201 protein-coding genes, 3 tRNA genes and 3 pseudogenes (2 of these 207 only partly in view) are annotated in these 224,742 nt (G+C 72.4%); 97 read left to right on the forward strand and 110 right to left on the reverse strand.

The window, feature by feature from the left end; translation table 11 throughout:
• On the reverse strand, positions 1 to 581 hold the start of the coding sequence (locus ABTY59_RS16790) for a sensor histidine kinase (protein WP_352019702.1). 736 nt of this gene lie to the left of the window's left edge; only the first 581 of its 1,317 coding nucleotides appear in the window; its start codon is at positions 579 to 581; its stop codon lies beyond the left edge, outside the window.
• 115 nt (positions 582 to 696) lie between these two features.
• On the opposite strand from ABTY59_RS16790, the gene ABTY59_RS16795 reads away from it, so the two are divergent.
• The 8 genes from ABTY59_RS16795 (at position 697) to ABTY59_RS16830 (ending at position 7,252) form a co-directional block, all read left to right on the forward strand.
• The gene (locus ABTY59_RS16795; RefSeq protein WP_352019703.1) at positions 697 to 1,569 is read left to right on the forward strand and encodes a hypothetical protein; all 873 of its coding nucleotides are present in this window, start codon (positions 697 to 699) and stop codon (positions 1,567 to 1,569) included.
• A gap of 11 nt (positions 1,570 to 1,580) precedes the next feature.
• Positions 1,581 to 1,651: transfer RNA gene (locus ABTY59_RS16800), tRNA-Gln, on the forward strand.
• Positions 1,652 to 1,761: 110 nt separating this feature from the next.
• Positions 1,762 to 3,207 carry a bifunctional UDP-N-acetylglucosamine diphosphorylase/glucosamine-1-phosphate N-acetyltransferase GlmU gene (gene glmU / locus ABTY59_RS16805; RefSeq protein ID WP_352019704.1) on the forward strand — a complete coding sequence of 482 codons (1,446 nt, stop codon included), beginning with the start codon at positions 1,762 to 1,764 and terminating at the stop codon, positions 3,205 to 3,207.
• A gap of 121 nt (positions 3,208 to 3,328) precedes the next feature.
• Complete coding sequence (locus tag ABTY59_RS16810; RefSeq protein ID WP_030690291.1) at positions 3,329 to 4,303, forward strand: ribose-phosphate diphosphokinase; 975 nt, start codon at positions 3,329 to 3,331, stop codon at positions 4,301 to 4,303.
• Between the two features lie 224 nt (positions 4,304 to 4,527).
• Positions 4,528 to 5,115: a 50S ribosomal protein L25/general stress protein Ctc gene (locus ABTY59_RS16815; RefSeq protein ID WP_352019705.1), complete on the forward strand. Its 588-nt coding sequence runs from the start codon at positions 4,528 to 4,530 to the stop codon at positions 5,113 to 5,115.
• 99 nt (positions 5,116 to 5,214) lie between these two features.
• The gene (gene pth, locus ABTY59_RS16820; RefSeq protein ID WP_352019706.1) at positions 5,215 to 5,811 is read left to right on the forward strand and encodes an aminoacyl-tRNA hydrolase; all 597 of its coding nucleotides are present in this window, start codon (positions 5,215 to 5,217) and stop codon (positions 5,809 to 5,811) included.
• A 40-nt stretch (positions 5,812 to 5,851) separates the two neighbouring features.
• Positions 5,852 to 6,295 (forward strand): hypothetical protein, encoded by a 444-nt coding sequence (locus ABTY59_RS16825; RefSeq protein ID WP_352019707.1) that lies wholly within the window; start codon positions 5,852 to 5,854, stop codon positions 6,293 to 6,295.
• Between the two features lie 147 nt (positions 6,296 to 6,442).
• Entirely contained in the window at positions 6,443 to 7,252 is an 810-nt protein-coding gene (locus ABTY59_RS16830; RefSeq protein WP_352019708.1) for an LAVTG motif-containing sortase-dependent surface protein, read from the forward strand.
• Positions 7,253 to 7,314: 62 nt separating this feature from the next.
• On the opposite strand, the gene ppc is transcribed toward ABTY59_RS16830, so the two are convergent.
• On the reverse strand, positions 7,315 to 10,044 hold the full coding sequence (gene ppc / locus ABTY59_RS16835; protein ID WP_352019709.1) for a phosphoenolpyruvate carboxylase: 2,730 nt from the start codon (positions 10,042 to 10,044) through the stop codon (positions 7,315 to 7,317).
• A gap of 239 nt (positions 10,045 to 10,283) precedes the next feature.
• Here ppc and ABTY59_RS16840 point away from each other — a divergent pair, with 239 nt between their 5' ends.
• The 5 genes and pseudogenes from ABTY59_RS16840 to ABTY59_RS16860 form a co-directional block, all read left to right on the forward strand.
• Positions 10,284 to 11,267 (forward strand): acyl-CoA desaturase, encoded by a 984-nt coding sequence (locus ABTY59_RS16840; RefSeq protein WP_352019710.1) that lies wholly within the window; start codon positions 10,284 to 10,286, stop codon positions 11,265 to 11,267.
• Entirely contained in the window at positions 11,264 to 11,956 is a 693-nt protein-coding gene (locus ABTY59_RS16845; protein WP_189805565.1) for a TetR/AcrR family transcriptional regulator, read from the forward strand. Before ABTY59_RS16840 ends, ABTY59_RS16845 begins: the two co-directional genes overlap by 4 nt.
• Positions 11,957 to 12,145: 189 nt before the next feature.
• Positions 12,146 to 13,858 (forward strand): FG-GAP repeat domain-containing protein, encoded by a 1,713-nt coding sequence (locus ABTY59_RS16850; protein WP_352019711.1) that lies wholly within the window; start codon positions 12,146 to 12,148, stop codon positions 13,856 to 13,858.
• 280 nt (positions 13,859 to 14,138) lie between these two features.
• Positions 14,139 to 15,611 (forward strand): annotated as a pseudogene (locus tag ABTY59_RS16855) (FG-GAP-like repeat-containing protein); the annotation flags it as partial.
• A 479-nt stretch (positions 15,612 to 16,090) separates the two neighbouring features.
• Positions 16,091 to 17,545, forward strand: a pseudogene (locus ABTY59_RS16860) (FG-GAP-like repeat-containing protein); the annotation flags it as partial.
• Positions 17,546 to 17,775: 230 nt separating this feature from the next.
• Here ABTY59_RS16860 and ABTY59_RS16865 read toward each other — a convergent pair.
• A complete protein-coding gene (locus ABTY59_RS16865) occupies positions 17,776 to 18,609 on the reverse strand; it encodes a trans-aconitate 2-methyltransferase (protein ID WP_352019714.1) in 834 nt (277 codons plus the stop codon).
• A gap of 162 nt (positions 18,610 to 18,771) precedes the next feature.
• On the opposite strand from ABTY59_RS16865, the gene ABTY59_RS16870 reads away from it, so the two are divergent.
• The gene (locus ABTY59_RS16870; protein ID WP_017241145.1) at positions 18,772 to 19,269 is read left to right on the forward strand and encodes a MarR family winged helix-turn-helix transcriptional regulator; all 498 of its coding nucleotides are present in this window, start codon (positions 18,772 to 18,774) and stop codon (positions 19,267 to 19,269) included.
• Here ABTY59_RS16870 and ABTY59_RS16875 read toward each other — a convergent pair.
• The 8 genes from ABTY59_RS16875 to ABTY59_RS16910 all read right to left on the reverse strand — a co-directional run bounded on the left by ABTY59_RS16875 (position 19,228) and on the right by ABTY59_RS16910 (position 30,037).
• Positions 19,228 to 20,013 (reverse strand): LuxR C-terminal-related transcriptional regulator, encoded by a 786-nt coding sequence (locus tag ABTY59_RS16875; RefSeq protein WP_352019715.1) that lies wholly within the window; start codon positions 20,011 to 20,013, stop codon positions 19,228 to 19,230. The two genes, ABTY59_RS16870 and ABTY59_RS16875, sit on opposite strands and share 42 nt — an antisense overlap.
• 240 nt (positions 20,014 to 20,253) lie before the next feature.
• Complete coding sequence (gene galK, locus ABTY59_RS16880; protein ID WP_352019716.1) at positions 20,254 to 21,393, reverse strand: galactokinase; 1,140 nt, start codon at positions 21,391 to 21,393, stop codon at positions 20,254 to 20,256.
• Positions 21,390 to 22,379 carry a UDP-glucose 4-epimerase GalE gene (gene galE, locus ABTY59_RS16885; protein ID WP_352019717.1) on the reverse strand — a complete coding sequence of 330 codons (990 nt, stop codon included), beginning with the start codon at positions 22,377 to 22,379 and terminating at the stop codon, positions 21,390 to 21,392. Before galE ends, galK begins: the two co-directional genes overlap by 4 nt.
• Complete coding sequence (galT, locus tag ABTY59_RS16890) at positions 22,376 to 23,419, reverse strand: galactose-1-phosphate uridylyltransferase (protein WP_352019718.1); 1,044 nt, start codon at positions 23,417 to 23,419, stop codon at positions 22,376 to 22,378. Before galT ends, galE begins: the two co-directional genes overlap by 4 nt.
• Positions 23,420 to 23,539: 120 nt before the next feature.
• Positions 23,540 to 24,223: a helix-turn-helix transcriptional regulator gene (locus tag ABTY59_RS16895; protein ID WP_352019907.1), complete on the reverse strand. Its 684-nt coding sequence runs from the start codon at positions 24,221 to 24,223 to the stop codon at positions 23,540 to 23,542.
• Between the two features lie 142 nt (positions 24,224 to 24,365).
• Positions 24,366 to 26,210, reverse strand: a complete 1,845-nt coding sequence (locus ABTY59_RS16900; RefSeq protein WP_352019719.1) for an outer membrane protein assembly factor BamB family protein — start codon at positions 26,208 to 26,210, stop codon at positions 24,366 to 24,368.
• A gap of 13 nt (positions 26,211 to 26,223) precedes the next feature.
• Positions 26,224 to 28,092 carry an outer membrane protein assembly factor BamB family protein gene (locus ABTY59_RS16905; RefSeq protein WP_352019720.1) on the reverse strand — a complete coding sequence of 623 codons (1,869 nt, stop codon included), beginning with the start codon at positions 28,090 to 28,092 and terminating at the stop codon, positions 26,224 to 26,226.
• 139 nt (positions 28,093 to 28,231) lie between these two features.
• Positions 28,232 to 30,037 (reverse strand): ABC-F family ATP-binding cassette domain-containing protein, encoded by a 1,806-nt coding sequence (locus tag ABTY59_RS16910; protein ID WP_352019721.1) that lies wholly within the window; start codon positions 30,035 to 30,037, stop codon positions 28,232 to 28,234.
• Positions 30,038 to 30,174: 137 nt separating this feature from the next.
• On the opposite strand from ABTY59_RS16910, the gene ABTY59_RS16915 reads away from it, so the two are divergent.
• Positions 30,175 to 30,789 carry a Uma2 family endonuclease gene (locus tag ABTY59_RS16915; RefSeq protein ID WP_352019908.1) on the forward strand — a complete coding sequence of 205 codons (615 nt, stop codon included), beginning with the start codon at positions 30,175 to 30,177 and terminating at the stop codon, positions 30,787 to 30,789.
• Here the strand turns inward: ABTY59_RS16915 and ABTY59_RS16920 are convergent.
• Complete coding sequence (locus ABTY59_RS16920) at positions 30,767 to 32,056, reverse strand: acyltransferase family protein (protein WP_352019722.1); 1,290 nt, start codon at positions 32,054 to 32,056, stop codon at positions 30,767 to 30,769. The genes ABTY59_RS16915 and ABTY59_RS16920 overlap by 23 nt on opposite strands.
• 231 nt (positions 32,057 to 32,287) lie before the next feature.
• Here ABTY59_RS16920 and ABTY59_RS16925 point away from each other — a divergent pair, with 231 nt between their 5' ends.
• Positions 32,288 to 33,256 carry an NHL repeat-containing protein gene (locus tag ABTY59_RS16925; RefSeq protein WP_352019723.1) on the forward strand — a complete coding sequence of 323 codons (969 nt, stop codon included), beginning with the start codon at positions 32,288 to 32,290 and terminating at the stop codon, positions 33,254 to 33,256.
• A gap of 11 nt (positions 33,257 to 33,267) precedes the next feature.
• On the opposite strand, the gene ABTY59_RS16930 is transcribed toward ABTY59_RS16925, so the two are convergent.
• From ABTY59_RS16930 to rsmI, 6 genes are all read right to left on the reverse strand, one after another.
• The gene (locus ABTY59_RS16930) at positions 33,268 to 34,161 is read right to left on the reverse strand and encodes a 4-(cytidine 5'-diphospho)-2-C-methyl-D-erythritol kinase (RefSeq protein WP_352019724.1); all 894 of its coding nucleotides are present in this window, start codon (positions 34,159 to 34,161) and stop codon (positions 33,268 to 33,270) included.
• Positions 34,158 to 35,045, reverse strand: coding sequence for a 16S rRNA (adenine(1518)-N(6)/adenine(1519)-N(6))-dimethyltransferase RsmA (gene rsmA / locus ABTY59_RS16935; RefSeq protein ID WP_352019725.1), 888 nt, complete (start codon positions 35,043 to 35,045; stop codon positions 34,158 to 34,160). The genes ABTY59_RS16930 and rsmA overlap by 4 nt, the downstream gene beginning before the upstream one ends.
• Positions 35,046 to 35,101: 56 nt before the next feature.
• Positions 35,102 to 36,376, reverse strand: a complete 1,275-nt coding sequence (locus tag ABTY59_RS16940; RefSeq protein ID WP_352019726.1) for a resuscitation-promoting factor — start codon at positions 36,374 to 36,376, stop codon at positions 35,102 to 35,104.
• Positions 36,377 to 36,447: 71 nt separating this feature from the next.
• Positions 36,448 to 37,317 (reverse strand): TatD family hydrolase, encoded by an 870-nt coding sequence (locus ABTY59_RS16945; protein WP_352019727.1) that lies wholly within the window; start codon positions 37,315 to 37,317, stop codon positions 36,448 to 36,450.
• 95 nt (positions 37,318 to 37,412) lie between these two features.
• A complete protein-coding gene (locus ABTY59_RS16950; RefSeq protein WP_352019728.1) occupies positions 37,413 to 37,832 on the reverse strand; it encodes a hypothetical protein in 420 nt (139 codons plus the stop codon).
• A gap of 138 nt (positions 37,833 to 37,970) precedes the next feature.
• Positions 37,971 to 38,858 (reverse strand): 16S rRNA (cytidine(1402)-2'-O)-methyltransferase, encoded by an 888-nt coding sequence (gene rsmI, locus ABTY59_RS16955; RefSeq protein ID WP_352019729.1) that lies wholly within the window; start codon positions 38,856 to 38,858, stop codon positions 37,971 to 37,973.
• A gap of 52 nt (positions 38,859 to 38,910) precedes the next feature.
• On the opposite strand from rsmI, the gene ABTY59_RS16960 reads away from it, so the two are divergent.
• The 4 genes from ABTY59_RS16960 to ABTY59_RS16975 all read left to right on the forward strand — a co-directional run bounded on the left by ABTY59_RS16960 (position 38,911) and on the right by ABTY59_RS16975 (position 43,797).
• Positions 38,911 to 40,665, forward strand: coding sequence for a dolichyl-phosphate-mannose--protein mannosyltransferase (locus tag ABTY59_RS16960; protein WP_502995376.1), 1,755 nt, complete (start codon positions 38,911 to 38,913; stop codon positions 40,663 to 40,665).
• Positions 40,666 to 40,764: 99 nt separating this feature from the next.
• Positions 40,765 to 42,396, forward strand: coding sequence for a penicillin-binding transpeptidase domain-containing protein (locus tag ABTY59_RS16965; protein ID WP_352019730.1), 1,632 nt, complete (start codon positions 40,765 to 40,767; stop codon positions 42,394 to 42,396).
• Between the two features lie 55 nt (positions 42,397 to 42,451).
• The gene (locus tag ABTY59_RS16970; protein ID WP_352019731.1) at positions 42,452 to 42,949 is read left to right on the forward strand and encodes a YbaK/EbsC family protein; all 498 of its coding nucleotides are present in this window, start codon (positions 42,452 to 42,454) and stop codon (positions 42,947 to 42,949) included.
• Positions 42,946 to 43,797 carry an EamA family transporter gene (locus ABTY59_RS16975; RefSeq protein WP_352019732.1) on the forward strand — a complete coding sequence of 284 codons (852 nt, stop codon included), beginning with the start codon at positions 42,946 to 42,948 and terminating at the stop codon, positions 43,795 to 43,797. Before ABTY59_RS16970 ends, ABTY59_RS16975 begins: the two co-directional genes overlap by 4 nt.
• Positions 43,798 to 43,810: 13 nt before the next feature.
• Here ABTY59_RS16975 and ABTY59_RS16980 read toward each other — a convergent pair whose 3' ends face one another.
• Positions 43,811 to 44,596: an SDR family NAD(P)-dependent oxidoreductase gene (locus tag ABTY59_RS16980; protein WP_352019733.1), complete on the reverse strand. Its 786-nt coding sequence runs from the start codon at positions 44,594 to 44,596 to the stop codon at positions 43,811 to 43,813.
• A 182-nt stretch (positions 44,597 to 44,778) separates the two neighbouring features.
• Here ABTY59_RS16980 and ABTY59_RS16985 point away from each other — a divergent pair, with 182 nt between their 5' ends.
• A complete protein-coding gene (locus tag ABTY59_RS16985; protein WP_352019734.1) occupies positions 44,779 to 45,537 on the forward strand; it encodes a 2OG-Fe dioxygenase family protein in 759 nt (252 codons plus the stop codon).
• Positions 45,538 to 45,619: 82 nt separating this feature from the next.
• Positions 45,620 to 46,237: a LysE family translocator gene (locus ABTY59_RS16990; protein ID WP_352019735.1), complete on the forward strand. Its 618-nt coding sequence runs from the start codon at positions 45,620 to 45,622 to the stop codon at positions 46,235 to 46,237.
• Positions 46,238 to 46,244: 7 nt separating this feature from the next.
• Here the strand turns inward: ABTY59_RS16990 and ABTY59_RS16995 are convergent, their stop codons facing one another.
• The 6 genes from ABTY59_RS16995 to ABTY59_RS17020 all read right to left on the reverse strand — a co-directional run bounded on the left by ABTY59_RS16995 (position 46,245) and on the right by ABTY59_RS17020 (position 51,743).
• Positions 46,245 to 46,751, reverse strand: coding sequence for a YbaK/EbsC family protein (locus tag ABTY59_RS16995; protein WP_352019736.1), 507 nt, complete (start codon positions 46,749 to 46,751; stop codon positions 46,245 to 46,247).
• 16 nt (positions 46,752 to 46,767) lie between these two features.
• Positions 46,768 to 47,832: an ArsR family transcriptional regulator gene (locus tag ABTY59_RS17000; protein WP_352019737.1), complete on the reverse strand. Its 1,065-nt coding sequence runs from the start codon at positions 47,830 to 47,832 to the stop codon at positions 46,768 to 46,770.
• A 136-nt stretch (positions 47,833 to 47,968) separates the two neighbouring features.
• A complete protein-coding gene (locus tag ABTY59_RS17005) occupies positions 47,969 to 49,135 on the reverse strand; it encodes a serine hydrolase domain-containing protein (protein WP_352019738.1) in 1,167 nt (388 codons plus the stop codon).
• 73 nt (positions 49,136 to 49,208) lie between these two features.
• Positions 49,209 to 49,949, reverse strand: a complete 741-nt coding sequence (locus ABTY59_RS17010) for an energy-coupling factor ABC transporter ATP-binding protein (RefSeq protein WP_352019739.1) — start codon at positions 49,947 to 49,949, stop codon at positions 49,209 to 49,211.
• Positions 49,946 to 50,707 (reverse strand): cobalt ECF transporter T component CbiQ, encoded by a 762-nt coding sequence (gene cbiQ / locus ABTY59_RS17015; RefSeq protein WP_352019740.1) that lies wholly within the window; start codon positions 50,705 to 50,707, stop codon positions 49,946 to 49,948. The genes ABTY59_RS17010 and cbiQ overlap by 4 nt, the downstream gene beginning before the upstream one ends.
• A gap of 1 nt (position 50,708) precedes the next feature.
• Positions 50,709 to 51,743, reverse strand: coding sequence for an energy-coupling factor ABC transporter permease (locus ABTY59_RS17020; RefSeq protein WP_352019741.1), 1,035 nt, complete (start codon positions 51,741 to 51,743; stop codon positions 50,709 to 50,711).
• Between the two features lie 176 nt (positions 51,744 to 51,919).
• On the opposite strand from ABTY59_RS17020, the gene ABTY59_RS17025 reads away from it, so the two are divergent.
• Positions 51,920 to 52,279 carry an SsgA family sporulation/cell division regulator gene (locus ABTY59_RS17025; RefSeq protein ID WP_352019742.1) on the forward strand — a complete coding sequence of 120 codons (360 nt, stop codon included), beginning with the start codon at positions 51,920 to 51,922 and terminating at the stop codon, positions 52,277 to 52,279.
• Between the two features lie 31 nt (positions 52,280 to 52,310).
• On the opposite strand, the gene ABTY59_RS17030 is transcribed toward ABTY59_RS17025, so the two are convergent.
• Together ABTY59_RS17030 and ABTY59_RS17035 are read right to left on the reverse strand one after the other, a co-directional pair.
• The gene (locus ABTY59_RS17030; protein ID WP_352019743.1) at positions 52,311 to 54,470 is read right to left on the reverse strand and encodes an MMPL family transporter; all 2,160 of its coding nucleotides are present in this window, start codon (positions 54,468 to 54,470) and stop codon (positions 52,311 to 52,313) included.
• Positions 54,471 to 54,568: 98 nt separating this feature from the next.
• Complete coding sequence (locus tag ABTY59_RS17035; protein WP_352019744.1) at positions 54,569 to 55,141, reverse strand: TetR/AcrR family transcriptional regulator; 573 nt, start codon at positions 55,139 to 55,141, stop codon at positions 54,569 to 54,571.
• A 161-nt stretch (positions 55,142 to 55,302) separates the two neighbouring features.
• On the opposite strand from ABTY59_RS17035, the gene ABTY59_RS17040 reads away from it, so the two are divergent.
• Positions 55,303 to 58,632, forward strand: coding sequence for a S41 family peptidase (locus ABTY59_RS17040; RefSeq protein ID WP_352019745.1), 3,330 nt, complete (start codon positions 55,303 to 55,305; stop codon positions 58,630 to 58,632).
• Here ABTY59_RS17040 and ABTY59_RS17045 read toward each other — a convergent pair.
• Complete coding sequence (locus ABTY59_RS17045) at positions 58,602 to 59,096, reverse strand: GNAT family N-acetyltransferase (RefSeq protein ID WP_352019746.1); 495 nt, start codon at positions 59,094 to 59,096, stop codon at positions 58,602 to 58,604. The two genes, ABTY59_RS17040 and ABTY59_RS17045, sit on opposite strands and share 31 nt — an antisense overlap.
• Before the next feature lie 110 nt (positions 59,097 to 59,206).
• On the opposite strand from ABTY59_RS17045, the gene ABTY59_RS17050 reads away from it, so the two are divergent.
• Positions 59,207 to 61,348, forward strand: a complete 2,142-nt coding sequence (locus tag ABTY59_RS17050) for an FG-GAP repeat domain-containing protein (RefSeq protein ID WP_352019747.1) — start codon at positions 59,207 to 59,209, stop codon at positions 61,346 to 61,348.
• 59 nt (positions 61,349 to 61,407) lie between these two features.
• On the opposite strand, the gene ABTY59_RS17055 is transcribed toward ABTY59_RS17050, so the two are convergent.
• The 4 genes from ABTY59_RS17055 to ABTY59_RS17070 all read right to left on the reverse strand — a co-directional run bounded on the left by ABTY59_RS17055 (position 61,408) and on the right by ABTY59_RS17070 (position 65,040).
• Positions 61,408 to 61,593, reverse strand: coding sequence for a hypothetical protein (locus tag ABTY59_RS17055; RefSeq protein ID WP_352019748.1), 186 nt, complete (start codon positions 61,591 to 61,593; stop codon positions 61,408 to 61,410).
• Positions 61,594 to 61,703: 110 nt separating this feature from the next.
• The gene (locus tag ABTY59_RS17060; RefSeq protein ID WP_352019749.1) at positions 61,704 to 62,594 is read right to left on the reverse strand and encodes an SDR family oxidoreductase; all 891 of its coding nucleotides are present in this window, start codon (positions 62,592 to 62,594) and stop codon (positions 61,704 to 61,706) included.
• Entirely contained in the window at positions 62,591 to 63,508 is a 918-nt protein-coding gene (locus ABTY59_RS17065) for an alpha/beta fold hydrolase (RefSeq protein WP_352019750.1), read from the reverse strand. The genes ABTY59_RS17060 and ABTY59_RS17065 overlap by 4 nt, the downstream gene beginning before the upstream one ends.
• Positions 63,505 to 65,040, reverse strand: a complete 1,536-nt coding sequence (locus ABTY59_RS17070) for a flavin-containing monooxygenase (protein WP_352019751.1) — start codon at positions 65,038 to 65,040, stop codon at positions 63,505 to 63,507. Before ABTY59_RS17070 ends, ABTY59_RS17065 begins: the two co-directional genes overlap by 4 nt.
• 223 nt (positions 65,041 to 65,263) lie before the next feature.
• Here ABTY59_RS17070 and ABTY59_RS17075 point away from each other — a divergent pair, with 223 nt between their 5' ends.
• From ABTY59_RS17075 to ABTY59_RS17100, 6 genes are all read left to right on the forward strand, one after another.
• The gene (locus ABTY59_RS17075) at positions 65,264 to 65,884 is read left to right on the forward strand and encodes a MerR family transcriptional regulator (protein WP_352019910.1); all 621 of its coding nucleotides are present in this window, start codon (positions 65,264 to 65,266) and stop codon (positions 65,882 to 65,884) included.
• Positions 65,885 to 66,006: 122 nt separating this feature from the next.
• On the forward strand, positions 66,007 to 66,609 hold the full coding sequence (locus tag ABTY59_RS17080; RefSeq protein WP_352019752.1) for a hypothetical protein: 603 nt from the start codon (positions 66,007 to 66,009) through the stop codon (positions 66,607 to 66,609).
• 3 nt (positions 66,610 to 66,612) lie between these two features.
• Positions 66,613 to 67,962 carry a peptidoglycan-binding protein gene (locus ABTY59_RS17085; RefSeq protein ID WP_352019753.1) on the forward strand — a complete coding sequence of 450 codons (1,350 nt, stop codon included), beginning with the start codon at positions 66,613 to 66,615 and terminating at the stop codon, positions 67,960 to 67,962.
• Positions 67,959 to 68,672 carry an ABC transporter ATP-binding protein gene (locus tag ABTY59_RS17090; RefSeq protein WP_352019754.1) on the forward strand — a complete coding sequence of 238 codons (714 nt, stop codon included), beginning with the start codon at positions 67,959 to 67,961 and terminating at the stop codon, positions 68,670 to 68,672. The genes ABTY59_RS17085 and ABTY59_RS17090 overlap by 4 nt, the downstream gene beginning before the upstream one ends.
• A complete protein-coding gene (locus tag ABTY59_RS17095) occupies positions 68,669 to 69,895 on the forward strand; it encodes an ABC transporter permease (RefSeq protein WP_352019755.1) in 1,227 nt (408 codons plus the stop codon). The genes ABTY59_RS17090 and ABTY59_RS17095 overlap by 4 nt, the downstream gene beginning before the upstream one ends.
• Before the next feature lie 377 nt (positions 69,896 to 70,272).
• Positions 70,273 to 70,638: an SH3 domain-containing protein gene (locus ABTY59_RS17100; protein WP_352019756.1), complete on the forward strand. Its 366-nt coding sequence runs from the start codon at positions 70,273 to 70,275 to the stop codon at positions 70,636 to 70,638.
• Here the strand turns inward: ABTY59_RS17100 and ABTY59_RS17105 are convergent.
• Genes ABTY59_RS17105 through ABTY59_RS17115 form a run of 3 tightly spaced genes read right to left on the reverse strand, consistent with a single transcriptional unit; the run spans position 70,635 to position 73,848 of the window.
• A complete protein-coding gene (locus tag ABTY59_RS17105) occupies positions 70,635 to 72,290 on the reverse strand; it encodes a sensor histidine kinase (RefSeq protein WP_352019757.1) in 1,656 nt (551 codons plus the stop codon). The genes ABTY59_RS17100 and ABTY59_RS17105 overlap by 4 nt on opposite strands.
• Positions 72,291 to 72,294: 4 nt before the next feature.
• On the reverse strand, positions 72,295 to 72,990 hold the full coding sequence (locus tag ABTY59_RS17110) for a response regulator transcription factor (protein ID WP_352019758.1): 696 nt from the start codon (positions 72,988 to 72,990) through the stop codon (positions 72,295 to 72,297).
• A gap of 54 nt (positions 72,991 to 73,044) precedes the next feature.
• The gene (locus ABTY59_RS17115; RefSeq protein ID WP_352019759.1) at positions 73,045 to 73,848 is read right to left on the reverse strand and encodes an exodeoxyribonuclease III; all 804 of its coding nucleotides are present in this window, start codon (positions 73,846 to 73,848) and stop codon (positions 73,045 to 73,047) included.
• A gap of 50 nt (positions 73,849 to 73,898) precedes the next feature.
• Between ABTY59_RS17115 and ABTY59_RS17120 the strand changes: the two genes are divergently transcribed.
• Positions 73,899 to 74,378, forward strand: coding sequence for a GNAT family N-acetyltransferase (locus ABTY59_RS17120; RefSeq protein WP_352019760.1), 480 nt, complete (start codon positions 73,899 to 73,901; stop codon positions 74,376 to 74,378).
• 105 nt (positions 74,379 to 74,483) lie between these two features.
• Here the strand turns inward: ABTY59_RS17120 and ABTY59_RS17125 are convergent.
• From ABTY59_RS17125 to galU, 7 genes are all read right to left on the reverse strand, one after another.
• Positions 74,484 to 74,557 (reverse strand) — tRNA-Ala (locus ABTY59_RS17125).
• Between the two features lie 96 nt (positions 74,558 to 74,653).
• Positions 74,654 to 75,691, reverse strand: coding sequence for a divisome protein SepX/GlpR (sepX, locus tag ABTY59_RS17130; RefSeq protein WP_352019761.1), 1,038 nt, complete (start codon positions 75,689 to 75,691; stop codon positions 74,654 to 74,656).
• A 137-nt stretch (positions 75,692 to 75,828) separates the two neighbouring features.
• Entirely contained in the window at positions 75,829 to 76,440 is a 612-nt protein-coding gene (locus ABTY59_RS17135) for a GNAT family N-acetyltransferase (protein WP_352019762.1), read from the reverse strand.
• Entirely contained in the window at positions 76,437 to 76,973 is a 537-nt protein-coding gene (locus tag ABTY59_RS17140) for a MogA/MoaB family molybdenum cofactor biosynthesis protein (RefSeq protein ID WP_352019911.1), read from the reverse strand. Before ABTY59_RS17140 ends, ABTY59_RS17135 begins: the two co-directional genes overlap by 4 nt.
• 14 nt (positions 76,974 to 76,987) lie before the next feature.
• The gene (gene moaC / locus ABTY59_RS17145; protein WP_352019763.1) at positions 76,988 to 77,473 is read right to left on the reverse strand and encodes a cyclic pyranopterin monophosphate synthase MoaC; all 486 of its coding nucleotides are present in this window, start codon (positions 77,471 to 77,473) and stop codon (positions 76,988 to 76,990) included.
• Between the two features lie 59 nt (positions 77,474 to 77,532).
• Complete coding sequence (gene glp / locus ABTY59_RS17150) at positions 77,533 to 78,900, reverse strand: molybdotransferase-like divisome protein Glp (RefSeq protein ID WP_469540209.1); 1,368 nt, start codon at positions 78,898 to 78,900, stop codon at positions 77,533 to 77,535.
• A 4-nt stretch (positions 78,901 to 78,904) separates the two neighbouring features.
• The gene (galU, locus tag ABTY59_RS17155; RefSeq protein WP_352019764.1) at positions 78,905 to 79,816 is read right to left on the reverse strand and encodes a UTP--glucose-1-phosphate uridylyltransferase GalU; all 912 of its coding nucleotides are present in this window, start codon (positions 79,814 to 79,816) and stop codon (positions 78,905 to 78,907) included.
• A gap of 104 nt (positions 79,817 to 79,920) precedes the next feature.
• On the opposite strand from galU, the gene ABTY59_RS17160 reads away from it, so the two are divergent.
• Entirely contained in the window at positions 79,921 to 80,520 is a 600-nt protein-coding gene (locus ABTY59_RS17160; RefSeq protein ID WP_352019765.1) for a 5-formyltetrahydrofolate cyclo-ligase, read from the forward strand.
• On the opposite strand, the gene ABTY59_RS17165 is transcribed toward ABTY59_RS17160, so the two are convergent.
• Positions 80,504 to 83,260: a penicillin acylase family protein gene (locus ABTY59_RS17165; RefSeq protein WP_352019766.1), complete on the reverse strand. Its 2,757-nt coding sequence runs from the start codon at positions 83,258 to 83,260 to the stop codon at positions 80,504 to 80,506. The two genes, ABTY59_RS17160 and ABTY59_RS17165, sit on opposite strands and share 17 nt — an antisense overlap.
• A gap of 215 nt (positions 83,261 to 83,475) precedes the next feature.
• On the opposite strand from ABTY59_RS17165, the gene ABTY59_RS17170 reads away from it, so the two are divergent.
• The 6 genes from ABTY59_RS17170 (at position 83,476) to mscL (ending at position 89,211) form a co-directional block, all read left to right on the forward strand.
• Complete coding sequence (locus ABTY59_RS17170; protein WP_352019913.1) at positions 83,476 to 85,065, forward strand: potassium/proton antiporter; 1,590 nt, start codon at positions 83,476 to 83,478, stop codon at positions 85,063 to 85,065.
• A 251-nt stretch (positions 85,066 to 85,316) separates the two neighbouring features.
• Positions 85,317 to 86,597, forward strand: a complete 1,281-nt coding sequence (locus ABTY59_RS17175) for an MFS transporter (RefSeq protein WP_352019767.1) — start codon at positions 85,317 to 85,319, stop codon at positions 86,595 to 86,597.
• A gap of 68 nt (positions 86,598 to 86,665) precedes the next feature.
• Complete coding sequence (locus ABTY59_RS17180; protein WP_352019768.1) at positions 86,666 to 86,995, forward strand: FmdB family zinc ribbon protein; 330 nt, start codon at positions 86,666 to 86,668, stop codon at positions 86,993 to 86,995.
• Between the two features lie 79 nt (positions 86,996 to 87,074).
• Positions 87,075 to 87,920: an S-methyl-5'-thioadenosine phosphorylase gene (locus tag ABTY59_RS17185; RefSeq protein ID WP_352019769.1), complete on the forward strand. Its 846-nt coding sequence runs from the start codon at positions 87,075 to 87,077 to the stop codon at positions 87,918 to 87,920.
• Between the two features lie 124 nt (positions 87,921 to 88,044).
• Positions 88,045 to 88,575 carry a hypothetical protein gene (locus ABTY59_RS17190; protein WP_352019770.1) on the forward strand — a complete coding sequence of 177 codons (531 nt, stop codon included), beginning with the start codon at positions 88,045 to 88,047 and terminating at the stop codon, positions 88,573 to 88,575.
• A gap of 114 nt (positions 88,576 to 88,689) precedes the next feature.
• The gene (gene mscL, locus ABTY59_RS17195; protein WP_352019771.1) at positions 88,690 to 89,211 is read left to right on the forward strand and encodes a large conductance mechanosensitive channel protein MscL; all 522 of its coding nucleotides are present in this window, start codon (positions 88,690 to 88,692) and stop codon (positions 89,209 to 89,211) included.
• A 19-nt stretch (positions 89,212 to 89,230) separates the two neighbouring features.
• Here mscL and ABTY59_RS17200 read toward each other — a convergent pair whose 3' ends face one another.
• The 9 genes from ABTY59_RS17200 to ABTY59_RS17240 all read right to left on the reverse strand — a co-directional run bounded on the left by ABTY59_RS17200 (position 89,231) and on the right by ABTY59_RS17240 (position 99,494).
• Positions 89,231 to 89,452 carry a hypothetical protein gene (locus ABTY59_RS17200; protein ID WP_352019772.1) on the reverse strand — a complete coding sequence of 74 codons (222 nt, stop codon included), beginning with the start codon at positions 89,450 to 89,452 and terminating at the stop codon, positions 89,231 to 89,233.
• A 42-nt stretch (positions 89,453 to 89,494) separates the two neighbouring features.
• Positions 89,495 to 89,911, reverse strand: a complete 417-nt coding sequence (locus ABTY59_RS17205; protein ID WP_352019773.1) for a hypothetical protein — start codon at positions 89,909 to 89,911, stop codon at positions 89,495 to 89,497.
• Positions 89,908 to 90,561 carry a QcrA and Rieske domain-containing protein gene (locus ABTY59_RS17210; protein WP_352019774.1) on the reverse strand — a complete coding sequence of 218 codons (654 nt, stop codon included), beginning with the start codon at positions 90,559 to 90,561 and terminating at the stop codon, positions 89,908 to 89,910. The genes ABTY59_RS17205 and ABTY59_RS17210 overlap by 4 nt, the downstream gene beginning before the upstream one ends.
• Positions 90,558 to 91,205, reverse strand: a complete 648-nt coding sequence (locus ABTY59_RS17215) for a 4Fe-4S dicluster domain-containing protein (protein WP_352019775.1) — start codon at positions 91,203 to 91,205, stop codon at positions 90,558 to 90,560. Before ABTY59_RS17215 ends, ABTY59_RS17210 begins: the two co-directional genes overlap by 4 nt.
• A gap of 7 nt (positions 91,206 to 91,212) precedes the next feature.
• Positions 91,213 to 93,534, reverse strand: coding sequence for a molybdopterin oxidoreductase family protein (locus ABTY59_RS17220; protein ID WP_352019776.1), 2,322 nt, complete (start codon positions 93,532 to 93,534; stop codon positions 91,213 to 91,215).
• On the reverse strand, positions 93,531 to 94,664 hold the full coding sequence (locus tag ABTY59_RS17225; protein WP_352019777.1) for an MFS transporter: 1,134 nt from the start codon (positions 94,662 to 94,664) through the stop codon (positions 93,531 to 93,533). Before ABTY59_RS17225 ends, ABTY59_RS17220 begins: the two co-directional genes overlap by 4 nt.
• Positions 94,665 to 94,730: 66 nt before the next feature.
• The gene (pflA, locus tag ABTY59_RS17230) at positions 94,731 to 95,549 is read right to left on the reverse strand and encodes a pyruvate formate-lyase-activating protein (protein WP_352019778.1); all 819 of its coding nucleotides are present in this window, start codon (positions 95,547 to 95,549) and stop codon (positions 94,731 to 94,733) included.
• A gap of 76 nt (positions 95,550 to 95,625) precedes the next feature.
• The gene (gene pflB, locus ABTY59_RS17235; protein WP_352019779.1) at positions 95,626 to 97,905 is read right to left on the reverse strand and encodes a formate C-acetyltransferase; all 2,280 of its coding nucleotides are present in this window, start codon (positions 97,903 to 97,905) and stop codon (positions 95,626 to 95,628) included.
• Between the two features lie 167 nt (positions 97,906 to 98,072).
• Entirely contained in the window at positions 98,073 to 99,494 is a 1,422-nt protein-coding gene (locus tag ABTY59_RS17240) for an MFS transporter (protein ID WP_352019780.1), read from the reverse strand.
• Between the two features lie 300 nt (positions 99,495 to 99,794).
• Here ABTY59_RS17240 and ABTY59_RS17245 point away from each other — a divergent pair, with 300 nt between their 5' ends.
• From ABTY59_RS17245 to ABTY59_RS17265, 5 genes are all read left to right on the forward strand, one after another.
• Positions 99,795 to 100,970 (forward strand): low temperature requirement protein A, encoded by a 1,176-nt coding sequence (locus tag ABTY59_RS17245; RefSeq protein WP_352019781.1) that lies wholly within the window; start codon positions 99,795 to 99,797, stop codon positions 100,968 to 100,970.
• 259 nt (positions 100,971 to 101,229) lie between these two features.
• A complete protein-coding gene (locus ABTY59_RS17250; RefSeq protein ID WP_352019782.1) occupies positions 101,230 to 103,719 on the forward strand; it encodes an ATP-binding protein in 2,490 nt (829 codons plus the stop codon).
• Positions 103,720 to 103,844: 125 nt separating this feature from the next.
• Entirely contained in the window at positions 103,845 to 104,624 is a 780-nt protein-coding gene (locus ABTY59_RS17255) for an SDR family oxidoreductase (RefSeq protein WP_352019783.1), read from the forward strand.
• Between the two features lie 26 nt (positions 104,625 to 104,650).
• The gene (locus ABTY59_RS17260; RefSeq protein WP_352019784.1) at positions 104,651 to 105,727 is read left to right on the forward strand and encodes a P1 family peptidase; all 1,077 of its coding nucleotides are present in this window, start codon (positions 104,651 to 104,653) and stop codon (positions 105,725 to 105,727) included.
• Positions 105,728 to 105,799: 72 nt separating this feature from the next.
• Positions 105,800 to 106,642, forward strand: a complete 843-nt coding sequence (locus ABTY59_RS17265; RefSeq protein WP_352019785.1) for a DUF6227 family protein — start codon at positions 105,800 to 105,802, stop codon at positions 106,640 to 106,642.
• Between the two features lie 58 nt (positions 106,643 to 106,700).
• Here the strand turns inward: ABTY59_RS17265 and ABTY59_RS17270 are convergent, their stop codons facing one another.
• Positions 106,701 to 107,777: a tetratricopeptide repeat-containing glycosyltransferase gene (locus ABTY59_RS17270; protein ID WP_352019786.1), complete on the reverse strand. Its 1,077-nt coding sequence runs from the start codon at positions 107,775 to 107,777 to the stop codon at positions 106,701 to 106,703.
• A 315-nt stretch (positions 107,778 to 108,092) separates the two neighbouring features.
• Here ABTY59_RS17270 and ABTY59_RS17275 point away from each other — a divergent pair, with 315 nt between their 5' ends.
• Entirely contained in the window at positions 108,093 to 109,415 is a 1,323-nt protein-coding gene (locus ABTY59_RS17275) for a hypothetical protein (protein WP_352019787.1), read from the forward strand.
• 74 nt (positions 109,416 to 109,489) lie between these two features.
• Here the strand turns inward: ABTY59_RS17275 and ABTY59_RS17280 are convergent, their stop codons facing one another.
• Positions 109,490 to 111,028 (reverse strand): MFS transporter, encoded by a 1,539-nt coding sequence (locus tag ABTY59_RS17280; protein ID WP_352019788.1) that lies wholly within the window; start codon positions 111,026 to 111,028, stop codon positions 109,490 to 109,492.
• A 62-nt stretch (positions 111,029 to 111,090) separates the two neighbouring features.
• On the opposite strand from ABTY59_RS17280, the gene ABTY59_RS17285 reads away from it, so the two are divergent.
• On the forward strand, positions 111,091 to 112,047 hold the full coding sequence (locus ABTY59_RS17285) for a helix-turn-helix transcriptional regulator (protein WP_352019789.1): 957 nt from the start codon (positions 111,091 to 111,093) through the stop codon (positions 112,045 to 112,047).
• Between the two features lie 59 nt (positions 112,048 to 112,106).
• Here ABTY59_RS17285 and ABTY59_RS17290 read toward each other — a convergent pair whose 3' ends face one another.
• On the reverse strand, positions 112,107 to 113,108 hold the full coding sequence (locus ABTY59_RS17290) for a sigma-70 family RNA polymerase sigma factor (RefSeq protein WP_352019790.1): 1,002 nt from the start codon (positions 113,106 to 113,108) through the stop codon (positions 112,107 to 112,109).
• A gap of 507 nt (positions 113,109 to 113,615) precedes the next feature.
• On the opposite strand from ABTY59_RS17290, the gene ABTY59_RS17295 reads away from it, so the two are divergent.
• Positions 113,616 to 114,623 (forward strand): questin oxidase family protein, encoded by a 1,008-nt coding sequence (locus tag ABTY59_RS17295; RefSeq protein WP_352019791.1) that lies wholly within the window; start codon positions 113,616 to 113,618, stop codon positions 114,621 to 114,623.
• Positions 114,624 to 114,627: 4 nt separating this feature from the next.
• On the opposite strand, the gene ABTY59_RS17300 is transcribed toward ABTY59_RS17295, so the two are convergent.
• Complete coding sequence (locus ABTY59_RS17300) at positions 114,628 to 115,416, reverse strand: dioxygenase family protein (RefSeq protein ID WP_352019792.1); 789 nt, start codon at positions 115,414 to 115,416, stop codon at positions 114,628 to 114,630.
• A gap of 85 nt (positions 115,417 to 115,501) precedes the next feature.
• On the opposite strand from ABTY59_RS17300, the gene ABTY59_RS17305 reads away from it, so the two are divergent.
• Entirely contained in the window at positions 115,502 to 116,008 is a 507-nt protein-coding gene (locus ABTY59_RS17305) for a MarR family winged helix-turn-helix transcriptional regulator (protein WP_352019793.1), read from the forward strand.
• A 158-nt stretch (positions 116,009 to 116,166) separates the two neighbouring features.
• Here ABTY59_RS17305 and ABTY59_RS17310 read toward each other — a convergent pair whose 3' ends face one another.
• Together ABTY59_RS17310 and ABTY59_RS17315 are read right to left on the reverse strand one after the other, a co-directional pair.
• Positions 116,167 to 117,699, reverse strand: a complete 1,533-nt coding sequence (locus ABTY59_RS17310; protein ID WP_352019794.1) for an MFS transporter — start codon at positions 117,697 to 117,699, stop codon at positions 116,167 to 116,169.
• Between the two features lie 171 nt (positions 117,700 to 117,870).
• On the reverse strand, positions 117,871 to 118,533 hold the full coding sequence (locus ABTY59_RS17315) for a TetR/AcrR family transcriptional regulator (protein WP_352019795.1): 663 nt from the start codon (positions 118,531 to 118,533) through the stop codon (positions 117,871 to 117,873).
• Between the two features lie 300 nt (positions 118,534 to 118,833).
• Between ABTY59_RS17315 and ABTY59_RS17320 the strand changes: the two genes are divergently transcribed.
• Positions 118,834 to 120,105, forward strand: coding sequence for a M6 family metalloprotease domain-containing protein (locus ABTY59_RS17320; RefSeq protein ID WP_352019796.1), 1,272 nt, complete (start codon positions 118,834 to 118,836; stop codon positions 120,103 to 120,105).
• On the opposite strand, the gene ABTY59_RS17325 is transcribed toward ABTY59_RS17320, so the two are convergent.
• The 4 genes from ABTY59_RS17325 to ABTY59_RS17340 form a co-directional block, all read right to left on the reverse strand.
• Positions 120,092 to 121,708: a class I adenylate-forming enzyme family protein gene (locus ABTY59_RS17325; protein ID WP_352019797.1), complete on the reverse strand. Its 1,617-nt coding sequence runs from the start codon at positions 121,706 to 121,708 to the stop codon at positions 120,092 to 120,094. The two genes, ABTY59_RS17320 and ABTY59_RS17325, sit on opposite strands and share 14 nt — an antisense overlap.
• Positions 121,709 to 121,780: 72 nt before the next feature.
• Positions 121,781 to 122,281 carry an AMIN-like domain-containing (lipo)protein gene (locus ABTY59_RS17330; RefSeq protein WP_352019798.1) on the reverse strand — a complete coding sequence of 167 codons (501 nt, stop codon included), beginning with the start codon at positions 122,279 to 122,281 and terminating at the stop codon, positions 121,781 to 121,783.
• Positions 122,282 to 122,436: 155 nt separating this feature from the next.
• Complete coding sequence (locus ABTY59_RS17335) at positions 122,437 to 123,216, reverse strand: hypothetical protein (RefSeq protein WP_352019799.1); 780 nt, start codon at positions 123,214 to 123,216, stop codon at positions 122,437 to 122,439.
• Between the two features lie 222 nt (positions 123,217 to 123,438).
• A complete protein-coding gene (locus tag ABTY59_RS17340; RefSeq protein ID WP_352019800.1) occupies positions 123,439 to 123,807 on the reverse strand; it encodes a peptidase inhibitor family I36 protein in 369 nt (122 codons plus the stop codon).
• Positions 123,808 to 124,097: 290 nt separating this feature from the next.
• Between ABTY59_RS17340 and ABTY59_RS17345 the strand changes: the two genes are divergently transcribed.
• From ABTY59_RS17345 to ABTY59_RS17375, 7 genes are all read left to right on the forward strand, one after another.
• Positions 124,098 to 124,170: transfer RNA gene (locus ABTY59_RS17345), tRNA-Arg, on the forward strand.
• 258 nt (positions 124,171 to 124,428) lie between these two features.
• Positions 124,429 to 124,827: a hypothetical protein gene (locus ABTY59_RS17350; RefSeq protein WP_352019801.1), complete on the forward strand. Its 399-nt coding sequence runs from the start codon at positions 124,429 to 124,431 to the stop codon at positions 124,825 to 124,827.
• Between the two features lie 9 nt (positions 124,828 to 124,836).
• Entirely contained in the window at positions 124,837 to 126,486 is a 1,650-nt protein-coding gene (locus tag ABTY59_RS17355) for a M64 family metallopeptidase (protein WP_352019802.1), read from the forward strand.
• 69 nt (positions 126,487 to 126,555) lie between these two features.
• Positions 126,556 to 126,966 (forward strand): BlaI/MecI/CopY family transcriptional regulator, encoded by a 411-nt coding sequence (locus ABTY59_RS17360; protein ID WP_352019803.1) that lies wholly within the window; start codon positions 126,556 to 126,558, stop codon positions 126,964 to 126,966.
• Between the two features lie 4 nt (positions 126,967 to 126,970).
• Complete coding sequence (locus ABTY59_RS17365; protein WP_352019804.1) at positions 126,971 to 127,903, forward strand: M56 family metallopeptidase; 933 nt, start codon at positions 126,971 to 126,973, stop codon at positions 127,901 to 127,903.
• 62 nt (positions 127,904 to 127,965) lie between these two features.
• Positions 127,966 to 128,331 carry a hypothetical protein gene (locus ABTY59_RS17370; RefSeq protein ID WP_352019805.1) on the forward strand — a complete coding sequence of 122 codons (366 nt, stop codon included), beginning with the start codon at positions 127,966 to 127,968 and terminating at the stop codon, positions 128,329 to 128,331.
• A complete protein-coding gene (locus tag ABTY59_RS17375; RefSeq protein ID WP_352019806.1) occupies positions 128,324 to 128,791 on the forward strand; it encodes a hypothetical protein in 468 nt (155 codons plus the stop codon). Before ABTY59_RS17370 ends, ABTY59_RS17375 begins: the two co-directional genes overlap by 8 nt.
• 7 nt (positions 128,792 to 128,798) lie before the next feature.
• On the opposite strand, the gene ABTY59_RS17380 is transcribed toward ABTY59_RS17375, so the two are convergent.
• Positions 128,799 to 130,484, reverse strand: a complete 1,686-nt coding sequence (locus tag ABTY59_RS17380) for a DUF8823 domain-containing protein (RefSeq protein WP_352019914.1) — start codon at positions 130,482 to 130,484, stop codon at positions 128,799 to 128,801.
• Positions 130,485 to 130,890: 406 nt separating this feature from the next.
• Positions 130,891 to 133,260, reverse strand: coding sequence for a D-alanyl-D-alanine carboxypeptidase family protein (locus ABTY59_RS17385; RefSeq protein WP_502995377.1), 2,370 nt, complete (start codon positions 133,258 to 133,260; stop codon positions 130,891 to 130,893).
• Positions 133,261 to 133,422: 162 nt separating this feature from the next.
• Between ABTY59_RS17385 and ABTY59_RS17390 the strand changes: the two genes are divergently transcribed.
• The 3 genes from ABTY59_RS17390 (at position 133,423) to ABTY59_RS17400 (ending at position 135,564) form a co-directional block, all read left to right on the forward strand.
• A complete protein-coding gene (locus ABTY59_RS17390) occupies positions 133,423 to 134,121 on the forward strand; it encodes a GOLPH3/VPS74 family protein (protein WP_352019808.1) in 699 nt (232 codons plus the stop codon).
• A 203-nt stretch (positions 134,122 to 134,324) separates the two neighbouring features.
• Complete coding sequence (locus tag ABTY59_RS17395) at positions 134,325 to 135,185, forward strand: helix-turn-helix domain-containing protein (protein WP_352019809.1); 861 nt, start codon at positions 134,325 to 134,327, stop codon at positions 135,183 to 135,185.
• 178 nt (positions 135,186 to 135,363) lie between these two features.
• Positions 135,364 to 135,564 carry a DUF397 domain-containing protein gene (locus tag ABTY59_RS17400; protein ID WP_352019810.1) on the forward strand — a complete coding sequence of 67 codons (201 nt, stop codon included), beginning with the start codon at positions 135,364 to 135,366 and terminating at the stop codon, positions 135,562 to 135,564.
• A gap of 122 nt (positions 135,565 to 135,686) precedes the next feature.
• On the opposite strand, the gene ABTY59_RS17405 is transcribed toward ABTY59_RS17400, so the two are convergent.
• On the reverse strand, positions 135,687 to 136,511 hold the full coding sequence (locus ABTY59_RS17405) for a hypothetical protein (RefSeq protein WP_352019811.1): 825 nt from the start codon (positions 136,509 to 136,511) through the stop codon (positions 135,687 to 135,689).
• Between the two features lie 82 nt (positions 136,512 to 136,593).
• Here ABTY59_RS17405 and ABTY59_RS17410 point away from each other — a divergent pair, with 82 nt between their 5' ends.
• Complete coding sequence (locus ABTY59_RS17410) at positions 136,594 to 137,376, forward strand: SDR family oxidoreductase (RefSeq protein ID WP_352019812.1); 783 nt, start codon at positions 136,594 to 136,596, stop codon at positions 137,374 to 137,376.
• Positions 137,377 to 137,538: 162 nt separating this feature from the next.
• The gene (locus ABTY59_RS17415) at positions 137,539 to 139,068 is read left to right on the forward strand and encodes a sodium:solute symporter family protein (protein ID WP_352019813.1); all 1,530 of its coding nucleotides are present in this window, start codon (positions 137,539 to 137,541) and stop codon (positions 139,066 to 139,068) included.
• On the opposite strand, the gene ABTY59_RS17420 is transcribed toward ABTY59_RS17415, so the two are convergent.
• The 3 genes from ABTY59_RS17420 to ABTY59_RS17430 form a co-directional block, all read right to left on the reverse strand.
• Positions 139,053 to 140,168 (reverse strand): ADP-ribosylglycohydrolase family protein, encoded by a 1,116-nt coding sequence (locus ABTY59_RS17420; RefSeq protein WP_352019814.1) that lies wholly within the window; start codon positions 140,166 to 140,168, stop codon positions 139,053 to 139,055. The two genes, ABTY59_RS17415 and ABTY59_RS17420, sit on opposite strands and share 16 nt — an antisense overlap.
• A gap of 141 nt (positions 140,169 to 140,309) precedes the next feature.
• Positions 140,310 to 142,895, reverse strand: a complete 2,586-nt coding sequence (locus ABTY59_RS17425) for a bifunctional FO biosynthesis protein CofGH (protein WP_352019815.1) — start codon at positions 142,893 to 142,895, stop codon at positions 140,310 to 140,312.
• A gap of 82 nt (positions 142,896 to 142,977) precedes the next feature.
• Positions 142,978 to 143,808, reverse strand: coding sequence for an LLM class F420-dependent oxidoreductase (locus tag ABTY59_RS17430; RefSeq protein ID WP_352019816.1), 831 nt, complete (start codon positions 143,806 to 143,808; stop codon positions 142,978 to 142,980).
• Positions 143,809 to 143,917: 109 nt separating this feature from the next.
• Here ABTY59_RS17430 and ABTY59_RS17435 point away from each other — a divergent pair, with 109 nt between their 5' ends.
• Both ABTY59_RS17435 and ABTY59_RS17440 read left to right on the forward strand, forming a co-directional pair.
• Positions 143,918 to 144,658: a GNAT family N-acetyltransferase gene (locus tag ABTY59_RS17435; protein ID WP_352019817.1), complete on the forward strand. Its 741-nt coding sequence runs from the start codon at positions 143,918 to 143,920 to the stop codon at positions 144,656 to 144,658.
• Between the two features lie 164 nt (positions 144,659 to 144,822).
• Positions 144,823 to 145,290, forward strand: a complete 468-nt coding sequence (locus ABTY59_RS17440; RefSeq protein WP_352019818.1) for a carboxymuconolactone decarboxylase family protein — start codon at positions 144,823 to 144,825, stop codon at positions 145,288 to 145,290.
• On the opposite strand, the gene ABTY59_RS17445 is transcribed toward ABTY59_RS17440, so the two are convergent.
• Positions 145,256 to 145,729, reverse strand: coding sequence for a GNAT family N-acetyltransferase (locus ABTY59_RS17445; protein WP_352019819.1), 474 nt, complete (start codon positions 145,727 to 145,729; stop codon positions 145,256 to 145,258). The two genes, ABTY59_RS17440 and ABTY59_RS17445, sit on opposite strands and share 35 nt — an antisense overlap.
• 143 nt (positions 145,730 to 145,872) lie before the next feature.
• On the opposite strand from ABTY59_RS17445, the gene ABTY59_RS17450 reads away from it, so the two are divergent.
• Positions 145,873 to 146,091 (forward strand): hypothetical protein, encoded by a 219-nt coding sequence (locus ABTY59_RS17450; RefSeq protein WP_189806355.1) that lies wholly within the window; start codon positions 145,873 to 145,875, stop codon positions 146,089 to 146,091.
• A gap of 79 nt (positions 146,092 to 146,170) precedes the next feature.
• Here ABTY59_RS17450 and ABTY59_RS17455 read toward each other — a convergent pair whose 3' ends face one another.
• The 8 genes from ABTY59_RS17455 to ABTY59_RS17490 all read right to left on the reverse strand — a co-directional run bounded on the left by ABTY59_RS17455 (position 146,171) and on the right by ABTY59_RS17490 (position 157,229).
• Positions 146,171 to 147,736, reverse strand: coding sequence for an APC family permease (locus ABTY59_RS17455; RefSeq protein ID WP_352019820.1), 1,566 nt, complete (start codon positions 147,734 to 147,736; stop codon positions 146,171 to 146,173).
• A 271-nt stretch (positions 147,737 to 148,007) separates the two neighbouring features.
• Positions 148,008 to 149,465, reverse strand: a complete 1,458-nt coding sequence (locus ABTY59_RS17460; protein WP_352019821.1) for an aldehyde dehydrogenase family protein — start codon at positions 149,463 to 149,465, stop codon at positions 148,008 to 148,010.
• The gene (locus ABTY59_RS17465) at positions 149,462 to 151,192 is read right to left on the reverse strand and encodes an N-acyl-D-amino-acid deacylase family protein (RefSeq protein ID WP_352019822.1); all 1,731 of its coding nucleotides are present in this window, start codon (positions 151,190 to 151,192) and stop codon (positions 149,462 to 149,464) included. Before ABTY59_RS17465 ends, ABTY59_RS17460 begins: the two co-directional genes overlap by 4 nt.
• Positions 151,193 to 151,439: 247 nt before the next feature.
• The gene (locus ABTY59_RS17470) at positions 151,440 to 152,564 is read right to left on the reverse strand and encodes an LLM class flavin-dependent oxidoreductase (protein WP_352019823.1); all 1,125 of its coding nucleotides are present in this window, start codon (positions 152,562 to 152,564) and stop codon (positions 151,440 to 151,442) included.
• Positions 152,565 to 152,663: 99 nt separating this feature from the next.
• Entirely contained in the window at positions 152,664 to 153,425 is a 762-nt protein-coding gene (locus ABTY59_RS17475) for an SDR family NAD(P)-dependent oxidoreductase (protein WP_352019824.1), read from the reverse strand.
• A gap of 19 nt (positions 153,426 to 153,444) precedes the next feature.
• Positions 153,445 to 154,362, reverse strand: a complete 918-nt coding sequence (locus ABTY59_RS17480) for a TIGR03619 family F420-dependent LLM class oxidoreductase (RefSeq protein ID WP_352019825.1) — start codon at positions 154,360 to 154,362, stop codon at positions 153,445 to 153,447.
• 157 nt (positions 154,363 to 154,519) lie between these two features.
• Positions 154,520 to 155,797, reverse strand: a complete 1,278-nt coding sequence (locus ABTY59_RS17485; protein WP_352019826.1) for a hypothetical protein — start codon at positions 155,795 to 155,797, stop codon at positions 154,520 to 154,522.
• A 214-nt stretch (positions 155,798 to 156,011) separates the two neighbouring features.
• Entirely contained in the window at positions 156,012 to 157,229 is a 1,218-nt protein-coding gene (locus ABTY59_RS17490) for an amidohydrolase family protein (protein WP_352019827.1), read from the reverse strand.
• A 156-nt stretch (positions 157,230 to 157,385) separates the two neighbouring features.
• Here ABTY59_RS17490 and afsR point away from each other — a divergent pair, with 156 nt between their 5' ends.
• From afsR to ABTY59_RS17505, 3 genes are all read left to right on the forward strand, one after another.
• Positions 157,386 to 160,484: an SARP-family global regulator AfsR gene (gene afsR / locus ABTY59_RS17495; protein ID WP_352019828.1), complete on the forward strand. Its 3,099-nt coding sequence runs from the start codon at positions 157,386 to 157,388 to the stop codon at positions 160,482 to 160,484.
• A gap of 221 nt (positions 160,485 to 160,705) precedes the next feature.
• Positions 160,706 to 160,903: a hypothetical protein gene (locus ABTY59_RS17500; protein WP_352019829.1), complete on the forward strand. Its 198-nt coding sequence runs from the start codon at positions 160,706 to 160,708 to the stop codon at positions 160,901 to 160,903.
• A gap of 313 nt (positions 160,904 to 161,216) precedes the next feature.
• A complete protein-coding gene (locus ABTY59_RS17505; protein ID WP_352019830.1) occupies positions 161,217 to 161,405 on the forward strand; it encodes a hypothetical protein in 189 nt (62 codons plus the stop codon).
• A 90-nt stretch (positions 161,406 to 161,495) separates the two neighbouring features.
• Here the strand turns inward: ABTY59_RS17505 and ABTY59_RS17510 are convergent, their stop codons facing one another.
• The gene (locus tag ABTY59_RS17510) at positions 161,496 to 163,055 is read right to left on the reverse strand and encodes a FadD3 family acyl-CoA ligase (RefSeq protein WP_352019915.1); all 1,560 of its coding nucleotides are present in this window, start codon (positions 163,053 to 163,055) and stop codon (positions 161,496 to 161,498) included.
• Between the two features lie 91 nt (positions 163,056 to 163,146).
• Here ABTY59_RS17510 and ABTY59_RS17515 point away from each other — a divergent pair, with 91 nt between their 5' ends.
• The 4 genes from ABTY59_RS17515 to ABTY59_RS17530 all read left to right on the forward strand — a co-directional run bounded on the left by ABTY59_RS17515 (position 163,147) and on the right by ABTY59_RS17530 (position 166,773).
• Positions 163,147 to 164,289, forward strand: coding sequence for a lipid-transfer protein (locus ABTY59_RS17515; protein WP_352019831.1), 1,143 nt, complete (start codon positions 163,147 to 163,149; stop codon positions 164,287 to 164,289).
• A gap of 6 nt (positions 164,290 to 164,295) precedes the next feature.
• The gene (locus tag ABTY59_RS17520; protein WP_352019832.1) at positions 164,296 to 164,721 is read left to right on the forward strand and encodes a Zn-ribbon domain-containing OB-fold protein; all 426 of its coding nucleotides are present in this window, start codon (positions 164,296 to 164,298) and stop codon (positions 164,719 to 164,721) included.
• The gene (locus ABTY59_RS17525; RefSeq protein ID WP_352019833.1) at positions 164,718 to 165,494 is read left to right on the forward strand and encodes an enoyl-CoA hydratase/isomerase family protein; all 777 of its coding nucleotides are present in this window, start codon (positions 164,718 to 164,720) and stop codon (positions 165,492 to 165,494) included. The genes ABTY59_RS17520 and ABTY59_RS17525 overlap by 4 nt, the downstream gene beginning before the upstream one ends.
• A gap of 127 nt (positions 165,495 to 165,621) precedes the next feature.
• Positions 165,622 to 166,773, forward strand: a complete 1,152-nt coding sequence (locus ABTY59_RS17530) for a TolB-like translocation protein (protein ID WP_352019834.1) — start codon at positions 165,622 to 165,624, stop codon at positions 166,771 to 166,773.
• Between the two features lie 12 nt (positions 166,774 to 166,785).
• Here ABTY59_RS17530 and ABTY59_RS17535 read toward each other — a convergent pair whose 3' ends face one another.
• Positions 166,786 to 167,340 (reverse strand): hypothetical protein, encoded by a 555-nt coding sequence (locus ABTY59_RS17535; protein ID WP_352019835.1) that lies wholly within the window; start codon positions 167,338 to 167,340, stop codon positions 166,786 to 166,788.
• A gap of 125 nt (positions 167,341 to 167,465) precedes the next feature.
• On the opposite strand from ABTY59_RS17535, the gene ABTY59_RS17540 reads away from it, so the two are divergent.
• Positions 167,466 to 168,020 (forward strand): hypothetical protein, encoded by a 555-nt coding sequence (locus ABTY59_RS17540; protein ID WP_352019836.1) that lies wholly within the window; start codon positions 167,466 to 167,468, stop codon positions 168,018 to 168,020.
• Positions 168,021 to 168,047: 27 nt separating this feature from the next.
• Here ABTY59_RS17540 and afsK read toward each other — a convergent pair whose 3' ends face one another.
• Together afsK and ABTY59_RS17550 are read right to left on the reverse strand one after the other, a co-directional pair.
• The gene (afsK, locus tag ABTY59_RS17545; protein ID WP_352019837.1) at positions 168,048 to 170,489 is read right to left on the reverse strand and encodes a protein serine/threonine kinase AfsK; all 2,442 of its coding nucleotides are present in this window, start codon (positions 170,487 to 170,489) and stop codon (positions 168,048 to 168,050) included.
• A 138-nt stretch (positions 170,490 to 170,627) separates the two neighbouring features.
• The gene (locus tag ABTY59_RS17550) at positions 170,628 to 171,413 is read right to left on the reverse strand and encodes a VOC family protein (RefSeq protein ID WP_352019838.1); all 786 of its coding nucleotides are present in this window, start codon (positions 171,411 to 171,413) and stop codon (positions 170,628 to 170,630) included.
• A gap of 285 nt (positions 171,414 to 171,698) precedes the next feature.
• Here ABTY59_RS17550 and ABTY59_RS17555 point away from each other — a divergent pair, with 285 nt between their 5' ends.
• Positions 171,699 to 172,346, forward strand: a complete 648-nt coding sequence (locus tag ABTY59_RS17555; protein ID WP_041129739.1) for a TetR family transcriptional regulator — start codon at positions 171,699 to 171,701, stop codon at positions 172,344 to 172,346.
• A 134-nt stretch (positions 172,347 to 172,480) separates the two neighbouring features.
• Here the strand turns inward: ABTY59_RS17555 and ABTY59_RS17560 are convergent, their stop codons facing one another.
• Positions 172,481 to 172,951 carry a nitroreductase/quinone reductase family protein gene (locus ABTY59_RS17560; RefSeq protein WP_352019839.1) on the reverse strand — a complete coding sequence of 157 codons (471 nt, stop codon included), beginning with the start codon at positions 172,949 to 172,951 and terminating at the stop codon, positions 172,481 to 172,483.
• Entirely contained in the window at positions 172,952 to 174,133 is a 1,182-nt protein-coding gene (locus ABTY59_RS17565; protein ID WP_352019840.1) for an acyl-CoA dehydrogenase family protein, read from the reverse strand.
• A 106-nt stretch (positions 174,134 to 174,239) separates the two neighbouring features.
• Between ABTY59_RS17565 and ABTY59_RS17570 the strand changes: the two genes are divergently transcribed.
• From ABTY59_RS17570 to ABTY59_RS17580, 3 genes are all read left to right on the forward strand, one after another.
• Complete coding sequence (locus ABTY59_RS17570; RefSeq protein ID WP_352019841.1) at positions 174,240 to 175,403, forward strand: thiolase C-terminal domain-containing protein; 1,164 nt, start codon at positions 174,240 to 174,242, stop codon at positions 175,401 to 175,403.
• 110 nt (positions 175,404 to 175,513) lie between these two features.
• Positions 175,514 to 176,773, forward strand: coding sequence for an FAD-dependent monooxygenase (locus ABTY59_RS17575; protein ID WP_352019842.1), 1,260 nt, complete (start codon positions 175,514 to 175,516; stop codon positions 176,771 to 176,773).
• Positions 176,770 to 177,426 (forward strand): pyridoxine/pyridoxamine 5'-phosphate oxidase, encoded by a 657-nt coding sequence (locus tag ABTY59_RS17580; protein WP_352019843.1) that lies wholly within the window; start codon positions 176,770 to 176,772, stop codon positions 177,424 to 177,426. The genes ABTY59_RS17575 and ABTY59_RS17580 overlap by 4 nt, the downstream gene beginning before the upstream one ends.
• A 3-nt stretch (positions 177,427 to 177,429) precedes the next feature.
• Here the strand turns inward: ABTY59_RS17580 and ABTY59_RS17585 are convergent, their stop codons facing one another.
• The 4 genes from ABTY59_RS17585 to ABTY59_RS17600 all read right to left on the reverse strand — a co-directional run bounded on the left by ABTY59_RS17585 (position 177,430) and on the right by ABTY59_RS17600 (position 182,108).
• The gene (locus ABTY59_RS17585) at positions 177,430 to 179,310 is read right to left on the reverse strand and encodes an AMP-dependent synthetase/ligase (protein ID WP_502995378.1); all 1,881 of its coding nucleotides are present in this window, start codon (positions 179,308 to 179,310) and stop codon (positions 177,430 to 177,432) included.
• Positions 179,311 to 179,409: 99 nt separating this feature from the next.
• Positions 179,410 to 180,042: a TetR/AcrR family transcriptional regulator gene (locus ABTY59_RS17590; protein ID WP_352019844.1), complete on the reverse strand. Its 633-nt coding sequence runs from the start codon at positions 180,040 to 180,042 to the stop codon at positions 179,410 to 179,412.
• A gap of 101 nt (positions 180,043 to 180,143) precedes the next feature.
• Positions 180,144 to 181,484, reverse strand: coding sequence for a dicarboxylate/amino acid:cation symporter (locus ABTY59_RS17595; protein WP_352019845.1), 1,341 nt, complete (start codon positions 181,482 to 181,484; stop codon positions 180,144 to 180,146).
• Between the two features lie 357 nt (positions 181,485 to 181,841).
• Positions 181,842 to 182,108: a DUF4229 domain-containing protein gene (locus ABTY59_RS17600; RefSeq protein ID WP_352019846.1), complete on the reverse strand. Its 267-nt coding sequence runs from the start codon at positions 182,106 to 182,108 to the stop codon at positions 181,842 to 181,844.
• A gap of 135 nt (positions 182,109 to 182,243) precedes the next feature.
• Between ABTY59_RS17600 and ABTY59_RS17605 the strand changes: the two genes are divergently transcribed.
• The gene (locus ABTY59_RS17605; protein ID WP_352019847.1) at positions 182,244 to 182,777 is read left to right on the forward strand and encodes a GNAT family N-acetyltransferase; all 534 of its coding nucleotides are present in this window, start codon (positions 182,244 to 182,246) and stop codon (positions 182,775 to 182,777) included.
• 57 nt (positions 182,778 to 182,834) lie between these two features.
• Here the strand turns inward: ABTY59_RS17605 and mqnE are convergent, their stop codons facing one another.
• Both mqnE and ABTY59_RS17615 read right to left on the reverse strand, forming a co-directional pair.
• Positions 182,835 to 183,998: an aminofutalosine synthase MqnE gene (gene mqnE, locus ABTY59_RS17610; protein WP_352019848.1), complete on the reverse strand. Its 1,164-nt coding sequence runs from the start codon at positions 183,996 to 183,998 to the stop codon at positions 182,835 to 182,837.
• Positions 183,999 to 184,047: 49 nt separating this feature from the next.
• Positions 184,048 to 184,503, reverse strand: a complete 456-nt coding sequence (locus ABTY59_RS17615) for an Lrp/AsnC family transcriptional regulator (RefSeq protein WP_017241016.1) — start codon at positions 184,501 to 184,503, stop codon at positions 184,048 to 184,050.
• Positions 184,504 to 184,616: 113 nt separating this feature from the next.
• Here ABTY59_RS17615 and ABTY59_RS17620 point away from each other — a divergent pair, with 113 nt between their 5' ends.
• A complete protein-coding gene (locus ABTY59_RS17620; RefSeq protein WP_329853089.1) occupies positions 184,617 to 184,754 on the forward strand; it encodes a hypothetical protein in 138 nt (45 codons plus the stop codon).
• Here ABTY59_RS17620 and ABTY59_RS17625 read toward each other — a convergent pair.
• From ABTY59_RS17625 to ABTY59_RS17635, 3 genes are read right to left on the reverse strand one after another with little or no spacing between them, the layout of a single operon-like run.
• Complete coding sequence (locus ABTY59_RS17625; RefSeq protein ID WP_352019849.1) at positions 184,751 to 185,419, reverse strand: UbiX family flavin prenyltransferase; 669 nt, start codon at positions 185,417 to 185,419, stop codon at positions 184,751 to 184,753. The genes ABTY59_RS17620 and ABTY59_RS17625 overlap by 4 nt on opposite strands.
• A gap of 31 nt (positions 185,420 to 185,450) precedes the next feature.
• Positions 185,451 to 186,353 carry a menaquinone biosynthesis prenyltransferase MqnP gene (mqnP, locus tag ABTY59_RS17630; protein ID WP_352019850.1) on the reverse strand — a complete coding sequence of 301 codons (903 nt, stop codon included), beginning with the start codon at positions 186,351 to 186,353 and terminating at the stop codon, positions 185,451 to 185,453.
• Entirely contained in the window at positions 186,350 to 187,801 is a 1,452-nt protein-coding gene (locus tag ABTY59_RS17635) for a menaquinone biosynthesis decarboxylase (protein ID WP_352019851.1), read from the reverse strand. Before ABTY59_RS17635 ends, mqnP begins: the two co-directional genes overlap by 4 nt.
• Before the next feature lie 89 nt (positions 187,802 to 187,890).
• On the opposite strand from ABTY59_RS17635, the gene ABTY59_RS17640 reads away from it, so the two are divergent.
• Together ABTY59_RS17640 and ABTY59_RS17645 are read left to right on the forward strand one after the other, a co-directional pair.
• Complete coding sequence (locus ABTY59_RS17640; RefSeq protein ID WP_352019852.1) at positions 187,891 to 188,280, forward strand: PLD nuclease N-terminal domain-containing protein; 390 nt, start codon at positions 187,891 to 187,893, stop codon at positions 188,278 to 188,280.
• Positions 188,280 to 189,158, forward strand: coding sequence for a LysR family transcriptional regulator (locus tag ABTY59_RS17645; protein WP_352019853.1), 879 nt, complete (start codon positions 188,280 to 188,282; stop codon positions 189,156 to 189,158). Before ABTY59_RS17640 ends, ABTY59_RS17645 begins: the two co-directional genes overlap by 1 nt.
• On the opposite strand, the gene ABTY59_RS17650 is transcribed toward ABTY59_RS17645, so the two are convergent.
• A complete protein-coding gene (locus tag ABTY59_RS17650) occupies positions 189,061 to 189,984 on the reverse strand; it encodes a DMT family transporter (RefSeq protein WP_352019854.1) in 924 nt (307 codons plus the stop codon). The genes ABTY59_RS17645 and ABTY59_RS17650 overlap by 98 nt on opposite strands.
• Positions 189,985 to 190,110: 126 nt before the next feature.
• On the opposite strand from ABTY59_RS17650, the gene ABTY59_RS17655 reads away from it, so the two are divergent.
• On the forward strand, positions 190,111 to 190,728 hold the full coding sequence (locus tag ABTY59_RS17655) for a flavodoxin family protein (protein WP_352019855.1): 618 nt from the start codon (positions 190,111 to 190,113) through the stop codon (positions 190,726 to 190,728).
• 8 nt (positions 190,729 to 190,736) lie between these two features.
• On the opposite strand, the gene ABTY59_RS17660 is transcribed toward ABTY59_RS17655, so the two are convergent.
• Positions 190,737 to 190,937 (reverse strand): hypothetical protein, encoded by a 201-nt coding sequence (locus ABTY59_RS17660; protein ID WP_352019856.1) that lies wholly within the window; start codon positions 190,935 to 190,937, stop codon positions 190,737 to 190,739.
• A 155-nt stretch (positions 190,938 to 191,092) separates the two neighbouring features.
• Between ABTY59_RS17660 and ABTY59_RS17665 the strand changes: the two genes are divergently transcribed.
• From ABTY59_RS17665 to ABTY59_RS17680, 4 genes are all read left to right on the forward strand, one after another.
• On the forward strand, positions 191,093 to 191,545 hold the full coding sequence (locus tag ABTY59_RS17665; protein ID WP_352019857.1) for a nucleoside deaminase: 453 nt from the start codon (positions 191,093 to 191,095) through the stop codon (positions 191,543 to 191,545).
• Positions 191,538 to 192,446 carry an isopenicillin N synthase family dioxygenase gene (locus ABTY59_RS17670; protein WP_352019858.1) on the forward strand — a complete coding sequence of 303 codons (909 nt, stop codon included), beginning with the start codon at positions 191,538 to 191,540 and terminating at the stop codon, positions 192,444 to 192,446. Before ABTY59_RS17665 ends, ABTY59_RS17670 begins: the two co-directional genes overlap by 8 nt.
• Positions 192,447 to 192,579: 133 nt before the next feature.
• Positions 192,580 to 194,643, forward strand: a complete 2,064-nt coding sequence (locus ABTY59_RS17675) for a hypothetical protein (RefSeq protein ID WP_352019859.1) — start codon at positions 192,580 to 192,582, stop codon at positions 194,641 to 194,643.
• 4 nt (positions 194,644 to 194,647) lie between these two features.
• Positions 194,648 to 196,195 (forward strand): hypothetical protein, encoded by a 1,548-nt coding sequence (locus ABTY59_RS17680; RefSeq protein WP_352019860.1) that lies wholly within the window; start codon positions 194,648 to 194,650, stop codon positions 196,193 to 196,195.
• 3 nt (positions 196,196 to 196,198) lie between these two features.
• Here the strand turns inward: ABTY59_RS17680 and ABTY59_RS17685 are convergent, their stop codons facing one another.
• The 8 genes from ABTY59_RS17685 to hemL all read right to left on the reverse strand — a co-directional run bounded on the left by ABTY59_RS17685 (position 196,199) and on the right by hemL (position 204,596).
• Positions 196,199 to 196,732, reverse strand: a complete 534-nt coding sequence (locus tag ABTY59_RS17685) for an SRPBCC domain-containing protein (protein WP_352019861.1) — start codon at positions 196,730 to 196,732, stop codon at positions 196,199 to 196,201.
• A gap of 37 nt (positions 196,733 to 196,769) precedes the next feature.
• Positions 196,770 to 197,813, reverse strand: coding sequence for a c-type cytochrome biogenesis protein CcsB (ccsB, locus tag ABTY59_RS17690; protein ID WP_352019917.1), 1,044 nt, complete (start codon positions 197,811 to 197,813; stop codon positions 196,770 to 196,772).
• Between the two features lie 38 nt (positions 197,814 to 197,851).
• The gene (gene resB, locus ABTY59_RS17695) at positions 197,852 to 199,558 is read right to left on the reverse strand and encodes a cytochrome c biogenesis protein ResB (protein ID WP_352019862.1); all 1,707 of its coding nucleotides are present in this window, start codon (positions 199,556 to 199,558) and stop codon (positions 197,852 to 197,854) included.
• A 5-nt stretch (positions 199,559 to 199,563) separates the two neighbouring features.
• Positions 199,564 to 200,301: a cytochrome c biogenesis CcdA family protein gene (locus tag ABTY59_RS17700; protein WP_352019863.1), complete on the reverse strand. Its 738-nt coding sequence runs from the start codon at positions 200,299 to 200,301 to the stop codon at positions 199,564 to 199,566.
• A 4-nt stretch (positions 200,302 to 200,305) separates the two neighbouring features.
• A complete protein-coding gene (locus ABTY59_RS17705; protein WP_352019864.1) occupies positions 200,306 to 200,923 on the reverse strand; it encodes a TlpA family protein disulfide reductase in 618 nt (205 codons plus the stop codon).
• A 77-nt stretch (positions 200,924 to 201,000) separates the two neighbouring features.
• Positions 201,001 to 202,272 carry a polysaccharide deacetylase family protein gene (locus ABTY59_RS17710; RefSeq protein WP_352019918.1) on the reverse strand — a complete coding sequence of 424 codons (1,272 nt, stop codon included), beginning with the start codon at positions 202,270 to 202,272 and terminating at the stop codon, positions 201,001 to 201,003.
• Positions 202,273 to 202,560: 288 nt separating this feature from the next.
• The gene (locus ABTY59_RS17715; protein ID WP_352019865.1) at positions 202,561 to 203,253 is read right to left on the reverse strand and encodes a histidine phosphatase family protein; all 693 of its coding nucleotides are present in this window, start codon (positions 203,251 to 203,253) and stop codon (positions 202,561 to 202,563) included.
• Positions 203,250 to 204,596: a glutamate-1-semialdehyde 2,1-aminomutase gene (gene hemL, locus ABTY59_RS17720; RefSeq protein ID WP_352019866.1), complete on the reverse strand. Its 1,347-nt coding sequence runs from the start codon at positions 204,594 to 204,596 to the stop codon at positions 203,250 to 203,252. Before hemL ends, ABTY59_RS17715 begins: the two co-directional genes overlap by 4 nt.
• Before the next feature lie 381 nt (positions 204,597 to 204,977).
• Between hemL and ABTY59_RS17725 the strand changes: the two are divergent.
• Positions 204,978 to 205,430, forward strand: a pseudogene (locus ABTY59_RS17725) (hypothetical protein); the annotation flags it as partial.
• Positions 205,431 to 205,447: 17 nt separating this feature from the next.
• On the opposite strand, the gene ABTY59_RS17730 reads toward ABTY59_RS17725, so the two are convergent.
• Positions 205,448 to 207,400, reverse strand: a complete 1,953-nt coding sequence (locus ABTY59_RS17730) for an APC family permease (RefSeq protein ID WP_352019868.1) — start codon at positions 207,398 to 207,400, stop codon at positions 205,448 to 205,450.
• A gap of 131 nt (positions 207,401 to 207,531) precedes the next feature.
• Between ABTY59_RS17730 and ABTY59_RS17735 the strand changes: the two genes are divergently transcribed.
• On the forward strand, positions 207,532 to 207,927 hold the full coding sequence (locus ABTY59_RS17735; RefSeq protein WP_352019919.1) for a MerR family transcriptional regulator: 396 nt from the start codon (positions 207,532 to 207,534) through the stop codon (positions 207,925 to 207,927).
• 37 nt (positions 207,928 to 207,964) lie between these two features.
• On the opposite strand, the gene ABTY59_RS17740 is transcribed toward ABTY59_RS17735, so the two are convergent.
• Positions 207,965 to 208,891, reverse strand: a complete 927-nt coding sequence (locus ABTY59_RS17740; protein WP_352019869.1) for an ABC transporter substrate-binding protein — start codon at positions 208,889 to 208,891, stop codon at positions 207,965 to 207,967.
• 324 nt (positions 208,892 to 209,215) lie between these two features.
• Between ABTY59_RS17740 and ABTY59_RS17745 the strand changes: the two genes are divergently transcribed.
• Together ABTY59_RS17745 and ABTY59_RS17750 are read left to right on the forward strand one after the other, a co-directional pair.
• Positions 209,216 to 210,070 carry a DUF6597 domain-containing transcriptional factor gene (locus tag ABTY59_RS17745; RefSeq protein WP_352019870.1) on the forward strand — a complete coding sequence of 285 codons (855 nt, stop codon included), beginning with the start codon at positions 209,216 to 209,218 and terminating at the stop codon, positions 210,068 to 210,070.
• Between the two features lie 14 nt (positions 210,071 to 210,084).
• Positions 210,085 to 210,603, forward strand: a complete 519-nt coding sequence (locus ABTY59_RS17750; protein WP_352019871.1) for a GNAT family N-acetyltransferase — start codon at positions 210,085 to 210,087, stop codon at positions 210,601 to 210,603.
• On the opposite strand, the gene ABTY59_RS17755 is transcribed toward ABTY59_RS17750, so the two are convergent.
• The gene (locus tag ABTY59_RS17755; protein ID WP_352019872.1) at positions 210,600 to 211,046 is read right to left on the reverse strand and encodes a GNAT family N-acetyltransferase; all 447 of its coding nucleotides are present in this window, start codon (positions 211,044 to 211,046) and stop codon (positions 210,600 to 210,602) included. The two genes, ABTY59_RS17750 and ABTY59_RS17755, sit on opposite strands and share 4 nt — an antisense overlap.
• 112 nt (positions 211,047 to 211,158) lie before the next feature.
• Between ABTY59_RS17755 and ABTY59_RS17760 the strand changes: the two genes are divergently transcribed.
• Together ABTY59_RS17760 and ABTY59_RS17765 are read left to right on the forward strand one after the other, a co-directional pair.
• The gene (locus ABTY59_RS17760; protein ID WP_352019873.1) at positions 211,159 to 212,025 is read left to right on the forward strand and encodes an NAD(P)H-binding protein; all 867 of its coding nucleotides are present in this window, start codon (positions 211,159 to 211,161) and stop codon (positions 212,023 to 212,025) included.
• 57 nt (positions 212,026 to 212,082) lie between these two features.
• Entirely contained in the window at positions 212,083 to 212,820 is a 738-nt protein-coding gene (locus ABTY59_RS17765; RefSeq protein ID WP_352019874.1) for a Mut7-C RNAse domain-containing protein, read from the forward strand.
• A gap of 24 nt (positions 212,821 to 212,844) precedes the next feature.
• On the opposite strand, the gene ABTY59_RS17770 is transcribed toward ABTY59_RS17765, so the two are convergent.
• Positions 212,845 to 213,330: a MarR family winged helix-turn-helix transcriptional regulator gene (locus tag ABTY59_RS17770; protein WP_352019875.1), complete on the reverse strand. Its 486-nt coding sequence runs from the start codon at positions 213,328 to 213,330 to the stop codon at positions 212,845 to 212,847.
• A gap of 46 nt (positions 213,331 to 213,376) precedes the next feature.
• Positions 213,377 to 213,937 carry a TetR/AcrR family transcriptional regulator gene (locus tag ABTY59_RS17775; RefSeq protein WP_352019876.1) on the reverse strand — a complete coding sequence of 187 codons (561 nt, stop codon included), beginning with the start codon at positions 213,935 to 213,937 and terminating at the stop codon, positions 213,377 to 213,379.
• Positions 213,938 to 214,052: 115 nt separating this feature from the next.
• Here ABTY59_RS17775 and ABTY59_RS17780 point away from each other — a divergent pair, with 115 nt between their 5' ends.
• The gene (locus ABTY59_RS17780; protein ID WP_352019877.1) at positions 214,053 to 215,468 is read left to right on the forward strand and encodes an FAD-dependent monooxygenase; all 1,416 of its coding nucleotides are present in this window, start codon (positions 214,053 to 214,055) and stop codon (positions 215,466 to 215,468) included.
• An 18-nt stretch (positions 215,469 to 215,486) separates the two neighbouring features.
• Here ABTY59_RS17780 and ABTY59_RS17785 read toward each other — a convergent pair whose 3' ends face one another.
• Positions 215,487 to 215,951 (reverse strand): hypothetical protein, encoded by a 465-nt coding sequence (locus ABTY59_RS17785; RefSeq protein ID WP_352019878.1) that lies wholly within the window; start codon positions 215,949 to 215,951, stop codon positions 215,487 to 215,489.
• Between the two features lie 232 nt (positions 215,952 to 216,183).
• Between ABTY59_RS17785 and ABTY59_RS17790 the strand changes: the two genes are divergently transcribed.
• Positions 216,184 to 216,948 (forward strand): SDR family NAD(P)-dependent oxidoreductase, encoded by a 765-nt coding sequence (locus ABTY59_RS17790; RefSeq protein ID WP_352019879.1) that lies wholly within the window; start codon positions 216,184 to 216,186, stop codon positions 216,946 to 216,948.
• A gap of 69 nt (positions 216,949 to 217,017) precedes the next feature.
• Here ABTY59_RS17790 and ABTY59_RS17795 read toward each other — a convergent pair whose 3' ends face one another.
• A complete protein-coding gene (locus ABTY59_RS17795; protein WP_352019880.1) occupies positions 217,018 to 218,211 on the reverse strand; it encodes an RtcB family protein in 1,194 nt (397 codons plus the stop codon).
• A 174-nt stretch (positions 218,212 to 218,385) separates the two neighbouring features.
• Between ABTY59_RS17795 and ABTY59_RS17800 the strand changes: the two genes are divergently transcribed.
• From ABTY59_RS17800 to ABTY59_RS17810, 3 genes are all read left to right on the forward strand, one after another.
• Positions 218,386 to 219,270, forward strand: coding sequence for a DUF3558 domain-containing protein (locus ABTY59_RS17800; RefSeq protein WP_352019881.1), 885 nt, complete (start codon positions 218,386 to 218,388; stop codon positions 219,268 to 219,270).
• An 81-nt stretch (positions 219,271 to 219,351) separates the two neighbouring features.
• Complete coding sequence (locus ABTY59_RS17805) at positions 219,352 to 220,101, forward strand: DUF3558 domain-containing protein (RefSeq protein WP_352019882.1); 750 nt, start codon at positions 219,352 to 219,354, stop codon at positions 220,099 to 220,101.
• 120 nt (positions 220,102 to 220,221) lie between these two features.
• Entirely contained in the window at positions 220,222 to 221,499 is a 1,278-nt protein-coding gene (locus tag ABTY59_RS17810; RefSeq protein WP_352019883.1) for a DUF2637 domain-containing protein, read from the forward strand.
• A gap of 79 nt (positions 221,500 to 221,578) precedes the next feature.
• Here the strand turns inward: ABTY59_RS17810 and lysS are convergent, their stop codons facing one another.
• Positions 221,579 to 223,303 (reverse strand): lysine--tRNA ligase, encoded by a 1,725-nt coding sequence (lysS, locus tag ABTY59_RS17815; protein ID WP_352019884.1) that lies wholly within the window; start codon positions 223,301 to 223,303, stop codon positions 221,579 to 221,581.
• A 173-nt stretch (positions 223,304 to 223,476) separates the two neighbouring features.
• On the opposite strand from lysS, the gene argS reads away from it, so the two are divergent.
• Positions 223,477 to 224,742: the 5' portion of an arginine--tRNA ligase gene (gene argS / locus ABTY59_RS17820; protein ID WP_352019885.1), read on the forward strand. The gene runs 495 nt beyond the window's last position; only the first 1,266 of its 1,761 coding nucleotides appear in the window; it begins with the start codon at positions 223,477 to 223,479; its stop codon lies beyond the right edge, outside the window.

The following is a 224,742-nucleotide window of genomic DNA, read 5'->3' on the forward strand; positions in this document are numbered from 1 at the left end:
TCCTGCTCCAGCGAGTCCGCGCGCTCCCGCAGGCTCTCCATGAGCCGGCGGCGCGCCCCTATGTACAGCCCGAAGAGAACCGGCGGCGCGTTGAGCCCGAGCGTCACGAAGAGCGCGACGCTCGGCACGTACCAGCCACTCGGATCGATGTCCGGCGGGCCCTCGTCGACCTGGGCGACGTCCTGCCGCATCTGCACGGCGGTCACGACGTACACGGCGAGCGTCGACATCCCGGCGAGGAGGGCGGTGATCCGCCGGGGCACGTCGGAAGCGGCCAGCGAGTACAGGCCGACGATCCCCATGAGGAAGCCCATCTCGGCGGGCGCCACGGCGATCGACACGAGGACGACGGCGATGGGCCAGCGGCGCCGGACGAGCAGCGTGGACCCCACGACCAGCCCGAACAGCACGCCCACGGGGACGGGCAGCGAGGCCTTGTCGGCGAAGCCGATGCCCTCCAGGGCGCACTCCAGCGCGGACACGAGCGCCAGCCCGATGTCGAGGACGGCACTCCGCGGTCTCCCCCACCACCACCAACTCCCGACGCCCACGGCGTCCCGGTCTGCCCCCGTTGTGGTCATACCCACCACCCTACGGGTGGGCCCCCACGTCAACGCCGCGTACACACGTCCCTCGAACTATTGAATCGACCGCGCATTCGATCCGGACGTCCGGATTCCGGACGAGGGTGGGGGCATGACAGCCGCCTCCAGCAAGTACGCGGACTTCGAGGACCTGCGCCGGAAGGCCGTCGCGCTCCGCCGCGAGGGCCTCAGCCGACGCCAGATCCGGGACCGCCTCCACGTCGACAACAACGACCTCCTCAACCGCCTCCTCGAAGGCGAACCCCCGCCGGAGTGGACGAAGCGCCCGAACGCGAAGGACGACCTGCGCGACCGCGCGCGGGAGCTGCGCCTCCAGGGCTGGACCTACGACCGGATCCAGGCGGAGCTGGGCTGCTCGAAGAGCTCGATCTCCCTCTGGGTTCGGGATCTGCCGAAGCCCGAACGCAGGCGGACCAGGGAAGAGGCGTCCGAGATCGCGCGGCGGGGCTGGGAGTCGACCCTGCGCCGCCGCGAGGAGGAGCGCAGCACGGTCAAGCGCACGGCAGCCGAGGAGGTCGGGGCGCTGTCCGAACGCGAGCTCTTCCTGATCGGCGTCAGCCTGTACTGGGCGGAGGGTACGAAGGACAAGCCGCACGCCCGCCGTGAGCGCGTGGTCTTCGTGAACAGCGACTCCGGGATGGTCCGGGTCTTCACCGCATGGCTCGACCTCCTCGGGGTCGAGCGCGAGCGCCGACGGTACTGCGTGATGATCCACGAGACCGCTGACGCGGGCGATGCCGAGCGCTACTGGGGCGACCTCGTGGATGTCGACCCCTCGTCCTTCGGCAAGACGGTCGTCAAACGCCACAGCCCGCTGACCAATCGCAAGAACGTGGGCACCGATTACCACGGCTGCCTCTCCATCCGAATCCTCGGGAGCGCCGATCTGTACCGTCGCATCGAAGGGGCCTGGTGCGGCATAGTAGGGGCCGTCCCGATCTCTCCCACGCGGAATCGGGCATAGCTGGCGAACCATCCCGGATCGTCTAAGGGCAGGACAAATGGTTTTGGTCCATTGAATGAGGGTTCGAATCCTTCTCCGGGAGCCCATGCGCCGCGGGTCCTGACCGTCCAGGTCAGGACCCGCACTCATGTCCGCCCACTTGCCCCCCGGTATCCTTCGTGCGTCCACCACCCAAAGCCGAAGGGCATTCCCGTGAGCGCCAACCGCCCGGCAGCCGTCGTCGTCCTCGCAGCGGGTGAGGGCACCCGCATGAAGTCGAAGACCCCCAAGGTCCTGCACGAGATCGCCGGGCGTTCGCTCGTCGGGCACGTCGTGTCCGCCGCCCGCGAGCTGGAGCCCGAGCACCTCGTCGTGGTCGTCGGGCACGCCCGTGAGCAGGTGAAGGGCCACCTCGACGAGCACTACTCCGGGACCCGCACCGCCGTCCAGGAGCAGCAGAACGGCACCGGGCACGCCGTGCGGATGGCTCTGGAGGAGCTGGGCGCGGCGCCCGAGGGGACCGTCGTCGTCGTGTGCGGCGACACTCCGCTGCTGTCGGGGGAGACGCTCCGCGCGCTCTCCGGCACGCACGCCGCCGACGGCAACGCCGTGACCGTGCTGACGGCCGAGGTGCCGGACTCCACGGGGTACGGGCGGATCGTGCGGGACGCGGACGGCGCGGTGACCGAGATCGTGGAGCACAAGGACGCCTCGACGGACCAGCTCGCGATCCGGGAGATCAACTCGGGTGTGTTCGCGTTCGACGGGAAGCTGCTCGCGGAGGCGCTGACGCAGGTCCGGACGGACAACAGCCAGGGTGAGGAGTACCTGACCGATGTGCTGTCGATCCTGCGCGAGGCCGGTCATCGGGTCGGCGCCTCGCTGGCGGGTGATCACCGGGAGATCCTGGGGATCAACAACCGGGTGCAGCTCGCCGAGGCCCGCGCGCTGCTGAACCGGCGGCTTCTGGAGCGGGCCATGATGGCCGGCGTGACCGTCGTGGACCCGGGCTCGGTGTTCGTGGACGTGACCGTGACGTTCGAGGCCGATGCCGTGATCCTGCCGGGTACGCAGCTGCTCGGTGCCACGCACGTCGGCGAGGACGCCGTGGTGGGCCCGAACACGCGCCTGACGGACGTGAGCGTGGGCCGGGGTGCCCGGGTGGACAACACGGTCGCCTTCTCGGCCGTGATCGGCGAGAGCGCCTCCGTGGGACCGTTCGCGTATCTGCGTCCGGGCACGAACCTCGGCAAGAAGTCGAAGGCCGGTACGTACGTCGAGATGAAGAACGCGACGGTGGGCGAGGGCACGAAGGTCCCCCATCTGTCGTACGTGGGTGACGCGACGATCGGCGAGTACACGAACATCGGTGCCGCGAGCGTGTTCGTGAACTACGACGGCGAGGCGAAGCACCACACCACGATCGGCTCCCACTGCCGTACGGGTTCGGACAACATGTTTGTGGCTCCCATCACGATCGGGGACGGGGCCTACACCGCGGCGGGGTCGGTGATCACGAAGGACGTGCCGGCCGGTTCGCTCGCCGTGGCCCGGGGCCAGCAGCGGAATATCGAGGGTTGGGTGGCCCGTAAGCGGCCCGGCAGTGCCGCCGCGCAGGCCGCTCAGGCCGCCTCTGAGGAGTCCGCCGGCGAAAGCTGACCGGAAACGGGTACGTCGAACTCGGCGTACCGTGATACGTGCACACAAATTCGGCTGGCACGCACATGCGCTCGACGGGCGCGGGGTCGCGGCCAGAGAACACGTCTGAGGAGACAGTGCTGTGACCGGGATCAAGACGACCGGCGAGAAGAAGCTGATGCTCTTCTCCGGCCGCGCCCACCCCGAGCTGGCCGAGGAGGTCGCGCACCAGCTGGGTGTCGGTCTCGTTCCGACCAAGGCGTTCGACTTCGCCAACGGTGAGATCTACGTCCGCTTCCAGGAGTCGGCGCGCGGCGCGGACTGCTTCCTGATCCAGAGCCACACGGCTCCGATCAACAAGTGGATCATGGAGCAGCTGATCATGATCGATGCTCTGAAGCGGGCCTCGGCCCGGAGCATCACCGTGATCATCCCGTCGTACGGCTATGCCCGTCAGGACAAGAAGCACCGCGGCCGTGAGCCGATCTCGGCGCGTCTGGTGGCGGACCTGCTGAAGACGGCGGGTGCGGACCGGATCCTGACCGTGGACCTGCACACGGACCAGATCCAGGGCTTCTTCGACGGCCCGGTGGACCACCTGTCGGCGCTGCCGGTGCTGGCGGACTACGTGGGCGCCAAGGTCGACCGCGAGAAGCTGACGATCGTGTCTCCGGACGCGGGTCGTGTGCGGGTCGCCGACCGTTGGTGCGACCGTCTGGACGCGCCGCTGGCGATCGTGCACAAGCGCCGTGACAAGGACGTCGCCAACCAGGTGACGGTGCACGAGGTCGTCGGTGACGTGAAGGGCCGCGTGTGTGTCCTGGTGGACGACATGGTCGACACGGGCGGCACGATCTGCGCGGCGGCCGACGCGCTGTTCGCGCACGGTGCGGAGGACGTCATCGTGACGGCGACGCACGGCATCCTTTCGGGTCCGGCGGCGGACCGCCTGAAGAACTCGAAGGTGAGCGAGTTCGTGTTCACGGACACGCTGCCGGTGCCGGGTGCCCTGGAGCTGGACAAGATCACGGTGCTGTCGATCGCGCCGACGATCGCGCGCGCGGTGCGTGAGGTGTTCGAGGACGGTTCGGTGACGAGCCTCTTCGAGGAGCACTGAGTCACCGGTAGGTGAGGTGGGGGTCAGCCCGTCCGGGGTTCCGGGCGGGCTGATCCATTTGGGCGGTGCGGGGGCGGCGGGTAGACTGCCGTAGTTGCTCGGCGAGGGAGGCCGTACCCGTAAGGGTCACGGCGGTCCGTTATCGACGCGCTCTTCGTAGCAGGCCATCGCCAGTCGTGGCCGGGTGACCACGTTTTTTCGTCACCTTCTACGAGGAGTGCAGCATGTCCGAGGTCAAGCTCGCCGCCGCCGTCCGTACCGAGTTCGGCAAGGGCGCCGCCCGCGCCATCCGCCGTGACTCGCAGGTTCCCGCGGTCGTCTACGGCCACGGCTCGGAGCCGGCCCACATCACCCTTCCGGCCCACGAGCTCGGTCTCGCGCTCCGTACGCCGAACGTCCTGCTCTCCCTGGACATCGACGGCAAGAACGAGCTGGCGATCCCGAAGGCCGTCCAGCGCGACGCCATCAAGGGCTTCCTGATCCACGTCGACCTGCTGCTCGTCAAGCGCGGCGAGAAGGTCACGGTCGAGATCCCGGTCCAGGCCGAGGGTGAGCTGGCCGCCGGCGGCAACCTGCTGGAGCACGTGCTCGGCACCCTGTCCGTCGAGGCCGAGGCCACCCACCTCCCCGAGGCCGTCACGGTCTCCGTGGAGGGCCTGGAGGCCGGTGCCTCCGTCCTCGCGAAGGACATCGCCCTCCCGAAGGGCGCGACCCTGGTGACCGACGGCGACGCCGTCGTCCTGCAGGTCCTGGCCGCGCAGGCCGAGGAGCCGGCCGCCGAGGCCGAGGCCACCGAGGGCGCCGAGGCCTGAGCCGTAGGCTCTGCCTGACGTGACGGGGTGACGGGCCGTACGGGCCCGTCACCCCGTTTCTCTTGTACGGATACGCGGATACGAGAAGAGCTGACGCACATGACGGACGACGCGAACGCCCCCTGGCTGATCGTCGGTCTCGGCAATCCGGGGCCCGAGTACGCGGCCAACCGGCACAACATCGGCTTCATGGTCGTGGACCTGCTCGCGGACCGGATCCGCGGCTCGTTCAAGCGGGCGCAGAAGGCGCAGGCGCAGGTCGTGGAGGGCCGGATGGGGCCTCCGGGGCCGTCGAGCCGCCGGGTGATCCTCGTGAAGCCGATGTCGTACATGAACCTGTCGGGGGGTCCGGTGACGGCGCTGCGGGACTTCTACAAGGTGCCGACGGCGCAGGTGGTGGCGGTCCACGACGAGCTGGACATCGACTACGGGGTGCTGCGGCTGAAGCTGGGCGGCGGTGACAACGGGCACAACGGTCTGAAGTCGATGACGAAGGCGATGGGCGCGGAGTACCACCGGGTGCGGTGCGGGATCGGGCGTCCGCCGGGCCGGATGCAGGTGGCGGACTTCGTCCTGAAGGACTTCTCGTCGACGGAGCGCAAGGACCTGGACTGGTTCGTGGACCGGGCGGCGGACTCGGTGGAGTGCCTGGTGGCGGAGGGTCTGGAGCGGGCGCAGTCGGCGTACAACTCCTAGGGCCTGGCGATCGGGACGTACGACTGTACGATCGCGGGTCATGACGCACGTCCGTACCGCCGCCATGGCCCTGGTCGCCCTGCTCCTCCTCGTCGCCGGCGCGTGGGCCTCGTGGAACTCGGCCCAGCACGTCCTGCTCGCGAAGGGGCGTGAGCACGGGACGCTGACGGTGACGGCGTGCACGGACGAGACGTGCAGTGGCCGTTACGTTCCGGAGGACCCCTCGTCGTCGCGCCGGACGCTGACGATCGCGCGTTCGGTGGCGGCGGAGCGGGGGGTGACGATCCCGGTGGTGGTGAAGCCGGGCACGGACGAGGGTGTGCGGACGGGGTGGGGCGGGGGTCTGCACGCCTGGCTGCCGCTGGGCGGGGCGCTGTTGCTGGCGGCGCCTCTGGTGGGCGGCGGGATGCGGCTGACGCGGACGGCGTGGTCGTTCGCGGGTGTGGGCGGTGCGGTGCTGGTGGCGGCGTTCTTCGCGCTGTGAGCGTGATCGTTGTGGACCTCTGCCTCAAGGCCGGCTCCTGGCGATGGATAGGCTGCCCCCCGCCACTCCCCACGGCATCCTCATCCCACAGATGGACGACTGCATATGCGACGCTCCTTCCTCCCCGCAGCCGCTCTTGTCGCGGCCATGACGGGCTCCGTGATCCTGGCCCCGACCGCCTTCGCCTCGGACGGCACGCACACGTACCCGCTGCACCAGCAGACGCCGATCGCCGCGTCGGAGGCGTCCCACGACGGTGACTGCAAGACGATTCCGGCCAACCAGGACGGCTGGCACTTCGTCATCCCCGGCAACGGTGTGGAGTTCACCAAGCTGACGGTGACCTTCGACAACGGCGCGCCGGTCGTCATCACCTCGTTCGGCCCGCCGAGCGCCAAGCACGCGTACGTGGGTTCCGCCCCGGGCGCCAAGCTGACGTCGGCCGAGGCCGAGGTCGACGGTGTCATCAAGCAGGGCTGGTTCAACCTCTCCCACACCTGCCCGGCCGGCGACACCACGGGCGGCACCACGGGCGAGCAGACCACCGGCGGCACGACCGGCGAGCAGACCACCGGCGGCACGACCGGCGAGCAGACGACCGGCGGCACCACCACGGGCGAGACCACCTCCACGGGCGGGACCACCACCGGTGAGACCACCTCCACGGGTGAGACCACGTCCACCGGCGAGACCACCTCCACGGGCGGGACCACCACGGGCGACACGACCTCCACCGGCGGCTCCACCACCGGTGAGACCGCCTCCACCGGCGGCTCCACCACCGGTGAGCAGGCCACCGGCGGTTCCGCCAGCGGTGGTTCGGACGCCAAGGGTGGGGGCGACCTCGCCGAGACCGGTTCCAGCGCCCCGGTCGGGATCCTGGCCGCCGCCGCCCTGGCCCTCGCGGCCGCCGGCGCGGTCCTGGTGACCCGCCGCCGCAAGGCCACGCAGAACTGAGGCCGTGACAGAGCCCCCGCCGGGAATCCGGCGGGGGCTCCGTCGTGCCTGCGGGAGGGGCGTCAGCCGGTGTTGCGGAGGCCGGCCGCCACGCCGTTCACCGTGAGGAGCAGGGCCCGCGCGAGCAGCGGGTCCGGGTCCTCGCCGCGCTCGGCGTCCGCGCGCTGGCGGGCGAGGAGGGCGACCTGGAGGTAGGAGATCGGGTCCAGGTAGGCGTCGCGGATGGCGAAGGTCTGCTGGAGGACCGGGTTGGAGTCGAGGAGCTTCTCGCCGCCGGTGACCTTGAGGACCTCGGCGACGGTCAGCGCGTGCTCGGCCTCGATGGTCTCGAAGACGTGCTTGAGGTCGTCGGGGACGAGGGTGTCGACGTAGTGGCGGGCGATCCGCAGGTCCGTCTTCGCGAGCGTCATCTCGACGTTGGAGAGGAAGTTGCGGAAGAAGTGCCAGCGCTCGTGCATCTCGCCGAGGACCGCTTCGAGGCCGGCCTCGCGCAGGGCCTTGAGGCCGGAGCCGACGCCGAACCAGCCGGGGACGATCTGGCGGGACTGGGTCCATCCGAACACCCAGGGGATGGCGCGGAGTCCGTCGAGGGAGACGCCGGAGCCGGGGCGGCGGGAGGGCCGTGAGCCCAGGTGCAGGTCGGCGAGCTGGTCGACGGGGGTGGAGGCGAGGAAGTACGCCGGCAGGCCGGGGTCCTCGACGAGCTTGCGGTACGCGGTGTGGGCGGCGTCCGAGACGGTGTCCATGGCCGCGTCCCAGCGGGCGAGGGCCTCGTCGGACTGGCGCGGCGCGGTGTGCAGGGCGGAGGCCTGCAGGGTGGCGGCGACGGTCAGTTCGAGGTTCTCCCGCGCGAGGGACGGGATCAGGTACTTGTCGGAGATGACCTCGCCCTGCTCGGTCACCTTGATCTCGCCCTCCAGGGTGCCCCAGGGCTGGGCGAGGATCGCGTCGTGCGAGGGGCCGCCGCCGCGGCCGACGGTGCCGCCGCGGCCGTGGAAGAGGCGCAGCCGGACGCCGTAGCGGTGGGCGACGTCGCGGAGCCGCCGCTGGGCGCGGTGGATCTCCCACTGGGAGGTGGTGATGCCGCCGAACTTGGAGGAGTCCGAGTAGCCGAGCATGACCTCCTGGACGTCGCCGCGGAGCGAGACGAGACGCCGGTAGGAGGGGTCGGCGAGCATGTCGTCGAGGATGACGTCGGCGGCCTTGAGCTCGTCGGTGGTCTCCAGGAGCGGCACGATGCCGATCTTGGCCCAGCCGGCGTGCAGGTCGATCAGGCCGGCCTCACGGGCGAGGACGGCGGCGGCGAAGACGTCGTCGGCGCCCTGGCACATCGAGATGATGTACGACTCGATGACCTCGGGGCCGAAGCGCTCGAAGGCCTCCTTGACGGTGTGGAAGACGCCGAGGGTCTTCTCGCCCGCGGCGTCCAGCGGGGCCGGGGTCGGGGCGAGCGGGCGGCGCGAGCGCAGCTCCTTGGCGAGCAGCTTCTGCCGGTAGTCGCGGGGCATGTCCGCGTACCGCCAGGACTCCTCGCCGAGGCGGTCGAAGAGCTGGCCGAGGGCGTGGTGGTGGGCCTCGGCGTGCTCGCGGACGTCCATGGTGGCGAGCTGGAGACCGAAGGCGGAGAGGGTGCGGATGACCCGGTCCATGCGGCCGTCGGCGAAGAGCGCGCCGCGGTGCTCGCGCAGCGAGGTCTGGATGAGGGTGAGGTCGCGGATGAGCCCGGAGGTGCCGAGGTAGTCGCGGCCGTCCTGGTGCGGGGTGCCGTGGGCGAGGCGCTCGCGGGTGTTGACGAGCTTCTGCCGGATGCAGGTGGCCTTGAGGCGGTACGGCTCCTCGGCGTTGAGGCGCTTGTAGCGGGGGCTGATCTCCGGGAGGAGGTCCAGGTCGCGCTGGAGGGAGTCCAGGAGTTCCTGGGTGGCTCCGGTGTAGCGGATGGAGTTGGAGAGCAGTCCGCGGAGGAAGTCGACGAGTTCGAGGGCGTCGGTGATGCCGTGCTCGTGCTGGAGGATCAGGACGTCCCAGGTGACCTGGGGGGTGACGTTGGGGTTGCCGTCGCGGTCGCCGCCGATCCAGGTGCCGAAGGTGAGCGGGCGGGTGCCGGCGGGCAGTTCGACGCCGACGCGCTCCAGTTCGGCGGCGAGGTCCTCCAGGACGTCGCCGACGGCGTTGGCGTGCAGCTCGTCGAGGTAGTAGATGGCGTTGCGGGCCTCGTCGGCGGGCTCGGGGCGGACGACCCGGAGCTCGTCGGTCTGCCAGATGAGGTCGATGTTCTCGGCGAGCCGCAGGTCGGTGCGGCGCCGCTCGGCCTGGGTGACCGGGGTCTCCAGGAGGGCGGCGATGCGGCGGAGCTTGTTGAGGACGGAACGGCGGGCGGCCTCGGTGGGGTGCGCCGTGAAGACGGGCCGCACGTTGAGGTTCCGGACGGTCTCGCGGACGTGCTCGGGGTCGCCGTCCTTGAGCATGTCGGCGGTGCGGGCGAGGAGGCCGCCCTCGGCGGCGCGCTTCTCGCGCATCTCGCGTCCGCGGTGGACCTGCTCGGTGACGTTCGCGAGGTGGAAGTAGGTGGAGAAGGCGCGCACGAGCTTGGCGGCCGTCTCGAGTTCGACGCCTCGGAGCAGCTCGGCGGCTGCCTCGCCGTCCTCGCGGGTGAGGCGGCGGACCTTCTCGACGAGGTCGAGGAGTTCGTGGCCTTCCTGGCGCACGAGGGTCTCGCCGAGGAGATCGCCCAGTCGGCGGATGTCGGCGCGCAGCTCGGTGCTGGCGGTGGGGGTCTGGTCGGCACTGCTCACAGGTGCGGCTCCTTGCAGTGTTCGAGCACGTCTGGAGGGTTCTGGAGGCTTGCGGACCGCGCTGTCCGACGCCCCCAGGATAGGTGTCCACATGGTGGGCGGCGGGCAGGCCCCTCTTTGCGCCCTCTTGCCGCGCGCCACGGCGCTGCCATACTTACGACGCCGTAGGTTACGGAGGCGTAGGCACGGCTTCGTGCTCCGACGCGTTTCCCCCTCCTCTTCACCCCCCAGGGACACCCATGACCATGAGCCCCGAGATGACGTCCGCGTCCGCGGCGCCGGATGATTCCGCGGCCCTGCCCTCCGCCACGCTGGGCGGGGACAGCAAGGGTTCGATCGAGCAGATCACCCTGATGCTGTTCATCACGGTGCCGTTCCTGGCGCTGCTCGCGGCGATGCCGCTGGCCTGGGGCTGGGGGGTCAGCTGGCTGGATCTGGGGCTGATGGTGGTCATGTACTACATCGGCTGCCACGGGATCACGATCGGTTTCCACCGGTACTTCACGCACGGTTCGTTCAAGGCGAAGCGGCCGCTGCGGATCGCGCTCGCGATCATGGGTTCGCTCGCGGTGGAGGGTCCGCTGGTCCGGTGGGTGGCGGACCACCGCAAGCACCACAAGTTCTCGGACGCGGAGGGCGACCCGCATTCGCCGTGGCGGTTCGGCGAGACGGTTCCGGCGCTGATGAAGGGCCTGTGGTGGGCGCACATCGGCTGGATGTTCGACGAGGAGCAGACGCCTCAGCACAAGTACGCGCCCGATCTGATCAAGGACCCGGCGATCCGGCGGATCTCGCGCCAGTTCGTGCTGTGGACGGTGGTGTCGCTGGCGATCCCGCCGCTGGTGGGCGGTCTGGTGACGATGTCGTGGTGGGGCGCGTTCACGGCGTTCTTCTGGGGCTCGCTGGTGCGGGTGGCGCTGCTGCACCACGTGACGTGGTCGATCAACTCGATCTGTCACGCGGTGGGCAAGCGTCCGTTCCGGTCGCGTGACCGTTCGGGCAACGTGTGGTGGCTGGCGGTGCTGTCCTGCGGCGAGTCCTGGCACAACCTGCACCACGCGGACCCGACGTCGGCCCGGCACGGGGTGCTGCGCGGTCAGGTCGACTCCAGTGCGCGGCTGATCCGCTGGTTCGAGCAGCTGGGCTGGGCGACGGACGTCCGGTGGCCGGCGAAGTCCCGCATCGAAGCCCGCCGCCAGAGCGCTTCCGCAGACGCGGCATGATGGAAGACGTGGCGATCGAGGGCAGGACCGGCGGTACCGGCAGCAGCGGTGGAGAGCAGAAGCCCCGGCGTGGGCGCCGGGTGCGGATGACGGGCGCGGAGCGCCGGGAGCAGCTGCTGGACATCGGTCGCACCCTCTTCGCGGAGAAGGGCTTCGAGGGCACGTCGGTGGAGGAGATCGCGGCGAAGGCCGGGGTCTCCAAGCCGGTGGTGTACGAGCACTTCGGGGGCAAGGAGGGGCTGTACGCGGTCGTGGTCGACCGGGAGATGCGGCAGCTCCTGGACGGGGTGACGGGGGCGCTGACGGCGGGGCATCCGCGGGAGCTCCTGGAGCAGGCGGCGTTCGCGCTGCTCGACTACATCGAGAACTACACGGACGGTTTCCGGATCCTCGTACGGGATTCGCCGGTGGCGCAGTCGACGGGCACGTTCGCGTCGCTGATCAGTGACATCGCCACGCAGGTGGAGGACATCCTGGGCCTGGAGTTCAAGGCCCGCGGGTTCGACCCGAAGCTGGCGCCGCTGTACGCGCAGGCGCTGGTGGGGAGCGTGGCGCTGACGGGCCAGTGGTGGCTGGACGTCCGCAAGCCGAAGAAGGCGGAGGTCGCCGCGCATCTGGTGAACCTGGCGTGGCACGGTCTCGACGGTCTGGAGCAGAAGCCGCGGCTGATAGGGCACCGCAAGAACTGACGGCGCGGCCGGCAGGTGACGTACGGGGGAAACCGACTCGACTCCCCATGTCCGCCCAGGAGTACACTCCTCCCCACATCCGGGGGGGGTGTTCGCCCTTCGCGCGTGCCCGTCGCCCGTGGCCGTGCGGAGGCGCCGCGGACCTCTCTGCCGGGTCCTTGGTTCTCACGTTCCCCAGGGGGGGATCTTTTGCGTTCCGTATTCTCCGGGCGTGCTCGTCGTGTCACCACCTGCACCGCGCTCGCCCTGTCCGCCGGCATGCTGCTGGCGTCTCCCGCCGTCGCCGCCGAGGCGCCCCGGCCGCCGCGGCAGGCCGTGGCGGAGCCGCGGCACGACCTCGCGGCGTCGTCGGGGCTCGACCTGTCGCCGCTGGCCGGCGCGTCCGGCAGGGCGCGGGCGGCCGGGGCGGCGGCCGTCGTGGCGCCGCGCTTCGACGTCGACGGCGACGGGAAGTCCGACCTGGTCCACCGCAGGTGGGACGGGCGGACGTACGTCGCCACGGCGGCCGCGACCACCGAGTTCGACACCAGTGGCACGCTCGTCGACCTCGACCTCGTGCCGCTGGGCGACCAGGACGGCTCGGGCAGGCCCGAGGTGCTGTCGGTGTCGGCGACCGGTGTCCTGAGGCTGTACGCGGAGGCGACGGCCACCTCGGGTTCGCTCACCTGGTCGGGGGGCGGCTGGACCGTCTACAACAAGGTGTTCTCGCCGGGTGACGTCGACGGCGACGGCAAGGCGGACCTGCTGGCCCGGCAGCACAACGGCGACCTCTACTTCTACCGGTGGACGGGCACGGCGTCGGAGCCGTTCGCCGCCCGGGTGAAGGTGGGGCCGGGCTGGGGCGCGTACGACCAGCTCGTGGGTCTCGGCGACACCGACGGCGACGGGAAGGGCGACGCCGTCGCCCGCACCCCGGACGGGACGCTGTACTTCTACGGCAGCACCGGTGACCCGGCCGCTCCGTTCAAGCCGCGCAGGGCGCTCGGCGGCGGCTGGAACGTCTACAACCAGATCGTCGCCGCCGACGACACGAACGCGGACGGCAGGGCCGATCTGCTGGCGCGGGACCAGAGCGGTGCCCTGTGGGGCTACACGGGGCGCGGCGACGGCACGTTCGCGACGCGGGTGAGGCTCGCCGGCGACTGGGTCGCCGTGGACCAGTTCGGCGGGGCGGGCAGCATCCCCGCCACGGGCAAGAACGCCTTCCTGGGCCGGGACAGGGACGGGTCGCTGTACTGGTACGGCGGGCAGAACAACGGCACGCTCACCGCGCGCAAGCAGTGGGGCGTCGCGTACGACTGGGGCGGCGCGTCCCTGTCGTACGTCTCCGCGCTGGACGGGGGCGCGTTCGCCGACCTCCTGGAGATCTACCAGGGTCACCTCTACAACGCGGACCGGGACCTCGGCGGCGGCTGGCAGATCTACAACCTGCTGGTCGGCCCCGGCGACCTGAGCGGCGACGGCAAGGGCGACCTGCTGGCCCGTGACGGGTCCGGCGTCCTGTGGCTGTACCGGGGCGACGGCGCGGGCACGGGCGTCGCCTCCCGGATCAAGGTCGGCACCGGGTGGAACGCGTACAACCGGCTCCTCGGCGCGGGCGACTTCTCCGGCGACGGGCGCCCCGACCTGCTGGCGCGGGACGGTTCGGGCAACCTCTACCTGTACAAGGGCACCGGTTCGGCGACCGCGCCGTTCTCCGGGCGCGTGCGGATCGGCACGGGCTGGGGCGCGTACCCGCAGCTGGCGGCGCCGGGCGACCTGAACGCCGACGGCAAGGCCGACCTGGTGGCCGTGACCTCGGCGGGCGATCTGTACCGCTACCTGGGCACGGGCACGGGCGCGGTCCTCACGCCGCGGGTCAGGATCGGTACCGGGTACCAGGCGTACCCGACCCTGTACTGACGCGGTCCCGGGCGCCCCGCACCGCGGCCGCGGTGCGGGGCGTCCGCGTGTGCGGCGGGCGTGAGTAGACTCCTGTTCCACATCCGGGGGGGGTGTTCCTGTCCTCGGGCGAAGCCGTCTTCGCGCACCCACGGGCGCGCGGCGATGCCGTCCGAACCCGTGCGAGCCCCCTGTCCGGCTCCGTCGAACCTCTGGTCCCTGGGGGGATCTCTTGCTCTTCCCGCACTCCACGCGCGCGCGCCGTGTCGCCGGCTGCACCGCGCTCGCCCTCACCGCCGGCATGCTCCTCGCGGCCCCGGCGTCCGCCGACGGGTCCGCGCCGCACCCGGTCGTCCCGAAGCCGGTCACCCGGGTCGTCCCGGCGTCGCCGAAGCTCCCCGGGAGCGGAGCCCTCGGTCAGGGCGCCCTGGCGGACGCGGGCGTCGGCGCCTCTCCGCTGCTGTCGGACTTCGACGGCGACGGCGCGGGCGACCTGATCTACCGCGTCTGGGACGGCAAGGTCAGGACGGCCTCGACGTCCACGGCGAGCGCCCAGTTCGGGTCGTTCCCCGAGCCGCCGAAGGACGTCGTCCCGATCGGCAACCAGGACGGGAACGCCAGCGGTCCCGAGGTCCTGACGCTGTCTCCGCAGGGCACGCTCAGCCTGTGGGCGGACGCCACGCCCAGCGGTGGGACGCTCGCGTGGCAGGGCGGCGGCTGGGGCATCTACAACAAGATCGTCGCGCCGGGCGACGTGAACGACGACGGCCGCGCGGACCTGGTCGCCCGTGACCACGACGGCGTGCTGTGGCTGTACTACGCGACCGGCAAGCGCACGGCGCCGTTCGCCGCGCGGGTGCTGCTCGGCGGCGGCTGGAACGGCTACGACCAGCTGTTCGGCATCGGCGACGACAACGGCGACGGCTGGGCGGACCTGCTCGGCCGCGACACCTCCGGCACGCTGTGGTTCTACGCCGGCACGGGCGACAAGGCCAAGCCGTTCGCGACCCGCAGGTCCATCGGTGTCGGCTGGGGCGGCTACAACCAGATCTTCCCCGTCGGCGACGACGACGGCGACGGCAACGGCGAGCTGATCGCCCGCGACCTGGACGGCACGCTCTGGTACTACACCGGCAAGGGCGACGGGACGCTCGCGCCCCGCACGCAGATCGGCCAGCGCGGCGAGTGGGACTGGGTCGTGCAGTTCGGCGGCGCGGGCAACATCCCGGTCGGCGGCGAGAAGGACGGCGTCTTCGCCCGGGACACGACCGGCACGATGTACTGGTACGGCACCACGAACGGCGGCCGTCTCGGCACCCGCGCCCGGTACGGGAACGCCGGGGACTGGAGGGGGGCCGACTTCACGCACCTGTCCACGATGGACCCGGACGCCTCCTCGGACCTCGCGGAGGTCTTCCAGGGCGTGCTGTACGTCGACAGCGTGAAGATCGGCAGCGGCTGGGGCGTCTACAACGCCCTCGTCGGCCCCGGTGACCTGTCCGGCGACGGCAAGGGCGACCTCCTCGCCCGCGACCGCTCCGGCGTCCTCTACCTCTACAAGGGCAACGGCACCGGCACCGCGCTCTCCGCCCGGATCAAGGTCGGCACCGGCTGGGGCACGTACAACAAGCTCCTCGGCGCCGGCGACTACACCGGAGACGGCCGCACCGACCTCCTCGCCCGCACCACCGGCGGAGACCTCTACCTCTACCCCGGCACCGGCAACGCCACCACGCCCTTCAAGACCCGCGTCAAGATCGGCACCGGCTGGAACGCCTACACCAAGCTCGTCGCCCCCGGCGACCTCAACGCCGACGGCAAGGCGGATCTGCTGGGTGTGACCTCGAACGGCGAGCTGTACGCCTACCTGAACACCGCCCCCGCCAAGTTCGGCACCCGCGCCAAGATCGGCACGGGCTACGGCATCTACGACGCGATGTCCTGACCGTCGGGTGAACGCGAGGCGCCCCGTACCGGAGTTCCGGTGCGGGGCGCCTCGCGTTCACCCAATGATCGCTGGCGTCGGGCGACCCGGTGAGTAGACTCGTGTTCAACATCCGGGGGGGTGTTCCGGCTCGTACGAGGTCGTCCCCGCGGGCCCAACGGCCCGCGTCGACGCCGTCCGTCGCCGTGCGAGCCCTCCTGTGTGGTTCTGTCGAACCTCTGATCCCTGGGGGGGATCTCTTGATTTCCGTGTACTCCAAGCGCGCCCGCCGCGTCACCGCCTGCACCGCTCTCGCGCTCTCCGCCGGCATGCTCCTCGCGGGCCCGGCCTCCGCCGAGACGCCGGCGCCGGTCGCGCCGATCACGAAGCCCGCGCCGTCCTTCACCGTCCCGAAGCTGAACCTGCCGAAGCAGGGCGCCGAGCGCGCGGGCGCCGCGGCGGCCGAGGCCGACCCGCTCCTGCTGTCCGACCTGAACGGCGACGGCAGCGAGGACGTCATCCTCCGCGGCTCCGAGGGGCTGCTCTTCTCGGCCACGTCCGAGGAGACCGGTGACTTCTTCGACATCGGCCGCGACGACGACATCGCGAAGGACATCGTCCCGATCGGCCAGCAGGGCGGCGCGGCCGCGCCCGAGGTGCTCGTGCTCTCCGAGAACGGCACGCTCACCCTCTTCCGCGACGCCGGTCCGGCCGGCACCACGTCCCAGTCCGTGGTGGGCGGCGGCTGGCAGACCTACAACAAGATCACCTCGCCCGGCGACGTGAACGCCGACGGCCGGGCCGACGTCGTCGCCCGCACGCTCGACGGCCAGCTGTACCTGTACCTGGCCACCGGCGACCTCACGAAGCCGCTCGGCGCCCGGATCGCCGTCGGCGGCGGCTGGAACGCCTACGACCAGCTCGTGGGCCTCGGCGACGGCAACGGCGACGGCAAGGCCGACCTCTACGCCCGTGACACCGCCGGCACGCTGTGGTTCTACGCCGGAACCGGCGACACGACCAAGCCGTTCGCCGTGCGCACGTCCATCGGCGGCGGCTGGGGCATCTACAACCAGATCATGCCCGCCGGTGACGGCAACCTGCTGGCGCGGGACAACACGGGCACGCTCTTCTTCTACGCGGCCAACGGCAACGGCACCCTGGCCGCCCGTCAGCAGACCAGTGAGAAGGGCGACTGGTCGGGCGTCGTGCAGTTCGCGCGCGCCGGCAACATCCCGTCCACGGGCAAGGAGGGTGTCTACGCGACCACCTCCAACGGCGCCCTCTACTGGTACTACAACAGCACCACCGGTGGTCTCGACGAGCGCCTGGAGATCCTGCCCGCCGGCGGCCTGGACTCCGGCGTGGCCCTCACGCACCTGTCCTCGCTGAACCCGGACGGCGCCTCCGACGTGGCCATGCTGGCCAACGGCTACCTCTTCGTCGAGGGCAACGAGATCGGCAGCGGCTGGGGCGTCTACAACACCCTCGTCGGCCCGGGCGACCTGTCCGGCGACGGCAAGGGCGACCTCCTCGCCCGCGACCGCTCCGGCGTCCTCTACCTCTACAAGGGCAACGGCACCGGCACCGCGCTCTCCGCCCGGATCAAGGTCGGCACCGGCTGGGGCACGTACAACAAGCTCCTCGGCGCAGGCGACTACACCGGAGACGGCCGCACCGACCTCCTCGCCCGCACCACCGGCGGAGACCTCTACCTCTACCCCGGTACCGGCAACGCCACCACGCCCTTCAAGACCCGCGTCAAGATCGGCACCGGCTGGAACGCCTACACCAAGCTCGTCGCCCCCGGCGACCTCAACGCCGACGGCAAGGCCGACGTCCTCGGCATCACGTCGAACGGCGAGCTGTACCGCTACCTGAACACCGCCCCCGCCAAGTTCGGCACCCGCGCCAAGATCGGCACGGGCTACGGCGTCTACAACTCCGTCCAGTGACGGACTGAGGGCGCCCCGGACGCCCCGCACCGGATCTCCGGTGCGGGGCGTCCGCGCGTTCACGGCTTCTTGCGGGCGACGGCGAAGATCCGGCGGAACGGGAAGACCGTGCCGTGCCGGCCCGGCGGATAGGCCTCGCGGAGCAGGGCGCGGTACGCGGCGAGGAAGGCGTCGACCGCCTCCCGGTCCTCGCCCAGGGCGGTGAGGACGGGGCGCAGCGCGGTGCCCTTGACCCAGTCGAGGACGGGGTCCTCGCCCTGGAGGAGCTGGCAGTACGTGGTCTCCCAGACGTCCGCCTCGCAGCCGAGGTCGGCGAGGCGGGTGAGGTAGTCGTCGGTGTCGAGGACGTGGACGAAGCGGCGCCCCTGGTCGCCGAGGCGGGTCCGCCACTCGGGGGTCTCGCAGAGCTCGCCGAGCAGGGCGTGGCTGGGCGAGGTGAAGTTGCCCGGCACCTGGAAGGCCAGGGTGCCGCCCGGACGGAGGCCGTCGATCCAGGAGGCGAAGGACTCGGGGTGGTTGGGCACCCATTGGAGGGCGGCGTTGGAGACGATCAGGTCGTACGGCTCGCCGGGGGTCCAGTGGGCGGCGTCGGCGCGCCGGAAGTCGAGCCAGCCGCCGCCCCGGGTGGTGCCCGCCCAGTCCTTCTCGGCGCGCTCCAGCATCTCGCCGGAGAGGTCGAAGCCGGTGATGTGCGCGTCGGTCCACCGGTCGGCGAGGAGGACCGTCACGTTGCCGGGTCCGCAGCCGAGGTCCGCGATGCGGGCGGGCCGGTCCTGGGTCGGCAGCTTCGGTATTCGGGCGAGCAGGTCGAGGAACGGGCGGGTGCGGTGGCCGGAGTGACGGAGGTACTGCTGGGGGTCCCAGGTCGGTGCGGCTGGTTCGACGGAATGCATGTTCGAAGCCTCCTTGCTGGCAGGAGTTGCCGAAGCGGAACGAGTTCCGGCGGGGTCCCTTCCCCATGGCCCGGGGAAATATATCTTGACTCCAAGATACTCGACATCGAGAAACTTGAATACAAGAGACTTTATGTCAACAGACCCTCTACACTGATCGTCATGGAGGACGAGGTCGACCGACTGGTCGCAGCATGGCGCCGCGAGCGCCCCGACCTCGACGTGGAACCGCTCGAGGTGCTCAGCCGCGTCTCGCGGCTCGCCCGCCACCTCGACCGCGCCCGTCGGCTCGCCTTCTCCGAGCACCAGCTGGAGCCGTGGGAGTTCGACGTCCTGACCTCCCTGCGCCGCGCCGGAGCGCCGTACCAGCTCTCCCCCGGCCAGCTCCTCACCCAGACCCTGGTCACCTCGGGCACCATGACCAACCGCATCGACCGGCTCACCAAGAAGGGCCTCGTCGAGCGGCTCCCCGACCCCAGCGACCGGCGCGGGGTCCTGGTCCGGCTCACCCCCGAGGGCCGCGACCGCGCCGACGAGGCGCTCGCCGGGCTCCTCGCCCAGGAGCGCGCCATCCTGGCCCAGCTCTCCCGCGCCCAGCGCGGCGAACTGGCCGCGCTGCTACGCCGGCTGACCGCCCCGTTCGACAACATCCCCGGATAGCGTCCGCGGGACCGGCACCGGCTCCGCGGGGCCCACGCCCGCCCGGCGGGCCAGCGCCACCGCCGCCAGCGTCGAGTGCACGCCGAGCTTCCCGAGCACGTTCTGCATGTGCGTACGGACGGTGTGCGGGGAGAGGAACAGCCGCTCGGCGACCGCCTTGCGGCCCAGGCCCGCGACCATGCAGCGCAGCACCTCCCGCTCGCGCGGGGTCAGCGACTCCACGAGCCGCTCGCTGTCCGTCCGGTGCCTGCGCGCCTCCGTCAGCTCCCGCAGGACGCCCGTGAGCAGCGCCGGCGGCAGATGCGTCTCGTCGCGCAGCACCCCCCGCACCACCGCGAGCAGCCGCTGGAGCGAGCAGTCCTTCGCGACCCAGCCGGAGGCCCCGGCCTGGAGCGCCAGCGCGGCCCGGCGCGGGTCGTCCTTCTCCGCGAGCACGACCGTACGCAGCGCGGGCTGCACCCGTCGTACGCCCGTGACCAGCGAGATCCCGTCCACGGCGCCCTCGGCGTCCTCCGGCACCGCGCGCGCCACGGCCGCGCCCGCCGGTCCCGCGCCCAGCTCGGCGTCGACGAGCAGCACGTCGAACCTGCGGCCCTCCGCCGCGCCGCGCTCCAGACAGCGCAGGGCCGCCGGGCCGCTGCCGGCGGCGGCGACGTCGACGTCGGGCTCCGCCGCGAGGGCGGCGGCCAGCGATTCGGCGAAGATGCGGTGGTCGTCCACCACCAGGACGCGGATGCGTGCCACGGACACTCCCAAGTGTCGAGGAACGGACCGACGCGGGTACGGCGCCGGAGGCGGGTCCGTCGCGGGCACGGCCGCCGCCGTGCGTTGACTGTTACCCCGCTCCTGGCGCCGTACCCGACGGGTCTCGCCCCCTGAACAGCACCGGCCCCCACCGGCGCTGCCCCTCAGAGTAGGGGTGGGGCGCCGTGGCGGGGGCCGATTCGCGGAACTGTCCGAAGTCGTCGGAAAGCGATCGGTGATTCAGAGGCGGCGGGCGCCCGGCGACGGCACGGCCGGGAAGATCCCCGGGGCCGTGTACCCGGCCTCGGCGAAGGCCTTGCCGACGGCGGCGGAGACCGCCTCGCTGCGCGCGGTGTCGACGAGGACGACGGCCGAGCCGCCGAAGCCGCCGCCGGTCATCCGGGCGCCGAGCGCCCCGGCGGCGTTCGCCGCCTCGACGACGAGGTCCAGCTCGGGGCAGGAGACGCGCAGGTCGTCCCGGAGCGAGGCGTGGCCCTCGGTGAGGACCGGGCCGACGGCCCGGGTGTCGCCGGCGTCGAGCAGGGCGACGGTCCGCTCCACCCGGGCGTTGTCGGTGACGACGTGCCGCACGTACCGCCGCGTCGTCTCGTCGTGCAGACGTGCGAGCGCTTCGGACAGATGCGCGGCGGGCACTTCGCGCAGGGCGCGGACGCCGAGCGCCCGCGCACCCGCTTCACACCCGGCGCGCCGCTCGGCGTACGCGCCGTCTCCGAGCGCGTGCTTCACGCGGGTGTCGACGACGAGCAGCCGCAGCCCCTCACGGGCCAGGTCGAAGGGGACCTGACGGTACGAGAGGTCCCGGGTGTCCAGGTGGAGCGCGTGCCCCTCCTCGGCGCAGGCGGAGGCCATCTGGTCCATCACCCCGCAGGGCACGCCGACGAAGGCGTTCTCGGCGCGCTGGGCGAGCCGGGCCAGCGCGGGGCGGGAAAGACCGAGCCCGAACAGATCGTTCAGGGCCAGCGCGGTGACGACCTCCAGGGCCGCCGAGGAGGAGAGCCCGGCACCGGTCGGCACGGTCGAGGCGAGGTGGACGTCGGCCCCGCCGACCGGGTGTCCGGCCTCGCGCAGCGCCCAGACGACACCGGCCGGGTAGGACGCCCAGCCGCCGCCGGAGAGCGGTTCCAGGGTGTCGGCGTCCAGTTGGACCACGCCGCCGTCGACGTCGCCGGAGTGCAGGCGCAGCACGCCGTCGTCGCGGCGGGAGACGGCGGCGACGGTGGTGTGCGGCAGCGCGAGCGGCAGCACGAAGCCGTCGTTGAAGTCGGTGTACTCCCCGATCAGGTTGACCCGTCCGGGGGCGGCCCAGACACCGTCGGGAGCGGCGCCGTACAGCGCCTCGAAGTCGGCGGCGACGCTCACGCCCCTCCCTCCTGCCCGCGCAGACGCGCGAACGCCCAGGCGTCGGCGACGACATCGGCCAGGTCCGGGCGGGACGGCGTCCAGCCGAGGCGCTCGCGGGCGGTCTCGGCGGACGCGACCAGGACGGCGGGGTCGCCGGGGCGGCGCGCGGCGGTGATCTCGGGGACCGGGTGGCCGGTGACCTTGCGCACGGTCTCGACGACCTCGCGCACGGAGAAGCCGTTGCCGTTGCCGAGGTTGCAGATCAGGTGCTCCCCGGCCGGCACGGCGCCGTCGGTCATCGCGTCGAGCGCGAGGAGGTGGGCCCCGGCGAGGTCGGCGACGTGGATGTAGTCGCGGACGCAGGTGCCGTCCGGGGTCGGGTAGTCCTCGCCGTACACGGAGATCGCCTCGCGCAGGCCCAGGGCGACCTGGAGGACGAGCGGGATCAGATGGGACTCGGGCGCGTGCCGCTCGCCGAGCGGGCCGTGCGCCCCGGCCACGTTGAAGTAGCGCAGCGAGACGGCGGCCAGGCCGTGCGCGGCGCACTCGCCGCCGATCATGTGGTCGACGGCCAGCTTGCTCGCCCCGTACGGGCTGGTGGGCGCGGTCGGCGCGGCCTCGGTGATCGGCACGGTCTCCGGTTCGCCGTAGGTGGCGGCGGTGGAGGAGAAGACCAGCCGGCGGACCCCGGCGGCGCGCATCGCGCCGAGCAGGGCCATCGTGCCGCCGACGTTGTTCTCCCAGTACTTCTCGGGCCGGGCGACGGATTCGCCGACCTGGGAGAAGGCGGCGAAGTGCAGGACGCCGTCGAAGGAGCCGTCGAGCCACCGGGCGGCGTCCTGGACGCGGCCCTCGATGAACTCGGCGCCCTCGGGGACGGCTTCGGGGAATCCGGTGGAGAGGTCGTCGAGGACGGCGACCCGGTGGCCCCGCTCCAGGAGGTGGGCGGCGACCACGCTGCCCACATAACCCGCCCCGCCCGTGACCAGGTACTTCCGCGTCATGCGCTTGCCACCTCTCGGATGCGCCGGGCCGCGTCCTCCGGCCGGACGTCGTTCATGAAAGCGCCCATGCCGGACTCGGTGCCCGCGAGGAACTTCAGCTTGCCAGAGGCCCGTCGGACGGTGAAAAGCTCCAGGTGCAGTCCGAGGTCCTCGCGCCGTCCGTCCGTGAACGGCGCCTGGTGCCAGGCGGCGATGTAGGGCGTCGGCGGCTCGTCCGGGCCGAAGATCCGGTCGAAGCGCCTCAAGAGTTCCAGGTAGACCTGTGCGCACTCTGTGCGCTCCGCCGTGCCGAGGGCGAGCAGGTCGGGGACCCGGCGCTTGGGGTGGAGGTGGACCTCGTACGGCCAGCGGGCGGCGTACGGCACGAAGGCGATCCAGTGCGCGGTCTCCAGGACCACCCGCTCGCCGTCGGCCCGCTCCCGGGCGACGACGTCGTCGAAGAGGTTCCGGCCGGTCGCCGCGCGGTGCTCGTCGGCGCGCCGGCGCATGGCGGCGGTCCGGGGCGTGACGTAGGGGAAGGCGTAGATCTGGCCGTGGGCGTGGGGCAGGGTGACGCCGATCTCCGCGCCCCGGTTCTCGAAGCAGTAGACCTGCTCGACGCCGGGAAGCGCGGAGAGTGCGGCGGTGCGGTCGGTCCAGGCGTCGAGGACGAGCGCGGCGCGCTCCTCGGTGAGGTCGGCGAAGGAGTCCGTGTGGTCGTCGGTGAAGCAGACGACCTCGCAGCGGCCGACGCCGCCGGAGAGGGAGGGGAAGCGGTTCTCGAAGACCGCCACCTCGTATCCCTCCTCGGGGATCTCGCTCTCCCGGCCGTCCCTGGCGGGGCAGAGCGGGCAGGCGTCGGCCGGCGGGAGGTAGGTGCGGGCCTGGCGGTGCGAGGCGACGGTGACGGGGTCGCCGGTGAGCTCGTCGTACCGGATCTCGGAGCGGGAGTCGACGGGGGTGAGGGGGCGCGGGTCGACGGCGGTGCGGACGGTGTCGTCGCGCGTGTCGTAGTAGATCAGCTCGCGCCCGTCGGCGAGCGTGGTGACGGTCTTCTTCACGGGGGCGGACCTCCGGGCAGGATCAAACAGAACCACGCACAAAGAACCACAATCAAACACCGCAGTCAACGCCGGACCCGGCCGGGGCGCCCTGCGCCCCCACCTCGGCACCTCAGGAACTCACCAGGGCCGCCGCTGCCCCGGCACCGCACGGTCGAGCAGCCCCGTCCGGGCCGCGAGCGCCGCCGCCTCCAGCCGCGAACCGACCCCCAGCTTCATCAGCACCCGCTGCACGTGCGTCCGGGCCGTGCTCGGCGCGATCCCCATCCCCGCCGCGATCAGCCGCGTGTCCTCGCCCTCCGCGACCCGCACGAGCACCTCCACCTCCCGGTGGGTGAGCAGCCGCAGCAGGCGCTGCGCCTCGTCGTCCGGCTGCTCCGAGGGGTGCAGCAGCTCCGCGAAGGCCCCCTGGAGCAGCTGCGGCGCCACCGCCGCCTCCCCCGCGCGCGCCTTCACCAGGGCGCGCTCGACGCCCTCGATCCGCTCGTCGTGGCGCACGTACCCCGAGGCCCCGGCCGCGAACGCCGCCGCGATCCCGCGCGGCGACGGAACGGGACCGAGCACCACCACGGCCACCTGCGGCCGCTCGCGCTTGATCCGTACGACCGGGTCGAAGGCCCCCGGCGCGTCCGGCGCCGCCGTGCCCAGGAGGCAGACCTCCGGCGCCCGGCCCACCACCAGCTCCGCGGCCCCCGCCACCGGCGCGGCCGCCGCGAGCACCCGGTGCCCGCGCAGCTTCAGCGCCGAGGCGAGCGCCTCCGCGAGCAGGCGGTGGTCGTCCACCACCACGAGGCGTACGCCCATCCCGGTCATCCCCCCTCCTCCTGGCCGTCCGGACGCCCCGTCGGCCTGACCCGGCAAGCTACACGCTCCCCCGCCCCGGCCGCCGACATGCGCGTGGGCCCCTCCGGATCACCGGAGGGGCCCACAGCGGTCTGGCGGGTCGTCAGCGCGCGACGGCGAAGGAGGCGATCAGGTACTCCTTGATGTCGTTCGGGGACGCGTTCTCCCTGGGCTTGCTCACCAGCGTCGCCGAGATGAAGAACCGGCCGTCCCGGTAGAGGAGTTCGGCGCCGTTGAGGCTGAAGCTCGACTCCGGGCTGTCGAGCGACTTGTTCGCCGGGTTCTCCAGGAGGAGCGTCTCCTTCATCGTGCCGCCGTCCACGGAGACGATCCGGCCGCCCTGCCCGTACGGGGGCTCCTTGTAGACGATGAGGTTGCCGCCGTCCATCCGCAGCGGGACGAAGGTGTACTTGTCGCCGGCGTCGGCCTTCTCCGGCACGGTGCGTCCGGTGGTCAGGTCGAAGGCGATGATCTCGTTGGTCTCGTCGCCGTACTCTCCGGTGCTGCCCTCGTGCTCCTCGGTCGGCACGTACAGCCGGCCGTTGCCGACGAGCGCCTTGCTGCAGGACTCGACCTCGGTCGGGCGGCAGCGGGCCGCGTACTGGTCGGGGTCCGCCGTGATCTTCGCCTTCAGCTTCCCGCTCTTCTCGTCGATCGAGAAGAAGTCCGTGATGCCGCTGCCGTCACCGGCGCTGTCGCCGATGTCGGTCGCGACGACCAGCGGCTTCGTGGAGACGACGGAGGCGTACTTCACGCCGGTCGGCATCTTGAACTGGGAGAGCGGGGCGCCCGTCATCGGGTTGATGGGCTGGATCGTCACGCTCGGGCTGTCGTACTGCCCGCACTTGCGGACCGCGACGAGGGCCTCGCCGCCGCCGTACCCCATGTCGTAGCAGTTCTGGTCGTTGGCCTGCGGCTTCCAGCGCGGGTTGCCGTTCGCCAGGTCGAAGGCGGCGCCGCCGTCGGTGCCGCCGGCCGCGACGGTCGCCCCGCTCAGCGTGACCTCGTTGAACCGGGCCTTCTGGTCGCCGGCGTTGCCACCGGTGACCGAGGTCGACCACAGCAGCTTGCCGGTGTTCAGGTCGACCACGCCGACCTCGGTGCACGGCTGGTAGTACCGCGGCGCGACCCGCTTGGTGGCCTCGAAGAGGATCGGCGCCTTGTTGTCGGCCGTGATGTGGCGCGAGGCGCCGCAGACCTGACCGGTCAGCGGCAGCGTCCACAGGACGCCGCCCTTGTCGGGGTCGTAGCCCACCAGCGAGTTGACGCCGGGCTTCACGAACGCCTTGTCCGTGATCCACGAACCGGAGACGTCGGTGATGTCCGAGACCTTCGGCTCCGTGACCTGGAAGGCGAGCTTCGCCTTGGTGTCCGCCGGGACCTTCTCCTTGCCTCCCCCGCCGAGCCCGTTGCCGCCCGTGCTCCCGCCGCCCGTCGAGCCCTGCGAGGTGCCGCCCGTGTTCTTCGCCTCGTCGCCGCCGTCACCGCCGGAGTTGGCGTACCAGATGCCGACGCCGACGATCAGGACGACGGCGACGACCGCGGCGATGACGATCTGCAGCTGCGCCGACAGCTTCTTCCCGCCGCCGGGGGCCGGAGGCGGGGTGGGCTGGGCGTAACCGCCGTACTGCGGCTGCTGCGGCTGCGTCGGATAGCCGTACGCCGGAGGCTGCTGGGGCTGCTGGTAGCCGCCGTAAGGCTGCTGCTGCGGCTGCTGCGGCGCGGTCGGATAGCCGTACGCGGGAGGCTGCTGCTGCGGGTAGCCGTAGCCGGGCTCCGGCGCCGGCGGCTGCGCCGGGTAGCCGTACCCCTGGTCCGGCTGGGTCGGCGGCTGCTGCGGATAGCCGTACCCCGGCTCCGGCTGCTGCGGGGGCGGGGGCGTCGGCGCGCCGAAGCCGCCCTGCGGGTCCGGGGGCTGGTTCGGCGGGGGCGGGGGTGGCTGCGTCATCGGACCAGGTACCTCACTTGCTGAAGGCCATCATCGTCTTGACCTGCATCTCTTCCTTGTCGTTGAGGGCCGACACCCGCCCGGACGCCACCACGAAGGTGCCGCTGCCGTACGCGTAGCGCGCGCTGTAGAAGTTGCTCTCGATCTCGGCCGTGGACGCCGGGTGCTGGAGCACGATCTTCGGCGCACCGCCGGTCGGCGCGAGCGTCGCGACGGCGCCGCCCTTGTCGTACGAGGGGGCCACGTACAGCAGGAGGTCGGCACCCTCCATGCGCAGCGGGGTCATCTTGCGGCCCTCGGGCGCCTTGGCGCGCCACTTCGCCTTGCCGGTGTTCAGGTCGAAGGCGACGACCTCGTTCGTCTTGCCGTAGTCGACGTCGGTCGACATGTAGAAGGTGTTCGCGTCGGCCGCGACGCCGGTGCAGCCCTGGAGGTTCTTGCCGAAGATGACGAAGCTGCCGCCGCACGAGGGGTCGAAGCTGTCCTTGCCGCCCTGGATCTGCGAGCGGAGCTTGCCGTTGGCGTCGAGCGAGAAGATGGACCACTTCTTCTGCTCGCGCTGGGTGGCCGAGACGACCAGCGGGTCGACCGAGAAGACCTTGTCGACCTCCCAGTTCGCCTCCAGCTGGAAGGTGTACTTCGGCTTGCCCGTGGCGGGGTCGACCTGGCCGACCGCCTGGACCTTCTTCGTCGTGCTGCCCGACGGGCAGTCCATGGCGGCGATCAGCTTGCTGCCGCCCGCGTAGGCGAAGGGCTTGCAGCCGGTGGTGGCGCCCGTGAACAGCTGGTGCCCGTCGGCCATCGAGAAGCCGTACGCGCTGCTGGAGCCGGCCGCGGTGACCGTGTTGCCGCTGATGGCCAGGGTGTTGTCGGAGAACGCGAAGAGGCCCGTCGCCTTCGGGACGGCCTTCTTCCAGCCGGCCTTGCCGGTCTTGAGGTCGATCTTCTGCAGCTGGGTGCACTTGGCGCCGTCCTTGGCGCTCTCGGCGTAGCCGAAGACCATCGAACCGTCGGCGCCGGGCTCCGGCGGGGCCGCGCACAGCACGAACGGCAGGTCGACGTGCCACTTGGGCTTGCCGTCGGAGAGACCGTAACCGTCGACGCCCTTGTACATCGCCTTGACGACGGTGTCCCCGACGATCCACGGGCCGAAGGAGTCGGAGCCGTTGCGGGGCAGGTCGACGTTGTTCTTCAGCAGCCAGGCGGCCTTCGCCTCGCCGGCCTGGCGGCCCGCGTTCAGGTCGTCCTCGCCGTTCCCCCCGTCGCCCGAACCGTCGCCCTGGTCCACCGACTCGGTGGGCTTCGGCGCTGCGGTGGCCGTGGCGGTGGGCTGGGCGACCGGGTCCTTCTCGTCGTCGTCCCCGCCGACGACGGCCCAGGTCGTGACGGCGGCGACCAGGACGGCCGCGGCGGCCACGCCGGCCACGATTCCGGTGCGGCCCTTGAACGGACCGCCGCCACCGGGGCCCTGGGGCGGGGTGGGGGCGCCGCCCTGGTACATGGGCTGGGTGGGGTAGCCGCCGTAGGGGTTCTGCTGCTGACCGTACGGGCCGGGCTGGCCGGGCTGGCCGGGCTGGCCCTGCTGCGGGTAGCCGTAGGGCTGCGGCGTCGGCTGACCGTACGGACCGGGCTGGCCGTACGGACCCGACTGCGGGGCCTGGCCCGGCTGGCCGTACGGGGGCTGCTGCGGGGCCTGGCCCGGCTGGCCGTACGGAGGCTGCTGCGGGTAGCCGTAACCGGGCTGCGGGCCGGGCGGGGTCTGCGGCGCCTGCGGCGGGACCGGCGGAGCCTGCGGCGGGACGGGCGGAACGGCCGGGCCCTGGTTCGGGTCCTGGGGGGCTCCGAAGCCCCCCGGCGGCTGGTTGCTGGGCGGCTGGGTCATGAGCGGTTTCCCCCTTGACGTGAACGGGTTTTCTTTCTACCACTCACGCGATGGCGCAAAAGCGACCGGTCCGCCCCTTGTACCCAAGGGAGGACCGGCCTGTGATGCCCTCGTTATGCGCCCGTGCGCGGCTCGCCGCCTACGCGTCCTCGGCCAGCTCCAGCCAGCGCATCTCCAATTCCTCGCGCTCCCCGGCGAGTTCCCGCAGCTCCGCGTCGAGCTTCGCCACCTTCTCGAAGTCGGTGGCGTTGTCGGCGATCTGCGCGTGCAGCTTCGCCTCCTTGTCGGAGAGCTTGTCGAGCTGGCGCTCGACCTTCTGCAGCTCCTTCTTGGCGGCGCGCGCGTCGGCGGCGGAGACGCCCGGCTTCGCCTGCGCGGGCGCGGCGGCGGCTACGGGGGCCGCCGCCTCGATCATCTTCCGGCGGCGCTCCAGGTACTCGTCGATGCCGCGCGGCAGCATCCGCAGGGTCTTGTCTCCGAGCAGCGCGAGCGTCCTGTCCGTGGTGCGCTCGATGAAGAACCGGTCGTGGGAGATCACGACCATGGAGCCCGGCCAGCCGTCGAGGAGGTCCTCCAGCTGGGTCAGGGTCTCGATGTCGAGGTCGTTGGTGGGCTCGTCGAGGAAGAGGACGTTCGGCTCGTCCATCAGCAGCCGGAGCAGCTGGAGGCGGCGGCGCTCGCCACCGGAGAGGTCGCCGACGGGCGTCCACTGCTTCTCCTTGGAGAAGCCGAACTGCTCGCAGAGCTGACCGGCGGTCATCTCGCGGCCCTTGCCGAGGTCCACGCGGTCGCGGATCTGCTGGACGGCCTCCAGGACGCGCAGCGTGGCGGGGAGTTCGGTGACGTCCTGCGAGAGGTAGGCGAGCCGGACGGTCTTGCCGACGACGATCCGGCCGGCGGCGGGCTGCTTCTCGCCCTGGCTGACGGCCGCTTCGGCGAGCGCGCGCAGGAGTGAGGTCTTGCCCGCACCGTTGACGCCGACAAGGCCGATGCGGTCGCCGGGGCCGAGCTGCCAGGTGAGGTGCTTGAGCAGCTCCTTGGGCCCTGCGGTGACGGACACGTCCTCCAGGTCGAAGACGGTCTTGCCGAGGCGGGCGTTGGCGAACTTCATCAGCTCGGAGGTGTCGCGCGGCGGCGGCACGTCGGCGATCAGCTCGTTCGCGGCCTCGATGCGGTAGCGGGGCTTGGAGGTGCGGGCGGGGGCGCCGCGCCGCAGCCAGGCCAGCTCCTTGCGCATCAGGTTCTGCCGCTTGGCCTCCTCCGTGGCGGCGATCCGCTCGCGCTCGGCACGGGCGAAGACGTAGTCGGAGTAGCCGCCCTCGTACTCGTGCACGTCTCCGCGCTGCACGTCCCACATGCGGGTGCAGACCTGGTCGAGGAACCAGCGGTCGTGGGTGACGCAGACGAGCGCCGAGCGGCGGTTCTGGAGGTGCTCGGCGAGCCAGGCGATGCCCTCGACGTCGAGGTGGTTGGTGGGCTCGTCGAGGACGATCAGGTCCTGGTCCTCGATGAGGAGCTTGGCGAGCGCGATGCGCCGCCGCTCGCCGCCGGAGAGCGGGCCGATGACGGTGTCGAGGCCCTGCTCGAAGCCGGGCAGGTCGAGCCCGCCGAAGAGCCCGGTGAGCACGTCGCGGATCTTGGCGCTGCCGGCCCACTCGTGGTCGGCCATGACGCCGATGACCTCGTGCCGGATGGTGGCCTTCGGGTCGAGGGAGTCGTGCTGGGTGAGCACGCCGAGGCGGAGCCCGCCGCTGTGGGTGACCCGGCCGGTGTCGGCCTCCTCCAGCTTGGCGAGCATCCGGATGAGGGTGGTCTTGCCGTCGCCGTTGCGTCCGACGACCCCGATCCGGTCCCCCTCGGAGACCCCGAGCGAGACCCCGTCGAGCAGGGCACGGGTGCCGTACACCTTGCTGACGTTCTCGACATTGACCAGGTTGACGGCCACGTTGACTCCTGTACGGGGTGATCGATCGATGTCCAGAGTAGACGGTGGGGCGGCCGGTCACTCTTTGTGATGACGTGATCGGGATCCGGCGGCTACCGTGGACGTCAGGCCGAAGAATCCCGTCCATGGGAGGAACCATGACCGCCGAGCCGACGACCAGGCCGACTGCTGAGCAGTCGGCGGCTCCCGCATGGCCGGTGCCGCCCAGCGAGGGCTGGACGGTGGACGACCTGCACACGCTGCCCGGCCTCCCGCCGCACACCGAGTTGATCGACGGGAGCCTGGTCTTCGTAAGTCCGCAGCGTCGTTTCCACAGCGCGATGATCTTCCTGCTCCGGACGGGGCTGCGGATCAGCGCTCCACCGGAACTCAGGGTGGACAGCGAGATGACCGTCGTCATCAATCGCGGCAACGCTCCCGAACCTGACGTCCTCGTCGTCCGCAAGGAGGCCCTGCGGGGCCCGACACAGACGTCCTACCCGGTCGCCGACGTCGTCCTGGCTGTCGAGGTCGTCTCGCCCGACTCCGAGTCCAGGGACCACGACACCAAGCCAGGCAAGTACGCGGCGGCGGGAATCGAGCACTTCTGGCTCGTCGACATGGAAGGCGAGGACAACCACCCGGTCGTACGCGTCTACGAGCGCGACCCCGTCACCAGGACGTACACCTGCACCGGTGTCCACCGTGACCGGCTGAAGCTCGCGGCGCCCTTCCCCATCGACATCGATCTCAGCGAGTTCGACGCAATCTAGGCCGTTCCACGAGGAGCCACCCCACGAGGGCCATCGCCACAGCCACCGGGGCCGTCACCCGGACCGCGATCAGCGTGGCCGCGTGGCCCTCCAGGAGCCCGCCGAGGCCGGTCATCGAGAGCCCGAGGATCCCGATGAGCGCCAGCGCGATCCCGAGGGCGGCGAGCGGCGTGGAACCCCCCTGCGTACGCACCGGAACCGGCGCCTCGAAGCGGCGGAAGGCGGCCACCAGCAGCGCCGTGAGGAGGCCCGCCGCGAGGAAGCGGAGGGGAACCTGCGCCCACCAGGCGCCGCTCGCCGGGGCGGGCAGCTCCGCACCGAGGCCGAGCATCGCCCCGTACACCCCCAGCATCGCCGTCAGGTGCCAGAGGAACGCCGTCATCGCGATCCCGTTCGCGGCGACCACCGCACGCCACACGGAGGCGCGGGCCACCAGGCGCGCCCCGGGGCCCCGGAGCAGCTCCACCGCGCCGACCAGCCACAGGCCGTGGCAGAGCAGGGCGAGGGTCGGCGGGGCCATGTTGGAGACCTTCTCGCCGGGCATCCCCACCATCGACAGCGGATACGGCCCGAGGGCGACGAGCGCGGTCGCGCCGAGCAGGCCCGCCCCGGCGAGCACGGCGGGCCGGCGGATCATGCCGTCGGCGCGGAGGAAGCCGAGCTGATGGACCGCGAGCCACACGAACCCGAAGTTCAGGAACTCGACGAAAGGCACGTCCGCCGCGAAGCGCAGCACGTCCACGGCGGCCGCCCCGCCGGCGAGCACCGCGAAGGCGCCCCACCCCCACCGCTCGTGCAGCCGCAGCAGCGGCGGCGTGAACGCCACCATCGCCAGGTAGATCCCGATGAACCACAGCGGCTGGGTGACGAGCCGCAGCGCGACCCCGGTGAGCCCCCCGTCGGCGCCGGACAGCTGCAGCACGAGTGCCGCCGCGCCCCACACCCCGACGAACACCATCGTCGGCCGCAGCAGCCGCTGGAGCCGGGCCCGCAGGAAGGCCGCGTACCGCGGGCGCGAGCGGTGGGCGAGGGCGTGCGAGAAGCCGCCGACGAAGAAGAACACCGGCATCACCTGGAACACCCAGGTCACCGCCTGGAGTTCCGGCACGACCGCGAGCAGGTTGCCCACCTGGCCGTCGGCGGTGACGGCCGCCATCAGCCAGTGGCCGAGGACGACGACCGCGAGCGAGGCGACCCGGAGCAGATCGACGTACCGGTCCCGCGACGCCGGCGTGGCGGCGGCGAGTTCACGCGCGCTGATTCCCATACGGGCACGGTCCCGCGCCCGCCCCACCGGCCGTCAGCGCGCGGATACTCAACCGGCGGCTGAGTACGGGGCGCGGCGACCGTCGGCGCGCGCCCCCCGTCCACCACCGGGCTCACTGCCAACCGGCCCCATGCCGTCGGCCACGCGGGCGACCTCCCGGCCACGGCTGCCCGGGTCTTCCGCCCGGGAACCGCGAGCCTCTCCTCAGACCGCCCTTCCGAGGAGAGACCCTTGCCCAGACACCCGCGCCTGGCCGCCGTCGTGACCGCCACCGCCGCCCTCGGCGCCCTCGCCGCCGGCCCCGCGTCGGCCGGCGATCCGGCCGTCACCGATCCCCGCGTCGTCGCCCACTTCGACTTCGCCGCCGGCGAGACGCCGGAGAACATCGCGCTGGAGCCCGACGGTTCCGCCGACCTGACCTTCGCCTTCGCCCACAGGGTCGTCCGCGTCACCCGGCAGGGCGTCACGACGCCCGTCGCCACCCTGCCCGACGTGCCGGGCGGGCACTCGCCCGTCGGAGGGCCCGTCGCCTCCGGGATCGCCCGCGCCCACGACGGCACGCTGTACGTCAACTACGTCACCGGCACGAAGGAGACGGGCGTCTGGCGCATCGCGCCCGGCGGGGGCGCGCCGGAGCAGATCGGCTTCTTCCCGGCGGACTCCTTCCCCAACGGGCTCGCCCTCGACGAGAAGTGCGACACCCTCTACGCGGCCGACACGGGCCTCGGCAGGGTGTGGAGCCTGCCGGTGACCGGCGGCGAGCCCACGGTGTGGGCCACCGGGGCCGCGCTCGAACCCACCGTCGAGATCCCCTTCGGCGCCAACGGCCTCAAGGTCCACCACGGAGCCGTGTGGGTGTCCAACACCGCCCAGTCGACCCTGCTGCGCATCCCCGTCCGGGAGGACCGGACCGCCGGCCCGATCGAGACCCGGGCGACCGGGCTGAACTTCATCGACGACTTCGCCTTCACCGGACACGGCGACACGGTCCTCGCCGCGCTGATCATGGACGACACGCTGGAACTCGTACGGCCCGACGGCACCCACAAGCCCGTCCTCACGGCGGCGGACGGCCTCGACAACCCGACGTCCGCGGCGGTGCGCGCCAAGTCCGTCTACGTTCCCAGCGCGGCCTACTTCACCACCCCGGACCCGGACCCGAACCTGCTCCTGGCGCGGATCTCGAAGAACAAGCTCTAGACGCACACGCTCTAGAGGACGGCCGCGCCCGGCGCCGGGGACGTCGTCGTGCGGGCCGTGCGGCAGGTGCCGGAGGCGACGAGGGCGGCGGCGACCGTCTCCGCCGCCTCCGCGTCCTTCACCAGGAACGCCGTCGTCGGCCCCGAGCCGGAGACCAGCGCGGCCAGCGCGCCCGCCTCGGTGCCGGCCGCCAGGGTCGCGGCGAGCGAGGGCCGCAGCGACAGCGCCGCGGCCTGGAGGTCGTTGGCGAGGGTCGCGGCGAGGGCGGTGGTGTCACCGCTCGCCAGGGCGTCCAGGAGTGCCGGGGACGCGGCCGGCTCGGGGACCTCGACGCCCTCGGCGAGCCGGTCGAACTCCCCGTACACGGCCGGGGTCGACAGCCCGCCGTCGGCGACGGCGAACACCCAGTGGAAGGTGCCCCCGACCGGCAGCGCCGTCAGCCTCTCGCCGCGCCCGGTGCCGAGCGCCGCGCCGCCGACCAGGCTGAACGGCACGTCCGAGCCGAGCTCGGCGCAGATCTCCAGGAGCACCTCACGGGGCGTCCCGAGACCCCACAGCTCGTCGCAGGCGAGCAGCGCGCCCGCGCCGTCCGCGCTTCCGCCCGCCATGCCGCCGGCGACCGGGATGTCCTTCTTGATGTGCAGGTGCACGTCCGGCGAGATGCCGTGCCGGGCGGCGAGCAGCTCGGCGGCGCGCGCGGCGAGGTTGGTGCGGTCCAGCGGCACCTTGTCGGCGTCGGGGCCCTCGCAGGTGATCGTCAGCCCGTCGGCGGGCGCCGCCGTGACCTCGTCGTACAGGGAGACGGCGAGGAAGACGTTCGCCAGGTCGTGGAAGCCGTCGGGGCGGGCCGCGCCGACCGCGAGCTGGACGTTGACCTTGGCCGGGACACGTACGGTCACGCTCACCGCTGCTCCGCCTCCTGCTTGTTCTCCGCGATCCGCGCGAACTCCTCCACCGTCAGCGACTCGCCCCGTGCCTGCGGCGAGATCCCGGCCTTCACCAGGGCCTCCTCCGCCGCCGCCGGCGAACCGGCCCAGGTCGCGAGGGCCGCGCGCAGGGTCTTGCGGCGCTGCGCGAAGGCCGCGTCGACGACCGCGAAGACCTCCCGCCGGGTGGCGGTGGTCGCGAGGGGCTCGGTGCGGCGCACCAGGGACACGAGCCCGGAGTCCACGTTCGGCGCGGGCCAGAACACGTTGCGGCCGATGGCCCCGGCGCGCTTGACCTCCGCGTACCAGTTGGCCTTGACGGAGGGGACGCCGTAGACCTTGTTCCCGGGCTTCGCGGCGAGCCGGTCGGCGACCTCGGCCTGGACCATGACGAGGGTCCGCTCGATGGTCGGGAACCGCTCCAGCATGTGCAGCAGGACGGGCACCGCCACGTTGTACGGAAGGTTCGCCACGAGGGCGGTCGGCGGCGGGCCCGGCAGCTCCTCGACCAGCATCGCGTCGGAGTGCACGAGCGCGAAGCGGTCGGCGCGGGCCGGCATGCGGGCGGCGATCGTGGCGGGCAGCGCGGCGGCGAGCACGTCGTCGATCTCGACGGCCGTCACGCGGTCGGCGGCCTCCAGGAGGGCCAGGGTGAGGGAGCCGAGTCCCGGGCCCACCTCCACGACCACGTCCTCGGGCCGCACCTCGGCCGTGCGGACGATCCGCCGGACGGTGTTGGCGTCGATGACGAAGTTCTGGCCCTTCTGCTTCGTGGGGCGCACGCCGAGGGCGGCGGCCAGCTCACGGATGTCGGCGGGGCCGAGGAGGGCGTCGGGGCTTTCGGGGCCGGTGGTGGTGCTCACCGGTACAGCCTACGGGGCCCCGGTGGGGCGGACCTACGCCTCACCGGTGCGGCCCCTCAGCGGTAGAGCCGCCGCCCGCAGTGCGGCCAGGGGCTCGCGCCCCGCTGCACGTACAGCTTCTTCGCGCGGAAGGTCTGCTCGGCGGCGGACGCGTTCTGCGCGGTGCCGCTGCCGCCGAGGGACCGCCAGGTGCCGGGGTCGAACTGGTAGAGCCCGCCGTACGTCCCCGAGGGGTCGACCGCGTTCGGACGGCCGCCGGACTCGCAGGCGGCCAGGGCGCCCCAGTCGAGGCCGTCGGCGCCGGCGACGGAGGTGGGCAGCGGCCGGGTGCCGACCCGGACCGTGCGGCTGACGGGCTCGCGGACGATCTCCTCGCCGGTCCTGCGCGGCCGCTGCCTGACGCCGTTGACCGTGCGCAGGCTGTACGTGACGCGGCGGACGCCCGGGACGCCCTGCCGTTCGACGACCTCGGTGCCGGCGAAGATCCCGGGGTCGCGGACGCGCTCGACGGCATACGGGACGGACTCCTCCCGCACCTGCCGGGAGCCGGTGATCCGCAGCACGTTCACCGTCTGTCCGTCGCGGGGGAAGGAGTCGGCGGGCACCGAGGTGGTGTCCTGTCCCGACAGGGTGATCCCGGCCTCGGCGAGGGCCTCCCGGACGGTGGCCGCGTTCGTGCGGACCGTCCGCTCCCGTCCGTCGGCCAGGAAGGTGACGGCCCGCTCGGTGCGCACGTCGAGGGCGAGGCCCTGGCGGGAGATCGCGGCGCCGCGGGACGCCGACAGATAGGCGCCCTCCGCGCGCACCCCGAGCTGGCGCAGCGCCCCCTCGACGGTCTCGGCGGTCGTCCACACCTGGCGGCGCTGCCCGTCGAGGGTGAGGGCGACCGGCCGCCCGTACCGGACGACGACCTCGGCGCCGCTGACCAGGGCCTCGCCGGGGGCGGGGGCCACGATGTCGTGGTCGCCGACGGCGACGCCCTCGTCGGCGAGGAGCTCGCGGACGTCGTCGGCGAAGGTGTGGAGGGTGCGCGGGACGCCGTCGACGGACAGCTCGACGGACTTGTCGTCGGCGACGAAGGCGCTGGTGCCGCCGGCCAGGAAGGCGACGACGAGGGCCTGCGGGACGAGGCGCCGCAGGCCCTCGCCCGTGCCGCCGGACGCCTTCCGGCGGCGGGCGGCCCGGCGGGCTCCGGCGCGGGAGCCCTGTCCGGGGACGGTGGCGGCCTCGGGCACGACGAGGGGCGCCGTCTGCGTCGGCTGCTCGTGTACGGGCAGGGTCGCGGCCGCGCCCCGCCGTCCGGCTCGGTGACTGCCCTGGGAAGTGCTCACGAGGCCGGGACCCTAGCCCCGACCGTCGTCACTCCGCCGATCGACCCGGCTACGATGCGTAACCGTTATGTTCAGTAGTCGAAGGCGCGGGCCGTGTTCACGGCGATCGCCCCGGCCAGGTCGTTCTCCCCGATGCCGCGGACCTCGGCCATGGCCCGGACGGTGACCGGGATGAGGTACGGGGCGTTCGGGCGGCCCCGGAAGGGGGCGGGCGTGAGGAACGGGGCGTCGGTCTCGACGAGGACGAGCTCCAGCGGGGCGACGGCGAGCGCGTCCCGCAGGTGCTGGGCGTTCTTGAAGGTGACGTTGCCCGCGAAGGACATGTAGTAGCCCTTGGCGGCGCAGATCTCCGCCATGGCGGCGTCGCCGGAGTAGCAGTGGAAGACGGTCCGCTCGGGGGCGCCCTCCTCGTCGAGGACGCGCAGCACGTCGGCGTGGGCCTCGCGGTCGTGGATGACGAGCGCCTTGCCGTGCCGCTTGGCGATCTCGATGTGGGCGCGGAAGGAACGCTCCTGCGCGGCGATGCCCTCCGGTCCCGTGCGGAAGAAGTCGAGGCCGGTCTCGCCGACGCCTCGGACGTGCGGCAGGGCGGCGAGCCGGTCGATCTCGGCGAGGGCGTCGTCGAGGGCCGCGTCGCCGCCGCCCTGCCGGGCGCCCTGGCGGGACCAGCCGTCAGGATCGCCGAGCACGATCCGGGGCGCCTCGTTCGGATGCAGGGCGACGGCGGCGTGCACGTTCGCGTGGGCGGCGGCCGTGTCGGCGGCCCACTGCGAGCCCTTCACGTCGCAGCCGACCTGGACGACCGTGGTCACGCCGACGGCGGCGGCCTTGATCAGGGCCTCCTCGACGGTCCCGGACTGCAGGTCCATGTGGGTGTGCGAGTCCGCGACCTCCACGAGGAGGGGTTCGGGCAGCGGCGGCGGGGCGTCCTTGGCACTCATGGCCCCGATCGTACGAGGGCCACGAGTGCCGCCGCGCGGGGTCACCGGTGACGTACCGGTGACCTACGGGTGGCGCCGGAAGGGTGACCGGCGGACTACTGGTGGCGCCTGAACGGGTGAAGGAGGTCCGACAGGTGCCAGTGGTGCGGCACCGGCGGCTCCTCCGGAGTGTCCTCGGTCAGCTCCTGGCCGATGGGCCCGGCCGGCGAGACGGGCTTCGTCGCCCTCGCCCCGTGGTGGTGCTTCTCGGTCGCGGCGATCAGGTCGAGCACCGACGACACCTGCCCCGCGCGCATGATGCGGACGACGTGACCGCCGCAGTTCATGCAGGTGGGGCTGGACAGCGGGGACGGTACCCGCTCCCCGTCGGCCTTGTAGACGACGAATTCCTGGCCGGCGGCGTCGACGTGGTGCTCGATGTCGTACGCCTGCTCCCAGCCGTATCCACAGCGCATGCAGGCGAAGGCGTACGCCTCATGGGCGACGGATATGCCGGTGCCGGTGATCTCGCTCATGCCAGCTCCTCTCCACTGATCAGTGGACGCCTTTTCGGGCCGGAGCGCATCAGCGGCGGAAGAACCATGGAAGGCTTTTGGCTCTTCCCTTGCCAAGCGCCCTGGAAAGAGTCCCGGCGCCGGGTTCGGCTTTGCCTTTCAGATTAGTCCTTTACCCTTTCCGGGGCCTGACGCGTCCGCGTTCTTTGCCGCGACCACGGCATCGAACACCTCCCGCTTGGGAAGTCCCGCCTCCGCCGCGACGGCGGCGATCGCCTCCTTGCGGCGCTCCCCCGCCTCCTCGCGCACCCGCACCCTGCGCACCAGCTCCTCCGCGTCGAGCTCGGCGGGGCCGGTCTCCGGGGCGCCCTCGACGACGACGGTGATCTCGCCGCGCACGCCGTCCTTCGCCCACTCCGCGAGCACGCCCAGCGGGCCCCGCTTCACCTCCTCGTACGTCTTCGTCAGCTCGCGGCAGACGGCGGCCCGGCGCTCGGCACCGAACACCTCGGCCATCGCGGCGAGCGTGTCGTCCAGCCGGTGCGGGGCCTCGAAGTAGACGAGGGTCCGCCGCTCGTCCGCGACCTCGCGGAGACGGCCGAGACGCTCGCCGGCCTTCCTCGGCAGGAAGCCCTCGAAGCAGAAGCGGTCCACGGGGAGACCGGACAGGGCGAGCGCGGTGAGCACGGCGGACGGGCCGGGGACGGCCGTCACCTTGATGTCCTGCTCGACGGCGGCGGCGACCAGCCGGTAGCCGGGGTCCGACACGGACGGCATCCCCGCGTCCGTCACGAGGAGCACCCGCGCGCCGCCGGCCAGCGCCTCGACCAGCTCCGGCGTCCGGGCGGACTCGTTGCCCTCGAAGTACGAGACGACCCGGCCCGTGGTGTGGATGCCGAGCGCCCGGGTGAGGCCGCGCAGCCTCCGGGTGTCCTCGGCGGCCACGATGTCGGCGCGCTCCAGCTCGGCGGAGAGGCGGGGCGGGGCGTCCGCGATGTCGCCGATGGGGGTCCCTGCGAGTACCAGCGTTCCTGTCACACGGGACATCCTCCCAGCCCGGACAGGCGACGCGCACAGGCGCGTTCCCTACGATGGCGCGGTGACCAGTACCGCACCCGAGGCCCTGGAGGGCCAGCACCCCATGGCGGCGCCCGTGGCAGAGCCCTCTTCCTGGCAGCGAAGGCTGCGGCGCTTCGGCTACGCGCCGCCCGCCCCGGACGCCGCGCCCATCGGGCTGCGCGAGCGGCTCGTCCCCCCGTACACCCGGCCCTCCGCACGGACCTGGTCGCTGCTCGGCATCGGCCCCGGCGGCGCGGAGCGGCTGTGGCGGCTGCTGGCCTGGGGCGGTCCGCTCCTGGTCACGGCCGTCGCGGGCCTGCTGCGGTTCTGGAACCTGGGCAGGCCGCACGCGGTGATATTCGACGAGACGTACTACGCCAAGGACTCCTGGGCCCTGATCAACCAGGGGTACGAGGGGGCCTGGCCGAAGGACATCGACAAGACGATCCTCGCCGACCCCGGCTCGGTCCTGGTGCCGACCGACCCCGGGTACGTCGTCCACCCGCCGATGGGCAAATGGGTGATCGGCGTCGGCGAGAAGCTCTTCGGCTTCGAGCCCTTCGGCTGGCGCTTCATGGTGGCGCTCCTCGGCACGCTGTCCGTGCTGATGCTGTGCCGCATCGGCCGCCGCCTCTTCCGCTCGACGTTCCTGGGCTGCCTGGCGGGTCTGCTGCTGGCCGTCGACGGGCTGCACTTCGTGATGAGCCGCACCGCGCTGCTCGACCAGGTGCTGATGTTCTTCGTGCTGGCCGCCTTCGGCTGCCTGGTCCTGGACCGGGACCGGACCCGGGCGCGGCTCGCCGCGGCGCTGCCGGAGGACGAGGAGGGCGTGCTGCGCCCGGACGCGGAGGTCGCGGAGACCCTGCGCCTGGGCTGGCGGCCGTGGCGGATCGCGGCCGGTGTGTCCCTGGGCCTCGCGGCGGCGACCAAGTGGAACGGCCTGTACGTGATGGTCGCGTTCGGCCTGCTCACCGTCCTGTGGGACGTCGGCGGCCGCCGCACGGCAGGCGCCGTCCGTCCGTACGCCGCGGTGATCAGGAAGGACCTGGTCCCGGCGTTCGTGTCGGTGGTGCCGGTGGCGATCGGCACGTACCTGGCGACGTGGTCGGGCTGGCTGGCCACCGACAACGGCTACTTCCGGCACTGGGCCGAGGACCACGACAAGGCGGTCGGCGGCGGCACCTGGGGCTGGCTGCCGGACTGGCTGCGGAGCCTGTGGCACTACGAGTCCGAGGTGTACACCTTCCACGTCGGCCTCACCTCGCCGCACACCTACCAGTCGAACCCCTGGTCGTGGATCGTCCTCGGCCGCCCGGTCTCCTACTTCTACGAGTCCCCCGCCCCCGGCACCAACGGCTGCCCGGCGACCGCGACCGAGAAGTGCGCCCAGGAGGTCCTGGCCCTCGGCACCCCGCTCCTGTGGTGGGCGGCCTGCTTCGCGATCCTGTACGTCCTGTGGCGCTGGGCCTTCCGCCGCGACTGGCGCGCGGGCGCGATCGCCTGCGGCATCGCGGCCGGCTGGCTCCCCTGGTTCCTTTACCAGGAACGCACCATCTTCCTTTTCTACGCGGTCGTCTTCGTGCCTTTCCTGTGCCTGGCGGTGGCCATGATGCTGGGCGCGCTCATCGGCCCCCGCGGTTCATCGGAAAGACGCCGGACTTTCGGCGCGGTGGCGGCGGGATGTCTCGTCCTGCTCATCGTCTGGAATTTCATCTACTTCTGGCCCATCTACACCGGGACCCCGATTCCGCTGGACCAGTGGCGGGCCCGGATGTGGCTCGACACCTGGGTGTAGCGGGGTTCGGCCGCGTCTGACGGATGTGGCGGAAGGTGCTCGACATGCGAACGCCGCGACTGCTTGACTCGTCGGTCCACCTGGGGAGGGGAGCGCGGCATGCGCAGCGGGGTCAAGGTCGCGATCGTCGGCGGCGTGTTCGTCGTCGTGGCGGGCGGGGTCGGGTACGGGGGTTACAACCTCTGGAGCGGGGTCACCGGCGGTGAGGTCGGGACCCGTTCCGAGGCCGCGCCGAAGACGGGGCCCGTCACGCCCGAGGAGGTCACGGCCACCGCGAGGGACTTCCTGGCCGCCTGGGCCGCCGGGGAGCCGGAGCGGGCGGGCCAGTTGACGAACGACCCGGTCACGGCGGGATCCGCGGTCGCCGCGTACCGCGAGGACGCGAAGGTCTCGAAGGCGGTGATCACGCCCGGGACGCCCGTCGGGGCGACGGTGCCGTTCACCGTGAAGGCGACGCTCACGTACGAGGACGTGTCCAAGGAGTGGTCGTACGCCTCCGCGCTGACCGTGGTCCGCGGCGAGACCACCGGCCGCCCGCTCGTGAAGTGGCGGCCGGGCGTCCTCCATCCGAAGCTGACCGCCGCCGGCACCCTGCGGACCGGCCTCGCGAAGACCGCCGAGGTGAAGGCCGTCGACCACGACGGCGTGGAGCTGACGGCGGAGAAGTACCCCTCGCTCCGGCCGGTCCTGGCCGAGCTGCGCAAGCGGTACGCGACGAGGGTCGACGGCACCCCCGGCGTCGAGACCTGGATCGACTCCGGCAGCGAGAACCTCGCCGACACCCCGCTCCTCGTCCTGCGGAAGGGGAAGCCGGGCACCTTGAGGACCACGATCGACGCGGACGTGCAGGCGGCGGCCGAGAAGGCGGTGAAGGGGTTCGGGCACGCCTCGGTGGCCGCGATCGAGCCGTCGACGGGGGCGATCCGGGCCGTCGCCAACAACCCGGCCACCGAGTTCAACACCGCCTTCCAGGGGCAGCAGGCGCCGGGCTCGACGATGAAGATCGTCACGGCGGCGATGATCATGGAGCACGGTGTGGCCCGGCCGGGCAGCACCGTGGAGTGTCCGCCCGACGTGCTATCGCGGGGCAGGACCTTCCACAACCTCAAGGACTTCCACATCACGGGCGGCACCCTCACCGACGCCTTCCGCCGCTCCTGCAACACCGCCTTCATCAAGGCGATCAGCACCCTCAGCGACAAGGGCGTCGCGGACACCGCCCTCGGCACCACCGCCCGGCGCTGGTTCGGCATCGGGCAGGAGTGGAACGTCGGGGTCGGGGCCTGGGACGGCTCCGTGCCCGAGTCCGCCGGGAGCGAGACGCCCGCCTCGTACATCGGCCAGGGCAAGATCACGATGAGCGCGCTGAACGTCGCCTCGCTCTCCGCGACCGTGGAGAACGGCCGCTTCCTCCAGCCGTACCTGGTGGCGAGGGACCTCGACGACCGCGACTTCGCCGAGGCCGAGCCGCTCCCCGGCGACGTCGCCTCGGGGCTGAAGCTGATGATGCGGGCGGCGGCGACGAACGGCACCGCTACGGACGCCATGGCCGGAGTCCCCTCCCCCAAGGGCGCCAAGACCGGCTCCGCCGAGGTCGACGGCCAGACCACGTCCAACAGCTGGTTCACCGGCTACTCGGGCGACCTCGCGGCGGCGGCCGTCGTCCAGGCCGGCGGCCACGGCGGCGACGCGGCGGGCCAGGTCGTCGCGCGGGTCCTCAAGGCGGGGTGACCGCCCACCGGAACCCTGTCGCGTGGCCCGTACACCGACCGCTAGCGTGCGGGCCATGACGACCGACGAGGACACCGCATCCGCCGCCCACCCCCAGTTCGCCGCCGCCCTCGGGGAGTTGGGTCTCGACGTCGAGATCCGCCGCTTCCCGGACGAGACCCGCACCGCGCAGCAGGCCGCCGACGCCATCGGCTGCGAGGTCGCCGAGATCGTGAAGTCGCTGATCTTCGCGGCCGACGGGGTGCCCGTCCTCGTCCTGATGGACGGCGCCTCCCGGGTGGACGTCGAGCGCGTACGGCAGGAGCTGGGCGCCGCGAAGGTGACCCGGGCGGACGCGCGGGTGGTCCGGGAGACGACGGGGTACGCGATCGGGGGCGTGCCGCCGTTCGGGCACCGCACCCGGACGCGGGTCCTCGCCGACCGGGGCGTCCTCGACCACGAGGTGGTGTGGGCGGCGGCCGGCACCCCGCACACGGTCTTCGCCCTGGACCCGAAGACGCTGGTCGCGCACGCCGGCGGCACTCTGGTGGACGTCCGCGAGACCGCGAGGTGACGCCACTCGTCACGCTCGCGGTCCTGGTCGCGGCCGTCACGCACGCCGGCTGGAACGCGATGGCGCACGGCGTCAGGGACCAGCTGCTCTCCTTCACCCTGATCTCCGGCGGCGGGGCGCTCGTCGGTCTCGCCCTGGCCTGCTTCGCGCCGCTGCCGGCAGCCGGGGCCTGGCCGTACCTGATCGTCTCGGCGCTGCTGCACGTGGGCTACATGGCGCTGCTCATGCGGTCGTTCACGCTCGGCGACTTCGGGCAGATGTACCCGATCGCCCGCGGGACGGCCCCGCTCGTCGTGACCTTCCTCGCGGCGGTCTTCCTGCACGAGGTGCCGGACGGCCGGCAGCTCCTCGGGGTGGCCGTGGCCTGCGCCGGCCTGACGGGCCTCGCGCTGTGGGGCATCCGGGGCAAGGACGCCCGCCCGCACTGGCCCGCACTGCTCGCCGCGGGCGGGACGGGCCTGGCGATCGCGCTGTACACGGTCGTCGACGGCGTCGGCGTCCGCGCCTCCGGCACCCCGCTGGGCTACATCGGGTGGCTGATGGTCCTGGAGGGCCTCGCGATCCCGGCGTACGCCCTGTGGACCCGTCGCGCGGCCCTGCTCCCCGAGCTCCGCCCGTACGCGGCCCGGGGCCTGCTCGGCGCGGCCCTCTCGGTCGCGGCGTACGCCCTCGTCCTCTGGGCCCAGACGAAGGCCCCGCTGGCCCCGATCGCCGCCCTGCGCGAGTCCTCGATCATCGTGGGCGCGGCCATCGGCGCCCTCTTCTTCAAGGAACGCTTCGGCGCCCCGAGGGTCGCGGCGGCGGGCCTGATGGTGGTGGGGATCGGGCTGATGCTGCACGCCGGGTAGGGCCGGACCGGCCTCACCCGTCCCCGAGCACCTCCGCGAAGTGGGTGTTCACCGCCAGGAGTCCGCCGTCGACGCGGAGGGTCGTGCCCGTGATCCAGGAGGCGTCCGTGGAGGCCAGGAACGCCACCGCCGCCGCCACGTCCTCCGGGGTGCCGACGCGGCCCAGGGGGTAGACGCGGGCGGCCAGGGCCGCCAGGTCGGTCTCGCGGCCCGCCCAGGCCTCGGTGGCGATCGTGCCCGGGTTGATCTGGTTGACCCGGACCCCGCGCGGCGCCGCGTCGCCGGCCAGGGTGCGCGTCAGCGACGCCAGGCCCGCCTTGGCGGCGCTGTACGCGTGGCCCCCGAAGTCCGCCTCCGCGTTGACCGAGCCGATCGTGACGACGGCCCCGCGCCCGCCGGCCGCCGCGAGGTGCGGCAGGGCCGCCCGGGAGCAGCGGACGGCGCCCATCAGGGTGACGCCGAGCTGCCCGGCCCAGCCCTCGTCGGGTTCGTCCTCGAAGCGGTCGCGGTCGGCGGCGACGGGGGCGAGCGCGTTGTTGACGAGGACGTCCAGGCCGCCGAAGGCCTTCACCGCGTGGGCGACGGCCGCGTCCACGGAGTCCTGGTCGCCGACGTCACAGCGGAGGGCGACCGCGCCGGGGATCCGGTCCGCCGTCTCACGGGCGGCGGCCTCGTCGATGTCGGTGACGAGGACCCGCGCGCCCTCCGCCGCCAGCCGCGCGGCGGTGGCGGCGCCGATGCCGCGCGCCGCGCCGGTGACCAGTGCCGCGTACCCCTCGAAGCGTGTCCTGAGATCCATGGGCCGATCCCAGCATCCCGCGAAACGTTTTCGCAACACATTGTTCACGGAATTCATGGACGAATGGCCAGAGAACGCGAAGTCGCGACCATTCGGCCAGGGCCGAAAGGCTTTGACACGCACCCCGCCCCAATAACACGATCGATCTGCCGACGATCACCTTTTGACCCAGGGGGAAGAAAATGGCTGCCCAGCAGCAGACGTCCGAGTCGTACGAGTCCGGTGTCGAGGAGATCTGCGAATCCCTTTCCTCCCGGAGCTTCGACCTGATCTCCGGCGACAAGGTGAAGTCGCTCCTCCTCCGGCGCTCCGAGACCGCGCTCGACGACCTGGAGCCGTTCCGCGACAGCTGGAACCGCATGCCGCTCGACGGCTACATGGCGGACGGCGGGCGCTACCGCCGCCGCCGGCACGCGACGCTGAGCGCGCCCCGGTCGAGCGCCGACTACGTCGTCGAGGCGCACCAGCCGCACTACCAGGGCCTCGACTACAACAACCTCAACGGCGGCGTGGCCCGCCACTACGAGCCCTTCGAGGACCAGATCCTGCGCGGCCGCACGATGGACGGCCTGCTGACGCTGGGCTGCGACATCTTCGGCCGCCTCGCCCCCTACTCGGGCTGGCACATCGAGGCCCACCAGTTCCGCATCGAGGTGAACGGCGAGGAGGTCGGCCTGCCGACCCCCGAGGGCGTCCACCGCGACGGCGTCACCTTCGTCCTGATGGCGATGGTCGGCCGCTCGAACGCCATCGGCGGCGAGAGCACGGTCTTCAACCTGGACAAGCAGCCGGTGGAGAAGTTCTCCCTCACCGACCCGCTCGACGTGGCGCTCGTCAACGACGAGCGGGTCTACCACGGCGTCACGCCCATCGAGCAGGTGGATCCCGCCGCCCCGGCCTCGCGCGACGTGCTGGTGATCACCTACCGTCACAAGCCGTAGGGACCCGGAGGACGGTTCGGCGCGGGGGCGGCCACGACGGCGCCCCCGCGCCCTTTCACGACGCGAGTGGGAAGACGGGAAAATGGGTCAGCTAATCGCCGTAGCGGTCATCACCATTCTGGCAGTCATCAGTCCCGGTGCGGACTTCGCGATGACCGTCCGGAACAGCTATTTGTACGGGCGGACCGCCGGCGTTCTCGCTGCCGTCGGAATTTCCCTGGGCGTTCTCGTCCATGTCACCTACACCATGCTGGGCGTGGGCCTTCTGGTGACCAGGACCCCGATGCTTTTCACCGCGATGAAACTGATCGGCGCCGCGTACCTGGTGTACATCGGGTACAAGACCTTCGTCACCAAGGCGCAGGTGGACATCGACCTGTCGAGCGACGCCGGCCTGTCGAAGGCGGGGGCGCTGCGCACCGGCTTCCTGACGAACGCGCTCAACCCGAAGACCATGCTCTTCGTGCTGAGCACGTACACCCAGGTCGTCAGCGCCGACACCCCGGTCTTCCAGCAGGTCGGCTACGGCCTGTTCATGTCGCTCGCGCACCTGGTCTGGTTCGCGCTGGCCGCGGTGCTCTTCTCCAACCAGTCCCTGCGCTCCCGGCTGCTGCAGCGGCAGAGCGTGCTCAACAAGGTCATCGGGACGATCCTCGTCGGGCTCGGGATGGTGCTCGCGCTCACCCCGTCCGTGGCGTGAGCGGACCTCAGACGGTGGAGACGCGCTCGACGCGCGGTTCGGCGATCGTCCGGTAGTCCTCGGCCGACAGGGCGAGGGAGCGGTCGAGCCGGGCCGCGTTGAAGAAGAACTCCGGGTGGACCAGCAGGTCCGGGTCCACGATCAGGTCGAGGCGCTCGTCGAAGGCGAACGGGAGGATCGTGCCGCTCGGCGAGCCGGCGAGCTCCTCCGCGATCTCCGGGGAGGCGAAGGAGACGTACGTGCCGCCGTACAGCGCCTTCACGGCGTTCAGGTCGATGCGCCGGTCGCCGGGCACGACGACGAGCGCGAAGCGCTTCTCCTTCTTGCCGATCTTCACCATGGCGATGATGCACTTGGCCGCCCGGTCGAGCGCGTGCCCGCGCAGGGCGCTGACCGCCTCGGTGGCGCCCTCCGGGGCGTGCTCGATCACCCGGTACTCCGCGCCGCGTTCGCCGAGCAGGGCGAGCAGCTTCTCGTAGGTGTCGTGCACAACGCCCGTGCCGTCCGTGGTCATTCGGTTCCTCCCGCTTTCAACTGGTTGATGCATCCGGCGCGTTGACCCTACGCCTGTTGTCCATGTGCCGGAGCAGTGCGACACCCGGGGCGTCCAGCTCGTACAGCACGCGGACGCCCTCCCGGCGCCGTCGCACCACGCCCGCGGCGACCAGGGCGGTGAGGTGCTCGGAGACCGTGCTCGGGGCGAGGCCCAGCGCCGCGGCGAGGTCCGAGGTGGTGGTGGGGGCGACGAGGCCGCGGACGACGCCGGCCCGGCTGCGGCCGAGCAGGATCTCCAGACGGTCCCCGCGCGCGGGCTCGCCGGCGGCGGTCCGGCCCGGCGGCCGGGCCTCCCCGAGGAGCACGGCGGCGCCCTCGGCCTGGTAGGCGACGGCCGTGGTGCCGTCGGGCGCGGACGCCGTGTACGAGGCGCCCCGGCCGAAGACCAGGGGGACGAGGACCAGCCGGGAGACGTCCGGCACCGCGGTCCGGCAGCTCGCGGCGGTGCCGTGCAGCCGCAGGACGTCGCCGTGCCGTGAGAGCCGCCGCCCGCGCAGGGAGCCGAGGAGCCGCTCCGGGCCCTGCGTGGCGAGGATCCGGGCGCGCAGCAGGATGTCCTCCTCGGTGGCGATCCGCAGGGGTGCCCCGTACGGGGCCAGGGCGGCGCGCCAGTACCGGGGCACGAAGTCGGCGAGCTCGGCGAGGCGGGCGCGCGGGTCCTCGTACAGGGGGCGGACCTCGGCGGGGACGCCGCCCGGGAACCACTGCTCCAGCTCCTCGCGGACGCGGGCGGGCGGGACGGCGGCGAGCGCGGCGAGGTCGGCCGTGAGGTCGCCCCGGGACGGGCGGGGGACGACGAGGAGGAAGGACGGGAGGGTGCCCCCGCGGGCGCGGTACAGGGCGACGAGCCAGCCCGGGATGGTCACCTCGGCCCGGGTCAGCGAGCGGCGGGCCATCCGGTCCCAGCCGGTGTACGGCCAGGGCGCGAGCCCGCGCCGGGTCGAGAGCAGCCCGATGCTGCCGTACGTCTCCCAGAGCCGGCTGTCGGCTATCCGGACCGTGCCGCATCCGGACCGCCGCAGCGGAATCTCGATCACCACGCACCCCCGCGCCCCGCTCCATGGTCGGTGGAGCGGGCACACGGTATCGGCCAGGTGGCCGGGGCCCTGCCCGGCTGCGGCTCACAATGTCAAGTCGCCGTCCAGGAAACGTTTTTCGGCCTTCCGAGGGGCTGTTTCAGCCGGTCACCGCACGGACGGCCCGCACGAGGGCCTGGGCGCGCGGGTCGGCCGTGACCGTCTTCCGCATGCCGTTGGTGACGTACCCGAAGGCGATCCCGGCGTCCGGGTCGGCGAAGCCGAGGGAGCCGCCGCGGCCGGGGTGCCCGAACGAGGAGGGGCCGAGCAGCGGGGAGGCCGGGCCGTGCAGCATGTGGCCGAGGCCGAAGCGCGTCCCGACGAGCAGGACCCGGTCGGGGCCGGCGGACTCCTCGGTGCGGGCGAGGGTGAGGGTGGCGGGGGCGAAGAGGCGCTCGGCGCCGTCGACGGGGCCGAGGGTCGCGGCGTAGAAGCGGGCGAGGGCGCGGGCGGTGGCGACGCCCGCCGAGCCGGGCAGTTCGGCGGACCGGTAGACGGGGTCGTTCTCGTCGGGCTTGGGGTCGATGACCCCGAAGGCGCGCCGGGTGAGGGACCGCGGGTCCTGGTAGGCCTCGGTGACGGAGCGCTTGGGGCGGAGCCTGAGGGCCGCGCCGCCGGGCGGGTCGATCTCCTCGACGGGGCCGAGGCGGCCGACCCGGTGGGCTTCCTCCGCGGGCAGGCCGATCCACAGGTCGAGGCCGAGGGGGCCGGTGATCTCCTCGGCGACCCAGCGGCCGATGGTGCGGCCGGTGACCCGGTGGACGAGACCGGAGAGCAGCCAGCTGAAGGTGTGGGCGTGGTAGCCGTGGGCGGTGCCGGGCTCCCAGACGGGGGCCTGGGCGGCTATCGCGCGGGTCGCGGTGTCCAGGTCGACGGCCTCGGTGAGGCTGAGGGGCCGGTCGAGGACGGGCACTCCGGCACGGTGCGCGAGGAGCTGCCGCACGGTCACCCGGTCCTTGCCGTGGGCCTTGAACTCGGGCCAGTACGCGGCGACGGGGGCGTCCAGGTCGAGCTGTCCGCGCTGGTGCAGCAGCAGGGGGACGGCGGCGGCGACGCCCTTGGTGGCCGAGCGGACGACCTGGGCGGTGTCCGCCGTCCAGGGCGCGGGGCCGTCGACGTCCTTCACGCCCGCCCACAGGTCGACGACCTTCTCGCCGTCCCGGTGGACGGCGACGGCCGCGCCGCGCTCGCCCCGCTGCTCGAAGTTGCGCAGGAACGCGTCCCTGACCGGCTCCCAGCCCGCCGCCACCGTGCCCTGGACGTCCACGTCCCCACTCCTCACTCGCCGATCCGACTCTCCATGGTGCAACGCGGCCGGTGAGGGGCGGATTCCGGGGGCCTCAGGCCACCGAGCTCGGCACGAAGCCGAACGGCAGCTCCAGGCGGTGCCGGCCCATCAGCTCCTCGTCGGCGAGGATCCCGGCGGTCGGGCCGTCGGCGGCGATCGCGCCCTCGCTGAGGATGACGGAGCGGGGGCAGAGCTCCAGGGCGTACGGCAGGTCGTGGGTGACCATCAGGACGGTGACGTCGAGCGTCCGGAGGATGTCGGCGAGCTCGCGGCGCGAGGCCGGGTCCAGGTTGGAGGACGGCTCGTCGAGGACGAGGATCTCCGGCTCCATGGCGAGGACCGTGGCGACGGCGACCCGGCGGCGCTGCCCGAAGGAGAGGTGGTGCGGCGGCCGGTCGGCGAAGTCCGCCATGCCGACCTTCTCCAGGGCGCGCCGCACGACGGCGTCGAGCTCGGCGCCGCGGACCCCGGCGGCGGCCGGGCCGAAGGCCACGTCCTCGCGGACGGTCGGCATGAACAGCTGGTCGTCGGGGTCCTGGAAGACGATGCCGACCTTCCGCCGGATCTCGGCCATGTGCTTCTTGCCGACGGGCAGCCCGGCGACGGTGACGGTGCCCGCGCCGCCGGTGAGGATGCCGTTGAGGTGGAGGACGAGGGTGGTCTTGCCGGCGCCGTTGGGGCCGAGGAGGGCGACGCGTTCGCCGCGCCCGACGGTCAGGTCCACACCGAAGAGGGCCTGGTGGCCGTCGGGGTACGCGTACGCGAGGCCGCGGACGTCCAGAGAGGCGGTCATCGGGTCCATCCCAGGAGGCAGATGAGCAGTGCGGTGAGCGGCAGGGCGGCGGCGTACGCCCACTGGGCGCGGGTGGCCGTGACCTCGTCGATGAGGGGCATGGTGCCGGTGTAGCCGCGGCTGACCATGGCGAGGTGGACGCGTTCGCCGCGCTCGTACGAGCGGATGAAGAGCGCGCCCGCGGACTTGGCGAGGACGCCCCAGTGACGGACGCCCTTCGCCTCGAAGCCGCGGGAGCGGCGGGCGACGGACATCCGGCGCATCTCGTCGCTGATGACGTCGCCGTACCGGATCATGAACGAGGCGATCTGGACGAGCAGCGGCGGCAGCTTGAGCCGCTGGAGGCCGAGGATCAGGGCCCGCAGCTCGGTGGTGGAGGCGAGGAGCACGGAGGCGGCGACGCCGAGGGTGCCCTTGGCGAGGACGTTCCAGGCGCCCCACAGGCCGGGGACGCTCAGCGACACCCCGAGGACCTCGGTCTGCTCGCCGGGCACCACGAAGGGCATGAGGAGCGCGAAGGCGACGAACGGGATCTCGATGAGGAGCCGCCTCAGCAGGTAGCCGGCCGGGATCCGGGCCTTCGCCGCGACGCCCGCGAGCAGCGCGGCGTACAGCGCGAAGGCCCAGACGGCCTCGCGGGGCGTCGAGACGACGACCACGACGAAGCCGAGGACGGCGGCGAGCTTGGTGTGCGGGGGCAGCCCGTGGACCGGCGACCGCCCGTGCCGGTAGAGCTTGTGCGCGTGCCCCGCACCCATGTCACGCCTCCTGGACGGCGGTCTTGCGGCGGCGGACGACCCAGAAGGCGCCGGAGCCGACGGCGAGGGTGGCGCCGACGCCGATGACGCCGGCGAGGCCGCCGGAGAGCCGGGGGGCCTCGATGCCCTTGACGCCGTAGTCGGCGAGCGGGGAGTCGGCGGCGGCGTGGTCCTCGACCTTGGCGTCGATGCCCTTGTCGGCGGCGACCTTCTCCAGGCCGTCGGGGCTGGCGGAGGCGTAGAAGGAGACGAAGCCGGCGAGGACGAGGGCGGTGACGACGCCGCCGATCCACAGCTTCCGCGGGGAGCCGCCGGCCGCCGGGGCGGCGGGGGCCGGCGCGGGTGCGGCGTCGACGAGTTCGCCGTCGACGCGCAGCTTGAGCGGCGCGGTCAGGCCGCGGGCGCCGTACACCAGGTCGGGGCGGACGGCGATCACGGCGCCGACGGTCAGCATGGTGATGACGGCCTCGCCGATGCCGATGAGGACGTGCACGCCGACCATGGCCGTGAGGACCTTGGAGACGGGGACGTCGGTGGTGCCGCCGATCGCGTAGATCAGGGTGAAGGCAGCGGCCGCGGCCGGTACGGAGACGAGCGCGGCGGCGAACGAGGCCACCGTCACCGAGCGGCGGGTGCGCGGCAGGACGAGGACGAGGCCGCGGAAGAGCGCGTAGGCGACGACGACGGTGACGACGCCCATGACCGTGATGTTCACGCCGAGCGCGGTGAGGCCGCCGTCGGCGAAGAGGATGCCCTGCATGAGCAGGACCACGGCGACGCACAGGACACCGGTCCAGGGGCCGACGAGTATCGCGGCGAGCGCACCTCCGAGGAGGTGTCCGCTGGTCCCGGCGGCGACCGGGAAGTTCAGCATCTGGACGGCGAAGATGAAGGCGGCGACGAGGCCGGCGAGCGGCGCGGTCCGCTCGTCGAGCTCCTTGCGGGCCCCGCGCAGGCTGACGGCGACGGCGCCGGCGGCGACGACACCGGCGGCGGCCGATACGGGGGCGTTGATGAATCCGTCAGGTACATGCACGTCCGGAATGATAAGGCGCTCCTGCGAAGGGCTTGCAAGAGCGCATGGGTCACAGGACGGCGGCGCACGGGGGCACGTGACCCCGCCCACACTCCGTGCGGTCCGCGTATGCGTCGCGCCACGGAGGGAAGGAGGGGAACATTGGGAGACAAGAGGACAAAAGGTGAGGAGTCACCATGGCCGCCGTAGACGCCCGCGTGATCGACGACCATGCCAAGGGGAGGATCATCAGTGACGCCCCCCTCTCCCGCCCGGTCCCCGTGGCCCTCCGCTACGACCCCGAGGACTCCTCCGCGACCGTCCGCTTCGTCTTCCCCGGCGCCGTCGAGTGGTCCTTCCCGCGCGCGCTCCTGGAGAAGGGGATGCGCACCCCGACCCGCCGCGGCGACATCGGCGTCTGGCCCTGCGGCCGGGTGCAGACGGTCGTGGAACTGCACCGGCACGACGGGGTGACCGTCGTGCAGTTCGACACGACGGCCCTGCTCCGCTTCCTGAAGCACACGTACGCCGCCGGCACGTCGATGACGACGCGCTGACGGCGTACGGGGGACCGCACCGGCCCGGGGATCAGACCTTCACGAGGTCCGGCTTCGCGGCGCCCGCCTCACCGGTGGACTGCGCGAGACCCTCGCCCTCCACGTCCACGTTCGGCAGGATCCGGTCCAGCCACTTCGGCAGCCACCAGGCCTTGTGGCCGAGCAGCGCCAGGACGGCCGGGACGATCGCCATGCGGACCACGAAGGCGTCGAAGAGGACGGCGGCGGCGAGGCCGAAGCCGATCATCTTGACCATCTGGTCGTCCATGCCGATGAAGCCGGAGAAGACCGCGATCATGATCACCGCGGCGGCGGTGACCACCCGGGCGCTGTGCCGGAAACCGGTCACGATCGCCTCGCCGGGACGCTCGCCGTGCACGTACGCCTCGCGCATCCGGGTGACGAGGAAGACCTCGTAGTCCATCGCGAGGCCGAAGACGACACCCACCATGAAGATCGGCATCATCGACATGATCGGGCCGGTCTGCTCGACCCCGAAGAGGCTGCCGAGCCAGCCCCACTGGAAGACCGCGACGACCGCGCCGAGGGCCGCGACCACCGAGAGCAGGAAGCCGAGGGCCGCCTTCAGCGGGACGAGGACCGAGCGGAAGACCAGGGTCAGGAGGACGAAGGCGAGGCCGACGACGAGCGCCAGGTACGGCACGAGCGCGTCGTTCATCTTCTGCGAGAAGTCGATGTTCATCGCGGTGGCGCCGGTGACGAGGACGTCGTCGCCGGTGGCGTCCCGGATGTCGTGGACCAGGCCCTCGGTGGCGGTCGAGGACGGCCGGTCCTTCGGGACCACGGTGATCATCGCGGCGTCGCCGGCCTTGTTCGGGGTCGCCGGGGTGACCGCCGCCCAGCCGTCGAGGCGCTTGATCGTGGAGACCGTCCGGTCGGCGGTCGCCTTGTCGCCGTCCACCACGACCAGCAGCGGGCCGTTGAAGCCGGGGCCGAAGCCGTCGGACAGCGCGTCGTACGCCCGGCGCTCGGAGGTGGAGGTCGGCTTGACGCCGTCGTCCGGCAGGCCCATCTCCAGGGAGGCGGCGGGCACGGCGATCGCGCCGAGGCCGAGGACGCCGACGATCAGCACCATCAGCGGGCGGCGGATGACGAAGCGGGCCCAGCGGGTGCCGCCGTTGGGCTTGTCGCTCGCCTTGGCGGTGCCCTTGCGCTGCTTGCGGCTGACGACCTTGTCGCCGGCGAAGCCGAGCAGGGCCGGGATGAGGGTGAGCGCGATCAGTACGGCGATGACGACCGTGCCGGCGGCGGCGAAGCCCATCTTCGTCAGCATCGGGATGTTGACGACGGCCAGGCCGACCAGGGCGATGACCACGGTGAGTCCGGCGAAGACGACGGCGGAGCCGGCCGTGCCGACCGCGCGGCCCGCGGCGTCCTCCTTCGTGCGGCCCTCGGCGAGCTCCGAGCGGTAGCGGGAGACGATGAAGAGGGCGTAGTCGATGCCGACGGCGAGGCCGATCATCGACGCGAGCGTGGAGGTGGTGGTCCCGAGGTCCAGGACGTTCGCGAGCGCGGTGATCGCCGAGACGCCGATGCCGACGCCGATGACCGCGGTGAGCAGCGGGAGTCCGGCCGCGACGAGCGAGCCGAAGGTGATGACGAGCACGAAGCCCGCGAGGACGATGCCGATGGCCTCGCTCGCGCCCTGCTCGGGCATGGTCTGGAGGGCGTCGCCGCCGACCTCGACGGTCAGGCCCTTGCCCTGCGCGCTCTCACCCGCCTGCTTGAGCGCCTCGCGGGTCTCGTCGGTCAGCTCCATGGCGTTGACCTTGTAGGAGACCGAGACGTAGGCGGTGGAGCCGTTCTGCGAGACGGCGTTCGCGGTGTACGGGTCGGTGACCTGGACGATCTGGTCCGAGCCGGACTTCAGCGCGGCGACGGTGTCCTCGACGACGGCCTTGTGCGCCGCGTCGGTCATCCTCTGGCCCTCGGGGGCCTTGAAGACGACGCGGGCGGTGGCCCCGTCGGCTCCGGCGCCCGGGAAGCGCTCTTCGAGCAGGTCGAAGGCGCGCTGGGCCTCGGTGCCGGGGATCGAGAAGGAACTGGAGGTGGCGGTGGGCGCGGTGGCGGCGCCGACACCGGCGATCGCGAGGAGCGCCACCCAGAGGAGGGCGACGAGCCGTCGGCGCCGGAAGGCGGCGCGGCCCAGCTTGTAGAGGAACGTGGCCACGGGGGCGTACTCCCAGTGTGGGGCGGACAGGGCATGGGGAGCCGGCCCGACGGCGTGAGCGGTTCGTCGTCAGGTGGAGCAGTGGAGGTGGTGCGGGGTCAGACGCCGAGTGAGGGGAGCACGACGGCGTCGACGTAGGCGCGGAGGAACGCGCGGTCGACCGGCTGATCGTCGATCAGCGGGCGGGCGATGAAGGCACCGATGAGCATGTGGGGGACGAGCCGCAGCGCCGGGTTGTCGGCGTCGACCTCGCCCCTGCGGACCGCTCGGCGCACCACTTCGTCGAGGCCGTTCATCTCGGGTTCGATGAGCAGCTCGCGCAGCGCCCGGTGCAGGTCGGGGTTGGTGTGGACGGCATGGGCCAGACCCCGCATCAGCGCGGAGTCCTTCTCCATCTGGCAGTCGTCGGTCCGCTCCATCAGCTCGTGGAAGTCGCCGCGCAGGGAGCCGGTGTCGATCTCGGAGAGATCGGCCGGCTTGTTGGCGCGCAGCGCCCGGGCGACCAGCTCGGGCTTGCTCCCCCACTGGCGGTAGAGGGTGGCCTTGCTGGAGTGGGTGCGGGCGGCGACGGCGTCCATGGTGAGGGCGTCGTAGCCGACTTCGCGGAGGAGGTCGAGCACGGCTCCGTACAGCTCGGACTCCCGCTCGGGAGTGAGTCTGCTGCGGGCCATGCCGTACCTCCGGACCGAACGAAACGGTTTCGTACAGTACGAAGATACCCCCGCCCTCATCGAAACGAAACCGTTTCGTACGTGTCGTGGGCCACACAGGACAGGACGCCCGCATACACGTACGAGTTGCCTGACCCCCTCCGCGCGGAAAGCATGAACGGGTGAGTGACGACGTCGCGTATCTCCGGTTCCCGCACCTCCACGACGACCTGCTGTGCTTCGCGGCCGAGGACGACGTGTGGCTCGCCCCGCTCGTCCCCGAGGGCCACCGCCCCGGCCGGGCCTGGCGCCTCACCGTCGACCGGACGCGGGTCGGCCACCCGCGCTTCTCGCCGGACGGCCGGCACATCGCGTACACGAACTGGCGCAGCCTCGACCCCGAGATCCACCTCGTCCCCGTCGACGGCGGCTCCGCCCGTCGGCTCACCCACTGGGGATCCACCGACACCCGCGTCTGCGGCTGGACGCCCCCCGACAAGGACGGCCGCTCCGACATCCTCGCCGTCTCCTCGCACGGGCAGCCCTTCTCGTACTACTCCTGGGCCTACACCGTCCCCACCGACGGCTCCCCCGGCCTCCGGCTGCCCTGGGGGCCCGTCTCGGACATAGCCGTCACCGACGACCCCGCGGTCACCGGACAGGACGGCGAGCGCCGCAGCCTCCTGCTCACCGGGAAGCCGCCGCACGAACCGGCCGCCTGGAAGCGCTACCTGGGCGGCGCCACCGGGCGCCTCTGGCTCCACGGGGAACGGCTCCTGCCCGACATCGGCGGACACCTCGACGCGCCCATGGCCGTCGGCGGACGGATCGCCTTCCTCTCCGACCACGAGGGCGTCGGCAACCTCTACTCCTGCCGGCCCGACGGCACCGACCTGCGCCGCCACACCGACCACGACGACTTCTACGCCCGGCACGCCTCGAGCGACGGCCACCGGGTCGTCTACCAGTGCGCGGGCGACCTGTGGATCGTCGACGCCCTCACCCCCGACTCGCGCCCCCGCAGGCTGGAGGTCCGCCTCGGCGGGCAGCGCGTCGGCCGCCGCTCCTACCAGGTGCCGGCCGCCCACCACGTCGACGCGGTCTCCGTCGACGAGACCGGCCGGGCCTCCGCCGTCTCCGTGCGCGGCAGCCTGTACTGGCTGACACACCGCGACGGCCCCGCCCGCACCATCGTCGACACCCCCGGCGTCCGCGTCCGGCTGCCCGAGATGCTGGGCAGCGGCGGCCAGGTCGCCTACGTCACCGACGCCGAGGGCGAGGACGCCGTCGAGGTCGCCTACCTGCCCCGCGCCAGCGGCGACCGGCCGCCCCGCAGGCTCGCCTCGGGCGACCTCGGCCGCGTCGAGGAACTCGTCTCCGACCCGGACGGCGAGCGGCTCGCGATCGCCTCCCACGACGGCCGGCTCCTCCTCCTCGACGCGACCGAGGAGTCCAACGGCGAGGTCACCGAACTCATCCGGTCCGTCAACGGCCCCGTCCGCGACCTCGCCTTCTCCCCCGACGGCGACTGGCTCACCTGGTCCCACCCGGGCATCGGCCGCTCCCTGCGCTCCATCAAGATGGCCCGCATCTCCGGCCCCGGCGCCCGCACCGTCGTCGACGTCACCAACGGCCGCTTCGAGGACGAGAACCCGGTCTTCACCCGCGACGGCCGCTACCTCGCCTTCCTGTCCTGGCGCGGCTTCGACCCGGTGTACGACGTGCACACCGGCGACCTGTCCTTCCCCCTCGGCTGCCGCCCCTACCTCGTCCCGCTCTCCTCCGCCACGCCCTCCCCCTTCGCGCTGCTCCCCGACGGGCGCCCGGCCGCCGGCGGCCTCGACCCCGCCGACGACGACACGGAGAACGCCGACGGCACCGTCACCGTCGAGATCGAGGGGCTCCCCGACCGCGTCACGCCCTTCCCGGTCGCCGCCTCCAAGTACTCGGCGCTGCAACCGGTCAGCGGCGGCGGCCTGGTCTGGCTGCGCTGGCCCATCTCGGGCGCGCTCGGCGAGACCTTCGCCAACCCCACCGACACCTCGGGCAAGCCGACCCTGGAGCACTTCTCCATCGTCAAGGCCCGCAAGAGCGAACTCGCCAAGGACCTCGACTGGTTCTCGGTCAGCGGCGACGGCACCCGGCTCGTCGTCGCCGACGAGGGCGACCTGCGGGCCGTGCCCGCCACCGAGTCCGGCGACGGCGACTCCACCGTCTACCTGGACCTGCGGCGCATCCTCCACGAGATCGACCCGGGCGCCGAATGGCGGCAGGCCTTCGACGAGGCCGGCCGGATCGTCCGCGCCTACTTCTGGGAGCCCGACATGGGCGGCGTCGACTGGACCGCCGTCCTCGACCAGTACCGGCCCCTCGTCGAACGGGTCGCCTCCCCCGACGAGTTCGCCGACCTGCTCCGCGAGGTCATGGGCGAACTGGGCACCTCCCACGCGTACGTCACCCCCGCCCGCCGCAATGAGGGCCCGCCGCACTACCAGCGGCCGATGGGGCTGCTCGGGGCCAACCTCGTGCCCCGGGACGCCGGCTGGACGGTGAAGCGGATCCTCCCCGGCGAGTCCTCCGACTCCAAGGCCCGCTCCCCGCTCGCCGGCACCGGCATCCGCGAGGGCGCCGTCCTCACCCACGTCGACGGCCGGCCCGTCGACCCCGTCGCCGGCCCGTACCCGCTGCTCTCCGGCACCGGCGGCACCACCGTCGAGCTCACCTTCACCCCCGCCGAGGGCGAGGGCCGCGCCCGCCGCGTCGCCGTCGTCCCGCTGATCGACGAGCGGCCCCTGCGCTACCAGGACTGGGTCGCCAAACGGCGCGCGGTGGTACGGGAGATCAGCGGCGGACGCTGCGGCTACCTCCACATCCCCGACATGGGCGGCTCCGGCTGGGCCCAGTTCAACCGCGACCTGCGCATGGAGGTCTCCCGGCCCGCCCTCATCGTCGACGTGCGCGGCAACGCCGGCGGGAACATCAGCGAACTCGTCATCGAGAAGCTGACCCGCAAGATCCTGGGCTGGGACCTCACGAGGAACGCCCAGCCCGTCAGCTACGCCTCCAACGCCCCGCGCGGCCCCGTCGTCGCCCTCGCCGACGAGGCGACCTCCTCCGACGGCGACATGATCACCGCCGCCTTCAAGCTCCTCGGCCTCGGCCCCGTCGTCGGGCAGCGCACCTGGGGCGGGGTCGTCGGCATGACGGGCCGTCACCGGCTCGGCGACGGCACCCAGATCACCGTGCCGATGAACGCGGCCTGGTTCCCCGAGTACGGCTGGTCCCTGGAGAACCACGGCGTCGAACCCGACCTCGCGGTCCTGCGCACCCCCCTCGACTGGGCCGAGGGCCGGCACGCCCAGCTCGACGACGCCGTCCACGTCGCCCTCGCGCTGCTCGACGAGACCCCGGCGGCGAGCCCCCCGGGTTACGAGTCCCTCCCGGACCGGGCCCGCCCGAAGCTGCCGCCGAGGCCGGGCGGTCAGGAGGCCAGTGCCAGGTCCAGCTCGTAGGCGGTGGCGGGTGCGCCGCCGTCGAGCGTGACGCTCCCGACCGCCCCGAACCCGACCCGCCCGAGCACGGCCCTCGACCCGGCGTTGTCGAGGGTCGTGACGGCGGTCAGCCGGCTCAGCCCGTACTCCTCGCGGGCCAGCCGGCACAGCTCCCGCACGGCGGCCGTCGCCACTCCGCGCCCGGTCGACCGCTCGGCCACCCGGTAGCCGAGTTCGGCAGAGCCGTCGGCGACGTCGACCAGGTTGAACCGCCCGAGGATCTCCCCGCCCTCCGCCACGAGAACGTGGAAGTGGATCGTCCCGGTCTCCTGCTCGTCCAGCAGCTCCCGGTGCCGGGCGTCGAACTCCACGAAGTAGGCGTCCCCCCGGTCGGGCACCCGCGCGGCGAAGAAGGCACGGTTCTCCCGCTCGAACGCGAGCAGGGCGGGTGCGTGGTCGGGGCGGAGTCGCTCAAGTACGGCCATGGAGATCACGGTACGAACATCCGGCCCCCGACACGTACAACTTTTCGGACCGCCGGGTGTCTGACCTGGTGGAGGGCGCAGCCCGCGCCCTCGCACCGGGAGGATCCATCGTGTCCCACGTCCGTCCGCCGCGACGCGGTCTCGTCGCCGCCGTCACCACCGTCCTCGCCGTGACCCTCGGTGCGGGTGCGCTGACCGTCCCGGCGACGGCCGCCCCCTCGGTTCCGGCCACGGCCACGGCGAAGACCGCCGCGGCCCCCTTCCTCTTCCCCAAGGGCCACACGCTCGTCGACGCCGGCGTGAAGGGCTTCCTCACGCAGTCCGCGGACGGCACCTCACGCCGCTTCGCCTGGTACGGGCAGGACACCGGCTCCGGCTGGGGCGTCCGCACCTGGCTGCGCTCGACGCGGACCAACGACTACCTGGTCTACGTCGACCACTACAAGGCCACGGTCCGGGACATGACCACCATGTCGGTCCACGAGGCCGCCCTCGACCCGCTGACCGGCTCCCCCGCGTTCGCCGGCTCGGCCGCCGACTCCCTGTTCACCACCGTCGGCACGGACCTGCGCCGGCACTCCAGGGCGAGCGGCACCGTGCCCGTCGCCGGGCTGCCCGACGGGGCGACCTCGGTCGCCGTCACCCCCGGCACCCCCGACGACGCCCTGGTCCGGTTCAAGGTGGGCGGCGTGGAGAAGTGGGGCCTGCTGAACCTCGCCACCTCCACCGTCGAGGACGTCCACGACCTCCCGGCGGGCGCCGTCGTCAAGGCCGTCTCGGCGACGCGGGTCGCCTGGACCACGGGCACCGGCGTCAACGGCGAGGTGCCCGCGCTCTTCGTCCTGGACCGCGCCACGGACACCGTCCAGGAGATCCCGGTCGTGGACGCGCCCGGCACCCTCCAGGTCCAGCTGGTCGGCGGCTGGGTGGTGTACGCCGACCCCGGCGCCTCCGCCGGCCGCGCCCCGAGCCCGCTGTACGCCCTCACCGCGTACAACCCGGCCACGAAGGAGACGGTGACGCTCCTCGACCACATCACCTCCGCCGCCACCGCCGGCGACGGCACCCTGCACGCGCGGGGCGGCAGCCTCGCGCAGGGCGAGGGCATGTACAAGATCACGGCAGACGGCGACAACACCCCGGTCGTCACCTTCGAGGCCTCCACCGACGAGCCCACCGACCTGCGGATCACCGGCAACGACGTCCCCGCCCAGGTCGACCTCGACCGGAACTCCGGCAAGGCGACGTTCACCTGGAACCTGTCCCGGCCGAACGCCGAGGTGAACCTCACCCTGAGGCACACCCGGACCGGCGAGACCGAGATGTTCAACGACTACCCGCTGGACCGGCGGACCACCACCTTCACCTGGCAGGGCGAGTACAACGGCGCCTACACCTGGGAGCTGACGGCCCGCCCGCTCAACGGCATCGGCCCGACCGCGACCGCGACCGGCTCCTTCACGGCGACCCGGGCGCCCAGTCCGCACGACTACGACGACAACGGCGCCCCCGACGTCCTCCTGCGGGACGGCACCGGCCGTCTGTGGCGCGCCGACACCTCCTACGGCACCCGGCTCCAGGCCGACCCGCACCTGAGAATCGGTGTGGGCTGGCAGGCGTACGACCGGATCGAGGCCTCCGGCGACCTCGCCGGCACGACGGTCGGCGACCTCGTCGCCCGGGACCCGGCCGGTGTGCTCTGGCTCTACCAGGGCGACGGGCGCGGCGGCTTCGTCAGCCGCAGCAGGATCGGCCCCGGCTGGCAGGCGTACACCGAGCTCGCGGGCGGCAGCGACCTGAACGGCGACGGCCGGGCGGACCTGGTCGCCACCGACAAGGCCGGCGCCCTGTGGCTGTACCAGGGCACCGGCTCGGCCGCCGCCCCCTTCGCCGCGCGGAAGCAGATCGGCACCGGCTGGGGCATCTACAACCAGCTCACCGCCACCGGCGACCTCGCGGGAGCCCCCGCCGGGGACCTCCTCGCCCGTGACAAGGACGGCGTCCTCTGGCTCTACCTCGGCAAGGGCGACGGCACCTTCGCCGCCCGCACCAAGGTCGGCGGCGGCTGGAACGCGTACCGGCACATCGTGGGCATCGGCGACGCCGACGGCGACGGCCGCGCCGACGTGATCGGCTTCGGTGCCACGGGCGAGTTCCTCCACCGCGGCACCGGCGACTGGCGCGCCCCGATGCTCGGCGCGCAGTCCGCGACGCTGACCTTCGGCGGCGGCCCGTACGACAGCGTCACCTGACCCACGCGCGAAGGCGCACCCGGCGTCCCGGGTGCGCCTTCCTCAAGGACGGGCCGACGTCAGGCGTCGTAGTCCATGTCCATGCGGTCCTGGGCCTCCTGCTGGGCCCGGCGGGTCTCCTGCTCGGAGCGCCCGCGGCCCTGGGAGGCCCGCTCGGACGCCTCGTCCTTCGCCTTGCCCGCGGCCTGACGGGCCTGCTCCTTGAGCTGCTCCGTCTTGTCCTTGAACTGGTCCTTCATGCCCATGAAAGGTCACTCCTCGAAGGGGTGTGAGGGGGGTCGGGGCGAAGTGCCCCTCGGGCTCGACCAGCCTTGCACGAGCGAACATTCCACGCATTTCGATCAGTTACGGACGGCTACCGCGCGGCGGAGCCCTCCGCGCGGGCCTGCTCGTCGGCCGCGCCGCCCGCGCCCACCAGGCCCTTGGACACCGAGTTCAGGCGCGGCTCGAAGCGCCGCATCTCGCGCTTCCCGACTGTGGCGATCATCCCGGGCAGATAGCCGCGGACCGACTGCATCCCGCGCAGCCACCACTGTGCGTACACGTGCGCGGAGCGCCGCTCGATGCCCGCGACGATCCGGTCGACGGCCGGCCCGAGGGGGTAGGTGCGGTTCGAGGGCCACGGCAGCCGCTGCCGCAGCTCCTTCATCACGTCGTCCTGGTCCGCGCCCCGCACCATGTCCGTGTCGGTCCACGAGAGGTAGCCGACGCCGACCTTCACGCCCTTGTAGGCGACCTCGGCGCGCAGGCTGTGCGCGAAGGCCTCGACGCCCGACTTGGACGCGCAGTACGCCGTCATCATCGGCGCCGGGGTGATGGCCGCGAGCGAGGCGATCTGGAGGAAGTACCCCCGCGACTCCATGAGGACCGGGAGGAACGCCCGGCCCGTCACCGCGCCGCCGATCAGGTTGACCTCGATGACCCGCCGCCAGGCGGCCGGGTCGGAGTCGACGAACGGACCGCCCGCCGCGACACCGGCGTTGGCGACGACGATGTCGACCTTCCCGAAGCGCTCCTTCACCTCGGCCGCGACCCGGGCCATCGCCTCGTGGTCCGTGACGTCGGCGTGCCACCAGTCGGCCTCGGTGTGCAGCCGCCCGGCGACCTCCTTCAGCTGCTCGGGCTCCAGGCCGACGAGCGCGATCTTCGCGCCGCGCGCGGAGAGCTTGCGGGCGAGGAGCTCCCCGACCCCGCGGGCCCCGCCGGTGACGACCGCGACCTGTCCTTCCAGGCTCACCCTGCTCATGCCTCTGCCTCCTCGTTCTCTTTGACGCCCAGGTACGTGAGGGTCAGTTCGCGGATCTGCCCGGTGACGGCCTCCGGGGCCTCCACCGGGGTCATGTGGCCCGTGCCCGCCAGCCGGACGAGTCCCGTGCAGTGCGGCAGCGCCTGCGCCATCGCGTGCGCGTGGACGGGCGGGGTGAGCCGGTCGGCGGTGCCGACGAGCACGGCCACCGGCAGCCGCAGCTCCCGGAGCCCCGCTTCGAGGTCGAGTCCGGCCAGGACCTGCGACCAGCCGTAGCGGGCGCCGCGCGGGCAGGCGTGCACGATCCGGGCGCAGGCCTCGACCCGCTCGGGCGCCGCGCCCGGTCCCATCGTCGCGTAGCTCAGGACCTTCTTCGAGACGGCGTTGACGGGGCCGAGCGGGGCCTTCGCCCCGAGGACGGCCGCGGTCAGCCGGCTGCGCAGCCCGCCGGGCCGCAGCGGGACGACGGTGGCCTCCGCGGTCAGCCGCGAGGGCCCGGTGGAGCACAGCAGGACGGCGGCGGCGTGCTGCCGGAAGGCGGGCCGCCCGGCCGCCGCCATGATCGTCATGCCGCCCATGGAGTGGCCGGCCAGGACGGCCCGCTCGCCGGGACGGAGGGCCGCCGTGAGCACCGCCTCCAGGTCGTCGGCGAGCGCCGTCGTGGAGTAGCCGGTGCCGCCGCCGGCGGCGGGCGCGGGGGTCCGGCCGTGGCCGCGCTGGTCGTAGGCGATGACCCGGTGGTCGGCGGCGAGGGCCTGTATCTGCTCGGCCCAGAAGGCGATCGAGCAGGTCCAGCCGTGGGCGAGGACCACGGCGGGCGCGCCCTCGGGGCCGTACACCTCGACGTGCACCGGGGTGCCGTCGGCGGAGACGGCGGTGAGCGCGCGGGGCGCGGGAAGGCCGTGGAGCGTCACGTGGCGTTCTCCTTCTTCCGGGTGCGGGCGGCCTTGGGGGCGGGCAGGGGCGCGCGGATCACCTCGTACTCGGAGAGGTCGACCTGCCGGGTCTCGCGCCGGAACTCGGCGGTGGTGCCGGGCCACAGGGTGGTGTTGCGGCCGTTGGCGTCGAGGTACCAGCTGTCGCAGCCGCCCGCCTTCCACACGGTCCGCTCCATGCGGGACTGGACCTTGCGGTTCCAGGCGCCGACTGCGGAGGGGCGGACGGCGAGGGCGGACCTGCCGCCGAGGCCCGTGGGAGTGAGCAGAGCCAGCTGGCGGAGGTAGTCGGCCAGGTAGTTCAGCTGGGACTCGATCATGAGGATCATGGAGGAGTTCCCGAGGCCGGTGTTCGGCCCGATGATCATCATGAGGTTGGGGAAGCCGCCGGCGGTGGCCCCGCGCAGCACCTGGACCCCGTCCTTCCAGGATTCGGCGAGCGTGTGGCCCTCGGCGCCGACCACCCGTTCCGCGATGGGGATGTCGGTGACGTGGAAGCCGGTGCCGAAGACGATCGCGTCGACCTCGGTCTCGGTGCCGTCGGCGGCGACCACGGTCGAGCCGCGGACCTCGCGGAGCCCGGAGGCGACGACGTCCACGTTGGGCTGGGCCAGCGCCGGATAGTACGTGTTGGAGAGCAGGATCCGCTTGCAGCCGATGCGGTACGAGGGCGTCAGCTTGGCCCGCAGCTCCGGGTCCTTGATGGAGCGGGCGATGTTCGCCTTGGCGAGCCGCTCCACCAGGCCCAGCTCGCCCGGGTGCTTGGTGAAGGCGCCGACCTGGAGCTCGCGGATGCCCCAGAGGACACCCCGGCGCAGAGTGGCCGTGGCGGGCAGCGCCCGGTGCAGCCAGCGCTCGGGGGCGCTGATCGCGCGGTCCATGCGCGGCATGACCCACGGGGGCGTGCGCTGGAAGAGGGTCAGCCTGCCGACCTCGCGCTGGATCTCGGGCACGATCTGGATGGCGGAGGCGCCGGTGCCGACCATGGCGACGCGCTTGCCGCGCAGGTCGTAGTCGTGGTCCCAGCGGGCCGAGTGGAAGACCTTGCCGGGGAAGTCGGCGAGGCCCGGGATGTCGGGGATCCGGGGGTCGGAGAGCGGTCCGGCGGCGGCGACGAGGACCTCGGCGCTGAAGGTGCCGCCGCTGGTCTCGATCTCCCAGCGCAGGGTGTCCGCGTCCCAGCGGGCCTTCAGCATCTCGTGGTTCAGCCGCAGGTGCGGGCGGATCCCGAAGGTGTCGGTGACGTGCTCCAGGTAGGCGCGGATGTGGCGCTGCCCGGAGAAGGTCCGGGGCCAGTCCGGGTTGGGCGCGAAGGAGAAGGAGTAGAGGTGGGAGGGGACGTCGCAGGCGCAGCCGGGGTAGCTGTTGTCGCGCCAGGCGCCGCCCACGGAGTCGGCCCGCTCCAGGACGACGAAGTCGGTGATCCCCTCGCGGCGGAGCCGGACGGCGGCCCCGATGCCGCCGAATCCCGACCCGATCACCGCCACCCGTACGTGCTCGTGCTTCGCCATGCCGCCTCCCGTGCGCCCGGCCAAGATTCCGCCAGCAATCACTGGCACAGTCGGGACTGTAGAGCAGCTCCATACCGAGCGGTAGGGGTACGACGAGGGAAAGTTACCGGCGGTACAACATAGGCTGGCGGGTGTGGCAGAAGGATCACGTCCCGAGACGGGCGCACAGGACGGCCCCCGCGAGGCGCCGCACGACGGCGCGCCCGCGCACCGCGAGTACCGCATGGAGGAACTGGCCTCCGCCGCCGGCATCACCGTGCGCACCCTGCGCTTCTACCGCGAGCGCGGCCTGATCCCGCCGCCCCGCCGCGAGGGCCGGATCGCCTGGTACGACGACAACCACCTGGCGAGGCTCCGCACCATCGCCGCCCTCCTGGAGCGCGGCCACACCCTCAACGGCATCGCCGACCTCACCACCGCCTTCGAGAGCGGCCGCAACGTCCGCGAGGTCCTCGCACTGCCCGCCCCCTCCGAGGAGGAGCCGGTCCGCCTCACCCCCGAGGAGCTCGCCGACCACTTCGCCGGCGAGGTCACCGCCGAGAACCTCGCCGCCGCGCTCGACCTCGGCTACCTCCTCACCGACGGCGAGGAGATCATCCACATCAGCCGCCGGCTGCTCGACGTCTCCGCCGCCCTGGTCCGGGAGGGCGTCCCGCTCGCCGAGGTCCTCAAGGCCGGCGCCCGCGTCCGCGAGCACGCCGACGCGCTCGCCGGGCTCTTCACCGAACTCCTGCGCACCCACACGAAGGGGGACGACCTCTGGCGGCTGCGCCCGCTCGCCAAGAGCGTGGTCGAGGCCGAGCTGTCGATGGCACTGGACCGACGGCTCCGCGAGACGTCCTGAGCCCCCGTCACGACCTCATGATCACCTGACAGGTTCTTCAACGGTTCTTCATGACCTCCGCCCTACGGTCGGTCCACCCGTCGCGCCCGCGGCCGGGCCCGACAGGAGGAACGGGAGAACCGATGAGGACGAACCGGATGCTGCTGGCCGCCGCCGCGGCGGTCACGGCCTTCGCGCTGACCGGCTGCGGCGGTGGCGGAGACGACGGGGCCGGGAAGATCCCGACGGCCGGCGACGGCTCCTCCTCCACCGCCACGGGCAAGGCCACGAACGGCGACGGGACCGGGAGCGGCGGCGGGAAGGACGACGTCACCGCGTACATCGAGGCCAAGCGGGCCTGGGTGACGTGCCTGCGCGAGAACCACGTCGACGCCCCCGACCCCGACGCGAACGGCCAGGTCGACCTCGGCGACGCCGGGGCGCTCAAGAAGAACCCGGCCTTCCTCAGGGCCTCCGGGAAATGCTCCTCGCTCAACCCGCCGGTCCCCGCCGAGATCGAGCGCAGGCTCGCCCCCAAGCTGACGCCCGAACAGATCAGGACCCAGCGCGCGTACGCCGACTGCATGCAGAAGAACGGCGCCCCCGACTTCCCCGACCCCGAGCCCGACGGCAACGTGTACGGCGACGTCCAGTGGGACTCCACCACGGCCGCCGCCAAGCAGGCCGCCCGCAGCTGCGCCCCGATCATCGGCGACCCCGTCGAGCAGGGCCCGGGCAAGGGCTGAGCGATGAGCGGGATGTTCACCGACAGGGACGAGACCACGGGGACCGGGGAGGCGGAGCCGGAGCAGGAGGGGACGGCTCCACCGCGCACCCCCGGCCGTCGGCGGCGGAGCCGTACCGTCCTCGTCGCCGCCGTGTTCACCGTGGTCACGGCGGTGGCCGTGGTCGGCGCGCTCGGCCTCGGCGGCGACGGGGACGGGGGCTCCACCGCCCCGCCGAGGGCGGGCTCCACGGTCGCGGTCGCCAGGACCACCCTGGTCGAACGCACCACGGTCGACGGCACGCTGGGGTACGGGACGGAGATACCGCTGCCCGCCAAGGCCTCCGGCACCGTCACCTGGCTCCCGGAGGCGGGCACCGTCGCCGAGCGCGGCGACACGCTGCTCCGCGTGGACGACCGGCCGGTGGTCCTGCTCTACGGGACCCTGCCGATGTACCGCGAACTGGGCACGACGGCCGGCTCCCCGACCCCGGACACCACCGGGACCCCGACCCCTCCGGCGCCGGGGGGCGCCGGAGGCAAGAACGGGGGCGGGACGGACGGCGGTACGGGCGGCGGGACGGACGGCGGTACGGGCGGCGGGACGGACGGCGGTACGGGCGGTACGGGCACGGCCCCGCCCCCCGCGGCCCCTCCACCCTCCGCTCCCCCGCAGCCGCTCCGCGGCATGGACGTCCTCCAGTTCGAGTCCAACCTCGCCGCCCTCGGCTACACCGGCTTCACCGTCGACGAACGGTTCACCTCCGGCACCGAACGGGCCGTGCGACGCTGGCAGGAGTCCCTGGGCCTGCCCGGGACCGGCCGGGTCGGCCTCGGCGACGTCGTGTACGCCTCCGGCCGCATCCGCCTCGGCCAGGCGAGCGTCCGGCTGGGCGCCGCCGCCGGCGAGAACGTCCTCGGCTACACCGGCACCACCCGCAAGGTCGTCGTCGACGCCTCCGCACGGGAGGCCGCCTGGGCCGTCCGCGGCGCCGAGGTCACCGTCACCCTGCCCGACGGCACCCCCGTGCAGGGCAGGGTCGCCTCCGTCGGCCGGCAGGCGACCGCACCCGAAGGCGACGGCGGGACCGGCGGCGGGCCGCCCACCGTCCCGGTCACGATCACCGTCGCCGACCAGCGCGCCCTGGGCCGCCTGGAGAGCGGCCCGGTCTCCGTCGCGTACGTCGGCAGGAAACGCGAGGACGTCCTGGCCGTCCCCGTGGCCGCCCTGGTCGCGCTCGCCGAGGGCGGGCACGGACTGGAGACCGAGGACGGCCGGTTCGTCACCGCCCGCACCGGCCTCTTCGCCGACGGCATGGTCGAGGTCAGCGGCCCGGCGCTCCGCGCGGGCCTGAAGGTGAGGATCCCCCAGTGAGCACGGGCACGGCCCCCGAGGCCGTGGTGGAGTTCCGGTCGGTCTCGAAGACGTACCCCGGCGGGGTCGCGGCGGTCCGGGACGTGAGCCTGCGCGTCCGGCGCGGCGAACTCGTCGCGATCGTCGGCCCGTCGGGCTCCGGCAAGTCCAGCATGCTGAACCTGATGGGCAGCCTCGACCGCCCCACCTCCGGCCACGTCCTGGTCGACGGCCACGACGTGGCGGAGCTGACGGACCGGGAGGTGTCCGCGCTGCGGGCCACCCGCATCGGCTTCGTCTTCCAGCAGTTCCACCTGGCGGTCGGCGTCCCGGTCCTGGACTCGGTCGCGGACGGCCTGCTGTACGCCGGGGTGCCGCTGCGCCGCCGCCGGGCGCGGGCGGCGTCGGCGCTCGCCCGGGTCGGGCTCAGCCACCGCGTCCACCACCTGCCGCACCAGCTGTCCGGCGGCGAACGGCAGCGGGTCGCCGTGGCACGGGCGGTGGTCGGCGGACCGGCGGTCCTGCTCGCCGACGAGCCGACGGGCAACCTGGACTCGGCGTCCGGGGCGGCCGTCCTGGCGCTCCTGAGGGAACTGCACGCCTCGGGCACGACCGTCGTCGTCATCACCCACGACCGGGAGATCGCGGCCGCCCTGCCGCGGCGGATCGAGATGCGCGACGGCCGGGTGGTCGCGGACAGCGCCACGGACCCGATCGGAGCGCACGGATGATCCCCGCCCCGCGAGGCAGGGCACGGGACGGGCGCCCCGCGCTCCGCCCGGCCCGGCTCCGCCCCGCCGACGTCGTCCGGCTCGGCGGCACCGGTCTGCGCACCCGCCCGCTGCGGGTGTTCCTCTCCGCGCTCGGCATCGCGATCGGCGTCGCCGCCATGATCGCGGTGGTCGGCATCTCCGGCTCGGGCCAGGCGGAGGTGGACCGCCGGCTCGACGCGCTCGGCACCAACCTCCTCCGGGTCGCCCCCGGCGCCACCCTCACCGGACAGCGGACCCGCCTCCCGGTCGAGGCTGCCTCGATGATCGGCCGCATCCCGCCGGTCCGCGAGGTCGCCGCCACCGGCACGACCGACGCCAAGGTCTACCGCAACGAGCGGATCGCGGTCGGCCGCACCGGCTCCCTGACCGTCCTCGCGGCGGACGACGGCCTCCTCCCGGCCGTCGGCGGCCAGGTGCGCCAGGGCCGCTGGCTGGACGCGGCGACCGAGCGCTACCCGGCGGTCGTGCTCGGCGCGACGGCCGCCCAGCGGCTCGACGTGTACACCCCGGGGACCCGGCTGTGGATCGGCGGCCGCTGGTTCTCCCTGGTCGGCGTCCTCGCTCCCGTACCGCTCGCCCCGGAGCTGGACGGGGCCGCGCTCGTCGGCCGGCCGGCGGCCCGGACGTACCTGCGGTTCGACGGCCATCCGTCGACGGTCTACGTCCGCACCGAGGACAGCGCCGTCACGGCGGTGCGGGCGGTGCTCCCGGCCACGGCGAACCCGGCGAAGCCCGGCGAGGTGCAGGTCTCCCGCCCCTCGGACGCGCTCGCGGCCCGCGAGGCCACCGAGTCGGCGCTGACCGGTCTGCTCCTCGGCCTCGGCGGGGTCGCGCTGCTCGTCGGCGGGGTCGGGGTCGGGAACACGATGGTGATCTCCGTCCTGGAGCGCCGCCCGGAGATCGGGCTGCGCCGGGCCCTGGGCGCCACCCGCGGCCAGATCCGCACCCAGTTCGTCACGGAGTCCCTGCTCCTGTCGGTGATCGGCGGGCTGGGCGGGACCGTCCTCGGGACGGTGATCACCGCCGGGTACGCGCTGAGCCGCGGCTGGCCGACGGTCGTCCCGGTGTGGGCGACGGCGGCCGGGGTGGGCGCGACCCTGGTGATCGGGATGATCGCGGGGCTCTATCCGGCGGTACGGGCGAGCCGCCTCGCACCGACGGTGGCACTGTCCGGGACCTGACGGCACGTCACGAGAAGCGGCCAACCTGGTCCGGGAACCGTCCCGGGGCGGGTTGGCCGCTTCCCGCCCCTTCCCCCGGACCCGGAATCGGGACATCCATGGGAACGGAATCCGATTCCCTTCTCCCCGTCTCCCCGTCACGGGCTCCGGAATCCCGACGACCGGAGGGCGAAAGGGGTGTTCCGGCGCGTCGCACAACCGTCCTGAAACAATTCAGGACCACCACCGCCCACCCACCGCCGAAAAGCAGCCGACACCACGTCCGCCCATTGAACGATTTCTCCCCGTCGGGCAATTCTTTCTCCGCACTCGAACGAACCGGCCCGCCCGCCCGGCACGTCGCCCGGCGGGAACGACCAAGAGTTCAGGAGAGATCGATGCGTCTTCGGACGAAGCTCGCCGCGGTGGCCCTCGGCGCCGTCGCGGCCACCGGCGGCCTCGTGCTGCCGACCACGGCGGCCGTGGCCGCCCCGGAAGGTGCCGCCGCCTGCTACAACCCCGGCTGGTCCAACAAGGACAACTCGGCGGGCGGCACCAACACGAACGGCGTGAACATCCGCAGCGGCCCCACCACCGAGTGCGTCGCGCTCGGCCAGGCGCAGGCGAGCCACAGCCTCACCCTGCACTGCTGGGTGTCGGGCGAGAACGGCACGTGGTCGCACGTCCGCGACAACAGCACCGGCGTCTCGGGCTGGATCAAGGACAGCCTCCTGAACAACAACGGGGCGGTCTCCTCCTGTTAGTCCCGCACCCCGCCGCCGGCCCCGCCCCGCGGGGCCGGCAGCACCACCGTGAACACGGACCCCACGCCCACCTCGGAGGCCACCTCGACCGCCCCGTGGTGGTCCGCCACGATCTGCCGGGCGATCGAGAGCCCGAGCCCGCTGCCGCCGGTGGCCCGCCCGCGCGCCGCGTCCGCCCGCCAGAAGCGGTCGAAGAGGTACGGCAGGTCGGCGGCCGGAATGCCGTCGCCGGTGTCCCTGACCGCGATCCGCACCCTCTCGTCCCGCTCGTCCAGTTCGAGCCGAACCCCGCCCCCGGGGGCCGTGTGCCGCACCGCGTTGCCGACGAGGTTCCCGAGCGCCTGGCGCAGCCGGTCCGGGTCCCCGTGCAGCCGTACGGCTCCGGGGCCCGCGCCCACCACCTCCAGGGCCACCCCCGCGGCCGCCGCCCGGGCGCTGTGCGCGGTCCGGCAGGCCTCGACCAGCTCCCGCGCGTCCAGCGGCCTGCGGTGGTACGTGAGGGCGCCCGCCTCGGCGAGTGCCAGGTCCTGGAGGTCGTCCACGATCCGCTGCTGGAGCAGCACCTCCTCGTGGAGCGAGTCGAGCAGTTCGGCGTCGGCCTGGAGGACGCCGTCCCTGAGGGCCTCCAGATAGCCGCGCAGGTTGGCCAGCGGGGTGCGCAGCTCGTGGGCGATGTCCCCGACGAGCCGCCGCTGCCGCTCCTCGCTGTCCTGGAGGGAGCCGGCCATCCGGTTGAAGGAGCGGCCGAGCTCGGCGATCTCGTCCTTGCCCACGGCGGGCACCCTGCGGCCCAGGTCTCCCTCGCCGAGGCCCCGGGAGGCCGCCGTGAGGGCGCGTACGGGACGCAGCACGGCCCGGCCGAGGAGCAGCGCGCAGGCGAGGACGGTGGCGGCCACGGCGGCGGCGACGAGCGCCGTCGGCCCGGCGGCGAGCGTCTGCCCGGCGTCGTCGACGGCACCGAGGCGCACGGTCAGCGGCTGGGGGGCGACGGCGGCGGTGCGCTCGGTGAAGACCCGGCGGAGACAGGCGAGCACCTCGGCGGTCCCGGCGCCGCCGCAGGCGCGGGCCGCGGCGCCGTCGGCGGCGCGGGGCCCCGAAGCGCCGGCGGCGCACGGCGTGCCCCCGGGGGCCGTTCCGCCGTCCTGGAAGGCCGGCATGCCGAACTTGCCGCGCACGACGGTCACCGGCTGCCCGAGCCGGGTCAGACAGGCCGCGTAGGAGACGCCGGAGGTGTAGCTCCCGATCACGGACGGCGTCACCTTGCGCATGGAGGCGGCGTCCCAGCCCGCGGGGAACTCCAGCTGGGGCCTCGGGTCGACGAGGAGCGCGGGGGCGGTGCCGCCGGGGCGCGGGTCGCGGCCGACGAGGGTGTCGGAGTCGGCGATCTGGCCCTGCCGGTCGGTGCCGATGCGGATGCGCTGCCCGGTGCGTCCGGCGAGGGCGCGCACGGTGCCGGCGACGCCGTCCCAGGTGCCGTGGTCCGCGCCGTACGCCCGGAGTTCCTCGGTGATGGCGGCGATGGACTGGCGGTCGGCGGCGGCGGACTCGCGGAGCTGTCCGGTGACCTGCCGCAGGGTCAGCCAGGCGGTGGCCGCGGTGGCCGCCACGGCGACGAGCAGCACGAGCGAGAAGACCCTCAGCCGGAAGCTCATGGCGTCAGGCCCCTTCGGAGAGCCGATAGCCCCGCCCGTACACGGTCTCCAGACGGCGGGGCCGGCCGGGATCGTCCTCCAGTTTCAGCCGGAGGTTGCGGACGTGGACGTCGACCGTGCGCTCCAGGACGTCGCTGTCGAAGCCGAAGACCCGCTCGATGATCTGCGCCCGGGTGAAGACCCGGCCCGGCTCGCGGGCCAGGACCTCAAGGAGCGAGAACTCCTTGGAGGTCAGGACCACCGCGCGGCCCGCGACCCGGACCTCGAAGCGGGCGGTGTCCAGCTCGACCGCGCCGACCCGGAGGACCGTGTCCCGGGCGGCCGCGCCGGTCGCCCGGGACCGGCGGAGCAGGGCGCGGACCCGTGCGGTGAGCTCCCGCGGGCTGTACGGCTTGGTGAGGTAGTCGTCGGCGCCGAGGTCGAGGCCGAGGAGCATGTCCTCCTCGGTGCTGCGGGCGGTGAGCAGCAGGATCGGGACGTCCGATCCCTCGGACCGCAGAATGCGGCACACGTCGAGGCCGTCGACGAAAGGCAGCATCACGTCGAGAACGACGAGATCCGGCCGGATGCCGCGGACGCGCTCCAATGCGGAGCGGCCGTCCGCGACGACCTGGACGGAATTCCCCTCGCGTTCCAGATAGAGGCGAATCAGCCGTGACTGCTTTTCGTCGTCCTCGGCGATGAGAATGCGCGCGCCCAACGATGCCCCCACCCGGTCCCGTGAATTGCACAGCACGGTACCGCGTGGCCGGGCCTACATCTCGTAGACGGCGGTCACGGGGGCGTGGTCGCTCCACCGCTCGTCGTGGGTGGCGGCCCGCTCGACGTGGGCCTTCACGGCCTTGGCGGCGAGCCCGGGGGTGGCCATCTGATAGTCGATCCGCCAGCCGCTGTCGTTGTCGAAGGCGCGCCCGCGGTAGGACCACCAGGAGTAGGGCCCCTCCTGCTCGGGGTGGAGCGCGCGCATGACGTCCACGTAGCCCCCGTCCCCCTCCTCCAGCACGCGGGAGAGCCACTCCCGCTCCTCGGGCAGGAAGCCGGCGTTCTTCCTGTTGGCCTTCCAGTTCTTGAGGTCGGCCTCGCGGTGGGCGATGTTCCAGTCGCCGCAGACGACGACCTCACGGCCGTCGGCGGCGGCCCGGGCCCTGAGCCCCTTCAGATAGGGCAGGAACTCGCCCATGAACCGGTACTTCTCGTCCTGGCGCTCCGTGCCGACCTCACCGGACGGCAGGTAGAGGCTGGCGACGGTCACACCGGGCAGGTCGGCCTCGACGTACCGCCCGCTGGTGTCGAACTCGGCGGAGCCGAAGCCGATCCGTACGGCGTCGGGCTCGCGGCGCGTGTAGAGGGACACACCGGCGCGTCCCTTGGCGGCGGCGGGGGCGTGGACGGTGAACCAGCCCTCGGGGCTGCGCACCTCCTCGGGCAGCTGCGCCTCCTCGGCGCGGACCTCCTGGAGGCAGACGGCATCGGCGGAGGTGCCGGCCAGCCACTCGACGAAGCCCTTCTTGGCTGCGGCGCGGAGACCATTGACATTCACGGACGTCACAGTGAGCATCCCGGGAGAATACCGACACCCCCACAATGCACACACATACACTTGAGCGCATGAACATTCAGCCCACGCCCTACGACCACCCCGACGCCGTCACACTCGACGACGCGGTGCAGGCGGAGTACGCCGTCCGCTACGACGACGAGGGCGACGTCACACCGCTGGACGCCGGAATGTTCGTCCCGCCCCGCGGCCTCTACCTCCTGGCGTACGACCCCGAGGGCCGCCCGGTCGCCACGGGCGGCTGGCGCACCCAGGACCGGAACGACGAGGGCTACTCGGACGGCGACGCCGAGCTCAAGCGCATGTACGTGGTCCCCGAGGCGCGCGGCCTGGGCCTGGCCCGCCGCATCCTCGCGGCCCTCGAAGCCGACGCCCGCGCCGCCGGCCGCACCCGCATGGTCCTGGAGACCGGCACCGCCCAGCCCGAGGCGATAGCCCTCTACGCCTCCAGCGGCTACGAGCCCTGCGCCAAGTTCGGCCACTACCGCGACTACCCCAACAGCCGCTGCTTCGCGAAGCCGCTGGTCTGACACCGCCCCGGACCCGCACCCGGCCGGGTGCGGGTCACCCCGTACTCCCCGCACATGCGAAAGATCCCGCCCGATCTTGCGATCGGACGGGATCTTCCGTGTCTGTGGACCTGTGGGGATTTGAACCCCAGACCCCCTCGATGCGAACGAGGTGCGCTACCAGACTGCGCCACAGGCCCTTGCGACGTGTGAAACATTAGCATCCCGATCGGGAAGAACAAAAATCGCTTCCGTCGCAGGTCAGCCGGGGGCCGTCGCGGACCCCCGGCCGGGGGTCATTCGTTGGCCGCGCGGGGGCGGTCGTCGTCGGCGTACTGGTCGAACAGCGGGGTGCGGCCGCCCTCGCGGCCCCTGCGCGGCGGGGTGGCGCGCTGACGGGGCGCCGGGGACGGGGCCGGCGTCGGGTCGGCCGCCGTGGAGGAGCGGGCCGCGCTCCAGGTCTCCGGGTCCGTGATGTCGATGCCGCTCGTGGCGCGCGGGGCGACCGGGGCGGTGACGTACGTGGGGAGCGGCACCGGGACCGGGTCCCAGCTGTCGCCCCGGGCCGGGCCGCGCTCGCGCTGCTGGTCCACCCACTCCGCGTGGTCGGTCTGCTCGACCAGGGCCCGCCGGTCCGCCTCCTGCGGGGAGACCGCCGGGGCCATCGGGGCCGGGTCGGCCTCCGGCTCCGGCGTCGGGACCGGGCGGCGGCTCTCGCGCAGCCGGGCGGCGGCGGCCTCGGCGCGGCGCCGGTCCATCACGTAGACGAAGCGGCGGCGCTCCTGGATCCGCAGGTGCACGATGTACGCGCTGAGGAGCAGCGCGGGGACCGCCGGGGCCCACAGGAAGGCGACGCCGCCGACGGCCGCGACGACCGCGCCGAGCGTGAAGGCGGCGAAGAGGAGCGTGGTGGTCCTGCGCCGGCGGGCGAGGACCTTGCCGCGACGGGCGCGCTCGGCGGCGCCCGGGGCGGGACGGGCCGCCGCGGCGGGTTTCGGCGCCGGTTCCGGATCGGGCTCCGGGAGTTCCAGGCGCGCTTCCGTCCTGGCCGCGGGCGCGGAGAAGGCCCGGACGTCGACCGAGCTCAGATGCTCGGTCTCCGCGTCCGGGTCCACGTCGGGCGTCGGTCCCTCCGCCGTACGGTCCCGCTGCTTGAGCTCCTTGGCGTACCGGCGCTCCATGCCCGCCCGTCCGGAAAGCAGCCGGATGGCGGTGCTGAAGCGTTCCGTCGGACGGGCCTCGTTCAGCTCGTCCTGCCTGCGGAGCCACATCGGCACCAAGTAGGCGGCCCAGGCCCCGACGATGACTGCGTAGATGAGGCCGCTGCTGCTCACGCCTCACACGGTAGAGGGGTTCTGTAACACGCATCGGCCAATTGGCCCGGTGTGTCGCACGATCTGGCTGATATCACTGAACTTTTTTGTGATTGTTCAGATCGATTGACCGCCAACTGACGATTGAATTCGAACACTTATTGCATTCTCGCGTGATGCCAGCGCCGCAGCAGCCCCTCCGGCACCTCTTCCGCCGTCAGCGCGAACACCAGATGGTCCCGCCAGGCCCCGTCGATGTGGAGATAGCGGGGCCGCAGCCCCTCCTCGCGGAAACCGAGCTTCTCCACCACCCGGCGCGAGGGCCCGTTCTCCGGGCGGATGCACACCTCCATGCGGTGCAGCCCGACCACCCGGAAGCAGTGGTCGACGGCGAGCGCGACCGCCGTCGGCATCACCCCGCGCCCGGCCACCTCGCTGTCCACCCAGTACCCCACGTGCGCCGAGCACATGGAGCCCCAGGTGACCCCGGCCACCGTCAACTGGCCGACGAGCCGCCCCCGGTACTCGATGACGAAGGGCAGCATCCGGCCCGCGTTCGCCTCCGACCGCAGATGGCGGACCATCTGACGGTACGTCGGCCGGTGCGCGACCGGAGCACCCGGAGGGGCCGGCGGGACCGTCGCCTCCCAGGGCCGCAGCCACTCGCGGTTGCGCCGGTTCACCTCGCGCCAGGCCGCCTGGTCGCGCATCTTTATCGGGCGGAGCAGCACCTCGCCGTCGACGAGGACGACCGGCCAGGACGGGATCACGACGCTCTCGGGTGGTCGCCGCCGCGGATCTGGTCGACGGCGTGCCGGAGGAGCGGCTCCAGGACGGACAGACCGTCCCGCACCCCGCCCGGGGACCCCGGCAGGTTCACGATCAGCGTGCCGCCCGCGACCCCGGCCAGACCGCGCGAGAGCGCCGCCGTCGGGACCTTCTCGCGGCCGTACGCGCGGATCGCCTCCGGGATGCCGGGGATCTCCCGCTCCAGGACCCGGCGGGTGACCTCCGGGGTCTCGTCGGTGGGCGAGATGCCCGTGCCACCGGTGGTGACGATCACGTCGTACCCGGCGGCGACCCCCTCGCGCAGCGCCGCCTCGACCGGCGCCCCGTCCGGGACCACCCGCGGGCCGTCCACGGCGAACCGCATCCGGGTCAGGCCCTCGGCGATCAGCGGACCGCCCTTGTCCTCGTAGACCCCGGCCGACGCGCGGTTCGAGGCGGTGACGACGAGCGCCCGGTAGGCCGCCGCGGGGACCTCACCGTCCTCGTGGGCCTCGTGCTCGTGGACCCCGGCCACCCTGCCCGCGCGCGTCACGCCTCGGTCCTCGTCCAGTGGCCCGACTTGCCGCCCGTCTTCTCCTCCACCCGTACGTCGGAGATGACCGCGCCCTTGTCGACCGCCTTGATCATGTCGACGACCGTCAGCGCCGCCACCGAGACCGCCGTGAGGGCCTCCATCTCGACGCCCGTGCGGTCCGTGGTCTTCACCGTGGCCAGGATCTCCACGGCCTCGTCCGTGACCGCCAGGTCCAGGGTGACGCCCGAGACGGCCAGCGGATGGCACAGCGGGATGAGGTCCGGGGTCCTCTTCGCGCCCATGATCCCGGCGATCCGGGCGGTCGCGAGCGCGTCGCCCTTCGGCACGCCCTCGCCGCGCAGCAGCTCGATCACGCGCGGCGAGACGAGGACCCGCCCACTGGCGCGGGCGGTCCGGGACGTGACGTCCTTCGCCGATACGTCGACCATCCGGGCCGCGCCCGCCTCGTCGATGTGGGTGAGACCTTGCTGCGTGCTCATCGCCGTGACACTCCCGGTCGCTGTGTGAAGGACGACACCGTACCTCCAGCGTCGCCTCCTCAGCCGAGGAGGACCACTTCCAGCTCCGCGCCCGGCTCCACGGTCTCCGTGTCCTCCGGGACCACCAGCAGGCAGTCCGCGTGCGCGAGGGCCGCGATCAGGTGGGAGCCGGCGCCGCCCACGGGGGTGACGCTGCCCGCCGCCCGGTCGTACGTGCCGCGCAGGAACTGGCGGCGGCCCGCCGGGGACGACAGCGCCTCGTCGGCGGCGAGCACCGCCCGCACCGTAGGCCGGTGCAGGTCCTCGACGCCCATCAGCGCCCGGATCGCGGGACGCACGAACAACTCGAAGGAGACGTACGACGAGACCGGGTTCCCCGGCAGGGCGAGCAGCGGGATCTGCTCGGCGCCGATCGCGCCGAAGCCCTGCGGCTTGCCCGGCTGCATGGCCAGCTTGCGGAAGTCGACCTGCCCGTCGGCGGTCAGCGCCTCCTTCACCACGTCGTACGCGCCGACGCTCACCCCGCCGGTGGTCACGAGCAGGTCGGCCCGGATGAGCTGGTCCTCGATGGTGGCGCGCAGCGACTCCGCGTCGTCGGCGACGGCCCCCACCCGGTAGGCCAGGGCGCCCGCGTCCCGCGCGGCGGCGGCGAGCGCGAAGCTGTTCGAGTCGTGGATCTGGCCCTCGCCCAGCGGCTCGCCGGGCTGCACGAGCTCGCTGCCGGTGGACAGGACCACCACCCGCGGCCGGGGGCGGACCTTCACGGTGCCCCGGCCGATCGCGGCGAGCAGGCCGATCTGCGGCGGCCCCAGGACCGTGCCCGCCGCGAGGGCGAGCTCCCCCGCCCGCACGTCGCTGCCCGCCCTGCGGACGTGGGCGCCGGCCTCGGCGGACCGGTGGACCCGGACCTCGCCCCCGGCGCCCTCGGGTGCGGCGCTGGCGGCGGTCATGCCGGTGGCCGCGCCCCCGCCCGTACCGCCGTCGGTCCACTCGACGGGCACGACGGCCTCGGCACCGGGCGGCAGCGGGGCGCCGGTCATGATCCGGGCGGCCTGGCCGGGGCCGACCTCGGGCAGGCCGCCGGCGCCCGCGGCGACGTCGCCGATGACGGTGAGGACGGCGGGGAACTCCTCGGTGGCCCCGGAGACGTCGGCGACCCGGACCGCGTACCCGTCCATGGAGCTGTTGTCGAAGGGGGGCAGCGCGACCGGCACCGTCACGTCCTCGACGAGGACACAGCCCTGGGCGTCGAGGAGTTGCAGCTCGATCGGTTCCAGCGGGGAGACCGTCGCGAGGATGTCGGCGAGGTGCTCGTCGACGGACCACAGGCCGCGGGCCGGGCCCGCGCAGGGGTCCGGCGCGCCGCCCTCGTGGTCGTGCTTCTCGTGGTCGTCGTGGGACGGCGACGGTGCCGCGCTGCTGCTCAAGGTGCTACATCTCCTCGCTGACGTATCTCCGGAGCCAGGCCCGGAAGTCCGGTCCCAGATCTTCACGTTCGCACGCGAGTCTGACAATGGCACGCAGATAGTCGCCGCGGTCACCGGTGTCATAGCGGCGCCCCTTGAAGACGACGCCGTGCACCGGGCCGCCGATCTTCTCGTCGGAGGCGAGTTTCTGCAGGGCGTCGGTGAGCTGGATCTCGCCGCCGCGGCCCGGCTCGGTCTCCCGCAGGGTGTCGAAGACGGCCGGATCCAGCACGTAGCGGCCGATGATCGCGTAATTGCTGGGCGCCTCACCCGGGTCCGGCTTCTCGACCAGGTCCGTCACCTTCACGACGTCCGAGTCGGCGGTCCCCTCGACCGCCGCGCAGCCGTAGAGGTGGATCTGCGAGGGCTCGACCTCCATGAGGGCGATGACGCTGCCGCCCTCCCGCTCCTGGACGTCCACCATCCGCGCGAGCAGCGGGTCGCGCGGGTCGATCAGGTCGTCGCCGAGGAGCACCGCGAAGGGCTGGTCGCCGACGTGCGGGGCGGCACAGAGCACGGCGTGGCCGAGGCCGCGCGGGGCACCCTGGCGGACGTAGTGCATGGTGGCCAGGTCGCTGGACTCCTGGACCTTGGAGAGGCGTTCCTCGTCGCCCTTCCGGATCAGGGCTTCCTCCAGCTCGTAGTTCCGGTCGAAGTGGTCCTCCAGCGGACGCTTGTTCCGGCCGGTGATCATCAGGACGTCGGTGAGACCGGCCGCGACGGCCTCCTCGACGACGTACTGGATGGCCGGCTTGTCGACGACCGGCAGCATCTCCTTCGGCGTCGCCTTGGTCGCCGGGAGGAAGCGGGTACCGAGACCGGCGGCGGGGATGACAGCCTTGCTGATCCGGCCGAGCCTGGGGAGCGACAGATTCATGCGGAGCACCTTAGTGCTTGGGAATGAGAGGAAGATGTGGCTTCGGTTAACTTCCTTCACATAAAGACAGTTACGAGAATTTCGTACAGGTACATGAGGCTTTGATGACACCCGAGATGTCCGAAAAGACGATGCTGCGCAGCCGACTTCTGGCCGCTCGTGCCGCGCTGACCTCCGCGTCCCTCGCGGACACGGCCGAATCTCTCGCCCGGCGGGGCATGGAACTGGCCGAACTCTCCGGAGCGGCCACCGTGGCCGCCTATGTGTCCGTCGGCCGCGAGCCGGGCACGCGCGCGCTGCTCGACGCCCTCCACGCGCGCGGGGTGCGGGTCCTGCTCCCCGTCCTGCTGCCCGACAACGACCTGGACTGGGCGGCGTACGAGGGACGCGAGGCCCTCGCGAAGGCCGGCCGGGGCCTCCTGGAGCCGACCGGGCCCCGGCTCGGCCCCGAGGCCGTGTGCGCCGCCGACGCGGTGCTGCTGCCGGGCCTCGCCGTCGACGGCCGCGGCATGCGGCTCGGGCGGGGCGGCGGCTCGTACGACCGGGTCCTGGCCCGGCTCGCACGCGCGGGCGTGGATCCGGCGCTGGTGGTGCTCCTCTACGCGGACGAGGTGGTCGCCCGGGTCCCGGAGGAACCGCACGACCACCCCGTGCACGCCGTGGTGACCCCGGAGGGGGTCACCCGCTTCAGGGCTTCAGCGTGAGCGTGTCCTTCGTCGTCGCGTCGACCGCCGCCTTGCCGTAGGCCCAGTCGTACAGCTCGCCCTTCGCCCAGGCGTCCGTCTGGTCGGTGTAGTTCGAGTGGAAGGCGTGGCCGGAGGCGCCGGTCAGGTTGACCCAGCGGGACCTGTCCCAGTCGCCGACGTTGACGACCATCCGCATCGACGGGACCCAGATGACGTCGTAGCCGCCGGCCGCGTTCCAGCCGGTGGCGTCGACGGCCGCCTCGCCGCCGCCCAGGTTCCACGGGCCGCGGTTGAGGAGCTGCTGCACGACGCCGGGTCCGGCGGTGCCGAGGGTCTGGTTCTTGAGCGTCAGCTGGTGCAGCCGGCCCCAGCTCCAGGTGGAGACGTCCTTGCCGAGCTTGGCGGTCAGCTCCCAGCGGGCGTCCTTCATGGCGCGGGCGAGCAGCTGGTCACGGGTCTCGGTGGCCGGGTCCAGGCGGTTGCCCGGGGTCGTCCACCACTCGCTCTTCTCCTGCTTGAGCAGCGGGCGGACCACCTCGTACCAGCGGTCGCCGCCGTCCGGCTGCGCCGACTCGGGGTCCCGCTCGCCGCACTCGCGGACGAGCTTGTTCTGCTCGTCGACCGGTCCGGTCGCCTGGGCCGGGCGGACGTTGATGCAGTCGCCCTCGGCGCGCAGCTCCTTGGGCAGCCTGTTCCCGAAGGCCAGCTTGAGGACGTTGCGCCAGACCGCGTTGAAGTAGGCGGCGGCCGCCGAGTCGGGCTCCTGGGTGTAGTCCCAGCCTTCGAGGAGTTTCTGCGCCTCGCGGACGTAGGGGTCCGAGATGTCGATCTTCAGCAGGAGCGGGTTGAGCAGGGTCGCGATCTCGCTGCGGTTGTCGGTCTGCATGGTCCGCATGTCGTCCGGCGAGATCTTGCCGCCGTCCTTGATCTTCGACTCGATGAGGTCGTTGATCCGCTGGCTGCGCGAGCCGTAGCCCCAGTCCTTGGTGAGCAGGTCGGGGTAGGTCTTCTGGTCGATCACGGCCTGGTTGGCGGTGACGACGTAGCCGCGCTCGGGGTCGTACTCGTACGGCAGCTTCTCGAAGGGGATGTACCCCTTCCACCGGTACGAGGAGTCCCAGCCGGGCGCGGGCAGGGTGCCGTCGCCCTTGGAGCGCTGCGGGATCTTGCCCGGCGACTGGTAGCCGATGTGGCCCTCGGTGTCGGCGTAGATCAGGTTCTGGGACGGGACCTCGAAGTTCTTCGCGGCGGCCCGGAAGGTGGTGAAGTCCTTGGCGCGGTCCAGCGCGAAGATCGCGTCCATCGACTTGCCCGGCTCCAGCGCGGTCCACTGGAGGGAGACGCCGTAGCCGGTGCCGCGGTCGGGGGCGGCGTTGCCGACGGGGGCCTTCTGGCCGACCGTCCCCAGTTCGGAGGAGCGGTCGGAGACGAGCGGGCCGTGCCCGGTGGAGCGGACGGTGATCCTGCGGTCGCTGCCGCCGGCCACCTTGATGACCTCCTCGCGGACGGTGAAGGGCTTGACCTTGCCGTCGACGAGGTAGCCGTCCGGGCCGATCTTCTCCAGGTAGAGGTCGGTCACGTCGGCGCCGAGGTTGGTGAGGCCCCAGGCGATCTTGTCGTTGTGGCCGATGATCACGCCGGGCATGCCGGAGAAGGTGTAGCCGGCGACGTCGTAGCGGCAGGTCGCCGAGACCGAGCGGCAGTGCAGGCCCATCTGGTACCAGAGGGACGGCAGCTGCGGCGCGAGGTGCGGGTCGTTGGCGAGCAGCGGCTTGCCGGAGGTCGTGTACTTCCCGGCGACGACCCAGGAGTTCGAGCCGATGCCGTTGCCGTTCGGGCCGAGCAGGGCCGGGACGGTGTCGAGGACCTCGGACAGCGCTCCGAGCTGCGACGACGCACCGCCGGAGGAGCCGGAGCCGTCCGGGCCGGAGCCCGGGGTGTCGCCGGTGGTCGCCCCGTCGCCCTCGCCCGCCTCGGCCTTCGGGTCGAAGGTCCCGGTGGACTCGTCGACGGCGCCCTTGTCCACGATCGGCTGGTGGAGCGCGTACGGGTACTCCGGGTACAGCTCCTTGATCTGCTTCGCGTTCAGCCGGCTCGTCATGAGGGAGCGGTCGATCTCGTCCTGCATGTTGCCGCGCAGGTCCCAGGCCATCGCCTTGAGCCAGGCCACCGAGTCGACCGGGGTCCACGGCTCGATCGCGTAGTCGTTGGTGAGGCCGAGCGCCGCGTACTCGACGGAGATCTCCTTCGGCGCGCGGTCCTTCAGGTAGGCGTTGACGCCCTCCGCGTACGCCTGGAGGTACTTCTTCGTCTCCGGCGACAGGACCTTGTCGTACTCCTCCTGCGCGACCCGGCGCCAGCCGAGGGTGCGCAGGAAGGCGTCGGTGTCGACCTGGCTCTCGCCGAACATCTCGGAGAGGCGGCCCGCCGTCACGTGCCGGCGGACGTCCATCTCGTAGAACCGGTCCTGCGCCTGGACGTAGCCCTGGGCGCGGAAGAGGTCCGTCTCGTTGTCGGCGTAGATCTGCGGGACGCCGTTCGCGTCCCGCTTCACCTCGACGTCGGCGGAGAGCTTGTCGAGGCGGATCTCGCCGGTCGTCTGCGGGAACGAGGCCCGGACGGTGCTGACTCCCCAGTACCCGCCGAAGCCGATGCCCGCGACCAGTGCGAGGACCAGGACGACGAGGATCAGGCGGGCGCGCCGCCCTTTCTTCTTGGCGGTCTTCTTGCCGGGGGGCGCGGTCGTGTTGGAGGGCATCGCTGTCCTTCGAGGGGCAGGGTGGTCCTGGAGTACGGGAGCAACCTTAGGCGCAGCGTCCGGACGGCCCGGACGCGGTGTCAGGAAGAGAACCGTACTGGTGAGCGAGGAGAGGCAAAGGCGGCGTCAAGAAAGCGTTAAAGATTAGGTAAGGTAACGAAGTACCTTGCCGCTGGAGGAACGATCCAGCCGCACGTGAGGGGAAGGAACGGCCACTGACTGTCCACCAGCTCAACGAACTCCTGCTCGTCTGCTCCCTCGTCCTGCTCGTGGCCGTCGCGGCCGTGCGGATCTCCTCCCGCAGCGGACTCCCCAGCCTTCTGCTCTACCTGGGCATCGGCGTCGCGATCGGACAGGACGGCATCGGCAACGTCGCCTTCGACAACGCGGAACTGACGCAGGTCATCGGCTACGCCGCCCTCGTCGTGATCCTCGCCGAGGGTGGCCTCGGCACGAAGTGGAAGGAGATCAAGCCGGCCCTGCCCGCCGCGGTCGTCCTCTCCACCGTCGGCGTCGCCGTCAGCGTCGGCATCACCGCCGCCGGCGCCCACTACCTCGTCGGGCTCGACTGGCGGCAGGCGCTGATCATCGGCGCCGTCGTCTCCTCCACCGACGCCGCCGCGGTCTTCTCCGTCCTGCGCAAGGTGCCCCTCCCCTCACGGGTCACCGGCGTCCTGGAGGCCGAGTCCGGCTTCAACGACGCCCCCGTCGTCATCCTCGTCGTCGCCTTCTCCACCGTCGGACCGGTCGACCACTGGTACGTCCTCGTCGGAGAGATCGCCCTCGAACTGGCCATCGGCGCCGCCGTCGGCCTCGCCGTCGGCTTCGTCGGCGCCTACGGCCTGCGCCACGTCGCCCTGCCCGCCTCCGGCCTCTACCCGATCGCCGTCATGGCGATCGCCGTCAGCGCCTACGCCGCAGGCGCCATGGCCCACGGCTCCGGGTTCCTCGCCGTCTACCTGGCCTCGATGGTCCTCGGCAACGCCAAGCTGCCCCACGCGCCCGCGAACCGCGGCTTCGCCGAAGGCCTCGGCTGGATCGCCCAGATCGGGATGTTCGTCCTGCTCGGCCTGCTCGTCACCCCGCACGAGCTCGTCCACGACTTCTGGCCCGCCGTCGTCATCGGCCTCGTCCTGACCGTCGTCGCCCGGCCCATGGAAGTCCTGGTCAGCCTGCTGCCCTTCCGGATCCCCTGGCAGGAGCAGGCCCTGATGTCCTGGGCCGGCCTGCGCGGAGCCGTCCCCATCATCCTCGCCACCATCCCCATGGTGTCGAAGATCGAGGGCAGCGAACGGATCTTCAACATCGTCTTCGTCCTCGTCGTCGTCTACACCCTCGTCCAGGGCCCGACCCTCCCCTGGCTGGCCAAGGCCCTCAAGCTGGGCGACTCCAGCGAGGCCGCCGACCTCGGCGTCGAATCCGCCCCGCTCGAACGCCTCCGCGGGCACCTGCTCTCCGTCGCCATCCCGGAGCGCTCCCGGATGCACGGCGTCGAGGTCGCCGAGCTGCGCCTCCCCGCCGGAGCCGCCGTCACCCTCGTCGTACGCGAGGACGCCAGCTTCGTACCGGGCCCCGCGACCGTCCTGCGGCACGGCGACGAGCTGCTCGTGGTCGCCACCGACCCCGTGCGGGACGCCACCGAGCGGCGGCTGCGGGCCGTCGGACAGGGCGGAAAGCTCGCCGGCTGGCTCGGCACCGGGGGCGCGACCGCGGTCTCCGCGCCCGCCGCCTCGGGCCGCTTCCACCTGCCGGGCAGCGGCAGCCAGAAGCCGGGCCATGGTGGACCCAGGAAAACATCCGGTTAATCGCAGGCATTAATTCAGGTGCGGGAGCGTTTTCCCAGGCGGGAAGACGCTCTTCCCTGTACCATGAAGGCACACCAGATCGAACCAACTCTGCCTGACGCAGAGCTGGCGCGACCGTATGGCGGCCGTGGCGCCCCTCCGCAGTGGGGCCGGCCCGGTATCTACCGCAGTGACGCGCATGAGGACAGCTCTCGGCGACACCCGCACCACCGTGCCGGGGCGCGCTACCAGGCGGCAGAAAGGCAAGGACCGTGGCGTCCACGGTCATCACGGACAAGCGGCCCGGCTACGGACAGCTGCTGCGCACACCCGGCGCGCTGTCCTTCCTGCTCCCCGGCTTCGCGGCCCGGCAGCCCTTCGCGATGCTGACCATCGGCATCGTCCTGCTCGTCCAGCACACCACCGGCTCCTTCGGCAGCGCCGGCGCGGTCGCCGCCGTCACCGGCGTTTCCATGGCGCTGTTCGCCCCCCAGAGCGGCAAGCTCGCCGACCGCTTCGGCCAGCGAGCCGTCCTCGTCCCCGGCGTGCTCGTCCACACCGCGTCCGTCTCCCTGCTCGTCGCCCTCGCCCTGGCCGGCGCCCCGATGTGGGCCCTGTTCCTGGCCGCGATCCCCGCAGGCGCCTCCGTGCCCCAGGTCGGGCCCATGGTCCGCGCCCGCTGGGCCGCCAAGCTCGACGGCACCCCGCTGATGCCGACGGCCGCCGCCTTCGAATCCGTCACGGACGAGTTCACCTTCGTCGTCGGCCCCGTCCTCGCCACCGCCCTGTGCACCGGCATCCACCCGGCAGCCGGCCTGATCGCCGAAGCCGCCCTCACCCTCGTCGGCGGCCTCTTCTTCGCCGCGCAGCGCGCCACCCAGCCCGCCCACGGCATCACCGCCGCCGCGGGCCGGCACGGCGCCGAGCCGCACCGCTCCGCCCTGTCGATCCCCGGCGTCCGCGTCCTCATCGTCGCCTTCCTCGGCATCGGCTCCGTCTTCGGCGGCATGCAGGTCTCCCTCACCGCCTTCACCGAGGAGATCGGCAACCCCGGCGCCAACGGCCTCCTGTACGGCATCTTCGCCGCCGGCAACATGCTCGCGGGCATCGCCATGGGCGCCGTCGCCTGGAAGACCGGCCCCCGCCGCCGCCTGATCCTCGGCTACGCGGGCCTCACCGTCGCCGCCTCCCTGCTGTGGACGACGCACTCCGTACTGCTCCTCGCCGCCCTCGGCCTGGTCGTCGGCCTGTGCATCGCCCCCGCCCTGATCACCGGCTACACCATCGTCGAGACCCTGATCCCCGCCTCCGCCCGCACCGAGGCCTTCACCTGGCTCACCGGCGCGGTCGCCCTCGGCCAGGCCGCCGCCGTCACCGTCGCCGGCCGCCTCGCCGACGCACACGGCGCGAGCACCGGATTCCTGGTGCCGATGGCGGGCACGGCCCTCGCCCTGGCCACGCTCCTCGCCCTGCGGTCGCGGCTGAAGCCGCGCGAGGCGAGCCGGGTCGCGGCACGTGGCATCGGTCACCGCGTGCCGGTGACGGTGGACTGATCCCACGGAATACGTCAGTATGGATCGTCGTTAGCACTCGATGAGTGTGAGTGCCAGGAGGAAGTCAAGTGCCGACCTACCAGTACCAGTGCACCGAGTGCGGCGAAGGCCTCGAGGCGGTGCAGAAGTTCACCGATGACGCCCTGACCGAGTGCCCCAGCTGCAAGGGCCGCCTGAAGAAGGTGTTCTCGGCCGTCGGCATCGTCTTCAAGGGCTCCGGCTTCTACCGGAACGACAGCCGCGGCTCGTCGTCCAGCAGCTCGCCGGCCGCGTCGAAGTCCACGACGTCGACCTCGTCGTCCTCTTCTTCGGACGCGAAGCCCGCCGCGTCGACCGCCTCGTCGACCGCTTCCTCCTCCTCGACGTCCTCGTCGAGCACCGGAAGCTCCGCAGCCTGATCTTCCCGAGGGCCCCCGTCGCCGCGTGCGACGGGGGCCCTCGGCGTTCCCGGGAACGGCCGCCCTTAGGGTGATCCGCATGGCCAACCATGACGTGTACGCGGACATCGGCGTGATCGGCGGCTCCGGCTTCTACTCCTTCCTGGAGGACGTCACGGAGGTGCCCGTCGACACCCCGTACGGCAGCCCCAGCGACTCCCTCTTCCTCGGCGCGATCGGCGGCCGGCAGGTCGCCTTCCTCCCCCGGCACGGCCGGCGCCACACCGTCCCGCCGCACCGGATCAACTACCGCGCGAACCTCTGGGCCCTCCGCTCCGTCGGCGTACGGCAGGTCCTCGGGCCCTGCGCCGTCGGCGGCCTGCGCGAGGAGCACGGCCCCGGCACCCTCGTCGTGCCCGACCAGCTCGTCGACCGTACGAAGAGCAGGGCGCAGACCTACTTCGACGGCGTGCCGCGGGCCGACGGCGCCGTGCCGAACGTCGTCCACGTCACCTTCGCCGACCCCTACTGCCCCGACGGCCGGCGGGCCGCCGTCAAGGCCGCCCGCGGCCGCGGCTGGGAGCCCGTCGACGGCGGCACGATGGTCGTCGTCGAAGGCCCCCGGTTCTCCACCCGCGCCGAGTCGCGGTGGCACGCCGCCGCGGGCTGGTCCGTCGTCGGCATGACCGGACACCCCGAAGCCGTCCTCGCCCGCGAGCTGGGCCTCTGCTACACCTCGCTCGCCCTCGTCACCGACCTCGACGCGGGCGCCGAGACCGGCGACGGCGTCTCCCACACCGAGGTCATGCGGGTGTTCGGCGAGAACGTGGGACGCCTGCGCGAGGTCCTCTTCGACGCCGTGGGAGCCCTGCCGGCGACGCTCGACCGGGACTGCCTGTGCACCCGGGCGCACTCCGGCTGGGACCTGGGCATCGAGCTGCCGTAAACCACCCCGGGGAGTGGGGCGGTCGTCCACAGGCGACGGTTCGTCCCCAGGCCGGAGCGGGGCGGTGGCGGGACGGGGACAGTGGGTGCGGAACCCGTTCCCGACCAGGACAGGCGGCACCGCCATGACGACCACCCCTCCCGCCCCGCCCCTCGTCTCCTCCTCCGTCCCCGGGCCCCGCACGGTGCCGCCGTTCGAACCGCTCCGGGTCCGGGGCGCCCGCCACCGGCTGCGCGGGGCGCTCCGGCGCGGACGACGGACACCCGCGCTGCTCCTGGCGCTGACGGCCGGCGCGCTCGCCGTCGCGCACACCGGCACCGCCCCGGCCGCGCCACCCCCTGCGGCGCCCGCCCGCGCACGGCCGCCCGCCGCCGCGCCCCTGGTGTCCGCACCCGTGCGGATCGCCGACGCCGCGACCGTACGGCTGCTGCGCCCCGGCGACCGGGTCGATGTGATCGCCGCGCCCAACTCGCCGCTGGGCGAGGGGGCTGAGGCCCGGGTCGTCGCGACGGGCGCCCGAGTGGCCGAAGTCCCGGCGCCGGGCGAGACTCGTTCGGACGGAGGGGCGCTCGTCGTGCTCTCCGTGCCACGGCCGACGGCGGCGAGGCTGGCAGGTGCCGGTGTCACCTCCCCACTGGCGGTGACGATGTGCTGATTCGTACTGACTTGCTGTCAAGTCACCGTCCCGTGTGTACGGATTGGACGCCTCTGCGCCGTTCACGGCCTAATGGCTCCGCACACAGCAGCACACGCGACGAAAGGCACCCCGGTGGCCGAGAAGAAGGAATCCCTGCTCGGAGGCTTCAAGGCCTTCCTGATGCGCGGCAACGTGATCGACCTGGCGGTCGCGGTCGTCATCGGTGCCGCGTTCACCAACATCGTGAACTCGGTGGTCAAGGGCATCATCAACCCGGTCGTCGGCGCCTTCGGCACCAAGGACCTGGAGAGCTACGCGTCCTGCCTGCAGGCTCCCTGCCAGGTGGTCGACGGAGAGATGCAGGGCATTCAGATCCAGTGGGGTCTGGTCCTCAGCGCGGTGCTCAGCTTCCTGATCACCGCCGCCGTCGTCTACTTCCTCATGGTCCTGCCGATGGCCAAGATCCTCGCCAAGCGCGCCGCGCACGACAAGGCGAGGGAGGGCGTCGAGGAGGTCCTGGAGGTCAGCGAGCTGGAGGTCCTCAAGGAGATCCGCGACCACCTCGTCGCCCAGCGCGGCCCGGGCATGAACAACACGACCCCGGGCTCCGGAGTCGCCGGCGGCGGGAACGCGGGGGCGCACTCCACCTCCTGACCGGCGACCCACGCCGGTCTCAGAGGTGGTGCGGCGGCTTCTCGTCGAGGAAGCGCGCGAGGTCGGCGGCGCTGTCGCCGCCGGCCGGAGGCCGCTCTCCCCACCCGCGGTCCGTGTCGTCCGCGGACTGCCGGTCCAGCGGATCGTCGAAGACGAGTACCGGCTTCGGACTGCTCTCGGGGCTGGAAGACATGCCGGGCCGCTTCGCGTCTCGCGGTCCGTGGGCGGGGGCGGTGCTCATCTCTTCAGACTACGCCCGCTCGCCCGCCCCGTACCCCGCTGATCAGCGATCCTCCGGATCGATCAGCCAGAGGCCCAGCACCACCAGGAACGACAGGACGAGGAAACCCGCACCCCACCAGGCGGTGCCGGTGTCGCCCTCCATCCACTCGTCCACCACGATCGTCAGCCCCCACAGCTGGCCGATGACGACCGTGAGCGCCAGCGCGAGGCGGGCCGAGAGCTTCGAGGACCGTTCCGGCTCCTGCTCGGTGCCCGCCCCGGGACCCGGGCCGGTGTGCCGGATCCGCGGATCGCCGTACCCGCTGGTGGGCCGGATCTGCGGGTAGCGCTCGCGCAGGGGCCGGTTCAGCCGGGGCTGGGCGCTGCCGGGGGTGTACGCGGGCGGGCGCGGGGCCGCCGCCGGGTCTGGGTCCGGGTCCGGCGCCTCGGGATCCCGGGGGAACGCGCTCTCGCTCATGTCCGCTCACTCCTCTCCGGCCCGCCGGACGCCGCCTGGGCCCCGCCCTCCAGGCGCTCGCACAGCGGGCTCCCCTGGCCGCGCTGGCGGCAGTAGCCCTCCTGGAGGCTTTCTCCGGAGCGGGCGGTGCCGATGGCCCAGACGCTGCCGTCGACCTGTTCGAGGAGGATCACCTTCGGCAGGCCGCGCGGCGGAGGGCCCGCGGTGACCTCTCCCGAACGGGCGTCGAAGACCCCCTCGTGGCAGGGGCAGTACAGCTCGCCCTCGCTGCCCCGGTCCCGGCGCCAGAGCACGGCGCAGGCGAGGTGGGTGCAGACGGCGGAGTAGCCGGCGAGGGTGCCGTCGTCCATGCGGACGGCGATCGCCCGGTCCTCCTCGCCGGGATAGCGGAAGGCGAGGGACTCCCCCGGTTCGATGCGGTCGGCGATCTTCTTGATCGCGGGCATGCCGTCGGGGTCGCCGTGCCGGTGCAGGATGCCGGAGGCGACGCCGACGCCGCCGACGGCGAGGCCGCCGGAGACGGTGGCGACGATCCGCAGGTAGTCGCGGCGGGTGGTGAGGGAGTCGGCGGCGATCCGGTCGTGGAGCGCCTCCTGCGCCGCGTCGGTGCGGGCGTCCGGCGTGGGCGGCTGCGGGTCGGTGACGCTCAACGGACTCCCTCCCGTCGCCCGTCGCCACCCCTGTTCGAGTTCGCTCCGCTCACGTCCCTTCCGTTGATCTCGACGACGGGGAGCCCGCCGGGCACCGGCCACTGGACCTTGTCGGCGGGGACGACCATGGCCACTCCGGTGGAGACGGTGGTGCTGCCGAAGGTGAAGGAGTCGGCGACCTGGACGCCGGGGCGTTCGGCGCGGAGCTCGTCGAGGGTGCCGTAGAACAGGGCGCCGGTGGGGCAGACGGTGGCGCACATGGGGGCGAGGCCGTAGGCGGTGCGGTCGTAGCAGAGGTTGCACTTCATCTGGAGCTTCGCCTGGAGGTCGATCTTGGGTACGCCGAAGGGGCAGGCGTTGACGCAGTTGGCGCAGCCGATGCAGCGGGTGGTGTCGGCCTGCTGCACGACGCCGTCGGCGGTGACGAGGATGGCGTCGGCGGGGCAGACCTCGGCGCAGGGGGCGACGGGGTCCTCGCAGTGCATGCAGACGGTGGGGAGGGAGGCGACGGAGCGGCCCTCGTCGGGGTAGTCGAGGTGGATCATCGACTTTCCGCGGTGGGAGTCGCATTCGCGGCAGGCGGAGACGCAGGCCTGGCAGCCGATGCAGCGGCCCGGGTCGATGAAGATCGTGCGGCCCATCATGTGCGGGTCAGCTCCTCTCCGCGGTGCCGCGGCCCTGGGGGGAGGTGGGGGGCAGCGGGTCGGTGCGGGATACCTGGGTCTCCGGGTAGGCCTGGTGGCCGGGGGCGGTGGGCGGTGCGGGGACCTCGTCGACGCGTTCGGCGGCTTCGATGCGCGCGGCGCAGACCTTGTACTCGGGGATCTTGGAGCGGGGGTCGAGGGCGTCGATGGTGAGGGCGTTCGCCGCGGTGGGGACGGGCCAGTGGTAGGGGACGAAGACGGTGTCGGGGCGGATGGCCTCGGTGACGAGGGCGGGGAAGACCTCGCTGCCGCGGCGGGTGACGACGCGGACGGGTTCGCCGTTGCGGAAGCCGTGCGAGGGGTGGACCTCGACCCAGGGGCGGGGGGTCTGCTCGACGAGGGCGCCCAGGCGGCGGGTCTGGTTGCCGGAGAGGAAGTGGGCGACGGTGCGGCCGGTGGTGAGGGAGAGGGGGTACTCCTCGCTGTACGGGTCCATGGGCGGGTGCCATTCGACGACCTGGAGGTGGATCTTGCCGTCGGGGTGGTAGGAGCGGCCGTCCTCGAAGAGGCGGGGGGTGCCGGGGTGGTCGGTGCCGGGGCAGGGCCAGGCGATGCCGCCGGTCTCCTCCAGGCGCTCGTAGGTGATGCCGTAGTAGTCGTTGACGGTTCCGGCGGAGGCGACGCGGAGCTCCTCGAAGACGGAGCGTGAGTCGGGGAAGGCGAACTTGTCGCCGGCGCCGAGGCGTCGGGCGAGTTCGCAGATGACCCAGGTGTCGGTGCGGACGCCCGCGGGGGGTTCCTGGGCCTTGTTGTGCTTGACGACGCGGGCCTCGGCGTTGGCCATGACGCCCTCGTCCTCCGCCCAGACGGTGACGGGGAAGACGACGTGGGCGTTGGCGGCGGTCTCGGAGAGGAAGAAGTCGAACTGGGCGTGGAATTCGAGGGTGTCGTAGCCGTCCTTGACGGTGGCGTAGTTCGGGAGGGAGACGAAGGGGTTGTTGCAGATGCCGACGAGGCCGCGGATCTCCTTGCGTTGCATCTGCCAGACCATCTCCATCATGGAGGTGCCGGCGAGCGGGAGTTCGGTCTCGTCGATGCCCCAGATCTCGCAGATCTGCCGGCGGTGTTCGGGGTTGGTGATGGAGCGGCCGCCGGGGAGGAGGTCGGACTTCTGCCCGTGTTCGCGGCCGCCCTGGCCGTTGCCCTGGCCGGTGATGGTGCCGTAGCCCGCGCCGGGCCTTCCGATGTTCCCGGTGGCGACGCAGAGGTTGATGATGGAGAGGCAGTTCTCGACGCCCTGGGAGTGGTGCTCGACGCCCCGGGCGTGCCAGGCCATGGCCCGGCCGGCTCCGGCGAACACGCGGGCGACCTGGACGATCTGTTCCGCGGGTACGCCGCAGATCTCCGCCGAGCGGGCGGGCGGGTAGGCGGCGACGGTCTGCTTGACCTCGTCCCAGCCGGTGGTGTGGGCGGCGAGGTAGGCCTCGTCGGCGAGGCCTTCCTCGACGACGACGTGCAGGACGGCGTTGAAGAAGGCGGAGTCGGTGCCGGGTTTGAGGGCGACGTGGATGTCGGCGGTGCGGGCGATCGCGGTTTCGCGGGGGTCGACGACGACGAGGGTGGCGCCCCGGTCGCGGGCTCCCCAGAGGTACTGGGTCATGACGGGGAAGCATTCGCCGACGTTGGAGCCCGCGATGAGGAGACAGTCGGTGAGGAGGATGTCGGAGAAGGGGTTGCCGGCGCGGTCGATGCCGAAGGCGAGCTTGTTGGCCCCGGCGGCGGAGACCATGCAGAGGCGGCCGTTGTAGTCGACGTGCCGGGACCGGAGGGCGACGCGGGCGAACTTGCCGACGAGGTAGGTCTTCTCGGAGTAGAGGCTGGCGCCGCCGAGGAGTCCGAAGGCGTCGTTGCCGTGCTCGCCCTGGATGCGGCGGATCTCGGCGACGGTGTGGTCGAGGGCCTCGTCCCAGCTGACCTCGCGGAAAGGCTCGTCGCGGTTCCGGCGCATGAGCGGGGCGGTGAGCCGGTCGGGGTGGTTGACCTGCTGGTAGGCGTTGATGCCCTTGGGGCAGAGCCGCATGCGGTTGATGTCGTGGTTGCGGGGTTCGACGCCGAAGACCTTGCCGTGGCGGTCGACGCGGAGGTACATGCCGCACTGGACGCCGCAGAAGCAGCAGTGGGTGGGGACGAGGGTCTCGCCGTCCTGGTCGGCGCGCCAGCGGTCGGCGGGGATGCCTCCGGCGTCGCGGAAGGCGCGGGTGCCGGGCGGGGCGAGGGAGGGGTCGAGCGGCACCGGCCGGCCGGGGGTCGCGGGGTCGGTCGCGGTCACTTGAAGCCCTTCTTCACGTGGTCGAGGTAGGCGGTGCCGCGCAGGACGCGCTTGCAGCGGGGGCAGTACTCGGCCCATGCGTCGAAGCCGAGGTCGAGGTCGCGCATGGTGCCCCGGAGGTTCTCGACGTAGGGGGCGGTGTCGATGGGCTCGTGGCAGCGGCGGCAGGTGAGGATCTCGTCGTCGTCCTTGCGGCGCGCGGTGTACTTGAAGAGCTGCATGCCGACGGCGGCGGGCCGCTGGACGATGTGGAAGAACTTCCCGAAGGGGATGTAGATGAGGGTGAAGACGACGGACACCATGTGGAGGACGGCGAGGAACTCGTAGCCGCCGCCGTGCAGGAAGATCGACGAGAAGGTCAGCAGCAGCCCGGTCACGGAGACGACGATGAGGGCGAGCAGCGGGACCAGGTCGTAGGCGAAGCGCTGGCCGGTGATGGCGCCCCGGTCCTTCAGGCGGCGCCAGAGGAAGTAGGAGGCGCCGGCGATGACGAGGACGGCGGCGATGTCGAGGCCGTGGAACATGAGCCAGCCGACGGCGTTGAGGGCGTCGAAGCCGATGATCTTGAAGCCCCAGATCCGCATCTCGTAGCCGGGTCCCGCGCCGCTGTCGGAGGTGAAGGTGAACCAGCCCCAGGTGAGGGGGAAGGTGATGGCGGCGGCGAGCAGGCAGCCCCAGAAGAGGAGCTGGTGGGCGGCCCAGCGGGCGTGTGAGCGGGCGCCGAGGAACTTCTGGAAGCCGAGGTAGGTGGCGATCATCTTCGGCAGGGCGGTGGGGGCCTTGCGGAAGTTGGCGGCGGAGAAGAAGGAGCGCCAGCCCTGCCGGAAGAGGCGGCGGGCGCCGGGGGCCGAGATCCAGACCGTGTAGCGGTAGGCGACGCCGAAGGCGAGGAAGACGGTGGCGACGGCGTACGGCAGGAGGGCCGAGTCGAAGTCGCGGAGCAGGCGGCTGCCGAGGACGATCGCGACGATCAGCAGGGCGGAGACGGCGGTACCGGCGAGGGCGGCGCGGCGGCGCACGGCGCCGGGGGTCCGGGGTGCGGGCCTGTCGGCCGCCGCGGGGCCGGGCGTGGGTTCCGGGGCGGGGCCGGGGGCGGGGGTCGGCTCGGCTGTCTGCGGTGGCTCGGTCACGCGGTCACGGTAAGGCCATTTGCCCTATTCAGTCCCTTTTTGCGCGCCGTAGGGGTGACGCGTCGCTCAGACGGCGTGCAGTCCGTGGGCCTGGAACACCTCGCGGGCCGCGATGACCTGTGCGGGGGTCGGGGACGGCGTGTCGTGCAGGGTGAAGGGCTTGGCGAGTGCTTGCCACTTCGCTTCGCCGAGCTTGTGGAAGGGCAGGATGTCCACGCGGGACACGTTGCCGAGGCCGGCGGCGAAGGCGGCGACACCCTCGACGTTCTCCGGGGCGTCGGTCAGTCCCGGGACGAGCACGAAGCGGACGTGGACCTCCTGGCCGAGGCCGGCGAGCCGCCGGGCGAAGTCCAGGGTCGGCTTCAGCGGCCGCCCGGTGACCTTCCGGTACGTGTCGGGGTCCCAGGACTTGATGTCGAGCAGCACCAGGTCGGTGTCGCGCAGCAGGGCGTCGGTGGCGCGGGCGCCGAGGAAGCCCGAGGTGTCGAGGGCCGTGTGGAGGCCGAGCTCGTGCTTCAGCCGGTGCAGCAGCTCGCCGGTGAAGACGGGCTGGAGGAGGGGTTCGCCGCCGGAGACGGTGGCGCCTCCGCCGGACGCGGAGATGAAGCGGACGTACTTGGACGCCTCGGCGATCACGGCGTCGGCGGAGGTGCGCGTGCCGTCGCGCATCTTCCAGGTGTCGGGGTTGTGGCAGTAGAGGCAGGTGAGGGGGCAGCCGGAGAGAAAGGCGACGAAGCGGGTGCCGGGTCCGTCGACGCCGGTGGACAGGTCCCAGGAGTGGAGCGAGCCCTCGGAGGTCCGCTGGGTCGCCGCGGCGGCCGGGGTTCGGGCCGGGGAGGTGGCCGGACGGGCGGCGGCGGTGACCGGGGCGGTCGCGCTGGCCATGGCGGGGACTCCTTCGGGTGAGGGGTGCGACCCGGGGCCGGGGTGGGGATCACCGGCCCCGGGTGCGATCACGGGGCTACAGGGAGCCGTGGAAGGTGCGGTTCAGGACGTCCAGCTGCTGTTCGCGGCTGAGCCGGACGAAGTTGACCGCGTAACCGGAGACCCGGATGGTCAGCTGGGGGTGGTTCTCCGGGTGCTCCATCGCGTCCTCCAGGACGTCGCGGTCGAGGACGTTGACGTTCATGTGGAAGCCGTCGCCGGCCATGTAGCCGTCGAGGACGCCCGCGAGGTTCCTGATCCGCTCCTCGGGGGTGCGGCCCAGGCCGTCGGGGGTGACGGTGCTGGTCAGCGAGATGCCGTCCTCGGCGTCCTCGTACGGGAGTTTGGCGACCGACAGGGCCGAGGCGACGTAGCCGTGGGTGTCGCGGCCGTTCATCGGGTTGGCGCCCGGCGAGAAGGGTTCGCCGGCGCGGCGGCCGTCGGGGGTGTTGCCGGTCTTCGTGCCGTAGACGACGTTGGAGGTGATGGTCAGGACGGACTGGGTGTGTTCGGCGTCGCGGTAGGTGGGGTGCTTGCGGATCTTCCGCATGAACTCCTCGACCAGCCGGACCGCGATCGCGTCGGCCCGCTCGTCGTTGTTGCCGTACGCCGGGTAGTCGCCCTCGACGACGTAGTCGGTGGCGAGACCGGTCTCGTCCCGGACCGGGGTGACCCGGGCGTACTTCACGGCGGCGAGGGAGTCGGCGGCGACGGAGAGGCCGGCGATGCCGCAGGCCATGGTGCGGCGCACGTCACGGTCGTGGAGCGCCATCTCGATGCGCTCGTAGGCGTACCTGTCGTGCATGTAGTGGATGACGTTCAGGGCGTGGACGTAGACGCTCGCGAGCCATTCCATCTGCTCGTCGAAGCGGGCCATGACCTCGTCGTAGTCGAGGACGTCCGCCGTGATGGCGCCGGTGGCCGGGCCGACCTGGGCGCCGGACTTCTCGTCGCGGCCGCCGTTGATCGCGTAGAGGAGGGTCTTGGCGAGGTTCACGCGGGCGCCGAAGAACTGCATCTGCCTGCCGACGGGCATCGCGGAGACGCAGCAGGCGATGGCGGTGTCGTCGCCGAACCGGGGGCGCATCAGCTCGTCCGACTCGTACTGCACGGAGGAGGTGTCGATGGAGACCTTCGCGCAGAACTCCTTGAAGCCCCGGGGGAGCCGCGGCGACCAGAGGACGGTCATGTTGGGCTCGGGGGCCGGGCCCAGGTTGTAGAGGGTCTGGAGGTAGCGGAAGGAGGTCCTGGTGACCAGGGGGCGGCCGTCCTCGCCCATGCCGGCGAGGGACTCGGTGACCCAGGTGGGGTCGCCGGAGAACAGTTCGTCGTACTCGGGGGTGCGCAGGAAGCGGACGATGCGGAGCTTGATGACGAAGTCGTCGACGAGTTCCTGGGCCCGCTCCTCGGTGAGGAGACCGGCCTCGACGTCACGCTGGAGGTAGACGTCGAGGAAGGTGGAGGTGCGGCCGAGGGACATCGCGGCGCCGTTCTGCTCCTTCACGGCGGCGAGATAGGCGAAGTACAGCCACTGGACGGCCTCGTGGCCGGTGGTGGCGGGGCCGGAGATGTCGTGGCCGTAGGAGGCGGCCATCGTCTTCAGTTCGCCGAGGGCGCGGATCTGCTCGGACAGCTCCTCGCGGAGCCGGATCGTCTCCTCCAGTGAACGGTGGCCCGCGGGAAGGGAGTCGAGCTCCGCCTTCTCCTCCTTCTTCGCCTCGACGAGGCGGTCGACGCCGTAGAGGGCGACGCGGCGGTAGTCGCCGATGATGCGGCCGCGGCCGTAGGCGTCGGGGAGTCCGGTGACGACGCCGGCCTTGCGGGCGGCGCGGATCTCGGGGGTGTACGCGTCGAAGACGCCGGCGTTGTGGGTCTTGCGGTACTCGGTGAAGACCTTCTCCAGCTCGGCGGAGACCGGGTAGCCGTAGGTTTCCAGGGCGCCGGCGACCATGCGCCAGCCGCCGTACGGCATGATCGCGCGCTTGAGCGGGGCGTCGGTCTGGAGGCCGACGATCAGGTCCTTGTCGCGGTCGACGTATCCGGGGGCGTGGGCGGTGATGGTGGAGGGGACGTCGTACGAGACGTCGTACACGCCCTTGGCGCGCTCCTCGGGGAAGCGGTCCGTGAGGGCCTTCCACACGGCGGTGGTCCGCTCGGTGGGCCCGGCGAGGAAGGAGTCGTCCCCTTCGTACGGCGTGTAGTTCTGCTGGATGAAGTCGCGGACGTCGATGGCGTCGCGCCAGAGTCCGCCCTTGAAGCCCTTCCAGGCTCGCTCGTTCACCGTTGCCTCAGCAGGGGTAGCAGTCACTGCCCGCACCGCCTTCTTCGAATCATTCGATCGCGTCGTTGCCTGTCTTCATTCCACTCCTTCCGATCGATCGTTTCGGGCGGCGTTGGTCACCGTTCGGGGGCCGTAGGTCCCGTGCCGGGCATGCGGAAAGACCCCGCCGCGGGCGGGGTCTTTCCTCGGTGGAATTCCTGTCTCTAGCTGGGGGCCTCGGCGTTCTTCCGGGCGTAGAACCACCAGGTCACGACCGTGCAGCTGAGGTAGAAGGCGACGAATCCCCACATCGCGCTGGTCACGGCCACGGAGCCGAAGAGGGCCGGGATGAAGAAGAATCCGTAGGCGGCGACGGCCGAGGTGAAACCGGTGACCGCGCCGGACTCCATCTCCGCCTGCTTGAGCGCCCTCGCGTATTCCGGGGTGCCCTCTTCGAGGCCCTTGAGGTGGGTGCCGCGGAAGATGACCGGGATCTGCCGGAAGGTGGAGCCGTTGCCGATCCCGGAGAAGAAGAACGCGGCGAGGAAGCAGAAGAAGAAGCCGTAGAAGGAGCCGGCGTCACCGCCCGACGGCAGGAAGGTGATCACACCGACGATCGAGGCCGCCATGCCCACGAAGGACAGGATCGTGACCCGGGCGCCGCCCCACCTGTCGGCGATCCAGCCGCCGCCCCAGCGGGCCAGGGCGCCGACGGCGGGGCCCATCCAGGCGTACGTGGCGACCGAGTAGTCCGGGAAGGTGGTCTTGATCAGCATCGGCAGCGCGGCGGCGAAGCCGATGAAGGAGCCGAAGGTGCCGACGTACAGCCAGGTCATCAGCCAGTTGTGCTTGCGCCTGAAGATGATCTTCTGTCGGCGGAAGGGGGTCGAGGCCACCTTCAGGTCGTTCTGGCCGAACCAGGCGACCGCGGCGAGGACGAGCAGCACCGGCACCCACAGGAACGCGGCGTTCTGCAGATACACCGGGGTGCCGTCCGCCTTGTGCTGGGCCGAACCGATCGCGATCGTCGACCAGGTGATGACGATCGGGGTCAGCAGCTGGACGACGGAGACGCCCAGGTTGCCGAGACCGCCGTTGATGCCGGTCGCGCTGCCCTTCCTCGCCTTCGGGAAGAAGAAACCGATGTTCGCGAGGGAGGAGGCGAAGTTCGCGCCGCCGATGCCGCAGAGCGCGGCGATGGCGACCATCACTCCGTACGGGGTCGTCGGGTCCTGGATGGCGACGCCCAGCCAGATCAGCGGGACGACGAGGACCGCCGTCGACAGCGCGGTGAAACGGCGCTGGCCGACCATCGGACCGAGGAAGGTGTAGAGGATCCGGGCCGTGCCGCCGGTCAGACCGGGAACGGCCGTCAGCCAGAACAGCTGGGAGGTCGAGAAGCCGAACCCGACGTCCTTCAGGTTCGTCGCCGTGACCGACCACACCTGCCAGACGACGAACGCCACGAGCAGCGCCGGGACGGCGATCCACAGGTTGCGGGTGGCGACCCTCTTGCCGATCGACGTCCAGAAGAGCTCGTTCTCCGGCTCCCAGTCGGTGATCGGCTTCCCGGGACGGTACTGCTCCGCGTCGTACGAGGCGGGTGACCGGCCGGCCGTTCTGCTGTCCTGGACTACGGAACTCATGGCGCTTCCCTGATGTTTCGGGACCGTGCTTCCTTGCCCTTCCAGGCTGCGCCCGCGCGGGAGGGTGAGGTCAGAGCCGATGGTCGCCGGACGGGCGGGCGGAGGTCCCGTCAGCGGGAGGCCGGAGGAACCGGCAGCACCGGCAGGGCGGCCTCCGGATCGTCGAGGCAGGCGTGTCCGGTACGGCGGCCAGGGCCACCCGCTCCTGGCGGCGGCCGTGGCCGCCCGGTGCGCGGACGGAGGAGACCCCGGGCGTGGCAGGCACACCGGCCCGGCGCCCGCTCTGCTGTGCTGGGGCGCATGACACAACCGTTCCTTCCCCTCACCGCCCGCTCCCGCGAGGAGACGCACCGGACCGCCACGCCCCTGGAGCTCTTCTTCGACCTCTGCTTCGTCGTGGCGGTCGCCCAGGCCGGTGCCGAGCTGGTGCACGCGGTCGCGGAGGGCCACGCCGGAGAGGGCATCCTCAACTACGCGATGATCTTCTTCGCGATCTGGTGGGCCTGGATGAACTTCTCCTGGTTCGCCTCCGCGTACGACAACGACGACGTCCTCTACCGCGTCGTCACCCTCGTCCAGATCGCCGGTGTGCTCATCCTCGCCGCCGGGGTGTCCCGCGCGTTCGAGGAGCACGACTTCCTCGTCGTCTACCTCGGCTACCTCGTGATGCGGGTCGCGCTCGCCTCGCAGTGGCTGCGGGCCTCCCACCACGCCACCGCCCCGGCGGAGCGGACGATGTGCCGCCGGTACGCGGGCGGGGTCCTCGCCGTCCAGATCGGCTGGCTCGGCCTGCTCCTGGCGCCCGAGCCGGCCCGCCCGTGGGTGTTCCTGGTGATGGCGCTGGCGGAGATGGCGGTGCCGGTGTACGCGGAGAAGGACGCGCCCAGCACCTGGCATCCGCATCACATCGCCGAGCGGTACGGCCTGTTCACCATCATCGTGCTCGGCGAGACCGTGGCCGCCGCGACGGTCGCCGTGAAGACCGGGATCGCCGAGAACGACGCGCTCGGCGAGGTGCTGACGATCGCCGCGGGCGGTCTGCTGCTGGTCTTCGCCGCCTGGTGGATCTACTTCGTCGTGCCCGCCCACGACCGGCTGACGTCCAGCCGTCAGGGCTTCCTGTGGGGCTACGGGCACTACGTGATCTTCGCTTCGGCCGCGGCGGTCGGCGCGGGTCTGGAGATCGCCGTCGAGCAGGCCGTGGGGAAGGCCCACATCTCCACGCTCGCCGCCTCCGCGGCGGTGACGATCCCCTCGGCGGTGTTCCTGCTGTCGGTGTGGCTGCTGCACGCCCGCTACTTCAAGATCGGCATCGCCCAGCAACTGGTGCTCCCGGTGTCGTCGTTCGCGATCCTGATGTGCTCGTTCGCGGGCCGCTGGGCCGTGCTCGCGGCCGGGGTCGTCGCGGCGGCGACCGTCGCGGTCGGCGTGACCCTGACCGCCAGGACCGCGGGCACGCGCGCGAGGACGGCCTGAAGGACACCACCGGAGGCCCGAGGGGAGGGGGCTGGAAGGGCCGCCGTCCGGCGGGGACGGCGGCCCGGAGGACTGGAGGGCTTGAGGACCGGAGGGCCGGAGGGCCGGGAGCCGGACGGCTTGAGGACCGGAGGGCCGGGGCCCGGACGGCTTGAGGACCGGAGGGCCGGGGCCCGGACGGCTTGAGGGCTGGAAGGGCCGGGGCCCGGACGGCTTGAGGGCTGGAAGGGCCGCCGTCCGGCGGGACACAATCCGGCACATGATCTTCCGCCTCCTGGGACCGCTCACCGTCACCGGCGCAGCCGGGGCCGTCGGCGCCCCCAAGGTCCGCGCCCTGCTGGCCCGGCTCCTCCTCGACGCGGGCAGGACCGTGCCGGTGGAGCGGCTCGTCGACGGGCTGTACGGGGACGAGCCGCCGGCCGGCGTCCAGGGCGCGCTCCAGGCCCAGGTCTCGCGGCTGCGCCGGGCCCTTCCACCGGGCGTGACGGTGGAGTTCTCGCCCGGCGGGTACCGGCTGGCCGTCGCGGACCCGGCCGCGGACGTGGACGTGCTGCGGTTCGAGGCGCTCGCCCGTGAGGGCGCGCGGGCGGCCGCGGCGGGCGACCCGGGACGGGCTGCCGCGCTGCTGCGGGAAGGGCTCGGGCTGTGGCGGGGGGCGGCGCTCGCGGACGTACGGGACGCGCCGTTCGCGGCGGGTCAGGCGGCCCGGCTCGACGCGCTGCGGCTGGACGCGGTGGAGGAGTGGGCCGCCGCCGAACTGGCCGCGGGCGGTGACCCGGCGGTTCTCGTACGGGAGGTGGAGCGGGCGGTCCGCGCGCAGCCGCTGCGCGAACGGCTGCGGGGCCTGCAGATGCGGGCGCTCGGCGCGGCGGGGCGGCAGGCGGAGGCGCTGGCCGTGTTCGAGGAGGTGCGGGCGGCCCTGGCGGAGGAGCTGGGGGCCGATCCGTCGCCGGAACTGTCCGCCGTGCACCTGGAGGTACTGCGGGGCGGTGCGGCGGCACCGGAGCGGACGTGCCCGCCGCTGCCGGCGCCGCTGACGGACTTCGTGGGACGCGAGAGGGAGCGGGAGCGGCTGGCGGCGCTGGTGACGGCGGCCCGTCTGGTGACCCTGGTGGGGCCGGGCGGCGCGGGCAAGACCCGGCTGGCCCTGGAGGTGGGGGCGGGGCTGCCCGGGGAGGTCCGCTTCGTGGACCTGGGGGCGGTGACGGGCGGGAGCGGGGCCGCGTACGGGGGCTCCGGGCTCGTGGCCGGCGAGGTCGCCGAGGCGTTCGCGGCGGCGCTCGGGGTGCGGGGCGCCGCGCGGCTCGAAGCGGCCCTGGCCGGGCGGCCGGTGCTGCTGATCGCGGACAACTGCGAGCACGTCGTCGCGGAGACGGCCGTCCTCGTACGGCGCCTGCTCGCCGCCTGCCCCGGGCTGCGGGTCCTGACGACGAGCCGGGAGGCGCTCGGCATCACCGGGGAGTCGCTGCTGCCGCTCGGCGCGCTGGAGCCGGGGGCGGCGCAGGAACTGTTCGTGCGGCGGGCGGCGGCCGTACGGCCCGGATTCACGGGCCACGCGCGCGTGGCGGAGCTGTGCGCGGGCCTCGACGGGCTGCCGCTCGCCGTCGAGCTGGCGGCGGCACGGCTGCGGACCCTGTCCGTGGAGGAGCTGGCGGACGGGCTCGGCGAACGGTTCGAGCTGCTGTCGCGCGGGGACCGCACGGCGCCGGAGCGGCACCGGACGCTGCGGGCGGTGGTGGAGTGGAGCTGGTCGCTGCTCGAACCCGGCGAGCGGGAACTGGCCGCGCGGCTCTCCGTGTTCCGCGGCGGGGCGACGGCGGAGACGGTGGCCCGGGTGTGCGGGGCGGACGGGGCGACCCTGGCGTCGCTCGTGGAGAAGTCGCTGGTGGAGGTGCGGGACGACGGCCGCCACCGGATGCTGGAGACGATCCGGGCGTACGCCGCCGAGCGCCTCCCGCACGACGATCCCGCCCCGGCCGCGCACCTCGCCCACTACCGGGACCTCGCGGAGGCGGCCGATCCCGAACTGCGGGGAGCCGCCCAGCTGGAGTGGCTGGCCCGGCTGGACGCGGAGGACGCGAACCTGCGGGCGGCCTTGCGACGGGCCGCCCCCGAGGACGGGCTGCGGCTCGTGGCGGCGCTGAGCCCGTACTGGTGGCTGCGCGGGCTGCGGGGCCGGGTGGCGGCACCGGTCGCGGAGCTCCTCGGCCGGGTGGAGCCGACGGCGGAGCGGGGCGAGGAGTACGCGCTGTGCGTCCTCGCGGCGGGCCTGCGCGAGGGCGAACACGTCGACCGGGCCGCGGCGTTCCTCCGCGCGCGTACGGCCCCGCTGCGGCAGCCGTACACCGCGTTCCTGTGGTCGACGTCCGTGGGCCCCCTGGAGGGCCTGCGGCTCGGCGACGACCCGTGGTCCCGGGCGCTGGGGCTCGTGGGCCGGGCCCATCTGACGACGGTTCCGGCCGAGGCGGAGGCCCTCCTGACGGAGGCGCTCGCGGGCTTCCGCGCGCTCGGCGAACGATGGGGGACGGCGACGGCCCTGGAGGGCCTCGCGGCGCACGCCCGCGACCCGCTGCCCCTCCTGGCGGAGGCCCTGGAACTCTTCGAGTGCCTGGGCGTGGCGGAGGACGTGGTGGACCTCCTCCTGCGCCGGGCGACCCTCCACGAGACGTCCGGGAACCCGTCGTCGGCGGCGACGGACCGCGCCCGCGCCCATGAGACGTCCCGCAGGGCGGGCCTCCAGGAGCCGTAGCCCCCACGGGCGGGGCGACGCCGTCAGGCGGTCGTCAGCGGCTCGTCAGCGGCTCGTCAGGGGGGCGCGCCACCGTACTCCCGTGCCCCGGGGAGACGCCCCGGGCCCGCCCCGGGGAGTACGTCATGCAGCAGCCCACCCGCACCGCGCTCGTCACCGGTTCCTCCCGCGGCATCGGGCGCGCCGTCGCCCGCCGGCTCGCCGCCGACGGGATGGTCGTCGCCGTCCACTACGGGCAGGACGCCGCCGCCGCGCAGGAGACCGTGGACCTGATCGTCCGGGACGGCGGGCGGGCCTTCTCCGTCGGCGCCGACCTGGCCTCGTACGACGGCGTGCTCGCCCTCGCCGACGGCCTCCGGGCCGGGCTCGCCGCCCACACCGGCGGGACGGTGCTCGACGTCCTGGTCAACAACGCCGCCGCGACGACCTCGGGCGGTCACCTCGCGGACGAGACCCCGGAGGCCTTCGACCGCGTCTTCGCCGTCAACGTCCGGGCACCGTACTTCCTCGTGCGGGAGCTGCTGCCGCTGCTCCGGGACGGCGGCCGGATCGTCAACATCGGGTCCGCCGTCACCCGGATCGCGCTCGCCGACGAGCTGGCGTACGCGATGACGAAGGGCGCGATGGAGACCTTCACCCGTACCCTCGCCAACGTCGTCGGGGAGCGCCGGATCACCGTCAACACGGTCGCCCCCGGCCCGACGCAGACCGCCGGTCTCACCGCCGCCATGGCGGCGATGCCCGCGCTGGAGGGCATGCTGATCGCCGGGCAGGCGCTGCCGTGGGTCGGGCAGCCCGAGGACATCGCCGACCCGGTGGCCTTCCTGGCCTCGGAGGACGGCCGCTGGATCACCGGCACCGTGATCGACGCCTCGGGCGGCACCTACCTCGGCCCCAAGCGCTGAGCCAAGCACCGTGGTAGGCAGGGGACATGACACTCCCCGAGGAGACGGACGGCCGGGACGCGATCACCGACGTGAGCGGGCTGCGCGTGGGCCACGCGCGCGTGGCCGGGCCGGGGGCGCTGAGCGGGACCACGGTCGTGCTGGCCCCGGAGGGCGGTGCGGTGGCCGCCGTGGACGTACGGGGCGGCGGTCCCGGCACGCGGGAGACGGACGCCCTCGACCCGCGGAACCTGGTCCAGCGGATCGACGCGCTCGTCCTGACCGGCGGCAGCGCGTACGGCCTGGACTCCGCCGCCGGGGTGATGGCGTGGCTGGCGGAGCGGAACCGGGGCGTGCGCGTGGGCCCCGATCCCTCGCACGTGGTGCCCGTGGTGCCCGCCGCCTGCGTCTTCGACCTGGGCCGGGGCGGCGACTTCACGGCCCGCCCGGACGCGGCGACGGGCCGGGCCGCGGTCGAGGCGGCGGCCGCGAGCGGGGACCGCGCGCGCGTGGAGACGGGCGCGGTCGGCGCGGGCACCGGCGCGGTGGCCGGGGGGCTGCGCGGCGGGGTGGGGACGGCGAGCACCGTCCTGGAGTCGGGGATCACGGTCGGCGCGCTCGTCGTCGTGAACGCGGCGGGCTCGGCCGTCGACCCGACCACGGGCGTCCCCTACGGCAGCTACTTCGAGGCGGGCCGGCCGGCGTTCCCGGACGGCGGGGTCCACGAGGCGGCGCTGCGGCGCCTCGCGGAGGCCCGGACGGCGGGCGCCCCGCCCCCGATGAACACCACGCTCGCGGTCGTCGCGACCGACGCGGCGCTCACCCGCGCCCAGGCGCAGAAGGTGGCCGGCACCGCGCACGACGGCATCGCGCGCGCGGTGCGCCCGGTGCACCTGATGAACGACGGCGACACGGTGTTCGCGCTGGCGACCGGGGCGCGGGAGCTGCCGGAGGGGCCGGGGCCGCTCGCCCTGAACGCGATCCTGGCGGCGGGCGCGGACCTGGTGACCCGGGCGATCGTCCGCGCGGTCCTCGCGGCCCCCGGCGGGCAGCGCGGACCCGGCGGCGACTTCCCCTCGTACGGCGAGCTGTACGGACCGGAGGCGGGCACGTACTCCCGGTAAGCCCAAGGGAGTTGAATGAAAGGGGCGGGAACTTCCCAAGGGTGCCCCTCGTTTTCCGGAACCCCGGACCAGATGTCGGACCCAGGGACTACGTTAAGCAAGCACCAAGTGACATGCGGCGACGGCCTGGAGACCCTCTTGAACGATCCGCAGGATCCTCACGATCCGTACGAGACGACCGAGACGCACCTTGAGCGGCTCCTCGGCAGGGCCCTCAACTCCTTCGACCTGCCCGACTCGACGGTCGAGCGCCTCGGCACGGCGCTCGCCCACTCCAGCGCGCTGCACTCCTCGCACCACAGCGCGTCGCTGCACCGCACGACCCACCGCCACACCTATCTGCTCGCCGACGGCAGCGCGCTCAGCCTGTGGGAGCTCGCGCACAACGCCGGCCGGGACGGCACCGAGCAGTACGAGCTGTACACGGAGGAGTCGGAGGCCCGGCTCGCCGCGTCCCGCCTCCCGACCGGGCCGCTGCCGGGGTGGACGGCGGAGCGCTCCGACGGCCGCGCCCTCGATGACGACGACGACCTGGAGCTGCTGAGCGCGCTGCTCGCCCGCCCGATACCGGCGCAGCCCCGGATGTACGTGCCGGACAACTCCGCGGACCACGCCCGCCGCGTCCTGCGCCGCGCGGAGAACGCGGACCGGCCGGGCGAGCGGACGGCCCGCAGGCTCCGGCTGGCCTTCGCGCACCACATCACGCAGGCCTTCGGCCGCCACTGCCCGGTGGAGGGCGGCCGGGACGCCGGCTTCACCCTCTACGAGCACCAGTTCCTGCTGCTCGACGGCAGCGAGGTCAGCCTCTGGGAGGTCGAGCACACCGCGACGCCGGACGGCCGTCACATGTGCGAGGTGTACGAGGACGAGCGCGCGGCCCGCGGCGCGATGGAGTCCCGCTCCCGCGTCCGCTGACCCGAGCCCCGCCCGGGCCGGCCCCTCGGGGGGTCGACCCGCGGGCGGGCGACCGTGATCAGTGGGCCAGGACGGGGGGCGCGGATCCGGCCAGGCGGTCCAGGGCGAACGCCCTGTTGGCGCGGGTCTGTTCGCGGTAGCTCTCGGGCAGGTCCGGCAGCGCGAGCAGCCGGTCGCAGGCGTCGAGCGAGGCGGCGTGGTCACCCACCCAGTACGCGGTGATCGAGTACTCGAAGAGCAGCCCCCACCGGTACACCCACGGCTGCGTGAACAGCACGTCGTCCGGCATCTCCCGGTCCACCACGGCGGACACGATCGCGTGGGCGGTCTCGTGGCGCCGCATCGTCCGCAGCCTCGCCACCAGTTCGTAGCAGGCCTCAAGGCGGCTCGGCCGGGAGTCCCAGGCCCGTGAGAGGGCGTCCATCGCGGCCGGCCAGTCGCCGGCGTCGGCGCGGAGGACCCCCGACTGGAGCAGCGAGAAGTAGACCTCCTCCGCCCAGCCGCCCATCGCCGCGCGCCGCTCGTAGAGGGCGACGGCCTCGTCCCTGCGGCCCATGTCCCGGAGCGTCTGCGCGAGGTAGAAGACCGTGCGGTGGTTCGCCGGGTCCCGTTCGAGCTCCGCGCTCAGCAGCCGGGCGTCCCGCTCGAACTTGTCGTGCCGCGAGCCGCCGTCGGCGTGGTCCTCGATGACGAGGGCGTCCAGGTTCTCCTGGACGTGGTCACGGTCCGCCGTCAGGTACTCATGGGTGACCCCCTCGTACCGCCACGGAAGATCACCTCTGACCAGGCGCTTGATGCGGTACTCGACGGTCCCCCGGTGGCGGATCATGTACGCGTCGGCGAGCGGGCCCCCCGCGGCGGGCAGCGGGGCGTCCTGCCGCAGGACGTGGTCGGCGTCGAGGAGCAGCAGATAGTCCGCCCGGCCGCGGGCGTGCGCGATGTTCAGGCTGCGGTTGTGGCCGAAGTTCACCCACGGCTCCTCGTGGAGTTCCCCGGGGATGCCGTCGAGGGCTGCGCGGATGAGGTCCTGGGTGCCGTCGGTGGAACCGGTGTCGGAGATGACCCAGGTGTCCACGAGACCGCGGACGGACGCGAGGCAGCGTTCGATCACCGCGGCCTCGTTCTTGACGATCATGCACAAGCAGATGGACGGACGCACGGCAACACCACTTCCGGTGGGGGCGGGAGAGCGCTCGGGGGGCCGATGGGGTGGGTGACCCTAGGCGCCGCCTCCCGGGGATCGGGGTCGGCGCGCCGACGGGCCGTTCGAAGTTCGCCGTCGCGTACGCATCCAATCGGCTGTCCGTGCTAGGCCATGGCGCTGAGAGCGCCGGAAATCGGTCAAGCCTTCGCATGCGCGATCCGATGATCCGACCAGGGGAACGAGATTCCGTTTCCCCTCTCGATCGCGCTCACACCGGCCGCGGAGCCGGTGGAGGAAGGAGCATGCATGCGTCCTGATGCCAGGACCAGGTCCCCGCTCGGCCCGCTGCCCCGACGACGCGGATGGCTCTGCAGCGGAGCCATCGCCTCCGTTGCCCTCGTCCTCACCGGCTTCGCCTCCCCGGCCGCGGCCGCGTGGGGCCAGAACTCCGGTACGACACTCGCGGGTCCCCCGCCGGGCGGCCCCTGTGAGGAGCGCCCCCACCACCACGAGGGCGGCCACCACGAGGACGGCCCGCCGCCGCATCACGGGGACGGCCGCCAGGGGGACGGTCCCTCCGCGGAGGAGCAGGACGGAGCGCCGCCCTGGGAGCAGGACGTGCCCTCGCACGCCGACCTCTCGGCCTTCCTCGACCAGCAGGTCCAGGGCCCCCGCGCCCTCACCGAGGCCGCGCTGCGCACGGGTGGCGGCGGCCACGACGACGACTGCCAGGTCGGCCCGACGGGACCCCCTGGCCCGACGGGCCCGGCGGGCCCGACCGGACCCACGGGCGCGACGGGCGCGACGGGCGCCACCGGTGCGACGGGCGCCACCGGAGCCACCGGAGCCACCGGTGCGACCGGTGCGACCGGTGCCACGGGCACCACCGGTGCCACGGGCGAGACCGGAGCGACGGGGGCCACAGGCGCGACCGGTGCCACAGGCGCCACCGGAGCCACAGGCGCCACCGGAGCGACGGGCGAGACCGGAGCAACGGGCGCCACCGGAGCCACGGGTGCCACCGGTGACACCGGCCCGACGGGCCCCACCGGAGCGACGGGCGCCACGGGCGCCACCGGAGCCACGGGCGAGACCGGCGCGACGGGCGCCACGGGTGCCACGGGTGCCACCGGAGCCACAGGCGCGACCGGAGCGACCGGTGCCACAGGCGCGACCGGAGCCACCGGCCCGACCGGGCCCTGCTCCGACATCGACACCTTCAGTCCTTCGAACACCGAGGACTTCCAGGCCGTGCTCACCGGTGGCAAGGCGTACGCCGGCAAGGCGTCCACCCCGGGCGGGACGATCGCCTGGCAGGACCTCACCAACCTGACCGCGACCATGACCGACCCCGCGAACGGCTCCGTGGCTGCGGGAACCGCCTTCCCCGGCAACGCGTGCGGGATCGCGATCGAGGCACAGGGCAACGACGCCTACGTCAAGATCGTCCGCACGAACGGCGAGGTGTGGCAGACCCACGGCGACATCAACGGCCAGACGTTCGTCTGGGACGAGGGCTGGTTCCAGCAGACGACACCCACCCCGGCCGCCCTGCGCGCCGGCAAGTTCCAGCGGGCCCTGCCCCCCGGCACGGCACGCAACCTCATGCCGGGCCTGACGCGCCCCTGACCGAAGGGCGGCACGGCTGAGGGGCGGTGCGCTCGTGCGCACCGCCCCTCTCCGTCCAGCGCCCACCGGGGGGCTCAGTGCGCGAGCACCGGCTCCTTCTCGGCCGTCACGGCCTCGTCGGTCCCGTCGGCGTCGTCACCGCCGCCCTCCAGGTGCTGCTTCGGCTTCGCCGGCAGCGCGAACATCACCAGGAAGATCAGGGCGAGCACGCCCGCCGCCCAGCCCAGCGAGTTCTGGAAGGCGTCGGTGAACGCCGCGCCCACCTCGGACGGCGCCTTGGCGAGCTTCTCGTCGTCGATCGTCCCGAAGAAGACCACCGACACCAGGCCGAGTCCGAGCGCGTTGCCCATCTGCCCGGTCGTGTTGATCAGGCCGGAGGCCGAACCGGCGTGCTCCTTCGGCACCTCCGAGAGCACGGCGTCCGTCAGCGGCGCCACGATCAGGCCCATGCCCAGACCCATGACCACCAGCGGCGGGATCATCTGCCAGGAGTGGATCCCGGCCCCGTAGCGCCCCGCCTCGAAGAGGTAGAGCAGGATGCCCGCGATCATCGTCAGCGCGCCCGCCTGGAGCACCTTCCGGCCGAAGCGCGGCACCAGCTTCTGCACCGACATGCCGGCGGCCACCGAGACCGAGATCGAGAACGGCACCCCGGTCAGACCGGCCTTCAGCGGGCTCCAGCCCAGCCCGATCTGCATGTACAGCGTCCACACCAGGAAGAAGATGCCGAGGACGACACCGAAGGTCAGCTGCACGGCGATGCCGGCCGCGAAGCTCTTCACCTTGAACAGCGACAGCTCGACGAGCGGGGAGCCGTCCTTCTTCGTCTTGTACTTCTCGTACGCCACGAGCGCCGCGAACACGAGCAGGCTGCCGGCCATCATCAGGTGGCCCCAGAGCGGCCAGTCCAGCTCACGGCCGCGGGTCAGCGGGTAGACCAGCATGAGCAGCGCCGCCGTCACCAGGAGCACGCCGACCATGTCGAGCCTGAGCGCCTTCGGCGCCTTCGACTCGGTGATGAACTTCCGGCCCAGGAACAGGGCGGCGACGCCCACCGGCAGGTTGATCAGGAAGATCGGGCGCCACTCCAGGCCCGCGATGTTCCACTGGGTGAGCAGCGCGCCGAGCAGCGGGCCCGAGACCGCGCCGAGGCCGATGATCGCGCCGAACATCCCGAAGACCTTGCCGCGCTCGTGCGCGGGGAACGTGACGTGGATGATCGACAGGACCTGCGGGACCATCATCGCCGCCGCCGCGCCCTGGAGCAGCCGGGAGCCGACCAGCATCTCCTGGTTGGCCGCGAAGCCGCAGAGCGCCGAGGCGAGGGTGAAGCCGGCGGTGCCGAGGAGGAAGAGGCGCTTGCGGCCGTAGATGTCCCCGAGGCGGCCACCGGTGATCAGACCGGCGGCGAACGCGAGCGCGTACCCGGCGGTGATCCACTGGATGGCCCCGAACGAAGCGCCGAGGTCCTTCTCGATGCTGGGGATCGCGATGTTGACGATCGTGGCGTCGACCAGGTCCATGAAGGCGGCGGTCATGACGATGGCGAGGGCGATCCAGCGCCGCTTGTCGCTGGCCGCGGCCGCTTCGCTGGCGGCTTCGTGTGAACTCATACGAAGAAGATAGGAGTCATGTAGGTCAGGTCATGTCCTAGATGAGCCTCATCCTGGAAGACATGACGGACACCCCGGCACGACTCCTGAATCTGCTCTCGCTCCTCCAGACCCCGCGCGAGTGGCCCGGAAGCGAACTCGCCGAACGGCTCTCGGTCTCCCCGCGCACCATCCGCCGCGACATCGACCGGCTCCGCGACCTCGGCTACCCCGTCGAGGCCACCATGGGCGCCGTCGGCGGCTACCGGCTCGTCGCCGGTACGGCGATGCCGCCGCTGCTCCTCGACGACGAGGAGGCCGTCGCGATCGCCGTCGGCCTGCGCGCCGGGGCCGGGCACGCCATCGAAGGCGTCGACGAGGCGTCCGTACGGGCCCTGGCGAAGCTGGAGCAGGTGCTGCCGGCGCGGCTGCGGCACCGGGTCTCCACCCTGCAGAACGCGACGATCCCGCTGACCCGGGGCGACGGCGCCACCGTCACCCCCGCCACGCTGACCGCACTGGCGGGCGCGGTGACCGGGCACGAGCGGCTGCGGTTCGGCTACCGGGCCGGGGACGGCACGGAGTCGAAACGGCTGGTGGAGCCGTACCGGCTGGTCTCGACCGGGCGGCGCTGGTACCTCGTCGCGTACGACCTGGGGCGCGAGGACTGGAGGACCTTCCGGGTGGACCGGGTCAGCGAGCCGTTCCCCACGGGCGCGCGCTTCACCCCGCGCGAGCTGCCGTCGGGGGACGCCGCGACCTACATGGCCCGGTCGATGGCACGGGCCCAGGGCGAGGTCGACCTCGACGTGACGTTCGCCGCGCCGGCCGAGTTCGTCGTCGCCCGCCTCCCGTCCCACCTCGTCCCCGTCGCGACGGACCCGGACCACTGCCGGCTCCGCGCCCGCGTCGCCGACTCGGTGGAATGGCTGGCCCTCCGGCTCGCCCTGATGGACGTCGACTTCACGGTCCACGGCCCGGAGCCCCTGATCACGTACATGCGGGACCTGTCGACGAGGCTGGCGTCGGCGACCGGCTGAGTCCCGTCGTGGGGCGGGCGCCGCCCCACGACGGGCGCGGGCGCCGCCCACGACGCGCTCTAGGCCACGGCGTCGAAGCCCGTGTCGTGCGCCATCTTCTTCAGCTCCAGGAGCGCGTGCTTCTCGATCTGGCGGATCCGCTCGCGCGTCAGCCCGTGCTGCTTGCCGACCTCCGTCAGCGTCCGCTCGCGCCCGTCCTCGATCCCGTACCGCATGCGGATGATGGACGCCGTGCGGTGGTCGAGCTTGTCGATGAGGTCGTCGAGCTCCTCGCTGCGCAGCAGCGTCAGGACGGACTGCTCCGGGGAGATCGCCGAGGTGTCCTCCAGGAGGTCGCCGAACTGCGTCTCGCCCTCGTCGTCCACCGACATGTTCAGCGAGACGGGGTCCCGCGCCCAGTCGAGGACGTCCGTGACGCGCTCGGGCGTCGAGCCGAGCTCGGCCGCGATCTCGGCGGGCTCGGGCTCCCGGCCGTTCTCCCGGTTGAACTCGCGCTGCACCCGCCGGATCCGGCCCAGCTCCTCCACCAGGTGGACGGGGAGCCGGATGGTCCGGGACTGGTCGGCGATCGACCGGGTGATGGCCTGGCGGATCCACCACGTGGCGTACGTGGAGAACTTGAAGCCCTTCGCGTAGTCGAACTTCTCGACCGCGCGCACCAGGCCGGCGTTCCCCTCCTGGATCAGGTCGAGCAGCGGCAGCCCGCTGCGCGGGTAGCGGCGGGCCACGGCCACCACGAGCCGCAGGTTGGACTTGATGAAGAGGTCCTTGGCACGCTCGCCCTCGGCGACCAGCGCCTCGAGCTCCTCACGGCTCGCCCCGCCGCCCTCGCTCTCCACCTCTCCGTCGAGTATCTGCTGGGCGTAGACGCCCGCCTCGATGGTCTGGGAGAGCTCGACCTCCTTGGCGGCGTCGAGCAGGGGCGTACGCGCGATCTCGTCGAGGTACATGCCGACCAGGTCGCGGTCGGCGATCTCCCCGCCCACGGCGCGAACGCTGCTTGCCCGTGCGGCCCCGCTCTGGGCGGAGGTCTGACGACGGGCGACGGCACGGGTTGCCATGCGTGCTCCCTTGCTGAGTAGGTCGCGACACCCTTGCGGGTGCCCTGCATCCGACGGAAACAACGACTGGAATCAGGACAGAATTCCCACCCGGCACATGGATTTTCGCGATCATGCAGTATCCTGCGCGGCCGCCGCCCCCGCGGGCACACCGCGGACACCCATGGAGGTGCAGGTCAGACCGGGCACGGAGGGTGAAACGGCGCCCCTCGCGGGAGCACCCGACCACTCTGTCGGTGAGACCGCGATCACATGCGGCGCCATCCCTTCAGACGCCACCACGCGGATCACGGTTGCCTCCGCCGCCCCACACCGTCCGCACGCGTCACGGACCCCGCGCGAGCCCGCGCCCCCCACGAGTCACAGAGCCCGCACGAGCCCTGCGACCCCACGCGCGTCACGGACCCCGCACGAGCCGTGCGACCCCCGCACGAGCCGTCGCTCCGCCCTGCGTCCTAGGTCCCCAGCCCGTTCCGCGCCTCCGCTCCCCGCGCCTAGCGTCGCCCCATGACCGACACCACCGGCACCCTCGACGAGGCCCTCGAACGGCTCCACACCACGGGACCCGAGCGCGGCGGCTGGCTCACCAACCACGCCCCCATGGCCGTGGAGGCCCTGGTCCGGCACGGCCAGGCCCCCGCCGTCCACCGCTGGCTCGACCACTACGCGCCCAAGCTGGAGGAGGCGCCGCCCGCGCACCTCCCGGTCACGTCCGGCACCTGGCGGGAGGCGATCGGCGACCCGGCGCGGAGCACCGACTGGACCCGTTTCTTCTCCCGCGAGCTGGCGGACCGGCCCTGGCGCTCGGTGCTCGCCGAGTGGTGGCCCCGGCTGCTGCCCGGCATCGCGGGCGGGGCCACGCACCCGGTGATCCGTACGGGTCACGCCGTACGGACCCTGCTCACCACGGAGGAGACGGCGCCGCGCCGCGCCGAGCTGGCGCACGCCCTCGGCTACTGGGCGGCCCGGCATCAGCCCCTGCCGCCGCTCGCCCCGCTGGCCGTCGCGCCGACGGCCGCGGCCGCGCTCGACGCCGTACCGCCCGTCGCGGAGCAGGACGGCGGGATCCGGGCCCGGCTCGCGCAGCTGACGGCGTTCCCGGTGTGGGGCGAGGCGCCGGACCCCGACACGGCGAAGGCGCTGCTCACCGAGCTGGTGGCGGCGGCGACGCACCGGTACGCCTCCCACGGGCACGGCGCGCCGATCATGCTGGTGCACGCGGCGACCGCGCCGAACGCGGTCCTGCGGGCCCTGCCCGCCCTCCCCCGCGAGCTGTGGGCGCCGAGCGTGTCGGCGGCCTGGGCTGCGGCGGCCGCGGTGACGGCGGCCTACACGCCGCGCGAGGCCGCCCCGTACGCCGGGACGGGCCTCGGCCCGGAGGAGGTCTTCGCGCGGGCGGCGGCGCACGGCGACGACCACACGATCAAGTTCACGGATACGGCGCTCGACGTGGGCGGCCCGCTCGCCCTCGCCGCCGCCGTCCGCTCGATCGCACTCAATCCGCCCGTGCTGTAGCGGGTCAGCCGAACTGGACGGACCGCTTCGCGAGCCCCATCCAGAAGCCGTCGATCACGGACCGCTCCGCGTCGAGGTCGCCGGCGGCGTCCGCCGCGCCCATGGTGACGAAGAGCGGCGCGAAGTGTTCGGTACGGGGGTGGGCGAGGCGTCCCGCGGGCGACTTGTGCGCGAAGTCCAGGAGGGCGTCGACGTCCTGCGCCGCGAGCGCCTCGCTCCCCCAGGCGTCGAACTCGGCGGACCAGCCGGGGACGCCGGGGCCGGTGTGCCGGAGGGCGGCGAGGTTGTGGGTGAAGAAGCCGCTGCCGACGATCAGCACGCCCTCGTCGCGCAGCGGGGCGAGCCGGCGCCCGATGTCCATGAGCCGGCGCGGGTCGAGGGTGGGCATGGAGATCTGGAGGACGGGGATGTCGGCGCCGGGGAACATCTCGACGAGCGGCACGTACGCGCCGTGGTCGAGGCCCCGGTCGGGGATGTCCTGCACGGGCGTGCCGGGCGCGCGGAGCAGCTTGCGGACGGCCTCGGCGAGCAGGGGGGCGCCGGGGGCCGCGTACTGGACGCGGTAGTAGTGCTCGGGGAAGCCCCAGAAGTCGTAGACGAGGGGGACGGTCTCGGTGGCGCCGAGGGCGAGCGGGGCCTCCTCCCAGTGGGCGGAGACCATGAGGATCGCCTTGGGGCGGGGCAGTCCGGCGGACCAGGCGGCGAGCTCGCCGGGCCAGACGGGGTCGTCGGCGAGGGGCGGGGCGCCGTGGGAGAGGTAGAGGGCCGGCATTCGTTCGAGCGTGGCGTCCATGGCGACCTTCCCGATCCTTGAAACTTCAAGCTAACTGCTCACACGGTAACGCCAGATAGTTCAACTTTCAAGAACGAGTCGTACGATGGGACCCATGGGAGACACGACCGAACCCCGCTGGCTGACCGACGAGGAGCAGCACGTCTGGCGCGCGTACCTGCATGCCACCACGCTCCTGGAGGACCACCTCGACCGCCAGTTGCAGCGCGACGCCGGGATGCCGCACGTCTACTACGGACTCCTCGTCCAGCTCTCCCAGGCCCCCCGCCGCCGCCTGCGGATGACCGAGCTGGCGAGGAGCGCCAAGATCACCCGCTCCCGGCTCTCCCACGCGATCGCCCGCCTGGAGAAGAACGGCTGGGTACGGCGCGAGGACTGCCCCTCCGACAAGCGCGGCCAGTTCGCCCAGCTGACGGAGGAGGGGACGGAGGTCCTGCGGCGGAACGCGCCGGGGCACGTGGCGGCCGTCCGCCAGGCCATGTTCGACCGACTGTCCGCGGAGCAGGTGGAACAGCTCGGCACGATCATGCGCGTGATGGCCGAGGGCCTCGAACCCACCGACGCGGACGCGGACCTGCCCTGGCTCCGCTGAGCGAGCGGAACCCCGACGCACACCTGCCCGCCCCCGCTCAGCGAGCGGACCCCGGACGCACACCTGCCCCGGCTCCACTCGGCGAGCGGAGCCCGGACGCACACCTGCCCCGGCTCCACTCGGCGAGCGGAACCGGGGCAGGCGGCCTACGGCGGTGATCAGTGGGCGACGACCGGGATCCTCACCTCGTCCTCCACGTCCGCGCCGGACGCGGCGACCTGTCCGGTCCCCGGCTTCCCGGTGTTGATGAGCACGAAGGCGATCGTGGCCGAGACGGCCAGGATGCCGACCGCCCACCAGATGGCCGCCGCGTACCCCTCGACCATGCCCTGGAGCTGGAGCAGCTTCTGCGCGGCCGGAGTGGTCGCGCCGGCGGCGTGGTCGACCAGATAGGCGGTGGTGGCCGAGGCGGCGATCGTGTTCAGCAGGGCCGTACCGATGGCGCCGCCGACCTGCTGCGAGGTGTTGACCATCGCGGAGGCCACACCGGCGTCCCGCGGGTCCACGCCGAGCGTCGCGAGCGACATGGCCGGCATGAACGCCGTACCCATGCCCAGGCCGAGGAGCAGCTGCGCGGGCAGGATCAGACCCGCGTACGAGGTGCCGATCTCCAGCTGGGTGAGGAGCAGCATGCCGAGCGCGGCGGTCAGGAAGCCCGGCGCCATCAGGAGGCGCGGCGGGACCCGGGTCATCAGCCGGGTGCCGATCTGGGTCGAGCCCACGATCATGCCCGCGATCATCGGCAGGAACGCGAAGCCCGTCTTGACCGGCGAGTACCCCTTCACGACCTGGAGGTAGTACGTCAGGAACAGGAACAGGCCGAACATCGCGATGACGGCGAGACCCAGCGACAGGTAGACGCCGCCGCGGTTGCGGTCGGTCACCACGCGCAGCGGCAGCAGCGGGGACTTCACGCGCGACTCGACGAGCGCGAAGGCGAGGAGCAGCACCGCGGAGCCGACGAACAGGCCGATCGTGCCGGCGTCGCTCCAGCCCGCGGACTCGGCGCGGGTGAAGCCGTACACCAGGGAGACGAGACCCAGGGTGGAGAGGACGACGCCGGGGATGTCGAGCGCGGAGCGGTTGCGGCCGCCCTCGGGCTCGCGGACGACGAGGTACGCGCCGACGGCGGCGACCACGGCGAACGGGATGTTGACGAAGAAGGTCCAGCGCCAGTTCAGGTACTCGGTGAGGAAACCGCCGAGGATCAGGCCCACGGCGCCGCCGCCACCGGCGATCGCGCCGTAGATGCCGAAGGCCTTCGCGCGCTCCTTGGCGTCGGTGAAGGTCACGGCGAGCAGGGAGAGCGCGGCGGGCGCGAGGAGCGCGCCGAAGGCGCCCTGGAGCGCGCGGGCGCCGAGCATCATGGCCTCGCCGGTCGCGGCCCCGCCGAGGGCGGAGGCGGCGGCGAAGCCGATCAGGCCGGTGATGAAGGTGCGCTTGCGGCCCCACAGGTCGGCGATCCGGCCGCCGAAGAGGAGGAGTCCGCCGAAGGCGAGGGCGTAGGCGGTGATGACCCACTGCCGGTTGGCGTCCGAGATCCCGAGGTCCTGCTGGGCGGAGGGGAGGGCGATGTTCACGATCGTCGCGTCGAGCACGACCATCAGCTGGGCGAGGGCGATGAAGATCAGGGCTTTCCAGCGGCCGGGGTCGGCCGCCTGGATCGCAGGCTTCGCGGGGATTTTCGGCATGGGGGTAGCCACCTCTTGGCGCGTACTGGTGAAAACGGGGAGGTAAGGGGGTATACGGGCAGGGCGTTATGCGGGCGGGGGGTTATCCAGGCTGGTCGCCCTGCGGGCGGGATACGGGGCGCGGGTGTGACGTGAGCCGGGGCGCCCGAAGGGGGTCTCGCCCGTCGGCCCTCACTTCGCGCAGGCGTCGCGTCTCAGGTCCTCCAGGGTCGCGGCCGTCCCCGGGAGCACGGAGCGCGCGGGCGCTTCCAGGCCGTCGAGGAACAGCTGCAGGTGGCGGTGGACGAACTGGTCGAAGGACCCGCAGGCCGAGCCGGGCAGCGGCCGGGTCAGCTGGGACAGCGCCACCATCAGGTCCCCGACGCCCACGTCGGCGCGGAGCCGGCCGGCGGACTGCGCCCGGTCGATCATGTCCTGGACGGCCTCCTCCAGCCGGTCGCGCTCGGCGAGCAGGTCGGGGTGGTCCTTGTCGAAGGCCTCGTCGAGCATCGGGCACAGGGCTCCGACGCGGGCCTCGGCGGCGCCGTGGGCGAAGCGGCGCACGGCCGCGAAGGGGTCCGCCTCCTCCTCGACGGCCCGTTCGGCCAGCTCGGTGACGCCGGCCATGATCGAGAGGACGACCTCGCGGACGAGGTCGGCGCGCTCGGGGAAGTTCCGGTAGAGCGTGGCGTTCCCGACGCCGGCCCGGCGCGCGATCTCGTCGTACGGCACCTGGAAGCCGAACTCGACGAACATCTCGCGCGCCGCGCCCACGATCCGCTCACGGTTGCGCAGGGCGTCGGCCCGCGGGCGGGGTACGCGGCGGGCGGGCGCGGTGTCGGCGGTGCTGGTCACGCCACGGCCTCCTCAAGGTTCATCCGGGATGGCACCCGGTCGGGGTATCCGGGGAAAGAGTCCCCACTTGCTTCGACACAGGCGTAAACGGGGACCGAGTCCCCGGTTATTTCCCGGGCTTCGTGTGACCTGGGTCACAGCCGCGTGATCGGTGACGGTCCGGTCGCACCCCGTGGACGGCGTCCCACGATCGGGCCACCCGGCGCGCGCTCCCCGACCCCGCGTCACAGGCTGATCGCACAGCGCGGACCCGCGGAAGGGGTCGCGGCGCCGACCTGCACCCCACCGGAGAGGCGACGCATGCAGACCCCCCGCCGACGGATACGCAGACCCGTCGCCCTGGCGGCGACCACGGCCCTCTCCCTCACCCTGCTCGCCTCGGCGAGCAGCACCCTCCCCGGGCCCGCGCCGGCCTCGGCGGGCCCCGTGGCCGCCGCGCCGAGCGGCGCCCAGCTGGGGCCGTGCCGCATCACCACGACGATGGGCGTGCAGATGTCGGAGGGGCTGCCCACGGCCCCCGGATACGTCCGCTCCACGGGCAGCGTCAGGGCCCTCAACCTGATGATCGACTTCCCGGACGCCCCCGGGGACGGCACGGCCATGGGCCGCTTCCGCGAGTTCTTCCCGCAGACCGCCGACTGGTTCCGCACCAGCTCGTACGGGCGGCTGCACTACCAGGCCGAGGCACCGATACCCGACTGGCTGCGGATGCCCCGGCCCTTCTCCTCGTACGGGATCGAGCGCGGCTCACCGTACGAACCGGGCTACCGCGCCCTCGTCGAGGACATCGTGAAGGCCGCCGACCCGCGGGTCGACTTCAGCTCCTACGACCTGGTCAACGTCCTCGTCACGCCGAACGCCGGGCCCTCCGCCCTCGACACCGTCCTGTCCGTGACCTTCTCCGGCAACGACGACGCGCCCTACGCGGACGGCGTACCGCTCGCGAACACGTCCTTCGTCTACAGCCGCCAGGACGACGGCTCCGGCAGCTTCGCCGAGACCGGCTACCGCGTCCTGCCGCACGAGAACGGCCACGTCTTCGGCCTGCCCGACCTCTACACCGCCGACGGCGGCGGCACCGTCGGGCACTGGGACATCATGTCCGAGGACTGGGGCGCCAACAACGACCTGCTCGGCTGGCACAAGTGGAAGCTGGGCTGGCTCGACAACGACCAGGTCAGCTGCGCCTCGGGCCCCGGCACCGGCGACTACAGCCTCACCCCGCTCGCCGTCCCCGGCGGACCCAAGCTCGCCTTCGTCCCGCTGTCCGGCACCTCCGGGTACGCCGTCGAGGTCCGCAGCAGGGGCGGCAACGACGAGGCCGTCTGCGAGCAGGGCATCCTCGTCTACCGGGTGGAGTCCGACGTCGACACCGGCCACGGCCCGGTGACCGTCGCCGACAGCGACCGGGCCAGCGGCGGCTGCACCCGCAGGGCCAACGTCCACGCGGAACTCTCGGACGCCCCGTACGGCCCCGGCGAGACCTTCACGGACCGCGCCAACGGCATACGGATCACCGTCCTGGACGAGGACGACTCGGGGACGTACCGGGTGCGGATCACCCGCCGCTGACCAGCTCCCTGAGCTGCCGCTTGAGGATCTTCCCGGTCGGGTTCCGGGGCAGTTCCCCGTCGCGTACGAGCACCCGGGCGGGCACCTTGAAGGCGGCGAGCCGCGTGCCCACGTGCGCCCGCAGCCGCTCGACGTCGGGGTCGGCACCGGGCCGCAGCCGCACGACGGCCACCACCTCCTCCCCGAGGAGCGGATGCGGAACCCCGACCACGGCGGCGTCGAGGACGTCCGGATGCTGGTGCAGCACGCCCTCGACCTCGACGCAGTACACGTTCTCGCCGCCGCGGATCACCATGTCGGTGAGCCGGTCGACGATGCTGACCCGCCCCTCCCCGTCGACGAGGGCGAGATCCCCGGTCCGGAACCAGCCGTCCTCGGTGAAGGCCTCACGGGTGGCGGCCTCGTTCCCCCAGTACCCGCGGACGAGGGACTGCCCGCGCAGCCACAGCTCTCCCACGCCGTCCGCGTCCGGCCGCTCGACGCGCACCTCGGTGACGGGCGAGGGCCGCCCGACGCTCCCGGGATGGGCCCGGTACTCGGCCCCCACGTTCGACAGGACCCCGCCGCAGGTCTCGGTCAGCCCGTAACCGTTCCGGGGCTCGATCCGCTGCCCGTACCCCTCGGCGATCCCGGAGACGATCCCGGGCGGGGCGGCGGCGCCCCCGGTACTGAGCAGGGTGAGGCTGGAGAGCGGGTCGCCGGTGCGCCGCGCGAGGTCGAGCAGCTGGAGAGCGGTGGTGGGAACCCCCGCGTAGTGGGTGACGCCGTGCTCGCGGATGAGCTCCAGGGCGTGCGCCGCGTCCCACTTCCGCATCATCACGAGGGTCCCGCCGGCGGCCATGACGGCGTAGAAGGACGTGAACGCGGCGACGTGGAAGAACGGGAACGTCGTCAGCGACACGATCGCGGGGCCCGTCCCCGGCACCTCCCCGCGCGCGAGGGCCGCGGCGGCGGCGAAGTACCGCGGGTTCATGGCGGCCCCGGCCTGCGCGAGATGGGTGGCGACGGCGCCCTTCGGCCGCCCGGTGGTGCCGGAGGTGTAGATGATCGTGGCGTCGTGCTCGGGCAGGACGTCGACGGGCGGGGGCCCGAGCAGCGGATCGGTGTCGGGGACGTACCCGGCGAACCCCTCCTCGGCCTCGCCCCGGAAGACGATGCCGGGCACCCCGTTCCGTACGGCCCACGCGCGCACCCGCCCGACCCGCTCCCCGTCGACGAGGAGCACACCGGGCGCGCAGTCGTCGAGCGCGTACGCGAACTCGTCCTCGGTCCACCAGGCGTTGAGCGGTACGGCGACGAGCCCGGCGAGCTGCGCGGCCCAGAAGGCGACGTGCCACTCGGGCAGGTTCCGCATGGCCACCACGGCCCGGTCGCCCGGCCGCAGCCCGTACTCCCCGACGAACCGCCGCGCGAGCCCGCAGGCGGCGTCGAAGAACTCCCGGTAGGTCACCGAGACGCCGTCGGCCACGAGGAACACCCGGTCCCCATAGCCCCAGGTCACCTCGACGAACTCGCGCAGGGTCCGCGGCCCGCCGGCGTACACCCCGTCCGCCACGGCGAACGGCGCGCCGCCGGCCGTCAGCCGCTCGGCTCCGTCAGCCACCACACCGTCCTCCTCAGGGCCCGCAGGTCAGCCCCACGAAAGTACAGGCGGCTCACGCGCACGTCACTGTCGTCAGTGGTTGATGTCGATGACGATCCGGTTGGGGGCGGTCAGCTTGAAGACCTTGTAGGAGGAGTGCGGGCCGAGCGCGAGACCGAAGGTGTTGCTGTCCTCGAAGGAGTACACGAGGGCCTGGCCCTTGAGGCTCGGGTAGCCGAAGGTCTGCGAGCGGGGGCTGGTGTACGTGGGCTGATGGCTGCCGTCGAAGGTCTCGGCCGGCATCAGGGTGACGTTCAGGTACGAGTCGCCCGTGATCGGCACCTGGGTCTGGGACCCCTCCTCGCCCCAGTAGAGCGGCGTGGTCTGCTCACTGGTGGTCCACCCCGGGATGGTGCCCTCGCCGAGGTCGATGACGACCCGGTCGAAGGTGTCGTGGGTGGCCGTCCGCATCCCCAGGATGCAGATGTCGGCACAGGTGGGAGCCGCGGCCACGGCCACGGCGGACGTGGTGCCGAGCAGGGTGGCGGCGAGCGCCGCCGTGCCGGTCAGGGTGGCTATCGCGGTCTTGCGCATGATGGCTCCTCAGAAGGGTTTGTCACATGGGTGGGGGGTGGAGCGTGGATGCCCACGGGCGGTGCGCCCGAGGGGGGGTTCGGCGGACGGAACGGGCCGCGCTGCGCCCGAGGGGGGGCAGCGGACCGAGCGGGCCGCGCTGCGCCCGAGGGGGGTCAGCGGACCGAGCGGGCCGTGCTCAGGCTCAGCCGCCAGGCGGACCGGTACTCCTCCAGCTGCCGGGAACGGGCGGTGATCTCCGTGGCCTGGTAGCCGGCTTCGAGCGTCCTCCGCCGCTCGACGTAGCCGACGTCGGTCTTGCACGTCACGTCCGCGCGCGCCATGGAGACCTCCTGGGCGCTCGGCGCCCCGACGGGACCCCGGACCCCCGGCGTCGTACCGGATCCGGCCCAGGCCCCCGCCGCGGAGAGCGGATCCGGCTGCGGGTGCCCGGACGTCCGCATGCAGGCGCTCCACTCACGGTCCAGGTCCCGCAGCCTCGGGTCGCCCTTCGTCCTCGCCCAGGCGGCGCTCGACGCGGCCGACACCGGATCGGACGTGTTCATCCACTGCATGTGCAGCGTCTGCCGCGCCCGGTCCTGGCAGCCGGGGCTGTCGCCCTCCCCCGTGTAGGCGTTCATCGTGGCGCGGTCCACGGAGGCCAGACGCCCCTCGTTGCGCTGGTTCCAGCGGTACTCCTCCGCGCGCGAGACACCGACGGGCGGCGGCAGCTGGTAGCCGTACGCGGCCGCGAGGGCCGCGTCGCTGATGCCGTAGCGGCGCTGGTTCGGCTCGCGGCCCGGCCCCGGAGGAGCGAGCGGGGCCGGCCACTTCATGCCGCGCCGGCGCATACAGGAATCGGCCAGGACGTACTGGGCCCGCACGAGGGACTGCCGGTCGGCGGCGCTCAGCCGGTACGCGTCGAGCGGGAGTTCCAGAATTCCGGAAGGGGACACGGCCGATTTTTCCGGCGTGGCCCCGGAAACGGGGGCGGTGCGGTCGTCGACGACATTGTCCGCGCAACCGGACATTCCGAACGAGGCCAACAGGGCGAGCGCACCGAACGCGGTCGCACGACGCCGCCACTTCATAGCATTTCGCCCTTTGGTCGGTGAGGAAGAACAAGGAAAAGCGCCACGGAAGAGACTTCCATGGCGCCCGCAGGCCCGATGCGCCTCTTAGAGGGGGCAGGCCGAATTGTTCCAGAAGCAGTGGGAGGAGACCTTGTCGTCGGTCCACGACTCCAGGTCGTTGAGCGTGGCGTCCGACCAGGCCGTCGTGTGGTCGCCCGTGTAGTTGGCGTTGGTGTAGAGCTCGGCGTTGGTGTCGGGGTCCAGGTTCTTGACCGACGTCACGCTGTCGTTGATGGAAATGCCCGTCCCGTAGTACGTGCCGGTGTACGACGGCTTGCTGTAGAGCGTGTCATAGAGGGGGCCGACCGCATTGGCGTCACGGTAGAGGCAGATTTCCCCGCCGCCCGAAGAATTGCACACACCGTCGTACGAGGCCGCCTGGGCGGGTGCGGAAAACGCGGCGACACTGAACACGGCCGAGGCAAAAGCAAGTACGTGGAGCTTGCGCATGGGACCCCCATTGTCGACACCCTCGGGTGCGCCGCGAAAGCGACAGGGGACCATAGGCAAAGATCGCCCCGACCCGTCAAGATCACTTGGCTCCCGCCGAAGGCAAATGGCTGGATCTCTCCCCTCCCCGGACTCAAAGCAGCCCTCCCCCGACGGGCTCCCCGCACCACCGCCGCCCCCACCACCGCCCGCCCACCGAACAACCCCCACGCCCGCGTGCCACCCACCCGCTACACTGACAGCGCTCCGCCTTCGCCTTCGTAGCTCAGGGGATAGAGCACCGCTCTCCTAAAGCGGGTGTCGCAGGTTCGAATCCTGCCGGGGGCACAAGCCGAAGGCCCCGGACCGATCGCGGTCCGGGGCCTTCGTCGTTCCCGCCCGGCCGGGAGAACTCGGTGCCGGACCCTGGTCGTTGCCGGGTCGTCTCCGACGGGCACCGGCAGTCGGTCGGGGATACGATGGCCGTGAGCTTCGATCAGCAGACACCCTTCCGGGGCCGTGCTTCTCTTCCGGTCCCCGACGGCCTTGGCGTCGCCCCTCGATTCGGCCGAGCACCCGGTACACACCGCCCGAAGAGGCCTTGCCATGATCAACTCACCGCAGGCGTCCCGTCCCCCGGCCACACGGCTCATCTTCGAATACGAGGGCGAGGCGGTGCGCCTCGTCTCCCAGCAGCCGGTCGACACGGTCATCAGGGACTTCGACGCCCCCGGCCCCGGCGACTTCGTCGTCGAGACGCGGGACGGGTCCGGGCAGCCCCTTGGCCGCGTCCCCGCGCGTGGGGCGTTCCTGAAGAGCGCCGAGGTCTTTCCGGAGGACCACACGGAGCCGATCATCCGGGTGGACGTGGAGCCGCGCGGCGCGTTCACCGTGATCGTCCCCGCACCGCCCGAGGCCGCCCAGGTCGCCGTGGTCCGCCTCGCGGCCTCGGGGCGCGAGGGGCTGCAGGACGTCGACCTCGCCACCTTCCCGCTTGAGCGATAGCAGGCCGTGATGACCACTTCCGACGGCACCGTCCAGGGCCGCACCCAGATCCACGGAACGGCGCCACGCAACCGGGCCTTCACCATCGTGCTGCTCGGCGACGGCTTCACCGCCGCTCAGCAGACCGCGTTCAACACCGCCTGCACCTCCTTCGTCACCGCGCTGACCCTCACCCCGCCGTTCAACAGGATGGCGCGGACGATCAACATCTGGCGGGTCAACGTCACGTCCACCGACTCGGGCGCCGACGATCCGGCCGGCGCCGGCGGCACCGGCGCGACGGCCCGCACGTACTTCGACTCCACGTTCGGCGCGAACGGCATCCGACGGCTCCTGGTCTGCGACAACTCGACGGCACTCCAGACAGCAGCCGCCCAGGTCCCGGAGTTCACCGTCGCGCTCGTCGTGGTCAACTCCACGATCGACGGAGGGAGTGGCGGCTCCGTCGGCACCTACTCCCTCGCAGAAGGGGCGGTCGAGGTCGCCCTTCACGAGATCGGCCACACGGCGTACGGACTGGCCGACGAGTACGCGTACTACAGCGGCGCCGAGAACGAGACCGGGCACGACTACCACCCGGCCGGCGAACCCGTCGAGCCGAACGTCACGCTCAACACCTCCTACACCTCGCTGAAGTGGGGCTGGGCGGTCGCCGGGACCACGGCCCTGCCGACGATGGCCAACCCGAACTGCGCGAAGGTGGACCCGCGGCCGAGCACGGTCCCCGCCGGAACGGTCGGCTGCTTCGAAGGGGCGCACTACTACCACTGCCGCGCCTACCGGCCCGAACACAACTGCCAGATGCGGGAGTTGGGAAATTGGTTCTGCACGGTGTGCGCCCAGGTGATCCAGGCACGGACGAAGGTGGCCAAGAACGTCTGCGCGCTGACTCCGAACAAGGACGCCGTGTACCGGTACGACGGCTCGGGGACGTCCTGGACGAAGATCGGCGGCGCCGCCGGCCAGCTCTACGCGGGCGCGTGGGGGCTCGTCGCCACCAACCCCGGCTCCGGTGACCTCTACCGCTACCTCGGCACCCCCGACAGCTGGCAGCTCATCGGCAGCGCCGGAGCGTCCTTCGCCGTCGGCACCGACACCGTCTACGGACTGACCCCGAGCCGGGACGCCGTGTACCGCTACAACGGGACGGGAAGCTCCTGGACCCGGATCGGCGGCGCGGCGAGCCAGATCTACGCCGGAGGCTGGGGGCTCGTCGCCACGAACCCCAGCTCCGGTGACCTCTACCGCTACCTCGGCGCCCCGGACGAGTGGGTGTACATCGGCAAGGCCGGAGCGTCCTTCGCCGTCGCCGGCGACGCGCTGTACGCACTGACCCCGAGCAGGGACGCCGTGTACCGCTACGACGGCTACGGAACCACCTGGACCAAGATCGGCGGCCCCGCGGCCCAGATATACGCCGGGGAATGGGGGCGAGGGCTCGTCGCCACGAATCCCGTCACCGGGGGCCTCAAGGCCTACCTCGGCGTTCCCGACGCCTGGAAGGTCCTCTCGGGCCCGGGAGCGTCCTTCGCCGTCGCCACCGACGCGGTCTACCGGCTGACCCAGGCCAAGGACGCCGTCTACCGCTACAGCGGCAAAGGGATCCTCTGGGCCAGGATCGGCGACGCCGCCCACTCCCTCGTCGCCGGCGACATCTAGCGGCCCCGGGCCCGCGCGGCGGCGCGCGGTATTCTCGGGCGGCCGGGCGACCGGCGGAAAGGCGGCGGGATGACGGGCGGTGAGCGGGGCGGCGCTGCCCGGCGGAGGCAGGGGGAGCTCGAAGGGCAGGTGCTCGCCGTGCTGCGGGAGGCGCCCGGGGCGCGGACCGCGGGATGGGTGCGGGAGCGCCTCGGCGGCGGGCTCGCCTATACGACGGTCATCACGATCCTCACCCGTCTCCACGCCAAGGGCGCCGTGAGCCGCGAGCGGGCGGGCCGGTCCTTCGAGTGGACGGCCGTCGCCGACGGGGCCGGGCTCGCGGCCCTGCGGATGCGGAAGGTCCTGGACGGCGAGGCCGACCGGGACGCCGTGCTCACCAGCTTCGTGACCGGTCTCTCCGCCCATGACGAACGCCTGCTGCGGGACCTGCTCGCCGAGGGGGCGGAGGAGGCCCGCGGGCCCGGCGAGGCGGAGGGCTGACGGCGTGGGCGTCTTCGTCTTCCTGCCGCTCGTCCTCCCCCTGAGCGCGTGGCCCGTCGCCCGGCTCGCCGCCCCCCGCCTCCACCCCCGTACCGCCACCCGGCTGCTCGCCTGGTTCTCGGCCGCTCTCGCCGTGTGCAGCACCCTGTGCCTGGCCCTGCTCATGGTGGTCGGCACCGCCCAGCTGCCCGGCAACCCCCTTCCGGACGCCTGGTCCGACCCCGAGGTCCGCGCTGCCCTCCCGTACGACGAGATCGCCGGCAAGGCCGCCATCCCCGCTCTGCTCGTCGTCCTCGCCTCCTGCTCCAGGGCCCTGTGGCGCCACCACCGGGTCCGCCGCCGCGCATCCCGGGCGCTCGCCGGTCTGCCCGGCACCTCCGTCGTCGTGCTGCCCGACGCCCGCCCGTACGCGTACGCCCTTCCCGGGCGGAGGGGCCGCCTCGTCGCCACGACCGCCATGCTCGCCGCGCTCTCCGGGCCCGAGCGCCGCGCGCTCTTCGCCCACGAGCGCGCCCATCTGGACGCCCGCCACCACCGGTTCCTGCTGACCGTGCAGCTCGCTGCGCGCGCCAACCCGTTCCTGCGCCCCCTCCGTACGGCCGTCGCCTACACCACCGAGCGGTGGGCCGACGAGGAGGCCGCCACCCGGATCGGCAGCCGCCGCACCGTGGCCCGCGCGGTCGGCAAGGCCGCGCTCGTCTCCCGTGGCGCGCCGTTCCCGGTGCTCGCCGGCTTCGCCGCGGCGGCCGGGCCCGTGCCGCGCCGGGTGGCCGCGCTGCTCGCGCCCGCTCCGGCGGGCCGCCGCTGGCCGTCCGTGTTCACCCTCGCGGGTCTCGCCACCTGGGGCGCGGCGGCGGGGACCGCCGTCTCCGCGCTGTCCTCGGCGAACTCGGCCGTGACGCTGTTCCGGATCCTGAAGGCCGCGACCCCTCTCTGACCCGGGCCCGGCCGCCCTATCCTGGCCTTCACGTACCGGGGGAACGGGGGAACGGGGAAGCGATGGAATGGTTCTGGTGGGTTCTCATCCTCTTCTGGAGCGGTGGCTTCGCGTGGGCCGCCGACAACGTCCGCACGGCGCTGCGCCATCGGCACGAGCGGAAGATGGAGGTCCTGGAGGCGGCCAAGCAGGAGCGTCTCGCCCTTGACGCCGCGCACAAGACGCCGGAGCCGGTCTGCGGCTGCACGCACCACCTCGCGAAGCACGACAAGCAGGGCCGCTGCCACGAGCGGGTCGAGGTGCCGACGGCCTGGGACGAGAACAAGAAGCCGGTCCGCTACGAGGCCGGCACCTGCAACTGCCAGCAGTACGTGGGGCCGCAGCCGCTGTCCCAGGTGTACGCGGACGAGCTGACCGACCTTGCCTGAGCCGAGGCCCGCGGACCGGCTCCCGTACGTGGACGAGCACGCCGTCCTCGTCGACTGCGGGGCCGACGACCTGTGGGGGCGGCTGCTCGCCGAGGTGGAGCGCTCGCTCTCCGGCGCGGCCGGCGCCCGGTACGCGCGGCTCGTACGGGCCGATCCCGTGGCGGCGGGCGGGCCCCGGCCCCTGGCCGCGGGGTCCGCGTTCCCCGGGTTCCTTGTCGCCGGGTTCGAGCCGGGGCGGGAGCTGGCTCTCCACGGGCGGCACCGGTTCTCCACGTACGCGCTCGTGTACCGGATCGAGTCGCTCTCCGACGGCCGCGCCCGGCTGCGGGCCGAGACGCGCGCCGTCTTCCCGGGCGTGGCCGGGCGGCTCTACCGGCTCCTCGTGATCGGCAGCGGCGCGCACGCCGTCGCCATGCGCCGCATGATGGACGCCTACCGTCGGCCGCCGCGCGGCGCGTGACGGCCGGCTACCGCAGTTCCTCCGGGCAGGCCGTGCCGCGCGACAGCTTGTACGGGGCGCCCAGGCGGTAGACGCCCGCCTTCGGGGCGACGAGTTCCGTCCACTCGTCGCCCTCGGTGTCCGGCTCGGCCTTGAAGAGGCAGCCGTCCTCGTTGGCGAACACCTTCGGGAGCTCGGTCTCCGACTCCTCGCGGGCCAGCTTCGACGCCTCGGTCTCCTTCGGCGGTTCGATCTTGCCGCCGTTCTCGTCGACGAGGGCGAGCCACGGGGAGTACGGGACGCGGATGAGGACCCGGCCGGGGCGGTCGACGCGGATCACGACCTCGTTCTCCTCGGCGCTCTGCACCTGCGCGGGCGGGTCCGCCAGCGGGGTCGGGTTCTCGACCTCGTACAGCCGCCAGTTCTCGTCCGACCAGACCTGGTGGAGGTACGGCAGTCCCTCGCGGACCAGCTCGGCCTCCTGCGCGGCGCCCGAGTCGGGGGCACCGGTGGGCAGGACGACGTAGTGGACGGCCCAGCGGTCGAGCCACTCCTGGTAGTTCACCGCGTTGAGGGTGTCGTCGTAGAAGAGCGGGTTGCGCTCCATGTCGGCCTGCCGGTTCCAGCCGCGCGCCAGGTTGATGTACGGGCTGAGGGCGGAGGACTCGCGGTGGCTGGACGCCGGGACGACCTCGACGCGCGCCTTGCCCGCGTCCCGCACCTGGAGCTGGTTGACGAGCGGCGCGAGCTCGCGGGCCCAGGAGGCGTCCGGGGCGGTGCGGATGACGTCGTCGACGCCCTTGAAGCCGATCCAGAAGTTCAGCCCGGCGACGGCGAGCAGCAGCGCGTACCAGCGGCGGGAGCGGGGCGCGGTGTACGGCAGGGCCGCGAGCAGCACGACGCCCGCGAAGAGCATCGGCAGCCGGGAGATGTTGGAGCCGATCTGGGAGTCGATCAGCCAGGTCAGGAGGGTGCCGATGGTGTACACGGCGGCGGCCGTGCGGACCGTGCGCCAGTCCCCGGGGACGAGGACGAAGGTCAGGATCCCGAAGAGCAGCGGGAGGGCCGTGGAGCCGAAGGCCATCGGCTGCGTGCCGGAGAAGGGGAAGAGCCAGGAGGAGAGGGCGACCACCGCGACCGGGGCGAGGCCGAGGGCGTACGCGCCGGGGCGCCGCTTGTTGAGGAAGAGCGCCGCCGCCGCGACCCCGAGGAACAGTCCGGCGACCGGGCTGCACGCCGTGGCCAGACCGGCGAGCGGGGCGGCGACCGCCGCCTTCGCCCAGCGCTTGTAGCGCCAGCGGTACGGCCAGCAGAAGACGGCGGCGACCGCACCGAGCGCGAACATCATGCCGAGGCCGAAGGTGACCCGGCCGGAGAGCGCGTTGCAGAGGAACGCGAAGACGGCCGCGATCGAGCAGACCATCGGGTTCCGGACGGCCCGGACCCGCACCAGGATCAGCGCGGTCAGGGCGGCCGACACGGTCCCGGCGACCATCATCGTGCTGCGGACGCCGAGCAGCGACATCAGGTACGGCGAGACCACGCTGTACGAGACGGGGTGCATCCCGCCGTACCAGGCGAGGTTGTACGCGGAGTCCGGGTGCCGTCCGACGAACTCGGCCCACGCGTCCTGCGCGGCCAGGTCCCCGCCGCTGTTCGCGAAGAAGAAGAACCACAGGACGTGGGTGAGGGCGGCGAGCCCGGTGGCCACCATGACCGGGTAGCGGCGCTTGCGCCGCGGGGGGCGGACGGGGGCGGCGGACGGTGCCGGGGAAGGTGCGGGCGCGGGCGCGGGCCGCTGGGTGGGCAGCACTATTCGCGGGAGCGAAGCAGGGCCGGTATCCCCGGACGGGTCGCCGACGGTGTCCCGGGGGTCCCGGGTGCCCCGGGTGTCACGTGCGTCATGCGCATCACGGTAGACGTCGGGGTCTGACTCCGCGCGGTCGGCGCGTGTCGGCTCGGCGGTGGTCACTGCGGCCCTCTCCCGTGCTGCCCGTCTCGCTTCTCGCGTGGTCACGCGTGCGGTCACGCGGTCTCTCGTCCCCCCGAGACGCTAACAGCCGGGCGCCCCGGGGTTCCGGGGTGCCCGGCCGAGCGGGTGGTCTCAGCGGGACCGGTCGTCAGCCCAGGCGGGTGAGCTTCTTGTCGAAGCCGGGCTCCGCCAGGTCCGCCTTGAGGGCGACCGGGGAGCTGACCTTGCCGGCGCCGGTGCCGATCGACACCTGGCCGACGATGTCTCCGGCCTTGCCGGTGTGCGGGACGGCCTTGCCGCCGTCGGTGAGCTCCAGCTTCACCTGGAGGCCCGGCCAGCCGACCGCCTTGAGCTCCTTGGTGGCCACGACCGGGGTCCGGCCGCCGAGGCCGTCGTCGACGTAGCCGAGGACCTGGCCCTTCTTGACCACGGCCGCCGAGGTGACGTCCTTCTGGGCCTGCTGGATCAGCTTGAGGCTGTAGTCGATGGCGAGGGTCAGCTTGTCGTCGAGGATCTTGGCGTTCTTGGCCCCCATGACGATGCCGAGGACGCGGCGGTTCTGGCCGTCGACGATGGTGTTCGCCGCCCAGAGCAGGTTGCCGCCGGCCGGGGTCGACGAGCCGGTCTTGATGCCGCTCACACCCGGTTCGAGCAGGATCTTGTTGTTGTTCTCGATCCGGCCGGGGATGCCGTCGACCGTCAGGTTCGGCATGTTCACGATCTCGCGGAACACGTCGTACTGCATGACCGCCTTCGCCAGCTTCAGCTGGTCCTGCGGGGTCGACACGGTGCTGTCGAGCAGACCCGACGGGTCCGTGTACGTGGACTGGGTCATGCCCAGCTCCTTCGCGGCGGCGTTCATCTTCTGGACGAACGCGGCCTCCGAACCGGCGTCCCAGCGGGCGAGCAGCCGGGCCACGTTGTTCGCGGAGGGGATCATGAGGAGCTCCAGGAGCTCCTTCTCCGTGTAGGTCTGGTTCTCCTGGACCGCGGCCGTCGACTCGTGCGTCGCGTGGGCCTGGTCGGCGGCCTTCTTGTCGACCGTGATCTCGGGCCCCTGCTGCTTCCCCTTGATCGGGTGGTCGCGGAGGATCACGTACGCCGTCATCGTCTTGGTCACGGACGCGATCGGAGCGGGCTTCTGCGCTCCGTACATGCCCATCGACCCGACGCCCTCGACCTCGACGGCGCCCTGTCCCTCGCCGGGCCACGGCATGTCGAGCTTGCCGCCCCCGAAGGTGAACGTCGGCTGGGCCGACAGGGTCAGCGCGGGCGCGGGCAGCGGGCGGACCATCTGCACGATCGCAAAGACGATCAGCAGGAGCAGCACCAGCGGGGTCCAGATCCGCACCCGGCGCAGGGTCGTCCGCATGGGGGTCGGCGGCGGGGGCGGCGTGTTGGTCAGCTCGGCGAGCAGGTCGAGCGGCGGCAGCGGGGGCAGCGGCTGCTGCCGGGTCCGCTCGGCCTCGGCGACGGCCTTGGGGCCCTCGGGGGCCGTGGGAGCCTCCGGGGCCTTGGGCACGGCCGTCTTCGGCGCGTCCGGCTTCGGCACGGCCGTCTTCGGCGCGTCCGGCTTCGGCGCGTCCGGCTTCGGCGCCGCGGCGGGCGCAGGGGCGGCGGCGACGGCCCTGGCGGCCTCCTGGGCCGCCTCGGCGGCCTTCGCGGCCTTCTGCTCGGCGGGGATGTCGGGGCGCAGCGCACGGAAGACGCTGGTGCGCTCGCTGTCGGAGTCCGCGGTCAGACTCGACGGGAGCTTGAGGGCGGTCGTCGGCTGGTCCACGACGGGCGGACGGACCATCTTGAACATGGCCGTCGGCTGGTCGACGGGCTCTTCCGGCTTCTCGTCGGCAGACGGCTTCTCGTCGGTCGGCTTCTCGTCGGCCGACGGCTTCCGCGCGGCGAACCAGGAAGCGGAAGGCGCCTTGTCCTCGGCGGACTCCTCGACGGAGGCTTCGACGGAGGCTTCGACGGAGGCTTCGTCCGCCTCGTCCTCGACCTCGACCTCGACCTCGTCCTCGGACTGGTCGCCGGACTCGTCGTCCGCGTCCTCGGGCTCGTCGTCCGCGTCGTCGTCCTGCGACTCGTCGTCGGGCTCGTCCTCGGCGTCGTCCGCCTCGGAGTCGGCCTCGGAGGCGTCGGGCTCGGCGTCGTCCGCCTCGGACTCGGCCTCCGGCTCCTCCGCGGTCGCGACCCACGCCGCCACGGCGGCCTTCAGCCGGTCGCCCTCCGGAGCGTCCGCCTCCGACACCGGCTCCGTCTCCGGCTCCGGCTCCGGTTCCGTCTCCGGTTCCGTCTCCGTCGGCGCGTCGTCCTCCGGCGTGCGCGGCGCCAGAGTCTTGAACACGGCCGTCGGCTGGTCCACCCGGACCGCCGAGGACGACGAGGACTCTGACTCACGGAGGACGGAAAGCCGAGGATCCCGGCCGCCGCCGCCCGGGACCGCCGCCTCCTGCGACGACCCCTGCTGCTCCGCCTTGTCGGGGGACTCGCCCGCCACCGTGCCTCCTCCATGCGTCATACGTACGTCCGAACCGTCTACCAGTGTCCTGTGTGAACCCCTTGGCTCCCGTGCTAGACGAGAACGACATACCTACTGGTTCCCGGATGAACCACCCAGGCACTCTCGACAGATGAATGTGAGAGGGGTCACCCTGTCATTCATCCACGCGGGGAGGCATGGATGGGCAGGAGCCGCAGAACTATTCCGGAAGAGCTTCTGCTGCTCGCTCTGGACCCGACCACGGGTACCACAGCGCAGCCGCAGTCGCTCGACCTCGGTCTGGCCGGAGCACAGCTAGTGGAGCTGGCTCTGGCAGGCCGGATAGCCCCTGACGGGGATCGTATCGCCGTGGTGATGCCACGGCCGACCGGAGATCCGACTCTGGACTCCGCACTGGAGCTGCTGCGCAGGCGTGGCAGCCCGGTTCGGGCCGTCCACTGGATCGGCGGGCCCCGGCTGGGGCTCCGTCAGACGTATCTCTCGCATCTGGAGCGATGCGGCATGGTGCATGCCGTGGAGGGCCAGATGTGCGGGGTGTTGCCGACGGTTCGCTACCAGGCGACCGACACGGCGATCAGCCGGGAGATCCGAGCCCGGCTGGACAGTGCGATCCGCACCGGCGTTCCGCCGGACCCGCGGACCGCGGCGCTTGCCGCGCTGGCCCATGCGGTCGGTCTCGGCAAGCACCTGTACCCCGGCAACGAAGGAAGGTCGTCGCGGTCCCGGCTGCGCGACCTGATCCGGCACGACCCCATGGGCGGACTCGTGGCGCACGCCGTCATGGACGTCCAGAACGGTGCGGCGGCGCAGCCGCGCAGGAGCGCCGCGGGCGTCCCGGCGCAGCCTCGCGGCAGCATGGCCCGCGCGGCCGCGCACTGACGCTCGCCCGCGAGCGGCCCACCAGCACCACAGAACCACCTGGAACCATCCCGGGAGCCGCACAGGTGTGCGGGGCGGTCTGGACGGCCGTCCCGCACATGTGCGTTGTCCTGGTTTCCCAGCGCGCACCCGGCCATTGGTGGCAGTCTGCCAAGCGGTAGATACTCACAGCTACGCAGCAGACAGCCGGAGGTGCAGTTTCCGTGGCGTCCAACGTCAACCCCACCGTCAGGCGACGCCGATTGGGCCAGGAGCTGCGCAAGCTCCGCGAGGCGAAGAACATGACGGCCGAGCAGGTCGCCGAGCGCCTTCTCGTCTCGCAGTCCAAGATCAGCCGGTTGGAGAACGGCCGCCGCTCCATCAGTCAGCGTGACGTCCGGGACCTGTGCGGCGTGTACGAGGTCGAGGACGAGCGCATGGTCGACTCCCTCATGCAGATGGCCAAGGACTCCCGCCAGCAGGGCTGGTGGCACGCCTTCGGCGACATCCCCTACAGCGTCTACATCGGCCTGGAGACGGACGCGGAGAGCCTGCGGATGTACGAGTCGCAGATCATCCCCGGACTGCTCCAGACGCCCGCTTACGCGGAGGCGGTCATCTCGGGCGCGATGCCGGAGTCGACGGCCGCGGACATCGAGAAGCGGGTCACGGTCCGGACCCGCCGCCAGGACCGGATCCGGGACGAGGAGCGTCCGCTGCGGCTGTGGGCGGTCATCGACGAGGGCGCGCTGCACCGGATCGTGGGGAGCCGGCCGCTGATGGTCGAGCAGCTGGAGCACCTCATCGAGCAGTCGCACCTGCCGCACGTCACCGTGCAGGTGATCCCGTTCGAGATGGGCGCGCACCCGGGGATCAGCGGGCAGTACTCGATCCTGGAGTTCCCGGACACCTCGGACTCCAGCGTCGTGTACATCGAGGGCGTGACGAGCGATCTGTACCTGGAGAAGGCGCAGGACGTCGGCAAGTACTCGGTCATGTACGAGCACCTCAGGGCGCAGGCGCTGAACGTGGAGCAGACGCGGGAGTTCATCTCGAAGATGGCGAAGAAGCACGCCCAGGGCTGAGCATCGGCGGCGGGGGCAGGCACGGTACACCCCGTGATCGCTCCCACGGAAGCGCGGTTGGAATATGCCACTCGGACGTGTGAACGCCGGTCCCGCCCGCCGGGACCGGCGAGTAGCGTCGATCACGCCATCAAGAACGTTGGCGCGACACCTACTCGGCAGAACCGGAGTGAGCAGCATGGCGATTATTCAGGGCGGTCTGGACACCTGGACGAAGTCCTCGTACTCGGGCGGGAACGGCGCCTGCGTCGAGGTCAAGTCCCCTGTCGTGGCCGCGATCGCGGTGCGGGACTCCAAGGCCCCCGAGGGCCCGTCCCTCTCTTTCGGACCGGGATCGTGGAACGCCTTCGTCGGCGAGGTGAGCAACGGGGCCCTCTGAGCCCCGGTGCACACGCCGTCATCGGCAGTACGCAAGAGCCCTCTCGACCGGTCCGCCGTCCTGGCCGAGGGGGCTCGGCCTTTTCCCGCGCACGGCCGCCCGCGAGCCCCCCGGGGAGCGGCTCAGCGCAGCTCGTCCACGTAGCGGTCGGTGCCCGGGACCGTGGGGATGAACGGGGCCACCAGTTCCACCCGGGCGGCCGGGCCGCCGAGCGTCTCCAGGTCCGCGAAGTGCTCCGTCCAGCACTCCCGGGGGTCCTGCTCCAGGAACCACAGCAGCGTCAGGCGGGTGTCGACGCCCTCGACCTGCTTCACGTACGTCATGCGGTCGCCGGGCAGCGGGGTCGGACGGAAGAGCGTCACCATCGCCGCGGGTGAGCCGGCCAGGCGCCGGGGCAGTTCGCGGGAGCGCAGCCGTTCCACGAGGGCGTCCCGCGCCTCGGGGCCCTCGGTGTCGATCACCTGGAGGACGAGCCCGGCGTAGGGGTGGTCGAGGGCGTGGAAGTCGCGGGGACCCGCGGCCCCGTCGCGGTAGACCGTCGCCTCGTGGTCCTGGAACGAGGTGAAGACGTGGGTGCGGTCGTGGTAGACGCGGGCGTCCCGGTTGAGGCGCTTGTTGATGCCGACGGTCCACTTCATGTGCTCGTCGTAGCGGCCGTCGGTGATCCAGTACGTGGAGAGGTAGCAGCCCGCGGTGACGGGCTGGGCGACCGCGGACTTCTCCGGCCCGCGCAGCTCCTGGAGCGCCCGGGTGGCGACCCAGCGGCGGCCGGCGAACATCCAGGGCATGGCCATGGCGCCCGCGTAGTAGTGGTCGTCCTCGTACCAGCGGTTGTAGGCGTACTCGTGGCCCGGGTGCGGTTCGACCATGGTGATCAGCGCGTGCCCGGGGTGCACCCCGTACGGGCCGACCGACGCCAGTTCCGCGTACGTCTCGATGTCGCTCATCGTCCTGCCCCTTCCCTGCTCGATTGCCTGCACCTACTCTGACGGGCCGTCAGATCAATGAACAGGCCCAGGGAGGTCCCGGATGCTGCTCCAGGGAAAGACGGTCGTCGTGTCGGGTGTCGGTGCCGGACTCGGGCACCGGATCGCGGAGACGGTCGTGCGGGACGGGGGTCACGCGGTCCTCGGCGCCCGCACCGAGGCCAACCTCGCCAAGTCGGCGGCGGAGATCGACCCGGAGGGGCGCCGTACCGCGTACCGGGCCACGGACATCACCGACGAGGAGCAGTGCGAGGCGCTCGCGGCGCTGGCCGTCGAGCGCTTCGGCGGGATCGACGCGGTGGTCCACGTCGCCGCCTGGGACTCCTACTTCGGGGGCCTGGAGGACGCGGACTTCGCGACCTGGCAGGGCGTCCTGGACGTGAACCTGCTCGGCACCCTGCGGATGACCCGGGCGTGCCTGCCGGCGCTGAAGGAGCGCGGGGGTTCGGTGGTCCTGATCGGGACGCAGTCGGCGGTGGCGGCGCCCTCGCAGGTGCGCCAAGCGGCGTACGCGGCCTCGAAGGGGGCGCTGACCTCGGCGATGTACTCGCTCGCGCACGAGCTGGGGCCGCACCGGATCCGGGTCAACACCGTGCTGCCGGGCTGGATGTGGGGGCCGCCCGTGCAGGCGTACGTCCAGTTCACCGCGCACACCGAAGGGGTCCCGGAGCCGGAGGTGCTCGCGCGGCTCACCGAGCGGATGGCGCTGCCGGAGCTCGCGACGGACGGGGACGTGGCCGAGGCGGCGGCCTTCCTCGCCTCGGACCGGGCGCGGGCGATCACGGGGCAGTCGCTGCTGGTCAACGCCGGGGAGCTGATGCGCTGACGGCCCGCCCGCCGCTCGTGACAAGTTCATAAGCATGAACAAGGGTCAGTGAACCGAACGATTTTACTGCCCCTTGACCCTCCCTTGCATTGTCCGGGTCTTTCAACTCCCCACACCATGAACCGCGTTCACAAGACGGACCGGACCTCATGGAGGGGCGCAATGAACAGTCTCGACTGGGCCGTGCTCATCGGCTACTTCGGCGTCATGGTCGCGATCGGCGTCTGGTCCCACAAGCGCGTGGACACCGTCTCCGATTTCTTCACCGCGGGCGGCCGGATGCCCTGGTGGCTCTCCGGCATCTCCCACCACATGTCCGGCTACAGCGCCGTGATGTTCACCGGATACGCGGGCATCGCCTACACCTACGGCGTCACCTCCTACGTCACCTGGTCCTTCCCCATCGCCATCGGCATCGCCATCGGCGCCCACCTCTTCGCACCCCGCCTCAACCGGCTGCGCTCCCGCCTCCGGGTCGCCTCCCCGCTCGAATACCTCAAGGACCGCTACGACCTCCCCACCCAGCAGGCCCTCGCCTGGTCCGGCGTCCTCCTGAAGATCGTCGACGTCGGCGCCAAGTGGGCCGCCATCGCGACCCTGCTCTCCGTCTTCACCGGCATCTCACTCGACCAGGGCATCCTCATCACCGGCGTCGTCACCGGGATCTACTGCACGGTCGGCGGGCTCTGGGCCGACGCCCTCACCGAGCTGGGCCAGTTCGTCATCCAGCTGCTCGCCGGCGTCGCCATGCTCGTCGCGGTCCTCGGCAGGCTGGGCGGGGGCGAGGCCCTCTGGACCGTGTGGGACCGCCCGGAGCTCCAGGGCCACACCGCGCCCACGGCCGGCCCGTACACCCTGACCTTCCTCCTCGCCTACCTCTTCATCAAGACCTTCGAGTACAGCGGCGGCATGTGGAACCAGGCCCAGCGCTACATGGCCACCCCGTCCGCCCGCGAAGCCACCCGCTCCGGCCGCCTCTCCGCCGTGCTCTGGTTCGTCTGGCCGCTCGTCCTCTTCTTCCCCATGTGGTGCGCGCCGCTGCTCGTCCACCCGAAGAAGCCCGACGGCTCCGACGCGTACGCCCTGATGACCGAGCAGCTGCTGCCGCACGGCCTCCTCGGACTCGTCGTCGTCGGCTTCTTCTCGCACACCATGGCCATGTGCTCCTCCGACGCCAACGCCATCGCGGCCGTCTTCACCCGTGACATCGCGCCCGCCCTCAGCAAGGCGGCCCGGAGCTGGTCCCAGCGGGCCGGCCTGGTCGCCGCGCGCTGGTCGACGATCGCCTTCCTCGCCCTGTCGATGGCCGTCGCCACCCAGGTGAACTCCCCCACCTTCAAGGACATCATCACCGTCGTCATCAAGTGGGTCGCCGGACTCATGGGCCCGATCGCGATCCCCTTCATGCTCGGCCTGCTCCGCACCTTCCGGAAGTCCGGCCCCACGGCCGCGCTCGTCTCCTGGGCGGCCGGGCTCTTCGCCTTCTGGCTCACCAACTACGGCCTGGACGGCGTCGAACTGCAGATCCAGATCGTCTCGCCGCTCGCGACCTCGCTCGTCCTGTACGTCCTCGTCGGATACGTGAAGCCCGAGGCCACCCCGGAGCGGGACGCGCTCCTCGACCGGCTGGGCACCGACGGCGGCCCCGTCCCCTCCCCGGCCGGCGCCCGCACGGGTCAGCCCCTGGGATAGCGCGCCAGCCAGCCGGGCGCGGACTCCGTGGCGCTGTGCAGGGCCGCGCCCTGGGTCATCTCCATCGCGAAGTCGTCCGCGAGCTCCAGGACCGTCGCACGGCCCTCCAGATCGGCCAGCCAGGCCGGCGGGAGGGCCGTCTCGCCGTGCAGGGCTCCGAGCAGGGCGCCCGTGAGCGCGCCCGTCACCGCCGAAGGGCCGTCGTGGTTCACCGCGAGCCGCAGCCCGTGCCGCACGTCCTCGCCGACCAGGGCGCAGTACACGGCCACCGCCAGCTGCGCCCCGGCCCGGTCCTCACCGGCCCCCAGGGCCGCCACCCGCCGCGCGTCCGGCACTCCCTCCCGTACGGCTCCGAGGGCCCGGCCCAGCGCCTCGGTGACCGGCTCGTGGCCGGGACGCACCGCGAGCTGCTCCTGGGCGCGGGCCACCGCCGCCTCCACCGAGCCGCCGCGCGCGAGGCCGTGGACGACGACCGCGAAGGCACCCGCCGCGAGGCCCGCGGCCGGGGCGCCGTGCGTCTGCGCGGCGCACTCCACGGCGAGCTGGCAGACCAGCTGCGGCTCCCAGCCGACGAGCAGGCCGAAGGGGGCCGAGCGGACGAGCGCGCCGGAGTCGGCGGCGTCGGGGTTCTTGGGTCGGTCGAGGGTCCCGAGGACGTCGTCGCCCAGGCCCGTGAGGCAGGCGCGGGGCGGGGTGCGGCGGGAGTAGAGCCACTCCTCGCGGGCGAGCCAGCCGTTGTCCTTGCGGCGCTCGTCCGGGCCCCAGTCGCGCTGGGTGGCCGCCCAGCGCAGATGCGCCCGGTGGACGTCGGTGGGCGGGTGCCAGGCGCCGGTGTCGCGGCGGACGTGGGCGCGGATCAGGCCGTCGACGGTGAACAGGGTCATCTGGGTCGCGGCGGTGACGGCGCCCCGGCGGCCGAACGCGGGGGCGGGGTCGGTGAGTCCGTCAGGTCCATGGGCGTCGCGGAGCGCGTCCAGCGGTCCGTCCGCTCCGGCGCCCAGGGCGTCGCCGAGGGCCCCGCCGAGCAGACAGCCCCGTACGCGGGCCCGGAAGTCCTGCTGCTCGGCGCGGCCCCACACGGCTGCGGCTGTCGTGGCCACGACGTGCCCTCCCCCGGTCGGCGGTCTGCGGAGCACTGTAATCGACCGGGTGTGGCCGTTCGGGGTCCGGAACGTTATGCGATCCGAACCCCTTCAGCCCGCTTTTGCCCATGTTCCCCGCCTGTTGTGGGCCGTGGAGGGCTACTCCTGCGGCAGGACCGGGAGGAGCTCCGGGAGATGCCCGTCCGAGGCGCGGGCCGTGGCCCGGCGCTCCTCCGGTACCTCCCCGTACAGCGTCGTCCGGGGCTTCGCCGGACGGCCCGCCGCCTCCGCGATCGCCTCCAGGTCCCGGATGGAGCGGTACGAGCCGTAACCGGAGCCCGCCATGCGCGAGATGGTCTCCTCCATCAGCGTGCCGCCCAGGTCGTTGGCGCCCGAGCGGAGCATCTCCGCCGCGCCCTCGGTACCGAGCTTCACCCAGCTGGTCTGGATGTTCGGGATGTGCGGGTGGAGGAGGAGCCGCGCCATGGCGATGACCGCGCGGTTGTCCCGGGCGGTCGGGCCGGGGCGGGCGATGCCCGCGAGGTAGACGGGCGCGTTGGTGTGGATGAAGGGCAGGGTCACGAACTCGGTGAAGCCGCCCGTCTCCTGCTGGATGCGGGAGAGCGTGCGGAAGTGGCCGAGCCAGTGCCGGGGCTGGTCCACGTGCCCGTACATCATGGTCGAGCTGGAGCGGATGCCCAGCTCGTGCGCCGTCCTGATGACCTCGATCCACGTCGCCGTGGGCAGCTTGCCCTTCGTGAGCACCCAGCGGACCTCGTCGTCGAGGATCTCGGCGGCGGTGCCGGGGATGGAGTCGAGGCCCGCCTCCTTGGCGGCCGTCAGCCACTCCCGTATCGACAGGCCCGTACGGCTCGCGCCGTTGACGACCTCCATCGGCGAGAACGCGTGGACGTGCATCCCCGGGACGCGCTGCTTCACCGCGCGGGCGATGTCGAAGTAGGCCGTGCCGGGCAGGTCGGGGTGGATGCCGCCCTGCATGCAGACCTCGACGGCGCCGACGTCCCAGGCCTGCTCGGCCCGGTCGGCGACCTGGTCCAGGGAGAGGGTGTACGCGTCGGCGTCCGTGCGCCGCTGGGCGAAGGCGCAGAAACGGCAGCCGGTGTAGCAGACGTTGGTGAAGTTGATGTTGCGCGTGACGATGTACGTGACGTCGTCGCCGACCGCGGAGGCGCGGACGTCGTCCGCGATCCGGGTCAGGGCGTCGAGGGCGGGTCCGTCGGCGTGCAGCAGGGCGAGCGCCTGGGCGTCGGTGAGCCGCGTCGGGTCGTCGGCGGCGACGGAGAGCGCCTCACGGACGTCCGCGTCGACGCGCTCGGGCACCATCCCGGGCGCGGCGGCCTCGCGGAGCGCCTCCCAGTCGCCGTACACCTCGTCGAAGTCCTCGCGCCGGTCACCGGTGCGGCCCTCGGTGTCGACGGCCGTGTGCAGATCCGTGCGGCCGGTGGCGGTGAAGACCTCGTCGGACTCCTGCCAGGGCAGACCGCGCACGGGCGCGTCGGGGTTCGCGAGACCGGTCTCGGGGTCGGCGAGGGCGCGGACGTGCGGGAGGAGCCGGGGGTCCAGCCAGGGCTCACCGCGCCGGACGAACTCCGGATACACACAGAGCCGTTCGCGCAGCTCGAAGCCGGCGGCCCGCGACCGGGCGGCCAGCTCCTCGATCTGCGGCCAGGGGCGCTCGGGGTTGACGTGGTCGATGGTGAGGGGGGAGACCCCGCCCCAGTCGTCGATGCCGGCGGCGATCAGCCGCTCGTACGCCGAGTCCACGAGGTTCGGCGGGGCCTGGAGACAGGCGGAGGGGCCCATGATGAGCCGGGCGACGGCGACCGTGGCGACGAGGTCGTCGAGTTCGGCGTCGGGCATCCCGCGCATGGCCGTGTCCGGCTTGGCGCGGAAGTTCTGGATGATCAGTTCCTGGATCGAGTGGTAGGCCCGCGCGATCCGGCGCAGCGCGAACAGGGACTCGGCCCGCTCCTCCAGGGTCTCCCCGATGCCGAGCAGCAGCCCCGAGGTGAAGGGGACGGAGGACCGGCCGGCGTCCTCCAGGACCCGGAGCCGCACGGCCGGCTCCTTGTCGGGGGACCCGTGGTGCGGGCCGCCGGGCTCGGACCAGAGCCGGGTCGCGGTGGTCTCCAGCATCATGCCCATGGAGGGCGCGACGGGCTTGAGGCGCTGGAAGTCGGTCCAGGACAGCACGCCGGGGTTGAGGTGCGGCAGGAGGCCCGTCTCCTCCAGGATCCGGATCGCCATGGCCCGCACGTACGCGATGGTGTCGTCGTAGCCGTGCGCGTCGAGCCACTCGCGGGCCTCGGGCCAGCGGTCCTCGGGCTTGTCGCCGAGGGTGATCAGGGCTTCCTTGCAGCCCATCTCGGCGCCGCGCCGGGCGACGTCGAGGACCTCGTCCGGCGACATGAACATCCCGTGCCCGTCCCGGCGGAGCTTGCCCGGGACGGTGACGAAGGTGCAGTAGTGGCACTTGTCCCGGCACAGCCGGGTGAGCGGTATGAAGACGCTCTTCGAGTACGTGACGACCCCGGGCCGCCCGGCGGCCCGGAGCCCGGCGTCCCGGACGCGGCCCGCGGAGGCGACGAGGTCCTCCAGGTCGCTCCCCCGCGCCCGCAGCAGCACGGCGGCCTCCGCGACGTCGAGCGCGACCCCGTCCCTGGCCCGCTTGAGGGCACGGCGCATCGCGTTCCCGGTGGGTCGTCCTGCCTGGTGATCCGTCATGTAGGGAGCATACGAGCGACCCCCGGACGGGTGGTCCGCGTCCCCACGGCCGTCCGCGCCGGAACCCGGACCCGGCCGCTCCTCAGAGGTACCGCGCATATCCGTCGAGCACCTCCAGGACCTCCCGCTCGTCCCCCGGGGGCAGCTGGAGGACGACCTCCTCGCAGCCGAGTTCGGCGTAGTGGGCCAGTTTGCCGGGGGACGGGAGCACCGCGTACGGGACGAGCTGGAGGGCCTTCGGATCGCGGCCGGCCCCCTCCCAGGCCTCGCGCAGGACGGGGAGGGACTCCGTCAGGCCCCGGCCGCCGATCGGCATCCAGCCGTCGGTCTGCGCCGCGATCTGCGCGAAGAGCTTCGGGCCCGCCGCGCCGCCCAGCAGGATCCGCGGGGCGCCGCCGGCCGGCTTGGGCCAGACCTCCGAGGCACGGACGGACTCGCCGTACTCCCCTTCGTACGCCGTCGGTTCGGGTGCCCACAGGGCCCGCATCAGCGCGAGCCGGTCACGGCCGAGTTCCCGGCGGGTGGACCAGTCGACGCCGTGGTCCGCTGCCTCCTCCCGGTTCCAGCCGAAGCCGAGGCCCAGCGTGAACCGGCCCCCGGAAAGGTGGTCGAGGGTGGCGATCTGCTTGGCCAGGACGATCGGGTCGTGCTGGGTGATCAGCGTGATCCCGGTGCCGAGGCCCAGGCGCTCGGTGACCGCCGCGGCCTGCCCCAGGGCCACGAGCGGGTCGAGCGTCCGGGTGTACTCCCGCGGCAGCCGCCCGCCCGCCGGCCAGGGCGTCTCGCGGGCGACGGGGATGTGGGTGTGCTCGGGCAGATAGAGCCCCGCGAAGCCGCGCTGCTCCAGCTCCCGCGCGAGCCGCACCGGGCTGATGGTCTCGTCGGTCAGGAAGATCGTGGTCGAGATCCGCATAGCCGCACGGTAGGGGGTGGGGCGCGGATTTCCGAGAGGTGCGGCGGGCTTCTCCTGCTCCCCCGGGAAATGCCCCGCCCCGCCGTGGCCCGGCTGCTTGGATGAGCCGGTGCTGAAGCGAATCGAGTCGTACTACGACGCCGTCCCCCGTTCCGCCGCCCGCGCCGAGGACTTCGGGCCGCTCACCCTCTTCGTGCAGGAGGGGACGGGCTGGCCCTACTACGCCCGTCCGGCGCTCGGCCACGAGGGCGCGGTCCCCGTGGCGGCCGTGGAGAAGGTGCGGGCCCGGCAGCGGGAGCTGGGCGTGCCCGAGGCCTTCGAGTGGGTAGCGGAGACGTCACCCGGGCTCCGGGCCGCGGTCGAGGCGACCGGGCTCACCGTGCACGAGCACCCGCTGATGGCCCTGGAGGGCGAGCCGCTCGCCGTGCCGGCCCCGGAGGGCGTCACCGTCCGGCTGGTGGGCGCGGACGACGCGGCGCTGGAGACCGCGGTCGCCGCCCCGTACGCCGCCTTCGGGGCGGAGCCGGCGCCCGGCAGCACCGCGCAGGTGGCCCGGCGTCTCGCCGCCGGTCTCACCCGGCTCGCGGCGGCCTTCGACGCGGCCGGGACCGCTCTCGCGGCCGGTCAGCACCAGCCCGTCGGGGCCGTCTCCGAGGTCGTCGGCGTCGGCACCGTCCCCCCGGCGCGGCGCCGGGGCCTCGGGCTCGCGGTCACGGCCGCCCTGGTCGCGGACGCCCGCGCCCACGGCACGGAGCTCGTGTTCCTGACGGCCTCGGACGCGGACGTGGCCCGGCTCTACGGCCGCCTCGGCTTCCGCACGGTCGCGACCGCCCTCATCGCGGAGGCCTGAGACGCGGGGGCGACGCCCGGCGGGCAGGCGGGCAGGCGGGCAGGCGGGCAGGCGGGCAGGCGGGCAGGCGAAAAAGATTCTCCCGTCGTGTCACATCCTCGGCCCGCGGTCCGTCAGTGCGGTGGAAGCAGCGAACGAGACACAGACACCGAGGAGCGATCACCATGGCGCACCAGCCCGAGGCCCGTATGACCAATCCCGCGTACGTCCTGGCCGGTGCCGGGCCGGCGATCCAGGAGCTCGTGAAGGCCACCCGTCAGGGCGGGGTCGACGAGGCGGTCCTGGAGCTGGTGCACCTGCGGGCCAGCCAGATCAACAACTGCGGCTTCTGCGTCGACTACGGCGCCAAGAGCGCCCGGAAGAACGGCGTCTCCGACGAGAAGCTGTTCGCCGTCGCGGCCTGGCGCGAGGCCCCGTACTTCTCCGACGAGGAGCGCGCGGCCCTGGCCCTCGCCGAGGCGGCGACCCGGCTCGCCGACGTCTCGGACGCGGTGCCGGACGCGGTGTGGGACGCCGCCGCCGACCACTTCGACGAGAAGCAGCTCGCCGCGATCGTGCTGATGGTCGGCGTCACCAACCTGTTCAACCGGCTCAACGTCACCGTCCGGCAGCCCGCGGGCGCGGGGTTCTGACCAGCGTGACGTCCACCGGGTCCTCCGACTCGAAGCGGAACCCCTCGCGCTCGTAGAGGCGGCGGGCCGCGCTGCCCTGGAGGACCACGAGCCGGACGGGCACGCCCTCCGCGTCCGCCCGGCCGAGCAGCTCGCGCAGGACCGCCGTCCCGAGGCCCCGGCCCCGGGTCTCGGGAGCCAGGTAGAAGTGTTCGAGGTAGAGGCCCTCGCCGTCCTCGTACGGGCGCACCGTGACGCAGCCGGCGAGCGAGCCGTCCAGTTCGATCACCGAGGTGTGCCGCGGCGAGAAGCCGTCGCGCAGCCGCTGGCGCACCCGGTGCTCGTCGTAGCGGCCGAGGCGTTCGAGGTCGGGGCGCATGACCTCGGCCCGCAGCTCGGCCATCGGCTCGACGTCCTCCGGGCGGCCCGGGCGCAGCGCCCAGTTCGTTTCACCGTACATGCACGCATCCTAAGGAGGCCTCCGTGTCCCGGCTCGTCAAGGCCGTGCACTCGGGCGCCGACGTGCCCGGCGCTGCGGGTACCGCGTGGCCGGCGGGGCCTGGTAGGTCGTAACCCCGTGGGGGGACGCGCGTTACGACGGGCATGAAGAAGATCCTCACCGCAGCCGCCCTGACCGTCTTCGCCGCCGCCGGTGCCGCCGGTGCGGCGGCCGGCACCGCCGCCGCCGACACCGGCGGCATGAACCTGCCCTCGGTCGTCCCGCTCAGCGGCGTCCTGACCCCCAAGGCCAAGCCGGCCGGCACCCCCGACCTGCCGCCGGCCAACGCGGCGGTGGAGCGCCTGCTGCCCGGTCACCACTGACCGCGGCGAAGGGGACGAAGGCGGCGGGACCCCCCACGGGCCCGCCGCCTTCGCGTTTCTCGGACGCCCCGGGAGGGCGTCAGTCCGCGAGCACCATCGACGGGGTCTCCTTCGTGAGGACCTCGCCGCGGAAGAACGCGGGGCTCTTCCGCTGCATGACCAGCATGATCACGAAGCCGAGGAGCAGCAGTCCGACACCGATCACGAAGACGGAGCCGACGCCGAAGACGGCGGAGCCGGAGCCGTACGCCGGGTCCCACATGTCGTAGAGCGTCTTGCCGAAGACGGCGGTGAGCATCAGGCCGCCGAGGGCCGGCAGGAGGCCCTTGAAGGCGAAGGAGCGGGCGGAGCGGAAGAGCTCGCCGCGGAAATACCAGACGCAGGCGAAGGCCGTCAGCGCGTAGTAGAAGCAGATCATCAGGCCGAGCGCGTAGATGGTGTCGACCAGGACGTGCTCGCTGACCAGGGTCATCACGGTGTAGAAGACGCCGGTGGCGACGCCGGCCACGACGGTGGCCTTGCCGGGGGTCTTGAAGACCGGGTGGACCTTGGTGAAGGACTTCGGCAGCGCCTCGTACGTGGACATCGCGAGCACCGTGCGGGCGACCGGGATGAAGGTGGTCTGGAGGCTCGCCGCCGCCGAGGCGAGGACCGCGACGAAGAGCAGGATGCCGAGCGTGGGGCCCATGACGGGGCCGGCGAGGGCGGCGAAGACGTTGTCGGAGGTCTCCGGGTTGGCGAGGCCGAGGCCCTTCTCGCCGGAGCCGACGGCCATCTGGGCGGCGACGCCGGTGGCCAGGTACGAGCCGACGAGGACGACCATCGCGATGAGGGCGGCGCGGCCGGGCGTCTTGGCGCTGCCGGTGGTCTCCTCGTTGGTCGCCATGCAGGCGTCCCAGCCCCAGTACATGAAGATCGAGAGGGAGAGTCCGGCCGTGAAGGCGGCGAAGGACTGCACCGCGAAGGGGTTCATCCAGGACCAGGAGAAGTCGACCGAGGTCTCGAAGGAGCCGGCCTTCGACAGGGCCATCGCGACGAAGATGCCGAGGACGACGAGCTGGAGGCCGACGAGGGTGTACTGGATGCCCTTGGTGGCGGTCATGCCGCGGTAGCTGATCGCGGTGGCGACGGCGATGAGCGTCAGGCAGGTGAGGATGTGGACGGCCTTGTTGTCGTCCAGGGCGGCGATGGAGTCGCTGCCGCTGATCTCGCCCGCGAGGAGCCAGAAGTAGGAGGTCGCGACGCCGGCCAGGTTGGACAGCACGATGATCGTCGCGATGACGAGGCCCCAGCCGCACATCCAGCCGATCTTGGGCCCGAAGGCCTTCACGGTCCAGGTGAACGAGGTGCCGCAGTCGGGCATGACCTTGTTGAGCTCCCGGTACGCGAAGGCGACGAGGAGCATCGGGAGGAAGCCCGCGAGGAAGATGGCGGGCATCTGCAGTCCGACCTCGCCGGCCGTGGAGCCGAGCGTGGACGTCAGGCAGTAGACGGGGGCGACGGTCGAGATGCCGATGACGGCGCTGCCGAGGAGGCCCACGGAGTTGCCGCCGAGGCCCTTGGTGCGCACGCCGGAGGTGCCGCCCGGGGCGTCGACGCCCCTTACCGTGTCTCCGGCCTGCTGCCGTACGTCCACCTGAGTCATGAACAGGACGTTAAATGCTGCGGTTTCCACATCCGGAGGATCAGAGTCCGCTCACTTGATCGATCATCGCCTTGCATTGGGTGGGTCGAACCGGACACTCGCCAATGATTGAAAGATCGACCAACCGGGCGAGCCGACCAACCGGTAGGTCCGGCGACGAGTGTCCGATATGCGGGAACCGCAGCTGTGCCCCAAATGTCCGATTCCAAATTTTCCCGAAGAATTTTCGGGACCGTTCCCACCCGGGTCTCACCCGGGTCTCACCCGGGTCTCACCCGGGCCAGACGACCGCCTGCAGCTCGCTGTACGCGTGCAGCGCGTACGAGCCGACGTCCCGCCCGACACCGCTCTTCTTGAAGCCGCCGAACGGCGCCTCCATGTTCCGGCCGATCGTGTTCACGCCCACCCCGCCGGCCCGCAGCCGGGCCGCGACGCGGAAGGCGCGGGCCACGTCGCCGGACCACACGTAGTCGATCAGCCCGTAGTCGCTGTCGTTGGCGAGCGCGATCCCCTCCTCCTCCCCGTCGAAGGGGACGACCACGACGACCGGACCGAAGATCTCCTCCCGCACCACCCTCATCTCGTTGGTGCAGTCGGCGAGCAGCGTCGGGGCCACGTAGAAGCCCTTCGCGAAGTCCGGACGCTCGCCGCCCGCGACGACCCGCGCCCCTTCCTTCCGCCCCAGCTCGACGTACGACTCCACCCGGTCGCGGTGGGCCGCCGAGATCACCGGGCCGACCACCGTCCCCCGCTCCGCCGGGTCCCCCACCGTCATGAAGGCGAGGTAGCCGGTCAGCTTCTCGATCAGCCGCTCGTAGATCCCGCGCTGGGCGAGCACCCGGGTCGGCGCCGTGCAGATCTGTCCGCTGTAGAAGGCGAAGGTCGTCCCGATCCCCATGACCGCCGAGTCCAGGTCGGCGTCGTCGAAGACCAGCGCCGCGCCCTTCCCGCCCAGCTCCATCAGCTGCCGCTTGAGCGAGCGGCCGCAGACCTCGCCGATCGCCTGTCCGACGGCCGTGGAGCCGGTGAAGGAGACCATGTCGACGTCCGGGGAGTCGACGGCCGCCTCCCCGACCGCCCGCGCCGAGCCGGTGACGACGTTCACCACCCCCGCCGGGACGCCGGCCTCCGCCAGGGCCCGGGTCATCGCGTACACGGAGAGCGGGTCCTGCGGGGCCGGCTTCACCACGACCGTGTTGCCCATCGCGAGCGCCGGGGCGATCTTGCCCGCCGGGTTGGCCCAGGGGTTGTTGTACGAGGTGATGCAGGTGACGACACCGACCGGGCGCCGCACCGCCACCGCGCCGAACACCCCGGCCTTCCCCATCGGGCCGGCCTCGTTGATCTGCGGGGGCAGCGCCTGCTCGACCGGCTCCATGGCCCCCCGCGCGTACCGGCGGAAGCGGGAGGAGCCGACCGCGACCTGCATCCCGCGTGCGGTGCCGGTGGTGGCGCCGGTCTCCGCGCGGGCGAGCAGCGTGTTCTCCTCGGCGTCCCGGGCCATCAGGTCCGCGGCCCGGTCGAGGATCGCCGCCCGCTCCTCCGGCCTCGTGCGGGACCAGGTCGCGAAGGCCTCGCGGGCCGCGGCGGCCGCCTCGTACACCTGCGCCCGGGAGGCCTCGGGCGCGAGCCCGACGACCTCCTCGGACGCCGGGTCGATCACCTCGTAGTGCCCGCCGTCGGGCTCGACCCACTCTCCCCCTATATAGAGGCGCTCGGTCCGGGTCATCGCGTGCTCACCGTCCTCGTGTCGCGGCCCGAGCGCAGCACCTTGCCCGGGATCGCTCCGGTCACCTCGTCGTCCCGCACCGTCTCCACGCCGTTGACCCGCACCGACACGATCCCCACCGCCCGCGAGTCCAGGCGCGGGCTGTCCCCCGGCAGGTCGTGCACCAGGGTCGCCGGGCCCGCGTCGATCCGCTCCGGGTCGAAGAGGACCAGGTCGGCGTGGAAGCCGTCCGCGATCCGGCCGCGCTCCCGCAGCCCGAAGAGCCGGGCCGGGTCGTCGCTCAGCATCTTCACGGCCCGCTCCAGGGGCACCAGCTTCCGGCCGCGCAGACAGTCGCCGATGAAGCGGGTGGTGTACGGGGCCCCGCACATCCGGTCCAGGTGCGCGCCCGCGTCCGATCCGCCGAGCAGGACGTCCTCGTGGTCCCAGGTCTCCCGGCGCAGTGCCCAGGAGGCCGGGTCGTTGTCGCTGGGCATCGGCCACAGGACGGTCCTGAGGTCGTCGTTGGCGCAGATCTCGACGAGCGCCTGGAAGGGGTCCTGTCCCCGCTCGGCCGCGATGTCGCCGACGACGCGGCCGGTGAGGCCCTCGTTCTCCCGGCTGTAGGTGTCCCCGATGACGTACCGGGCGAAGTGCGCGAGGCGCCGGAAGACGCCCGCCTCCTTGGAGTCGGCGCGCCGCAGCATTCCGGCCCGTACCTCGGGGTCGCGGAGCTTCGCGATCCGCTCGGGGACGGGGAGGGCGAGGATCTCGCCCCAGCCGGGGATGAGGTTGAGGGCGCAGAACGTGCCGAGGGACATGTTCATGGGGGTGAGGATGGGCATGGTCAGCGCGACGATCCGGCCGCCGGACTTGCGGGCCCGCTCCGAGGCGGTGAGCTGGCGCGGGACGCGCTCGGGGACGGCCGCGTCGATGGTGAGGACGTTCCAGTTGAGGGGCCGCCCGGCGGCGGCGGTCATCTCGACGAACAGCTCGATCTCGTCGTCGGAGAACTGGTCCAGGCAGCCGGCGAGGATGGCCTCCAGCTGCGTCCCCTCGTGCTCCCCGACGGCCCTCGACAGGGCGATCAGCTCGGCGGGGCCCGCGTGCCGGGAGGCGACGGGGGCGCCCTCGCCGTCGGAATGGGTGGCGGACTGGGTGGTGGAGAGCCCCCAGGCGCCGGCCGCCATGGCCTCCTTGAGCAGTCCGACCATCCGGTCCAGCTGCTCGGGGGTCGGCTGCCCGCCGACGGCGTCCGCGCCCATCACGTAGCGGCGCAGGGCGCAGTGGCCGACCATGAAGCCGGCGTTGACGGCGATCCGTCCGTCGAGGGCGTCCAGGTACTCGGCGAAGGAGGACCAGGTCCAGTCGACGCCCTCCTCCAGGGCCTTGAGCGCCATGCCCTCGACCTTGGACATCATGCGGCGCGTGTAGTCGGCGTCCTCGGGGCGGTCCGGGTGGAGGGGCGCGAGGGTGAAGCCGCAGTTGCCGCCGGCGACGGTGGTGACGCCGTGGTTCATGGACGGGGTGGCGTACGGGTCCCAGAACAGCTGGGCGTCGTAGTGGGTGTGCGGGTCGACGAAACCGGGGGCGAGGACGAGGCCCGTGGCGTCCTCGGTGCTCCGTGCGGTGGCGTGGTCGGGGACGGGGAAGACGATCCGCCCGTCGCGGATGCCGACGTCGGCGACGTGGGCGGGGGCGCCGGTGCCGTCCACGACGGTGGCGCCCGTGATCAGGTGGTCGAGCATGACGGTCCCTCTCTGTCCTCTGTCCGTCTCTGTTCTCTGTCCGTCTCTGTTCTCTGACCGTCTCTGTTCTCTGTCCGTTTCCGTCCTCTGTGCGTTTCTCCTCGGACGCGGGTGTGCCCCGGACCGGGGGCCGCCGCGGAACGGCCTCCGGCCGGGGCAGGTACGGGGCGGCGATCCGGGAAGACCCGCCCCGTGTTTCCGCCGTCCTGGGCCGCGCCCCGTCGGCGCCGCCCGCACGGGTGGGGGCTCAGGAGCCCGCGGACCGGCGCATGCGGGTGGTGCGGTGGACGGGGTCCGTGTCGATCTTCGGGATGACGTGCTCGCCGATCAGCTTGATCGAGTTCATCGTGTCCTCGTACGAGATCCCGATCGGCAGGCCGAAGGACAGCTGGTCCGCCCCCGCCTGCTCCCACCGCTTGCACTGCGCGAGGACCTCCGACGGGTCGCCGCAGATCATCAGTTCCTCCTGGATGAGGAGCTCGATGATCTCCGCGGAGTACTCGGGGAGGAGCTCGGGCCACTCGGGGATGCCCTCGGGCCGCGGGAAGGTGTCGTGGTAGCGGAAGAGGAGGGACTGGAGGTAGTTCAGTCCGCCGCCGACCGCGATCTCGACGGCCTTCTCGTGCGTCTCGGCGCAGATCGCCGTCGAGGTCACCATGACGTTGTCGTTGACGAAGTCGCCGACCGCCTTGGCCTCCTTGATCGCGTTCTTGTAGGACTCGACGACCCACTCCATGTCGGAGACCTTCTGGACGCTGAAGCCGAGGACGCCGAGGCCCATCTTTCCGGCCATGGCGTACGAGGACGGGGACCCGGCGGCGTACCACATGGCGGGGTGGGACTTGCCGTACGGCTTGGGGAGGACCTTGCGGGGCGGCAGCGACCAGTGCTTGCCCTGGAAGCCGGCGTACTCGTCCTGGAGCCACATCTTGGGGAACTCGGCGATGGTCTCCTCCCAGATCTCCTTCGTGTGGTTCATGTCGGTGATGCCCGGCATGAACCCGAGGATCTCGTGGGAGCCCGCCCCGCGCCCGGAGCCGAACTCGAAGCGTCCGCCGGAGAGGTGGTCGAGCATGGCGACCTTCTCGGCGACCTTCACCGGGTGGTTGACGGGGGCGAGGGGGTTGAAGATTCCCGAGCCCAGGTGGATCCGTTCCGTCGCGTGGGCGAGGTAGCCCAGGTAGACGTCGTTGGCGGAGAGGTGCGAGTACTCCTCCAGGAAGTGGTGCTCGGAGGCCCAGGCGTACTTGAAGCCGGACCTGTCGGCCTGGATGACGTACTCGGTCTCCTCCATGAGGGCCTTGTGCTCGGCTTCGGGATCGGTCTCGGCGCGCTTGCCGACGTATCCCTGTACGAAGATCCCGAATTCCAAGGGGGTTCACCGTCCTCGTCTTATCTGACGATGCGTCAGATTCCTTGATGTGCCCGACTCTCGCACCGCCGCGCAGGTGCGTCAATACCTGACGAGCCGTCAGAACAGGCTCACGCCCGCCAGCCAGCCGCCGTCGATCACGAACGGCTGCCCCGTGATGTACGCCGAGTCCTCCCCGGTCAGGAAGAGCGCGAGGGACGCCACCTCCTCCGGCCGGCCGATCCGCCCGAGGGGCACGAGCTTGCGGTACAGCCCGGCCGTGGCCTCCGGATCGACGCCCTCCGGGTTGCTCATGGGGGTGTCGATCGCCCCCGGACAGACCGCGTTGACCCGGATCCCCTTCGCGGCCAGCTCCAGGGCCGCGACCCGCGTCAGCCCGAGGACCGCGTGCTTCGTCGCCGCGTAGGCGCCGACCCCGGCCATGCCGGTGATCCCCGTGTACGAGGCGGTGTTGACGATCGTCCCGCCGCCGGCCGCCGCGATCTCGGGCGCGACCGTGCGGATCCCCAGGAAGCAGCCGGTCTGGTTCACGGACACGATCGCCCGGAACTCCTCCAGCGGCGTGGAGACCAGCTCGTTGAAGCGGAGGATGCCCGCGTTGTTGACGAGCCCGTCGATCTTCCCGAACCGCTCCTTCGCCGCCGCGACGGCCGCCGCCCAGCCGTCCTCGCTCGTCACGTCCAGATGGACGTACGCGGCCCGGTCCTCCCCCAGCTCCTTGGCCAGCGCCTCCCCGGCCTCGTCCAGGACGTCCCCGAGGACGACCCTCGCCCCCTCGGCGGCGAACAGCCGCGCCTCCTGCTCGCCCTGCCCGCGCGCCGCGCCGGTGACCAGGACGACCCGCCCGTCGAGCTTGCCCATGTCCGTACTCCCTAGAGGTCTACAGGTGGGGGGCGACCTCCGTGCCGAAGGCCGCCATCTGATCGATGAGTTCGGTCAGGCCCCGGGAGCGGAACCGGACCTGGATCTGGTGCACGCCCATCTCCCCGTACGCGCGCAGGGAGGCCGCGAGCTCCTCCGGCCGGCCGCTCAGGGTGCGCCGCCCGACCTCCCAGCCGGGCGTGCCGACGTACAGCGCCTCGGTGATCGCGCCGACCGTGATCGGCTCCGCGATCCCCGCGTCCGTACGCAGCCGCAGCAGCCTCCCGATCTGCGCGGCGAGCTTGTCCCGCGGGTCGCCCTGCGGCAGCCAGCCGTCCCCCTTGAGCGCGGCGCGGCGCACGGCGGCCGGGGAGGAGCCGCCCACCCAGAGCGGGACGCGCTCCTGCGCGGGCCGGGGCAGCTGCCCGAGGTCCTTGAAGGAGAACCGCTCCCCCAGGTGCTCCGGGTACTCCTCGGGCCCGAGGGCCGCCCGCAGCGCGTCGACCGTCTCGTCGAGCACGGCGCCACGGCGGGCGAAGTCCACGCCGAGCACCTCGAACTCCTCCTGGACGTGCCCGGCGCCCACGCCGAGGACCAGGCGCCCGCCGGAGAGGTGGTCGAGCGTCGCGTACGCCTTGGCCGTGACGAGCGGGTGGCGCAGGCCGACGACGGCGACGTGCGAGAGGAGCCGGACCCGCTCGGTGGCGGCGGCGAGGAAGGAGAGCGTGGCGACCGGGTCGTACCAGACAGTGCTCATGGCCCCGGCGAGCCGGCGCGGGATGGCGACGTGGTCGCAGCTCGCGAGGTAGTCGAAGCCGTGGGCCTCGGCGGCCCGGGCGACGGCGAGCAGATCGGCCGGACCCGCACCCGCCTCCCAGGCCTCGGCGTAGAGGGTGCTCTGCGACTGGACCGGCAGCTGCATGCCGTAGACCACCATGGGAAACCCCTCATCTGACGGACCGTCACTTCAACGAGCAGGCCCATGCTCGTACCTGACGATCCATCAGGCAAGGGGTAGGAGGTTCCGCGTGCGTGACGCACCCCCGCCCGGGCGGCCGGAGCCGCCCGGGCGGGGTCGTCGTCCTGGGGTCGACTCAGGTGCCGCCCGCCGCACCGGCCGCCCTCGCGTGGCGCACCACGGCCGCGCCGGCCAGACAGACGATGCCCACGGCGCTCAGCAGCGCCAGCGCCTTCGCCCAGGCGAAGGTGGTGCCGAGGCTGCCGCTCAGCAGGTCGACGGTGCGGGCGCCCGCGACCCCGTGGAGCGCGATGACGAAGACGGCGACGCCCGCGGCGGCGGCCCAGGCGATCAGGGTGTCCCGGGCCGCGAGCCACACCGCGCACGCCAGGCACAGCACGGTGACGACCACGGACAGCGCCCGCGCGTCGCCGCCGGAGCGCAGGCCGTCGAGGTCCGTCGGCAGGTGGATGAGGCCGCAGGCGAACAGCGCGACCGCCGCCGGCCAGCGCAGCACCGACCGCAGCGCGGGCGAGGAGGTGTGGCTGCCGGGACCCGCGGCCAGGGCGCCGTCCAGGGGGGACTTGCGGCCCTTGGCGGCGCCTCGGACGCGCTTCGGGGCGGCGGCGGCCGGTGCGGCGCCTTCCGGTCCGGGCTTGCGGACCGCTTCGTCGACCCCGGCCGCCGTGGACCGCCAGTCGCTGCTGTCGGCGCCGAGGATGCCGACGAGCCGGACCACGTCCTCGACCGGCCGGCCCACCGCCGCGGCGCGCAGCGTGGTCTCGGCCTGGTGGAGGTCGTACCCGGACGCGTTCAGCAAGGCCAGCAGCTGGCGCACTTCGTCCAGCGGGCGGGTCACGGCCGCCGCGCGGAGCGCCACGTCCGCGGGGCTGGAGAGCTCGCCGGTCTCCTGGAGGCGGGCCACCAGCGTGGCGACCTCCTCCACGGGCCGCTCGGTGGCCGCCGTCCGCAGCAGCGTGTGGACCGCTTCGTCACCGGTCTCCTCCGACGCCTCGTCGTCGGCCGGGGACTGCGGATCGACCGGGGACCCGGCGTCGGCCGGGGACTGCGGGTCGACCGGGGACCCGGCGTCGGCCGGGTACTCAGCGTCGGCCGGGGACTGCGGGTCGGCCGGGGACTGCGGGTCGGCCGGGAGCAGTGTCGCGACCGGCGACGCGGCGGGCGCCGCCGGCGACCGGCCGGGGAAGGGACGCGCGTCGAGCGCCGGGAACGGCGGGCCGACCGGCTGACGGGACTGACCTGGACGGACCCCTGTGGCTTCTGCGGTTGCTGCGGTTGCTGCGGTCCCCGCGCTCCCCGCGTCCTCGGCGCTGCTCGTGGTGTCGGTGGTCGTCGGTTCCGCGCGTTCTATGTGGTCGTCCGCCGGATGGTTCTGCGGGAGGTCGGGGGTCATGTCACAGGCTCCGTTCGTGGGCATCCCCGGGGGGACGCCCACTGGCTGTCTCGTGATGTGCAAGAAACGCACACTTGAGTACTATTTGCGCGCAGTCCGTCACACTCCGCCATCAGGGGGCGGCCCCGTTGGGCCATTGCAGCGACGAGCGGCCCGTACGGAAGCGGCCGGGTCCCCTCCGGAGGAGACCCGGCCGCGAGCCGTCATACAGGCCTCAGGGCCGCCAGAGCCCGTCCGGGGACAGACCGAGGAGCTCGATCGCGTTGCCCCGGACGATCCGGTCGACGACGTCCGGCGGCAGGTGGCCCATCTGGGCCTCGCCGACCTCCTTCGACTGGGGCCAGGTGGAGTCCGAGTGCGGGTAGTCCGTCTCGTACAGGACGTTCCCCGCCCCGATCGCGTCGAGGTTGCGCAGCCCGAAGGCGTCGTCGAAGAAGCAGCCGAAGACATGGTCCGCGAAGAGCTCGGACGGCGGGCGGGTGACCTTGTCGGCGACGCCGCCCCAGGCGCGGTTCTCCTCCCAGACGACGTCCGCGCGCTCCAGGATGTACGGGATCCAGCCGATCTGCCCCTCGGCGTACATGATCCTCAGGTTCGGGAAGCGCTCGAACTTGCCGCTCATCAGCCAGTCGACCATCGAGAAGCAGCAGTTCGCGAAGGTGATGGTGGAGCCGACGGCCGGCGGGGCGTCGGCGGAGGTGGACGGCATCCGGCTGGAGGAGCCGATGTGCATGGCGATGACCGTGCCGGTCTCGTCGCACGCACGGAAGAAGGGGTCCCAGTGGTCCGTGTGGACCGAGGGGAGCCCGAGGTGCGGCGGGATCTCGGAGAAGGCGACGGCCCGGACCCCGCGCGCGGCGTTGCGCCGCACCTCGGCGGCGGCGAGCTCCGGGTCCCAGAGCGGGATGAGGGTGAGCGGGATCAGCCGCCCGTCCGCCTCGGGCCCGCACCACTCCTCGACCATCCAGTCGTTGTAGGCGCGGACGCAGAGCAGCCCGAGCTCGCGGTCGCTCGCCTCGGTGAAGGTCTGCCCGCAGAAGCGGGGGAACGTGGGGAAGCAGAGCGCGGACTGGACGTGGTTGACGTCCATGTCGGCGAGCCGGTCCCGGACGGAGTGGGAGCCGGGCCGCATCTGCTCGTAGGTGATGACTTCGAGGCGTATCTCGTCCCGGTCGTAGCCGACGGCGGTGTCGAGCCGGGTGAGGGGCCGGTGCAGGTCCTCGTACACCCACCAGTCGCCGATCGGCCCGTCGTCCCCCTTGGCGCCCATGACCGGGGCGAACCTGCCGCCGAGGAAGGTCATTTCCTTGAGCGGGGCGCGGACGATCCGGGGTCCGGTGTCGTGGTACCGGGACGGGAGCCGGTCCCGCCAGACGTGCGGGGGCTCCACGGTGTGGTCGTCCACCGAGATGATCTTCGGGAAGGTCTCCATGTCCTTCACGGTAGCGCTGATCTGACGACCCGTCAGCTAGTGGGGGCCAGAACGCCCCGTGTTACGGCCTCGCAACGGCCGACCCGATGCTGACGGACCCGCTCCGGACAAGGCAGACTGTCCTGGGCGAAACCAGCGGCAGGGGCAGGGGGAGCGATGGACCGTGAGAACGGGCCGCGAGTTCCGGCACGGTTCCCGGGCGGGAGCGACGCCGAGGCCGAACCCGGCGTGCCCGCCCAGCGGAACGGCCGGAGGACGGCCGCCGACGGCACCGGCAAGCGGCAGGACACCGCCGGAACCGGAGAGACGGCGACCGGCGGGGCCGACCGCCGGACGGACACCACCGGCACCACGCCGACAGCGGCCGGCGACCTCCGCTTCGGCGTGCTCGGGCCCGTCCGCGCCTGGCGCGACGGCGAACCCGTCCCCACCGGCTCCCCGCAGCAGCGCGCCCTGCTCGCCGCGCTGCTCCTGCGCGGAGGCCGCACCGCCACCGCGCACGAACTGATCGACGCGCTCTGGGGCGAGGAGCCCCCCTCCCAGGCACTCGCCGCCGTCCGTACCTACGCCTCCCGGCTCCGCAAGGCCCTCGACCCGAAGGTCCTGGTCAGCGAGTCCGGCGGCTACGCGCTCCGGACGACCGCGCTCGACGTGACCGCCGCCCAGGAACTGGCCGCCGAGGCGGACAGGCTCCGCGCGGCCGGGGACCGGACGGCCGCGCGGGAACGGCTCGCCGAGGCCCTCGACCTGTGGGACGGCGAGGTCCTCGCGTCCGTACCCGGCCCGTACGCCGAGACGCAGCGGACCCGCCTGGAGGAGTGGCGCCTCACCCTCCTCGAAACCCGCCTCGACATCGACCTGGAGATCGGCGCGCACGCCGAGGCGGTCTCCGAACTGACCGCGCTCACCGCCGCCCACCCCCTGCGGGAGCGCCTGCGCGAACTCCTCATGCTGGCGCTCTACCGCAGCGGACGGCAGGCGGAGGCGCTCGCCGTGTACGCGGACACGCGGCGGCTCCTCGCGGACGAACTGGGCGTCGACCCGACCCCCGAGCTCTCCCGGCTCCAGCAGCGCATCCTCCAGGCCGACGCGGAACTCGCCCGCCCCGTGGAGGAGCCGGCCCCGACGGCGGCGCCCGTCGCCCGCCCGGCCCAGCTCCCCGCCACGGTCCCGGACTTCACCGGCCGCGCCTCCTTCGTACGGGAACTGGGCGCCCGGCTCGCCACCGCCGAGGGCCACGTCATGGCGGTCTCGGCGCTCGCGGGCATCGGCGGCGTCGGCAAGACCACGCTCGCCGTGCACGTCGCCCACGAGGCCCGGCCGCACTTCCCTGACGGGCAGCTGTACGTGGACCTCCAGGGCGCGGGCAACAGCGCCGCCGCGCCCGAGACGGTCCTCGGCTCGTTCCTGCGGGCGCTGGGCACCGCGGACTCGGCCATCCCGGACTCGCTCGACGACCGGGCCGCGCTGTACCGCTCGACGCTGGACGGGCGCCGGGTCCTGGTGCTCCTGGACAACGCCCGGGACGCGGCCCAGATCCGCCCGCTCCTCCCCGGTACGGCGGGCTGCGCGGCCCTCGTCACCAGCCGCATCCGCATGGTCGACCTGGCGGGCGCCCACCTGGTGGACCTGGACGTGATGTCCCCCGAGGAGGCGCTCCAGCTGTTCACGCGGATCGTCGGCGAGGAGCGCGTCGGGGCGGAGCGCGAGGCGGCCCTCGACGTGGTGGCGGCCTGCGGCTTCCTGCCCCTCGCGATCCGCATCGCGGCCTCGCGCCTGGCGGCCCGCCGCACCTGGACGGTCTCGGTCCTCGCGGCGAAGCTGGCGGACGAGCGCCGGCGGCTCGACGAGCTCCAGGCGGGCGACCTCGCCGTCAAGGCCACCTTCGAACTCGGCTACGGCCAGCTGGAACCGGCCCAGGCCCGCGCCTTCCGCCTGCTCGGCCTCGCGGACGGCCCGGACATCTCGCTGGCGGCAGCGGCGGCGGTCCTGGACCTCCCGCTCTGGGACACCGAGGACCTCCTGGAGGCCCTCGTCGACACGTCCCTCGTCGAATCCGCCGCCCCTGGCCGCTACCGCTACCACGACCTGGTCCGCCTCTACGCGCGCGCGTGCGCGGACCGCGACGAACAGCCCCCGTCGGAGAAGGAGGCGGCGCTCTCCCGCCTGCTGGACTTCTACCTGTCGACGGCGGCGCGGGTGTACGCGATCGAGCGGCCGGGCGACCGCCTGGTGGACCACCTGGAACCGACCTCGTACGAGGGCCTGACCTTCACCGACCGGCACGAGGCCCAGGACTGGCTCTACGCGGAGGCGAACTGCCTCCTGTCCACGGTCCGCCAGTCCGCCTCGGCCCCGACGACCCTCCGCAGGGCGGTGGACCTCCTGTGGGCGAGCCTGGACCTGGCGGAGTCGGGCGCGAACTCCAAGGAGTACGAGGCGGTGGCGGAGGTCCTGCGGGACGCGGCGGGGCGCGTGGAGGACACGCGGGCTGCGGGCCGAGCGGCGATCACGTCGGCCTATGTGCACCACGTGGCGGGACGCTTCGACCAGGCGGACCAGGAGGCCCGCGAGGCCATGGGCCTGGCCCACCGGGTGGACGACCGGATGCCCCACTCCTGGGCGGCCAACACCCTGGGCGTCATGGCGGTCTACCGCAACCAGTACGAGGAGGGCGAGGAGTTCCTCAACCGCGCCATCGAGGAGTTCCGGACCTGTCAGGACGAACCGGGCGAGGCAAGCGCCCTGTGCAACCTGTCCCGGATCCACCTGCTCACCGGGCGTACGACGAGCGCGGTCGTCCTGGCCCGCCGGGGCACCGACATGTACGACCGCATGGGCCACGCCCTGAAGGGGGCGAACGGCCGCTACGCGATGGGGGTGGCGCTGACGCAGAGCGGTCAGCTCACCGATGCCTACGACAGCCTGGCGGCGGCTCTGGACGTCTTCCGGGACAGCCGGCAGCGGCTGTGGGAGGGCATGACACTGTTCCGCATGGCCGAGGTGGACGTCACCGCCCGACGGTTCACACAGGCGGCCTCCAACGCCGAGATGGCGCTCACGGTGCTGCGCGGCGTCGGAGGAGAGTGGCGGCGGGGCAACGTCCTCACCGTCCTGGGCCACGCCCTCACCGGAATCGGCCAGTTGGGCAGGGCCGAGGTCTGCTGGCGGGAGGCCCTGACCATTTTCGAGGAGCTGGCCTCCCCCGAAGCCGCCGAGGTCCGCGCCCTGCTCTGCCCGGCCGCGGCCGCCTGACCGGCGGTCCGGGCTGGGCGTTCATCGTTCGTTTATCACCGACGGGCATGCTTCTTTCATCGATCCGTCGCGTCGGGGGGCAGACGGTTCGCCGGTAAGGCCGTCACTACGACGCACTAGGGTGAACGGCCCTGCGGAGAGACCCGTCCGGCAGTCCACGGGGGAACAGCCGGACGGGTTTCGACGACCCATCTGTCTCAGTAGAAACACAGGAGGTTGCGATGAGCGACGTCACCAACGGCGAAGCCACGGACATCGAGACCAAGAACATCCACGTCACCGGTGGTGAGGCCGAGGACGCGATCGCCGAGAAGATCGGCATCAAGAACATCCACGTCACCGGTGGCGAGCCCGACGGCAGCGCCCCGGCCGCGGCTCCGCTGGGCAACATCCACGTGACCACGGAGCCGGCCAACTAAGAGCCATTCCCGACGGGGAACGGCCGCGGCGGCGACTTCGGGGGAGCTGCCGTGGCCGACCGGGGAAGGTCCGGTCGACGGGGGAGCGCACGGACTCGGGGGACACCCGACGGAACCAGGGGGGATCCGTCCGGGCAGGGACCGTGCGCAACGCGATCGGACCACCGCGGGCGGAGGGGCCGGGCAGATGCCCGGCCCCTCCTGCCGTTCGGTGCCGACCTGACGAAGTAGACCGTTCCGCTTCGCACGGACATTCGACCCGCGACGAAGATCGAGTTCGTTCGGATCTCCACACCTCCACAGGAAGTTGGACATGACCCGCAGCAAGCGTTTCCTGGCCGGTGCCTTCCTCGCCGCCGCCATCGCGGCCGGCACGGCCTCTCCCGCCCTGGCCAACATGCACGCCACCGGCGGTACGCCGACCACGGGCGTCCAGGTCACGGTCGACTCGTCCGACCTCCAGGTCGCGAGCGACTCGACCGACAACATGCACGCCACCTGATCGCACCCGCTTGTCCCGAGCCCGGACCGGAACACGGTCCGGGCTCAGCGCTGTCGCCGCACCGGGAACCGCGCCACCGGACGGCCCCCGTCACGCCGTGGCCGCCCGCTCCCTCAGTTCGCCCTTCACCACCTTGCCGCTCGCGTTCCTGGGGAGTTCCGGGACGAACTCGACCTCCCTCGGGACCTTGTAGTTCGCCATCTCCCGGCGCGACCAGGCGATCAGGTCGTCCGCCGTGACCCGTGCGCCCGGTCTCCGTACCGCGAAGGCCTTGCCGACCTCGCCGAGCCGGGGGTCCGGGACGCCGATGACGGCGACGTCCGCGATGTCGGGGTGCAGGCCGAGGAGCTGCTCGATCTCGGCCGGGTAGGCGTTGAAGCCGCCCACGATGAACATGTCCTTGAGGCGGTCGGTGATCCGGAGGTTGCCGGCCTCGTCCAGGACGCCGATGTCGCCCGTGTGCAGCCAGCCGTCCGCGTCGATCGCCTCCGCCGTCGCCGCCTCGTCCTCGAAGTAGCCCTTCATCACGTGGTGGCCCCTGAGCAGGACCTCGCCGGTGTCGGAGAGCCGGAGTTCGGTGCCGGGGATCGGGCGGCCGGAGGTCGTGGCGATCGTCTCGTCGGGGTCGTCGCGCCGGCACATCGTGGCGACGCCGCTCGCCTCGGAGAGGCCGTAGGCGGTGAGGACGGTGGCCACGCCCAGCTCGGTGCGGAGGCGTTCGACGAGCCGCAGCGGCACGACGGCCGCGCCGGTCACGACGAGGCGGAGGGTGGAGAGACCCTGCGCGGAGCGGGACGGGTGGTCCAGGAGGGACTGGTGGAGGGTCGGCGGGCCGGGGAGGACGGTGATGCGTTCGGCGGCGATGTTGGCGAGGACGGTGTCGACGGTGAAGACCGGCTGCGGGACGATCACCGCACCCCGCATGAGGCAGGCGAGGACACCGGCCTTGTAGCCGAAGGTGTGGAAGAAGGGGTTGACCACCAGGTAGCGGTCGTCTTCCCTCAGGCCGGCGAGGTCGGACCAGGTCGCGTAGCAGCGCAGGGACTGGGCGTGGCTGATGACGGCGCCCTTGGGGCGGCCGGTGGTGCCGGAGGTGTAGATGATGTCGGAGGGGGCGTCGGGGTCGATGCCGTCGGCGCGGGCACGGACCCGGGCGGCGGGGACGGTGTCGCCCTCCGCGAGGAAGGCCTTGAGGGTCGTCCAGCCCGTGTCGTCGGGGGCGGTGTCCCCGAGGACCACCATGCGCTCCAGGTCGGGGAGTTCGATGCCGGAGCGGCGCAGGGAGGCCACGTACGAGGTGCCGAGGAAGGTGCCGGTGACGAAGAGGAGCCGGGCGCGGGAGCGCCGGAGGACGTCGGCGGCCTCGGTGCCCTTGAAGCGGGTGTTGAGGGGGACGAGGACGGCTCCGGCGGTGACCGCGCCGAGGGCGCAGATGATCCAGTCGAGGGTGTTGGGGGCCCATATAGCGACCCGGTCGCCGGTCCGTATACCGGTGGCGAGACAGGCGGCGGCCGCCCGTTCGACGCGTTCGCCGAGTTCGGCGTAGGTGATGCGGACGCGGCCGTCGACGACGGCCTCCCGCGGGCCGTGGCGCTCGGCCGCCGCCCGTACGAGCCCGGGGATCGTGCCCCACTCCAGGTCGCCGCGCATGTCCATGACCCACCCTCCCTGTAGCTGACTATCCGTCAGATTAGTTGTAGCCTGACGCGCTGTCAGCAGTGCTGCCCCATGAGGAGGTTCGGTGCTCAAGGACGCCACGGCCATCGTCGGCATAGGACAGACCGCCTTCGCGAAACAGCTCCGGGAGACCGAGAAGACCCTCGCCTGCCGGGCGATCCTCGCCGCCCTCGACGACGCCGGCATCACCCCCGACGAGGTCGACGCCTTCGCCTCGTACACGATGGAGGAGACCGACGAGGTCGAGGTGGCCAAGGCCATCGGCGCCGGAGACGTCACCTTCTTCAGCAAGGTGGGGTACGGAGGCGGCGGCTCCTGCGCCACCGTCGGCCACCTCGCCGCCGCCATCGCCACCGGACAGGCGAGCGTCGGCGTCGCCTGGCGGTCCAGGAAGCGGGGCTCGGGCCCCCGCCCCTGGAAGAACACCGCCGTCCAGCTGCCCACCCCCGGCCAGTGGACCCGCCCCTTCGGGCTGCTCCGCCCCGCCGACGAGATCGGCATGCTCACCCGGCGCTACATGCACGAGTACGGCGCCACCCGCGACCACCTCTTCAACGTCGCCCTCGCCTGCCGCAACCGCGCCAACCAGAACCCCGCCGCGATCATGTACGACCGGCCGCTGACCCGCGAGATGTACATGACCGCCCGCTGGATCAGCGAACCCCTCTGCCTCTTCGACAACTGCCTGGAGACCGACGGCGCCCTCGCCTGCGTCATCGTCAGCGCCGAACGCGCCCGCGACTGCCGCCAGAAGCCCGTCTACGTGCACGCCGCCGCCCAGGGCCTGCCCTCCCAGCACCACGGCATGGTCAACTACTGGAACGACGACCCGCTCTCCGGCCCCGCCTGGACCGCCGCCCGCCACCTGTGGAAGCAGGCCGACTTCGGCCCCGCCGACGTCGACGTCGCCCAGATCTACGACGCCTTCACCCCGCTCGTCCCCCTCTCCCTGGAGGGCTACGGCTTCTGCGGACGCGGCGAGGGCGGCGCCTTCACCGAGGGCGGCGCCCTGGAGATCGGCGGCCGGCTGCCGCTCAACACCGGCGGCGGCGGACTCTCCGAGGCGTACGTGCACGGCTTCAACCTCATCAACGAGGGCGTGAAGCAGCTCCGCGGCACCTCCACCGCCCAGGTCCCCGACGCGGCCACCTGCCTGGTCACGGCCGGCGAGGGCGTCCCCACATCCGCCATCCTGCTGAGGAGCTGAACCCGCATGCTCACACCGGTCATCGACGAGGACGGCGCCCCCTTCTGGGAGTACGCCGCCCGGGGAGAGCTCCGCGTCCAGGCCTGCGCCGCCTGCGGCGAGCTCCGCTTCCCGCCCCGCCCCTGCTGCCCGCACTGCCGGTCCTTCGACAGCGAGTGGCGGCTCATGTCCGGCCGCGGCCGGATCTGGTCGTACGTCCTCCCCCACCCGCCGCTGCTGCCCGACTACGCCGCCCAGGCCCCGTACAACGCGGTCCTCGTCGAACTCGCCGAGGCCCCCCGCATCCGCCTCGCCGGGAACGTCGTCGCCGCCCCGGACGCCCCCCTGAACTCGGTCGACCCGGCCCGGCTCCGCATCGGCGCCGCCGTCCGCGTCGCCTTCACCGAGATCGACGGCGTCGCCGTCCCCCGCTGGCTCCTGGAGCGCTCATGACCATCCGCGTCGAACGCGACAAGGAGACCGGCGTCGCGGTCGTCACCCTCGACCGGCCCGAGCGGCACAACTCCGTCACCCTGGACATGGCACGCGAACTCGCCGCCGTCTGGCGGGGGTTCCGGTACGAGGACGAGATCCGCGCGATCGTCGTCACCGGCGCCGGCGGACGGGCCTTCTGCACCGGCATCGACCGCGACGACGCCGGAAGGGTGCCGCAGCCCTCCTCCCCGTACACGATCGACGACCCCCTCCTCACCCTCGGCCCCAAGGCCAACGACCTGTGGAAACCCGTGATCGCCGCCGTCGAGGGCATGGCCTGCGGCGGGGCCTTCTACCTGCTCGGCGAGGCGGAGTTCCTGATCGCCGGGCAGGACGCGACCTTCTTCGACCCGCACACGACGTACGGGATGGTCTCCGCCTTCGAGACCGTCCACATGGCGCAGAAGATGCCGTTCGGGGAAGTCGCCCGGATGGCCCTCATGGGCACGGCCGAACGGGTCTCCGCCCGGCGTGCGTACGAGACGGGGCTCGTCAGCGAGGTGACGGAGCCGGGCGGGGCGCTCGCCGCCGCGATCCGGGCCGCCGCCGTCATCGCCTCGTACCCGACGGAGGCCGTGCAGGGGACGGTCCGGGCGCTGTGGTCCACCAAGGAGGCGTCCCGCGTCCAGGCCCTGGCACACGCCCCGCATCTGGTGACGCTCGGGAACCTGCCGCCGGAACGGCAGGCGGAGCTTTTCACCCGACGGAGCGGCGGACACCTGCTCCGGTAGCGGATGCAACAGTCTGTTTTAATGGATCTTCGTTTGATAAGACGCCGTCAACAGCGGTGGGACTGCCCCGCGTTCGCAGCACGATCGGGTCACGCCCGACCGCTGTGGCACGCAACGGGGAGCTGTGATGGGACGACACATCGTCAAGGCCGGACTCGCGGCCGGAGCCGCGCTCATGCTGGCCGGGTGCGGCGGCGGGGGCGACCCGGTGACAGGCGCCGTCGGTGGGAGCGAGGCCGGACAGGACGGGAACGGCGGCGCCCCGAAGACCGCCTCGCTCGCCCAGCCGGACAGCCTCACGGTCGCCTTCTGCCAGACCATCGAGGACGGCACCGGGGGCAAGGCCTACCAGGTCTTCCTGCGCTCCTTCGCCGCGAAGGACGGCGCCTTCGCCGGAGAGCGCAGCGCCGCCCTGCCGCCGAACGCCGAGCCGGGCGCGGGTTGTGACGAGGACGGACCCAGCTACAGCGCCGACCTGGCCTTCAACAAGGACCTCACACTGGTCGCCGGCCTGGTCGACGGCGACCGCGCCGCCGCCTTCGACATGGCCACTGGCCGGGAGGTCGGCGCACCCGACCCGGACTCCTTCACGAAGCGCCTGGACAACGGCAGCGCCGTCTTCCACCCGGTGACCGGCCGTCTCTGGTACGACATGGGGCGCATCGACCCCGACGCCAAGGGCGACCTCGCCTCGCGGGACCCCAAGGGCGGCCTGAAGACCGAGGAGAACACCCTCTTCGGGAAGATCCCGGACCTCCTCGGGAAGGACGGCCCCACGGCGGAGACGGTGCTCGCGACGGACGACATCGACGCGGCGGTGGTCCCCGCCGGCGGAGTCGTGGCGACGAGCAACAACGACTACGGCGTCAGCCTGAGCAAGATCGGCCCCGAGAGCGGGGGCAGCGGTGCCGGGGTCTACCTGCACGACATCACCACCACTGGCCTCGGCGACAAGGGCAGCGAGGTCTTCTGCGAGCCGGCCTTCTGGCGGAACGCCACCACCCTGGTCTGCGACTTCAAGCAGCTGACGTTCTCCGCCGACTACACGAAGCTCCTGAAGACCGAGGACCTCATCCCGGAGAACGACCGGCACAACGGCCTGCCGGTCCTCGCCCCGGACGGCAAGAGCTTCGCGTTCCTGTCCAGGGGCGAGGACGGCCGCACGGGCCTCTTCCGAGGGGACTTCTCCGGCGGCGAGCCCAAGAAGATCACCAACGTGGACCCCCCGGTCCCGGACCCGGAGCGCGAGCTCCGGACCGCGCTGATCCGCTGGAACTGACCCCCGGCGCCGCTACTTCTTCCGTACGTCGTACACCCAGCAGTTCCTGACCGACGAGACGGCCTTCGGGGTCTTCATCGCGACCTCGAAGGTCTTGTCCTCGTAGGCCCCGACGGTGACGAGGGCCGTCGTCGAGTCCACCGCCGACCCCGTGGCGCCCTTGAACTCCAGGGTCACCTCGTACGTGCCCTCCAGCGCGTCGTGCGAGGAGATCCTCAGGGTCGCCGTGGTGTCCGCCTTCCGGGCCGGCCTGCCCTTCCGCTTCTTCTGCGCGGGCTTCACACAGTCGACGACCACCACCTCGACCTCGGCGGACGTGGGGGAAGGGCTGACGCTGGGCGTCGAGCCGCCCGAGCCGCCGTAGTCGTCGTTGCTCTTCTCGTCGCTGGAGCAGCCGCCGCCCGAATCGTCGTCGTCGTGGGAGCCCGAGTGGCTCCTGCTCTTGCCGCTCTTGCTCTTCCCGCTGCCGCCGCCGCTGCCGTGACCGCCCTTGCCGGTGTGGAAACCGGTCAGCGCGAGGACCACCACCGTGAGCGTCGCCGCGAGCTTCAGACGCGTCCGTACCATCGCCGCTCCCCGTCCTGTCTGTCGTGTCCGCGCCACCCTAGCGCCGCCGCCGCGTCGCATGGCGGGCCCCCCGCACCCGGCGTAGCGTCGTGAGCGGGAGCCGGACCGCCGAGGAGGCCGCATCGATGATCCGCACCATCGCCGGATCCGTCCTGGCTCTCGCCGGAGCGACGGCCGCCGTCTGGAGCCCCTTCCGTGCCTGGTACGACGGCCGTCCCGGACGCGACTACGCCGTCGGGGACCTCTTCACCGGCATCACCGACGAGAAGGCCGACCTCCTGGCGTCGATCCTGCTGCCCTTCGCCTTCGCGGCGCTCCTGACCCTCGTCGGCGTCCTGCTCCGCTCCCGCCTGCTCGTCGCCCTCGCCGGGGTCGTCGTCCTCGGCTTCACCGTCCTGTGGATGGTGCGGGTCGGCCAGGCGGAGGGCGGCCTCACGGTCGGCTCCGACGGCACGGGGCTCGGCGACGGGGTCGCGAACGCCTTCGGCGGCGGGGCCCTGCTGCTGCTCGGCGCGCTCGTGATGCCGGGCCGCCGTTACGCGCGTCACGCGCACCGCGTGGACCGCGTGGACCGCGTGGACCGCCCCCCGTACGGGGAGAAGGACCGGCACGACGACGTGCCGGCCGGCCCACCGGCGCCGGAGGACCCGGAACGCGAGAACCCGCCGCCCCGGGACTAGCCCCGGAACGGCGGGTTCCTGTGCCTCCTACGGGCGCGGCGCTCCCCTGCCGGTCGCCGTGCCCTTCACCGCGTCGAGCGCGTACACACAGCGGTCCTTGCTGCACGCGTACACGACCCCGCCCTTCGCCACCGGCGAGCCGGTGATCTCGCCGCCGGTCGCGAGCTTCCAGCGGAGCTGCCCGCCGGTCGCGTCCAGCGTGTACAGGACGTGGTCGGCCGAGCCGAAGTGCACCCGGCCGTCGGCGACGACCGGCGAGCCCACCAGCTCGCCGCCCGCCGCGAACCGCCACCGGGGGGTGCCGGTGACCGCGTCGAGCGTGTAGAGGGCGCTGCCGCTGCCGACGTGCACGTTGCCGTCGGCGACGAGCACCGGCTCGGCGGACTGGCGCGGCTCGGTCGCGATCCGCCAGCGGTCCTGCCCGGTCGTGGCGTCGAGCGCGTACACCGTGCCGAGGTGGTCCGAGAGGTACACCCCGCCGCCGGTGACCGCCGGTCCGGGCGCGAACGCGGGCGGGGACAGGAACACGGCCGGGGCCTCGAAGTGCCAGCGGACGTGCCCGGCGGCGATGTCGATCGACAGGACCCGGGTCCCGGCGGAGACGTACACGCAGCCGTCCTCGGCCGGCGCCACCCGGACGGGCACGTTCGCGCAGGACGCGGCGTCCCCGATCGGGTACGACCAGCGCTCCACGCCCGTGCGGGCGTCGAGGGCCTGGAGCCGGGCGTCCCGCCACACGTACACGGTGTCGCCGTGCACGGCGGGCCCCGCCTCCGGGGTCTCGAAGTCGGTCTGGGCTCCGGTGATCTCCCACAGCTTGGCGCCGTTGGAGGCCTCCCAGCCCTGCACCCCGCCGCCGCGCGTCCCGGTGACGACCGTGCCCCGGTCGACCTTGAGCGAGTACACCCAGGCGTCCGTGGCCAGCCGCCAGCGCTCACTGCCGTCGGTGGCGTCGAGCGCGTACAGCGTGGGGCCGTCGGAGGCGTGGATACGGCCCGAGGCGACGGCCATCGACCAGGCCACGTCCCGCGTCTTGAACTGGCGCCGGCCGCTCCCCGTGTCCAGGGCGTGCACCTCGAAGGAGGTCACGTACAGCAGGTCGCCGTCGACGACGGGGGTGCCCCAGACGTCGTTCGACATCCGGAAGCGCCAGGGCCGCCAGTGGCCGGGCTCCGGCGGGGGCTGCGGTGCCGCCTGGTCGGCGCCCTGCGGGGGCACGGACGCGGGCCGGGAGCCGTGCTGCGGGGCCTGCTCGGCGAGGCTCGGGCCGCCACCGGGCGGACGGATCCAGCCGGTCGCGGGTCCCGCGTCCGCGCCCCGGCCGACGGAGAGCGCCGCCCGGGTGTCGGCGACGCGGGGGCCGGGGCCGATGGGGACCGTCGCGCCGCCGAGGCGTACGGGACCGCCCGCGCTCTCGGCGGGACCGGCGTGCCGGCCGCCGACGGGCGCGTGCTCCGGTGCGCGGTCCGGTCCTCGCTCCGGCGCCCGCTCCGGGAAACGCGGGTCGGGGCGGGGGCCCGGCGGGTCCGCCGGGGGCGGCGGCGGGGGCGGCACGGCCGGACCGGGCAGCTGACGGCCGCCGCCGCGGCGCCGCTCGATCATCTCGGTGGCGCTCTGCGGCAGCCAGGCGGAGGCCGTGCCGCTGTCGTCGCTGCCGGGGCCGAAGAGGTGCGGGGCGAGCTGGGCCTGGAGGTCGGCCGGGGTGGGGCGGCGGGTGACGTCCATCTGCATGCAGGACTCGATGAGGGGCCGCAGCTCGTCCGGGAGGCCCTCCAGGTCCGGGCCCTCGCGCAGCAGCATGAAGACGGTCTCGACGGGGTTGGCGCCGTGGAAGGGCGCGTGCCCGGTGGCGGCGAAGACCAGCATCGAGCCCAGCGAGAAGACGTCGCTGGCGCCGGTGACGCTGCGCGAGTCGCGGGCCTGCTCGGGCGACATGTAGGCGGGCGTGCCGACGGCGACGTTGGTCATGGTCAGGCGCGTGTTGGAGACGCCCGACGCGATGCCGAAGTCGATCACCCGGGGGCCGTCCTCGACGACGAGGACGTTGGAGGGCTTGAGGTCGCGGTGGACCAGGCCCGCCCCGTGAATGGACTGCAGGGCCTCGGCGACGCCCGCGGCGAGCCAGCGGACGGCCTGGGCCGGGAGCGGCCCGCACTCGTTCACTATCTCTTCGAGGGAGGGCGCCGGCACATAGGCCGTGGCCAGCCAGGGCACGGCGGCCCGCGGGTCGGCGTCGACGACCGCGGCCGTGTAGAAGCCGGAGACCGCCCGGGCGGCCTCCACCTCCCGAGTGAAGCGGACCCGGAACAGCTGGTCCTCCGCGAGCTCCGTGCGCACGGTCTTGATCGCCACGCGCCGGCCCGAGGCCGAGCGCGCGAGATAGACCAGGCCCATTCCGCCCGCGCCGAGCCGGCCCAGCACCTCGAAGGGCCCGATACGTCTCGGGTCGTGCTGCGTCAGCTGTTCCACTTGCCTGCCACCTCCCCGTACGGGCCATGAGGGTACGGCCCCGTGGACCCTGATTCTTCCTGTCCGAGGGCCCGGTTGCGAACCCGGGGGCGAATCGGGGTGTCACGGGTCGTTCCGGCGGCCGGTGGCGGGCCCGGGTCAGGTCGTCCCGGTGGGTTCCGCGAGGACGGCGAAGCGGGCGCCCTGGTTGTCGTGGAGGACCGCGATGCGGCCGTGCGGGGTGTCGAAGGCGGGGGTGGCGATCCGCCCGCCGAGCCGGACGGTGGTCTCGCAGGCCTCGTCGCAGTCGGCGACGGCGAAGTAGACGAGGACGTGTCCGGGCATCTCGGCGGGGAAGTCGTCGGTGATGACGGCACGTCCGCCGAAGGCGCTGTCGTCGCCGGGCCGGGAGCCGGGCGGGGACCAGACGCGGTAGTCGAAGCCGGCGTCCCTGCCCTCCTCCTCGGCGTCGGCCTGACGGCCGAGGTAGCCGAAGACCGTGGCGTAGAAGGTGTCGACGGCGTCCGGGCGGCGGGTGTAGACCTCCATCCAGCAGAAGGCGCCGGGTTCGTTCGTGACCTCGAAGCCGTCGTCGTCGCCCTCCTGGCGGAGGCCGAAGACCGCGCCGCCGGGGTCCGCGGCGAGCGCGTAGACGCCGAAGGGGCCGACGGGGTAGGGCTCCATGACCATCTGCCCGCCGGCGGCCTTGATGCGGACGGCGAGGGTGCCGGCGTTCTCGGTGGCGAGGTAGGGGGTCCAGGTCGTGGGCATGCGCCCGTCGCGCTTGGGGACGAGTCCGGCGGCCCGGCGGCCGTCGAGGAGGGCCTCGTCGCGGTCGGGGTCGAAGGTCCAGCCGAAGAGCTCGCCGTAGAAGCGCTTGCCGGCCTCCAGGTCGGGAAGCTGCGCGTCCACCCAGCAGGGGGTGCCCTCAATGCGTACGGCCATGTCCCCACGCTAGGACGGCGGGGTCGGCCCCGCACGCCCCGACATACGAACAAAGTGGCGATTTATCGGGGCGGAACCCTTGCGGCGCTTGAGTTGTCCACCGAAGTTGTCCACAGGCTGTTCATAAGCCTATTCGGGTACGGGGATCCCCAGGCCGGTCCCGAAGTGGCTCGAACCCGCCCCCGCACTCCCCGGCCGCACCCGCGCCGACCTCGCAGAACAGGCGTGCACCCCATTTGCACTCGGCCGAATCGCGCGCTGATCGCCCCTCGGTAAGCTGACGGCATGACAGGACAAGTACGCACCGTCGACGGCCGCGTGGCCGGACGACGCGGCCAGGCGACGCGGCAGAAGCTGCTCGACTGCCTCGGTGAGATGCTCAGCTCCTCGCCCTACCGGGACGTCAAGGTCATCGATGTGGCCCGGAAGGCGGGTACTTCACCCGCGACGTTCTATCAGTACTTCCCGGACGTCGAGGGAGCGGTCCTCGAGATCGCGGAGGAAATGGCCAAGGAGGGCGCCGCGTTGACCGAGCTGGTCTCCGGCCGCTCCTGGGTCGGCAAGGCCGGCTGGCAGACCTCGGAGGAACTCGTCGAGGGCTTCCTGGACTTCTGGCGGAAGCACGACGCGATCCTGCGGGTCGTGGACCTCGGCGCCGCCGAGGGCGACAAGCGGTTCTACAAGATCCGCATGAAGATCCTGAACTCGGTCACCAACTCCCTGACGGACGCGGTGAAGGAGCTCCAGGCCAAGGGCAAGGTCGACAAGGACGTCAGCCCCGCCGCGATGGCCGGCTCCCTGGTGGCGATGCTGGCCTCGGTCGCCGGCCACCAGAAGGGCTTCCAGACCTGGGGCGTGAAGCAGGCCGAACTCAAGCCGAACCTCGCCCTGTTGGTGCATCTGGGCATCACCGGCAAGAAGCCGACCAGATAGCCCCGCCCCACCCTTCACCCGTCCTGTCGTCGACGCCGGCGGCGGCCCGCCCCCACGGACCGCCGTCGGCGTCGCCGTGTCCCGGCACGACGGCGCGCGGAGGCCTGCCTTTCGGCGCGAAGGGGCAGCGGCCCCTACCGCCGGGTGAGCCGGAAGAGCCGGATCTCGCGCTCGATCCGCGCCTGGTACGTGGCGTACGGCGGCCAGAACTCCAGCGCCGCCCGCCAGGCCGCCGCCCGCTCCTCCCCCGCGAGGAGTTCCGCCCGTACGGGTACGTCCTCGCCCCGCCAGTTGACCTCGACGTCCGGGTGGGCGAGCAGGTTCGCCGTCCAGGCCGGGTGCCCCGGCCGGCCGAAGTTGGAGCCGACGAGGAGCCAGCGGCCGTCCCCCTCCGGCATGCAGGCCAGCGGCGTGATCCGGGGCACCCCGCTCCTCGCGCCCTTGGCGGTCAGGATCACCCCGGGCAGCATCCGTGCGCTGAGCAGCACCTTTCCCCCGGTCAGCCGGTGCACGGCCCGGTCCATGGCCGGGATGAGGTGCGGGGCGACCTTGGCGAAGGTCCGGGTCGAGGACACCTTCTGGACGAGCGTGCGTCCCATGGACATCTACGCCGCCTCCTCTCCGGGGATTCCGGTGCGTTCCGCGGCCCGGGCGCGCAGCCGCCGGGCGGGGCCGAAGAGCAGTTCGTCGGAGGCGGCCCGCCGGAAGGAGAGCTCGTCCCGGCCGTCGCCGCCGTGGAGCTGGAGGACCTCCCCCGCGGCGGCGCGCAGGGCCTCCAGGGCGTGGGCGAGGGCGAGCGGTCCGCCGTCGGGCCCTGGCCCGGGTGCGCGGGCCGCGCAGTACGTCAGCGAGCGGGCGGCCTCGACCTGGACGTACAGCTCGGCGAGGCGGTGCCGGGCGGCGTGGAGGGAGCCGTCGGCGGGCCGGGCGGACCGCTCGCGGGAGCCGAGGCGCTCGACCGCGCGGTCGAGGGCGGCCGCGGCGGCCCCGACCGCCTCGGCGGCGAGCATCACGGCGGCGTCGCGGCCGGTGGCGGCCAGGGCGCCGAGGACGTCGGAGGGCTCCTCGCCGAGGAGTTCGGCCGCGGTGTCCCGGAACTGCACGGTGGCCCGGGTCCGGGTGGGGTCGAGGGCGGCTTCCCTGGCCCGTACGAGCCCTTCGGCGTCCGCGGGGACGAGGAAGAGGAGGGTCCGACTGCGGGCGAAGCCGCCGGTGTGGGCGGCGACGAGGAGGAGCCCCGCGCTGTGCCCGTCGATGACCTGGGCGGCCTCGCCGTAGAGGCGCCAGCCGCCGTCCGTGGCGCGCGCGGCCTGGACGCCGCCGGACCGGCCGCCGCCGGACCAGTCGCCCGCGGCGTTGTCGCCGGTGAGGCCGAGGGCGTGGGCGAGGCCGGCGGGTGCGGCGAGGGCGCAGGTGAGGCCGCCGTCCGCGACGCGCGGGAGGAGTGCGGTGCGCTGGGCCGGGGTGCCGAGGGCGGCGAGGAGCGGCGCGGCGAGGACGGTGGTGGCGAGGAGCGGGGAGGGCGCGAGGGCGCGGCCGGTCTCCTCGCAGACGGGGGCGAGGGCGGCGGGGCCCCGGCCGGCGCCTCCGTACCGCTCGGGGAGGGTGAGTCCGGCGAGCCCGAGGGCGCCGGTCATTCGGGCCCAGAGCGCGCTGTCGTACCCCTCGGGGCCGGCGGTGTCCGCGCGGTCGGCGAGCAGGGCCCGCAGGGCACCGCGGATCTCCTCCGGCGGTGTGGCGGGCGGGTCCGTCGGCGGGGCGCTGCGCGCGGCGGCATCGGCGTCCATGGAACTCCCTCCTTATCTGACGGTGCGTCATGTTAGGCCGGTGCGGGGCCGGTTGCCCAGAGAGGCGCCGGTCCCGATTCGGCTGATCTGATGTACCGTCAGATTCATGCCCACCACCACACGCAGCGCCCGCCGCGTCGCCGTCGTCGGCGTCTCCCTCTCCGACTGCGGCCGGGTCGACGAGGCCACCCCCTACGCCCTGCACGCCCAGGCCGCCCGCCGCGCCCTCGCGGACAGCGGACTCGACCGCTCGCTGATCGACGGCCTCGCCTCCGCGGGCCTCGGCACGCTCGCCCCCGTCGAGGTCGCCGAGTACCTGGGGCTTCGCCCCCGCTGGGTGGACTCGACCGCCGTCGGCGGCGCCACCTGGGAGGTCATGGCCGCGCACGCCGCCGACGCGATCGCCGCCGGGCACGCGAACGCGGTCCTGCTCGTGTACGGCTCCACCGCCCGCGCCGACATCCGGGCCCGGCGCCGCACCGCGAACCTCTCCTTCGGCGCGCGCGGCCCGCTCCAGTTCGAGGTGCCGTACGGGCACACCCTGATCGCCAAGTACGCGATGGCCGCCCGCCGTCACATGCACGCGTACGGCACGACCCTGGAGCAGCTCGCGGAGGTCGCCGTCCGGGCGCGGGCGAACGCGGCGCTCAACCCGGAGGCGATGTTCCGCGAGCCGATCACCGTCGACGACGTCCTGGACGGCCCGATGATCGCGGACCCGTTCACCAAGCTGCACTGCTGCATCCGCAGCGACGGCGGCTGCGCGGTGCTGCTGGTGGCCGAGGAGTACGTCCAGGACTGCCGCACGGCCCCGGTGTGGGTGCTCGGCACGGGGGAGCACGTCTCGCACACCACGATGTCGGAGTGGGAGGACTTCACGGTCTCTCCGGCGGCCGTCAGCGGCCGGCTCGCCTTCGAGCGGGCGGGCGTGCGGCCCGCGGACATCGAGGTGGCGGAGATCTACGACGCCTTCACCTACATGACGCTGGTGACCCTGGAGGACCTGGGCTTCTGCGCGAAGGGCGAGGGCGGGGCGTTCGTCCAGGAGAAGGACGGGCTGCCGGTGAACACCGACGGCGGCGGGCTCTCGGCCTGCCATCCGGGGATGCGGGGCCTGTTCCTGCTGGTGGAGGCGGTGCGGCAGCTGCGCGGGGAGGCGCCGGGGCTCCAGGTGCGCCGCCCGGACGGTTCCCTGCCGGAGCTGGCGGTGGCCTCGGGGACGGGGGGCTGGTTCTGCTCCTCGGGGACGGTGGTGCTCGGCCGGTCGTAGCCCCCGCCGAGAAATCTATACAAGCGTCATAGACAAGCGTGTAGGACATCCGTATAGTCATGTCCGCGGGCAGGGGAACAGCCCGCAGACACCCGACAAGGAGTCCTGCCATGACGCTCAACGCCACGACCGGCACCCCGAAGACCGCCAAGACCGTCCTGATCTCCGGCGCCTCGATCGCGGGCCCCGCCCTCGCCCTCTGGCTGCACCGCCACGGCTTCGTCCCCACCGTCGTCGAGCGCGCCCCCGAACTCCGCACCGGCGGCTACAAGGTGGACATCCGCGGCACCGCGATCGAGGTCTGCCGCCGGATGGGCGTCCTCGACGAGATCCGCGCCCACTCCACGGACATGCGCGGCGGTTCGTACGTCGACGACGCCGGCCGCACCATCGGCGAACTGCCCGCCGACATCTTCGGCGGCCGCGTCGAGGAGGACGACGAGATCATGCGCGGCGAACTCGCCCGCATCCTGTACGACCGGACCCGCGAGGACGTCGAGTACGTCTTCGGCGACTCGATCGCCGCGCTGGCGGAGGACGCCGACGGCGTCACCGTCACCTTCGAGAGCGGCACCGTCCGCCGCTTCGACCTGGTCGTCGGCGCCGACGGACTCCACTCGAACACCCGGAGGCTCGCCTTCGGCCCCGAGGAGCGGTTCAAGCGCCACCTCGGCGCGTACATCTCCATCTTCAGCGCGCCCAACCACCTCGGCCTCGACCGCTGGGAGACCTACCACGCGCTCCCCGGGAAGCTGACCTGCGTCTACAGCTCCGCCGGCGAGACCGACGCCAAGAACCTCTTCGTCTTCTCCTCCTCCCAGGAGCAGCCCGATCACCGCGACACCGCGGCCCAGAAGCGCTTCCTCGCCCGCACGTTCCAGGGCGACGGCTGGGAGATCCCGCGCCTGCTCGGGCACGCCGCCGAGGCCGACGACTTCTACCTCGACTCCATCGCCCTCGTGGAGATGGACCACTGGTCCACCGGCCGGGTCGTGCTGCTCGGCGACGCCGCCCACTGCACCTCCCCCGCCTCCGGCCAGGGCACGGGCCTCGCCCTCATCGGCGCGTACATCCTGGCGGGCGAGCTCGCCCGGGCGGGCGGCGACCACACCGTCGCCTTCGCCCGCTACGAGGAGCGGATGCGGCCCGGCGTGGAACGCAACCAGAGGATGGCCGAGCGCTTCGTCAAGGAGATGGTCGTCGACCGGAAGTGGAAGATCACCCTGCGCATGCTCATGGTGCGGACCCTGCCGAAGACCCCGTGGAAGAACCTCATCGCGAAGAAGATCCGCGACGAGATCCAGGCCACGGCGAACGCCGTCCCGATCGAGGACCACGCCACCGCCGGACGCCCTACCGTGGCCGCATGACCGACTTCCACCGCGCCCTCCGCTCCCTCCGGGTCTGGGACACCGCACTGCCGTCCTTCGACCCGGCGAGCGCCCCGCCCGAGCCGCTCCCCCTCTTCCACGACTGGTTCACGGCGGCGGTCGCGGCCGGCCAGACCGAGCCGCACACGCTCTCCCTGGCCACCGCGGACGAGGACGGCAGGCCCGACGTCCGCACGGTGATGCTGCACGACGCCGACGCCCGGGGCTGGCACTTCGCCTCGCACGCCACCAGCGCCAAGGGCCGCCAGCTCGCCGCCCGCCCCGAGGCCGCGCTCGGCTTCTACTGGCCGGTCCAGGGCCGCCAGGTCCGGATCCGGGGCCACGTCACCACCGGCACCCCCGAGGAGGCGTACGAGGACCTCCACGCCCGCACCACCGGCGCCCTCGCCGCGGCGCTCGTGGGCCGGCAGAGCGAGGTCCTCGACTCCCCCGGAGCCCTCGCCGAGGCGAGCGAGGCGGCCTGGCACCGTGCCGAGACGGAGCCGGACGCCCCCGCCCCCACCTGGACCCTGTACGTCGTCGAACCGGCGGAGGTGGAGTTCTTCCAGGGCGACGCCCGCCGCCGCCACCTCCGCCTCCGCTACCGCCGCACGACGGCCGGGGACTGGACCCGCGAACTCCTGTGGCCGTGAGCCCTATTCGGCCCCGGAGCCGTACATCTCCTCGACGTCCCGGGCGAAGTCCCGCAGCACCGCCCGCCGTTTGAGCTTCAGGGACGGCGTCAGATGCCCGGAGGCCTCCGTGAACTCGGTGGCCAGGACCCGGAAGGCCCGGATCGACTCGGCCCGCGAGACCAGCCGGTTGGCGTCGTCCACCCCGCGCTGGAGTGCGGCGAGCAGCTCGGGGTCCCGGGCCAGCTCCCAGAGCGCCAGATGCTCCTTGTGGCGCATCCGCCGCCAGTGCGTCAGGCCCTCGTGGTCCAGGGTGACCAGCGCCGTGACGTACGGACGGTCGTCGCCGACCACCATGCACTGGCCGACCAGGGGGTGGGCGCGCAGCCAGTCCTCCAGCGGGGCGGGGGCCACGTTCTTGCCCGCCGAGGTGATGAGGATGTCCTTCTTCCGCCCGGTGATCCGCAGATAGCCGTCGTCGTCGAGCGAGCCCAGGTCCCCGGTGGGGAACCAGCCGCCGTCGGTGTACGGCAGGGCCGTCCCGCGCTGCGCGTCCCAGTAGCCGGCGAAGACGTGGCCGCCCCTGAGCCAGACCTCGCCGTCGTCGGCGATCCGGACGGCCGTGCCCGGCAGCGGCCAGCCGACGGTGCCGGTGCGCGGCCGGCGCGGCGGGGTGACCGTGGCGGCCGCCGTGGTCTCCGTCAGGCCGTACCCCTCGAAGACCTCGACGCCGGCGCCCGCGAAGAACTCGGCGAGCCGGGCGCCGAGCGGGGAGCCGCCGCAGATCACGTACCTCACCCGGCCGCCGAGCGCGGCCCGGATCCGCCGGTAGACGAGCGGGTCGTAGAGCGCCCGCGCGGCCCGCAGGGGGAGCGAGGGCGAGGCCGCCGCCCCGTACCGGCGGGCGACCCGCGCGGCCCGGTCGAAGACGGCGGCCCTCCCGCCGCTCTCGGCGGTGGCGCGGGCCTTGTTGAAGACCTTCTCCAGGACGTACGGGATGGCGAGGAGGAAGGTGGGCCGGAAGGCGGCCAGGTCGGTGAGGAGCTCCTCGCCCTCGACGGACGGCGCGTGGCCGACCCGGACGCGGGCGCGGACGCAGCCGACGGCGACCATCCGCCCGAAGACGTGGGACAGCGGCAGGAAGAGGAGGGTGGCGGCGGGCTCCTTGCTCTCCGAGACGAAGACGGGGTGGAGGAGCCGGACGGCGTTGTCGACCTCGGCGAAGAAGTTGGCGTGGGTGAGGGCGCAGCCCTTCGGCCGGCCGGTGGTGCCGGAGGTGTAGATGAGGGTGGCGAGGGCCGCCGGCGTGAGCAGCCCCCGGCGGGCGGTGACGGCCTCGTCGGCGACCCGCGCGCCCGCCGCGCGGAGCTGGTCGACGGCGCCGGAGCCGAGGACCCAGAGGTGGGCGAGGCCGGGGAGCTGCCGCCGTTCGGCGGAGACGAGCCGTGCCTGCTCGGCGTCCTCGACGAAGCAGCCCGCCGCCCCGGAGTCCTGGAGGATCCAGCGGGTCTGGAAGGCGGAGGAGGTGGGGTAGACGGGGACGGTGACGAGCCCGGCGGCCCAGGCGGCGAAGTCGATCAGGGTCCACTCGTAGGTGGTGCGGGCCATGAGGGCGAGCCGGTCGCCGGGGCGCAGGCCGGCGGCGATGAGGCCCTTGGCGACGGAGTGCACCTCGGCGGCGAAGCGGGAGGCGGTGACGTCCTGCCAGACCCCGTGCGCGTCCTTGCGGGAGAAGAGGACGGCCCCGGGGTCCTGCCGGGCGTTGTCGTACGGCAGGTCGGCGAGCGAGCCGCGGGCCACCCGGGGGACGAGGGCGGGCACGGAGACCTCCCGCACCCGCCCGTCCACCACGACCTTGTGCGGCTCGACCGGCTCGGTCGCGGATGCGGCGGTGACGACGGACACGTGCGGCTCCTCGGTCTGCGCGATGAACTGAGGTCGTGCGTCGGTACGTTGAGCCCTGCGGTCCTTTGACCAGTCGGTAACCTTACTGCGCGGTAAGGCTCATCGGGGAGACCAGCGCTCGCTTTTCATGAGGTTTCCGAGCCCGGCCCAGGCGAAGTTCATCAGCGTCGCGGCGGCCTCCTTAGCCGTCACCCCGGGGGTCTCGTTCGCCCAGCTGGCCAGGGACTCGGCGGACCCCACGAGCGCCTGCGCGAGCGCGTCCACGTCCCGCGGGCCGATGCCCACGCCGTCCGCGGCCTCCGCGATGAGCCCGGCGACGAAGCCCACGATCTCGTCCCGCATCCGCGCCGCCTCCCCGGCGAACGGCTCCCCCTGCGTCCGCGCCTGCCGGCTCAGCACCACCCAGGAGTCCGGGTGCTCGGCGGCGTGCGTGAAGAAGGCGAGCAGCCCCGCCCAGAGCCGCTCGTCGGGCGGCACCGCGGGCCCCCCGACGCCGGCGGCGACGGCCCCGAGCAGGGCCTCGGCCTCACGCCGGATCACCGCGGTGAACAGCTCCTCCTTGGAGCCCAGATACAGATAGACCAGCGGTTTGGAGACCCCGGCCAGCTCGGCGATCTCGTCCATGGACACCGCCTGGTACCCGTGCCGGGCGAAGCTCCGCACGGCCGCGTCCACCATCTGCCGTTCCCGCACGACCCGCGGCAACCGCCGCGCCTTCGCCCCATCGGCCATGGCGCCCACCCCTGCTTCCAAGATCCATTGGATGCCCCGCGAAAGCGTACGCGCCCCCTGCCCGGACGGGGGCAGGGGGCGCGTACGCGGTGCGGGGGGGGTCAGGCGGCCGCGGTGACCGCGACCTTCTGGTCCTGCTCGCCGATCTCGACCAGGTCGTCGATCGGGGAGGAGGAGGCGTTCCCGTACGCGGTGTGGTCGAGGATCTTCTCGCGGGCGGAGACGATCACCGGGACCAGCGCCTGGCCCGCCACGTTGGTGGCCGTGCGCATCATGTCCAGGATCGGGTCGATCGCCATCAGGAGGCCGACGCCCTCCAGGGGGAGGCCCAGGGTGGAGAGGGTCAGGGTGAGCATGACCGTCGCGCCGGTGAGGCCGGCGGTGGCCGCCGAGCCGATGACCGAGACGAAGGCGATCAGCAGGTAGTCGCCGATGCCGAGCTGCACGTCGAAGATCTGCGCGATGAAGATCGCGGCGAGCGCCGGGTAGATCGCGGCGCAGCCGTCCATCTTGGTGGTGGCGCCGAACGGGACGGCGAAGGAGGCGTACTCCTTCGGGACGCCGAGGCGCTCGGTGACCTTCTGGGTGACCGGCATGGTGCCGACCGAGGAGCGGGAGACGAAGGCCAGCTGGATGGCCGGCCAGGCGCCCTTGTAGAACTGGAGCGGGTTGAGCTTGGCGACCGTGGCGAGCAGCGTCGGGTAGACAACGAAGAGGACCAGGGCGCAGCCGACGTAGATGTCGGCGGTGAAGGTCGCGTACTTGCCGATGAGGTCCCAGCCGTAGTCGGCGATGGCGAAGCCGATGAGGCCGACGGTGCCGAGCGGGGCGAGGCGGATGACCCACCACAGGGCCTTCTGGAGGAGCTCCAGGATCGACTCGGAGAGGGTGAGGATCGGCTTGGCGCGGTCGCCGAGCTTGAGGGCGGCGATGCCGGCGACGGCGGCCATGAAGACGATCTGGAGGACGTTCAGCTCGGTGAAGGGCGTGATGACGTCCGTCGGGATGATTCCGGTGAGGAAGTCGATCCAGGAGCCCTCGTGCTTGGGGAGCTTGCCGTCCTTCGGCGTGAGGCCGGTGCCGGCGCCCGGGTTGGTGATCAGGCCGATCGCGAGGCCGATGCCGACCGCGATCAGCGAGGTGATCATGAACCAGAGCAGGGTGCGGGTGGCGAGCCGGGCGGCGTTGTTCACCTTCCGCAGGTTGGTGATCGAGACCAGGATCGCGAAGAAGACGAGCGGGGCGACGGCCAGCTTGAGCAGCTGGACGAAGATGTCGCCGATCTGACCGAGGGTCTCCTTGAGCCAGGAGACGTCCTGGCTGCGGGCGACCCAGCCGAGCAGGGCGCCTAGGGCCAGACCGGCGACGATCTGGGCCCAGAAGGGGACCTTGGGTATGCGCGAGGAAGCCGGGGACTTCGTCTCGGACGCGGACGCGGACACAGGCACACTCCACAGGTGCGTATCGGGGGAATACGGGACGGGGGTGCGGCACACACGCGCTCGGGCGCGGGCCGCTGCATGATGCCGGATCAGAGCGCGCGGCAACAGACCGCGGACATACAGCGGCAGAGGTCGACGTGCAGGCGCGCCACGAGCGGGGTGCCCGCGGCGGGAGAGGTGCGCACTGCTGTCTTCATGTCGAACACGTTAACACTTGAACTTTGAGAACCTCAAAGCCATTCTTTGGGTCCGAAAGGCGCCCTTTCACCTCCGAAACGCAGAACACCCCAGGCCGGAGCCTTGGAAGGCCCTGCCCGGGGTGGAGTCTGTGAGGAAGCTTACGCAGCCCCTACACGGCTACAGCACGTCCTCCTGGGACCGGCTCGCGTCGAGGCGGCCCTTCGCGCGGTCGACCCTCGCCACGACCTCGGCGCTCGCCTCGTCGCGCACCTTGCGCAGGAGGACGAAGCTCAGCGGGGCGGAGACGACGATGGAGAGGACGAGGACCCAGAGCAGGTTCGAGTCGCCCAGGCCGCGCGGCAGCACGCCGGCGTAGACGAGACCCCACAGGGCGAGGAAGCACCCGGCGAAGATCCCGAGCCGCATCAGCGTGTAGCGGAGCATGTCAGTCCACTCTTCCGTTCCGAAAGATCCCAAAGTTCCCCTGAGGGACGAGCGTCCTCCAGTGAAGCACGCGGCGGACGGCGAGCCGGGACCGGGCCTCTTGAGCACGGTGCCGGTAATAGATAAACTTCCTACATGACCCTTACCTTCGAGGTGGACCCGGCAGTCGACCCCGCCCTGCGCGACGGCGTGCTCTCCCTCTGGGCCGACGTCTCCAACGCGGGCGGCGCCGTCGGCTTCGTACCCCCCGTGACCCCCGACGCGATACGCCCCGCGCTGCTCAAGCACCTCGTGGCGATGACCGAGGGCGGCACCCGCCTCCTCGTCGGCCGCGACGAGGAGGGCCGGGTCGCCGCCACCGCCTTCTTCACCTTCAACACCCACCCGCTGATGACCCACTGGGTGTGGCTCTACACGGTGATGGTCCACCCCCGGCACCAGGGGAAGGGGTACGGCCGCGACCTCATGGCCGCGGTCGAGCACACCGCCCGTACCGCCGAGGGCTTCGGGGCGGTCGAGGCGATCCGGCTGACCTGCCGGGGCGGCACCGGCGTCGACGGCTTCTACGCCAAGTCCGGCTACAAGGAGGTCGGCCGCGTCCCCGACGCGATCCGGGTCGCCCCCGGCGACGACCGCGACGACATCATCATGCTGCTGCCCCTGACGTGACCGGGGACGCACGAAGGGCCGGTGGGTGATCCCACCGGCCCTTCGTCCCGCCGTGCGTCAGAACCGCATCGCCTGCGGCGTCTCGCGCCGCTCCGCGTCCGGACCCGGGTACTCGCGGATGATCTCGTACCGCGTGTTCCGCTCGACCGGCCGGAAGCCCGCGTCACGGATCAGTTCGAGCAGGTCCTCGCGGCCCAGCTTGTTCGGCGTGCCGTAGTTGTCGGCGTCGTGCGTGATCTTGTACTCGACGACCGAGCCGTCCATGTCGTCGGCGCCGTGCTGGAGCGCCAGCTGCGCCGTCTGGACGCCGTGCATGACCCAGAAGACCTTGACGTGCGGCACGTTGTCGAAGAGCAGCCGGGAGACCGCGAAGGTCTTCAGGGCCTCGGCGCCGGTCGCCATGGTGGTGCGCGCCTGCAGCTTGTTGCGGACCTTGCCGTCCTGCATGTCGACGAAGTCGTGCTGGTAGCGCAGCGGGATGAAGACCTGGAAGCCGCCGGTCTCGTCCTGGAGCTCACGCAGCCGCAGCACGTGGTCCACGCGGTGGCGCGGCTCCTCGATGTGGCCGTAGAGCATGGTCGAGGGGGTCTTGAGCCCCTTCTCGTGGGCGAGCCGGTGGATCCGGGACCAGTCCTCCCAGTGGGTGCGGTGGTCCACGATGTGCTGCCGGACCTCCCAGTCGAAGATCTCGGCGCCGCCGCCGGTCAGCGACTCCAGGCCGGCCTCGATCAGCTCGTCGAGGATCTCGGAGGCGGAGAGGCCGGAGATCGTCTCGAAGTGGTGGATCTCGGTGGCCGTGAACGCCTTGAGGGAGACGTTCGGCAGGGCCTTCTTGAGCTCGGAGAGGGAGCGCGGGTAGTAGCGCCAGGGCAGGTTGGGGTGCAGCCCGTTGACGATGTGGAGCTCGGTGAGGTTCTCGTTCTCCATCGCCTTCGCGAGGCGCACGGCCTCCTCGATGCGCATGGTGTACGCGTCCTTCTCGCCCGGCTTGCGCTGGAAGGAGCAGTACGCGCAGGAGGCGGTGCAGACGTTGGTCATGTTCAGATGCCGGTTGACATTGAAGTGGACCACGTCGCCGTTCTTGCGGGTCCGGACCTCGTGGGCCAGACCGCCGAGCCAGGCGAGGTCGTCGGACTCGTACAGGGCGATGCCGTCCTCACGGCTCAGCCGCTCACCGTCCCGGACCTTCTGCTCAAGTTCGCGCTTGAGTCCCGCGTCCATGTACGGCCGCCTCCCTTATCTCCGATTTCACGCTCCGCCCACCGTACTCTCAGCCCTCTTCCGGCAGCTCCCCGACCCGGTTCTCCCACTTGGTGGAGAGCACGATCGTCGTACGGGTGCGGGAGACGCCCTTGGTGCCGGAGAGCCGGCGGATCGTCTTCTCCAGGCCGTCGACGTCGTTCGCGCGCACCTTGAGCATGAAGGAGTCGTCGCCGGCGATGAACCAGCAGTCCTCGATCTCGGCGAGGTCCTTGAGGCGGCGGGCCACGTCCTCGTGGTCGGCGGCGTCGGAGAGCGAGATGCCGATGAGGGCGGTGACGCCGAGGCCGAGCGAGGCGGCGTCGACGGTGGCGCGGTAGCCGGTGATGACCCCGGCGGCCTCAAGGCGGTTGATGCGGTCGGTGACGGAGGGGCCGGAGAGCCCGACGAGCCGGCCGAGCTCGGCGTACGAGGCACGGCCGTTCTCGCGCAGAGCCTGGATGAGCTGCCTGTCCACGGCGTCCATAGGTATGAAGCCTTCCATTGTCCAGCGATACCGCGAGTTTAGGTATAGAATCTAAGGTACACAGGGAAGACGCCCTGTGAATCTTTCAGCAGATCAAAGACGATCTTTCAGGAGTGGTGTTCACCGTGTACACGATCGAGATGGCCTACGCACGCATGCGCGAGCTGCAGGACCTGGCCAACCGCTCGCGTGCCCACCAGCCGACCGCCGCCTCGAAGCGCGCCGCGAAGAAGCACGCCAAGAAGCGCTAATCAGCACGGAGAGCCGCACCCAGCTCTCCTTCCCACCGGCGGTACAGCTGGTGCGGCACACCCGCCGCGTCCAGCACCCGCCCGGCGACGAAGTCCACCAGATCCTGGATGTGCGTCGCCCCCGCGTAGAACGCCGGAGAGGCGGGCAGCACCACTGCGCCCGCCTCGTCCAGCGCCACCATGTGCTTGAGCGTCTGTCCGTTCAGCGGGGTCTCCCGCACCGCGACCACCAGCGGACGCCGCTCCTTCAGCGTCACGCTCGCGACCCGCTGCAGCAGGTCCTTCGAGAGCCCGAGTGCCACTCCCGCCACCGCCGCGGTCGAGGCCGGCACCACCAGCATCCCCTTCGCCGGGTACGAACCGGAGGACGGTCCCGCCCCCAGGTCCCCGGCCGCCCAGTACCGCACGTCACCCGGCTCCACCGCGAAGGTGTCCGGCTTCCCGTCCGCGCCCCGCGCCAGCCAGGCCGCCAGGTCCTCGCGCCAGTGCGCGTCCCGGAACGAGATCCCCGTCTCGTCGAGCAGCGTCAGCCGCGAGGCCCGCGACACGACCAGGTCGACGCTCTCCCCCGCGTCCAGCAGCCCCCTCAGCACGGCGGCCGCGTACGGCGTACCCGACGCCCCGGAAACCCCCACGATCCAGGGGGTGCGCTTGCCGTCGTTCATGCCGTCGAGCCTATCCGTCCTCACACCGGGGCTACGGGGTGAGCCCGCGGACCAGCAGATCGAGCAGCGCGCACACGAACAGGCTGATCCCGATGAACCCGTTCGTCGTGAAGAACGCCCTGTTCAGCCGGGACAGGTCGTGCGGCTTCACGATCGTGTGCTCGTAGCAGAAGGCGACGACCACGATCACCAGACCGGCCCAGAAGAACAGACCCGCGTCCGTCAGCAGCGCGTACCAGACGAGCAGCCCCGTCGTCACGACCGCCGAGGCGCGGGCCCCCCACAGCGCGGCCGGCACACCGAAGCGGGCCGGGACGGACATGACGCCGTGCGCCCGGTCCGCCTGCACGTCCTGACAGGCGAAGATCAGGTCGAAGCCGCCGATCCACACGCCCACCGCGAGGCCCAGGACGACCGCGTCCCAGGACCACTCCCCCGTCACCGCGAGCCAGGCGCCGACCGGCCCGATGGACTGCGCGAGACCGAGGATCGCGTGCGGGAAGTTCGTGAACCGCTTCCCGTACGGATAGACCACCATCGGGATGACGGCGAGCGGCGCGAGCGCCAGGCACAACGGGTTCAGCAGGGCGGCGGCGCCCAGGAAGACGACGACCGCGATCCCGGCCCCGGTCCACGCCGAGCGCACCGACACCGCGCCGGTCACCAGCTCGCGCCCGGCCGTCCGCGGATTCCGCGCGTCGATCTCGCGGTCGATGATCCGGTTGCAGGCCATCGCGAAGGTCCGCAGACCCACCATGCAGACGGTCACGAGGAAGAGCGTCCACCAGTGGATGTTCCGGTCGAGCAGGAACATCGCGGTGAGCGAGGCGATGTAGGCGAAGGGCAGCGCGAAGACCGAGTGCTCGATCATCACGAGACGCAGGAACGCCTTGGTGCGCCCCGGCTGGGCGCCCGGAACCGCGGCCGTGGTCACAGCCCGTACTCCTTCCAGCGGCGGTCCACCAGGGCCGCCGTCGCCGGGTCCGACTCCACCATGTCCGGCCAGCCGCCGTCCCGGGTGTAGCCCTCCTCGGGCAGCTTCTTCGTGGCGTCGATGCCGGCCTTGCCGCCCCAGAACTGCTGGTAGGACGCGTGGTCGAGATGGTCGACCGGCCCCTCCACCACCGTCAGGTCCCGGGCGTAGTCGGTGTTCCCCAGCGCCCGCCAGGACACCTCGTGCAGGTCGTGCACGTCGCAGTCCTTGTCGACCACGATGATCAGCTTGGTCAGCGACATCATGTGCGCGCCCCAGATGGCGTGCATGACCTTCTGGGCGTGCTTCGGGTACTTCTTGTCGATCGAGACGATCGCGCAGTTGTGGAAGCCGCCCGACTCCGGCAGGTGGTAGTCGACGATGTCCGGGACGATGATCTTGAGGAGCGGCAGGAAGAAGCGCTCCGTCGCCCGGCCGAGCGGCCCGTCCTCCGTCGGCGGCCGGCCGACGACGATCGACTGGAGCAGCGGACGCTTCCGCATGGTGATGCAGTCGATCTTCAGGGCGGGGAAGGGCTCCTGCGGCGTGTAGAAGCCGGTGTGGTCGCCGAAGGGACCCTCCGGCAGCATCTCGCCGGGCTCCAGCCAGCCCTCGACGACGACCTCGGCGTTGGCCGGGACCTGGAGCGGGACGGTCTTGCAGTCGACCATCTCGATCCGCTTGCCCTGCACGAAGCCGGCGAAGAGGTACTCGTCGATGTCGCCCGGCAGCGGCGCCGTCGAGGCGTACGTGACGGCCGGCGGGCAGCCGAAGGCGATGGCGACCGGCAGCCGCTCGCCGCGCTCGGCGGCGACCGCGTAGTGGTTCCGGCTGTCCTTGTGGATCTGCCAGTGCATGCCGATGGTGCGCTTGTCGTGCCGCTGGAGCCGGTAGAGCCCCAGGTTCCGCACGCCGGTCTCGGGGTGCTTGGTGTGGGTGAGGCCCAGGTTGAAGAACGAGCCCCCGTCCTTGGGCCAGGTGAACAGCGCCGGGAGGAGGTCGAGGTCGACGTCGTCGCCGGTCAGCACCACCTCCTGGACCGGGGCGTCCTTCACCTTCTTCGGCGGCACGTGGACCATCGAGCCCAGCTTCCCGAAGGCCTCGCGGACCCCGACGAAGCCGTGCGGCAGCTCCGGCTTGAGGAGCCCGCCGATCTTCTCGCTGATCTCGCCGTACGACTTCAGGCCGAGGGCCTTGAGGAGGCGGCGGTCGGTGCCGAAGACGTTCATCGCGAGGGGCATCGAGGCGCCCTTGACGTTCTCGAAGAGAAGCGCAGGCCCTCCCGCCTTGTTCACCCGGTCGACGATCTCCCCGACCTCCAGGTACGGGTCGACTTCGGCCTTGATGCGCTTGAGGTCGCCTTCGCGCTCCAGGGCCCTGAGCAGCGAGCGGAGATCGTCGTAAGCCATAGGGGCAAGTATCCGCCACGGGCTAGGCTTGGCCTGTCACCGGGGCCGCCGCAACGGGTCCCGCCGCTGCTTCCAGGGGGCCGTCCCACATGCTCAGGGCACTGATGTACATCCTGCCGCTGGCGCTGACGATCTATGCCTTCATCGACTGTCTGAACACCCCCGAGGACGAGGCCAAGCACCTGCCGAAGGTGGTCTGGGTCATCATCATCCTGCTGTTCTGGATCGTCGGCCCGATCGTCTGGTTCGCCGCCGGCAAGATGCGCCGCGCCCCCGCCGGCGGCCGTACGCCCTCCGAGTGGCACCGCAACCACCGCTCCGAGTGGGTCGCCCCCGACGACAACCCCGAGTTCCTGAAGTCCCTCCGTGAGGAGAACAAGAAGGACGAGGCCCTCCTCAAGGACTGGGAGGCGGACCTGCGCCGCCGCGAGGACGAGCTGAAGAAGCGCGAGCAGGGCGAGGACAAGGGCGAGAACTGATGGAGCTGCGGCTCCTCGCCACCTTCGAGAAGGTCGCCGACGTCCTCTCCTTCACCCGGGCCGCGGCGGAGCTGGGCTTCGCCCAGTCGAGCGTCACGGCCCAGATCAGGTCCCTGGAGTCCTCCCTCGGAGTGGAGCTCTTCGAGCGCCTCGGCTCCCGCATCCGCCTGACGGATGCCGGTGAGCGGCTCCTCCCCTACGCCCGCCGGATGGCGGAGCTGGCGGAGGAGGCGAGGACGGCCGTCGCGGCCACGGCCGAGCCCTCGGGCCCGATCGCGGTCGGCACCATGGAGTCGCTGACCTCCTACCGGCTGCCGCCGCTCCTGGAGTACTTCCACCACCGCTACCCCAAGGTGCGGCTGGCCCTCCGCCCCACGCTCGGCGACGAGACCCGGCAGGCGCTGCGCCAGGGCACGTACGACGTCGGCTTCCTGATGGAGCCGGAGACCGAACACGAGGGCCTGGAGTCGGAGGTCCTGGCGACGGAACCGCTGGCCCTGGTCGCCGCCCCCGACCACCCGCTCGCGGGCCGTACGGAACTGGGCACGGCCGATCTGGTGGGCACCCCGCTGGTGGGCACCGAACCGGGGTGCGCCTACCGCGACCTCTTCGAGGCCGCGCTGCCCGAGCCGCACTTCCTGGAGTTCGGGACCATCGAGGCCAGCAAGCGGGCGGTGGCCTCCGGGCTCGGCATCGCGCTGCTCCCCCGCGTCGCCGTCGCGGAGGAGCTGGCGGGCGGAACCCTGGTCCCGCTGCCCTGGGAGGCCCCGTTCACCCTGTTCACGCAGCTCGCGTGGCGGCGGGGGAAGCGGCTTCCGGCCCACGTGCGGCTGTTCGTGGAGCAGACGCGGCGACTGGTGTCCGAGCAGCGAGGGTGACCTTGAGGCTCGCGAGCACGATCAGCGGGACGCCGAGCGCCTGCACGAGCCCGATGTGGTGGCCGTACACCGCCCAGTCGACGCCCATGGCGACGGCCGGGTAGGTAAAGGCGAGGACGGCGATCTTCGCGGTCGGCAGCTTGGCGTAGGCGGCGTACATCAGCACGTACATGAGTCCGGTGTGGATGAGGCCGAGCCCGACGAGCCAGCCCCAGCCGCCCCCGCCGACGCCGCCGAAGCGGACGAAGGGCAGCAGCAGCGGCATGCCGACGAGCACCTGGACGAGCGCGATCAGATGGGGCCGCACACCGGTGACGCGCTTGGTGACGAAGGTGGCGAGGGCGTAGAGCACGGCGGCGGCGAGGGCGAAGCCGAGACCGGCCAGGGAGGCGGTGTCACCGGGCCGCACCCCGGACACGAGCACGAGCCCGGTGAAGGCGAGCACGAGCCACCCCAGCTTCGACCGGGAGATCCGCTCCCTCAGGACGACGGCCCCCAGCAGCACGAGGAAGAACGGCTGCGTGTGGTAGACGACGGTGGCGAGGGAGATCGAGGTGGCCCGGTACGCCTCGAAGAGGAAGACCCAGTTGAAGACGATGAACACCCCGCCGAGCGCGGCGAGCCCCAGCTTCCGCGCGGTGAAGCCGTGCCCGGTGAAGAACCCCCGGACGAGGCTGTAGCCCCCGAGGGCGAGGGCCCCGAAGAGGCACCGGAAGAACACCACCTCGAACGGGGAGGCCCCGGACTCGACGACGAACACGCCGAGCGTGCCGGAGAGCACCATGGCGAGGGTGAGTTCCGCGGTTCCTCTGGTCTCGTTTGTCATGCCACCGACGCTACGAACACCGCGGGGTCCGGGTCCACGGCCCACTGGGGCGTCCTGCCGATGGTGCCGATCGGCGCGGCCGATGGGCCCCGGAATAGCCCCCGGGGAAGGGCCGTTGGCAACGGCATGAGCCTCGACGCGACTCCCGGTCCGGACCGTTCGTTCCTCTTCGTTCTCGGCAGTTCCCGTGCCGACGGCAACTCCGAGATCCTCGCCCGGGAAGCCGCCGCGCACCTGCCCGCCGACGTCCCGCGGCGCTGGGTGGACCTGAACCGGATCGACCTGCCCGACTTCCAGGACGGGCGGCACGAGGACGCCGGGCGGCGGGCCGGGGAGGCCGAGGAACTGCTGCTGCGGGCCACGGTCGAGGCCACCGACGTCGTGATCGTCTCGCCGCTGTACTGGTACAGCCTGTCGGCGCAGGCCAAGCGCTACCTGGACTACTGGTCGGGCTGGCTGAACGTGCCCGGCTCGGACTTCAAGGAGCGCATGGCCGGCGGCACGCTGTGGGGGGTGACGGCCCTGGCGCACGAGGAGCACGAGGTCGCGGACGGCCTGGTCACCGGCCTGAACCACTCGGCGGCCTACCTGCGGATGCGCTTCGGCGGGGTCCTGACGGGAACGGCCTCCCGCCCCGGCCGCGTGCGCGCCGACGCGCAGGCGATGCTCCGCGCCAGGACCTTCTTCCGCCAGGAGGCTCCCCTCGCCCGGTTCCCGTACGAGGAGGCCGGGGCCGCCGCCTGAGCGCCGTGTCAGTTGTTCGAGCCGACGATGTTGTCGTGGCCGGCGTTGAAGACGTCGTCCTTGGCGTACTGGACCCAGTCCCCGAAGACGATGGTGTACGAGGTCTCCGGCTCGGACTCGACGTACACGTCGGCACTCGCGGCTCCGGCGGTGCCGAGGACGACGGCACCGACGGCGAGGGCGGTCAGGGCGGTGCGGAGGGAACGCATGGTGGGGTACCTCTCGGGAGATCGACGGGGCACTCAGCAAGCTAGGGCCTGCCGGCTCCGCCCTCCCCGCACCCGGCCGGTGTGGTGCCCCGCCTCAGCCGATCGGCGGCAGTCCGGGGTGTGAGGCCGGAGCCCCGCCGGGGAAGGCTCCCCCCATGGATCAGGAACGGGCACGGCGGTGGCTCGGCACCGCCCTGGAGGAGGCGCGGGCCGGTCTCGACGAGGGCGGGATCCCGGTCGGGGCCGCCCTGTACGGGGCCGACGGGGAGCTGCTCGGGCGGGGGCGGAACCGGCGGGTGCAGGACGGGGACCCGTCCATGCACGCCGAGACCGCCGCCTTCCGGGCCGCCGGCCGGCAGCGCTCGTACCGGGGGACGACGATGGTCACGACCCTCTCGCCCTGCTGGTACTGCTCGGGGCTGGTGCGGCAGTTCGGCATCTCGCGGGTGGTCGTCGGCGAGGCGGAGACCTTCCACGGCGGACACGACTGGCTCGCGGAGCACGGCGTCGAGGTCGTCGTGCTCGACGATCCCGCCTGCGTCGGCCTGATGCGCGCGTTCGTCGCCGCGCGTCCCGATCTGTGGAGCGAGGACATCGGGGATGAGTGAGGCCGACCTGCCGGTGATCGACCTGGGCCGCGATCCCGCCCCTCAGCTGCCCGCCGTCGACCGGGCCCTGCGCGAGGCCGGGTTCCTGCTGGTCACCGGGCACGGAGTGGACCAGGACCTACGGGCCGCCATCCGCGCGTCGGCCCGCGCCTTCTTCCACCTCCCGGCCGCCGTGAAGGAGCCGTACGCGGTGCGGGTCGGCGGACGGGGATGGCTGGGTCCGGGCGCGGAGGCCAACGGGTACGCGGAGGGCACGGCGACCCCGCCCGACCTGAAGGAGTCGCTCTCCTTCGCGGCGGAGGAACCGACCGGGGACCCGGCGGTGGACGCGGAGTGGTTCCTGCCGAACACCTGGCCCGCCGAGGTGCCGGACCTCAGGCCGCTGGTGGAGGCGTACCTCGCGGAGATGAAGGCGCTGTCGGACCGGGTCCTCGACCTGCTGGGCGTGGCCCTCGGCGAGGAGCGGGACTTCTTCACCCGGCACACCGGGCACCCCACGTTCGGCTTCAACGTCAACTGGTATCCGGGGCGGGAGCGGACGGGCGATCCGGAGCCGGGTCAGTTCCGCATCGGTCCCCACACGGACTTCGGCACGGTCACCGTCCTGGACCGGGAGGCGGGGAAGGGCGGGCTCCAGGTGTTCACCGACGCCGGGGGGTGGCAGGACGCCCCCTTCGACCCGGCCGCGTTCACCGTCAACATCGGGGACCTGATGGCGGGCTGGACCGGCGGACGGTGGCGCTCCGGACGGCACCGGGTGCTGCCGCCGCCGGCCGACGTACCGGCCGAGGAGCTGATGTCGCTGGTGTACTTCTACGAGTGCACGCCCGGGACGACGATCCACGGCATCGAGTCGCACTCCTACCTGCGGGCCCAGCTGGACGCCATCGCGACGGACTGACCGCCCCCGCACCCCCGGGAAAGCACCTCCCGAAGAGAAGAACGAAAAGCCTGGCTACTTCCCAACACCCTGTCGATATCCTGGAATTGACGATGTGACGGGGCACATCTCATGGGGAAGCAGGGGGGTTGCGGTGGACAGGGAGCTGTACGGCCGCGAGGCGGTCCTGGACGACAGCGGGCTCGTCGCCCGGCTCGTCGGCCTCACCCGCCAGGGTGCCGCGCGCGTCGCGTACGAACACGGCGACGACCCGCCCGTGACGGTCTTCACCGGCGGGCGCGGCATGGGAAAGACCGCCCTGCTCAAGGAGGTCCGCAACCGCTACAAGGGCTACACCCCGCTCGCCCTCCTCGACTGCGCCCACGTCGAACCCCCCGCCGACCACGGCCCCGGCTGGACCCCCGTCACCGGCGCCCTCTCCGAACTGGCCGTGCAGCTGGCGCCGAAGGTGCTCGCCGCCCGGCCCGTGCGGTTCCCCCGGCTCTCGCTCGGCCTGGTCGCCGTCGCCTCGCTCGCCTGGTCCCAGGAGGACGACGAGCGGGCCCGGCGCGACCTCCAGCGGCTCGGGCCGCTCCTCGCGACCGTCGACGCGACCCGGGGCGCCGCCGCCAACTGGGTCGGCAAGGTCCTCTCCAAGCTCGCCGCCACCTTCGCCGACGCCGCCGCCCCGCTCGCCGGTCTCCTCGCCGAGGCCACCGTGGAGACCGTCCTGGAAGAGGTCTTCGGCCGTCTCCAGCGCGCCTCCGAGAGCTGGTACGGCAGCTATCGCAACGCCGGCGGGCGGGGCAAGGCCGGACTCCAGCAGCTCGCCGTCGACTTCGAGCAGGGCGGACGGCGCCGCCGCGAGGCCGAGGACTTCCTCGTCGGCGCCCTCACCGAGGACCTGCTGACGGCCTACACCGGGCTCCGGCGCGGCAGCCGCGTGGGCAGGCCCCTGCTCCTCCTCGACAACGCCCACGAGCCGCTCGGCCGGCAGCTCGTCGAGCCGATCCTGCGCGCCCGCGCAGCCGAGGGCCGCCGCGACCGGGTCGTCGTCCTCGCCGCCTCCCGGGTCCGCGACCACGAGGGCCTGCGACAGGCCACCCGCACCCGGCTCCCCGAGACCGCCCACCGGGCGCCCTGCCCGCGCGGGACGAGCGTCGGCTCCGGCATCCTCGCCGTCGAACTGACCCCGCTCTCCCCCGCCCAGACCCGGTCCGCCTTCGACCACCACGACCCCGCGGGCCGCACCCCCGCCGAGCTCGCCCGCGCCGTCCACCGGCTGACCGGCGGCCGTCCCCTCGGCGTGGCCCTCCTCGGCCGGGCCGCCGGCGAGGCCCCCGCCGAGCTGCGGGCCGGCCTCACCCCGGGCGGACTGCTCGACCTCACCGTGGAGTTACGCGAGGACACCCCGCCGGTGCCCGTCGCCCCCGCGCTCCTCGCCGAACTCCTGCCGGTGCGGCGACCGGGGCCGTACGCCGTCCTCGCCGCCACGCACGACGAGGAGTCCGCCCGGATGCTCGCCCACGCCCGGCTCCAGGCCGAGTCCCTGGACGGCGACGTGGCCCTGCGCGTCCGCGACCAGCTGCGCGCCGAGGACTGGGCCGAGGGCCCCGGCCACTTCGTCGCCGACCCGCTGCTGCGCGCCCTGCTCCTGCACCGGCTCCGGTTCGAGGACGGCGACCATCCGCGGTACGCCGCCTGGCACGCCGTCCACGAGACCCTCTACCGGCACTACGGGCCCGGACCCGGCCCGTACCGCCTCCACCACGGCCTCGCTCTCGGCCGCGCCGAGGAGGCCGTCACCCACCTGCGGGAGACCTTCCCCGAGCGGGACGTCCTCGGCTGGCTCGGCCGGCTCCGGTTCATCGCCGCCGCCCCCTACCCCCGCGAGCGGAACCGGCCGGGCCCGGACCCGCGCCGTGCGGTCGCCCTCGGCCAGGAGCCGGCGACCGCGCTCCCCGGCGGCCTCGACCCCGACACCACCGAACTCCACCTGTCCGTACGGCGGCTGCTGCACGCCGTGTGGCTGCTCACCGATCCGCTCGCACTGCCCGACGACGAGGTCGCCGACCGGCTGGCGCACGAGCTCCGCCGGCTCTCCGGCCGTCATCTGTCGGGCAGCGGTTCACTCTGGGACGCGGCAGGCCACTGGCCGCGCGACATCCGTGCCTGGCGGGAGCCGTCGCTGCCGCCCGGCCGTGAGAACGGAGTCTGACGCCATGCCCGACCGCCTCACCGCCCGGCTGCGCCGGCGCGTCCGCACCCCCCGTCAGAGGCTCGTCGCCACGGCCGTCACCGCCGCCGTCGTCCTCGGCCTCGGCGGTTACGGCTTCGCCCGGCTCACCCAGCCGGAAAACCGTTCCTGCGCCGAGGGGGTGGCCCGTCCCGTCGACAGCGACGAATGCATCGGCGTCAACGGCGCCGGCCATGACTTCGGCGCGCCCGACCTCAAGGACATCGCCGAGACCATCCGCGCCGAGAACGCCGGACTCAAGGCCGGCGAGTACGTCACCGTCGCCGTCCTGCTGCCCCTGACCTCCACCGACGCCGGCATGCGCGTCAAGGTGCTGCACGAGGTGCAGGGCGCGTACGCCTACCAGCGCAGGGCCAACCAGGAGTCCAACGGGCAGCGGCCCACCATCCGCCTCGTCCTCGCCAACACCGGCCGGGGCAACGCCCACTGGCGCACCACCGTCGACCAGCTCATCGCCCTGGCCGACGGCCCCGAGCGGCTCCGGGCCGTCTCCGGCATCGCCACCTCCTCCACGCAGATGCGCGAGGCGGTGACCGCCCTCACCCGCGCCAGGGTCGCCGTCGTCGGCACCACCATCACCGCCGACGACATCGCCAACGGACCCGGCCGCAAGCCCTACCCCGGCCTGGCCCGCGTCGCCCCCACCAACAGCGACGAGGCCAGGGCGCTCGCCCACTTCGGCCGCGTCGACGCCGCCAAGGCGCTCCTCGTCCAGGACACCCGCAGCGGCGACCACTACGTCGACACCCTGAAGGCCGCCTTCGCCGCGTCCCTCGCCAAGGCTCCCCTGGAGCCGCAGGAGTTCACCTCCGCCCCCGACTCCACCCAGGAGGGCACCACCGCCAACACCTTCCGCAACATCACCCACCTGATCTGCGACACCCGCACCGAGACCGTCTTCTTCGCCGGCCGACACACCCAGCTGCGCCAGTTCATCAACGCCCTCGGCGACCGCGGCTGCGTCGACCGCGCCTTCACGGTCCTGACCGGCGACGAGGGCTCGTACCTCGGCGCGGACGGGAAGCTCGACCGCAACGCCCTCAAGAGCCGGCTGACCGTGCGGTACGCGGCGCTCGCCCACCCCGACGCCTGGAAGCCCGCCCCGGGGCGGACCGTCCCCCGGACGGGCGGCTCCGAGCAGGCCTACGCGGACTTCGTGGCGGACATCGCCAAGGCCGCGCCGAAGGACCGGCCGGTGGCCCTCGCGGACGGGCAGGCGATCATCGCGTACGACGCGATGGCGACGGCCGTCCACGCGATCCGCCAGGCCACCCCGGAGGGCGCCGCGTACCCGTCGAAGGAGGACGTCGGGACACAGTGGCCGCAGGTCAAGGGCTCCCTGCGGGTCGAGGGCGCGAGCGGCTGGATCTGCCTGGACAACTACGGCAACCCGTACAACAAGGCGGTCCCGATCGTGGAACTGGCCCAGGACGGCACCCAGCGCTTCGTCCAGATGGCCTGGCCGGAGGGCCGCCCCCCGACGGACACCTGCCTGCCGCCGAAGCGCGGCTGACGCCTACGGCACCCACGTGGGCCAGGTGGCCTCGTCGCGCTCGTACAGGCTCCGCAGGTGCTGCCACCGCGCGGGCGACCAGTCGCGCCAGTCCGTCGGGTGCCCCTCCAGCGCCGCCGCGAGCCGCTCGAAGTGGTCGTGCCATCCGGCGAGGCAGTCCAGCCGGTACTCCGACGACCCGCGGAACTCGTTCGTGAAACGCAGCACGGTCGACCCCTCGCCGGCCCCGGACCCCGGTTCCAGATGGAACCGGATCCGGCCGTGCGAAGGGCCGACCGTGTACTCGGCCACGACGTCGGGATCCCAGGCGGTCACCTGCCCCGAGACCTCGGTGTCACCGTTGAGCCAGCGGAGAGTGACCTGCCCGCCGAGCCTCGGCTCCAGCGGATCGGCCTCGCAGAGCCAGGCCGGCAGGCCCTCGGGCGAGGCGACGGCCGCCCAGACCACCGGCAGGGGATGCGGAAGGTCCACCACGAACCGCAGCAGGTGCGCGTCGCCGTCGTGGGTCTCGCTCCTGCCCCGGGGGATCTCGCTCATACCTCCAGCGTCACCCCGGGACAGGCCGCGTGCCAGCTCAGACGCCGGCGTAGGAGTGCTTGCTGCTCACGAAGATGTTGACGCCGTAGTAGTTGAACAGGAAGCAGGCGAACGCGATGAGCGCGATGTACGCGGCCTTCCGTCCCTTCCAGCCGGCCGTCGCGCGCGCGTGCAGGTACGCCGCGTAGCCGACCCACGTGATGAAGGACCAGACCTCCTTGGCGTCCCAGCCCCAGTAGCGGCCCCACGCGTCGCCGGCCCAGATCGCGCCGGCGATGATCGTGAAGGTCCAGAGCGGGAAGACGGCCGCGTTGACCCGGTACGAGAACTTGTCGAGCGAGGCCGCCGAGGGCAGCCGCTCCATGACGGAGCGGGCGAAGGCGCCCGGGTTCCCGCCGGTCGCGAGCTTGTTCTCGTACGAGTCGCGGAAGAGGTACAGCAGGGTGGCGGTGGCGCCGATGTAGAAGACCGCGCCGCAGAAGATCGCGGTGGAGACGTGGATCCACAGCCAGTACGAGTCGAGCGCCGGGACCAGCTGGTCGCTGGGCGTCTTCAGCCAGGTCGTGGCCATGCCCAGGTCGAGCAGGACCGTGGTGACCAGCGGAAGGCCGATCCAGCGGACGTTCTTCTTCGCGACGAGGAAGCCGAGGTACGCGCCGACCGCCACCGTCGAGAAGGTGGTGGAGAACTCGTACATGTTGCCCCAGGGGGCCCGCTGCACGGAGAGCGCGCGGGCGACCACGCCCGAGGCCTCGACCAGGAAGGCGAGGACGGTCAGCGAGATGGCGATCCGGCCGTACAGATCGCCCTTGACCGTGCCGCCGGCCGCGCCGGGGCCGTCCGGTACGTCACGGGTGCCGGCCGCGGAACGCGTGACGACCTTCGGCTTGTCCAGGACGGCGGTCCCGCCGGCCTGCTTGACCCGCACGGACACGCCGGCGGGCGCGGCCGCGGCCGGCTGCGTGAGCGCGGCGGCCGTGCGGCCGACCTTGCTGCGGCTGCCGAACACCCACTCGGCGATGTGGGCGAAGAAGGCCAGGGTGTAGACGGCCATCGAGGAGTAGATGAGCAGGTCGCTCATCCGCGCCAGGCTCTCGTTGGTCGTCGTGGCGGCGAGGATCACTTGTCGGCCTCTCCAGAAGGGGCAGGGTCTTCTGCGGGTTCTTCCGCGGGTTCCGGTTCTGAGGCCGTCGGCGGGGCCTCCGCGGTGAGAGCGAGGGCCAGGTCGCCCAGCTCCTCCGGCAGCTTGGCGGACTCGCTCCGGCCGAGCCCGGCCATCTCGACGACGGTCACGCCGTCCTCACCGCGCACGGCCCGGACCCAGACCCGGCGCCGCTGGATGAACAGCGAACCGGTCAGGCCGGCGATCGCGGCGATCGCCCCCGCGAGGGCGAGCCCGTTGCCGGGCTGCTGCGAGATCTGGAAGCTCGCCCATTCCTTGACGTCCTTCTCGAAGGTGATCGAGCCGGCGCCGTCGGGCAGCGTCATGGTCTCGCCGGGCAGCATGCGCTGCGCCAGCTTGTTGCCGGACTTGTCCGTGAACTGGGTCATCTTGGACTTGTCGAGCTGGTACACGTTCTGCGGCAGGCCGGAGTTCACGCGCAGGTCGCCGTGGAAGCCGGTGAGCGCCATGACCGGGAAGTCGAGCGCCGGGAACTGCGAGAACATCGTGCCCTTGCCGGCGCCCGCGAAGGTCGGCACGAAGAAGGCCTGGAAGCCCAGCTGCTCCTTCTTGCCGTTCTTGTCGCGGTAGCCGTCCATGACCTTGATCGCGCCGGTCGACGTGATGTTGTTGTCGATCGGCAGCAGCGGTACGGCGCCGTGGAAGACGGTCTTGCCGCGGCCGTCCTTGACGGTGACGACGGGCGCGTACCCGTGGGCGATCAGATAGACCTTGGAGCCGCCGACCTTCAGCGGCTCGTTGACCCGGATGACCGCCTTCTCGTCGGCGCCGCCCCGCGAGTAGGTGACGGCCGCCTCGAAGGTGCGCGGGGTGCCGCGCTGGGGGCCGTTCTTCTCGTACGTGCCGTTGAAGGACTCCAGCTTGAAGCTGAACGGCTCCAGCTCGTCGGTGCCGAACTGGGAGCCCGACTTGAAGTCGTCGTACTGGGTGAGCGTGTTGGAGAAGCCGTCGCCCTCGACGATCAGCTTGCCGCCCTCGGACTTGAAGAGCTGGCCCCAGGCGAAGGCGACGAGCATCACGATCAGGGCGACGTGGAAGGCCAGGTTGCCGGCCTCGCGCAGGTAGCCCTTCTCGGCCGCGACCGCGTTCCCCGCGTGGTGGGCGCGGAAGCGGCGGCCCTTGAGGACCGTGAGCGCGGCCGCGTGGACCTCCTCGGGCTCGGCCTCGGTGCGCCAGGTGGTGTACGCGGGGAGCCGGTCGAGGCGCCGGGGTGCGCCCGGCGGGCGGCTGCGGAGCTGGCCGACGAACTGCCAGCTGCGGGGCACGATGCAGCCGATGAGGGAGACGAACAGCAGGATGTAGATCGCGGAGAACCACACCGAGCTGTAGACGTCGAAGAACTGGAGCTTCTCGTACAGCGGGGTGAGCGTCTCGTGCGCCTCCTTGAAGGTCTGCACCTTCAGCTCGTCCGCGCTGGTCTGCGGGATGAGGGAGCCGGGGACGGCGCCGAGGGAGAGCATGAAGAGGAGGATCAGCGCGACCCGCATGGAGGTCAGCTGCCGCCAGAACCAGCGGATCCAGCCGATGACACCGAGGGTGGGGCCGCCGATGACGGTGTCGCCGCGCTCCTCGACGGGTGCGGTGGAGAGCTGGGCCCCGGCGTCGCCGAGGTTGTCCTGCTCCGTCGTGTCGGTCTTGCTCATGGAACTCAGATCCCCACCGTGAAACCGCTGGACCAGCCCTGCATCGTGGCCACCATGCTGTCCCACGCGCCCGTGAGGAGCAGGACACCGGTGACGATCATCATGCCGCCGCCGATCCGCATGACCCACACATAGTGCTTCTTCACCCAGCCGAACGCGCCGAGCGCCTTGCGGAAGGCGATGGCGGCGAGCACGAACGGGACGCCGAGGCCGAGACAGTACGCGAAGGCCAGTATCGCCCCGCGTCCGGCGCTGGCCTGCTCCAGGGCGAGGGCGTTGACCGAGGCGAGCGTCGGGCCGATGCACGGGGTCCAGCCGATGCCGAACAGCGCGCCGAGGACCGGGGCGCCGATCAGGCCGGCGACGGGCTTCTTGTGGAAGCGGAACTCCCGCTGGGTGAACCAGGGCATCAGGCCGAGGAAGAAGCCGCCCATGAGGATCATGAGCACGCCGAGGACCGTGGTGAGCGTCTCGCGGTACTCCTGGAGCGTCGACCCGAAGTAGCCGAAGAGCGCGCCGCCGGAGACGAACACGGCGGTGAAGCCGAGGACGAAGAGGACGGCACCGGCGGTCATCCGGCCGCGGCGGCGCTCGGCGAGGTCGGTGCCGGTGACCCCCGTCACGTACGAGAGGTAGCCGGGGACGAGCGGGAGCACGCACGGCGAGAAGAAGGAGACGAGGCCGCCGAGGACCGCGAGGGGCAGGGCGAGCAGCAGGGCTCCGCTGGTGACCGTCTCGTTCACGGGCTCACTTCTCCTTGAGGAGGGGCTCGATCATCGACCGGAGCTTCTTCTCGTCGAGCGCCATGAGGGAGCGGGCCGCGATCCTGCCCTCCTTGTCGAGGACGACGGTGGAGGGGATCGCCTGCGGGTTGAGCGTGCCCTTGGGGAAGCCGAAGAGGATGAGCTTGCCCTGCGGGTCGTAGAGGCTGGGGTAGGGCACCCCGTAGTCCTCTTCGAAGGCGATGGCGGGCTGCTTGTTGGGGTCGCGGGTGTTGAGTCCGACGAACTCGACGCCCTTGCCCTCCAGGTCCTTGGCGACCTTGGCGAAGTGGGGGGCCTCGGCGCGGCAGGGGCCGCACCAGGAGCCCCAGACGTTCAGGACGACGATCTTGCCCTTGAGGTCGGCGACGTCGAGCCGCTTGCCGTCGAGGGTCTCGCCCGCGATGTCGTTCGGGGCCGCGCGCTCCCCCTTGGCGACGGTGGAGATGCCACCCGTGTTGGTCACGAAGTTGGTCTGGCCACCGCCGCCGGACTTGCCGTTGTTGTCGCCGCCGCAGCCCGAGAGCGCGAGGGCGGCGGCGGACAGCGTTCCGACGGCGACCAGGGTGCGCCGGGTGCGTCGAGGGGCACGGCTAAGGCTCATGTGAAAAGTTTCGCATGGGCGTTTGGGGGATCTTGGGCACCCCCCTACGTGCCCGTAAAGCCCCTTGTCAAGATCGTCTAAGCGCTCGGGGTGGAGGCGGGGGTGGGCCTGAGGTAGGCGTTCCAGCCTCCGGCGGGCTTCTGGCCCACCTCCAGACCGCGCAGCTTCTCCAGGATCTTCGGGTCCTGGACGTCGAGCCAGTCGACGAACTGCTTGAAGGAGACGAGCCGCACGTCCTTCTTTCCGGCCATCCCCTTGAGCGCCTCCTCGACGGCGTCCATGTAGATGCCGCCGTTCCACTGCTCGAAGTGGTTGCCGACGAAGAAGGGCGCGCGATTCGACTCGTACGCGCGCGTGAAGCCGGAGAGGTACGCCTCGGCCGCCTGCTTGCGCCAGCCGGGATAGCGCGAGGGCATGCCCTTGGTCGTGTTCTTCGACTGGTTCGCGAGCATGTTGTAGTCCATGGAGAGGACTTCGAAGGAGTGCCCGGGGAAGGGCACGGCCTGCAGGGGCAGGTCCCAGATCCCCTGGCGCTTGACGGGCCAGGTCTGCCGGCCGCCGGGCGAGCTGGCGTCGTAGCGCCAGTTCAGGCGCTTGGCGGTGGGGAGCAGGTTGTCCTGACCGAGGAGGCAGGGCGTGCGGCCGCCGACGAGCTCCTTGGAGTAGTCGAAGGGCAGCGGGTCGAGGTCGGTCCAGCCGCTGTTGGTCTTCCACTCGGTGACGAACTTCATCGCCTGGTCGATCTCGCTCTGCCACTGGGCCGGGGTCCAGTTGCCGACCGACCCGGAGCCGCCGCAGAAGTGCCCGTTGAAGTGGGTGCCGATCTCGTGGCCTTCGAGCCAGGCCTGCCGGACGTACTTCAGGGTGTCCTTGATGTGCGCGTCGGTGAGGTAGCCGATGTCGGAGGCGCCGACGCGGTTGTTCGGCGGGCGGTAGAGGTCCTTCTTGGACTCGGGGAGGAGGTAGATCCCGGAGAGGAAGAAGGTCATCGCCGCGTCGTTGTTCCTGGCGAGCTCCAGGAAGCGCGGGAAGAGGCCGTTGCCGACCTCTCCGGCGCCGTCCCAGGAGAAGACCACGAACTGGGGCGGGGTCTGGCCGGGTTCGAGCGGGACGGGGGCGTCGGGCTGGTGCGGCTGCTTGCCGGTGTCGGCGGTGGAACCGTCGCCGATGAGCCGGGCGTCGTCCTTGGTCGGGGTGGGCGTGCCCGGGTCCGTCGGGACGTCACCCCCCTTGCCCGGTCCGGAACGTCCTGGCTTGTCCTGATTGTTGGTACTGCATGCGGCGAGCCCCATCGCCGCAGCCGCTCCGACGCCCGCCCCGAGCAGCCCCCTTCGACTGATCCCGCTGATCCCGCGCATGACATCCCCATTCGCGCTGATGTGATGACCTGAACGTCATCCAAACCGACAATGAGTGAGATGCCGGGAGGAACACGGAGGTTCCGGGAATTCGCACAAAAATTTCAGGGCGACCGGATGACATGAACATCATCATCCGATCGCCCTGAACTGTGTCGCCCGGGTGGGCCGCTGTCCAGTGGTCAGCGTGTGGGGCCTGTGAGGGTTACGCCCCGAAGGCCTTCGAGGTGCGGCCCGGGAGGGCTACACCCCGAAAGCCTTCGAGGTGCGGCCCGGGGGCTACGCCCCGAAGGCCTTCGACTTGCCCTTCACCGGCTTCGCCCCCGCGAGGAGGTGCGCCGGGACGAGGTCCCGCGCCGGCTCGCTGTACCCGACCGAGACGATCTTGTCGCCCCGGTACGTGAACGAGGTCAGCGAGGCCAGCGTGCACTGCCGGCGCCGCGGGTCGTGCCACAGCCGCCGCTTCTCCACGAAGCTGCGGACGATCCAGATCGGCAGCTGGTGGCTGACGCAGACCGCCTCGTGCCCACGGGCCGCGTCCTTCGCCGCGTCCAGCGCGCCCATCATCCGCACGACCTGCTCGACGTACGGCTCGCCCCAGGACGGCTGGAACGGATTCGTCAGGTGCTTCCAGTTGGCGGGCTTGCGCAGCGCCCCGTCGCCGACGCCGAAGGTCTTGCCCTCGAAGACGTTCGCCGCCTCGATGAGCCGCTCGTCACTGGCCAGGTCCAGGCCGTGCGTCTTGGCGACCGGCGCCGCCGTCTCCTGCGCCCGCTCCAGCGGGGAGGCGACGACGTACGTGATGTCCCGGTCCGCCAGGTGCTCCGCGACCCGGTCCGCCATCCGGCGGCCCAGCTCCGACAGGTGGTAGCCCGCGCGGCGCCCGTACAGCACGCCGTCGGGGTTGTGCACCTCGCCGTGGCGCATCAGATGGACGACGGTGATGTCCTGGTCACGGGTGTTCTCGCTCATGCCGTGGCCTCCGCGGCGGCGCGGGCCGCGGCCGGCAACACGGCGGCGACGCGCTCGATCGCCCGCTCGTCGTGCGCGGTCGACACGAACCAGGACTCGAACGCGGACGGCGGCAGGTACACGCCGTCGGCCAGCATCGAGTGGAAGAAGGCGTTGAAGCGGAACGACTCCTGCTTCTTCGCGTCGTCGTAGTCACGCACCTCGTCCTCGGTGAAGAACACCGAGAACATGTTGGAGGCGGTCTGCAGCCGGTGCGCCACGCCCTCCTTGGCCAGCGCGCCCGTGACCAGGCCCTGGATCTCCTTCGAGACCGCGTTGACCGTGTCGTACGCGGCCTCGTCGAGCAGCCGCAGCTGCGCGAGCCCGGCGGCGGTCGCGACCGGGTTACCGGAGAGGGTGCCCGCCTGGTAGACCGGCCCGGCCGGCGCCAGGTGCCCCATCACGTCCGCGCGGCCACCGAACGCGGCGGCCGGGAAGCCGCCGCCCATGACCTTGCCGAAGGTCATCAGGTCGGGCTTCACGCCGTCGACGCCGTACCAGCCGGCCCGGCTCGTACGGAATCCGGTCATCACCTCGTCGGAGATGTACAGCGCGCCGTTCTCCCGGCACAGGTCCGCCAGGCCCTGGTTGAAGCCGGCCACCGGCGGGACGACGCCCATGTTGCCCGGCGAGGCCTCGGTGATCACACAGGCGATCTCACCCGGGTGCGCGGCGAACGCGGCCCGCACCGCCTCCAGGTCGTTGTACGGCAGCACGATCGTGTCCCCGGCCTGGGCGCCGGTCACCCCGGGCGTGTCCGGGAGGCCGAAGGTGGCCAGACCGGAACCGGCCGCGGCGAGCAGCGCGTCCACGTGGCCGTGGTAGCAGCCCGCGAACTTGACGACCTTCGCGCGCCCGGTGAACCCGCGGGCGAGGCGGATCGCGGACATCGTCGCCTCCGTGCCGGAGGAGACCAGACGCACCTGCTCGACCGGCTCGATCCGCGCGACGATCTCCTCGCCGAGCGCGACCTCGCCCTCGCCGGGCGTGCCGAAGGAGGTGCCGCGGGCCACGGCGGCCTGCACGGCCGCGGTCACCTCGGGGTGCGCGTGGCCGAGAATCATCGGCCCCCACGAGCAGACCAGGTCGACGTACTCACGACCGTCCGCGTCGGTGAGGTACGGACCGGAACCGGACACCATGAACCGGGGCGTTCCGCCCACGGCCCGGAAGGCACGCACCGGTGAGTTCACGCCGCCGGGCGTCACGAGGGAAGCGCGGTCGAAAAGCGTCTGTGAGACTGGGGCTTCGTATGAATACGGCACTGTGATCCTGACCTGCGAGAACGACTTCGGGCACGACATCGGGAACGGAGGGACGGCGGTGAGCATCCTGTCTGTTACGCCGAGGCGCTCCCCGTCCGCGTCTGCGAAACTGGGGCGTCATAGGGATGACTCACGGAATCCATGGTGTCAGAGGCCACGGCGTTCTTGCGGACAGGTGTTTCACCGTACGAACGCGGGGGAGGTCACTGACACGATGATCGGGTTGCGCGGCGGGGTCGTGTTGCCGAGAAAAAGCAGTCGGGTGGAGATATGCATCGCGGTGGCGGACCGGGCGAGGGGACGGACGACCTGGGTCCGGAGTCTGCCCGGCGGGGGAGGCACCGGCGCCGGCGGACGGACGAGCCCACCGCCGCCGAGGGCCGGCCGAAGCCGGATCCCGCGGCCGAACCACCCCCTGCGACCGGGGGCCGGAGCTTGGGGGTGACGTACAAGTACTTCGGCGCGCCCAACAGCGCCACGGCGGCCCAGGTACCGATCTCGATGCGCCCCGAGGAGCTCGGCGGGGACGAGCTCGGCATGGGCGGGATGTTCACCAAGATCAAGCCCGAGACCATAGCGGCCATGGTCCTGACCGGCATCCAGGGCATGCCCCTGCACAAGGTGCCGCCCCTGGAGCTGGTCGTGCTGCACCCGGACTACGCCGTGGTGAAGCTGCCGATGACCGTGGTCGACCCGCTGCGCGGGATCGGCGAGGAGTCGGTCGGCGCCGCCGCGTTCATCTGGTCGACGGTCCCGGACCGCGGCGGACCGCGCGACGCCTTCGACGTCTACCAGCTGCTCCACGAGTGGCAGGACTTCTCGGTCCGCCTCCACGAGGCGGGACACCAGCCGTACTGCCTGGTGTGGCCGTGAGCCGCTGACCCCGACTCCTACCGCCGCCCCGCGGCCTCCGCGCGCTCGGCGGCCAGCTCGCGGGCGGAGGCCAGCCGGTAGGGGACGTCGACGACCACGACGTTCTTCATGAACAGCAGCCGCGCCTTGAGGCGCAGCGCGCTCTGGTTGTGCAGCGGCTGCTCCCACCAGTGCCCCACCACGTACTCGGGGATGACCACCGAGACCACCGAGTCCGCCGTCCGCTCGGGCGCGTCGCGGACGTGCCGCAGGACGGGCTGGACGACGGAGCGGTACGGGGAGCTGAGCACCCGCAGCGGCACGTCGACGCCGTGGGCCTCCCAGGTCGCGCGGAGCACCTCCGCCTCCGCCGGGTCCTCGGCGACGGTCACGGCGGTGAGCGAGTCGGCGTGCAGGGTCTTCGCGTACGACAGGGCGCGCAGGCTCGGGGCGTTCACGGCGGCCACGAGGACGAGGACGTGGTTCGCGGCGAGGGGGTGGGGGCGTTGTCCGGGGTCGACGGCGACCTCGGCGGCGACGGTGTCGTAGTGCCGCCGCACCCCCTTCATCCCGGCGTAGAGCACCGGCATCGCGATGACGACCAGCCAGGCGCCGTGGGTGAACTTGGTGATGAGGACGATGACCAGGACGACCGCCGTCAGACAGGCGCCGAAGGCGTTGATGGCGAGGCGGCGGCGGATGGAGTGCCGGTCGGCGGCCCCGGCCGGGGTGGCGAGTTCTCGCCGCCAGTGCTTGACCATGCCCGCCTGGGACAGGGTGAAGGAGACGAAGACGCCGATGATGTACAGCTGGATGAGGCGGGTCAGCTGCGCGTCGAAGGCCACGATCAGGGCGATGGCGGCGAGCGCGAGGAGGACGATGCCGTTGGAGTAGACGAGCCGGTCGCCGCGGTGCACGAGCTGGCGGGGCGCGTAGCGGTCCCGGCCCAGGACGGACGCGAGCATCGGGAAGCCGTTGAAGGCGGTGTTGGCCGCCAGGACCAGGACGCCGGCGGTGACGGCCTGGAGCGCGTAGAAGAGGACGTGCCAGTCGCCGAAGGTGGCCCGGCCGATCTGGGCGAGCGCCGTGGACGTCGGGGTGCCGGGAGGCAGTCCGAGTTCCGTGGGGTCCTCCGCGACGTGGACCTCGTAGACCATGGCGAGCACGGTGATCCCGAAGAACATGGTCGCGGAGAGCCCGCCCATGATCGCGAGCGTCATGGCCGCGTTCCGGCTCTTCGGCTTCGCGAACGCCGGGACGCCGTTGCTGACGGCCTCGACGCCGGTCAGCGCGGTGCAGCCGGAGGCGAAGGCCCGCAGGCCGAGCAGCACGAGCGCGATCCCCGAGTAGGTGGAGACCTTGTCCACGGGCAGGGCCGCGGACTCGGCGCGGATCGTCGCACCGGTCGCCATCCGGACGGCGGCCACGGCGAACATCAGGTAGATGACGCCGATGAACGCGTACGTGGGCACGGCGAACCAGCGCCCCGACTCGCGGACCCCGCGCAGGTTCAGCCAGGCGAGGAGCGCGACGAAGAACACCGACAGGGCCACGGCGTGCCCGTCGAGCGAGGGGGCGGCGGAGGTGATGGCGGCGACCCCGGAGACGACGGAGACGGCGACGGTCATCACGTAGTCGATGAGGAGCGCGGAGGCGGCGGTGAGCGCCGCCCGCTGCCCGAGGTTCTCGGCGGAGACCACATAGGCCCCGCCGCCGCCGGGATAGGCGTAGCAGGTCTGCCGGTAGGAGGCCACGACGACCAGGAGGAGCACGACGATGCCGACGGCCGCGTACCAGGCCAGATGGAGGACGGCGAGGCCGCCGAGGGCGAGGACCAGGAGGATCTCCTCGGTGGCGTAGGCGACCGAGGAGAGCGGGTCGCTGCAGAAGACCGGCAGGGCGACCCGCTTCGGCAGCAGGGTCTCCCCGAGCCGGCCGCTGTCCAACGGACGACCTACCAGCAGGCGTTTCGCCGCACTTCCAGCTCTCATAAGTGCTGAAGTTAGGACGAATGGTATGTAATGCGCGGAAGCCGCGCCCTGTGGGGGCCCGTACGCCCCGTGGGAGTTCCCGACGAGGAAGGACCTGACGCGTGAGCGGAGTACGCATCGCCGGCCGGCCGATGCAGATCGGCGAGGTCGCCGCACGGACCGAGCTGCCCCTGCGGACCATCCGGCAGTACGAGGACAGCGGTCTGGTCGTCCCGTCCGCCGCCTCGCCCGGCGGCTTCCCCCTCTACACGGACGCCGACGTGTCCCGCCTGATGGTGGTCCGGCGGATGAAGCCGCTCGGCTTCACCCTCGACGAGACCCGTGAACTCCTCACGGCCGTGGACCGCCTGTCCGAGGACCGCCCCGGCACCGACACCGAGCTCGAACCGGACGAGCGGGCCGCCCTCGTGGCCCGCGTCCGCCGCTACGAGGCGGCCGCGGCGGAGCGCGTCGCCGAACTGCGGGCCCAGCTCACCCGCGCCGAGGAGTTCGCCGACTCCCTCCGCACCCGTCTCGGCGCGGCCTAGGGACCTCCCGGACCGGCCCCTACGGGTACCTCGCCGATCAGGCCGGGCTCGCCGTCAGCGCCTGCGCGAGGAGGCGGAAGAAGCGGGCGTACGCGGCGGGGCTGGGCGGGGTCTCCGGGTTCCACGGGGTGAGGCTCACCCCGGAGGGAAGCCCGAACGGCGGGGTCGCGTGCTCCCGCTCGTCGAAGAGCACCAGACCGGGACGGAGTTCGGCGGCCCGGCCCCAGTCGCCGGTCAGCCAGTTCGCACCGGGCCCCGGGCCGGGGTCGAGCAGCCTCACGCCGAGACCGGCGAGGTGCGCCAGCTCGGGCCAGGCCCCCGGACGGGCCAGGTGGACCTGCTCGGGCCCCGCACCCGAGAGCGCGAGCACGGCGGGCCCCGGCCGGGCGGCGGCGTCCCGCAGGGCGGCCTCGGCGGCGGCCAGCTCCGTGTCGGACGCGGCGCGCACCGGCTCGGCGCCGAGGGCCGCGGCCAGCTCCGCGAAACGGTCGAGGATCGCCGGAAGAGTGAGCTCGTTGCCGACGGACAGCGCGGCGAGCGGGATCCCGAGCCGCCCGGCGACGGCCTCGTCGAGCGCGTACGGACTCTTGCCGTCGTAGGTCACGTCCACGACCAGGTCCGGGCGCAGCTCCCGCAACACCCCCTCGTCCAGGGCCCGGCCCGGCCCCAGGTACGGCACCCCGGCCGCCCCGAGCCCGCCCGCCTTCGCCGGGTCGAGGGCCTCGCCGTCGTGCCCGGAGCCGTACACCGCGACCGGCGCCACCCCCAGGTCGAGCAGTGCCGCGCCCGCCCGCACGTACGCGACGACCCTCAGCGGCACGAGGGCCGCCCCCAGCTCCGTACCCCTGTCGTCCGTGAATCCCCACGCCTGCGCGCCGTCCCGGTGTCCCCGTGCCTGCGCGCCGTCCCCGCGGCCTCGTCCCTGCGCGTCGTCCCCACGTCCCCGTGCCTGCGATCCGGACATGCGGCTGCTCCTCCCCGGCCGGAATCTCCCTCGACCGTCACCTTGGAGCGCTTCCCGGGCCCGCACAAGAGGGCCTCCGCACCGTGGGGATGCCGGGACTTCGGTCCCGGACCCCCAGGAGTCGGTGCCCCTGACGCCGGCCGAGGAGCAGGCCTTCGGCCAGGTCGTCCCCCGGCTCACCCTGGGCCCGGCGGGCCGCCTCCGCCGACCGCACCGCCCACCGGTCCTCGGGCCCGGGCGCGCCGCGCGTGTCGAGCACACCGCCCACCGGTCCTCGGGCCGGGCGGGCCGCGCGTGTCGAGCGCACCGCCTACCATCCGGGCCATGCCCGCTTCAGCCCCTCACCCCCGCCGGGACACCCGGGGCATCGTCGACCCCGCCGAGCTGCTCGCCCGGGTCCGCTTCCGCCGGCACGTCCCCGCGCCCGGACTGCGGCCGTACCTGGAGCACTACTGGCTGATCGACTGGGAGCTCCCCGAGCCGTACACCAGCCGTCTCGTCCCGCACCCCTCGGTGAACGTCGTCTTCCAGCGGTACGGGGCCCTGGGCGCCCCGGCGGCCGAGGCGGTCGCGTCGGCGGAGGTGTCGGGCATCGGGCTCGGCCTGTTCACACAGCGGCTGTCGGACGCGGGCCGGGTGTGCGGGGTGCAGTTCCGCCCCGGTGGTTTCCGGCCCTTCGCGCCCGCGTGGCCGGTGTCGACGTGGACGGGCCGCAGGGTCCCGCTCGACGAGGTCTTCCCGGACGACGGGACCGGGGACCCGGCGGCCGCCGTGCTCTCCCCCGACGAGGACCACGCGCGCGTGGCGGCGCTCGACGCCTTCCTGCTGGCCCGCGGACCGGCGCCCGACCCGGCCGCCGAGCAGGCCATGGAGCTGGTGGACCTGATCCGCTCGGACCGCTCGGTGCGCGCGGTGTCCCGGCTGTCCGCCGCGAGCGGCCTGTCGGCGCGCTCCCTCCAGCGCCTGTTCGCCGGGCACGTCGGCGTCGGGCCGAAGTGGGTGATCCTGCGCTACCGGATCCACGAGGCCCTGGAACGCGCCGAGGCGGCGGGCGCCCCCGACTGGGCCGGGCTCGCAGCCGAGCTGGGCTACAGCGACCAGGCCCATCTCGTACGGGACTTCACGGCGACGATCGGGGTGCCGCCGACGGCGTACGCGCGCGCGGTGTCAGTGCCCTGACCTACCGTACGGACATGACCGACGACACGACCCCGGTGCGGCTCGAAGCGTGGTCCGAGGAGGACGCGGACCTGCTGCGCGCCCTGAACGCGCCGGAGCTGATGGACCATCTCGGCGGCCCGGAGACCGAGGAGCAACTGGTCGGGCGACACCGGCGGTACGTGGACCTGAGCGCCGACGACACCGGCGCGGGGCGCATGTTCCGGATCGTGCTGCTGCCGGAGCGGGCCGTGGTGGGCAGCATCGGCTTCTGGGCGCAGACCTGGGACGGCGAGCCCGTGTACGAGACGGGCTGGGCGGTGCTGCCGGGCTTCCAGGGCCGCGGCCTTGCGACCCTCGCCACGCGCGCGGTGGTCGCCGAGGCCCGGGCGGCGGGTGGGCGCCACCACCTGCACGCCTTCCCGTCCGCGGACAACGCCGCGTCGAACGCGGTGTGCCGCAAGGCCGGGTTCGAGCTGCTCGGCGAGCGGGACTTCGAGTATCCGCCGGGTCGCCCGATGCGCTGCAACGACTGGCGGTTCGACCTGGGCTAGCCGGCGTCCGGCCCGGTGAGCGGCCGGGTGAAGTGGAAGGCCACGATGTCGAAGCGCTCCCGCAGGTAGAAGCGGTGGGCGCCGGTGCGGTGGGTTCCGGAGTCCAGATTGAGCTCGTGGCATCCGGCCGCGCGGGCGTGGCCCTCCAGGTGGGCGATGAGCGCGTGCCCGACACCGGTGGAACGGTCGGCGGCGCCGGTCACCAGGTCGTCGACGTAGAGCTTGCGCAGGGAGCTGGTGTTGTCGACGACCCTCCAGCCGGCGGCGCCGACGCAGCGCCCGTCGTCCGTGTAGGCGGCGGTGAACCGCAGCCCTTGGGGGTGGCCCGCCTCGTAGACCTCGCGGAAGAGCTCCGGGGTGAGGTGGGGGCGGAGTTCGGAGAGGACCGGCAGGAGGTCGCTCTCCAGGCGGGGGTCGCCGGGGGCGAGGTCGATGATCTTCATGCCGGGACGGTACCCCGAGTTGTTTCAGGGTTGACGGACGAGGGAGCGTCACGGATATTTATCTGCGAGACGCAGACAATGCGTAACGCAGTGATATCCGGAAGGACCCCTCATGACCGTTCTCGTCACCGGCAGCCGCGGCCGCGTCGCCTCCACCCTGCTCGACCTGCTCCACTCGGCGGGCGTCGAGGCCAGGGCCGGATCCAGGAACCCCGAAGACCTCTCCCCACCCCCCGGCGTGGCCACGGTCCGGTGCGACCTCGCCGACCCGGCCTCGTTCGACGCCGCCCTGGAGGGCGTCGACTCCGTCTTCCTCTACGCCGAGGCCGCCCACACGGGCGCCTTCGCCGACCGGGCGCGTGCCGCCGGCGTCGGGCACGTCGCCCTGCTCTCCTCCAGCTCCGTCCTCGCCCCCGACGCCGCCGGGAACCCGATCGCGGCCTCGCACCTCGCCGCCGAGCGCGCCCTGTCGGCCGCCGCGGAGGCCGGAGCCTTCGAGGCGACCCTCCTCCGGCCCGGCGCCTTCGCCACGAACGCCCTCCAGTGGACGTGGGCCCTCAAGGAGGGCCACGGGCCGGCCTTGCCGTACCCCCACGCGTGCGGGGACCCGATCCACGAGCTCGACGTCGCCGAGGCCGCCTTCGCGGTGCTCACCGAGCCCCGGCTGCGCGGCTCCTCCTATGTCCTGACCGGCCCGGAGTCGCTGGACTTCACGGAGCAGCTGGCGATCCTGGCCGAGGTGACGGGCCGCCCCGCTCCGCACACGAGGGTCACGCCGGAGGAGTGGAAGGAGTCGGTCGCCCCGCACGTCCCGGAGCCGTTCGCGGACGCCCTGCTCGCCTACTGGTCCAGCCAGGACGGCCGGCCGGCGCCCCTGACGGACGCGATCGAAACCCTGACGGGCCACCGGGCGCGCCCCTTCAGAGCCTGGGCGGAGGACCACGCGCAGGACTTCGCCGCCGACGCCGTCCGCGCCTGAACCCGCGGGGCCCGAAATCCCTGGCCCGGATCAGACCGCGATGCGATCCTGGTCCGCGTGAACGGACCGGAGATCCAGATCAGCTTCGCCCCAGCCCTGCACCTCTTCGTCGCAGCGGACCGGCGCATCGGCCGCACCGCCCTGACCACCGACGGCACCTCGTCCCTGGGACACGTCGTGGAGTCGCTGGGCGTGCCCCTCACCGAGGCGGGCCGGCTCCTGGTGGACGGGCGCGCCGTCGACGCCTCGCACGTGCCGGCCGCGGGCGAGACCGTCGAGGTGGAGGACGTCGTCCGCCCGCAGCCGGTGCCGGGCGCACCGCTCCGGTTCCTGCTCGACGTGCACCTCGGCACGCTGGCCCGGCGGCTGCGGCTGCTCGGCGTCGACGCGGCGTACGAGAGCGAGGACATCGGCGACCCCGCCCTCGCCGCGCTCTCCGCGCGCGAGCGGCGCGTGATGCTCTCCCGGGACCGGGGCCTCCTGCGCCGCCGCGAGCTGTGGGCGGGCGCCTACGTCTACAGCGACCGCCCCGACGACCAGCTCCGCGACGTGCTGGAGCGGTTCGCGCCGCCGCTCGCACCCTGGACGCGCTGCACGGCGTGCAACGGGGAGCTGAGCGACGCCGACAAGGACGCGGTGCGCGAGCGGCTGGAGCAGGGCACGGAGAAGACGTACGACGTGTTCGCCCAGTGCGTGGAGTGCGGCCGGGTCTACTGGCGCGGCGCTCACCACGCGCGGCTGGAGGCCATCGTCTCCGACGCCGTGAGGGAGTTCGGCGGGGCGCCGGCCCACTGAGGCCCCACCCCGTGCGGCGCGCCCTCAGTCCAGCTCGCCGCCCCGCAGCCGTTCGACCTGTGCGGCGCTGACCTCGACGGTGCGCCGCATGTGGGCGATGAGGAGGGCGATCTCGGCGTCGCTGTAGACGTCGAACATCGTGCCCCAGGTGCTGTTGAGCTTGCGCCAGAGGCTGCCGAGTTCGGCCATCCGCCGGGGGTCGAGCGCCACGAGGACCCGGCGCCGGTCCTCGGTGTCGCGCTCGCGGGTCACATAGCCGGAGCGTTCGAGCCGGTCGACGAGCCGGGTCGCGGAGCCGGTGGTCAGCCCGGTCAGCTCGGCGACCCGCCCGGTGGTCACGGGCCGCTCCTCCAGGCTGAGCAGGTTCAGGCACTGGACATCGGTCGGGTGGAGTCCCAGGTGGTCGGCGACGGCCTGGTTGAACAGGGCGTAGGCCGCCATGTAGCGGCGGGCCTCCCCGTGCAGCTCGGTCATGAGCGCCTCGCGCCGCACGGAACTCTTCTGCGTCATGCAGAGATCGTACGACCCGGAGACCACATGGTCACGGGCCCGGGGCTCACGGCGCCTCGGCGGTCAGGTAGCGCTGCACGGTCGGTCCCAGCCAGGCGACGATCTCGTCGGCGGACATCTCGACGGCCGGTGGCAGCCGCAGCACGTAGCGCGTGAGCGCCATGCCGAGGATCTGGGAGGCGACGAGCGCCGCCCGGCGCGGGGCGTCCGCCGGGTCGGGGCAGACGCCCCGGGTGACCGGGCCGAGCTGCCGGGTGAAGATCTCCTGCATGCGCGCCGCCCCCGCCTCGTTGGTGACGCCCACCCGGAGCATCGCGGTGAGGACCTCGTCGCTCTCCCAGCGCTCCAGGAAGTGGGTGACGAGGACGGCGCCGACGTGCCGCGCCGGCAGGGCGCCCAGTTCGGGCAGGCCGATCTCGACCTCGGAGGCGGCGGCGAAGAGCCCCTCCTTGTTGCCGTAGTAGCGCATCACCATCGACGGGTCGATCCCGGCGTCTCGGGCGATGGCCCGGATGGTGGCGCGCTCGTACCCGTCGGAGGCGAAGCGCTCGCGGGCGGCCTCCAGGATGGCGGCCCGAGTGGCGTCGGAGCGGCGGGCGGTCGTCATGTCAACAAGTGTAGGCCAACGGGTGTTGACAGGCCATTCGGGAGGGCCCTACCGTTGCCAACAAGCGTTGACCAACACCCGTTGGCAAACGATCGTGGGCACCCTGGAGGCAGCCATGAGCACCACGGACACGGACGTACTGGTCATCGGCGCGGGCCCCACCGGCCTCCTGCTGGCCGGCGACCTCGCCACCGCCGGCGTCGCCGTCACCCTCGTCGAGCGCCGCCCGGCCGGCCTCGGCAACCTGACCCGCGCCTTCGGCGTCCACGCCCGCACCCTGGAGCAGCTCGACGCCCGCGGCCTCGCGGACGAACTCCTCACCACCGGCACCACCCTCGCCACGGCCCGGCTCTTCGGCCGCCTCGACCTGGACCTGGCCCGGCTGCCCACCCGCTTCCCCCACCTGCTCGTCACCCCGCAGTACGAGGTCGAGCGCCTCCTGGAGCGCCGGGCGGTCACCGCGGGCGTCACCTTCCGGTACGAGACGGAACTGACCGGGCTCCACCAGGACGCCGAGGGCGTCACCGCGGAGCTCACCGGCCCCGACGGCACCCCACTCGCCCTCCGCGCCCGCTACCTGGTCGGCACCGACGGCGTCCGCAGCGCCGTCCGCACCGCCCTCGGCCTGCCCTTCCCCGGCCACGCCGTGATCCGCTCGATCGTCCTCGCCGACGTACGCCTGGCCGAGGAACCCGCCGACTCGTTCAGCGTCAAGGGCTCCGACGACAGCTTCGCCTTCCTCGCCCCCTTCGGCGACGGCTGGTACCGGGTCATGGGCTGGAGCCGCACCCGGCAGGTCGCCGACAGCGAGCCCGTCGACCTCGAAGAGGTCCGCGAGATCGCCCGCCGCGCCCTCGGCACCGACCACGGCATGCACGACGCCCGCTGGATCTCCCGCTTCCACAGCGACGAACGCCAGGCCCCCGCCTACCGCGTCGGCCGCGCCTTCCTCGCCGGAGACGCCGCCCACGTCCACTCCCCCGCCGGCGGCCAGGGCATGAACACCGGACTCCAGGACGCCGCCAACCTCTCCTGGAAGCTCACCGCCACCCTCCGCGGCGAAGCACCCGACCCCGAGGCGCTCCTCGACAGCTACCAGTCCGAGCGCCACCCCGTCGGCGCCATGGTGCTCCGCAGCAGCGGAGCCATCGTCCGCCTCGCCATGGCCCACACCCCGCTCACCCGCGCGGCCCGCTCCCTCGCCGTCCGCTTCCTGAGCGCCGTCCGGCCCGCCTCGGCCCGCGCCCTGGGCATGATCAGCGGCATCGGCATCTCCTACGCCCCCGCACCCGGCACCCGCCGCCCCTCGGGCCGCCGCGCACCCGACGTCCCGCTGCGCGAAGCACGGCTCTACGAGCTGCTGCGACGGGGCGAGTTCGTCCTGATCGCCCCGGAGGGAGCGGCCCCGGACCTCCCGGCGACCGCCCCCGTCACCCCGAAGCACCTCGTGCGGGCCACCTGGACGGACCCGGCGAAGAAGGCGGTGGTCCTCGTCCGCCCCGACGGATACGTGCACTGGGCGAAGAACTGACGGACCCGGGAGCCCGGCTCAGAAGACGTACGGATCCCCGGTGGCGAGCACCAGGACACGATGCCGGTCGTTCCACGGATTGCGGTCGGCCACGCCGCTCCGCCAGGCCGTGGAGACCTCCACCGTCATCTCGTCCGGACGGGCCGCGGTCCGCAGGTCGAGCGCCAGCTCGCCGAAGCCCCCCACGGCCCGCAGCTCACCCGTCCGGCAGGACACCACCCGGTCACTGCTCCACAGACAGGCCGGCGGCAGCTCCTGGCCGCCCGCCATCGGCTCGGAGAACGCGAGCCGGACCGTCGCCTGCGAGACGTCGGAGGGTCCGTGGTTCTCACTGACCAGCCAGACGCCGACCCTCCCGTCCCACAGGGACACATGACCGTGATGGGACAGATCCGCCTCGCTCCCGGCCACCGGCACCACCGCACCGGCACCCCCCGCCGCACCCGCCACCACCACCACGGCTGCGAGAGCGACCCCGAGCACACCCTTCCGCAATCCACACATAGTCACAAAATAACCACAATCCGTCACATCCCCTGACACCCCTCAGCCCGCGTGTCCCGTGGCACGCCACCGCCCTGCCGATCGCCCGCCCCGTCGCCCTGCTCGCCGGCATGGCCCTGATCATGTACGCCCCGCGAGGACGCTGCCCCCGCCCCGCCTATCCTGACCGGGCGATCGACCCGCAATCGACCACATGCGCGAGGAGCACGTCATGACTGCCGCCGGCACCCCCATCGCCGTCATCACCGGAGCGAGCAGCGGAATCGGCGCCGCCACCGCCCGGCAGCTGGCCGCCGCCGGCTACCGCGTGGTCCTCACCGCCCGCCGCAAGGACCGCATCGAGGACCTCGCCGCCGAGATCAACGAAGCCGGCCACCAGGCCACCGCCTACGCGCTCGACGTCACCGACCGCACCGCCGTCGACGAGTTCGCCACCGCCTTCCGCACCCTCGCCGTCCTCGTCAACAACGCCGGCGGCGCCCTCGGCGCCGACCCCGTCGCCACCGGCGACCCCGAGGACTGGCGCCGGATGTACGAGGTCAACGTCCTCGGCACCCTCCACATGACCCAGGCCCTGCTCCCCGCCCTCACCGAGAGCGGCGACGGCACGGTCGTCGTCCTCTCCTCCACCGCGGGCCACTCCACGTATGAGGGCGGCGCCGGCTATGTCGCCGCCAAGAACGGAGCCCGCGTCCTCGCCGAGACCCTCCGCCTGGAGATCGTCGGCACCCCGGTCCGCGTCATCGAGATCGCCCCCGGCATGGTGAAGACGGACGAGTTCGCCGCCACGCGCTTCCGCGGCGACACCGACAAGGCGGCCAAGGTCTACGCCGGCGTGGCCGAACCCCTCACGGCCGACGACGTCGCCGACACCATCACCTGGGCCTGCACCCGCCCCCCGCACGTCAACATCGACCTCCTGGTCGTCCGCCCCCGAGCCCAGGCCTCCAACACCAAGGTCCACCGCGAGCTGTAGACCCCGGAAGCGGGGACGCGAGAAGGGGCCGGTGCACCGCACCGACCCCTTCCACCCCGAGGGGACACCTCAGCCCTTCACGCAGATGACCTGCTTCAGCTTGGCGACGACCTCCACCAGGTCCCGCTGCTGGTCGATCACCTTCTCGATCGGCTTGTAGGCACCCGGGATCTCGTCCACGACGCCGGAGTCCTTGCGGCACTCCACACCCCGCGTCTGCTCCTCCAGGTCCCTTGTCGAGAAGCGCCGCTTCGCCGCGCTCCGGCTCATCTTCCGGCCCGCGCCGTGCGAGGCCGAGTTGAACGAGGCCGCGTTTCCGAGACCCTTCACGATGTAGGAGCCCGTGCCCATCGAGCCCGGGATGATCCCGAACTCACCCGAGCCGGCCCGGATCGCGCCCTTCCGCGTGACGAGCATGTCCATGCCCTCGTACCGCTCCTCCGCCACGTAGTTGTGGTGGCAGGAGATCACCGGCTCGAACGTCACCCGAGCCTTGCGAAACTCCCGGCGGACGACCTCCTGGAAGAGCGCCATCATGATCGCGCGGTTGTACTTCGCGTACTCCTGCGCCCAGAACAGATCGTGCCGGTAGGCGGCCATCTGCGGGGTGTCCGCGACGAACACCGCCAGGTCACGGTCGACGAGCCCCTGGTTGTGCGGAAGCTTCTGCGCCTCGCCGATGTGGTACTCGGCGAGCTCCTTGCCGATGTTCCGAGATCCGGAATGCAGCATGAGCCACACCGAACCGGACGTATCGACGCAAAGCTCGACAAAGTGGTTGCCGCCCCCGAGCGTTCCCATCTGCTGACCGGCACGTTCGCGACGGAACTTGACTGATTCCGCCACCCCGTCGAACCGCGACCAGAAGTCGTCCCAGCCCGCCGTCGGGAACTGGTACAGCCTCTTCGGGTCCACCGCCTCGCGGTGGAGCCCCCGGCCCACCGGGATCGCCTGCTCGATCTTCGAGCGGAGGCGGGAGAGGTCACCCGGCAGGTCGTTCGCCGTCAGCGAGGTCTTGACCGCCGACATCCCGCAGCCGATGTCCACACCGACCGCCGCCGGACAGACCGCACCCTGCATCGCGATCACCGAACCGACCGTGGCGCCCTTGCCGTAGTGCACGTCCGGCATCACGGCCAGGCCCTTGATCCACGGCAGCGTCGCCACGTTCTGCAGCTGCTGCATGGCCCCGCCCTCCACCGAGGAGGGGTCGGCCCACATCCTGATCGGCACCTTCGCGCCGGGTACCTCTACGTACGACATACTTCCTCGATTCCCCCGAAAAGTCTGATAACGCAAAAACCGGAGCCAAAGCCCGTACAGGTGACAGCGGACCGGCATCAACAGCTGCGTGTGCGATAGACATTGTGTCCACCGGCCGGGTTCGCGCGGCAAACCGTTTTCGGGAAAGACTTCGGGTGAAGGGAGCCTGGGACCGTGCAGCGAAAGAGGTACGCAACCGGCCGCACCGCCGCCGTCCTCGCACTGGGCCTCGGTCTGGGGACCGGCCTCACCGCCTGCTCCGCCGGCGCCCCCGCCGACGACATCGCCGTCGACGCCAAGGCCGGCCCGGCGGCCCCCGCCGCCCCACCCGGCCGCTACCGCACCCTCTTCGAGCCCTGCGGCGCCGTCCCGCAGGCCGCCCTCAGGGACATGCTCCCCGGCGCCGCCGACCTGCCCGCCCCCGAGCGCGACAAGGCGTACCGGGGCGTCGCGGCCGTCACGTACGACACCGACCGGCGGGTCGGCTGCACGTGGAAGGCCGACACCGCGGACACCTCGCACCGGCTCTCCCTCGACATCGAGCGGGTGGTGTCGTACGACGCCGCCGTGAGCGACGACGACCGGGCGCAGGACGTGTACGTCCGCAAGCAGCTCGCGGCGGGCATCCCGGTGCCGCCCACGGCCCCGCCCACCCCCACGGGCACCCCGTCGGGCACGCCGTCGGGAGCCCCCTCGGGCACGACCGCTCCGACCGCGCCGACCGCGACGGCCCCCCTGGCCGGCAAGCCCCCGGCCTCCGGCACCGCCTCCGCCACCGGCACCGGCCCGACCGCCACTCCGACCCCCGCCACGACCGGTCTCGAGCCCCGCGTCCTCGACGGCCTCGGGGACGTCGCGTACGTCGACGACGTCCTGGTGTCGGCCACCACGAACAGTCATCAGCGTGCCGTCAGCGTGGTGTTCCGCACATCGAACGTGATCGTGACGGTCTCCTACCAGGAGCAGATCACGGGGTCCGCCGAGGCTCCCGACAGTGCGGAACTGCAGGACAAGGCCCGGAACCTGGCCCGGCAGCTCGCCGAGCGGCTGGAGGAGTAGCCGTCCGCATCCGCTCCGTGAGCGGACGGCGACCACGTAACGTGTCGGCGTACTCGTGGCCGACAAGCGACTGAAGGAACCATGCAGCGATCAGCTCCGCGAACGCGACTCACCCGCATACTCGCCTGCGCCGCCGTCCCGGTGATGCTCGTCGCCGCGGGGTGCTCTTCGGACGGCGACTCCGCCGGCTCCGGTGACTCCGGCAAGAAGGCGGGACAGGACACGACGTCGTCGGCGTCCGCGACGCCCTCGCCGTCGCAGTCGACGAAGGCGGTCGAGCCGGCGCGGTTCTCGAAGCTGCCCGAGGTCTGCAAGGCGATCACCGCGAAGACGGCGGCGGCGCTGGTGCCCAAGGCGAAGACGAAGAACGGCACGCCGGCCTCCTCCAGCGATCTGACCAGCCGGGGCGGCTGCTCGTGGAACGGCCTGGACGACAAGGGCGTGAAGGGCTCGCAGTACCGCTGGCTCGACGTGTCGTTCTACCGGTACGACTCCGACGTCTCGCTCGGCAGCGGCCAGGAGCGCGCGCAGGAGAACCTCGCGAAGGAGCTCGCCAAGATCCAGGAGACCCCTGGGGCGAAGAACCTGAAGACGTTCACGTCCACGGGGATCGGCGACGAGGCCAAGACGGTCACGTACCAGCTGCGCAAGACCGACGAGGACTTCGTCTACGCGTCGATCGTGGCGCGCACGGGCAACGTGCTGGTGCTGCTGTCGTACAACGGCGCCGGTTACGCGGGTGCGGCCACGCCGACGCAGACGGGCGTCGCGAACGGTGCGGCCACGGCGGTCAAGGAGGCCGTCGCGGCGGTCGCGGCGGCCAACAAGTAGTCACAAACCAGCGCGGAGTGGCACTTTCGCGCGGAGCCCGTCCCTCCCCCGAGGGCCGGGCTCCGCGCGCATGTGCCACTCTGTGCGCGCCGGATGTCCAATGACGGGAGGGGATCGCGGGTGGCCGCGATGCAGCTGACACGCACACACCGAATACTCATCGGCCTCGTCATCGGCGGTGCGCTGATCATCGCGGGGATCGGTTTCGCGGGCTCGTACGCCGCCGTGCGCGAGCTGGCCCTGCAGAAGGGCTTCGGTACCTTCTCGTACTTCTTCCCGATCGGCATCGACGCGGGCATCTGTGTGCTGCTCGCCCTGGACCTGTTGCTGACGTGGCTGCGGATCCCGTTCCCGCTGCTGCGTCAGACGGCCTGGGTGCTGACGGCCGCGACGATCGCCTTCAACGGCGCGGCGGCGTGGCCCGACCCGCTGGGTGTGGGCATGCACGCGGTGATCCCGGTGCTGTTCGTGGTGGCGGTGGAGGCGGCGCGGCACGCCGTGGGCCGGATCGCGGACATCACGGCCGACAAGCACATGGAGGGCGTGCGGATCACCCGGTGGCTGCTGTCCCCGGTGCCGACGTTCCGGCTGTGGCGTCGGATGAAGCTGTGGGAGCTGCGCTCGTACGAGCAGGTCATCAAGCTGGAGCAGGAGCGGCTGATCTACCAGGCCCGGCTGCAGGCGCGCTTCGGGCGGGGCTGGCGGCGCAAGGCGCCGGTGGAGGCGTTGATGCCGCTGCGGCTCGCGCGGTACGGGGTGCCGCTGGCGGAGACGTCGGGGGCGGGTCTGGCGGCGGCGGGGATCGAGCCGGCGGTGCTCCCGGCGGAGCCTGCGCTGCAGCCGGTCGCGCTCCCGCAGCCGCAGCCGGCGGCGCTGCCGGCGCAGGCGCAGGTTCCGCAGCAGGGGCAGGCGCAGGGGCAGGTTCCGCACCCGGGGCAGGCGCAGGCGCAGGTTCCGCAGCAGGGGCAGGCGCCCGGGTCGTCGGCGCAGGTGAACCACGAGAGCCCGTGGTTCGACGCCACGCAGGTCTCGCCGGAGTCGTACGAGGGGACGTACAACCCGCAGATCGTGGAGGGCCTGGAGCCCATGCCGGTCCCGGTGCCGCAGGGGCCGGAGGACGTTCCTCCGGCGGGTCCCGAGGAGTTCGTGGAGTACCCGGAGTACGTGGAGCAGCCGGAGCCGCGGGTCGACGAGTTCGAGGACGTCGTCTACAAGGTCATGGGTTCGTACGTGCTGGAGCACGAGCGGTTCCCGGACGAGGCCGAGCTGGCGCGGCTCGTGGCCGAGCAGTACGGGCTTCCGGAGTTCCCCGAGTCGGAGATCGACCTGCTGCGGCAGACGGTCCCGGCGGCGCAGGAGCGGGTGCAGCAGGCGAGGGCCGACGTGGACACCCCCTGAGCGACCGCACGGCCGAAGGGGCCGCCACCCGCATGCGGGTGGCGGCCCCTTCTCGTGTCCGGCCGGGCGGCTCCGGGCGTCAGGCGCCGAGGAGCTTGCGCACGCGGTCCGCGCCCACCGCGAGGAGGAGGGTGGGGAGGCGGGGGCCGGTCTCGCGGCTGACGAGGAGCTTGTAGAGCAGGGCGAAGAACGCCCGCTGGGCGAGCTTCAGCTCCGGCGTGGGCTTGGCCTCGGGCTCAAGGCCGGCCATCACCTTCGGGACGCCGTAGACGAGGGTGGTGAGCCCGTCGAGCGACCAGTGGGTGTCGAGGCCCTCCAGGAGCAGGCGGAGGGATTCGCGGCCCTCGTCGTCCAGGGAGCCGAGGAGCTCGGTGTCGGGCTCCGCGCGGACGATGGTGCGCTGGTCGGCCGGGACCTGGTTGGTGATCCAGTTCTCGGCGCGGTCCAGGCGCGGCCGGACCTCGTCCAGGGAGGCCACCGGGTTCTCGGGGTCGAGCTCGGTGAGGATCCGGAGGGTCTGCTCGTCGTGTCCGGCCGTGATGTCCATGACCGAGGCCAGGGTGCGGTACGGCAGCGGGCGCGGCGTGCGGGGCAGCTCGCCGGCGGCGGTGCGGGCGGCGCGGGAGTGGGCGGCGGCGTCGGCGGGCAGGACGGAGCCGTCGGCGACCTTGGCCTCCAGCTTGTCCCACTCGTCGTAGAGCCGCTGGATCTCCTGGTCGAAGGCGATCTTGAAGGACTGGTTGGGCTTGCGGCGGGCGTACAGCCAGCGCAGCAGCGGCGCTTCCATGATCTTCAGCGCGTCGGCCGCGGTGGGCACGCCGCCGCGCGAGGAGGACATCTTGGCCATGCCGCTGATGCCGACGAAGGCGTACATGGGGCCGATGGGCTGGACGCCGTCGAAGACCTCGCGGACGATCTGGCCGCCGACGACGAAGGACGAGCCGGGCGAGGAGTGGTCGACGCCGGAGGGCTCGAAGATGACGCCCTCGTAGGCCCAGCGCATGGGCCAGTCGACCTTCCACACCAGCTTGCCGCGGTTGAACTCGCTGAGCTTGACGGTCTCGGCGAAGCCGCAGTTCCCGCAGGTGTAGGCGAGCTCGGTGGTGTCGTCGTCGTAGGAGGTGACGGTGGTCAGGTCCTTCTCGCACTGCCCGCAGTAGGGCTTGTACGGGAAGTAGCCGGAGGTGCCGCCGGAGCCGTCGTCCTCGCCGGCGGCGCCGGAGCCCTCCTCGGCCTCCAGCTCGGCCTCGTCGACGGGCTTCTGGGACTGCTTCTTCGGGGCCTTCTTCGTCCGGTACTGGTCGAGGATGGCGTCGATGTCGCCGCGGTGCTTCATCGCGTGCAGGATCTGCTCGCGGTACGCGCCGGCCGTGTACTGCTCGGTCTGGCTGATCGGGTCGTATTCGACGCCCAGCTCGGCGAGCGACTCGACCATGGCGGCCTTGAAGTGCTCGGCCCAGTTGGCGTGGGGGGAGCCGGCCGGGGCGGGGACGGAGGTCAGGGGCTTGCCGATGTGCTCGGCCCAGGACGCGTCGATGCCCTCGATGCCGTTCGGCACCTTGCGGTAGCGGTCGTAGTCGTCCCAGGAGATCAGGTGCCTGACCTCGTGCCCGCGGCGGCGGATCTCGTCGGCGACCAGGTGCGGGGTCATGACCTCGCGGAGGTTGCCCAGGTGGATCGGGCCGGACGGGGAGAGGCCGGAGGCGACGACGACCGGTTTGCCAGGCGCACGTCGCTCCGACTCGGCGATGACCTCGTCCGCGAAACGGGAGACCCAGTCGGTCTCGGTGCTGCTCTGAGCCACGGTCGGTACGTCCTTCTTCCTGAGTGGTTCTGCCTGACGGCCCTGCGACAACCATTCTCCCAGACGGAACAGCGCTCTCTGAGGTTGTCCACAGGCGGGGAAATCACGTTGCGCTCCCATGGGACACTTGACAAGCGAATTAGACCTGACGTCTCACACAGGAACGGAAGCTCATGGCCTCGGTCCCTTCCCTCGCTTCGACCGTGCAGCAGCGCCTCGCGGACGGCCTCTCGGCGGCTCTGCCGGACGCCGCCTCCGCTGACCCGCTGCTGCGACGAAGCGACCGGGCCGACTTCCAGGCCAACGGCATCCTGGCGCTGGCCAAGCAGCTCAAGGGCAACCCGCGCGAGCTGGCGACCAAGGTCGTCGAGGCGATCCCGGCCAACGACGTCCTGAAGGAGATCGAGGTCTCGGGCCCCGGCTTCCTGAACATCACGGTGACCGACGCGGCGATCGTCGACACCCTCGCGGCCCGCGCGGCGGACGCGCGTCTCGGCGTGCCGTTCAACGAGGCGGCGGGCACGACGGTGATCGACTACGCCCAGCCGAACGTGGCGAAGGAGATGCACGTCGGCCACCTGCGGTCGGCCGTGATCGGCGCGGCGATGGTCGAGATCCTGGAGTTCACCGGCGAGACGGTGGTCCGGCGCCACCACATCGGCGACTGGGGCACCCAGTTCGGCATGCTCATCCAGTACCTGATCGAGCACCCGCACGAGCTGGACCACTCCTCGGAGGCGGAGGTCTCCGGCGAGGAGGCCATGTCGAACCTGAACCGGCTGTACAAGGCCTCGCGGGCCCTGTTCGACTCCGACGAGGAGTTCAAGACGCGGGCGCGTGCCCGGGTCGTGGACCTCCAGGCGGGCGACGAGGAGACGCTGGCGCTGTGGCAGCGGTTCGTCGACGAGTCGAAGATCTACTTCTACTCGGTCTTCGACAAGCTGGACATGGACATCCAGGACGGCGACGTCGTCGGCGAGTCCGGGTACAACGACATGCTGACGGAGACCTGCCGCATCCTGGAGGAGTCGGGCGTCGCGGTCCGCTCCGAGGGCGCGCTGTGCGTGTTCTTCGACGACGTGAAGGGCCCGGACGGCAACCCGGTGCCGCTGATCGTCCAGAAGTCCGACGGCGGCTTCGGCTACGCGGCGACGGACCTGTCCGCGATCCGTGACCGGGTGCGGAACCTGAAGGCGACGTCCCTGCTGTACGTGGTGGACGCCCGTCAGTCGCTGCACTTCAAGATGGTCTTCGAGACGGCACGGCGGGCCGGCTGGCTGAACGACGAGGTGAAGGCCGTCCAGCTGGCCTTCGGCACGGTCCTGGGCAAGGACGGCAAGCCGTTCAAGACCCGTGAGGGCGAGACGGTCAGGCTGGTGGACCTGCTGGACGAGGCGATCGACCGTGCCTCGGCCGTGGTCCGGGAGAAGGCCCAGGAC

It is taken from the genome of Streptomyces sp. NPDC096079, assembly GCF_040303145.1.
GTDB lineage: Bacteria > Actinomycetota > Actinomycetes > Streptomycetales > Streptomycetaceae > Streptomyces.

What these genes read in the sequence shown, in the direction of transcription:
- ABTY59_RS16795 (WP_352019703.1), top strand. Translation starts at nt 697, where the DNA reads ATGACAGCCGCCTCCAGCAAGTACGCGGACTTCGAGGACCTGCGCCGG.
- ABTY59_RS16815 (WP_352019705.1), top strand. Translation starts at nt 4,528, where the DNA reads ATGTCCGAGGTCAAGCTCGCCGCCGCCGTCCGTACCGAGTTCGGCAAG.
- pth (WP_352019706.1), top strand. Translation starts at nt 5,215, where the DNA reads ATGACGGACGACGCGAACGCCCCCTGGCTGATCGTCGGTCTCGGCAAT.
- ABTY59_RS16825 (WP_352019707.1), top strand. Translation starts at nt 5,852, where the DNA reads ATGACGCACGTCCGTACCGCCGCCATGGCCCTGGTCGCCCTGCTCCTC.
- ABTY59_RS16830 (WP_352019708.1), top strand. Translation starts at nt 6,443, where the DNA reads ATGACGGGCTCCGTGATCCTGGCCCCGACCGCCTTCGCCTCGGACGGC.
- ABTY59_RS16840 (WP_352019710.1), top strand. Translation starts at nt 10,284, where the DNA reads ATGACCATGAGCCCCGAGATGACGTCCGCGTCCGCGGCGCCGGATGAT.
- ABTY59_RS16845 (WP_189805565.1), top strand. Translation starts at nt 11,264, where the DNA reads ATGATGGAAGACGTGGCGATCGAGGGCAGGACCGGCGGTACCGGCAGC.
- ABTY59_RS16865 (WP_352019714.1), bottom strand. Translation starts at nt 18,609, where the DNA reads ATGCATTCCGTCGAACCAGCCGCACCGACCTGGGACCCCCAGCAGTAC.
- ABTY59_RS16870 (WP_017241145.1), top strand. Translation starts at nt 18,772, where the DNA reads ATGGAGGACGAGGTCGACCGACTGGTCGCAGCATGGCGCCGCGAGCGC.
- galE (WP_352019717.1), bottom strand. Translation starts at nt 22,379, where the DNA reads ATGACGCGGAAGTACCTGGTCACGGGCGGGGCGGGTTATGTGGGCAGC.
- ABTY59_RS16895 (WP_352019907.1), bottom strand. Translation starts at nt 24,223, where the DNA reads ATGGGCGTACGCCTCGTGGTGGTGGACGACCACCGCCTGCTCGCGGAG.
- ABTY59_RS16900 (WP_352019719.1), bottom strand. Translation starts at nt 26,210, where the DNA reads ATGACGCAGCCACCCCCGCCCCCGCCGAACCAGCCCCCGGACCCGCAG.
- ABTY59_RS16905 (WP_352019720.1), bottom strand. Translation starts at nt 28,092, where the DNA reads ATGACCCAGCCGCCCAGCAACCAGCCGCCGGGGGGCTTCGGAGCCCCC.
- ABTY59_RS16915 (WP_352019908.1), top strand. Translation starts at nt 30,175, where the DNA reads ATGACCGCCGAGCCGACGACCAGGCCGACTGCTGAGCAGTCGGCGGCT.
- ABTY59_RS16920 (WP_352019722.1), bottom strand. Translation starts at nt 32,056, where the DNA reads ATGGGAATCAGCGCGCGTGAACTCGCCGCCGCCACGCCGGCGTCGCGG.
- ABTY59_RS16945 (WP_352019727.1), bottom strand. Translation starts at nt 37,317, where the DNA reads ATGAGTGCCAAGGACGCCCCGCCGCCGCTGCCCGAACCCCTCCTCGTG.
- ABTY59_RS16950 (WP_352019728.1), bottom strand. Translation starts at nt 37,832, where the DNA reads ATGAGCGAGATCACCGGCACCGGCATATCCGTCGCCCATGAGGCGTAC.
- rsmI (WP_352019729.1), bottom strand. Translation starts at nt 38,858, where the DNA reads ATGTCCCGTGTGACAGGAACGCTGGTACTCGCAGGGACCCCCATCGGC.
- ABTY59_RS16965 (WP_352019730.1), top strand. Translation starts at nt 40,765, where the DNA reads ATGCGCAGCGGGGTCAAGGTCGCGATCGTCGGCGGCGTGTTCGTCGTC.
- ABTY59_RS16970 (WP_352019731.1), top strand. Translation starts at nt 42,452, where the DNA reads ATGACGACCGACGAGGACACCGCATCCGCCGCCCACCCCCAGTTCGCC.
- ABTY59_RS16980 (WP_352019733.1), bottom strand. Translation starts at nt 44,596, where the DNA reads ATGGATCTCAGGACACGCTTCGAGGGGTACGCGGCACTGGTCACCGGC.
- ABTY59_RS16985 (WP_352019734.1), top strand. Translation starts at nt 44,779, where the DNA reads ATGGCTGCCCAGCAGCAGACGTCCGAGTCGTACGAGTCCGGTGTCGAG.
- ABTY59_RS16990 (WP_352019735.1), top strand. Translation starts at nt 45,620, where the DNA reads ATGGGTCAGCTAATCGCCGTAGCGGTCATCACCATTCTGGCAGTCATC.
- ABTY59_RS16995 (WP_352019736.1), bottom strand. Translation starts at nt 46,751, where the DNA reads ATGACCACGGACGGCACGGGCGTTGTGCACGACACCTACGAGAAGCTG.
- ABTY59_RS17010 (WP_352019739.1), bottom strand. Translation starts at nt 49,949, where the DNA reads ATGACCGCCTCTCTGGACGTCCGCGGCCTCGCGTACGCGTACCCCGAC.
- cbiQ (WP_352019740.1), bottom strand. Translation starts at nt 50,707, where the DNA reads ATGGGTGCGGGGCACGCGCACAAGCTCTACCGGCACGGGCGGTCGCCG.
- ABTY59_RS17025 (WP_352019742.1), top strand. Translation starts at nt 51,920, where the DNA reads ATGGCCGCCGTAGACGCCCGCGTGATCGACGACCATGCCAAGGGGAGG.
- ABTY59_RS17035 (WP_352019744.1), bottom strand. Translation starts at nt 55,141, where the DNA reads ATGGCCCGCAGCAGACTCACTCCCGAGCGGGAGTCCGAGCTGTACGGA.
- ABTY59_RS17045 (WP_352019746.1), bottom strand. Translation starts at nt 59,096, where the DNA reads ATGGCCGTACTTGAGCGACTCCGCCCCGACCACGCACCCGCCCTGCTC.
- ABTY59_RS17055 (WP_352019748.1), bottom strand. Translation starts at nt 61,593, where the DNA reads ATGGGCATGAAGGACCAGTTCAAGGACAAGACGGAGCAGCTCAAGGAG.
- ABTY59_RS17060 (WP_352019749.1), bottom strand. Translation starts at nt 62,594, where the DNA reads ATGAGCAGGGTGAGCCTGGAAGGACAGGTCGCGGTCGTCACCGGCGGG.
- ABTY59_RS17070 (WP_352019751.1), bottom strand. Translation starts at nt 65,040, where the DNA reads ATGGCGAAGCACGAGCACGTACGGGTGGCGGTGATCGGGTCGGGATTC.
- ABTY59_RS17075 (WP_352019910.1), top strand. Translation starts at nt 65,264, where the DNA reads ATGGAGGAACTGGCCTCCGCCGCCGGCATCACCGTGCGCACCCTGCGC.
- ABTY59_RS17080 (WP_352019752.1), top strand. Translation starts at nt 66,007, where the DNA reads ATGAGGACGAACCGGATGCTGCTGGCCGCCGCCGCGGCGGTCACGGCC.
- ABTY59_RS17085 (WP_352019753.1), top strand. Translation starts at nt 66,613, where the DNA reads ATGAGCGGGATGTTCACCGACAGGGACGAGACCACGGGGACCGGGGAG.
- ABTY59_RS17095 (WP_352019755.1), top strand. Translation starts at nt 68,669, where the DNA reads ATGATCCCCGCCCCGCGAGGCAGGGCACGGGACGGGCGCCCCGCGCTC.
- ABTY59_RS17100 (WP_352019756.1), top strand. Translation starts at nt 70,273, where the DNA reads ATGCGTCTTCGGACGAAGCTCGCCGCGGTGGCCCTCGGCGCCGTCGCG.
- ABTY59_RS17105 (WP_352019757.1), bottom strand. Translation starts at nt 72,290, where the DNA reads ATGAGCTTCCGGCTGAGGGTCTTCTCGCTCGTGCTGCTCGTCGCCGTG.
- ABTY59_RS17115 (WP_352019759.1), bottom strand. Translation starts at nt 73,848, where the DNA reads ATGCTCACTGTGACGTCCGTGAATGTCAATGGTCTCCGCGCCGCAGCC.
- ABTY59_RS17120 (WP_352019760.1), top strand. Translation starts at nt 73,899, where the DNA reads ATGAACATTCAGCCCACGCCCTACGACCACCCCGACGCCGTCACACTC.
- moaC (WP_352019763.1), bottom strand. Translation starts at nt 77,473, where the DNA reads ATGAGCACGCAGCAAGGTCTCACCCACATCGACGAGGCGGGCGCGGCC.
- galU (WP_352019764.1), bottom strand. Translation starts at nt 79,816, where the DNA reads ATGAATCTGTCGCTCCCCAGGCTCGGCCGGATCAGCAAGGCTGTCATC.
- ABTY59_RS17160 (WP_352019765.1), top strand. Translation starts at nt 79,921, where the DNA reads ATGACACCCGAGATGTCCGAAAAGACGATGCTGCGCAGCCGACTTCTG.
- ABTY59_RS17165 (WP_352019766.1), bottom strand. Translation starts at nt 83,260, where the DNA reads ATGCCCTCCAACACGACCGCGCCCCCCGGCAAGAAGACCGCCAAGAAG.
- ABTY59_RS17185 (WP_352019769.1), top strand. Translation starts at nt 87,075, where the DNA reads ATGGCCAACCATGACGTGTACGCGGACATCGGCGTGATCGGCGGCTCC.
- ABTY59_RS17190 (WP_352019770.1), top strand. Translation starts at nt 88,045, where the DNA reads ATGACGACCACCCCTCCCGCCCCGCCCCTCGTCTCCTCCTCCGTCCCC.
- ABTY59_RS17200 (WP_352019772.1), bottom strand. Translation starts at nt 89,452, where the DNA reads ATGAGCACCGCCCCCGCCCACGGACCGCGAGACGCGAAGCGGCCCGGC.
- ABTY59_RS17205 (WP_352019773.1), bottom strand. Translation starts at nt 89,911, where the DNA reads ATGAGCGAGAGCGCGTTCCCCCGGGATCCCGAGGCGCCGGACCCGGAC.
- ABTY59_RS17215 (WP_352019775.1), bottom strand. Translation starts at nt 91,205, where the DNA reads ATGATGGGCCGCACGATCTTCATCGACCCGGGCCGCTGCATCGGCTGC.
- pflA (WP_352019778.1), bottom strand. Translation starts at nt 95,549, where the DNA reads ATGGCCAGCGCGACCGCCCCGGTCACCGCCGCCGCCCGTCCGGCCACC.
- ABTY59_RS17240 (WP_352019780.1), bottom strand. Translation starts at nt 99,494, where the DNA reads ATGAGTTCCGTAGTCCAGGACAGCAGAACGGCCGGCCGGTCACCCGCC.
- ABTY59_RS17245 (WP_352019781.1), top strand. Translation starts at nt 99,795, where the DNA reads ATGACACAACCGTTCCTTCCCCTCACCGCCCGCTCCCGCGAGGAGACG.
- ABTY59_RS17250 (WP_352019782.1), top strand. Translation starts at nt 101,230, where the DNA reads ATGATCTTCCGCCTCCTGGGACCGCTCACCGTCACCGGCGCAGCCGGG.
- ABTY59_RS17255 (WP_352019783.1), top strand. Translation starts at nt 103,845, where the DNA reads ATGCAGCAGCCCACCCGCACCGCGCTCGTCACCGGTTCCTCCCGCGGC.
- ABTY59_RS17260 (WP_352019784.1), top strand. Translation starts at nt 104,651, where the DNA reads ATGACACTCCCCGAGGAGACGGACGGCCGGGACGCGATCACCGACGTG.
- ABTY59_RS17265 (WP_352019785.1), top strand. Translation starts at nt 105,800, where the DNA reads ATGTCGGACCCAGGGACTACGTTAAGCAAGCACCAAGTGACATGCGGC.
- ABTY59_RS17270 (WP_352019786.1), bottom strand. Translation starts at nt 107,777, where the DNA reads ATGATCGTCAAGAACGAGGCCGCGGTGATCGAACGCTGCCTCGCGTCC.
- ABTY59_RS17275 (WP_352019787.1), top strand. Translation starts at nt 108,093, where the DNA reads ATGCGTCCTGATGCCAGGACCAGGTCCCCGCTCGGCCCGCTGCCCCGA.
- ABTY59_RS17280 (WP_352019788.1), bottom strand. Translation starts at nt 111,028, where the DNA reads ATGAGTTCACACGAAGCCGCCAGCGAAGCGGCCGCGGCCAGCGACAAG.
- ABTY59_RS17285 (WP_352019789.1), top strand. Translation starts at nt 111,091, where the DNA reads ATGACGGACACCCCGGCACGACTCCTGAATCTGCTCTCGCTCCTCCAG.
- ABTY59_RS17290 (WP_352019790.1), bottom strand. Translation starts at nt 113,108, where the DNA reads ATGGCAACCCGTGCCGTCGCCCGTCGTCAGACCTCCGCCCAGAGCGGG.
- ABTY59_RS17295 (WP_352019791.1), top strand. Translation starts at nt 113,616, where the DNA reads ATGACCGACACCACCGGCACCCTCGACGAGGCCCTCGAACGGCTCCAC.
- ABTY59_RS17300 (WP_352019792.1), bottom strand. Translation starts at nt 115,416, where the DNA reads ATGGACGCCACGCTCGAACGAATGCCGGCCCTCTACCTCTCCCACGGC.
- ABTY59_RS17305 (WP_352019793.1), top strand. Translation starts at nt 115,502, where the DNA reads ATGGGACCCATGGGAGACACGACCGAACCCCGCTGGCTGACCGACGAG.
- ABTY59_RS17310 (WP_352019794.1), bottom strand. Translation starts at nt 117,699, where the DNA reads ATGCCGAAAATCCCCGCGAAGCCTGCGATCCAGGCGGCCGACCCCGGC.
- ABTY59_RS17320 (WP_352019796.1), top strand. Translation starts at nt 118,834, where the DNA reads ATGCAGACCCCCCGCCGACGGATACGCAGACCCGTCGCCCTGGCGGCG.
- ABTY59_RS17330 (WP_352019798.1), bottom strand. Translation starts at nt 122,281, where the DNA reads ATGCGCAAGACCGCGATAGCCACCCTGACCGGCACGGCGGCGCTCGCC.
- ABTY59_RS17350 (WP_352019801.1), top strand. Translation starts at nt 124,429, where the DNA reads ATGATCAACTCACCGCAGGCGTCCCGTCCCCCGGCCACACGGCTCATC.
- ABTY59_RS17355 (WP_352019802.1), top strand. Translation starts at nt 124,837, where the DNA reads ATGACCACTTCCGACGGCACCGTCCAGGGCCGCACCCAGATCCACGGA.
- ABTY59_RS17360 (WP_352019803.1), top strand. Translation starts at nt 126,556, where the DNA reads ATGACGGGCGGTGAGCGGGGCGGCGCTGCCCGGCGGAGGCAGGGGGAG.
- ABTY59_RS17370 (WP_352019805.1), top strand. Translation starts at nt 127,966, where the DNA reads ATGGAATGGTTCTGGTGGGTTCTCATCCTCTTCTGGAGCGGTGGCTTC.
- ABTY59_RS17380 (WP_352019914.1), bottom strand. Translation starts at nt 130,484, where the DNA reads ATGGTGGCCACCGGGCTCGCCGCCCTCACCCACGTCCTGTGGTTCTTC.
- ABTY59_RS17385 (WP_502995377.1), bottom strand. Translation starts at nt 133,260, where the DNA reads ATGACGCATGGAGGAGGCACGGTGGCGGGCGAGTCCCCCGACAAGGCG.
- ABTY59_RS17390 (WP_352019808.1), top strand. Translation starts at nt 133,423, where the DNA reads ATGGGCAGGAGCCGCAGAACTATTCCGGAAGAGCTTCTGCTGCTCGCT.
- ABTY59_RS17400 (WP_352019810.1), top strand. Translation starts at nt 135,364, where the DNA reads ATGGCGATTATTCAGGGCGGTCTGGACACCTGGACGAAGTCCTCGTAC.
- ABTY59_RS17405 (WP_352019811.1), bottom strand. Translation starts at nt 136,511, where the DNA reads ATGAGCGACATCGAGACGTACGCGGAACTGGCGTCGGTCGGCCCGTAC.
- ABTY59_RS17410 (WP_352019812.1), top strand. Translation starts at nt 136,594, where the DNA reads ATGCTGCTCCAGGGAAAGACGGTCGTCGTGTCGGGTGTCGGTGCCGGA.
- ABTY59_RS17415 (WP_352019813.1), top strand. Translation starts at nt 137,539, where the DNA reads ATGAACAGTCTCGACTGGGCCGTGCTCATCGGCTACTTCGGCGTCATG.
- ABTY59_RS17425 (WP_352019815.1), bottom strand. Translation starts at nt 142,895, where the DNA reads ATGACGGATCACCAGGCAGGACGACCCACCGGGAACGCGATGCGCCGT.
- ABTY59_RS17430 (WP_352019816.1), bottom strand. Translation starts at nt 143,808, where the DNA reads ATGCGGATCTCGACCACGATCTTCCTGACCGACGAGACCATCAGCCCG.
- ABTY59_RS17440 (WP_352019818.1), top strand. Translation starts at nt 144,823, where the DNA reads ATGGCGCACCAGCCCGAGGCCCGTATGACCAATCCCGCGTACGTCCTG.
- ABTY59_RS17445 (WP_352019819.1), bottom strand. Translation starts at nt 145,729, where the DNA reads ATGTACGGTGAAACGAACTGGGCGCTGCGCCCGGGCCGCCCGGAGGAC.
- ABTY59_RS17450 (WP_189806355.1), top strand. Translation starts at nt 145,873, where the DNA reads ATGAAGAAGATCCTCACCGCAGCCGCCCTGACCGTCTTCGCCGCCGCC.
- ABTY59_RS17455 (WP_352019820.1), bottom strand. Translation starts at nt 147,736, where the DNA reads ATGACTCAGGTGGACGTACGGCAGCAGGCCGGAGACACGGTAAGGGGC.
- ABTY59_RS17460 (WP_352019821.1), bottom strand. Translation starts at nt 149,465, where the DNA reads ATGACCCGGACCGAGCGCCTCTATATAGGGGGAGAGTGGGTCGAGCCC.
- ABTY59_RS17465 (WP_352019822.1), bottom strand. Translation starts at nt 151,192, where the DNA reads ATGCTCGACCACCTGATCACGGGCGCCACCGTCGTGGACGGCACCGGC.
- ABTY59_RS17475 (WP_352019824.1), bottom strand. Translation starts at nt 153,425, where the DNA reads ATGGGCAAGCTCGACGGGCGGGTCGTCCTGGTCACCGGCGCGGCGCGC.
- ABTY59_RS17480 (WP_352019825.1), bottom strand. Translation starts at nt 154,362, where the DNA reads ATGGTGGTCTACGGCATGCAGCTGCCGGTCCAGTCGCAGAGCACCCTC.
- ABTY59_RS17485 (WP_352019826.1), bottom strand. Translation starts at nt 155,797, where the DNA reads ATGACCCCCGACCTCCCGCAGAACCATCCGGCGGACGACCACATAGAA.
- ABTY59_RS17490 (WP_352019827.1), bottom strand. Translation starts at nt 157,229, where the DNA reads ATGGAGACCTTCCCGAAGATCATCTCGGTGGACGACCACACCGTGGAG.
- afsR (WP_352019828.1), top strand. Translation starts at nt 157,386, where the DNA reads ATGGACCGTGAGAACGGGCCGCGAGTTCCGGCACGGTTCCCGGGCGGG.
- ABTY59_RS17500 (WP_352019829.1), top strand. Translation starts at nt 160,706, where the DNA reads ATGAGCGACGTCACCAACGGCGAAGCCACGGACATCGAGACCAAGAAC.
- ABTY59_RS17505 (WP_352019830.1), top strand. Translation starts at nt 161,217, where the DNA reads ATGACCCGCAGCAAGCGTTTCCTGGCCGGTGCCTTCCTCGCCGCCGCC.
- ABTY59_RS17510 (WP_352019915.1), bottom strand. Translation starts at nt 163,055, where the DNA reads ATGCGCGGCGACCTGGAGTGGGGCACGATCCCCGGGCTCGTACGGGCG.
- ABTY59_RS17520 (WP_352019832.1), top strand. Translation starts at nt 164,296, where the DNA reads ATGCTCACACCGGTCATCGACGAGGACGGCGCCCCCTTCTGGGAGTAC.
- ABTY59_RS17525 (WP_352019833.1), top strand. Translation starts at nt 164,718, where the DNA reads ATGACCATCCGCGTCGAACGCGACAAGGAGACCGGCGTCGCGGTCGTC.
- ABTY59_RS17530 (WP_352019834.1), top strand. Translation starts at nt 165,622, where the DNA reads ATGGGACGACACATCGTCAAGGCCGGACTCGCGGCCGGAGCCGCGCTC.
- ABTY59_RS17535 (WP_352019835.1), bottom strand. Translation starts at nt 167,340, where the DNA reads ATGGTACGGACGCGTCTGAAGCTCGCGGCGACGCTCACGGTGGTGGTC.
- ABTY59_RS17540 (WP_352019836.1), top strand. Translation starts at nt 167,466, where the DNA reads ATGATCCGCACCATCGCCGGATCCGTCCTGGCTCTCGCCGGAGCGACG.
- ABTY59_RS17550 (WP_352019838.1), bottom strand. Translation starts at nt 171,413, where the DNA reads ATGGCCGTACGCATTGAGGGCACCCCCTGCTGGGTGGACGCGCAGCTT.
- ABTY59_RS17555 (WP_041129739.1), top strand. Translation starts at nt 171,699, where the DNA reads ATGACAGGACAAGTACGCACCGTCGACGGCCGCGTGGCCGGACGACGC.
- ABTY59_RS17560 (WP_352019839.1), bottom strand. Translation starts at nt 172,951, where the DNA reads ATGTCCATGGGACGCACGCTCGTCCAGAAGGTGTCCTCGACCCGGACC.
- ABTY59_RS17565 (WP_352019840.1), bottom strand. Translation starts at nt 174,133, where the DNA reads ATGGACGCCGATGCCGCCGCGCGCAGCGCCCCGCCGACGGACCCGCCC.
- ABTY59_RS17570 (WP_352019841.1), top strand. Translation starts at nt 174,240, where the DNA reads ATGCCCACCACCACACGCAGCGCCCGCCGCGTCGCCGTCGTCGGCGTC.
- ABTY59_RS17575 (WP_352019842.1), top strand. Translation starts at nt 175,514, where the DNA reads ATGACGCTCAACGCCACGACCGGCACCCCGAAGACCGCCAAGACCGTC.
- ABTY59_RS17580 (WP_352019843.1), top strand. Translation starts at nt 176,770, where the DNA reads ATGACCGACTTCCACCGCGCCCTCCGCTCCCTCCGGGTCTGGGACACC.
- ABTY59_RS17590 (WP_352019844.1), bottom strand. Translation starts at nt 180,042, where the DNA reads ATGGCCGATGGGGCGAAGGCGCGGCGGTTGCCGCGGGTCGTGCGGGAA.
- ABTY59_RS17600 (WP_352019846.1), bottom strand. Translation starts at nt 182,108, where the DNA reads ATGCTCCGCTACACGCTGATGCGGCTCGGGATCTTCGCCGGGTGCTTC.
- ABTY59_RS17605 (WP_352019847.1), top strand. Translation starts at nt 182,244, where the DNA reads ATGACCCTTACCTTCGAGGTGGACCCGGCAGTCGACCCCGCCCTGCGC.
- mqnE (WP_352019848.1), bottom strand. Translation starts at nt 183,998, where the DNA reads ATGGACGCGGGACTCAAGCGCGAACTTGAGCAGAAGGTCCGGGACGGT.
- ABTY59_RS17615 (WP_017241016.1), bottom strand. Translation starts at nt 184,503, where the DNA reads ATGGACGCCGTGGACAGGCAGCTCATCCAGGCTCTGCGCGAGAACGGC.
- ABTY59_RS17625 (WP_352019849.1), bottom strand. Translation starts at nt 185,419, where the DNA reads ATGAACGACGGCAAGCGCACCCCCTGGATCGTGGGGGTTTCCGGGGCG.
- ABTY59_RS17635 (WP_352019851.1), bottom strand. Translation starts at nt 187,801, where the DNA reads ATGGCTTACGACGATCTCCGCTCGCTGCTCAGGGCCCTGGAGCGCGAA.
- ABTY59_RS17640 (WP_352019852.1), top strand. Translation starts at nt 187,891, where the DNA reads ATGCTCAGGGCACTGATGTACATCCTGCCGCTGGCGCTGACGATCTAT.
- ABTY59_RS17645 (WP_352019853.1), top strand. Translation starts at nt 188,280, where the DNA reads ATGGAGCTGCGGCTCCTCGCCACCTTCGAGAAGGTCGCCGACGTCCTC.
- ABTY59_RS17650 (WP_352019854.1), bottom strand. Translation starts at nt 189,984, where the DNA reads ATGACAAACGAGACCAGAGGAACCGCGGAACTCACCCTCGCCATGGTG.
- ABTY59_RS17655 (WP_352019855.1), top strand. Translation starts at nt 190,111, where the DNA reads ATGAGCCTCGACGCGACTCCCGGTCCGGACCGTTCGTTCCTCTTCGTT.
- ABTY59_RS17660 (WP_352019856.1), bottom strand. Translation starts at nt 190,937, where the DNA reads ATGCGTTCCCTCCGCACCGCCCTGACCGCCCTCGCCGTCGGTGCCGTC.
- ABTY59_RS17665 (WP_352019857.1), top strand. Translation starts at nt 191,093, where the DNA reads ATGGATCAGGAACGGGCACGGCGGTGGCTCGGCACCGCCCTGGAGGAG.
- ABTY59_RS17670 (WP_352019858.1), top strand. Translation starts at nt 191,538, where the DNA reads ATGAGTGAGGCCGACCTGCCGGTGATCGACCTGGGCCGCGATCCCGCC.
- ABTY59_RS17680 (WP_352019860.1), top strand. Translation starts at nt 194,648, where the DNA reads ATGCCCGACCGCCTCACCGCCCGGCTGCGCCGGCGCGTCCGCACCCCC.
- ABTY59_RS17685 (WP_352019861.1), bottom strand. Translation starts at nt 196,732, where the DNA reads ATGAGCGAGATCCCCCGGGGCAGGAGCGAGACCCACGACGGCGACGCG.
- ccsB (WP_352019917.1), bottom strand. Translation starts at nt 197,813, where the DNA reads ATGAGCGACCTGCTCATCTACTCCTCGATGGCCGTCTACACCCTGGCC.
- resB (WP_352019862.1), bottom strand. Translation starts at nt 199,558, where the DNA reads ATGAGCAAGACCGACACGACGGAGCAGGACAACCTCGGCGACGCCGGG.
- ABTY59_RS17705 (WP_352019864.1), bottom strand. Translation starts at nt 200,923, where the DNA reads ATGAGCCTTAGCCGTGCCCCTCGACGCACCCGGCGCACCCTGGTCGCC.
- ABTY59_RS17715 (WP_352019865.1), bottom strand. Translation starts at nt 203,253, where the DNA reads ATGAGCGAGAACACCCGTGACCAGGACATCACCGTCGTCCATCTGATG.
- hemL (WP_352019866.1), bottom strand. Translation starts at nt 204,596, where the DNA reads ATGTCGTGCCCGAAGTCGTTCTCGCAGGTCAGGATCACAGTGCCGTAT.
- ABTY59_RS17730 (WP_352019868.1), bottom strand. Translation starts at nt 207,400, where the DNA reads ATGAGAGCTGGAAGTGCGGCGAAACGCCTGCTGGTAGGTCGTCCGTTG.
- ABTY59_RS17735 (WP_352019919.1), top strand. Translation starts at nt 207,532, where the DNA reads ATGCAGATCGGCGAGGTCGCCGCACGGACCGAGCTGCCCCTGCGGACC.
- ABTY59_RS17740 (WP_352019869.1), bottom strand. Translation starts at nt 208,891, where the DNA reads ATGTCCGGATCGCAGGCACGGGGACGTGGGGACGACGCGCAGGGACGA.
- ABTY59_RS17745 (WP_352019870.1), top strand. Translation starts at nt 209,216, where the DNA reads ATGCCCGCTTCAGCCCCTCACCCCCGCCGGGACACCCGGGGCATCGTC.
- ABTY59_RS17750 (WP_352019871.1), top strand. Translation starts at nt 210,085, where the DNA reads ATGACCGACGACACGACCCCGGTGCGGCTCGAAGCGTGGTCCGAGGAG.
- ABTY59_RS17755 (WP_352019872.1), bottom strand. Translation starts at nt 211,046, where the DNA reads ATGAAGATCATCGACCTCGCCCCCGGCGACCCCCGCCTGGAGAGCGAC.
- ABTY59_RS17760 (WP_352019873.1), top strand. Translation starts at nt 211,159, where the DNA reads ATGACCGTTCTCGTCACCGGCAGCCGCGGCCGCGTCGCCTCCACCCTG.
- ABTY59_RS17770 (WP_352019875.1), bottom strand. Translation starts at nt 213,330, where the DNA reads ATGACGCAGAAGAGTTCCGTGCGGCGCGAGGCGCTCATGACCGAGCTG.
- ABTY59_RS17775 (WP_352019876.1), bottom strand. Translation starts at nt 213,937, where the DNA reads ATGACGACCGCCCGCCGCTCCGACGCCACTCGGGCCGCCATCCTGGAG.
- ABTY59_RS17780 (WP_352019877.1), top strand. Translation starts at nt 214,053, where the DNA reads ATGAGCACCACGGACACGGACGTACTGGTCATCGGCGCGGGCCCCACC.
- ABTY59_RS17790 (WP_352019879.1), top strand. Translation starts at nt 216,184, where the DNA reads ATGACTGCCGCCGGCACCCCCATCGCCGTCATCACCGGAGCGAGCAGC.
- ABTY59_RS17795 (WP_352019880.1), bottom strand. Translation starts at nt 218,211, where the DNA reads ATGTCGTACGTAGAGGTACCCGGCGCGAAGGTGCCGATCAGGATGTGG.
- ABTY59_RS17805 (WP_352019882.1), top strand. Translation starts at nt 219,352, where the DNA reads ATGCAGCGATCAGCTCCGCGAACGCGACTCACCCGCATACTCGCCTGC.